The organism is Paraburkholderia sp. RHO2, assembly GCF_050955445.1.
GTDB lineage: Bacteria > Actinomycetota > Actinomycetes > Mycobacteriales > Mycobacteriaceae > Prescottella > Prescottella agglutinans_A.
Window position 1 is genome coordinate 516173 of the sequence record NZ_CP162617.1, and the last position, 230686, is coordinate 746858.

The 230686-nt window shown below is 69.0% G+C and carries 206 protein-coding genes, 2 tRNA genes, 3 rRNA genes and 2 riboswitches (2 of these 213 cut by a window edge); of the genes, 136 read left to right on the forward strand and 75 right to left on the reverse strand.

Going from position 1 to position 230686, the window contains the following annotated elements; all coding sequences use genetic code 11:
* The 3 genes from ABTV10_RS02320 to ABTV10_RS02330 form a co-directional block, all read left to right on the forward strand.
* On the forward strand, positions 1-180 hold the end of the coding sequence (locus ABTV10_RS02320; protein WP_499032255.1) for an alpha/beta hydrolase family protein. Its footprint begins 1704 nt before the window's first position; the window shows 180 of its 1884 coding nt (coding positions 1705-1884); its start codon lies off the left edge, out of view; it ends in the stop codon at positions 178-180.
* 18 nt (positions 181-198) lie between these two features.
* Positions 199-1329: an amidohydrolase gene (locus ABTV10_RS02325; protein ID WP_499032257.1), complete on the forward strand. Its 1131-nt coding sequence runs from the start codon at positions 199-201 to the stop codon at positions 1327-1329.
* Positions 1330-1422: 93 nt separating this feature from the next.
* Positions 1423-2046 (forward strand): class I SAM-dependent methyltransferase, encoded by a 624-nt coding sequence (locus tag ABTV10_RS02330; protein WP_499032259.1) that lies wholly within the window; start codon positions 1423-1425, stop codon positions 2044-2046.
* Between the two features lie 60 nt (positions 2047-2106).
* Here ABTV10_RS02330 and ABTV10_RS02335 read toward each other — a convergent pair whose 3' ends face one another.
* On the reverse strand, positions 2107-2520 hold the full coding sequence (locus tag ABTV10_RS02335) for a Rieske (2Fe-2S) protein (protein WP_499032260.1): 414 nt from the start codon (positions 2518-2520) through the stop codon (positions 2107-2109).
* 266 nt (positions 2521-2786) lie between these two features.
* On the opposite strand from ABTV10_RS02335, the gene ABTV10_RS02340 reads away from it, so the two are divergent.
* From ABTV10_RS02340 to ABTV10_RS02350, 3 genes are all read left to right on the forward strand, one after another.
* The gene (locus ABTV10_RS02340) at positions 2787-4325 is read left to right on the forward strand and encodes an arylsulfatase (RefSeq protein WP_499032262.1); all 1539 of its coding nucleotides are present in this window, start codon (positions 2787-2789) and stop codon (positions 4323-4325) included.
* Between the two features lie 74 nt (positions 4326-4399).
* Positions 4400-5278, forward strand: a complete 879-nt coding sequence (locus ABTV10_RS02345; protein ID WP_499032263.1) for an HAD family hydrolase — start codon at positions 4400-4402, stop codon at positions 5276-5278.
* 9 nt (positions 5279-5287) lie between these two features.
* Positions 5288-6217, forward strand: coding sequence for a formylglycine-generating enzyme family protein (locus ABTV10_RS02350; protein ID WP_499032264.1), 930 nt, complete (start codon positions 5288-5290; stop codon positions 6215-6217).
* Between the two features lie 25 nt (positions 6218-6242).
* Here ABTV10_RS02350 and ABTV10_RS02355 read toward each other — a convergent pair whose 3' ends face one another.
* A complete protein-coding gene (locus ABTV10_RS02355) occupies positions 6243-7019 on the reverse strand; it encodes an SDR family oxidoreductase (RefSeq protein WP_499032266.1) in 777 nt (258 codons plus the stop codon).
* A gap of 130 nt (positions 7020-7149) precedes the next feature.
* Between ABTV10_RS02355 and ABTV10_RS02360 the strand changes: the two genes are divergently transcribed.
* From ABTV10_RS02360 to ABTV10_RS02375, 4 genes are all read left to right on the forward strand, one after another.
* Entirely contained in the window at positions 7150-7779 is a 630-nt protein-coding gene (locus tag ABTV10_RS02360) for a TetR family transcriptional regulator (RefSeq protein ID WP_499032267.1), read from the forward strand.
* A gap of 49 nt (positions 7780-7828) precedes the next feature.
* Complete coding sequence (locus tag ABTV10_RS02365) at positions 7829-8257, forward strand: SRPBCC family protein (protein ID WP_499032268.1); 429 nt, start codon at positions 7829-7831, stop codon at positions 8255-8257.
* A 186-nt stretch (positions 8258-8443) separates the two neighbouring features.
* Entirely contained in the window at positions 8444-8998 is a 555-nt protein-coding gene (locus ABTV10_RS02370) for a Fur family transcriptional regulator (protein WP_499032270.1), read from the forward strand.
* Positions 8995-10461 carry a catalase gene (locus ABTV10_RS02375; protein WP_499032271.1) on the forward strand — a complete coding sequence of 489 codons (1467 nt, stop codon included), beginning with the start codon at positions 8995-8997 and terminating at the stop codon, positions 10459-10461. The genes ABTV10_RS02370 and ABTV10_RS02375 overlap by 4 nt, the downstream gene beginning before the upstream one ends.
* A 161-nt stretch (positions 10462-10622) precedes the next feature.
* On the opposite strand, the gene ABTV10_RS02380 is transcribed toward ABTV10_RS02375, so the two are convergent.
* Genes ABTV10_RS02380 through ABTV10_RS02390 form a run of 3 tightly spaced genes read right to left on the reverse strand, consistent with a single transcriptional unit; the run spans position 10623 to position 14507 of the window.
* Positions 10623-11627, reverse strand: a complete 1005-nt coding sequence (locus ABTV10_RS02380; protein ID WP_499032272.1) for a hypothetical protein — start codon at positions 11625-11627, stop codon at positions 10623-10625.
* Between the two features lie 49 nt (positions 11628-11676).
* Positions 11677-13143 carry a pyridoxal phosphate-dependent decarboxylase family protein gene (locus ABTV10_RS02385; protein WP_499032273.1) on the reverse strand — a complete coding sequence of 489 codons (1467 nt, stop codon included), beginning with the start codon at positions 13141-13143 and terminating at the stop codon, positions 11677-11679.
* Entirely contained in the window at positions 13143-14507 is a 1365-nt protein-coding gene (locus tag ABTV10_RS02390) for an MFS transporter (RefSeq protein ID WP_499032274.1), read from the reverse strand. The genes ABTV10_RS02385 and ABTV10_RS02390 overlap by 1 nt, the downstream gene beginning before the upstream one ends.
* 161 nt (positions 14508-14668) lie before the next feature.
* Between ABTV10_RS02390 and ABTV10_RS02395 the strand changes: the two genes are divergently transcribed.
* The 3 genes from ABTV10_RS02395 (at position 14669) to ABTV10_RS02405 (ending at position 17978) form a co-directional block, all read left to right on the forward strand.
* The gene (locus ABTV10_RS02395) at positions 14669-15475 is read left to right on the forward strand and encodes a metal-dependent hydrolase (RefSeq protein ID WP_499032276.1); all 807 of its coding nucleotides are present in this window, start codon (positions 14669-14671) and stop codon (positions 15473-15475) included.
* 130 nt (positions 15476-15605) lie between these two features.
* On the forward strand, positions 15606-17414 hold the full coding sequence (locus ABTV10_RS02400; protein WP_499032277.1) for a cholesterol oxidase substrate-binding domain-containing protein: 1809 nt from the start codon (positions 15606-15608) through the stop codon (positions 17412-17414).
* Positions 17415-17501: 87 nt separating this feature from the next.
* On the forward strand, positions 17502-17978 hold the full coding sequence (locus ABTV10_RS02405; protein WP_499032279.1) for a MepB family protein: 477 nt from the start codon (positions 17502-17504) through the stop codon (positions 17976-17978).
* 308 nt (positions 17979-18286) lie between these two features.
* On the opposite strand, the gene ABTV10_RS02410 is transcribed toward ABTV10_RS02405, so the two are convergent.
* The 3 genes from ABTV10_RS02410 to ABTV10_RS02420 all read right to left on the reverse strand — a co-directional run bounded on the left by ABTV10_RS02410 (position 18287) and on the right by ABTV10_RS02420 (position 20562).
* On the reverse strand, positions 18287-19327 hold the full coding sequence (locus tag ABTV10_RS02410; protein ID WP_499032280.1) for an ABC transporter substrate-binding protein: 1041 nt from the start codon (positions 19325-19327) through the stop codon (positions 18287-18289).
* A gap of 125 nt (positions 19328-19452) precedes the next feature.
* Positions 19453-19529 (reverse strand) — tRNA-Pro (locus ABTV10_RS02415).
* Positions 19530-19584: 55 nt separating this feature from the next.
* Positions 19585-20562: a metallophosphoesterase gene (locus tag ABTV10_RS02420; protein WP_499032281.1), complete on the reverse strand. Its 978-nt coding sequence runs from the start codon at positions 20560-20562 to the stop codon at positions 19585-19587.
* Between the two features lie 67 nt (positions 20563-20629).
* On the opposite strand from ABTV10_RS02420, the gene ABTV10_RS02425 reads away from it, so the two are divergent.
* Entirely contained in the window at positions 20630-21106 is a 477-nt protein-coding gene (locus tag ABTV10_RS02425; RefSeq protein ID WP_499032282.1) for a GatB/YqeY domain-containing protein, read from the forward strand.
* Positions 21107-21226: 120 nt separating this feature from the next.
* Positions 21227-22015 carry a hypothetical protein gene (locus tag ABTV10_RS02430; RefSeq protein WP_499032284.1) on the forward strand — a complete coding sequence of 263 codons (789 nt, stop codon included), beginning with the start codon at positions 21227-21229 and terminating at the stop codon, positions 22013-22015.
* A gap of 3 nt (positions 22016-22018) precedes the next feature.
* On the opposite strand, the gene ABTV10_RS02435 is transcribed toward ABTV10_RS02430, so the two are convergent.
* From ABTV10_RS02435 to ABTV10_RS02445, 3 genes are read right to left on the reverse strand one after another with little or no spacing between them, the layout of a single operon-like run.
* Positions 22019-22588 (reverse strand): type 1 glutamine amidotransferase domain-containing protein, encoded by a 570-nt coding sequence (locus ABTV10_RS02435; RefSeq protein ID WP_499032285.1) that lies wholly within the window; start codon positions 22586-22588, stop codon positions 22019-22021.
* Positions 22585-23256, reverse strand: a complete 672-nt coding sequence (locus tag ABTV10_RS02440) for a DUF2231 domain-containing protein (RefSeq protein WP_499032286.1) — start codon at positions 23254-23256, stop codon at positions 22585-22587. The genes ABTV10_RS02435 and ABTV10_RS02440 overlap by 4 nt, the downstream gene beginning before the upstream one ends.
* A gap of 45 nt (positions 23257-23301) precedes the next feature.
* Positions 23302-25626, reverse strand: coding sequence for a penicillin-binding protein (locus ABTV10_RS02445; RefSeq protein ID WP_499032287.1), 2325 nt, complete (start codon positions 25624-25626; stop codon positions 23302-23304).
* A 297-nt stretch (positions 25627-25923) separates the two neighbouring features.
* On the opposite strand from ABTV10_RS02445, the gene ABTV10_RS02450 reads away from it, so the two are divergent.
* Positions 25924-26247 carry a WhiB family transcriptional regulator gene (locus ABTV10_RS02450; protein ID WP_433609505.1) on the forward strand — a complete coding sequence of 108 codons (324 nt, stop codon included), beginning with the start codon at positions 25924-25926 and terminating at the stop codon, positions 26245-26247.
* 101 nt (positions 26248-26348) lie between these two features.
* Here ABTV10_RS02450 and bagB read toward each other — a convergent pair whose 3' ends face one another.
* Positions 26349-27488, reverse strand: coding sequence for an ATPase BagB (bagB, locus tag ABTV10_RS02455; RefSeq protein WP_433609507.1), 1140 nt, complete (start codon positions 27486-27488; stop codon positions 26349-26351).
* On the reverse strand, positions 27485-28513 hold the full coding sequence (bagA, locus tag ABTV10_RS02460; RefSeq protein WP_499032289.1) for an ATPase BagA: 1029 nt from the start codon (positions 28511-28513) through the stop codon (positions 27485-27487). Before bagA ends, bagB begins: the two co-directional genes overlap by 4 nt.
* Before the next feature lie 55 nt (positions 28514-28568).
* Here bagA and sp36 point away from each other — a divergent pair, with 55 nt between their 5' ends.
* Positions 28569-28733 (forward strand): Sp36 family protein, encoded by a 165-nt coding sequence (gene sp36, locus ABTV10_RS02465; RefSeq protein ID WP_005515911.1) that lies wholly within the window; start codon positions 28569-28571, stop codon positions 28731-28733.
* Positions 28734-28737: 4 nt separating this feature from the next.
* On the forward strand, positions 28738-29208 hold the full coding sequence (locus ABTV10_RS02470; RefSeq protein WP_499032290.1) for a RidA family protein: 471 nt from the start codon (positions 28738-28740) through the stop codon (positions 29206-29208).
* Between the two features lie 49 nt (positions 29209-29257).
* Here the strand turns inward: ABTV10_RS02470 and ABTV10_RS02475 are convergent, their stop codons facing one another.
* The gene (locus ABTV10_RS02475) at positions 29258-29908 is read right to left on the reverse strand and encodes a TetR family transcriptional regulator (RefSeq protein WP_499032291.1); all 651 of its coding nucleotides are present in this window, start codon (positions 29906-29908) and stop codon (positions 29258-29260) included.
* A 133-nt stretch (positions 29909-30041) separates the two neighbouring features.
* On the opposite strand from ABTV10_RS02475, the gene ABTV10_RS02480 reads away from it, so the two are divergent.
* From ABTV10_RS02480 to ABTV10_RS02515, 8 genes are all read left to right on the forward strand, one after another.
* Positions 30042-30806 (forward strand): SDR family NAD(P)-dependent oxidoreductase, encoded by a 765-nt coding sequence (locus tag ABTV10_RS02480; protein WP_499032292.1) that lies wholly within the window; start codon positions 30042-30044, stop codon positions 30804-30806.
* A 125-nt stretch (positions 30807-30931) separates the two neighbouring features.
* Positions 30932-31717: an MBL fold metallo-hydrolase gene (locus ABTV10_RS02485; RefSeq protein WP_499032293.1), complete on the forward strand. Its 786-nt coding sequence runs from the start codon at positions 30932-30934 to the stop codon at positions 31715-31717.
* 75 nt (positions 31718-31792) lie between these two features.
* Positions 31793-33268, forward strand: coding sequence for a 2-hydroxymuconic semialdehyde dehydrogenase (locus ABTV10_RS02490; protein ID WP_499032294.1), 1476 nt, complete (start codon positions 31793-31795; stop codon positions 33266-33268).
* Between the two features lie 31 nt (positions 33269-33299).
* Positions 33300-34073, forward strand: a complete 774-nt coding sequence (locus ABTV10_RS02495; RefSeq protein ID WP_499032295.1) for a 2-keto-4-pentenoate hydratase — start codon at positions 33300-33302, stop codon at positions 34071-34073.
* Entirely contained in the window at positions 34070-34528 is a 459-nt protein-coding gene (locus ABTV10_RS02500; RefSeq protein ID WP_499032296.1) for a RidA family protein, read from the forward strand. Before ABTV10_RS02495 ends, ABTV10_RS02500 begins: the two co-directional genes overlap by 4 nt.
* Entirely contained in the window at positions 34525-35046 is a 522-nt protein-coding gene (locus ABTV10_RS02505) for a 3-hydroxyanthranilate 3,4-dioxygenase (protein WP_499032298.1), read from the forward strand. The genes ABTV10_RS02500 and ABTV10_RS02505 overlap by 4 nt, the downstream gene beginning before the upstream one ends.
* 1 nt (position 35047) lies before the next feature.
* Positions 35048-36052, forward strand: a complete 1005-nt coding sequence (locus tag ABTV10_RS02510; protein WP_499032300.1) for an amidohydrolase family protein — start codon at positions 35048-35050, stop codon at positions 36050-36052.
* 164 nt (positions 36053-36216) lie between these two features.
* On the forward strand, positions 36217-37554 hold the full coding sequence (locus ABTV10_RS02515) for an MFS transporter (protein ID WP_499032301.1): 1338 nt from the start codon (positions 36217-36219) through the stop codon (positions 37552-37554).
* Positions 37555-37616: 62 nt separating this feature from the next.
* On the opposite strand, the gene ABTV10_RS02520 is transcribed toward ABTV10_RS02515, so the two are convergent.
* The 4 genes from ABTV10_RS02520 to ABTV10_RS02535 form a co-directional block, all read right to left on the reverse strand.
* On the reverse strand, positions 37617-38549 hold the full coding sequence (locus ABTV10_RS02520) for a LysR substrate-binding domain-containing protein (RefSeq protein WP_499032302.1): 933 nt from the start codon (positions 38547-38549) through the stop codon (positions 37617-37619).
* Positions 38550-38601: 52 nt separating this feature from the next.
* The gene (locus ABTV10_RS02525; RefSeq protein WP_499032303.1) at positions 38602-39447 is read right to left on the reverse strand and encodes an alpha/beta hydrolase; all 846 of its coding nucleotides are present in this window, start codon (positions 39445-39447) and stop codon (positions 38602-38604) included.
* A gap of 165 nt (positions 39448-39612) precedes the next feature.
* Complete coding sequence (locus ABTV10_RS02530) at positions 39613-40287, reverse strand: Crp/Fnr family transcriptional regulator (RefSeq protein ID WP_005515884.1); 675 nt, start codon at positions 40285-40287, stop codon at positions 39613-39615.
* Between the two features lie 226 nt (positions 40288-40513).
* Positions 40514-40786 carry a hypothetical protein gene (locus ABTV10_RS02535; RefSeq protein ID WP_499032304.1) on the reverse strand — a complete coding sequence of 91 codons (273 nt, stop codon included), beginning with the start codon at positions 40784-40786 and terminating at the stop codon, positions 40514-40516.
* A gap of 100 nt (positions 40787-40886) precedes the next feature.
* On the opposite strand from ABTV10_RS02535, the gene nth reads away from it, so the two are divergent.
* Genes nth through marP form a run of 4 tightly spaced genes read left to right on the forward strand, consistent with a single transcriptional unit; the run spans position 40887 to position 44297 of the window.
* A complete protein-coding gene (gene nth / locus ABTV10_RS02540) occupies positions 40887-41660 on the forward strand; it encodes an endonuclease III (protein ID WP_499032305.1) in 774 nt (257 codons plus the stop codon).
* Between the two features lie 5 nt (positions 41661-41665).
* Positions 41666-42328, forward strand: a complete 663-nt coding sequence (locus ABTV10_RS02545) for a TlpA family protein disulfide reductase (protein ID WP_499032306.1) — start codon at positions 41666-41668, stop codon at positions 42326-42328.
* Entirely contained in the window at positions 42325-43110 is a 786-nt protein-coding gene (locus tag ABTV10_RS02550) for an NUDIX hydrolase (protein ID WP_499032307.1), read from the forward strand. Before ABTV10_RS02545 ends, ABTV10_RS02550 begins: the two co-directional genes overlap by 4 nt.
* Positions 43107-44297: an acid resistance serine protease MarP gene (gene marP / locus ABTV10_RS02555; RefSeq protein ID WP_499032308.1), complete on the forward strand. Its 1191-nt coding sequence runs from the start codon at positions 43107-43109 to the stop codon at positions 44295-44297. Before ABTV10_RS02550 ends, marP begins: the two co-directional genes overlap by 4 nt.
* A gap of 24 nt (positions 44298-44321) precedes the next feature.
* Here marP and ABTV10_RS02560 read toward each other — a convergent pair whose 3' ends face one another.
* The 3 genes from ABTV10_RS02560 to nhaA are packed head-to-tail and all read right to left on the reverse strand — an operon-like array spanning position 44322 to position 47067.
* Positions 44322-45269: an alpha/beta fold hydrolase gene (locus ABTV10_RS02560; RefSeq protein WP_499032309.1), complete on the reverse strand. Its 948-nt coding sequence runs from the start codon at positions 45267-45269 to the stop codon at positions 44322-44324.
* Between the two features lie 7 nt (positions 45270-45276).
* Positions 45277-45801 carry a phage holin family protein gene (locus ABTV10_RS02565; RefSeq protein WP_499032310.1) on the reverse strand — a complete coding sequence of 175 codons (525 nt, stop codon included), beginning with the start codon at positions 45799-45801 and terminating at the stop codon, positions 45277-45279.
* A 57-nt stretch (positions 45802-45858) separates the two neighbouring features.
* Positions 45859-47067 carry a Na+/H+ antiporter NhaA gene (gene nhaA, locus ABTV10_RS02570; protein ID WP_499032311.1) on the reverse strand — a complete coding sequence of 403 codons (1209 nt, stop codon included), beginning with the start codon at positions 47065-47067 and terminating at the stop codon, positions 45859-45861.
* A 253-nt stretch (positions 47068-47320) separates the two neighbouring features.
* Between nhaA and ABTV10_RS02575 the strand changes: the two genes are divergently transcribed.
* Positions 47321-48724 (forward strand): MFS transporter, encoded by a 1404-nt coding sequence (locus ABTV10_RS02575; RefSeq protein WP_499032313.1) that lies wholly within the window; start codon positions 47321-47323, stop codon positions 48722-48724.
* 87 nt (positions 48725-48811) lie between these two features.
* On the opposite strand, the gene ABTV10_RS02580 is transcribed toward ABTV10_RS02575, so the two are convergent.
* A complete protein-coding gene (locus ABTV10_RS02580; RefSeq protein WP_499032315.1) occupies positions 48812-49141 on the reverse strand; it encodes a Zn-ribbon domain-containing OB-fold protein in 330 nt (109 codons plus the stop codon).
* 345 nt (positions 49142-49486) lie between these two features.
* On the opposite strand from ABTV10_RS02580, the gene ABTV10_RS02585 reads away from it, so the two are divergent.
* Positions 49487-50242 carry a CLIPPER-2 domain-containing protein gene (locus tag ABTV10_RS02585; protein ID WP_499032317.1) on the forward strand — a complete coding sequence of 252 codons (756 nt, stop codon included), beginning with the start codon at positions 49487-49489 and terminating at the stop codon, positions 50240-50242.
* Positions 50243-50341: 99 nt separating this feature from the next.
* On the opposite strand, the gene ABTV10_RS02590 is transcribed toward ABTV10_RS02585, so the two are convergent.
* From ABTV10_RS02590 to acs, 3 genes are all read right to left on the reverse strand, one after another.
* Positions 50342-50671: a Zn-ribbon domain-containing OB-fold protein gene (locus ABTV10_RS02590; RefSeq protein ID WP_499032315.1), complete on the reverse strand. Its 330-nt coding sequence runs from the start codon at positions 50669-50671 to the stop codon at positions 50342-50344.
* Positions 50672-50839: 168 nt separating this feature from the next.
* The gene (locus ABTV10_RS02595) at positions 50840-53095 is read right to left on the reverse strand and encodes an ATP-binding protein (RefSeq protein ID WP_499032318.1); all 2256 of its coding nucleotides are present in this window, start codon (positions 53093-53095) and stop codon (positions 50840-50842) included.
* Between the two features lie 221 nt (positions 53096-53316).
* Positions 53317-55245 (reverse strand): acetate--CoA ligase, encoded by a 1929-nt coding sequence (acs, locus tag ABTV10_RS02600; protein WP_499032320.1) that lies wholly within the window; start codon positions 55243-55245, stop codon positions 53317-53319.
* Between the two features lie 320 nt (positions 55246-55565).
* Here acs and ABTV10_RS02605 point away from each other — a divergent pair, with 320 nt between their 5' ends.
* Genes ABTV10_RS02605 through ABTV10_RS02625 form a run of 5 tightly spaced genes read left to right on the forward strand, consistent with a single transcriptional unit; the run spans position 55566 to position 61388 of the window.
* Complete coding sequence (locus ABTV10_RS02605; RefSeq protein WP_499032321.1) at positions 55566-57173, forward strand: peptide ABC transporter substrate-binding protein; 1608 nt, start codon at positions 55566-55568, stop codon at positions 57171-57173.
* A gap of 3 nt (positions 57174-57176) precedes the next feature.
* Positions 57177-58103, forward strand: a complete 927-nt coding sequence (locus ABTV10_RS02610; RefSeq protein WP_499032322.1) for an ABC transporter permease — start codon at positions 57177-57179, stop codon at positions 58101-58103.
* Positions 58096-58968 (forward strand): ABC transporter permease, encoded by an 873-nt coding sequence (locus ABTV10_RS02615; protein ID WP_499032323.1) that lies wholly within the window; start codon positions 58096-58098, stop codon positions 58966-58968. The genes ABTV10_RS02610 and ABTV10_RS02615 overlap by 8 nt, the downstream gene beginning before the upstream one ends.
* A complete protein-coding gene (locus ABTV10_RS02620) occupies positions 58965-60575 on the forward strand; it encodes a dipeptide ABC transporter ATP-binding protein (protein WP_499032324.1) in 1611 nt (536 codons plus the stop codon). The genes ABTV10_RS02615 and ABTV10_RS02620 overlap by 4 nt, the downstream gene beginning before the upstream one ends.
* A 51-nt stretch (positions 60576-60626) precedes the next feature.
* On the forward strand, positions 60627-61388 hold the full coding sequence (locus tag ABTV10_RS02625; protein ID WP_499032325.1) for a Fic family protein: 762 nt from the start codon (positions 60627-60629) through the stop codon (positions 61386-61388).
* A 387-nt stretch (positions 61389-61775) separates the two neighbouring features.
* Here ABTV10_RS02625 and ABTV10_RS02630 read toward each other — a convergent pair whose 3' ends face one another.
* Complete coding sequence (locus tag ABTV10_RS02630) at positions 61776-62594, reverse strand: HAD family hydrolase (protein ID WP_499032326.1); 819 nt, start codon at positions 62592-62594, stop codon at positions 61776-61778.
* Between the two features lie 487 nt (positions 62595-63081).
* Here ABTV10_RS02630 and ssd point away from each other — a divergent pair, with 487 nt between their 5' ends.
* Genes ssd through ABTV10_RS02665 form a run of 7 tightly spaced genes read left to right on the forward strand, consistent with a single transcriptional unit; the run spans position 63082 to position 67741 of the window.
* On the forward strand, positions 63082-64206 hold the full coding sequence (ssd, locus tag ABTV10_RS02635) for a septum site-determining protein Ssd (RefSeq protein WP_499032327.1): 1125 nt from the start codon (positions 63082-63084) through the stop codon (positions 64204-64206).
* The gene (locus ABTV10_RS02640; protein ID WP_499032329.1) at positions 64203-65381 is read left to right on the forward strand and encodes a TadA family conjugal transfer-associated ATPase; all 1179 of its coding nucleotides are present in this window, start codon (positions 64203-64205) and stop codon (positions 65379-65381) included. The genes ssd and ABTV10_RS02640 overlap by 4 nt, the downstream gene beginning before the upstream one ends.
* Entirely contained in the window at positions 65378-66199 is an 822-nt protein-coding gene (locus ABTV10_RS02645) for a type II secretion system F family protein (RefSeq protein WP_499032330.1), read from the forward strand. Before ABTV10_RS02640 ends, ABTV10_RS02645 begins: the two co-directional genes overlap by 4 nt.
* Positions 66199-66780: a type II secretion system F family protein gene (locus ABTV10_RS02650; protein ID WP_499035119.1), complete on the forward strand. Its 582-nt coding sequence runs from the start codon at positions 66199-66201 to the stop codon at positions 66778-66780. Before ABTV10_RS02645 ends, ABTV10_RS02650 begins: the two co-directional genes overlap by 1 nt.
* A 60-nt stretch (positions 66781-66840) precedes the next feature.
* A complete protein-coding gene (locus ABTV10_RS02655; protein WP_499032332.1) occupies positions 66841-67044 on the forward strand; it encodes a DUF4244 domain-containing protein in 204 nt (67 codons plus the stop codon).
* Positions 67041-67394 (forward strand): TadE family type IV pilus minor pilin, encoded by a 354-nt coding sequence (locus ABTV10_RS02660; protein ID WP_499032333.1) that lies wholly within the window; start codon positions 67041-67043, stop codon positions 67392-67394. Before ABTV10_RS02655 ends, ABTV10_RS02660 begins: the two co-directional genes overlap by 4 nt.
* Positions 67391-67741, forward strand: coding sequence for an Rv3654c family TadE-like protein (locus ABTV10_RS02665; protein WP_499032334.1), 351 nt, complete (start codon positions 67391-67393; stop codon positions 67739-67741). The genes ABTV10_RS02660 and ABTV10_RS02665 overlap by 4 nt, the downstream gene beginning before the upstream one ends.
* Before the next feature lie 5 nt (positions 67742-67746).
* Here the strand turns inward: ABTV10_RS02665 and ABTV10_RS02670 are convergent, their stop codons facing one another.
* A complete protein-coding gene (locus tag ABTV10_RS02670; protein WP_499032336.1) occupies positions 67747-70110 on the reverse strand; it encodes a DEAD/DEAH box helicase in 2364 nt (787 codons plus the stop codon).
* Positions 70111-70497: 387 nt separating this feature from the next.
* Between ABTV10_RS02670 and ABTV10_RS02675 the strand changes: the two genes are divergently transcribed.
* The 9 genes from ABTV10_RS02675 (at position 70498) to rrf (ending at position 82131) form a co-directional block, all read left to right on the forward strand.
* Positions 70498-70701, forward strand: coding sequence for a cold-shock protein (locus ABTV10_RS02675; RefSeq protein WP_005515803.1), 204 nt, complete (start codon positions 70498-70500; stop codon positions 70699-70701).
* Between the two features lie 195 nt (positions 70702-70896).
* Positions 70897-71481 carry a hypothetical protein gene (locus ABTV10_RS02680; protein ID WP_499032337.1) on the forward strand — a complete coding sequence of 195 codons (585 nt, stop codon included), beginning with the start codon at positions 70897-70899 and terminating at the stop codon, positions 71479-71481.
* Positions 71482-71626: 145 nt separating this feature from the next.
* Entirely contained in the window at positions 71627-74527 is a 2901-nt protein-coding gene (topA, locus tag ABTV10_RS02685; RefSeq protein ID WP_499032338.1) for a type I DNA topoisomerase, read from the forward strand.
* Positions 74528-74580: 53 nt separating this feature from the next.
* Positions 74581-75768 carry a DNA polymerase III subunit delta' gene (locus ABTV10_RS02690; RefSeq protein ID WP_499032339.1) on the forward strand — a complete coding sequence of 396 codons (1188 nt, stop codon included), beginning with the start codon at positions 74581-74583 and terminating at the stop codon, positions 75766-75768.
* Between the two features lie 63 nt (positions 75769-75831).
* Positions 75832-75904, forward strand: a tRNA-Thr gene (locus ABTV10_RS02695).
* A gap of 283 nt (positions 75905-76187) precedes the next feature.
* The gene (locus ABTV10_RS02700; RefSeq protein WP_433609587.1) at positions 76188-76385 is read left to right on the forward strand and encodes a hypothetical protein; all 198 of its coding nucleotides are present in this window, start codon (positions 76188-76190) and stop codon (positions 76383-76385) included.
* A gap of 522 nt (positions 76386-76907) precedes the next feature.
* A 16S ribosomal RNA gene (locus tag ABTV10_RS02705) occupies positions 76908-78428 on the forward strand.
* Between the two features lie 337 nt (positions 78429-78765).
* Positions 78766-81894 (forward strand): 23S ribosomal RNA (locus ABTV10_RS02710).
* Between the two features lie 120 nt (positions 81895-82014).
* Positions 82015-82131, forward strand: a 5S ribosomal RNA gene (gene rrf / locus ABTV10_RS02715).
* The 16S, 23S and 5S rRNA genes sit together here, the layout of an rRNA operon.
* Positions 82132-82199: 68 nt before the next feature.
* On the opposite strand, the gene ABTV10_RS02720 is transcribed toward rrf, so the two are convergent.
* Entirely contained in the window at positions 82200-82784 is a 585-nt protein-coding gene (locus tag ABTV10_RS02720) for a hypothetical protein (protein WP_499032340.1), read from the reverse strand.
* 81 nt (positions 82785-82865) lie between these two features.
* Here ABTV10_RS02720 and ABTV10_RS02725 point away from each other — a divergent pair, with 81 nt between their 5' ends.
* The 4 genes from ABTV10_RS02725 to ABTV10_RS02740 are packed head-to-tail and all read left to right on the forward strand — an operon-like array spanning position 82866 to position 86387.
* The gene (locus ABTV10_RS02725; RefSeq protein ID WP_499032341.1) at positions 82866-83564 is read left to right on the forward strand and encodes a FadR/GntR family transcriptional regulator; all 699 of its coding nucleotides are present in this window, start codon (positions 82866-82868) and stop codon (positions 83562-83564) included.
* Positions 83561-84382: an ABC transporter ATP-binding protein gene (locus ABTV10_RS02730; protein WP_499032342.1), complete on the forward strand. Its 822-nt coding sequence runs from the start codon at positions 83561-83563 to the stop codon at positions 84380-84382. The genes ABTV10_RS02725 and ABTV10_RS02730 overlap by 4 nt, the downstream gene beginning before the upstream one ends.
* 50 nt (positions 84383-84432) lie before the next feature.
* On the forward strand, positions 84433-85086 hold the full coding sequence (locus tag ABTV10_RS02735; protein WP_499032344.1) for a GntR family transcriptional regulator: 654 nt from the start codon (positions 84433-84435) through the stop codon (positions 85084-85086).
* The gene (locus tag ABTV10_RS02740) at positions 85083-86387 is read left to right on the forward strand and encodes an MFS transporter (protein ID WP_499032345.1); all 1305 of its coding nucleotides are present in this window, start codon (positions 85083-85085) and stop codon (positions 86385-86387) included. The genes ABTV10_RS02735 and ABTV10_RS02740 overlap by 4 nt, the downstream gene beginning before the upstream one ends.
* Here ABTV10_RS02740 and ABTV10_RS02745 read toward each other — a convergent pair.
* Entirely contained in the window at positions 86373-87740 is a 1368-nt protein-coding gene (locus ABTV10_RS02745) for a M1 family metallopeptidase (protein WP_499032346.1), read from the reverse strand. The two genes, ABTV10_RS02740 and ABTV10_RS02745, sit on opposite strands and share 15 nt — an antisense overlap.
* The gene (locus ABTV10_RS02750; protein ID WP_499032348.1) at positions 87686-91582 is read right to left on the reverse strand and encodes a Pls/PosA family non-ribosomal peptide synthetase; all 3897 of its coding nucleotides are present in this window, start codon (positions 91580-91582) and stop codon (positions 87686-87688) included. The genes ABTV10_RS02745 and ABTV10_RS02750 overlap by 55 nt, the downstream gene beginning before the upstream one ends.
* A gap of 415 nt (positions 91583-91997) precedes the next feature.
* Here ABTV10_RS02750 and ABTV10_RS02755 point away from each other — a divergent pair, with 415 nt between their 5' ends.
* The 4 genes from ABTV10_RS02755 to ABTV10_RS02770 all read left to right on the forward strand — a co-directional run bounded on the left by ABTV10_RS02755 (position 91998) and on the right by ABTV10_RS02770 (position 94784).
* Positions 91998-92150: a hypothetical protein gene (locus ABTV10_RS02755; RefSeq protein WP_499032350.1), complete on the forward strand. Its 153-nt coding sequence runs from the start codon at positions 91998-92000 to the stop codon at positions 92148-92150.
* A 320-nt stretch (positions 92151-92470) separates the two neighbouring features.
* A riboswitch (SAM riboswitch) is annotated at positions 92471-92585 on the forward strand.
* A 54-nt stretch (positions 92586-92639) separates the two neighbouring features.
* Entirely contained in the window at positions 92640-93956 is a 1317-nt protein-coding gene (locus ABTV10_RS02760) for an aminotransferase class V-fold PLP-dependent enzyme (protein WP_499032351.1), read from the forward strand.
* 65 nt (positions 93957-94021) lie between these two features.
* Positions 94022-94105 carry a putative leader peptide gene (locus ABTV10_RS02765; RefSeq protein ID WP_433613206.1) on the forward strand — a complete coding sequence of 28 codons (84 nt, stop codon included), beginning with the start codon at positions 94022-94024 and terminating at the stop codon, positions 94103-94105.
* A 43-nt stretch (positions 94106-94148) separates the two neighbouring features.
* Complete coding sequence (locus tag ABTV10_RS02770) at positions 94149-94784, forward strand: LLM class oxidoreductase (protein ID WP_499032352.1); 636 nt, start codon at positions 94149-94151, stop codon at positions 94782-94784.
* Positions 94785-94794: 10 nt separating this feature from the next.
* Here ABTV10_RS02770 and ABTV10_RS02775 read toward each other — a convergent pair whose 3' ends face one another.
* Both ABTV10_RS02775 and ABTV10_RS02780 read right to left on the reverse strand, forming a co-directional pair.
* Positions 94795-95553, reverse strand: a complete 759-nt coding sequence (locus ABTV10_RS02775) for a class I SAM-dependent methyltransferase (RefSeq protein WP_499032354.1) — start codon at positions 95551-95553, stop codon at positions 94795-94797.
* 17 nt (positions 95554-95570) lie between these two features.
* Positions 95571-96356 carry an oxidoreductase gene (locus tag ABTV10_RS02780; RefSeq protein ID WP_499032355.1) on the reverse strand — a complete coding sequence of 262 codons (786 nt, stop codon included), beginning with the start codon at positions 96354-96356 and terminating at the stop codon, positions 95571-95573.
* 200 nt (positions 96357-96556) lie between these two features.
* On the opposite strand from ABTV10_RS02780, the gene ABTV10_RS02785 reads away from it, so the two are divergent.
* On the forward strand, positions 96557-97369 hold the full coding sequence (locus tag ABTV10_RS02785) for a hypothetical protein (RefSeq protein ID WP_499032356.1): 813 nt from the start codon (positions 96557-96559) through the stop codon (positions 97367-97369).
* A 38-nt stretch (positions 97370-97407) separates the two neighbouring features.
* On the forward strand, positions 97408-97707 hold the full coding sequence (gene acpM / locus ABTV10_RS02790; RefSeq protein WP_499032357.1) for a meromycolate extension acyl carrier protein AcpM: 300 nt from the start codon (positions 97408-97410) through the stop codon (positions 97705-97707).
* A 7-nt stretch (positions 97708-97714) separates the two neighbouring features.
* Here acpM and ABTV10_RS02795 read toward each other — a convergent pair whose 3' ends face one another.
* The 4 genes from ABTV10_RS02795 to ABTV10_RS02810 all read right to left on the reverse strand — a co-directional run bounded on the left by ABTV10_RS02795 (position 97715) and on the right by ABTV10_RS02810 (position 101285).
* The gene (locus ABTV10_RS02795; RefSeq protein WP_499032359.1) at positions 97715-98956 is read right to left on the reverse strand and encodes an alpha/beta hydrolase family protein; all 1242 of its coding nucleotides are present in this window, start codon (positions 98954-98956) and stop codon (positions 97715-97717) included.
* A gap of 58 nt (positions 98957-99014) precedes the next feature.
* The gene (locus ABTV10_RS02800; protein WP_499032360.1) at positions 99015-99566 is read right to left on the reverse strand and encodes a flavin reductase family protein; all 552 of its coding nucleotides are present in this window, start codon (positions 99564-99566) and stop codon (positions 99015-99017) included.
* Between the two features lie 126 nt (positions 99567-99692).
* A complete protein-coding gene (locus ABTV10_RS02805) occupies positions 99693-100166 on the reverse strand; it encodes a YbaK/EbsC family protein (RefSeq protein ID WP_499032361.1) in 474 nt (157 codons plus the stop codon).
* Positions 100167-100181: 15 nt separating this feature from the next.
* On the reverse strand, positions 100182-101285 hold the full coding sequence (locus ABTV10_RS02810) for an ABC-2 transporter permease (RefSeq protein WP_499032362.1): 1104 nt from the start codon (positions 101283-101285) through the stop codon (positions 100182-100184).
* A gap of 79 nt (positions 101286-101364) precedes the next feature.
* Here ABTV10_RS02810 and ABTV10_RS02815 point away from each other — a divergent pair, with 79 nt between their 5' ends.
* The gene (locus ABTV10_RS02815; protein WP_499032363.1) at positions 101365-102009 is read left to right on the forward strand and encodes a TetR/AcrR family transcriptional regulator; all 645 of its coding nucleotides are present in this window, start codon (positions 101365-101367) and stop codon (positions 102007-102009) included.
* On the opposite strand, the gene ABTV10_RS02820 is transcribed toward ABTV10_RS02815, so the two are convergent.
* On the reverse strand, positions 102003-102524 hold the full coding sequence (locus ABTV10_RS02820; RefSeq protein ID WP_499032365.1) for a 2-oxo-4-hydroxy-4-carboxy-5-ureidoimidazoline decarboxylase: 522 nt from the start codon (positions 102522-102524) through the stop codon (positions 102003-102005). The genes ABTV10_RS02815 and ABTV10_RS02820 overlap by 7 nt on opposite strands.
* A 196-nt stretch (positions 102525-102720) precedes the next feature.
* Here ABTV10_RS02820 and ABTV10_RS02825 point away from each other — a divergent pair, with 196 nt between their 5' ends.
* The 5 genes from ABTV10_RS02825 (at position 102721) to ABTV10_RS02845 (ending at position 106876) form a co-directional block, all read left to right on the forward strand.
* A complete protein-coding gene (locus ABTV10_RS02825) occupies positions 102721-103083 on the forward strand; it encodes a VOC family protein (RefSeq protein ID WP_499032366.1) in 363 nt (120 codons plus the stop codon).
* A complete protein-coding gene (locus ABTV10_RS02830; RefSeq protein ID WP_499032368.1) occupies positions 103080-103517 on the forward strand; it encodes a carboxymuconolactone decarboxylase family protein in 438 nt (145 codons plus the stop codon). The genes ABTV10_RS02825 and ABTV10_RS02830 overlap by 4 nt, the downstream gene beginning before the upstream one ends.
* 39 nt (positions 103518-103556) lie before the next feature.
* Positions 103557-104387, forward strand: a complete 831-nt coding sequence (locus ABTV10_RS02835) for a crotonase/enoyl-CoA hydratase family protein (RefSeq protein ID WP_499032370.1) — start codon at positions 103557-103559, stop codon at positions 104385-104387.
* 33 nt (positions 104388-104420) lie between these two features.
* On the forward strand, positions 104421-106109 hold the full coding sequence (locus tag ABTV10_RS02840; RefSeq protein ID WP_499032372.1) for an MDR family MFS transporter: 1689 nt from the start codon (positions 104421-104423) through the stop codon (positions 106107-106109).
* A gap of 86 nt (positions 106110-106195) precedes the next feature.
* Positions 106196-106876, forward strand: coding sequence for an SMI1/KNR4 family protein (locus tag ABTV10_RS02845; RefSeq protein ID WP_499032373.1), 681 nt, complete (start codon positions 106196-106198; stop codon positions 106874-106876).
* 17 nt (positions 106877-106893) lie between these two features.
* On the opposite strand, the gene ABTV10_RS02850 is transcribed toward ABTV10_RS02845, so the two are convergent.
* Both ABTV10_RS02850 and ABTV10_RS02855 read right to left on the reverse strand, forming a co-directional pair.
* A complete protein-coding gene (locus ABTV10_RS02850) occupies positions 106894-107361 on the reverse strand; it encodes a hypothetical protein (protein WP_499032374.1) in 468 nt (155 codons plus the stop codon).
* A gap of 169 nt (positions 107362-107530) precedes the next feature.
* Positions 107531-108034 carry a carboxymuconolactone decarboxylase family protein gene (locus ABTV10_RS02855; RefSeq protein WP_499032375.1) on the reverse strand — a complete coding sequence of 168 codons (504 nt, stop codon included), beginning with the start codon at positions 108032-108034 and terminating at the stop codon, positions 107531-107533.
* A 100-nt stretch (positions 108035-108134) separates the two neighbouring features.
* Here ABTV10_RS02855 and ABTV10_RS02860 point away from each other — a divergent pair, with 100 nt between their 5' ends.
* Complete coding sequence (locus ABTV10_RS02860) at positions 108135-108614, forward strand: hypothetical protein (RefSeq protein WP_499032377.1); 480 nt, start codon at positions 108135-108137, stop codon at positions 108612-108614.
* A gap of 8 nt (positions 108615-108622) precedes the next feature.
* On the opposite strand, the gene lexA is transcribed toward ABTV10_RS02860, so the two are convergent.
* Together lexA and ABTV10_RS02870 are read right to left on the reverse strand one after the other, a co-directional pair.
* Entirely contained in the window at positions 108623-109285 is a 663-nt protein-coding gene (gene lexA, locus ABTV10_RS02865) for a transcriptional repressor LexA (RefSeq protein WP_499032378.1), read from the reverse strand.
* Positions 109286-109399: 114 nt separating this feature from the next.
* On the reverse strand, positions 109400-109891 hold the full coding sequence (locus tag ABTV10_RS02870) for an inorganic diphosphatase (protein WP_433609635.1): 492 nt from the start codon (positions 109889-109891) through the stop codon (positions 109400-109402).
* A 191-nt stretch (positions 109892-110082) separates the two neighbouring features.
* Here ABTV10_RS02870 and dacB point away from each other — a divergent pair, with 191 nt between their 5' ends.
* The 4 genes from dacB to hpt are packed head-to-tail and all read left to right on the forward strand — an operon-like array spanning position 110083 to position 114104.
* Positions 110083-111492 (forward strand): D-alanyl-D-alanine carboxypeptidase/D-alanyl-D-alanine endopeptidase, encoded by a 1410-nt coding sequence (gene dacB / locus ABTV10_RS02875; RefSeq protein WP_499032380.1) that lies wholly within the window; start codon positions 110083-110085, stop codon positions 111490-111492.
* 24 nt (positions 111493-111516) lie between these two features.
* Positions 111517-112569 carry a zinc-dependent metalloprotease gene (locus ABTV10_RS02880; RefSeq protein WP_499032382.1) on the forward strand — a complete coding sequence of 351 codons (1053 nt, stop codon included), beginning with the start codon at positions 111517-111519 and terminating at the stop codon, positions 112567-112569.
* Positions 112566-113537, forward strand: a complete 972-nt coding sequence (gene tilS, locus ABTV10_RS02885) for a tRNA lysidine(34) synthetase TilS (protein WP_499032383.1) — start codon at positions 112566-112568, stop codon at positions 113535-113537. Before ABTV10_RS02880 ends, tilS begins: the two co-directional genes overlap by 4 nt.
* A gap of 12 nt (positions 113538-113549) precedes the next feature.
* Entirely contained in the window at positions 113550-114104 is a 555-nt protein-coding gene (hpt, locus tag ABTV10_RS02890; RefSeq protein WP_433609643.1) for a hypoxanthine phosphoribosyltransferase, read from the forward strand.
* 7 nt (positions 114105-114111) lie between these two features.
* On the opposite strand, the gene ABTV10_RS02895 is transcribed toward hpt, so the two are convergent.
* On the reverse strand, positions 114112-116406 hold the full coding sequence (locus tag ABTV10_RS02895) for a protein kinase domain-containing protein (protein ID WP_499032384.1): 2295 nt from the start codon (positions 116404-116406) through the stop codon (positions 114112-114114).
* Between the two features lie 101 nt (positions 116407-116507).
* Here ABTV10_RS02895 and ABTV10_RS02900 point away from each other — a divergent pair, with 101 nt between their 5' ends.
* The 22 genes from ABTV10_RS02900 (at position 116508) to ABTV10_RS03005 (ending at position 139734) form a co-directional block, all read left to right on the forward strand.
* Positions 116508-117860, forward strand: coding sequence for an amidase (locus ABTV10_RS02900; RefSeq protein WP_499032386.1), 1353 nt, complete (start codon positions 116508-116510; stop codon positions 117858-117860).
* A gap of 272 nt (positions 117861-118132) precedes the next feature.
* Positions 118133-120487, forward strand: coding sequence for an ATP-dependent zinc metalloprotease FtsH (ftsH, locus tag ABTV10_RS02905; RefSeq protein WP_499032388.1), 2355 nt, complete (start codon positions 118133-118135; stop codon positions 120485-120487).
* Between the two features lie 90 nt (positions 120488-120577).
* The gene (folE, locus tag ABTV10_RS02910) at positions 120578-121189 is read left to right on the forward strand and encodes a GTP cyclohydrolase I FolE (RefSeq protein ID WP_499035120.1); all 612 of its coding nucleotides are present in this window, start codon (positions 120578-120580) and stop codon (positions 121187-121189) included.
* Positions 121186-122070: a dihydropteroate synthase gene (folP, locus tag ABTV10_RS02915; protein ID WP_499032389.1), complete on the forward strand. Its 885-nt coding sequence runs from the start codon at positions 121186-121188 to the stop codon at positions 122068-122070. The genes folE and folP overlap by 4 nt, the downstream gene beginning before the upstream one ends.
* Entirely contained in the window at positions 122063-122464 is a 402-nt protein-coding gene (gene folB, locus ABTV10_RS02920; RefSeq protein WP_499032390.1) for a dihydroneopterin aldolase, read from the forward strand. The genes folP and folB overlap by 8 nt, the downstream gene beginning before the upstream one ends.
* Positions 122461-122967, forward strand: coding sequence for a 2-amino-4-hydroxy-6-hydroxymethyldihydropteridine diphosphokinase (gene folK / locus ABTV10_RS02925; protein WP_499032391.1), 507 nt, complete (start codon positions 122461-122463; stop codon positions 122965-122967). The genes folB and folK overlap by 4 nt, the downstream gene beginning before the upstream one ends.
* Before the next feature lie 5 nt (positions 122968-122972).
* On the forward strand, positions 122973-123440 hold the full coding sequence (locus ABTV10_RS02930) for a DUF3180 domain-containing protein (RefSeq protein ID WP_499032392.1): 468 nt from the start codon (positions 122973-122975) through the stop codon (positions 123438-123440).
* A gap of 80 nt (positions 123441-123520) precedes the next feature.
* Positions 123521-124534, forward strand: a complete 1014-nt coding sequence (locus ABTV10_RS02935) for a DUF6779 domain-containing protein (RefSeq protein WP_499032394.1) — start codon at positions 123521-123523, stop codon at positions 124532-124534.
* Between the two features lie 144 nt (positions 124535-124678).
* Positions 124679-125605 carry a Rossmann-like and DUF2520 domain-containing protein gene (locus ABTV10_RS02940; RefSeq protein ID WP_433609659.1) on the forward strand — a complete coding sequence of 309 codons (927 nt, stop codon included), beginning with the start codon at positions 124679-124681 and terminating at the stop codon, positions 125603-125605.
* A gap of 16 nt (positions 125606-125621) precedes the next feature.
* Positions 125622-126557, forward strand: coding sequence for a pantoate--beta-alanine ligase (gene panC, locus ABTV10_RS02945; RefSeq protein ID WP_499032395.1), 936 nt, complete (start codon positions 125622-125624; stop codon positions 126555-126557).
* A 33-nt stretch (positions 126558-126590) separates the two neighbouring features.
* Positions 126591-127013: an aspartate 1-decarboxylase gene (panD, locus tag ABTV10_RS02950; RefSeq protein WP_107984728.1), complete on the forward strand. Its 423-nt coding sequence runs from the start codon at positions 126591-126593 to the stop codon at positions 127011-127013.
* Positions 127014-127017: 4 nt separating this feature from the next.
* Complete coding sequence (locus ABTV10_RS02955; RefSeq protein WP_499032396.1) at positions 127018-127830, forward strand: type III pantothenate kinase; 813 nt, start codon at positions 127018-127020, stop codon at positions 127828-127830.
* A gap of 153 nt (positions 127831-127983) precedes the next feature.
* Positions 127984-128541, forward strand: a complete 558-nt coding sequence (locus ABTV10_RS02960; protein WP_499032397.1) for a cysteine dioxygenase — start codon at positions 127984-127986, stop codon at positions 128539-128541.
* Positions 128538-128960: a rhodanese-like domain-containing protein gene (locus tag ABTV10_RS02965; RefSeq protein WP_499032398.1), complete on the forward strand. Its 423-nt coding sequence runs from the start codon at positions 128538-128540 to the stop codon at positions 128958-128960. The genes ABTV10_RS02960 and ABTV10_RS02965 overlap by 4 nt, the downstream gene beginning before the upstream one ends.
* 230 nt (positions 128961-129190) lie before the next feature.
* On the forward strand, positions 129191-130699 hold the full coding sequence (gene lysS / locus ABTV10_RS02970) for a lysine--tRNA ligase (RefSeq protein WP_499032399.1): 1509 nt from the start codon (positions 129191-129193) through the stop codon (positions 130697-130699).
* A gap of 129 nt (positions 130700-130828) precedes the next feature.
* The gene (locus tag ABTV10_RS02975; protein WP_499032401.1) at positions 130829-131182 is read left to right on the forward strand and encodes a histone-like nucleoid-structuring protein Lsr2; all 354 of its coding nucleotides are present in this window, start codon (positions 130829-130831) and stop codon (positions 131180-131182) included.
* Between the two features lie 68 nt (positions 131183-131250).
* Complete coding sequence (locus ABTV10_RS02980; RefSeq protein WP_499032402.1) at positions 131251-132198, forward strand: esterase/lipase family protein; 948 nt, start codon at positions 131251-131253, stop codon at positions 132196-132198.
* A gap of 95 nt (positions 132199-132293) precedes the next feature.
* On the forward strand, positions 132294-134147 hold the full coding sequence (locus tag ABTV10_RS02985; protein ID WP_499032404.1) for a hypothetical protein: 1854 nt from the start codon (positions 132294-132296) through the stop codon (positions 134145-134147).
* A complete protein-coding gene (locus ABTV10_RS02990; protein ID WP_499032406.1) occupies positions 134144-135322 on the forward strand; it encodes an acyltransferase family protein in 1179 nt (392 codons plus the stop codon). The genes ABTV10_RS02985 and ABTV10_RS02990 overlap by 4 nt, the downstream gene beginning before the upstream one ends.
* 90 nt (positions 135323-135412) lie before the next feature.
* Positions 135413-135991: a carboxymuconolactone decarboxylase family protein gene (locus ABTV10_RS02995; RefSeq protein ID WP_499032408.1), complete on the forward strand. Its 579-nt coding sequence runs from the start codon at positions 135413-135415 to the stop codon at positions 135989-135991.
* Positions 135988-136851 (forward strand): RNA polymerase sigma-70 factor, encoded by an 864-nt coding sequence (locus ABTV10_RS03000; protein WP_499032409.1) that lies wholly within the window; start codon positions 135988-135990, stop codon positions 136849-136851. Before ABTV10_RS02995 ends, ABTV10_RS03000 begins: the two co-directional genes overlap by 4 nt.
* Before the next feature lie 321 nt (positions 136852-137172).
* Positions 137173-139734 carry an ATP-dependent Clp protease ATP-binding subunit gene (locus ABTV10_RS03005; RefSeq protein ID WP_499032411.1) on the forward strand — a complete coding sequence of 854 codons (2562 nt, stop codon included), beginning with the start codon at positions 137173-137175 and terminating at the stop codon, positions 139732-139734.
* Positions 139735-139790: 56 nt separating this feature from the next.
* Here ABTV10_RS03005 and ABTV10_RS03010 read toward each other — a convergent pair whose 3' ends face one another.
* Positions 139791-140387: a TIGR03086 family metal-binding protein gene (locus ABTV10_RS03010; RefSeq protein WP_499032413.1), complete on the reverse strand. Its 597-nt coding sequence runs from the start codon at positions 140385-140387 to the stop codon at positions 139791-139793.
* A gap of 97 nt (positions 140388-140484) precedes the next feature.
* Between ABTV10_RS03010 and ABTV10_RS03015 the strand changes: the two genes are divergently transcribed.
* A complete protein-coding gene (locus ABTV10_RS03015) occupies positions 140485-141456 on the forward strand; it encodes a helix-turn-helix transcriptional regulator (protein ID WP_499032415.1) in 972 nt (323 codons plus the stop codon).
* 23 nt (positions 141457-141479) lie between these two features.
* Here ABTV10_RS03015 and ABTV10_RS03020 read toward each other — a convergent pair whose 3' ends face one another.
* Complete coding sequence (locus tag ABTV10_RS03020; protein WP_499032417.1) at positions 141480-142064, reverse strand: nucleoside/nucleotide kinase family protein; 585 nt, start codon at positions 142062-142064, stop codon at positions 141480-141482.
* A 105-nt stretch (positions 142065-142169) separates the two neighbouring features.
* Entirely contained in the window at positions 142170-143414 is a 1245-nt protein-coding gene (locus tag ABTV10_RS03025) for an esterase-like activity of phytase family protein (RefSeq protein ID WP_499032418.1), read from the reverse strand.
* Positions 143415-143635: 221 nt separating this feature from the next.
* Here ABTV10_RS03025 and ABTV10_RS03030 point away from each other — a divergent pair, with 221 nt between their 5' ends.
* Positions 143636-145234 carry an MFS transporter gene (locus ABTV10_RS03030; protein ID WP_499032420.1) on the forward strand — a complete coding sequence of 533 codons (1599 nt, stop codon included), beginning with the start codon at positions 143636-143638 and terminating at the stop codon, positions 145232-145234.
* Between the two features lie 189 nt (positions 145235-145423).
* The gene (locus ABTV10_RS03035) at positions 145424-145858 is read left to right on the forward strand and encodes an OsmC family protein (RefSeq protein WP_499032421.1); all 435 of its coding nucleotides are present in this window, start codon (positions 145424-145426) and stop codon (positions 145856-145858) included.
* A 347-nt stretch (positions 145859-146205) separates the two neighbouring features.
* On the opposite strand, the gene ABTV10_RS03040 is transcribed toward ABTV10_RS03035, so the two are convergent.
* Entirely contained in the window at positions 146206-146811 is a 606-nt protein-coding gene (locus ABTV10_RS03040; protein ID WP_499032422.1) for a DUF4352 domain-containing protein, read from the reverse strand.
* Between the two features lie 218 nt (positions 146812-147029).
* Here ABTV10_RS03040 and ABTV10_RS03045 point away from each other — a divergent pair, with 218 nt between their 5' ends.
* The 5 genes from ABTV10_RS03045 (at position 147030) to ABTV10_RS03065 (ending at position 152541) form a co-directional block, all read left to right on the forward strand.
* A complete protein-coding gene (locus ABTV10_RS03045) occupies positions 147030-148241 on the forward strand; it encodes a sensor histidine kinase (protein WP_499032423.1) in 1212 nt (403 codons plus the stop codon).
* 42 nt (positions 148242-148283) lie between these two features.
* Entirely contained in the window at positions 148284-148934 is a 651-nt protein-coding gene (locus tag ABTV10_RS03050; RefSeq protein WP_499032425.1) for a response regulator, read from the forward strand.
* 65 nt (positions 148935-148999) lie between these two features.
* A complete protein-coding gene (locus ABTV10_RS03055) occupies positions 149000-150028 on the forward strand; it encodes a winged helix-turn-helix transcriptional regulator (RefSeq protein ID WP_499032426.1) in 1029 nt (342 codons plus the stop codon).
* Positions 150029-150071: 43 nt separating this feature from the next.
* Complete coding sequence (locus tag ABTV10_RS03060; protein WP_499032427.1) at positions 150072-151745, forward strand: class I adenylate-forming enzyme family protein; 1674 nt, start codon at positions 150072-150074, stop codon at positions 151743-151745.
* A 31-nt stretch (positions 151746-151776) separates the two neighbouring features.
* Positions 151777-152541: a DsbA family oxidoreductase gene (locus ABTV10_RS03065; RefSeq protein WP_499032429.1), complete on the forward strand. Its 765-nt coding sequence runs from the start codon at positions 151777-151779 to the stop codon at positions 152539-152541.
* Position 152542: 1 nt separating this feature from the next.
* Here ABTV10_RS03065 and ABTV10_RS03070 read toward each other — a convergent pair whose 3' ends face one another.
* The 3 genes from ABTV10_RS03070 to mhuD form a co-directional block, all read right to left on the reverse strand.
* Positions 152543-153322 carry a CbtA family protein gene (locus ABTV10_RS03070; protein WP_499032430.1) on the reverse strand — a complete coding sequence of 260 codons (780 nt, stop codon included), beginning with the start codon at positions 153320-153322 and terminating at the stop codon, positions 152543-152545.
* Positions 153313-153507, reverse strand: a complete 195-nt coding sequence (locus ABTV10_RS03075) for a CbtB domain-containing protein (RefSeq protein ID WP_499032431.1) — start codon at positions 153505-153507, stop codon at positions 153313-153315. Before ABTV10_RS03075 ends, ABTV10_RS03070 begins: the two co-directional genes overlap by 10 nt.
* A 26-nt stretch (positions 153508-153533) precedes the next feature.
* Positions 153534-153652: riboswitch (cobalamin riboswitch) on the reverse strand.
* A gap of 97 nt (positions 153653-153749) precedes the next feature.
* Entirely contained in the window at positions 153750-154064 is a 315-nt protein-coding gene (mhuD, locus tag ABTV10_RS03080; protein WP_499032432.1) for a mycobilin-forming heme oxygenase MhuD, read from the reverse strand.
* A gap of 68 nt (positions 154065-154132) precedes the next feature.
* Here mhuD and ABTV10_RS03085 point away from each other — a divergent pair, with 68 nt between their 5' ends.
* Entirely contained in the window at positions 154133-154873 is a 741-nt protein-coding gene (locus ABTV10_RS03085) for an alpha/beta fold hydrolase (protein ID WP_499032433.1), read from the forward strand.
* A 6-nt stretch (positions 154874-154879) separates the two neighbouring features.
* Here the strand turns inward: ABTV10_RS03085 and ABTV10_RS03090 are convergent, their stop codons facing one another.
* The gene (locus ABTV10_RS03090; RefSeq protein ID WP_499032434.1) at positions 154880-155761 is read right to left on the reverse strand and encodes an HhH-GPD family protein; all 882 of its coding nucleotides are present in this window, start codon (positions 155759-155761) and stop codon (positions 154880-154882) included.
* Between the two features lie 100 nt (positions 155762-155861).
* On the opposite strand from ABTV10_RS03090, the gene ABTV10_RS03095 reads away from it, so the two are divergent.
* Positions 155862-156488, forward strand: a complete 627-nt coding sequence (locus ABTV10_RS03095) for a carbonic anhydrase (protein WP_433609708.1) — start codon at positions 155862-155864, stop codon at positions 156486-156488.
* An 80-nt stretch (positions 156489-156568) separates the two neighbouring features.
* Positions 156569-157270 carry a hypothetical protein gene (locus ABTV10_RS03100; protein ID WP_499032436.1) on the forward strand — a complete coding sequence of 234 codons (702 nt, stop codon included), beginning with the start codon at positions 156569-156571 and terminating at the stop codon, positions 157268-157270.
* Positions 157271-157285: 15 nt separating this feature from the next.
* On the opposite strand, the gene disA is transcribed toward ABTV10_RS03100, so the two are convergent.
* The gene (gene disA, locus ABTV10_RS03105) at positions 157286-158371 is read right to left on the reverse strand and encodes a DNA integrity scanning diadenylate cyclase DisA (RefSeq protein ID WP_499032437.1); all 1086 of its coding nucleotides are present in this window, start codon (positions 158369-158371) and stop codon (positions 157286-157288) included.
* 116 nt (positions 158372-158487) lie between these two features.
* Here disA and ABTV10_RS03110 point away from each other — a divergent pair, with 116 nt between their 5' ends.
* A complete protein-coding gene (locus ABTV10_RS03110; RefSeq protein ID WP_499032439.1) occupies positions 158488-159048 on the forward strand; it encodes a PaaI family thioesterase in 561 nt (186 codons plus the stop codon).
* A 3-nt stretch (positions 159049-159051) separates the two neighbouring features.
* On the opposite strand, the gene radA is transcribed toward ABTV10_RS03110, so the two are convergent.
* Both radA and ABTV10_RS03120 read right to left on the reverse strand, forming a co-directional pair.
* Entirely contained in the window at positions 159052-160440 is a 1389-nt protein-coding gene (gene radA, locus ABTV10_RS03115) for a DNA repair protein RadA (protein ID WP_499032440.1), read from the reverse strand.
* 96 nt (positions 160441-160536) lie between these two features.
* Positions 160537-161136, reverse strand: a complete 600-nt coding sequence (locus ABTV10_RS03120; protein WP_499032441.1) for a copper chaperone PCu(A)C domain-containing protein — start codon at positions 161134-161136, stop codon at positions 160537-160539.
* A gap of 297 nt (positions 161137-161433) precedes the next feature.
* On the opposite strand from ABTV10_RS03120, the gene carD reads away from it, so the two are divergent.
* From carD to rlmB, 5 genes are read left to right on the forward strand one after another with little or no spacing between them, the layout of a single operon-like run.
* Complete coding sequence (gene carD, locus ABTV10_RS03125; RefSeq protein ID WP_127917589.1) at positions 161434-161922, forward strand: RNA polymerase-binding transcription factor CarD; 489 nt, start codon at positions 161434-161436, stop codon at positions 161920-161922.
* A gap of 2 nt (positions 161923-161924) precedes the next feature.
* Positions 161925-162647 carry a 2-C-methyl-D-erythritol 4-phosphate cytidylyltransferase gene (ispD, locus tag ABTV10_RS03130; RefSeq protein WP_499032442.1) on the forward strand — a complete coding sequence of 241 codons (723 nt, stop codon included), beginning with the start codon at positions 161925-161927 and terminating at the stop codon, positions 162645-162647.
* Positions 162648-162681: 34 nt separating this feature from the next.
* Positions 162682-163158: a 2-C-methyl-D-erythritol 2,4-cyclodiphosphate synthase gene (gene ispF, locus ABTV10_RS03135; RefSeq protein ID WP_433609721.1), complete on the forward strand. Its 477-nt coding sequence runs from the start codon at positions 162682-162684 to the stop codon at positions 163156-163158.
* Between the two features lie 11 nt (positions 163159-163169).
* Entirely contained in the window at positions 163170-164582 is a 1413-nt protein-coding gene (cysS, locus tag ABTV10_RS03140) for a cysteine--tRNA ligase (protein WP_499032444.1), read from the forward strand.
* Positions 164582-165547: a 23S rRNA (guanosine(2251)-2'-O)-methyltransferase RlmB gene (rlmB, locus tag ABTV10_RS03145; protein ID WP_433609725.1), complete on the forward strand. Its 966-nt coding sequence runs from the start codon at positions 164582-164584 to the stop codon at positions 165545-165547. The genes cysS and rlmB overlap by 1 nt, the downstream gene beginning before the upstream one ends.
* A gap of 4 nt (positions 165548-165551) precedes the next feature.
* Here rlmB and ABTV10_RS03150 read toward each other — a convergent pair whose 3' ends face one another.
* Positions 165552-166415, reverse strand: coding sequence for a 5-oxoprolinase subunit C family protein (locus ABTV10_RS03150; protein WP_499032446.1), 864 nt, complete (start codon positions 166413-166415; stop codon positions 165552-165554).
* A 45-nt stretch (positions 166416-166460) separates the two neighbouring features.
* On the opposite strand from ABTV10_RS03150, the gene ABTV10_RS03155 reads away from it, so the two are divergent.
* Complete coding sequence (locus ABTV10_RS03155) at positions 166461-167150, forward strand: ZIP family metal transporter (RefSeq protein ID WP_499032447.1); 690 nt, start codon at positions 166461-166463, stop codon at positions 167148-167150.
* A gap of 21 nt (positions 167151-167171) precedes the next feature.
* On the opposite strand, the gene ABTV10_RS03160 is transcribed toward ABTV10_RS03155, so the two are convergent.
* The 7 genes from ABTV10_RS03160 to ABTV10_RS03190 form a co-directional block, all read right to left on the reverse strand.
* A complete protein-coding gene (locus tag ABTV10_RS03160; protein WP_499032448.1) occupies positions 167172-168656 on the reverse strand; it encodes a gamma-aminobutyraldehyde dehydrogenase in 1485 nt (494 codons plus the stop codon).
* 32 nt (positions 168657-168688) lie between these two features.
* Positions 168689-169048 carry a cupin domain-containing protein gene (locus ABTV10_RS03165; RefSeq protein ID WP_433609732.1) on the reverse strand — a complete coding sequence of 120 codons (360 nt, stop codon included), beginning with the start codon at positions 169046-169048 and terminating at the stop codon, positions 168689-168691.
* Positions 169049-169077: 29 nt separating this feature from the next.
* The gene (locus ABTV10_RS03170; RefSeq protein ID WP_433609734.1) at positions 169078-169596 is read right to left on the reverse strand and encodes an Lrp/AsnC family transcriptional regulator; all 519 of its coding nucleotides are present in this window, start codon (positions 169594-169596) and stop codon (positions 169078-169080) included.
* Between the two features lie 27 nt (positions 169597-169623).
* The gene (locus ABTV10_RS03175) at positions 169624-171021 is read right to left on the reverse strand and encodes an NAD(P)/FAD-dependent oxidoreductase (protein WP_499032450.1); all 1398 of its coding nucleotides are present in this window, start codon (positions 171019-171021) and stop codon (positions 169624-169626) included.
* A gap of 38 nt (positions 171022-171059) precedes the next feature.
* Complete coding sequence (locus ABTV10_RS03180; RefSeq protein WP_499032452.1) at positions 171060-172520, reverse strand: aldehyde dehydrogenase family protein; 1461 nt, start codon at positions 172518-172520, stop codon at positions 171060-171062.
* A 170-nt stretch (positions 172521-172690) separates the two neighbouring features.
* On the reverse strand, positions 172691-172849 hold the full coding sequence (locus tag ABTV10_RS03185) for a hypothetical protein (RefSeq protein ID WP_499032455.1): 159 nt from the start codon (positions 172847-172849) through the stop codon (positions 172691-172693).
* A 21-nt stretch (positions 172850-172870) separates the two neighbouring features.
* The gene (locus ABTV10_RS03190) at positions 172871-174274 is read right to left on the reverse strand and encodes a flavin monoamine oxidase family protein (protein WP_499032457.1); all 1404 of its coding nucleotides are present in this window, start codon (positions 174272-174274) and stop codon (positions 172871-172873) included.
* A gap of 409 nt (positions 174275-174683) precedes the next feature.
* On the opposite strand from ABTV10_RS03190, the gene ABTV10_RS03195 reads away from it, so the two are divergent.
* The gene (locus tag ABTV10_RS03195) at positions 174684-176105 is read left to right on the forward strand and encodes an APC family permease (protein WP_499032460.1); all 1422 of its coding nucleotides are present in this window, start codon (positions 174684-174686) and stop codon (positions 176103-176105) included.
* Positions 176102-176482, forward strand: a complete 381-nt coding sequence (locus ABTV10_RS03200; protein WP_433609746.1) for a DMT family transporter — start codon at positions 176102-176104, stop codon at positions 176480-176482. The genes ABTV10_RS03195 and ABTV10_RS03200 overlap by 4 nt, the downstream gene beginning before the upstream one ends.
* A gap of 75 nt (positions 176483-176557) precedes the next feature.
* On the opposite strand, the gene ABTV10_RS03205 is transcribed toward ABTV10_RS03200, so the two are convergent.
* A complete protein-coding gene (locus ABTV10_RS03205) occupies positions 176558-178201 on the reverse strand; it encodes a PucR family transcriptional regulator (RefSeq protein WP_499032462.1) in 1644 nt (547 codons plus the stop codon).
* Between the two features lie 128 nt (positions 178202-178329).
* On the opposite strand from ABTV10_RS03205, the gene ABTV10_RS03210 reads away from it, so the two are divergent.
* The 6 genes from ABTV10_RS03210 (at position 178330) to ABTV10_RS03235 (ending at position 189125) form a co-directional block, all read left to right on the forward strand.
* Entirely contained in the window at positions 178330-179841 is a 1512-nt protein-coding gene (locus ABTV10_RS03210) for a CoA-acylating methylmalonate-semialdehyde dehydrogenase (protein WP_499032464.1), read from the forward strand.
* Positions 179842-179861: 20 nt separating this feature from the next.
* A complete protein-coding gene (locus tag ABTV10_RS03215; protein WP_499032466.1) occupies positions 179862-181253 on the forward strand; it encodes an aspartate aminotransferase family protein in 1392 nt (463 codons plus the stop codon).
* A gap of 104 nt (positions 181254-181357) precedes the next feature.
* Positions 181358-184681: an NAD-glutamate dehydrogenase domain-containing protein gene (locus tag ABTV10_RS03220; RefSeq protein ID WP_499032468.1), complete on the forward strand. Its 3324-nt coding sequence runs from the start codon at positions 181358-181360 to the stop codon at positions 184679-184681.
* 150 nt (positions 184682-184831) lie between these two features.
* The gene (locus ABTV10_RS03225) at positions 184832-185785 is read left to right on the forward strand and encodes a LysR family transcriptional regulator (RefSeq protein WP_499032470.1); all 954 of its coding nucleotides are present in this window, start codon (positions 184832-184834) and stop codon (positions 185783-185785) included.
* A gap of 303 nt (positions 185786-186088) precedes the next feature.
* Entirely contained in the window at positions 186089-187429 is a 1341-nt protein-coding gene (locus ABTV10_RS03230; RefSeq protein WP_499032472.1) for an MFS transporter, read from the forward strand.
* Between the two features lie 82 nt (positions 187430-187511).
* A complete protein-coding gene (locus tag ABTV10_RS03235) occupies positions 187512-189125 on the forward strand; it encodes an amidohydrolase (protein WP_499032475.1) in 1614 nt (537 codons plus the stop codon).
* A gap of 446 nt (positions 189126-189571) precedes the next feature.
* On the opposite strand, the gene ABTV10_RS03240 is transcribed toward ABTV10_RS03235, so the two are convergent.
* Positions 189572-191029: an NAD-dependent succinate-semialdehyde dehydrogenase gene (locus ABTV10_RS03240; protein ID WP_499032478.1), complete on the reverse strand. Its 1458-nt coding sequence runs from the start codon at positions 191027-191029 to the stop codon at positions 189572-189574.
* A 47-nt stretch (positions 191030-191076) separates the two neighbouring features.
* Entirely contained in the window at positions 191077-192426 is a 1350-nt protein-coding gene (gene gabT / locus ABTV10_RS03245; protein WP_499032481.1) for a 4-aminobutyrate--2-oxoglutarate transaminase, read from the reverse strand.
* A gap of 144 nt (positions 192427-192570) precedes the next feature.
* Here gabT and ABTV10_RS03250 point away from each other — a divergent pair, with 144 nt between their 5' ends.
* Positions 192571-194097 carry a PucR family transcriptional regulator gene (locus ABTV10_RS03250; RefSeq protein ID WP_499032483.1) on the forward strand — a complete coding sequence of 509 codons (1527 nt, stop codon included), beginning with the start codon at positions 192571-192573 and terminating at the stop codon, positions 194095-194097.
* Here the strand turns inward: ABTV10_RS03250 and ABTV10_RS03255 are convergent, their stop codons facing one another.
* The 3 genes from ABTV10_RS03255 to ABTV10_RS03265 form a co-directional block, all read right to left on the reverse strand.
* On the reverse strand, positions 194098-197241 hold the full coding sequence (locus ABTV10_RS03255) for an NAD-glutamate dehydrogenase domain-containing protein (protein WP_499032485.1): 3144 nt from the start codon (positions 197239-197241) through the stop codon (positions 194098-194100).
* 237 nt (positions 197242-197478) lie between these two features.
* Positions 197479-198891: an FAD-binding oxidoreductase gene (locus ABTV10_RS03260; RefSeq protein WP_499032487.1), complete on the reverse strand. Its 1413-nt coding sequence runs from the start codon at positions 198889-198891 to the stop codon at positions 197479-197481.
* Positions 198892-198942: 51 nt separating this feature from the next.
* The gene (locus tag ABTV10_RS03265) at positions 198943-201810 is read right to left on the reverse strand and encodes an AfsR/SARP family transcriptional regulator (RefSeq protein WP_499032489.1); all 2868 of its coding nucleotides are present in this window, start codon (positions 201808-201810) and stop codon (positions 198943-198945) included.
* Positions 201811-202001: 191 nt separating this feature from the next.
* Between ABTV10_RS03265 and ABTV10_RS03270 the strand changes: the two genes are divergently transcribed.
* Entirely contained in the window at positions 202002-205607 is a 3606-nt protein-coding gene (locus ABTV10_RS03270) for a hydantoinase B/oxoprolinase family protein (protein ID WP_499032491.1), read from the forward strand.
* Between the two features lie 232 nt (positions 205608-205839).
* Positions 205840-207444: a class I adenylate-forming enzyme family protein gene (locus tag ABTV10_RS03275; RefSeq protein ID WP_499032493.1), complete on the forward strand. Its 1605-nt coding sequence runs from the start codon at positions 205840-205842 to the stop codon at positions 207442-207444.
* A 3-nt stretch (positions 207445-207447) separates the two neighbouring features.
* On the opposite strand, the gene ABTV10_RS03280 is transcribed toward ABTV10_RS03275, so the two are convergent.
* From ABTV10_RS03280 to ABTV10_RS03290, 3 genes are read right to left on the reverse strand one after another with little or no spacing between them, the layout of a single operon-like run.
* On the reverse strand, positions 207448-208053 hold the full coding sequence (locus tag ABTV10_RS03280; RefSeq protein ID WP_499032496.1) for a 5-oxoprolinase subunit B family protein: 606 nt from the start codon (positions 208051-208053) through the stop codon (positions 207448-207450).
* Entirely contained in the window at positions 208053-208811 is a 759-nt protein-coding gene (locus tag ABTV10_RS03285; RefSeq protein WP_499032498.1) for a LamB/YcsF family protein, read from the reverse strand. The genes ABTV10_RS03280 and ABTV10_RS03285 overlap by 1 nt, the downstream gene beginning before the upstream one ends.
* Positions 208812-208834: 23 nt before the next feature.
* The gene (locus ABTV10_RS03290; protein ID WP_499032500.1) at positions 208835-211156 is read right to left on the reverse strand and encodes an arylsulfatase; all 2322 of its coding nucleotides are present in this window, start codon (positions 211154-211156) and stop codon (positions 208835-208837) included.
* A 201-nt stretch (positions 211157-211357) separates the two neighbouring features.
* Between ABTV10_RS03290 and ABTV10_RS03295 the strand changes: the two genes are divergently transcribed.
* The 6 genes from ABTV10_RS03295 (at position 211358) to ABTV10_RS03320 (ending at position 217698) form a co-directional block, all read left to right on the forward strand.
* Positions 211358-211489, forward strand: coding sequence for a hypothetical protein (locus ABTV10_RS03295; RefSeq protein WP_499032503.1), 132 nt, complete (start codon positions 211358-211360; stop codon positions 211487-211489).
* A gap of 144 nt (positions 211490-211633) precedes the next feature.
* The gene (locus ABTV10_RS03300; protein WP_499032505.1) at positions 211634-213121 is read left to right on the forward strand and encodes an ABC transporter substrate-binding protein; all 1488 of its coding nucleotides are present in this window, start codon (positions 211634-211636) and stop codon (positions 213119-213121) included.
* 41 nt (positions 213122-213162) lie between these two features.
* A complete protein-coding gene (locus ABTV10_RS03305; RefSeq protein WP_499032507.1) occupies positions 213163-214122 on the forward strand; it encodes an ABC transporter permease in 960 nt (319 codons plus the stop codon).
* Entirely contained in the window at positions 214119-214994 is an 876-nt protein-coding gene (locus ABTV10_RS03310; RefSeq protein ID WP_499032510.1) for an ABC transporter permease, read from the forward strand. The genes ABTV10_RS03305 and ABTV10_RS03310 overlap by 4 nt, the downstream gene beginning before the upstream one ends.
* 13 nt (positions 214995-215007) lie before the next feature.
* The gene (locus ABTV10_RS03315; protein ID WP_499032513.1) at positions 215008-216696 is read left to right on the forward strand and encodes a dipeptide ABC transporter ATP-binding protein; all 1689 of its coding nucleotides are present in this window, start codon (positions 215008-215010) and stop codon (positions 216694-216696) included.
* Positions 216697-216729: 33 nt separating this feature from the next.
* Positions 216730-217698, forward strand: a complete 969-nt coding sequence (locus ABTV10_RS03320; protein WP_499032516.1) for a TauD/TfdA dioxygenase family protein — start codon at positions 216730-216732, stop codon at positions 217696-217698.
* A 55-nt stretch (positions 217699-217753) separates the two neighbouring features.
* Here the strand turns inward: ABTV10_RS03320 and ABTV10_RS03325 are convergent, their stop codons facing one another.
* The 3 genes from ABTV10_RS03325 to ABTV10_RS03335 are packed head-to-tail and all read right to left on the reverse strand — an operon-like array spanning position 217754 to position 220475.
* Positions 217754-218653, reverse strand: coding sequence for a metal ABC transporter permease (locus tag ABTV10_RS03325; RefSeq protein WP_499032518.1), 900 nt, complete (start codon positions 218651-218653; stop codon positions 217754-217756).
* A complete protein-coding gene (locus ABTV10_RS03330) occupies positions 218650-219513 on the reverse strand; it encodes a metal ABC transporter ATP-binding protein (RefSeq protein WP_499032521.1) in 864 nt (287 codons plus the stop codon). Before ABTV10_RS03330 ends, ABTV10_RS03325 begins: the two co-directional genes overlap by 4 nt.
* A complete protein-coding gene (locus ABTV10_RS03335) occupies positions 219510-220475 on the reverse strand; it encodes a metal ABC transporter solute-binding protein, Zn/Mn family (protein ID WP_499032523.1) in 966 nt (321 codons plus the stop codon). The genes ABTV10_RS03330 and ABTV10_RS03335 overlap by 4 nt, the downstream gene beginning before the upstream one ends.
* 189 nt (positions 220476-220664) lie before the next feature.
* Here ABTV10_RS03335 and ABTV10_RS03340 point away from each other — a divergent pair, with 189 nt between their 5' ends.
* Entirely contained in the window at positions 220665-221756 is a 1092-nt protein-coding gene (locus tag ABTV10_RS03340) for a LacI family DNA-binding transcriptional regulator (RefSeq protein WP_499032526.1), read from the forward strand.
* Positions 221757-221785: 29 nt separating this feature from the next.
* Here the strand turns inward: ABTV10_RS03340 and otsB are convergent, their stop codons facing one another.
* A complete protein-coding gene (otsB, locus tag ABTV10_RS03345) occupies positions 221786-224347 on the reverse strand; it encodes a trehalose-phosphatase (protein WP_499032528.1) in 2562 nt (853 codons plus the stop codon).
* A gap of 68 nt (positions 224348-224415) precedes the next feature.
* Complete coding sequence (gene kstR, locus ABTV10_RS03350; RefSeq protein WP_127917607.1) at positions 224416-225054, reverse strand: cholesterol catabolism transcriptional regulator KstR; 639 nt, start codon at positions 225052-225054, stop codon at positions 224416-224418.
* Positions 225055-225147: 93 nt separating this feature from the next.
* Here kstR and ABTV10_RS03355 point away from each other — a divergent pair, with 93 nt between their 5' ends.
* From ABTV10_RS03355 to ABTV10_RS03370, 4 genes are all read left to right on the forward strand, one after another.
* Positions 225148-227349: an acyl-CoA dehydrogenase family protein gene (locus tag ABTV10_RS03355; RefSeq protein WP_499032532.1), complete on the forward strand. Its 2202-nt coding sequence runs from the start codon at positions 225148-225150 to the stop codon at positions 227347-227349.
* Positions 227350-227478: 129 nt separating this feature from the next.
* A complete protein-coding gene (locus tag ABTV10_RS03360; protein ID WP_499032534.1) occupies positions 227479-228552 on the forward strand; it encodes an acyl-CoA dehydrogenase family protein in 1074 nt (357 codons plus the stop codon).
* The gene (locus ABTV10_RS03365) at positions 228537-229685 is read left to right on the forward strand and encodes an acyl-CoA dehydrogenase family protein (RefSeq protein WP_433609789.1); all 1149 of its coding nucleotides are present in this window, start codon (positions 228537-228539) and stop codon (positions 229683-229685) included. Before ABTV10_RS03360 ends, ABTV10_RS03365 begins: the two co-directional genes overlap by 16 nt.
* A protein-coding gene (locus tag ABTV10_RS03370) for a bifunctional MaoC family dehydratase N-terminal/OB-fold nucleic acid binding domain-containing protein (RefSeq protein ID WP_499032537.1) crosses the window boundary here: on the forward strand, positions 229682-230686 show its 5' portion. 15 nt of this gene lie beyond the right edge of the window; the window shows 1005 of its 1020 coding nt (coding positions 1-1005); it begins with the start codon at positions 229682-229684; its stop codon lies beyond the right edge, outside the window. Before ABTV10_RS03365 ends, ABTV10_RS03370 begins: the two co-directional genes overlap by 4 nt.

Genomic DNA, 230686 nt, shown 5'->3' on the forward strand with positions numbered 1-230686 from the left:
GAGTCCGAACAGGTGGTGGCATCCGTGCAGGCCCGAGGCGGGGTCGCCGAGCTCCTGTTGTTCGGCGACGAGGGCCACGACATCGTCAAGCGTGAGAACCGGGACATGCTCGCGAGAACCATGGTGAACTGGCTGACGAGCAGGCTGGCCCGAACCGACGCCCCGGTGTCGGCGATCTGATGGGGGTGGCGCTGAAGGATGCTCATAGACCACGACCGGCTGGTCGCGTGGCGGCGGGATCTGCATGCGCACCCCGAACTGTCGTTCGCGGAGTTCCGAACGACCGCGCTGGTGCACGATCACCTGCGTTCGCTGGGCCTCGATCCGGTGGTCCTGCCCCGCGGGACCGGCCTGTGGTGCGACGTCGGGCCCTACACCCCGACGTCCGTCGCATTGCGGGCCGACCTCGACGCGCTCCCGTTGACGGAGACCACCGGGGCGCCGTACGCCTCCACCGTCGAGGGGGTGTGCCACGCGTGCGGCCACGACGCGCACACCGCGATGCTCCTCGAGGCCGCGACGGCGCTCGCGACCGAGCCTCCCGCACGGCGGGTGCGGTTGATCTTCCAGCCCGGTGAGGAGACCACCCCGGGGGGAGCCCTCGAGGTGGTCGCCGGGGGTGCGCTCGAGGGCGTCTCACGGATCTTCGCCCTGCACTGCGCGCCGCAACTGGAGGTCGGCAAACTCGCCACCCGGGCCGGCCCGATCACGTCGTCCGGTGCCATGCTCACGGTGCGGCTGTCCTCCGCGGGCGGCCATTCGGCGCGCCCACACCTGACGGGCGATCTGATCCATGCCGCGGCCGTGCTGGTGACCGGGCTGGCGTCGGTGCTCGATCGCCGCGTCGACGCCCGCACCGCCACCGTGCTGACGTGGGGCCGGGTCCAGGCCGGCCGGGTCGGCAACGCCATACCGGAGTCGGGCGAACTGGTGGGCACCCTGCGCAGCGCGTCGCATCGGACATGGGCCACGGTGGAGCCGCTGGTACGCCGCAGCGTCGCAGAGCTGCTCGCGCCCTACGGCGTCGACCACGAATTGGACTACGTGCAGGGCGTGCCGCCGGTGGTCAACGACCCCGAGGCAACCGGCGAGATGCTCTCCGCGATCGAGTCCGTGGTGGGTCTCGAGAATCTGGCCGAGGCGGGACAGTCGAGCGGCGGTGAGGACTTCGCGTGGTATCTCGAGCACGTCCCGGGCGCCATGGCGCGCCTGGGAGTCTGGGACGGAACCAGCCCGCGCCGCGATCTGCACACGCCCGACTTCGATCTGGACGAGCGAGCCCTCGAGTACGGGGTGCGCACCTTCCTCGCCCTCGCCTACGGCGGGTAGCCGACCCTGGATCCGTTCGGTCGGAAACACCGATTCCGGCGATGCGGCATGCCATGCTGGGCGGCGTCAACGCAGCGCGATCAGGAGGTCGACATGGGGTTCTACACGGATCGGATCGTTCCCCACCTGGTGAACGTCTCGTGTGGGAACTCGCTGACCGATGCATCACGGAAGCGGGCATGTGTGGGCCTTCACGGCCGCGTGATCGAGATCGGGTTCGGTTCGGGCCTCAACGTCCCCTTCTACCCGGAGGCCGTCGATTCCGTCAGCGCCGTCGAACCGGCCGACGAAGCATGGAGGCTGGCACGCAAACGTCTCGCCCACGCCCGCGTACCCGTCGAGCGGTCAGGGCTCGACGGTCAGTCACTTCCCTTCTCCGACAACACCTTCGACACCGCCCTGTCCACGTGGACGATGTGCACCATCCCCGACGTTCATGCCGCGTTGTGTGAGGTGCGCCGCGTCCTGAGACCCGGCGGCACCCTCCACTTCGTCGAACACGGACTCGCACCCCACGAGAAGGTTCAGCGCTGGCAGCGCCGGCTCGAGCCGATCCAGAAGGCCGTCGCCGGCGGCTGCCACATCACGCGCGAGATTCCCGACCTCATCCGAGCCGCGGGCTTCGAGATCCGTGACCTGGACACCTTCTACGAGAAGGGTGCGCCGAAGATCATGGGAGCCCTCTCGCTCGGGGTCGCGGCGCCCGCTGCCGGTTGAGCGCGGACACCGTCCGGGACCGATGCCGGTCGCGTCACACCCGGGAAGTGCGCCGGTCGCTCAGGTGATGGTCAGGGTGTCGCCGGACGTCGTCACCGTTCGAGGCTGAAGCGACTGCCGTGCCGGACCGCGGACAACGGAACCGTCTGCTGCGGAGAAACGGCTGTTGTGGCAGGGGCACTCGACGGCACCGTTGCGCACTCCCACCACCAGGCAGCCCTGGTGCGTGCAGACCGCGGAGAAGGCCTTGAAGACCCCGCTCTCGGGTTGCGTGACGACGATTTTGCTCGCAGTCAGGACGATCCCGCCCCCGACGGGGACGTCGGCGGTGGGCACCTCGATCGGACCACTGTCGGTCGCGCTCGCGTCGCCCCCGCTCGTTCCCGAACTGCAGGCAGCGGCGGCGAGGCCGCAGGCAGCGCACGCGGTGATCAGGAAGGCGCGCCTCGGAACCTCCGTCCGGGTATCACTCACGGACTACATCCTCACTTCGACGATCGGCCGCCGAAGAGCGGCGTAACGATCGTCCATCGCCTCCGGCGTTGCCGGACACTACCAGCGCGGGCGATCGTTCCGAATCCGTGGAGGCGAGAAAGCGGCAGAGCACACAATTGCGCTCTTCATCCGGTACGGGTGATGTGACGGCGAGCACTCGCCGGGCAGTCTGACCCTCAGACAATTCGCTGCAACGTGTGCGCCGGGGGACTGTCGCGCCGTGCCGACGGACGAGGAGATGGGTGATGCCGGATTCGAAGCCGAACATTGTGGTGATCTGGGGAGACGACATCGGGATCACCAATCTCAGCTGCTACAGCGACGGGATCATGGGATACCGGACGCCGAACATCGACCGTCTCGCCGACGAGGGGATGAAGTTCACCGACTCCTACGGTGAGCAGAGTTGCACTGCGGGCCGCGCGTCGTTCATCACCGGGCAGAGCGTCTACCGGACCGGGATGAGCAAGGTCGGGTTTCCCGGCTCCGACATCGGACTGTCGGCCGAGGACCCGACCATCGCGGAACTGCTCAAGCCGTTGGGCTACGCGACGGGGCAGTTCGGAAAGAACCACCTCGGTGACCTCAACAAGTTCCTGCCGACAGTTCACGGGTTCGACGAATTCTTCGGCAACCTCTACCACCTCAATGCGGAGGAGGAACCCGAGCTTCCGGACTACCCGCACGAGGATCTGTATCCGCGTCTGTACAACCTCCAGAAGCCCCGCGGCGTCCTGCGCTCATGGGCCATCGACGAGGACGATCCCACCGAGGACCCGAAGTTCGGCCGCGTGGGACGACAGAAGATCGAGGACACCGGCCCACTGACCAAGAAGCGGATGGAGACCATTGACGACGAGATCGCCGACGCGGCTGTCGATTTCGTCCGGCGCAAGCATGCCGAGGGCACGCCGTTCTTCATGTGGGTGAACTTCACCCACATGCACCTGCGTACGCACACCAAGCCCGAGAGCCTGGGGCAGTCGGGCATCTGGCAGTCGCCGTACCACGACACCATGATCGACCACGACAAGAACGTCGGGCAGGTGCTCGATGCGCTCGACGAACTCGGTCTGGCCGAGAACACGATTGTCATCTACAGCACCGACAACGGTCCGCACGCCAACACGTGGCCGGACGGGGCCACCACGCCGTTCCGCAGCGAGAAGGACACCAACTGGGAGGGCGCGTTCCGCGTCCCGCAGGTGATCCGTTGGCCCGGAAAGATCCCCGCGGGCTCGGTGTCCAATGAAATCGTCCAGCATCACGACTGGCTGCCCACTTTCCTCGCGGCGGCCGGCGAGGCGGACATCGTCGACAAGCTCGAGGACGGTCACACCGTCGACGACAAGACGTTCAAGGTGCACATCGACGGCTACAACCTGCTGCCGTACCTCACCGGCGAGGTCGACACGAGCCCGCGCCGCGGGATGGTCTACTTCTCCGACGACTGCGACGTGCTGGGTATCCGGTTCGAGAACTGGAAGATCGTCTTCATGGAGCAGCGGGCGCAGGGAACTCTCGGTATCTGGGCGGAGCCGTTCACCCAGCTCCGGGTCCCCAAGCTGTTCAATCTGCGAACCGATCCGTACGAGCGGGCCGACGCCACCTCGAACACGTACTGGGACTGGTTCCTCGACCACGACTACATCGCCTTCTACGGAACCGCGATCACCACCGCATTCCTCGAGACGTTCAAGGAGTTCCCGCCTCGGCAGGAGGCGGCCAGCTTCACGATCGACCACGCGGTGAGCAAGCTGCACGCATTCCTGGCGAGGGACTGATCGCCGTGGCTGACACCCTGGAATCGTGGGCGGATGGGGAAACCAGATCCGCCATAGTCGATTTCGTCGACCGAGTGACCGCGGAAACCGGCCCCGACTACGTCGAACCCGCGGCGCGTGTCGCGGTGTTCGACAACGACGGCACGCTGTGGTGCGAGCAGCCGATGCCGATCCAGTTGGACTTCACGATCCGACGGCTGGGCGCCATGGCGAAGGACGATCCGTCGTTGAGGTCACTGCAGCCGTGGAAGGCGGCGTACGAGAACGACACCCACTGGCTCGGCGCCGCCATGGTCAAGCACTACCACGGTGACGACGCGGACCTGAAGTTGTTGATGGGGGCGATCACTCGGGCATTCGACGAGGTGACGGTCGAGGAATACGACGCGCGTGTCACCGGATTCTTCGGGGACGCCGATCATCCGACGCTGGCTCGCCCGTACCGGGGCTGCGGATACAAGCCCATGGTCGAGTTGCTGCGTTACCTGGAGGCCAACGGGTTCACCATCTACATCGCCTCGGGCGGCGACCGGGATTTCATGCGCCCGATCGCCGGGGAACTGTACGGGGTGCCGCCGGAGCGGATCATCGGCAGCGCGTTGGGGATCTCCTACCGGGACGACGCGGGTCGCACCGACCTCCTCTACAAGGCGGCGATGGACTTCTTCGACGACGGGCCGGAGAAGCCGGTGCGGATCTGGAGCCGGATCGGTCGACGTCCGATCCTGTCGGTCGGCAACTCCAACGGCGACCTCCCGATGCTCGCGTTCTCGGAGCTGCCCGGAGCGCCGGCACTGCGGTTGTTGATCCACCACGACGACGGAGAGCGGGAATTCGACTACGTCGCCGGAGCGGAGGACGTGCTCGATCACGCGCGTCGCAACGACTGGACCGTGGTGAGCATGAAGAATGACTGGCACGAGGTGTTCGCTCCCGACACCGCTCGAGCATGAAGGGGTCTTGTGGACACCGTCGTCGTCACCGAACTCCGGCAGGTCCCTGCCCAGACCTTCACGATGGGCTCGGACCGTCACTATCCGGAGGAGGGGCCGGCGCATCGCGTGGCGGTCGACGCGTTCGCCATCGAGACCCTGCAGGTGACCAACGCCCAGTACGCGCGCTTCGTCGCGGACACCGGCTACGTCACCGTGGCCGAGCGTCCGCTGGATCCCGCGGAGTATCCCGGCGCGCCCGTCGAGAATCTCGTGCCGGGATCGATGGTGTTCGTCGGAACCACTGGGCCGGTGGATCTTCGACACCTCAGCCAGTGGTGGCGGTGGACGCCCGGAGCGTCGTGGCGGCATCCGGAAGGCCCGCGGTCCGGACTCGACGGCCGTGAGGACCACCCGGTGGTCCACGTCGCCCACGAGGACGCCCGGGCCTACGCCGAGTGGGCCGGACGCGCCCTGCCGACCGAGGCGCAGTGGGAGGCGGCGGCGCGGGGTGGCCTCGATCAGGCCGAGTTCACGTGGGGTGACGATGCGGAATCGGGGGATCAGCGCCTCGCGAACTTCTGGCACGGCGACTTCCCCTGGCGCGCGGACAGCGGGTACGGCGCCACCAGCGCGGTGGCGTCGTACCCGCCGAACCCGTACGGCCTGTACGACATGGCGGGCAACGTCTGGGAATGGACCGACGACTGGTACGGCGAACGGCACGGCGGCGGGCAGTCGTCGTGCTGCGTCCCGCGGAACCCGCGCGGGCCGGAGGCCGCGGACAGCTTCGATCCTCGGCAACCGCAGTTCCGGGTGCCGCGCAAGGTCATCAAGGGCGGCTCGTTCCTGTGCGCCGACAGCTACTGCCGCCGCTACCGCCCGGCTGCCCGGAGGCCGCAGATGATCGACACCGGCATGAGCCACATCGGTTTTCGCTGCGTCGCCGACTCCGAGTAGCCCGTGCCCGATCGGTGTCGCGGCGCTACCAGGTCCGGTCGCCGCGCAGGACCGCGTCGGCGCCGCCGTCCACGAACACCACCTGGCCGGTGACGTGCGTGTTCTCGGGTGAGGTGAGCCAGGCCAGCAGCGGGGCCACCTGCTCCGGGTGTGCGTGGCCGTGCAGCGGCATCGGGACCGCGCCGTCGATGGCGGCGCGGCCCTCGGGGATGTCGAGCATCGCCTGGATCATCGGGGTGACGATCGTGCCCGGCGCGATGGCGTTGAGAGGGATGCCCGCACCTGCCCACTCCGGGGTGATCGCGGCACGGCGCACCCAGCGCGCGATCGCGACCTTGGACGACGCGTAGACCTGCGCGCCGTCTCCCTGGGCCACGGCGGCGGCCGCGGCGTCCACGGCGGCAAGCTCATCGCCGGCAAGAGCGGCGTCGACAATCGCAGGATCGGACGGGTGCAGCGACGCGACGGACGAGATCACCACGGCGCGCGGATCGGTCCCGGCCGCGAGGAGCGGGCGCAGGCCCTCGAGGGTGGCGACCGCGCCGAAGTAGTTGACCTTGATCGTCAGCGGATCGAACAGTGCCACACCGGCGCACGCGACGACGCCGTCGAGTCGACCGTCGGTCAGTTCGCGGGCCTGCTCGACGAGGGCCGCGCGGCCCTCGGGGGTGGCCAGGTCGGCGGTGATGTCGGCGTCGCGCAGGTCTGCGCCGATCACGTGGGCGCCCTGCTTGCGCAGATACGTGGTGGTGGCGGCGCCGATTCCGGAGGCGCTGCCGGTGACGAGGAATGTGCGGGGCATGTCCTGCCCTTTCGTCTCGGGGGAAGGCTGGGGTCGATCGGGTCCTCATAGGTAGGCGCGCCAGTCTGTGCCAGATGGCCAGTTTGTGACACGCTGCTAGTGTGTGTCAAGACACATTCGGAGGTGATTCGTGGAACGCGACCAGCGTGGATTGGCGGAGCGTCGGCGCGAGGCGGTGCGGATGGACATCGCGGCAGCCGCGGCGAAACTGTTCATCGCCGACGGCTTCGACGCGACATCGGTCGAGGACATCGCAGCGGGCGCCGGGATCTCGGTGCGCACGTTCTATCGGCACTGCGAGGCCAAGGAGGACACGCTCACTCCGGTGCTCACCGCCGGCATCCGGGACTTCGCGGACTATCTCTCCGGCCGCCCCGGCGACGAGTCCGTGGCCACCGCGGTCCACGAGGCGTTCGTCGAGTGTCTGCGCCAGGATCGGTACCGCGAATTCGTCCCCACGCGTGAACTATTCGTCATCCTGACGTCCGTGCCGGGCATCCGGGCCCGGTGGATGGTGGCGGCCCACGACCTCGCCGACGACATTCGCCCCCACCTCGCGCAGCGGGCGGGGCTGGATCCGGTCGGCATCGAGGCGCGGCTGTTGTCGAACGTCCTCCTGGGCGCTCTCACTGTCGCGCTCGAGTACTGGGTGACGTGCGATCCGGACGACCCGGCCGGCCCGGCCGACGTCGGGCAGTTGGCGGCCGCGGCATTGTCGGTCCTGCGCCTCGACGTCGATGATTCTCCCCGAAAAGCCTGATTCTCAAACCCTTTCGAAGGCAGTTCGACAGTAGAAACGGAGACACCCCATGGATCGGTCACTGGTACGCAGCATCGTCGTCACGGCCGACGCGGACAGCGTCTGGGCTCACATCGGCGACTTCGACCGTCTCGGCGCGTGGCATCCCGCCGTCCCGTCCGCGGAGCTCGAGGGCGACCCGACGCAGGTCGGCTCGGTTCGCACCTTCTCGGTGGACGGCAAGGTCGTCGCGCGCGAACTCCTCGTCGCCCGCGACCCGGAGGCGCGCACCTACAGCTACCAGGTGCTCGACCCGATGCTCCCGATCACCGACTACGTCGCCACTCTCGCGGTCACCGCGCAGGGTGACGGATCCGAGATCCGTTGGAGCGCGCAGTACAAGTCGAACGACGATGCGGTCGCCACCGTCGAGCAGGTCTTCGGCGACGGCGTCTACGTCGCGGGCCTGCAGGCGGTGCAGGCGCACTTCGACGCCTGATCCACGTGAGATCGCCCGGCCCCGTCGTGTTGCCGGGGCCGAGGAAGAGCTGGAGGGTCCCTTCGCGCGCTGTGAGCGCACGAAGGGACCTTTCAGCTTTGGGAGTGGTGTCGTGTCAGCGGTGCCCGGTTTATCTGGATCTAGTCGTTCTTTTGACTTATTCCAGAAAAGGCGCATACTGGGGTCATGCAACAAGGAGAGCACGACTTCGACCCCCGCGCCCGGCTACGGGACGCGGGACTGCGGGTCACGGCTCCACGTGTTGCGGTTCTGAACACGGTTGCCGCCAACCCGCATTCGGACGCGGACGAGATCGCCACCGACGTGCGTCGTCAGCTCGGGTCGGTCTCGACCCAGGCGATCTACGACGTGCTCGGGGCCTGCGTCCGGGTGGGGTTGCTGCGTCGCATCGAGCCCGCGGGCTCGCCGGCGCGGTACGAGACCCGTACCGCGGACAACCATCACCACCTGGTGTGCCGCTCGTGCGGCACGGTCGCCGACGTGGACTGCGTCGTCGGCCACGCTCCCTGCCTGGAGCCCTCGGACAACCACGGTTTCGAGATCGACGAGGCCGAGGTCGTGTTCTGGGGTCTGTGTGCCGATTGCCGACACGATTCGGCGAAAACCGGGGCACGGGCCGATACCAGCTCACAGAATCAAGACGATGTGCCCGGATCGGGTGGGTCGATCACTTCGAAGACAGCCACAGCCCATCAGCGCCAAGGAGGCTTCGCACCATGACGTCCGCACAATCACGTCCGACGACGAACAACTTCGGAATCCCCGTCAGCAGCGACGACGAATCGCTGACCGCGGGGACGCAGGGCCCCATCCTCCTCCACGACCACTACCTGATCGAGAAGCTCGCGCAGTTCAACCGCGAGCGGGTCCCGGAGCGCATCGTGCACGCCAAGGGCGGCGGCGCATTCGGCCAGCTGGTCATCACCGGCGACGTCAGCAAGTACACCAAGGCGAAGTTCCTGCAGCCCGGCAAGACGACCGAGTCGCTGGTGCGCTTCTCCACCGTCGCCGGCGAGCAGGGCAGCCCCGACACGTGGCGCGACCCACGCGGTTTCGCGATGAAGTTCTACACCGAGGAAGGCAACTACGACCTCGTCGGCAACAACACGCCGATCTTCTTCATCAAGGATCCGATCAAGTTCCCCGACTTCATCCGCTCGCAGAAGCGCCTGCCGGGGTCGGGTCTGCGCGACCACAACATGCAGTGGGACTTCTGGACCCTGCGCCCGGAGACCGCGCACCAGGTGACGTGGCTGATGGGCGACCGCGGCATCCCGAAGTCGTGGCGGCACATGGACGGTTTCGGTTCGCACACCTACCAGTGGGTGAACGCGGCCGGTGAACGCTTCTGGGTCAAGTACCACTTCAAGACCGACCAGGGCATCGAGTTCCTCACCCAGGCCGAGGCCGACACCCTCGCCGGCTCCGACCCGGACTACCATCGCGCCGACCTGTACAACGCGATCGAGCGTGGTGAGTTCCCGAGCTGGACCATGAAGGTCCAGATCATGCCGGTCGCCGACGCGGAGGCCTACCGCTTCAACCCGTTCGACCTGACCAAGGTGTGGTCGCAGAAGGACTACCCGCTGATCGAGGTCGGCAAGTGGACGCTCGATCGCAACCCGGAGAACTTCTTCGCGCAGATCGAGCAGGCGTCGTTCGAGCCGTCGAACGTGGTGCCCGGCATCGGCTTCAGCCCCGACAAGATGCTGCTCGGCCGCGTCTTCTCGTACGCGGACGCCCACCGCTACCGCATCGGCACCAACTACGCCGACCTGCCGGTGAATGCGCCCAAGGCGCCCGTGAACTCCTACTCCAAGGAGGGCGCGATGCGGTACACGTTCAACACCGCCGACACCCCGGTGTACGCGCCCAACTCGTACGGCGGTCCGCACGCCGACCCGTCGGCCGCCGGTGACGAGGGTCTGTGGGCCTTCGACGGTCAGGCGGTGCGGGCCGGGTACATCCAGCACCCGGAGGACGGCGACTTCACGCAGGCCGGAACCCTGGTCCGCGAGGTGCTCGACGACGCCGCCCGCGAGCGTCTGGTGAGCAACATCGTCGGCCACGTCCTCGGTGGCGTGCGCGAGCCGGTGCTCGGCCGCGTCTTCGAGTACTGGAAGAACGTGGACGCCGAACTCGGCAAGAAGATCGAGGAAGGTGTGCGCGCCGGCCTGAAGTAGGCGGGTGACGAGGAAGGACCCGTTCCGGAGCGTTCTCGGAGCGGGTCCTTCGTCTTTCACTCAACGCGTCAAGGGAGCAGGCCCCACCAGTAGATGAGGGTCGCCGCCAGCCACAGAAGCAGAGTGTCCATAACCGCCTCCCGTGTCGGGTTTCGCCTCTATCATGCTCCCCGCCGTCGGCGTTGGACAACGGAGGCGATCCCGTAGACGATCACGGCGCCGAAGATCCAGGCCTCGAGGACGGCGATGCCGGCCGCGACGCCGTAGTTGTCGAAGTACGCGGCGCCGCGCAGCGCGCGAACGGTGACGCCGACCGGCAGGATGCCGGTGAGAGGTTCCAGCCATCCCGGGAGGAACTGCGCAGGCAGGATGCCGGTGCTGGTCGCGTTGCCGAACACCAGCAGGACCACGGCGGCGAGGAAGATCCCGACGGGTCCGAAGAGTTTGAGCAGGGCCGCCGTCGAGACACCGACGGCCAGCGCGAGCAGGCCGACGAGCGTGCCGGTCATGAGGAACGATGCCGGCAGGGCGTCGAAGACCGGCCCGACCAGCCAGGCCACCACGATGCTCACCAGGAAGGCGAACACCACCGCGCTCACGGCACGCCAGAGCGCGGGCAGGCGCGGGCCGGCCTGCATGCTGGTCAGACCGAACAGGAATCCGGCGAGCACCACCCCGAACGCGGCGTAGAACACGGACAGACCGCGGGAGTCACCCGCCGCCAACGGCGCGACGTCGGTCACCGTCAGTGTCGCCCCGGACGCCGCGGCAGCGGCGCCGAACGCACGCGTGAGTACCTCTGTGACCGGCGGCCCGTTCGCGCCGGCGACGACCAGCTCCGCGGTCGGGGTGCCGGACAGGAAGGCCCCGAACACCTCGTGCTTCTTCACCGCGTCGCGCGCCACCTCGGCGGAGTCGTAGGGGCGCACGTCGAAGGCGTCACCGTTCGCCGACGACTGCGCCTCCACCGCGGCCACGACCGGGGGCGGACCCACCACCGCCACCGGCAGGTCGTGCGGCTTCGGATCGTGGAACGCCGCGAGGAACACCGCGGCGAAGATCGCCCCGATCAGCAGCCCGACCAGCACTGGTACGACGGTGCCGCGTGCGATCGAACCATTGTCCGGTTTCGAGGCATTCGTTGACTGCGTCGACGTCGCTGCCATGGATCGAGTGTGCCCACGTCGCGGCGTCCGTGGTGGCGGTTCCGCAGCTTCAGGGCTCGAGGAACCGGGCGAGGAACTCGATGAGCAGGCGCTCGGCGACCGGTTCCGGAAGTTCCTCCACGAGCGCGAGGATGTCGGCCTTGGGGCCGTCGAGTCCGGCTTTCGGGTCGAGTCCGGCGAGCGCCAGGACACCCGCGCTGATCTCGCTCGTCAGGTCGGCGGGATCGATGTGGGCGGCGGCCGCGACGAACTCGGCCGGCGCGCTCGCCCCGGGAATCCCTCGGGTGCGGTCGGCGGCCTTCGTGAGCGCGGCGACCAGGTCGTCGACGACGGTCTCCGTGACCGGCGTGATCGTCAGGTGCGTGGTGCGCGGCAGCACGGTGCCGTCGGGCTGCACGTGTCGCGGCTGCGGCTGCAACGCCCACCCGTCGTCGTCGGCGGCGTCCGACCAGCGGTGCGGGTCGACCCGGCGCTCGGCCGGCACCGTCTCGTCCGACGCGATCGCCAGCAGCGGGCCCACCGGGTCGCCGACCACGCGCAGGCCCTCGATGCCGTCGACCGCCTCCCGGATCCGTGCCGTCGCACGCGCCATCGGCTCGACCAACTCCCCGAACCCCTGCGGGCCCAGCGCCTGCGTCACCGCCCACCCAGCCGCGATCGGCATCGCACTCCGCGACCCGAGCAGCGTCGGGTTCACCACCGCGTAGCCGGGCCAGCGGGTGGTCGCGAACCAGTGCGCGCGGTGCCGGTCGCGGTCGCGGAAGAGCAGCAGCGAGACGCCCTTGGGGGCGTACCCGTACTTGTGCAGATCCACCGACAGGCTGGTCACCCCGGGTACGGTCAGATCCCATCTGCGCTCCTCCGCGCCGGGCCACCACGGCAGCACCCAGCCGCCGATGCACCCGTCGACGTGCAGCGCGACGTCCTGTGCCGCACACACTTCCGCGACGTCGGCGATCGGGTCGAGCGCCCCGTGCGGGTACGACGGCGCGCTCGCGACCACCAGCGCGACGTCGGGGGACAGCGCGTCGGCGACGTCCCGCGGTCGCAGCCGCGCGGTCACCGGGTCGACCGGCAGCACCTCGAGCCGCAGGTCCAGGTGCTGGGCGGCCTTGTGGAACGCGGCGTGTGCGGTGGCGCCGATCAGGAGCGTCGGCCGGTGCTCGGCGCCGGTGCGGGACCGCCACGTGTCCCGGGCGGACTTCACCGCGAGCATGCAGCTCTCGGTGCCGCCGCTGGTGACGCTGCCGACGACGTCGGGGTCGCCGCCCGCGAGGACGTCGCGCCCGAGCGCGACCAGGTCGCGTTCCATCGCCCCGATCGAGGGAAACGCGGTGGGGTCCAGCCCGTTCAGCGACTGCGCCCGCAGCGCGGCCGCGCCCGCGAGGTCGGACAGTTCGGCGACGCCCGGGTCGTACACGTACGACAGCAGGCGTCCGCCGGATGTCGGGGCGTCGGCGGCGCGCAGCGCGTCCAGTCGCGCGAGGATGTCGGCGGGGTCGTGGCGGAACTGCATCAGTGGTTTCCGTTCTGTGCGTGGGCGTCCTCGGCGGCGAGCCGGTATCGCGAGAGTGCGACGATGCTGAGCGCGGTGAGGATGGCGGGGGCGGCGGAGATGGTGAGGACGATGCCGTCGATCGCGGTCTGGGACTGGACGGCGTGCTGGTCGTCGGTGGACGAGACGAACCCGGTGACCGCGAGGATCGCGAGTACCAGCGCCGGGCCGAGCGCCAGACCGATGGTCTCGATCGCCGTCCACACACCGCTGAACGCGCCGGCCCGCACCGTGCCGCCCTCGCGGCGCTCGTGGTCGGAGATGACGTCGGGCAGCATCGACATGCCCAGCATCTGCATGCCCGCGTAGCCGACGCCGGCGACCGCGACGACCGCGTACACCCACCACCCGGTGCCCACCAGCAGCCCCAGCAGCGCGACGCCCGCGGCGAGGAACAGGCTCGACGCCAGCAGGTACGCGCGGCGCTTGCCCCATGCGCGGACCAGCCACGACCACAGCGGCATCACCGCGACCGCGGGCCCCACGAGCGCGGCGAAGAGGAACGACACCGACCGCTCGTTGCCGAGGACGTACGTGGCCGCGTACTGCGCGGCGGCGAGCATCGTGCCGGTCGCGAACGCCTGCAGCGCGGACGCCGTCAGCAGCGCACGGAACGGGCGACTGGACCGGACGACCCGCAGCGACGCCGCGAACGATGCGCCCTCGCCCAGAGCGGCTTCCGCCGGGGGACGACGCGGCGCCACCCGTGATGCCGCGAACATGCCCAGCCCCAGCACCGCACCGGCCACGATGCCCATCACGAGGTAGCCCCAGCGCCCGCCGCCGCCGAGTTCGCGCAGTTCCGGACCGCCGGCACCGAACAGCAGGATCGCGACGCCGAGAACGGCGACGCGCCACGCCATCAGCCGCGCCCGCTCGTGGTAGTCGTCGGTGAGTTCGGCCGGCATCGCGATGTAGGGGACCTGGAAGAGGCTGAACGCCACCGCCGACGCGATGAACGCGAGCGCCACCCACACCGCCGCCGCGGCGGCGTCCACGCCGTCCGGCACCGCGAAGGTGAGGGCGAAGAACACCGGCAGCAGCGCGGCACCGATCGTGAGGAACAGCCGTCGGCTGCCCGTCCGGCGCGCCCACGAGTCGCTGAGCGAACCGATCGCGGGATTGAGCACCACGTCGAGTGCCTTGGGGGCGAACACCACGAAGGTGGCAACGGCGGCCGCCACCCCGAGTGTGTCGGTGAGGTAGTACGCCAGTACCAGTCCAGGCAGCGTCGAGAAGCCGCCGGTGCCGACCGATCCCAGGGCGTAGCCGCGGATCGTCGCGGGGCTCAGCCGCGTCGCCGCGGGCGCGGAGATGCTCGTCATCTCGACAATCTAGGCCAGCAACACCCCGTCGTGGCCGCCGAACGGGCGTGTCGGTGGTCGTTGCTAGCGTCAGCGGCCAGGGGTCCGGCGCTGCCTCGCCGGACCCCGCCGTCGTTGGTGTCCTGTCGTTGGTGCTCGAAAGGTGCTGTCCCCCTATGGTGATGGGTGCTACCCATGCAATGTCCGGTGCTGTCGTCGGCCTCGCCGTCGCAGACTTGCTCCCGACGGACTGGGGCGGGCCCACCTCCACCGCGGAGACGTTCGCGTTCGCGGGTGTCTGTGCGGGCGCCGCGCTGCTGCCGGACCTCGACACCACCCAGTCCACCGTCGCGCGCTCGTTCGGTCCGATCTCCAGGACCCTGGCCGCGGGTGTCGACTCGGTGTCGCTCGGTGTGTACCGGGTGACCAAAGGTCGACGGGACCCCAACCGGCGCGGTGGGCACCGCACCCTCACCCACACGGCGCTGTTCGCGGTCGGGCTCGGGGCCGGGATCTCGGCGCTGGTCGGCCAGTTCGGCCACGCCGCCATCATCGTCACGCTGTTCTTCACGCTCGGCCTGGCGCTGCGCGGGCTGGCCGGGGACTGGGCCCGGGACAAGGGATGGCTGGTCGTCACGGGGGTCTCGGCGTTCCTGTCGATCCTCACGTGGCAGTGGTTCCCCGACCAGGTGGGCTCGACGGGACTCGGGGTCGCGGTCGCGCTGGGGTGTGCGACGCACTGCCTCGGCGACATGATCACCAAGGAGGGGGTGCCGTTTCTGGCGCCGTTCGTCCCGTTCGGTGGACGCCGATGGTGGGAGCTCCGGTTGCCCTCGTTCCTCGCGATCCGCGCCGGCGGCGGATTCGAGCGGGCCGTCCTGGGACCGCTGCTGACCATCGCGGCCGTCGGCCTCGCGGTGTGGGCGGTGGACGGTGCGCCCGAGGCGATCACCGACGCGCTGCGCAACTCGAACCCGGTTGAGCGGTAGTTCGGAAAGTCCTCCCGACGAGAATTACGGAACCACTGGCATCGGAACCCGCTTTGTTCTAGTTTGACTCGAGGATCACGCGGCGAGGCCTGGCGCGCCGTTTCCCGACGAGAGGATCGGAGTCGAACAGGTGGATGCCGACGAGAACGCGTTGTCGACGGCTCGAGCGCGTAACGGACTGTCCCGCAGGGGATTCCTCGGTCGCGCCGCCGGTGCCGCGGCGGGTGCCGCTGCGCTGACCGGCGTGGGCTGGACACCGGCGTTCTCGCTCCCGGCCGCCGGTTCCAGCGGTTCCACCGGATCCGGCGGGCCGGTGTCCAACCTCCCGGTCCCGCCCGCGTTCCCGGAGGACATCCCGCTCGCGCAGCAGGGTTACGTCAACTGGGCCAAGGACATCGAATTCGACGCCGTGTGGACCGCGACCGCCCGCACCCCCGACGACGTCCTCCGGATCGTGAACTGGGCCAAGGACAACGATTACCGTGTCCGCGCCAAGGGCACGATGCACGGGTGGAGCCCGCTCACGGTGGTGCCCGGCGAGAGCGTCGAGAAGACGATCCTCGTCGACACCATGACCCACCTGAACACGGTCGCCGTCGACCCGAGCGGCAGCCCGGCGACGGTGACGGCCGGTGGCGGCGCCAGCCTGGAGGCCATCCTCACCGCGCTGCAGGAGCACGGCCTCGGTTGGGCGAACTCGCCGGCCATCGGCGACCTCTCGATCGCCGGTGTCCTCGCGATCGGTGCGCACGGCGCGACCTATCCGGCGGCGGGGGAGCAGGCGACTCCCGGCCAGTCGTTCGGGTCGCTGTCGAACCTCGTCACCGCGATGACCGCGGTGGTGTGGGACGCCGCGGCCGGCCGGTACGTGCTGCGCGAGTTCACTCGGGCCGAGCCCGAGATCACCGCGCTGCTGGCGCATCTCGGTCGCAGTTTCGTCACCTCCGTGACGCTGCAGGCGGGCGCGAACGTGCGGCTGCGCTGCCAGAGCATCATGGACATTCCCTGGCAGGAGATGTTCGCGACCCCGGGTTCGGGGGGACGGACGTACGAGAGCTACGTCGAGACGTCGGGTCGTGTCGAGGCGATCTGGTTCCCGTTCACCGACAAGCCGTGGCTCAAGGTCTGGACGCCGACGCCGGTGAAGCCGTCGGAGTCGCGGGAAGTGTTCGGCCCCTACAACTATTTCTTCACCGACCGGCTGCCGGAGCCGCTGACCGATCTGCTCGGTCAGGTCGCGGGCGGCATCCAATCGGCCACGCCGGCGTTCGGGGCGGGCCAGTTGGCCGCGGTGCAGGTCGGTCTGGCGGCCACCGACACCGACGACCTGTGGGGCTGGTCCAAGGACGTGCTCTTCTACCTGCGGCACACCACGATGCGCGTCACCGCCGGCGGCGGGGTGGTCGTCACGAAGCGCGCCAACATCCAGCGCGTGATCAACGAGTTCACGACGTGGCACAACAACCGGATGAGCGCACTGGCCGCGGAGGGCAAGTACCCGGTCAACGGTCCGTTCGAAGTGCGCATGTGCAAGGTCGACGACGACTCCGAGGTGCTCGTCGAATCGGCGGGTCCGCCGAACCTGTCCGCGGTGCGGCCGCGGCCGGACCATCCCGAGTGGGACACGGCCATCTGGATGAACGTAGTGACACTGCCCGGCACCGCCGGTGCCGCGGACTACTTCCGCGAGATGGAACGCTGGATGGCCCAGAACTACTCGGGCGACTACGCGACCTTCCGGTCCGAGTGGGCCAAGGGGTGGGGCTTCACTTCCCAGGGCGGCTACCGCGACGACGAGTGGCTCACGCAGACCCTCCCGGCGGCCTACACCCAGGGGATCCCGGCGTCGGGCAACTTCGCGGCGGCCCGGGCCTCGCTCAACGCGCACGATCCGCACCGCATCTTCGCCAACAGCTTCCACGACCGGCTGCTGCCGTAGTGGGCGACGTCGGGTAGCTTGATGCGGGGGCCGAATTCGCTTGGAGTTGTTGTGATTTCTGGTGCGGTTCACCCGGATGTGGCCCTCGTGACAGGGCTCTTCGCTGGTCTCGGCATCGAATCCTCGGCGGCCGTGCCCGAGCCGGACAACACCGAGTACGGTGCCGCGGTTTCCGACGTCGGCAGGTCGACCATCCGGTTCCGGGTCGGCAAGCTGACGCCGACGAAGGTGGGACTGTTCGTCTCGGTGTGGCGTCGCGGGGCCGGTGGGTCGACGGAACCGTTCCCGGCCGAGGACGACGTGGACGCGCTGGTGGTCGTCGCCCGGGAGAGCGACCGCTTCGGTGCGTTCGTGTTCCCGAACGAGGTGCTGGCCACCCGCGGCGTCGTGTCGGTACGTGGTGCCGGCGGGAAGCGGGGGTTCCGGGTGTATCCGCCGTGGTCGGCGACCAGTAGCCCGCAGGCGCAGCGGTCCCAGGGTTGGCAGTGCGACTGGTTCCTCGACCTGAGTGACGGAGCGGCCGTCGACCAGCAGCGGGCCCGTCGTCTCTTCGCCGCGGTCTGAGCGGCGGAGCGGAAAGAAGGTGGACCGGCGGCTCGGTCGCCTCACGGCGAAAGGCGCAACGCAGCTCCAGCCGAACGGAACTCTGCGGAGGCGGTGAATATTGAGCCCGGGGGACACGGAACCGCCGATCCGAACCATTCAACCACTACTGTGCCGAAGGTATTCCAGGAGCTCCCGCGCCAGTCCCCCCGACCGTGGTCGAGCTGGAGCAGCGCCTTGTGGAGTCGCAGCGATCCGTTCACGAGATCACGTTAACGAGGGGGCCCGGCACCGAAATTCGGTGCCGGGCCCCCTCGTGCCGGGTGTGCTTACTGCTTGGCGCCCAACAGGTTCTGCAGGTCGTCGAGCACGATCATCGCGCCCGTCGGGCCCAGGGCCAGGAACCAGGTCTCGTCGGACACCTCGACCGCCTGGCCGTTCTTCACGGCGTTCAGGCCGGCCCACAGCGGGCCGCCGCGCACCTCGGCCGCGGCAGTGGTGTCGGGCTTGCCGTACGTGGAGTAGAAGATCCAGTCGCCGTCGGCCTGCGTGATGGTCTCGGGGCTCACCTCCACCGCGAGTTCCTCGATGTTCTGGACGTCCGGGCGGCGCAGGCCCACGTCCTGCAGGATCACACCGATGAACGACAGGTTGCCGTACAGGCGGGTCTTGCCGGTCATGAAACGCACCAACGAGATCGACGGATCACCCTGGATGCTGTCGCGGACCTCGTTCGCGCGGGTCTGGTAGTCGTTGAGCACCGACTCGGCCTTGGTCTCCTCACCGACCGTGTCGGCGACGAGCAGGAAGTTCTCCTTCCAGGGGAAGCCCGGGCGGATACCGAACACCGTCGGCGCGATCTCCGCCAGCTGCGGGTACAGCTTGTCGGCGCGCAGCTTGCTGCCCAGGATCAGGTCGGGCTGCAGCGCGATGATCGCCTCGAGGTTCAGGTTGTTGGTGGTGCCCACGTCCGGGACGCCGGGCAGCTTGTCCGCCAGGTACGACGGCTGGCCCGACACACCCTCCGGACTCGCGATGCCCACCGGGGTGATGCCGAGCGACAGGACGTCGTCCAGTTCGCCGCCGTCGAGCACGACCACGCGCTCCGGCTTCTTCTCGATGACGGTCTCGCCGAGCGCGTGCTTGACGGTGCGGGGGAACTGGCCGGGCTGCGCGTCGCTGCCGAGGGACGCGGTCGCGGTGTCGGCCGTGGCGAACAGACGACCGCCTGTCGCGACGTCGGTGTTGCCGGCCGGGGCGTCGGCGGCGTTGTCGGAGGAGCCGCACGCGGTGCCCGCGAACACGGTTGCGAGGGCGACCAGCGCGACGCGAACCGAGGTCCGCTTGCGGAGAGAGGATCGAACGAACATTAGGTCAGGCTAGCCTGTGCAAATCGTGCTTCTCGCGGCGGGACATCCTGAGAGCGCGCCGCGGCGCCGCAACGACGAGAAAGACCCCGTCCGAATGAGTCGGACGGGGTCTTTCTGTTCTTCACTGGTCGGGGTGGCGGGATTTGAACCCACGACCTCTTCGTCCCGAACGAAGCGCGCTACCAAGCTGCGCCACACCCCGGTGTTGAACCTCGGATAGCTTACAACACTGTTTCGGTAGGGATTAAATCGGCTGGTCAGCGGCCCAAAACGGCGCCTTCGACGGCCGCCGAGCCGCGCGCGGTGACCGTGTTCTCGCGGGGTGCGGGGACCAGCGTGAGCAGCGTCGCCTCGGGGCGGCAGCAGAACCGGGCCGGGGCGTACGGCGATGTGCCGACGCCCGCGGACACGTGCAGCCGCATGTGCGCACCCCAGTTCGACGGCCCCTTCACGCGGGAGCGGTCCAGTTGGCAGTTCGTCACCAGCGCGCCGTAGAACGGCAGGCACAGCTGGCCGCCGTGGGTGTGTCCGGCCAGGACCAGGTCGTAGCCGTCGTCGGCGAAACGATCGAGGACCCGCGGCTCGGGGGAGTGCGTGATGCCCAGCTTGAGCTGGGCGAGCGGGTTCGGCGGGCCGGCGATGGTGTCGTAGCGGTCGCGCTTGAGGTGCGGATCGTCGACGCCGGCCGACGCGATGCGCACACCCGCGACCTCGAGCTCGCGATGCACGTGGGTGACGTCGAGCCACCCGCGCTCGGTGAACGCGGCCCGCAGGTCCGCCCACGGCAGCGGCGCGCCGAGCACCCGGCGGTGCTCCTTGTGGAAGTACTTGAACGGGTTCTTCGGTTTGGGGGCGAAGTAGTCGTTGCTGCCGAACACGAACAGGCCCGGACGCGCCAGCAGTCCACCCATCGACTGCACCACCGCCGGCACCGACCTGGGGTGCGACAGATTGTCGCCGGTGTTCACGACCAGGTCAGGTTCGAGTCGGTCGAGCTCGCGCAGCCAGTTCTGCTTGAGCTTCTGGTTCGGCATCATGTGCAGATCGCTGATGTGCAGCACCCGCAGGGTCGCCGAGCCCGGTGCCAGCACCGGCATGGTCGCCTCTCGCAGTGCGAACGCGTTGCGTTCGATCAGGGAGGCGTAACCGATGCCCAGAGCGGCGGCGCCCGCGGTGGCGAGCGCGGCCCGGTTCAGGGCGCTGCGGTTCGGGATACGGGGCGACAGATCAGGCACCCGTCCAGAATACGGGTGTCGGCAATGAAGGTGCAGGACACCGCACCGGGCGCGTACCGTTCGGCGCATGGCCGACACCGCTCCCACGCTCAAGTCCACGCTCCGCGCCGATCTCACCGCCGCGATGAAGGAGAAGGATCAGCTGCGCCTGTCGACACTGCGCATGATCCTCGCCGCGGTGCAGAAGGAGGAGACCTCCGGCAAGGAGGCCCGCGAACTCAGCGACGACGAGGTCCTCAAGATTCTCACCAAGGAATCGAAGAAGCGTGGCGAGGCCGCCGAGATCTACACCGAGGCCGGCCGCGGTGAACTGGCCGCCAACGAGCGCGCCGAGGCGCAGATCATCGACTCCTACCTGCCCACCCCGCTCACCGACGCCGAACTGGCCGACGTTGCGGACACCGCCATCGCGCAGGTCGCCGAGGAGCTCGGCGAGCGCCCCGGCCCCCGGCAGATGGGTCAGGTCATGAAGGCGGCCACCGCCCTTGCGGCGGGCAAGGCCGACGGATCGCGAATCTCCAAGGCGGTCAAGGACCGTCTCTAGATCCGGCGAACCCTGCGGCCGCGTCCCACCTGATCTTTCCTGTTAGTAACGATCGAATCTCCGCTCGAGATCATCACCATGATCGAGGGCGATTCCGCCCTCCACGGGGAGGAGATCGGCATGGGGTGGATCAGTTCGAGGGCAGCGCGGGCACTGGTGGCTTCTGTGGGGGCGGCCGCTGTGGTCGCGGTGGCCGCACCGGCGACCGCTACGGCCGCGGTGGTTCCCGGTGAGTTGGTGCAGATCGACTGGCTGGCGACCAAAGGGGGCTCGAAGGGGGTCTCCGAGTTCGCGTTTCCGGTCACTATCGACGAGATCGGCGTGACCGGGCCGGGGCAAACCCTGTCCGTCGGTCAGCATTTCGGCTTCCAGAACTGGCAGGGCGGCTACATCGGCCTCGAGATCGAGCGCCCCACCGTCGACGGTCCTCTCGTCGCCCGCACCGTCTTCAGCTACTTCGGCCCCGATATCCAGAGCCCCGGGTGCGGCCCTGTCGGGCCGACGACCGGCGGGATGACGTGTCGGGGTGATTTCTTCGACTTCGTGCTGGGCAAGAGCTACACGCTGAAGGTCGAGCAGATGGGGTCCAACTACTGGCAGGCGTCTCTGGACGACGGCGCGATGCGTTACCCACGTGCGCTCAGCGGGGTTCAGATCACCAACGAATTCCGCCGCATGATGCCAGTCGGGTATCAGTCCGTCGGCTACTACGGTTCGTCCGAATCGTGTGCCGAGATCCCGCACGCGCGTGTGCGTTTGGGCACGCCGACGGCATTTGCGACGCCGATCGACTACTCCGGCGCGGCGGTCCTGGTCGCTCCCCGTCGCCCGAACCTCACGTGTTTCGGCGCGGTCGCGAACGACGTCGTCCCGGTCGACGGCGGGGTCCAGGTGACGGTTGGGCGGTAGCGGTCACACCTGCGTGGTCGCCGTAGCGAAGACGTCGACGATCGCGTCGCAGAACGCCGGCAGGTCGTGCGGATTGCGGCTCGACACCAGAGCGCCGTCGATGACGACCTCGCGCTCGACGACGTTGCCACCGGCGTTGCGGATGTCGGTTCGAATGCTCGGGTAAGACGTCAGCGTCCGCCCGCGGACGACGTCGGCCTCGACGAGCATCCAGGGGCCGTGGCAGATCGCGCCGACAGGTTTCCCTGCCTCGACGAAATCGCGAACGAACGCAACGGCCTTCTTGTTCTGCCGCAGATGGTCGGGATTGGTCGTGCCGCCGGGCAGGATCAGGGCGTCGAAGTCGTCGACCGTTACGTCCAGGTCCGACACAACGGCGTCGACGTCGTAGCGGCCGGCGGCGTGGACGTCGCCTTTCATCGCCTGGATCCGTCCGACCGACAGCGACAGTAGTTGGGTAGTGGCGCCCGCCGCCTCGACAGCCTTGCGTGGTTCGACGAGTTCGACCTCCTCGACGCCGTTCGTGGCGAGGATCGCGACGGTGCGTCCTTGTAGCGCAGTGGAAGTGGTCATCGGTGCCGTCCGATCGATACGTGGTGGCGGTGACTGTCGGTGGGCTCCCCCTCCACCGCCTTCTCTTCCGTGGCCTTCTCCTCGGCGGCCTTCTCCTCGGCGGCGGAGTCGACGTCGGCGAGTACGGGGTCGAACGCGGGGCCGTGGCTGTCGGAGGTCATCTCCAGTCCGGCGCCCTGGCCGTAGACGAGGTGCCCACCCAGGGCGCCGCCCACCCCGACCGCCGTCAGTGCGAGTGCACTCAACGTCGTGGCTGAGATGCCGGGCGCGCTCTTGTGCCGGCGGAACGATGCGAGCATCAGCCCGATGCCGGCGACGTTGGCGCCGGCGTGCAGCAGCCCGACCCGGCGCTGGCGGGTGTCGCGCTCGCTCCAGTCGGCCCAGCCGGTTGCGAGCGTTGGCGGTATCGCGGCCAACCCGATCCCGATCAGTCGCCGCGCGCCCTGCGGATCACGGAGCACGACATCGAAGACGAGGGAACCCGTCCACGCCCCGATGGGGATCGCGACGAGGCCCGGATGCACGGGGTGCCCGAGCCAGTCGCCGCGCAGTCGATCACCGATCGGCGTGCGGCCCAGCCCCGCCTGTATGCGGTGCTGGAGCGCGGCGCTGAACCCGTCGAGGAACGACGCGGACTCGGCCCGGTTGTACAGGTGACGAAGGTTCATCTCCCGCGACTACCCGGGCCCGGGCCGGTCGAAACCCGTGCGGGATCAGCCGCCGGGCGATGGCGTCGGACGCGGTGCCGCGGTACCCGGCGGCGCCGCCTTCACCGAGCCGTCGCTGACGTAGATCGTCACCGGCGATCCCGGCACCGCCAGCCCCGCCGGCGCGCTGCCGGTGATGTTGCCCTTCGGCGCGTCCGACTTGGTGGTCACCGGGTTCACCGTGAAACCGGCGGCCTTGAGGGCGGCGGTCGCGGCGTCCTGCGTCATGCCGACGACGTCGGGCACCTGTGCGTTCTGCGAGCCCTTGACGTACTTCTCGTCGACCGGCGGCAGTGCGGTGGGGCCGAAGTTGCCGACGATCGGCATCATCGCCTGGAACCACGTGCGGGCCGGTTCGGTGCCGCCGTACAAGTTGCCGTCACCGCACGGCCGCAGCGGCGCCGAGCAGATCTCGCCCGGCGTCGTCGAGTCGCCGTACACCAGGACGCTCGCGGCCAGGTTGTTGGTGAAGCCGAGGAAGCCCGACGACATGTGGGACTCGGTGGTACCGGTCTTGCCCGACATCGGCAGCTTCCAGCCGGCCGCATTGGCGGCGGCGTACGACGTGCCGCCCGGGGCGTCGTCCTTGCTCATCGCGACCGACAGTGTGTCGGCCAGACCGGGAGCGACCACCTGCTCGCACGCCTCCTGCGTGATGGAGACGGGCTTGCCCTCGCGGTCGGTGATCGAGTCGATCGGCGTCGGCGGGCACCACTTGCCGTGCGACGCGAGCGTGGCCGCGACGTTGGCCAGTTCCAGCGGATTGACCCACGTCGGGCCGAGCGTGAACGAGCCGAGGTTCTGCGCCTTCTGCATCTCCGCCATGCTCTGGTCACCGAAACCGGACGACCCGGTGGCGGTGTACGAGCGCAGGCCCAGGCGAACAGCCATGTCGACGGTCGGGGTGACGCCGGTGGACTCGATCAGCTTCACGAACGCGGTGTTCGGTGACTGCGCGAGCGCGTCCGTGACCGACATCTTGGCCGCGTAGTTGGGGCTGGCGTTCTCGACGCAGTACGTGGCCGCGGGGCAACCGCGCGCGCCGCCGTTACCCATCCCGCGGGCCTCGAAGCGCCGGGGCACGTCGAGCACAGCGCTGGTGCCGAGGCCCTTCTCCATCGCGGCCGCCGTCGTGAAGATCTTGAAGATCGATCCGGCGCCGTGGCCGACCAGCGTGTACGGCTGCGGCTGCACGGTCTGCTCCGCGGCGGAGTCGAGGCCGTAGCTGCGGCTCGACGCCATCGCCAGCACCCGGTGCTGGTCCTGGCCCGGCTGCACGACGTTCATCACGTTCGCGATGCCGTCGAGCTTGGGGTCGGCGTTGGCGACGAGCGCCGACTTCACCGACCTCTGCACCGACGGGTCGAGGGTCGTCTTGATGGTGTAGCCGCCGCGGTTGATCTGCTCGCGGCTCAGCCCCGCCGCCGCGAGGTACTGCAGCGCGTAGTCACAGAAGAAGCCCTGATCGCCGGCGGCGATGCACCCGCGCGGAAGCGCCTTCGGTTCGGGGAGCACACCGAGCGGCTCGGTCTTGGCGGCCCGAATCTCGGTGGCCCGGTCAGGGATGTTCGCGATCATCGTGTCGAGGACCGTGTTGCGGCGCTCGAGGACGCCCTCCGGGTTCGTGTACGGGTTCAGTGCCGAGCTGGACTGCACCATGCCGGCCAGCATCGCCGACTGCGTCAGATTCAGGTCCTTAGCGTCCACACCGAAGTACGTCTGCGCGGCATCCTGGATCCCGAACGAGCCGTTGCCGAACGGCACGAGGTTGAGGTACCGGGTGAGGATCTCGTCCTTGCTCAGCTTCTTGTCGAGCGTCAACGCCATCCGGATCTCGCGGATCTTGCGCGCCGGCGTGGTCTCGATGGCGGCGCGTCGTTCGGCGTCGTTCCGGGCCACCACCAGCAATTGGTAGTTCTTGACGTACTGCTGGTCAATGGTGGAGGCGCCCTGCTGGACCTCGCCGCTGGTCGTGTTCGTCATGAACGCGCGCAGTGTGCCCTGCCAGTCGACGCCCTGATGGTCGGCGAAGCGCTTGTCCTCGATCGAGACGATCGCCAACTTCATGTCGTTGGAGATCTTGTCGCTGGGGACCTCGAACCGGCGTTGCTCGTAGAGCCACGCGATCGGGTTCCCGGCGACGTCCGTCATCGTCGTCACCGCCGGAACGGTGCCCTCGACGAGTTCCGCCGAGACGTTGTCGACGGCGTCGGTGGCACGGTTGGAGGCGAAGCCGAAGCCTCCTGCCAGCGGAAACATCACCCCGGCGAGGAGGACACCGGCGAGTGCGGAACACCCCGCGAGCTTGGCGATCGTTTTGGCTCTCGACACGGTCTACAGAGTACGTCGAACGAACCGGTTGTCCCGGTGGACGACCCGAACTGGACGCTTGTTTTGCGACGGAGAGCGGTTTTGACCCGGGCAAATGCGACGAAGAATGCACGCGCGTACCAGAATCTACGCTCACGATCTTGCGCAGCGGGCGATCTTTACCTAAATTAGCTCTCGTCGGTGTGATACAGCTAACACTGGATTAGGAATGTGGTGCAGTCGTCACGTGATAGCCGGGGGACTGCGTGAACATCCTGAGCGCCGTGGGGAACGGCGTTCGGACTGAAGGGGAACCGAATGCACATGACCAGCCCCGCCGCACGGCTCGACTACGAGGAAGCGGAAGCCCGCATCCAGTGGGTCGCGCAGGCACGATGCCGGGAAATCGACCCTGATCAGCTCTTCGTCCGCGGCGCGGCGCAGCGCAAGGCCGCGACCATCTGCCGGCACTGCCCGGTCCTCATGCAGTGTGGCGCCGACGCGCTGGACAACAAGGTCGAGTTCGGTGTGTGGGGTGGCATGACCGAACGTCAGCGCCGTGCTCTGCTCAAGCAGCATCCGGAGGTCGAGTCCTGGGCCGACTTCTTCGACGCTCAGCGTCAGCATCAGTCCGCAGTCTGATTCCGTCGGGGTCGGACCTCGTCGGGGAGTAGATCCGATCGGTCGACGGAAGGGGCGCCGCGGCGCCACGCGCCGTGTGCGCCCGAGGGGCCCGTGGTCCGTCAGCCCTGACGGGTGAGCTGGTCTCCGACCGCGCGCAGCGCCTCGAGGTCCGAGACCTCGAACGGCAACGACGGCACCCCGATGATCGGCACGTGCTGGTGGGAGGCCGTGAACCTGCTCAGCAACCGCAGCTCCCGCTTCGCGGTCACCGCCCGATGCGCGTGGACCCGCAGCACCGCGGAAGTCAGCTCGTTCGCGGCGTCCGCCGGCTCGCTCTCGTCCAGTAGGTCGGCGCCGGTGAGGGCGTGGTCTGCGGACAGTGCGCACAGGGTCGGATGGGTCCGGTTCAGCACCAGGCCCGCCAGCGGCATCCGGTCGCCGGACAGGCGGTCCACGAAGAACGCGGCCTCGCGCAGCGCGTCGGGCTCGGCGGCCGCGATCACCACGAACTGCGTGCCCTCCTGGCGAAGCAGCTCGTAGGTGCGGGTCGCGCGCTCACGGAAGCCGCCGAACATCGAGTCCAGCGACTGCACGAACGCCGACGCGTCGGACAGCATCTGGCTGCCCACCACCGTCGACACACCCTTGAGGGCCAGGCCCATCGCGCCCGTCACGAGCCGTCCGATGCCGCGCCCGGGCGCGGTCAACAGGCGGATCATCCGGCCGTCGAGGAACGCCCCGAGGCGTTGCGGTGCGTCGAGGAAATCGAGCGCGTTGCGCGACGGCGGCGTGTCCACGATCACCAGATCCCACCGGTCGTCCGCCGCGAGCTGGCCGAGCTTCTCCATCGCCATGTACTCCTGCGTGCCGGAGAACGATGTGGCCACCGTTTGGTAGAAGGGATTCGCGAGGATCTGCTCGGCCTTGTCGGGCGTCGAGTGCTCGAGCACCATCTCGTCGAACGTGCGGCGCATGTTCAGCATCATCGCGTGCAGCTCGCCGGTCGACCCGGGGGCCAGCTCCACCAGTTGCGGCTCGTTGTCGAGATCCTGCACCCCCAGCGCCTGAGCGAGCCGGCGGGCCGGATCGATCGTCAGGACCGCGACGCGTCGGCCCTGCTCGGCCGCGCGCAACGCCATCGACGCGGCGGTGGTCGTCTTGCCGACACCGCCCGCGCCACAGCACACGACGATGCGCGTCTTCGGGTCGGTGAGGACGCCGCCGAGATCGAGGGCCGGGGCCGTACGCGGCGGATTCATCGCACACCCTGCTCGGTCAGGCAGCCGGCGAGCTCGTAGAGCCCACCGAGGTCGACGCCGTCCACCAGCGCGGGCAGATGCATGCGGGCCACCTTCACGTCGTCGAGTTGCGCTGCGCTCTCGTCCTGCGCGGCCAGCGTGGCCGCATGTTCGATCGTCTCGGTCAGTAGCCCGGCGAAGTCGTCGTCGGACAGCGTGATGCCGGCCCGCGTCAGGCCCATGCGGACTCCGTCGGCGTCGACCCGGCCCTTCGCGGCGTCGTCGAGTGCGTCCTGCGGCAGGAACGCCGTGTTGGTGCGGTTGACGATCACCGTGCCCAGATGCAGGTCGGCGGCCGCGAGTTCGGCGACGGCGTCCGCGGTCTCCTGTACCGGGAGCGCCTCGAGCAGCGTCACGAGATGCACGACCGTCTCCTCGGAGTGCAGCAGCCGGACGACGCCCTGGCTCTGCGAATGGATCGGCCCGCCCTTCGCCAGGTCCGACATCGCGCGGGTCACGTCGAGGAACTTGCCGATCCGGCCGGTCGGTGGCGCGTCCACCACGACGGCGTCGTACGCGCGGCGACCGGACTTGTCGGTGCGCACCGCGCACTCCTTGATCTTGCCGGTGAGCAGGACGTCGCGCAGACCCGGTGCGAGTGTGGTCGCGAACTCGACCGCGCCGATCTTCTTCATCGCGCGACCTGCGAAGCCCAGGTTGTAGAACATGTCGAGGTATTCGAGGAATGCGGTCTCGAGGTCGACCGCGAGCGCGAACACCTCGCCACCGCCCTCGGCGGTCGCGATCTTGGTTTCCTGAGGCGGGAGCGGCGGCACGTCGAACAGCTGCGCGATGCCCTGCCGCCCCTCGACCTCGATGAGCAGCACGCGCCGTCCGCCCGCGGCCAGCGCGAGCGCGAGTGCGGCGGCCACGGTGGACTTGCCGGTGCCGCCCTTGCCGGAGACGAAGTGCAGTCGCGCCGCGTCGGCGGCGGGAGGCCATCCCGGCGCGGCGGAGCCTGGCTGCGTATCTGTCGGTGCTGCCACGGGCACGAGCCTATAAGTCGAGGAGCGCCGACGTGCGGGGGATAGGCTCCACGGCATGAGCGAATTGACTACCTGGGAGTACGCGACCGTGCCGCTGCTGACGCACGCGACCAAGGCGATCCTCGACCAGTGGGGCGGGGACGGCTGGGAACTGGTGACCGTGCTCCCCGGCCCGACCGGCGAGCAGCACGTGGCCTACCTCAAGCGTCCGAAGGGCTGAGGCCGTGGCAGAGACCGCACCGTCCTGGACCGCGCGCCTGGCCGAGCTGGGCATCGAACTGCCGCCGGTGGCCGCGCCCGTCGCCGCTTACGTGCCGGCCGTCCGTACCGGTGACCACGTCCACACCTCGGGTCAGCTGCCGTTCGTCGACGGCAAGCTGCCGATCGTCGGCAAGCTCGGCGCTGACGTCTCGGAGGCCGACGCGAAGGCCGCCGCCCGCCAGTGCGCGCTGAACGCGCTCGCCGCCGTGGACACGCTGGTCGGCCTGGATTCGATCGTGCGCATCGTCAAGGTCGTCGGCTTCGTCGCCTCGGCCGAGGGTTTCACCGGGCAGCCCGGCGTGATCAACGGCGCGTCCGAGTTCCTCGGTGAGGTGTTCGGGGACGCCGGCATCCACGCCCGCTCGGCGGTCGGTGTCGCCGAGCTGCCGCTGGGTTCGCCCGTCGAGGTCGAGCTCATCGCCGAGGTGCGCTGAGCGCCACCCGCGTCGTCCGCTGAGCCGCATTCCCGGAAGGGGATGCGGCTCAGTTGTTTTCGAGGTTCCGGCCGTTGGCCTGATCGACGAGGCGGCGCATGCATCCCACCGCGAGTTCCGCGGGGCCGTCGGGGCCGGTGGTGGGGGCGTCACTCGCCGCCCACGTCTCGACCGCGATCCGCATCGCCGCGTTCGCGGCCGCCGCGACGAGGCGGACGGTCAGCGGGTCGGCGTCCGCGCCCATCAGCGGGGTCAGCGCCGCCACCAGCGCGTCCTCGCAGTCGTGTTGCACGCGAAGCCACACCGCCAGCAGCGCCGGTTCGTCGTGAACGGTGCGCAGCAGTCCTCGCGTCCACTGCAGCATCTCGTCGGTGGGGTACTCCGACGGGGTGAGTGCCTGCCGTGTCGCGCGTTCGAGGGCCTGGCCGACGGTTTCACCGTCCGGCGCGTCGGCGTCCCCGATGTGGGCTATCCATCCGGTGACCCCGCCCGCGAGCAGTGGCGCGACGGCGTCCTCCTTGGTGCGGAAGTAGCGGTAGAAGGTGCGCAGTCCGATTCCGGCCGCCGCCGCGATCTCCTCGGCGGTCACCGACGACGCGCCCCGCGCGGAGAACAGTTCGGCGGCGCGTCGGGAGATCTCGAGTTGCGTCGCCGCCTTGCGCCGTTCGGTGAGCGACGTGACGGGCTGTGCGCCGGGCATGTTCTGGTTCCTCCGCTGGTGTCGGATCGCAGACTACCGGTCCTGTTCCGAAGAAATGCGTGACACAACGTGCCATATCGGCCTACTGTGCCATCAGGTCCACAAAAGAACTCTAGTTGATCCAGGAGAGACCATGAAGCGATTCGAAGGCCGTCGAGTACTCATCACCGGCGCCGGGTCCGGCATCGGGCAGGCCACGGTCGCCCGCATCCTCGAGGAGGGTGGCATCGTCGTCGGCGCCGACGTGTCCGAGGCCGGGCTCGAGGTGACGCGGGAGCGGGCGGCCGTCGCCGGCACCGCGGACCGGTTGACCACCGCGGTCGTGGACATCTCCGACGAGAACTCGGTGCGCGAGAACCTCGGTGGGGCGATCGAGACGCTCGGCGGCCTCGACGTGCTGGTCAACGCCGCGGGCATCCTGCGGTCCTCGCACACCGACAAGACCACCCTCGAGTTCTGGAACAAGGTGGTCGGCGTCAACCTGACCGGCACGTTCCTGGTCACCCGCGAGGCGCTGCCCGCGCTGCTCGCGTCGGGCAAGGGTGTCGTGGTGAACTTCAGCTCCACCTCCGCGCACTTCGCGCACCCCTACATGGCCGCGTACGCCGCCACCAAGGGCGGCATCCGCTCGTTCACCCACGCGATCGCGCTCGAGTACGCCAAGCAGGGCCTGCGCGCCGTCGCCGTCGAGCCGGGCAGCATCGCCTCCGGCATGACCAGCGACCCGGGCTTCCCGGAGGACGTCGATCCGAGCCTGATCGGCAAGCTCTACCCGTGGATCGGCGAGGGCTTCGCGCCGCCGGAGGACGTGGCCGGTGTGATCGCGATGCTCGCGTCCGACGACGGCAAGTTCGTCACCGGCACCGAGATCCGCATCGACGGCGGCACCCACATGTGAGTGCGGTTGCGCCGCACCAGGTGTCGGCCTGATCGGACGCGCCTTCGGTGGAGTCGTACAGTGAGGGCCGGTTTCGGTTCCGGATTCCACCGAACACGCTGTCGGCCCGTCAGGAAGGTGCGTCGATGACGCTTCAGCACCCCGCGTACGCCCAGTTGCGCCAGGTCACGCCCGTTGCGGCGGTGATGCTCGAGAACAACCCGAGCATGTACTCGCTCGAGGGCACCAACACCTGGATCCTGCGGGTGCCCGGCGGCGACGAGTGCATCGTCGTCGACCCCGGCGACGACGACCCCGAGCACCTGGCGCGCGTCGCGGGTGTCGGGACCGTGGTGCTGACGCTGATCTCGCACCGCCACCACGACCACACCGGCGGCATCGATCGGTTCTTCGAACTGACCGGTGCCCCGGTGCGCGCGGTGCGCGAGGAGTTCCGGCGCGGTGGCGGCGGCGGCCTCGAGCACGACGAGGTGGTCGAGGCCGCCGGCCTGACGCTGCGGGTACTGCGCACGCCCGGGCACACCGCCGACTCGGTGTCGTTCGTCATCGAGGGGGAAGGTTCGGTGCTCACCGCCGACACCATCCTCGGTCGCGGCACCACCGTCCTCGACGCATCGGACGGCAACCTGCGCGACTACCTCGAATCGATGCGGATCCTGATCGGCCTCGGCGCCGGCCGCACCGTCCTGCCCGGGCACGGCCCGGAACTGCCCGACCTCGAGGCGGTCGCCAAGTACTACCTCGCGCACCGCGAGGAACGGCTCGACCAGGTCCGGGGCGCGCTCGACGTCCTCGGCGCCGACGCCGACGTGCGCGCGGTCGTCGAGCACGTTTACACCGACGTCGACGAGACGCTGTGGCCCGCAGCCGAGCAGTCGGTGCGGGTGCAGTTGGAGTACCTGCGCGGCTGACCTATGCCCGGGCAGGCATGGCGAGGATCGAATTTGGCATTTGTTCGGTATGGATCGGGGCTCGACCATTGATCCATGACTTCATCCCTCGACGGCTGGATCCGTAACTTCGTCGACGGCGAATTCGTCGATCCCGATCCTCTGCGTGGCTTCGACCGCATCGATCCCGCGACCGGTCGCGTGCTCGCGCAGGTGCACGAGGCCGATCAGGTTCTGGTCGACCGCGCCGTGACCTCGGCCCGACGGGCGCTCGACGCCGGCTGGGCCGACACCCCGATCCGGGAACGTGCCGCGCTCCTGCGCCGTGCCGCGGACCGGATCGAGGAACGCTTCGAGGAGTTCGTCGCCGCAGAGATGGCGGACACCGGCAAGCCGATCACCCAGGCGCGCGAACTCGACGTCGCCCGCGCGCTCACCAACTTCCGGACCTTCGCCGACATCGTCTCCGCGGCCGGCCAGGAATCGTTCATGACCGACCTGCCCGGTGGTCGCCAGGCACTCAACTACGCGGTCCGCAAACCCCTCGGCGTGGTTGCCGTCATCGTGCCGTGGAACCTGCCGCTGCTGCTGCTCACCTGGAAGGTCGCGCCCGCCCTCGCGTGCGGCAACGCGGTGATCGTCAAGCCCAGCGAGGAGACCCCGGCGACGGCCACCCTGCTCGCCGAGGTGCTCGCCGAGGTCGGTCTGCCGGCGGGCGTCTACAACGTTGTGCACGGCTTCGGTGGCAACTCCGCCGGTGAGCACCTCACGACGCATCCCGGGATCGACGGCGTCACCTTCACCGGATCGTCGGCCACCGGCTCGCACGTGATGAAAACCGTTGCGCCGCGGGTGCGTCCGGTCTCGTTCGAACTCGGCGGCAAGAACGCCGCGATCGTGTTCGACGACGTCGACCTGGACGAGGCGCTGACCGGACTGACCAAGTCGGTGTTCACCAACACCGGCCAGGTGTGCCTGTGCACCGAGCGGGTGTATGTGCACCGTTCGATCTTCGACGACGTCGCGACCGGCCTGGCCGAGCGCGCCGAGCGACTGCGCCTGGGCGACCCGACAGACGGGGCCACCACCACCGGCCCGCTGATCTCCCAGGCCCACCGCGAGAAGGTGCTGAGCTTCTTCCGGATGGCCGAGCAGTCCGGCGCGAAGGTCCTCACCGGCGGCGGAATCCCGGACCTGGGTGAGAAGTTCGCGTACGGGTCGTGGATCGAGCCGACGCTGTGGACGGGCCTGACCAACGAGGACCCGGTGCTCCGCGAGGAGATCTTCGGGCCGGTGGCCGCGCTGGTGCCGTTCGACACCGAGGAGGAGGCGATCGCGCTGGCGAACGACACCAAGTACGGTCTCGCCGCGGCGGTGTGGACCAACGACCTGCGCCGCGGCCATCGGGTGGCGCAGAAGATGAACGTCGGAATCTCCTGGGTCAACACGTGGTTCACCCGGGAGCTGCGGTCGCCGTTCGGTGGCGTCGGGCTCTCCGGCATCGGCCGGGAGGGCGGCGAGTCGTCGCTGCACTTCTACACCGAGCCCACGAACGTGTGCGTGGCGCTGTGATCGACAAGGACATGATCTTGGGAAGCGGGAAATGATGGCACTGGGCAGCAAGGAAATCGAGCAGCTCGCCGACCGCCTGGACGAGGCGCAGACCGGTGTCCACGACACCGTGAGCCTCGCGGACGACGCCGACGTCGACATCGACGACGCTTACCGCATTCAGGCGGGCGTCGTCGAACGCCGACTCGGGCGCGGCGAGAAGATCGTCGGCGTCAAACTCGGATTCACCAGCAAGGCCAAGATGGCGCAGATGGGGGTCTCCGACGTGATCGTCGGCAGGCTCACCGACGCGATGCGGGTCGACAACGGCGGGGAGGTGGAACTGCGCCGGTTCATCCATCCGAAGATCGAACCCGAAGTGGCCTACCGCCTGTGCCGCGACGTCGACCTCGACGACCCGGACACGGACATCCTCTCCTGCGTCGACGCCGTCGCGCCGGCCATGGAGATCATCGACTCCCGCTACCGGGACTTCCGCTTCACGTACACCGACGTCGTCGCGGACAACACGTCGGCAGCGGCGTACGTGGTCGGGCCGTGGTCGGAGTTGCGAGACGTCGCCGACCTCGACGTGCGGATGACCGTCGGCGCCGAGACGGTCACCGGGTCCACCGCGGCCATCCTCGACGACCCGGTCAACGCACTGCACGCACTGCTCGACATGTGCCGACGGCGCCGGATTCCGCTGCGCGCCGGAGACGTGGTGCTGGCGGGCGCGGCGACCGCCGCCGCACCGCTGACCGACACCGTCGCCCGATGCGAGATCGCCGGACTGGGCGCCGTGACCGTGAAGGGAATCGCATGAGCGACAACGCCGCCAAGGTCATCGAACGCCTCGCCACGCCGCGCGGACGGTTCCCGCACGTGAAGGTGGCCGGCGACTTCGTGTACGTCTCCGGCACCAGTTCGCGTCGCCCGGACAACACGTTCGTCGGCGTCGAGGTCGACGAGATGGGGACCACCAAGCTCGACATCCGCGCCCAGACCCGCGCGGTGATCGAGAACATCCGCACGATCCTCGCGGAGGTCGGCGCCGACCTGGACGACCTCGTCCAGGTGACGTCGTATCTGGTGTCGATGAACGACTTCGGCGGCTACAACGAGGTGTACGCCGAGATGTTCGACGAGTCCGGACCCACCCGCACCACCGTTGCCGTGCATCAGCTTCCGCACCCGCACCTGCTGATCGAGATCCAGGGCGTCGCCTACCTGCCCGCCCACCGCCGTACGAACGCCCCCGACACGGAGGACCGCTCATGACCGTCATCCCGCCCGTCATCGACTTCCAGAAGTGGATCGCCGAGAACCGGCACCTGCTCGCACCGCCGGTCAACAACCAGACCATGGCGCTCGGCGACGACTTCATCGTGCAGGTCGTCGGCGGTCCCAACGAGCGCACCGACTACCACCTCGACCCGTACGAGGAGTGGTTCTATCAGATCGAGGGCGACATCCACGTCGACGTCATGACCGAGGACGGACCCCAGCGGGTTCACATCCGGGAAGGCGAGACGTGGCTGCTTCCCGGCAACCTGCCGCATTCGCCGCAGCGTCCGACCGCCGGTTCGATCGGCCTGGTCATCGAGCGCGTGCGCCGGGAGGGGACGCTCGAGACGTTCCAGTGGTACTGCCTCGAGTGCAACCACCTCATCCACGAGATCGAACTCCAGGTGCGCGACATCGTCGCCGACCTGCCACCCGTGTTCGTGCAGTTCTACGAGGACGAGCAGGCGCGCACGTGCAGCAACTGCGGCACCCTGCACCCAGGAAAGGGCTGACGTGAGCGGCATCATCGACGTCCACACCCACTACGTCCCCAAGGGGTGGCCGGACCTGACCGCCGACGCGGGACCGAACGCCCCGTGGCTGCGGGCCGAGAGCGAGTCCGAGGCCGTCATCATGATGGGCTCCAAGGAGTTCCGTCGGATCCAGGCCGACGCCTGGGACGCGGAGACGCGCCTGCGGGACATGGACGCCGACGGCGTCCGGACCCAGGTGGTCTCGCCCACGCCGGCCTTCTTCAACTACGGTCGCACCGGCGAGCAGGCCGAGCGGATCTCGCGCATCTTCAACGATCTCGCGCTCGAGATCGTCGCGCCGGCACCGGACCGCCTGATTCCGTTCTGCCAGGTGCCGCTGCAGGACGCCGACGCGGCCTGCCGCGAGGTGGAGCGCTGTGTCGCCAACGGGCACCGCGGCGTCGAGATCGGCAACCACGTCGGGGACCGCGACCTCGACAGCGAGGGCGTGGTGACGTTCCTGCAGCACTGCGCGTCGCTCGACGTTCCGGTGTTCGTGCACCCGTGGGACATGGATTCGTCGCCGCGACTGGACCGGTGGATGGCGCAGTGGCTCACCGCGATGCCCGCCGAGACGCATCTGTCGATCCTGGCGCTGATCCTCGGCGGCGTCTTCGACCGCATCGACGAGCGCCTGAAGATCGGATTCGCCCACGGCGGTGGATCGTTCGCGTTCTGGCTCGGGCGGATGGAGAACGCGTGGCACCGCCGCAACGACATCATCGGCACGTCCGAGATGCCGCCGTCGCACTACCTCGGCAGGTTCTACGTGGACTCCGTGGTGTTCGACGACCGCGCCCTGCGGCTGCTGGTCGACACCGTCGGAGTCGATCGGGTGATGGTGGGCAGCGACTACCCGTACCCGCTCGGCGAGCGTCCGGTGGGTGAGGTGGTGCGCAAGAGCGAGTTCCTCGATGAGGCCTCGCGTGAGCTGATCCAGCGCGGTAATGCCGAACGCTTCCTGGGGATCTCCGATATCGCCTGAGGCATAGCCAAATTGAGATATCCAGCGGCCGATTCGGCATTTGTGAGTCATGTCTCACGTGGGCAGAATCTTCCCCACGAGCCACATACGGCCGCTGGATTCTCTTGGCGAATAACGGATCTCGACTCTCTGGCAGCCTCCCCGACTCCCGATAGGTATCTGCGATGACCGACAGCACGACACGAGGTGGAGCCGCCACGGCCGCGCGCAGCCGCGTCGCCATGGCGACGCTCGCCGGCACCACCCTCGAGTGGTACGACTTCTTCCTCTACGGCACTGCCGCCGCACTGATCTTCAACAAGCAGTTCTTCCCCAGCCTGAGCCCCACTGCCGGAACCCTCGCGGCGTTCAGCACGTTCGCGGTCGGGTTCATCGCCCGGCCCCTGGGCGGACTGGTGTTCGGTCACTTCGGTGACCGGATCGGGCGCAAGGCGACACTGGTCGTCTCGCTCCTGATGATGGGTATCGGTTCGACGCTGATCGGTCTCATCCCGAACTACGACGCGATCGGCGTCTGGGCGCCGACCCTCCTGGTGGCCATGCGAGTGGTACAGGGCATCGGGCTCGGTGGCGAGGGCGCCGGGGCGACGCTGATGTCGATGGAACACGCCCCCGCCGGGAAGAAGAACCTCTACGCCGGCTTCCCTCAGATGGGTACCCCGGCGGGACTCGTGCTCGCGAACGGCATCTTCCTGACGACCAGTTCGGTGATGTCGGACAGCGCGTTCGCCGCCTGGGGCTGGCGTATCCCGTTCCTGCTCAGCATCGTGCTGGTCGCCATCGGACTGATCATCCGGCTCCGGGTCACCGAGTCCCCGTCCTTCACCGGAATCGTCGAGAAGAACGAGGTGTCGCGGTTCCCGCTCCGTGAGGCGCTCGACGTCGGGTTCCCCCGGCTGGTGCTGACCCTGCTCGCGGTACTGGCGAATTCGGCTGTCGCCTATGCCTTCATGGTGTTCTCGCTGTCGTACGGCACGCAACACCTCGGCTACGACAAGCAGTTCCTCATCCTCAGCGTGACGGCGGCCGCGGTGCTGTGGTTCGTGTCGATTCCGGTGTGGACCAAGGTCGCCGACAGACACGGCCGCCGGACGATGTTCATCGCCGGCTCGGCCGCGATCCTGGTGTGGTGCGTGGTGTTCTTCCCGTTGCTCAACACCGAGAACTCGGTCGTCGCAGTGATCGCCTTCCTCGGAATGGGTCTCATCGTTCCGGTCACCCACTGCGTGCAGGGCAGCATCATCGCCGACACCTTCCCGGCGAAGGTGCGGTACTCGGGATCGTCCCTGATCCTGCAGAGCGGAGCCATCCTCGGCGGCGGTCTGGCGCCGATGATCGCCACCGCGCTGCTCGACGCCACCGGATCGTCCGCCGGCGTCACGTGGTATCTCGCGACCGTCTGTGCGATCAGCCTCGTCGGAGCCATCGCGTTGTTCCGGGTGGTGCCGGACTCGTCGCGGGGACTGCAGCACGACGAGCAGGCCACGGCCGTGCCCGCCTGAACCGCGGCCGGGAGAGCCGGAGCCGTCCACCGTCCCGGTGGGCGGCTCCGGCTCGTTCCGGTTCAGGACCGGTCGGGCGCGATCTCGGCTGCGAACTCCGCCAGGAAGTCGACGAGCGCGGACGCCGACGGGCTCAGGGTGCGCCCGGCCGACAGGGTGATCCCGACGCTGTGGCCGATCGGATCGAGTGTGATGGGCAGCGTGGTGAGTCGGGCGTCGTCGCGGGGGATGAGGCTGGGCAGCGCCGCGACCATGTCGGTCTCGAGCAGCAGCTGCCGCACCGTCAGGAACGAGGTGGCCTCCACCCGGTTCTCCGGCAGGGGCAACCCGTTGCGCGCGAAGAACTCCTCGAGTTCGCGGCGCAGCGCCGTCTCGACACCCGGCAGGATCCACGGGTACCCGGCGAGATCGTGCAGGTGCAGGTTCGCCCGTCCCGCGAGCGGGTGTCCCAGACGTGTCACGAGTTCCACCGATTCGGCGTAGAGGGTGCGTCGCACGGCCATCTCGTCGGTCGGGGACGTCAGCCGTCCCACGATGAGATCGATTCGCCCGGATTGTAGTTCGGTCAGCAGCATCTCCGGCGTACCCTCCCGGACCGCCACGGTCAACAGGGGTCGCTCGGACTTCAGCCGGGCGATGGCGCCGGGAAGCAGGACGTTGGAGCCGGCGAGATGCGTTCCCACCACGACGGTTCCGCGATCGGCGTCCGCGAGTTCGACCACGTGCCGCCCGGCCTGGGTGAGTTGCGCGATCACCGCCCGAGCGTGCGCGGTGAACGCCTCGCCGAAGATCGTCGGAGTGATGCCGCGCGGACCCCGGTCGTACAGCGAGACACCGAGAATCGCCTCGAGATCGTGCAGGCTGCGCGTCGCGACCGGTTGGGTGACGTGGAGTGCCGCGGCCGCCGCGACGACACTTCCCTGACTGGTCAACGCGTCGACGAGGAGCAGGTGGCGGAGCTTGAGGCGCCCGTCCAGCAGTTTGGGCATGTCCATGGGGGGATCCTAGCGACGGCGCGCACCGCACCCGTACCGTCAGCGGTGTGCTCTAGAGGCCGGCGAACAGTCCGAGCAGCGCGCCGCTCAGCGCCGAGTCGCGGTCGGCGAGGTCGAGGAAGACGTCGTAGTGGTTGCGGTCCGGGATCATCAGCAGCTCGCTCTCGGAGCGACGGCTCCACTCCTGGTGGAACATCCGGCTCTGCGCGAGGAAGCCGACGCCGTCGTGCTCGGCAACCGCGATCACGGCCCGCGGGCCCGCCCGGCCGGCCTGCAACATCGGGCTCAGTGCACTCGCCCGGGCGGCGTCGAGATCGAGCCACTCGTTGGCGAACGAGTCCACGAGCGGCCGGATGTCGAACAGGCCGCTGATCGGCATCGCCGCCCGGACCACGTCCGGTGGCACGCCCAGGGGGTCCTGCCAGCCCGGCACCATCGTCGTGGCGGTCAGGTGCCCGCCCGCCGAACTGCCGCCGACCACGATGCGATCCGGATCCAGTCCGTGATCGGCGCCGTGGTGGTACACCCACGCGACCGCCGCCCGCACCTGTCGCACGATCTCCTCGAGGGGAGTATCCGGTGCGAGGCCGTAGTCGACCGAGACGGTGGCGATGCCTTCGGCGTCGAGCATGCGCGCCATGAACGCCGTGTGATGCCGCGACAGTGCGCGCCAGTAGCCGCCGTGGATCGCGACGAACGCCGGACGAAGGGCGCTTCCGGTTCCCCACACGTCGAGACGCTGGTTGCTCTGTGGGTCGTAGTGCAGATCCGAGAACCCGTCGAGGCCGTACACAACCTCCCGTGAACGCCGTCGGTACTCCTCGATCGTCGCGTCGAACAGTTCGGGGGAGACGGTGTTGCGGACGTTGTAGTCCGCATCGATCTGCGGGTCGGTCATCCGTCCATCCTCTTGGGCGAGTCGATACCTGTCGAATGCGAAATCGGGGGCGAGGTATGACCGTGCTGCTATGTCCGGTCTCGGTCGGCCGGCTCCCACGGCAAAGCGCCCGCCCCCGGTGCGGGGACGGGCGCTTCGGTCCGTTCTGTGCTGCCGCGCGTGCGATCAGCGGGCGCGACGCGCCAGACGCTCCGAATCGGAGATCAGGACGCTCTTACCCTCGAGACGCAGCCAGCCGCGGTGCGCGAAGTCGGCCAGCGCCTTGTTCACGGTCTCGCGGGACGCGCCGACAAGCTGGGCGATCTCTTCCTGCGTGAGGTCGTGCGTCACGCGGAGCGAGCCGGCCTCCTGGGTGCCGAAGCGCTGTGCGAGCTGCAGCAGCGCCTTGGCGACGCGACCCGGGACGTCGGTGAAGATCAGGTCGGCCAGGTTGTTGTTGGTGCGACGCAGACGACGCGCGAGGACGCGCAGCAGCTGCTCCGCGATCTCCGGACGCTGGTCGATCCACGACTTGAGGGCGTCGCGATCCATGCTCACGGCGCGGACCTCGGTGACCGTGGTGGCCGTCGACGTGCGCGGGCCCGGGTCGAAGATCGACAGCTCGCCGAACATGTCCGACGGACCCATGATCGTCAGCAGGTTCTCGCGGCCGTCCGGCGAGCGCCGGCCGAGCTTCACCTTGCCGGAGACGATGATGTACAGCCGATCACCGGGCTCGCCCTCGTTGAAGATGACGTGCCCGCGGGGGAAATCGACGGGCTGAAGCTGCTTGACCAGCGCAGCCACCGCCGAGGGCTCGACTCCTTGGAAGATGCCGGCTCTGGCCAGGACCTCGTCCACGTGCGCTCCTTTGGAAAAAACTGTTCATCAATGCAAGTTGCTGCACGTCGACTGGGGTCTCATGCAACGAGTACGTGTACAAAGTCTACTTGGCATGGCTGTGCGACGAGTCACTGACACCGCGTAGAGTTCTACGACTTTACGAAGAATCCTTCTCGGGTTTACTCACCAACGGCGCGACCACGGCCCCGTCTCTCTCCGCGCGCAGCCTCGCTACCAGCGCCGATCAGCTCGCCCGGCGGGTGTTCTGCGCTTCCTCGGTGGTGACGTCGGAATCGCCGGAATCATCGGAATCGGTCCGGCCGCCCCGCTTGCGGCGGCGATGGAACCGGGCCAGCGCGTGCGGGAAGCCCTCGGTCGCGAGCGTGGCGACCTCGTCCTGGCTCGCCTGATCGAGGAACTCCGCGACCTCCTGCTCGCGGACCGTCAGTCGCCGGAGGCGGAACTCGACACGCTCCATGGCCAATGCGAACAGCATCAGCAGCACAGGAAACAGCACGACAGCCAGACCTTGCATATCGGGAAGTAAACACTGCGAAGGTCTCAGAAGCGACACAGTCCGGAATCCGATCGGCACGGCAGTCCGTAGAGTTGTCGAGGTGCACGAGACCTCAGCAGACAACCGGAATTCGGGTGCGGTGCCCGCTGCCGCGGGCGAGTCCCGGTTGGCGCTCGTGCGTCGGGCGCGGCGGATGAACCGCCGTTTGAAGGAGGCCTTCCCGCACGTCTACTGCGAACTCGACTTCACCACCCCGCTCGAGCTCACCGTCGCGACGATCCTGTCAGCTCAATGCACGGATGTGCGGGTCAACCAGGTAACTCCCGCGTTGTTCGCGCGCTACCGCGACGCCCGCGCCTACGCCGAGGCGGACCGGACGGAGCTCGAGGAGTACATCCGGACGACCGGTTTCTATCGGAACAAGGCGAACTCGATCATCGGTCTCGGGCAGGCCCTCCTCGAGCGCTACGACGGTGAAGTTCCGAACAAGCTGAAGGACCTCGTGACACTGCCCGGTATCGGTCGCAAGACTGCGAATGTCGTCCTCGGGAACGCGTTCGGCGTGCCTGGAATCACAGTCGACACGCACTTCGGCCGGCTCGTCCGGCGGTGGCAGTGGACCGAGGAAACCGACCCCGTCAAGGTCGAACACGCGGTCGGGGCGCTCATCGAGCGCAAGGAGTGGACCGACCTGTCGCACCGGGTGATCTTCCACGGCCGTCGGGTGTGCCACGCCCGCAAGCCCGCATGCGGCGTGTGTGTGCTGGCGAAGGACTGTCCGTCGTACGGCGCTGGGCCCACCGACAAGGTGGCCGCGGCAGCATTGGTGAAGGGGCCGGAGACCGACCATCTCCTCGAGCTGGCAGGTATGTGAGCGGTATGCGTGTTTCCAGTGCAGCGCGGTGGAGTCTGGCCGCCCTCGTGGTCGTGGTGGCGCTGATCGTCGCGATCTGGCCGCGCGGCGGTGACGACGCCGACGTCGCCGATTACCCCGGCGCGGGCCGGGGGACGTCGCAGGAGCGCCGGGGTGCGGACACCCCCGAGGCCCTTGCGCCGCTCCGCGCCGACGCCGAACTGGAGCCGTGCCCGGCACCGACCGGACCGGCGCCGGACGGTTCCGCACTGGCGGGTATCACGCTCGAGTGCCTCGGTGACGGCAGCCGCGTCGACCTCGGTTCCGCGCTGGCCGGCAAGCCCGTGCTGCTCAACATCTGGGCCTACTGGTGCGGGCCGTGCCGGGAGGAACTGCCGTATCTGCAGCAGTACTCGGATCGTGTCGGCGACGCGGTTACCGTCATGACGGTGCACACCGATTCCAACGAGGCCAACGGGCTCGCCCGCCTCGCCGAGTACGACGTCCACCTGCCCGGAGTCCAGGACGGCTCCGCCCGGGTGCAGGCGGCCGTCGGCTCCCCGGCCGTGCTGCCGGTGTCGGTGCTGATCCGCCCGGACGGCACGGTCGCGAAGATCCTTCCGCAGCAGTTCCGCAGCGTCGACGAGATCGCCGACGCCGTGCAGCAGTACCTCGGCGTCGCCGCATGAGCTTCCATCCGCAGCACCCCCTGGACCCCGACGCCGCGCCCGAATGGCTGCGGGCGGTGACCCGCACCCTCCCCGCCGACCCCAACCGCGTCAACCCGGTCCTGAACCGGCGTTCGCCGCAGGGGGCGAAGGTGCGTCCCGCCGCGGTGCTCGTGCTCTTCGGCGGGGCCGCCGAGTCCGATCCGCTCGCCGTGGGAGGTCTGCCCGCCGACGCCGACGTCCTGCTGACCCAGCGGGCGTCGACGATGCGCCAGCACAGCGGTCAGGTCGCGTTCCCCGGCGGCGCCGCCGACCCCGAGGACGACGGGCCCGTCGACACCGCGCTCCGCGAGGCGGAGGAGGAGACCGGGCTCGTGCGCGGCGGCGTCCAGCCGCTCGCGACGCTCCCCGAGATCTTCATCCCGCCGTCCGGGTTCGACGTCACGCCCGTGCTCGCGTACTGGCGCGACCCCAGCCCGGTGGGTGTCGTCGACACCGCCGAGGCCGAGCGCGTCGTACGGGTGCCGGTGCGTGAACTGATCGACCCGGACAACCGTTTCCAGGTGCGGCACCGCGCCGGCTACCAGGGGCCCGCCTTCGAGGTCGACGGAATGCTGGTGTGGGGTTTCACCGCGGGCGTGCTCGCCGGGCTGCTGGCCGTGTCCGGCTGGGAACTCGAGTGGGACCACGACGACATCCGCGATCTCGACGTAACGCTCACCCGGGTGGCGACCGGTGTGGAGAACGACGACATGATCGAATCCGGGCAGCACCGTACGTCGAGGGGAATGGGGGAGCGTTGAGCGGATCCGGATGGATCGACCTGGCCGTGATTCTCGTGGCCTTGCTGGCGGCGTCGTCGGGGTGGCGGCACGGCGCGGTCGCGTCGGCGCTCGCGTTCCTCGGCGTCGTCCTCGGTGCCGTCGCCGGCATCCTCATCGCGCCGCACGTGCTCGTCCACGTCGACGAGGGCCGCATGCGGGTGCTCGTCGGCATCGCACTGATCGTCGTGCTGGTGGTGGTCGGGGAGGTCGCGGGCATGGTGCTGGGCCGCGCGGCCCGCAGCGTCATGCACAGCCCGGTGGCCCGGGGTGTGGACAGCTTCGTCGGCGCGGGCCTGCAACTCGTCGCGGTCCTGGTCGCGGCGTGGCTCCTCGCGATCCCGCTGACGACGTCCACGCAGGCCAACGTCGCGACCGCGGTGCGCGGGTCCAAGGTGCTCAGCGCCGTCGACGACGTCGCCCCCGACTGGCTGCGCCAGGTGCCCAGCGAATTCTCCGCGCTGCTCGACACGTCGGGCCTGCCCGACGTCATCGGCCCGTTCGGTCGCACCCCCATCACCAACGTCGAGCCGCCGGACGCGAGCGTGCTCGCCAGCCCGGTCGCCCGGCAATTGCAGACCAGTGTGCTGCGGATCCGCGGGGCCGCCCCGAGCTGTCAGAAGGCGCTCGAAGGCTCCGGCTTCGTGGTGGGACCCGAGCGCGTCATGACCAACGCGCACGTCGTCGCGGGCACGTCCGCGGTCACCGTCGACACCGCCGACGGGCCGCTCGACGCCCGCGTCGTGGTGTTCGATCCGGCCGTCGACGTCGCGATCCTCGACGTGCCCGGCCTGACCGAAGCGCCGCTGACGTTCGCGGCCGAGCAGGCACGCACCGGTGACGACGCGATCGTCCTCGGCTACCCCGGTGGTGGCCCGTACACCGCCAGTGCGGCCCGCATCCGCGAGGTCCTCGACCTCCGCGGACCCGACATCTACCGGTCCGGCACCGTCGAGCGCGAGGTGTACACCGTGCGCGGTTCGATCCGTCAGGGCAACTCGGGCGGTCCGCTCGTCGACGCGCAGGGGCGCGTCCTCGGGGTCGTCTTCGGTGCCGCCGTCGACGACAGCGACACCGGTTTCGTGCTCACGGCGGACGAGGTGTCGAAGCAGCTCGAGCAGGCGAACGGATCGACCGCCGCGGTCGGCACCGGGGTGTGCATCGTCTGACCCCCGGCCGCCGACCCGGAGTGGTCAGCGCGACGCGAGCGCGAACCGCGTCAGTTCCGCGGTGACCTCTTCGGGTGATTCCTGATGTGCGAAGTGTCCGGCACCGGCGACCCGGTACAGCTGCTGGCCGGGCGCGTGCGCGGTCGAGCGTTCGACGGTGGCGGCCAGCACGTAGGGATCGAGCTCGCCGTGGACCTGGAATACCGGGATGTCCAATCGGTGGTCCATCGCGGTCATGAACCGGCGACCGTCCGGGCGGAACTGACTGCGGAACGCCCACCGCTGGTACTCCAGCGCGGAGTGCGCGACGCGCGGGATCTGCATCGCCGACCGCAGCCGCCGCGCGACCTCGGGGAACTCGTCGGACTGCGGCCACGCCGGTCCCGACCGGGCCCGCAGGAGACGCTCGACCTCGGCGCCGTCGTCGCGGAGGAGTCGCCGTTCCGGTCGCCACGGCACCTGGTAGTCCAGGAACGTCGGCAGCAGCGCCGACCGCTGCCGACGGTCACGCAGGACGGCCCGCTTGAGCGCGATCGGATGCGGCGAGCTGACGAGCCCGATCGACTTCACCAGCCGGGGATGCAGCAGTGCCGTCGCCCAGCACACGAGGCCGCCGTCGGCGTGCCCGATCAGGGTGGCGTTCGAGTGGCCCATCGCGCGGATCAGGCCGGCGATGTCACCGGCGAGCGTCCAGCCGTCGTACCCCCGGGGCGGGGTGTCGGTGTCGCCGTAGCCGCGCAGGTCGACGGCGACGGTGCGGAAGCCCGCATCGGCGAGGGCGGTCAGCTGGTGCCGCCACGACCACCAGATGTCGGCGAAGCCGTGCAGCAGGACGACGAGCGGGGCGTCGGGACGCGACGGACCCGCCTCCGCGATGTGGATGCGGATGCCGTTCGCGTGGATGTCACGATGCGTCCACGGCCCGTCGAAACGGACCGTGGACGGGTCTGGTTGGGTCACTTGCGTGGTCACGGCTGGATCAGCCGGCGGTGCCCGTTCCCGTGCCCAGCGGCGAGGCGGCGTCCGGACGCTGCCCCGGCAGCACGGTCGCGGCCTGCTTGAGCGAGTCGATCGTCTTGTTCGGCGCGCGGAGCTTGCGAACCCGCATGTAGCCGAGGAGCGCGAGGACGCCGGTGACGATGAGCATCAGCACGAAGACGATCAGGAACGCCGCCCAGCGATCGAGCCACACACTGAGCAGTTCGGCGAGGAAGAAAAAGAAGAAGAAGGCGCTGAACACGAGCACGGACAGCGCGAGGATGAAGTACAGGCTGCCCTGCAGGCCCTTCTTCACCTCGCTGGTGACCTCGGCCTTCGCGAGCTCGACCTCGGCGCGGAACAGCGTCGAGACCTGTGCGGTCGCGTCCCGCACCAGGGTGCCGATCGACGCCGTCTGCGGGTCGTGAAGGTCGGTGAGGGGAATCGAGGAAACCGTCGTGGGAACCCCGTCGCCGGTGAATCGGCCGCCGTCGCCCGTGACTCCATTGCCGTTGGTGAAGCTCACTTCTCGACCCCTCCAGGTTCTTCTGACGCGCTGGTATCTCCGGCTCGTGAGTGGTTCTCACGTGTCGGTGGCAGCGGCGCGGGCCTGATGGACCCGTCCGCGTCGCAACAGTAACGCCGATCCGATCAGTGACGCAGCCAACGATGTCAGGAGCACCGCGGCCTTCGCAATGTCCGCTTCGCTGCCGTCGCCGATACCCGCGAGCGCAAGATCGGCCACCAGAAGGCTAACCGTGAACCCGATCGCGCCGAGCACCGACAGGGCGAACATGTCGCGGAAACCGAGCAGACGTGGCTTGGTGGCGATGCCCAGACGGACCGCGAGCCACGAGACCCCGAAGATGCCGACGGTCTTGCCGACGAGCAGTCCGAGGATGATCGCGAGCGAGATCCGGTTGGTGAACAACTGGCTCAGGACCTCCCCGTTGATGGGGACGCCGGACGCGAACAGCGCGAACAGCGGCACGCACACTGCCGCGGACCACGGCTGCAGGCGGTGTTCGAGTCGGGCTGCGGGGGAGTACTCCTCACCCGGATCGGTGCGGACGCGGGTGAGCAGGCCCAGCGCGACTCCCGCCAGCGTCGCGTGGATGCCGGCCTCGTGGACGCTGTACCAGGTCAGCAGTGCCAGCGGGACGTAGAGGAACGGGGTGGTGATCCGCCGGCGCTGTGCGTACCAGTAGACGACCAGGCACGCGACCGCCGACACGATCCACAGCATGGCGATGGACCCGGTGAAGAGCACCGCGATGAGGATGATCGCCAGGAGGTCGTCGACGACGGCGAGGCTGAGCAGGAAGACGCGGGCGCTCGGGGGGATCCGCGACCCGGTGAGGGCCAGGACACCCAGTGCGAACGCGATGTCGGTGGCGACGGGGATGGCCCAGCCGCGGTCCATCCCGGGCGCGCCGGCGCCGACGACGGCCGCGATGATCGCAGGCAGAACGACGCCGCCACACGCCGCGATGATCGGGAGCAGGGCCTTCTTCCGGTCGGCCAGTTCACCGACGACGAGTTCGCGTTTGAGTTCCAGGCCGGCCACGAAGAAGAAGATGGCGAGCAGGCCGTCCTGCGCCCACGTTCCGAGCGTGAGGTTCAGGTGCAGCGCGCTCGGGCCGATCTGCCAGTCGCGGAGTGTTTCGTAGGAGTCCGCGAGAGGAGAGTTTGCCCACAGCACGGCGACTGCGGCGGCGATCAGCAGTATCGATCCGCCGACCGTCTCGGTGCGGAGGTAACGAGCTAGCTCGGAGCGTGCGGCGACAATCAAGGAAAGCCTCTCACCTGGATCTTCAATGGGTACGGCACATCGTCGCCGACCAGACTTCCCGGCACTCCTCAGGAGATCTTAACGCGTTCTTTGCAACCGATCAGTCGGAAAGTGTCGTTTGCCTCATCGTGTGCACGGAGTGTTGAATTCCTACGGTTTGGGACGAGTTTCCACTCAGTGGAATATGTCGGGAACGCGGATCCGGTCGTCCGATTGCCGGGATCCGCAGGGATCTGTGCAGGAGCGTTGTCACGTGAGTAAAGGTGTGGAGTCCGCCGAGCGCGGGCCCGGTGAGTTGGCAACGAATGCCGACTCGGCGGACACGGTCGCGGGGGTGCCCCGCAGTCGCATCGTCGTCGCCAGCTTGGTCGGCACCTCGATCGAGTTCTACGACTTCTACATCTATGCCACGGCGGCGGTGTCGGTCTTCCCGCACCTGTTCTTCCCCAAAGGCAACGACACGACGGCGCTGCTGGCCTCGTTCGCGACGTTCGGTCTGGCGTTCGTGGCGCGTCCGCTCGGTTCGATCGTGTTCGGTCACTTCGGGGACCGCATCGGCCGTAAGGCCACCCTCGTCGGTTCGCTGCTCACGATGGGCATCGCGACGTTCATGATCGGTCTGCTGCCCACCTACCACGCGGTGGGGCTGTGGGCGCCGGCGCTGCTGGCGGTGATGCGGTTCTGCCAAGGACTCGGCCTCGGTGGTGAATGGTCCGGCGCGGCGCTGCTGGCGACGGAGACCGCCAAGAGCGGCAAGCGGGCGTGGGCGGCCATGTGGCCCCAGTTGGGCGCACCGATCGGCTTCTTCTTCGCGAACGGCCTGTTCCTGCTGATCACGCTGGTTCTCGGCTACACCAGCAGCTCGTCGCCGGATCTCGACAGCGCGTTCCTCACGTGGGGCTGGCGCATCCCGTTCCTGCTCAGCGCGCTCATGGTGATGATCGGCCTGTACGTCCGCCTCAAGCTCGAGGAGACGCCGGTGTTCGCCCGCGCCGTCGCGAACGGCGAGAAGGTCAAGACCCCGCTCAAGCAGGTGTTCAAGACCAGTTGGCGTCAGCTGATCATCGGCACCTTCGTGATGCTGGCGACGTACACGCTCTTCTACATCATGACGACGTGGATCCTCAGCTACGGAACGGGCAAGACCCCCGCCGACGGCGGCCACGGTGCGGGGTTCCAGTACCGGGACTTCCTCGTGCTGCAGTTGGTGGCGGTGCTGTTCTTCGCGGCCGCGATCCCGGTGGCCGGCTGGCTGGCCGACCGGTACGGCCGACGCATCACCCTGCTCGTCGTCACCGCCGTCATGATGGTGTTCGGCCTGACGTTCGGCGTGATCCTCGACCCCGAGGGCATGGGCGACGCCCGCATGCTGACCTTCCTGATCATCGGCATGGTGCTGATGGGCCTGACGTTCGGCCCGATGAGCGCCGTGCTGCCCGAACTGTTCCCTACGAACGTCCGGTACACCGGATCGGGGATCGCGTACAACACGTCGAGCATTCTCGGTGCGGCGGTGGCGCCGTTCATCGCGACGTGGCTGGCCGAGAACTACGGCGTCGGCTGGGTCGGGATCTACCTGCTGGTCGCGTCGACGCTGACGTTCGTCTCGCTGCTGATCATGCGCGAGACCAAGAACGAGTCGCTCGACGACGTCTGACGGTCGTCTCACGACCGCCCCACCGAGGCACGTTGCCGCAGCTGCGCGGCGACGTGCCTCGCGTCGTTCGGCTGTGTGTGGTCGGTGCTATCGGCGGACGAACAGGGGATAGGGTTCGCCGGGGATCGTTCGGTCGTAGCGGACGCGGATCTTGCCGGGTCGTTCGGGCACGGCGTCCTCGATCCATGCGTATGTCCATGGGCCTTCGTCTAGTGCGACGATGGCGATCGTGTAGGGGACGAGGTCGGTGCAGGTCCGGTTGGGGGAGGTCTCGACGACGGTCCAGGACACGATCGATCCGTTTCCGGCGGCGGGGGTTCGGCTGACGTCGGTGCCGCGGCACGAGGAGCAGGTGGAGGCGTCGGGTGCGAGGAGCGCGCCGCAGTCGTCGCACCGGCCGATGGTGAATTCGTCCACGTCGGTGGTGGTTGAGCGGTGATCGTGCATGGGGACCTCGACTTGGGGGAAGCGTGGGTTTGTCCGTCTCCCACAGTTCCAACCGGGGCGCCACCCTGCGAGGGCAGAACTACCCGGGCGCATACCTGTCTTCCGACGGGAGATCCCGCATCCTCGCTGCGACGGTCGGGGGCGTGCCCGTCTGCGCCGTGTGGGTTGATCATTTCGGAGTTGGAAAACCCACCTATCGGTTTCATTCGCACGTATTCATCGCGAATATCCAGTAGCTTCCGAAACGCTTGTATTGCGCGGCACCTGAGTTCGAACCCGATTTGTCCTGTATGCGACGAAAAAGGAGCCTCCAGCGTGCGTAATTTCGGTGCAGTTTTCCGAATTCTGGTTATCGCAGTGCTCACCGGCCTGGTAGCGCTGACGACGGTGGCCGTCGGGCCGACCAGCGTTGCTCAGCCGACTACAGGCGGCCTCACGCTCGCGAAGTCGGCCTCTCCGAAGGTGGGCCTCCAGTCGGGAGACGAGGTCACCTACACGTTCACGTTGGCCAACACCGGTGATGCTCCGATCGCCGGCGTCGCCGTGAAGGAATTGGTCTTCACCGGTTCCGGTGGGACGCCCGAGCCCACCGGTTGTCCGACCACGCTCGGTCCGGGGGAGTCCGCGAGCTGCAGCGCCACGTACGAGGTGACCGACGCCGACCAGGAGGCCTGCCTCATCGACAACACGGCCGTCGCGACCGGCCAGGGCAGCGCCGAGTCGGCGCCGTCCTCGGCAAGTGTCGTCACCGACTGTCGGCGCGATTTTGCCGGCAGTGCCTTCCTGCCGCCGCTTCTGGGATCGCCGCTGCTGGGATCGTTGGCCTTGGTTCCGCTGGAGGTGGGATCCCTGGCGTTCGGCTCGTTGGGCGCAGCGGTCGCGCTGGGCGCGTGGGCGCTCAGCACTCCGTACCAGCCGCCTGCGCAGCCTGCCTGCCTCAATGTGCCGTATCCGAACGTGCCGTTCCCCAACGTGCCGTACCTGAGCAAGCCGTGCCCGAAAGAGCAGCAGCCGAACGATCAGGGCCCGAACGATCAGGGCCCGAACGAGCTGGGCGCAGGAGCGCCCTGACGCCGACGCCGCGACAGCCGAGTGGCCCGGGACGTCACGTCCCGGGCCACTCGAATGTTGTCGAGGCCGGACAGTCTGATCGGTTGTGTGTGGTCGGTGCTATCGGCGGACGAACAGGGGATAGGGTTCGCCGGGGATCGTTCGGTCGTAGCGGACGCGGATCTTGCCGGGTCGTTCGGGCACGGCGTCCTCGATCCATGCGTATGTCCATGGGCCTTCGTCTAGTGCGACGATGGCGATCGTGTAGGGGACGAGGTCGGTGCAGGTCCGGTTGGGGGAGGTCTCGACGACGGTCCAGGACACGATCGATCCGTTTCCGGCGGCGGGGGTTCGGCTGACGTCGGTGCCGCGGCACGAGGAGCAGGTGGAGGCGTCGGGTGCGAGGAGCGCGCCGCAGTCGTCGCACCGGCCGATGGTGAATTCGTCCACGTCGGTGGTGGTTGAGCGGTGATCGTGCATGGGGACCTCGACTTGGGGGAAGCGTGGGTTTGTCCGTCTCCCACAGTTCCAACCGGGGCGCCACCCTGCGAGGGCAGAACTACCCGGGCGCATACCTGTTTCCCGACGGGGGCGTAACTGCCGGAGCGAAAGCCCCGGTCAGACGGCGTCGCTCTCGGCCTGCCTGCTCTGTTCGACCACCCAGGCGGCGATCTGCGTCCGCGAGTTGAACCCGAGTTTCGCCAACACGTGCTCGACGTGACCCTGGACGGTGCGTTGCGAGATGACCAGTCGGTCGGCGATGGCCTTGTTGGTCAGTCCCTTCGCCACCAGGTCGGCGACCTCCTGCTCGCGCGGGGTCAGGTCGGTCGCGGCACGCTCGGGCGGGGTCTCCTCCGGGAGTCGGTCGTCGATGGCGAATGCCACGGCTTCGTCGAGAGTAAGCCCGGTCCCTTGCCGCAGCGCCGCGTCGAAGGCCCGGTCACCGAGCGCCCGTCGGACGCGGTCCTCGGTGTCGTCGTGGTTGTCACGCAGCGCGGGGATCACGACGCCCTGGTTTCCGGCCGACTGCCACAGCGCTCGGGCGGAGCCCAGGAGCATCGCCGCGCGCGTGTACTCGGCCTTCGAGGCCGCCTTCCATGAGAGGGCTTCGACACAGATCGCGGCACCGAGTAGATCGTCGACCGCGCCGCTCAGCCGCAGGGCTTGCTCGAACAGCGGTCGTGCGGCATCCGGATCGTGGCGCCAGATCGCCAGGCCGCGCGAGCACAGTGCGTACGCCCGATAGATCGACTCTCCGTGGGCTTCGGTGATGGCGAGCACCTCGTCGGTGTACTCCGCGGCCTTATCCGGTTCGCCGAGTGCCGCGGATGCCATCGCGAGACCGAGCAGTGTGGTGATGTGACGCAGCCGATCGTCCCAGGTGCGGACGGTGTCGAGGATGCCGCCGAGTATCAGCATCGCTTCCGGTAGGTCGCCGGCGTAGATCTCGAGGTGCCCGGCGGCGTGCGCGACGTGGACGTCGGTCTCCCGATCGTCGAGCAGGGCCGCGATCTCGTAGCCCTGCCGGATCATCGATGCGCCCGTTTCGATGTCGCCCTGGTTCGCGGCCAGGAGTGTCGCCGCAGCCAGTGCCTTCGCCCGTTCGGCGGTGGGTTCTCCGCCCTGCGCCGTGAGCACGCGATCGATCCAGAGTCGGCCCTCGGTGAGGAGCCCGCGTGAGATCCAGAACAGGAACAGTCCGTCGACGATGCGTAGCCCGTCCTCGGCCTCGCCTGGTTCGGTCACGCAGTACTCGAGTGCGTCGCGCAGATTCGATCGTTCCCGTTCGATCCGAGCTATCCACCTGGGCTGGTTCGGCCCGACCCACTCCGATTCGACCCGCTGCACCAGGGCCTGGTACCAGTCGCGGTGCCGCCTGCGGAGTTCGGTGTATTCGCCCGATTCGCGTAGCCGCTCGAGCCCGTAGTCCCGCAGTGTCTCGAGCAGCCGGTACCGGACAGTACCGTCGTGTTCCTCGCGGATGAGGACGGACTTGTCGACGAGCGACGCGACGAGGTCCAGTAGCTCGTGTGGGGTGAGGTCGTCGGCCGCGATCGCCTCGGCCGCGTCGAGTTCGAATCCGTGCGCGAAAACGGACAGTCGCCGCCACAGTTCCTGTTCGCTCGCCGTGCACAGGTCGTGGCTCCAGTCGATGCTCATCCGCAGGGTCTGCTGGCGGTCGGGGGCGCCCCGGGTGCCGCCTGTGAGCAGGCGAAACCGGTCGGTGAGCCGGGCGAGCACCTGGTCCACCGACATGGCGCGCAGCCGCGCCGCCGCGAGTTCGATGGGGAGAGGCAGTCCGTCGAGTTCCGTGCAGATGGCGATGACCGTCGCCCGGTTGTCCTCGGTGAGCTCGAAACCGGGGACGGCGGCGGCGGCACGTTCGGCGAACAGGTTCACCGCCTCGTAGTGGGCAAGCGACTTCACCGACGTCGGCCGATCCGGAACGGGGAAGGTCAGCGGAGGAACCCGTAGGACGGTCTCGCCGCCGATAGCGAGTGACTCGCGGCTCGTCGCCAGGATCCGCAGCTCCGGACTCGTGCGCAGCAGGGTCTCCGCGAGCTTTGCGATGTCGTCGATCAGGTGCTCGCAGTTGTCGAGCACGAGCAGCAGGTTCCGGGGACCCAGGAAGTCGATGAGGATCTGGATTGTCGGGACGGCCGCCCGCTCGCGCAGGCCCAGTGTGGCGGCCACGGTCTCGGCAACCAGTCGCGGGTCGCGCCGCTCACCGAACTCGACCAACCACACGCCGTCGTCGAAGGACCGCTGCGACTCCGCGGCCACCCGCAGCGCGAGGCGGGTCTTGCCGACGCCGCCGATGCCGGTGAGCGTCACCAGCCGCGATGCAGCGAGAAGTCGCCTCGTCTCGGTCACCTCTCGGCGCCGACCGACGAAACTGGTCAGATCCAGAGGCAGGTTGCCGACCCTGCCTCGCCCGGCGGACGCCATCCGTGACCTTCTTTCGGTCCCCTCAGGTCACGGTACGCCTGCCGACCGGGCCGGAGGTCCGACCTGGTCGGCAGGCAGCACGATCGGTAGTGCAGGCGCTCACCGGGTGGCGGGCATCGCGAACGAACCGTTGATTCCCGACGGCCTTACTTGCCGCGGATCGCGTCGAACACCTTGGGGTCCACCAGAGTCGACGTGTCGCCGAGGTCGCGACCCTCGGCGACGTCGCGCAGCAGGCGGCGCATGATCTTGCCGGAGCGGGTCTTGGGCAGTTCGGGCACGACGGTGATCTGCCGCGGCTTGGCGATCGGGGAGATCTCGGTGGAGACCTGGGCGCGCAGTTCCGAAATCAGGGTATTTCCCGTGTTTTCCGCGCCCTCGCGCAGGATCACGAACGCGACGATGCCCTGACCGGTGGTCTCGTCGGCGGCGCCGACGACCGCGGCCTCGGCGATCGACGGGTGCCCGACGAGCGCCGATTCCACCTCGGAGGTCGAGATACGGTGCCCGGAGACGTTCATGACGTCGTCGACTCGGCCCAGCACCCACAGCGCGCCGTCCTCGTCGTATTTTGCGCCGTCGCCGGCGAAGTACCAGCCCTCCTCGGCGTACCGCGACCAGTAGGTGTCCTTGTAGCGCTCCATGTCGCCCCAGATGCCGCGCAGCATCGACGGCCACGGCTGGTCGAGGACCAGGTAGCCGCTGCCGCCGGCGCCGAGCTCGTGGGCGTCGTCGTCGACGATCTTCGCGGAGATGCCGGGCAGCGGCGCCATCGCGGAGCCGGGCTTGGTGGCGGTGACGCCGGGCAGCGGCGAGATCATGATCGCGCCGGTCTCGGTCTGCCACCAGGTGTCGACGATCGGGACGTTCCCGCCACCGATCACGTCGCGGAACCAGCGCCACGCCTCCGGGTTGATGGGCTCGCCCACCGAGCCGAGCAGCCGGATCGACGACAGGTCGTGCGCGTCGGGAATCTCGCGGCCCCACTTCATGAACGTGCGCACCAGGGTCGGCGCGGTGTAGTAGATCGTGACGCCGTACTTCTCGATGATCTGAAAGTGCCGGTGCTCGTCGGGGGAGTTGGGGGTGCCCTCGTAGACGACCTGCGTGACGCCGTTGCTCAGCGGGCCGTAGACGATGTAGCTGTGTCCGGTGACCCAGCCGATGTCGGCGGTGCACCAGTAGACGTCGCTCCCGGCCTTGTGGTCGAACACGTTGTGGTGCGTGTACGACGCCTGGGTCAGGTAGCCGCCGGAGGTGTGGATGATGCCCTTCGGCTTACCCGTCGTGCCGGACGTGTAGAGGATGAACAGCGGGTGCTCGGCGTCGAACGGCTGCGCCTCGTGCGTATCCGACGCCTTCTCGACGGTGTCGTGCCACCACAGGTCGCGGCCCTCGGCGATGTCGACGTCGATGCCGGTTCGCTTGACCACCAACACGTTCCGCACCGACTCGGCACCCGCGACCGCCTCGTCGACGGCGGGCTTGAGCGGGGCCGCCTGGCCGCGGCGCCACTGCCCGTCGACGGTGACGACGAGCTTGGCGGCGGCGTCGTCGATGCGCGAGCGCAGCGCGGTCGCCGAGAACCCGGCGAACACGACCGAGTGGGTGAGGCCGAGGCGGGCGCACGCGAGCATCGTCACGATCGCCTCGGGGATCATCGGCATGTAGATCGCGACACGGTCCCCGGCGACGAGGCCGAGTTCGGTGAAAGTGTTTGCCGCCCGGCTCACTTCGGCGAGCAGGTCGTTGTAGGTGATGTCGCGGCTGTCGCCGGGTTCGCCTTCGAAATGGATCGCGACGCGGTCGCCGTTGCCGGCCAGCACGTGCCGGTCGACGCAGTTGTACGCGACGTTCAGGGTGCCGCCGACGAACCACTTCGCGACGGGCGCGTCCGACCAGTCCAGGACCTCGGTCCACGGGGTGGCCCAGTCCAGACGCTTGGCTTGGGCGTCCCAGAAGGCCAGCCGGTCGCGGTCCGCCTCGGCCTGCAACTCGGGGCCCGCGTTCGCTGCGGCCGCGAACTCCGCGCTGGGCGGGTACACCTCGGGGGCGTCGGTAGCACTGCTCGTCATCTCGGCTTTGCCTTCTTTCCGGTCGAGCTCTCGGGCGGAGCCTCGGGAGATGTCACTGCGACGGTTGTCGCACGTGTGAGGGTAGTCACACGTGACCGGCGTCGCAGAACTCCCTCCCGCGGAGTGGTCGCCGTGTGCGGCGACCGGTCGATTTCGCGCGACGGGCGGTCGGCGCGGGCGCTCGCTACGCCGGTTCGTTGCGATCGGGCCTCGAACGGGTGCCGATCCGGTCGGCCTCCCGTCGACGGCCCGCGTCGACGAGCCGCCGCTGGCTATCGTCGCAACACCAACCGTGCGTGCCCGCCGGCGGGAGGAGTGCCTTGCGTATCGCGCGCGCCGCCGCGGCGGCGCTGGTGGTGGGACTGGCCGTGTCGATGCTCGCAGCGTGCACCGGCGGGACGACGACGGGAACCGGCATCGTCTTCGCGTGGAGCGGCGAGCCGCAGAACCCCCTGGTTCCTACCGACACCAGCGAGAACACGGGCGGGCGGGTGCTCGACGCCGTCTTCGCCGGCCTCATCTCCTACACCGCCGACGGGAGCATTCGGAACGAGGTGGCCGAGTCCATCGACAGCGCCGACGGTCAGCACTACACGGTGACGCTCGCGGAAGGGTGGGCGTTCACCGACGGCACCCCGGTGACTGCGCGGTCGTTCGTCGACGCGTGGAACTACGGCGCGCTGTCGACCAACGCGCAGCTGCAGTCGTCGTTCTTCGACCCGATCGAGGGCTACGACGAGGTCGCTGCGGCGAACCCGACGGCGCGGACGATGTCGGGGCTGCGGGTGGTCGACGACCGCACGTTCACGATCACGCTGAAGCAACCGGAGTCGGCCTTCCCGAGGCGGCTGGGATTCGCCGCGTACTACCCGCTGCCGCAGTCGGCGTACGCGGACATGGAGGCGTTCGGGCGGCACCCGATCGGCAACGGGCCGTACCGCTTCGCGAGCGACGATGCGTGGCAACACAATATGCGTATCGATCTGGTCGTGAATCCCGCGTACCGGGGCAACCGGGTGGCGCGCAACGAGGGTGTGACGTTCGTGCTCTACAGCAACCTCGACACCGCCTACGCCGACCTGCTGTCGAACAACCTCGACGTGCTCGACGGGGTGCCGGCCAGTGCGCTCGAGACGTACGAGGAGGATCTGCCGGGCCGCACCGCCAATCAGCCGTCCGCCACGATCGAGACGTTCACGATCCCGGAACGGTTGCCGCACTTCGGCGGTGACGAGGGACGGCTGCGCAGGCAGGCGATCTCGCAGGCGATCGACCGGGAACGGATCACCGAGCGTCTGTTCGCGAGTACCCGGACACCGGCGCGCGACTTCACCAGCCCGGCGGTCGAGGGCTGGACGCCGGATCTGCCGGGCTCCGCGGTCCTGGATTTCGCACCCGACCGAGCGCGGGAACTGTGGGCGCAGGCGGACGCCATCGCGCCGTGGTCGGGGTCGTTCCAGATCGCCTACAACTCCGATGGCGGACACCAGGACTGGGTGGACGCGGTGTGCAACAGCATCCGCAACACGCTCGGCATCGACGCGCACGGTGCCCCGTACCCGACGTTCGCGCAACTGCGGACCGAGGTGACCGAACGGACGATCAGGACGGCCTTCCGCTCCGGATGGCAGGCCGACTATCCGCAGCAGTACGGCTTTCTGGCCCAGAACTATCAGACCGGCGGAAGTTCCAACGACGGCGAGTACTCGAACCCGGAGTTCGACCGCCTGCTGCGGGAGTCGGCCGGCGCGACGGATCCGGTCGAGTCGCAGCAGTTGATCGACCGCGCGCAGGAGGTCCTGCTGCGCGACCTGCCGGCGGTGCCCAATTGGAACCGCAACGCCACCGGGGGCTGGTCCGAGTACGTCACGAACGTCCGGTTCGGCTGGGACGGGGTGCCGGTGTACTACCCGATCGAGAAGAAGTGAATCATGCTCCGCTACACCGGCCGCCGCGTGCTGCAGATGATCCCGGTCTTCCTCGGGGCGACGTTCCTGATCTACGCGCTCGTGTTCCTGCTGCCCGGCGACCCGGTCGCGGCACTGGCGGGGGACCGGGCCCTCACCCCGGCCGTCACCGAGGAGCTGCGGGCTCGCTACCACCTGGACCAGCCGTTCCTGGTGCAGTACCTCGAGTACCTGAAGGGGATCGTCACACTGGACTTCGGGACGTCGTACTCGGGACGTCCGGTCGGAGAGGTTCTGGCACAGGCTTTTCCGATCACACTGAAGCTCGCGGTCATGGCCGTCGCGATCGAGACCGTGTTCGGTGTGGGTGCGGGACTGATCGCGGGTCTGCGGCACGGCGGGGTGTTCGACTCCACTGTCCTCGTGCTCAGTCTCGTGCTGATCGCGGTGCCGGTGTTCGTGCTCGGGTTCCTGGCCCAGTTCTTCGTCGCCATCCGGTGGGGGCTGGCGCCGCCCACGGTGGGCGCGGACACGAGCTTCTCCCGGATGCTGTTGCCCGCGTGCGTGCTCGCCGCGGTGTCGTTCGCGTACGTGCTGCGGCTCACCCGCACGTCGGTTGCCGCGACGCTGACCGCCGACCATGTCCGCACCGCGACCGCGAAGGGGCTGTCGCGTCGGCGGGTCGTCGGTGTCCACGTGCTGCGCAACTCGCTGATCCCGGTCGTGACGTTCCTCGGGGTCGACCTGGCGACGCTCATCGGCGGCGCGGTGGTCACCGAGGGGATCTTCAACATCAATGGGGTGGGCGGCACGATCTACCAGGCCGTCATCCGCGGCGAGGCGCCCACCGTCGTCTCGTTCGTCAGCGTCCTCGTCGTCGTGTACCTGGTCGCGAACCTGCTCGTCGATCTGCTGTACGCCGTCCTCGATCCGAGGATCCGCTATGGCTGAGGGGGCGCGGGCAGAGGGGATGTGGGCGTCGGCGTGGCGGCGCCTGCGTCGCCGCCCGATGTTCCTCGTCGCGTGCGTGATCCTGCTCGTGGTGGCCGCGGTGGCGTTGTTCCCGTCGCTGTTCACCGACCTGGATCCGCGGTACTGCAACATCGCCGACAGCCTCGCGCCGCCGCGGGCGGGCCACTGGTTCGGGTTCGACCGGCAGGGCTGCGACGTCTTTGCGCGGACCGTGTACGGGGCGCGGCCGTCCGTGACCGTCGGCGTGTGCGTGACCGCGGCGGTGCTGCTGATCGGGGTGGTGTTCGGTGCGCTCGCCGGGTACTACGGCCGCTGGGCCGATTCGTTGCTCTCGCGCGTCACCGACATCTTCTTCGGCATCCCGCTGATCCTCGCCGCGATCGTGCTGATGCAGCTGTTCGCCGAACGTACGGTCTGGACGGTGGTCGCGGTCCTCGCCCTGTTCGGCTGGCCACAGATGGCGAGAATTGCACGTGGAGCGGTCATCTCGGCCAAATCCAACGACTACGTTCTGGCCGCCCGGGCCGTCGGCATGTCGCATCCGTCGATCCTGTTGCGCCACGTCCTGCCGAACTCGCTCGCGCCCATCATCGTCGTGGCTACGATGTCGCTCGGCACGTTCATCGTCGCCGAGGCGACGTTGTCGTTCCTCGGGATCGGGCTGCCGCCGACCACCGTCTCGTGGGGCGGCGACATCAGCACCGCGCAGGTCACCCTGCGGCGCGGCTCGCCGATCCTGTTCTATCCGGCCGGAGCGCTCGCGATCACGGTGCTGGGCTTCGTACTCCTCGGCGACGCCCTGCGGGACGCGCTCGACCCGATCACCGCGAGGCGACGACGATGACGGATCCGCTGCTCGCCGTCGAACGGCTCGACGTCACCTTCGGGTCGGGGCCGGCGCGGGTGCATGCCGTGCGGGGGGTGGACCTGGCCGTGCACGCGGGCCGGACGGTCGCGGTCGTCGGCGAATCCGGTTCCGGCAAATCCACACTCGCGCACGCGATCATCGGGTTGCTGCCGGGGACCGGCCGGATTACCGGCGGGAGGATCGGGTTCGCCGGCGCGAACCTGGTGGGTGCCTCGGAGCGGGAGTTCGTCCGGATCCGTGGCAGCGGCATCGGATTCGTGCCGCAGGATCCTGCCACCAACCTGAATCCGGTGTGGAAGGTGGGCTTCCAGATCCGGGAGGCACTGGAGGCCAACGGGATCGCGAAGGGGCGCGCGGCCCGCCGGCGTGTCGACGAACTGCTCGCCGAGGCCGGGCTCGACGACGCCGCCGCCCGGTCCGGCCACTACCCGCACGAGTTCTCCGGGGGCATGCGCCAGCGGGTCCTCATCGCGATCGGGCTGGCGGCACGGCCCCGGCTGCTGATCGCCGACGAGCCGACCTCCGCGCTCGATGTGACCGTCCAGCAGCGGGTTCTCGATCACCTCGCCGGCCTCACAAGCGAATTGGGCACCGCTGTCCTGCTCGTCACGCACGACCTCGGCGTCGCGGCCGAACGTGCCGAGCACGTCGTCGTCATGCATCGGGGGCGAGTCGTCGAATCCGGTCCGGCCGAACGAATCCTCACCGAGCCGGAGGACGAGTACACGCGCCGCCTCGTGGCCGCCGCACCGTCCCTGTCCGTGGCGCGGCCCCGACCGCGCGCGGAGCCGCGCCCGCCGCCGCTGCTGGTGGTCGACAACCTGCGGAAGGTGTTCCGCCGCCGCGCGGCGAGGCTCGGCCACCACACCGAGGTCACCGCCGTCGACGGCGTCTCGTTCTCCGTTGCGCGCGGCACGACGACGGCGATCGTCGGGGAGTCCGGTTCGGGCAAGTCGACCGTCGCCCGCATGGTGCTGGGTCTGTTGCCGCCGGACGCCGGATCGGTGGTGTTCGACGGCACCGACGTCGCGTCGCTGGGCCGGCGGGAGCGGCAGTTCCGCCGCCGCGTCCAGCCCGTGTTCCAGGACCCGTACGGCAGCCTGGACCCGACGTACTCGGTGCTGCGGATCGTCGAGGAGCCGCTGCGGGTGCACGCGGTCGGCGACCGCCGCGAGCGCGCGACGCGGGTGCGCGAGCTGCTCGACCGTGTCGCCCTGCCGCCCGACCTCGCGCGCAGGTTCCCCGCGGAACTGTCCGGTGGGCAACGGCAGCGCGTCGCGATCGCCCGGGCCCTCGCGCTCGGTCCCGACCTGGTCGTGTGTGACGAGGCGGTCTCGGCGCTCGACGTCGTGGTGCAGGACCAGATCCTGCGTCTGCTCGACGAACTGCAGCGTGACCTGGGGCTGACGTACGTCTTCATCAGTCACGACCTGGCGGTCGTTCGCCGGATCGCGGACCGGGTGGTGGTCATGCACGGTGGCCGGGTGGTCGAGGCGGCCACCGCGGAGGAGGTCTTCGAGAACCCGCGCGACGAATACACGCGGCGGCTGCTCGCCGCGATCCCACACGGTCGGCGGCGTTGACGGGTCACGCGGCGATCGGAGCGGCGGCGCGCAGCGGGTAGCGTCTGGGCCGTGAGTGTTCCCGTGACTGATCCCCTGCGGCCGCTGTTGGACCTGCCCGGCGTGGTCGAGGCGGCGGATCGCGCGCGCGACGCGCTCGGCGAGGTGCACCGGCACAAGACCAACCGCCGGGGCTGGCCGCAGACGGCCACCGAGGCGTCGGTGCGCGCGGCCCGGGCGTCGGCGGCGATCGATGGCGGCTCGATGGAGCTGCCGGCCCCCGGCACGGTCGGCGATCCGGTGCTCTCGGGCGCGCTGCGCGTCGCGCAGGCGCTCGACGGGGAGTCGCTGACCGTCATCCTCCCCACCTGGCAACGGGCCCCGCTGCAGGCGCTGGCCCGGCTGCACCTGCTCGCCGCGGCCGACCTCGTCACCGACCCGGAGACGCTGGGACGTCCGCGGGCCGAACCGGGCGTCGGGGAACGACTCGACATGCTCGCGCAACTGATCACGGGTGGCACGAAGGCGCCGGCGCCGGTGCTCGCCGCCGTCGTCCACGGGGAGCTGCTCGCGCTGCGGCCGTTCGGGGTGGCCGACGGGATCGTGGCCCGCGCCGCATCCCGACTGGTTGCCACGTCCACGGGACTGGACCCGCACAATCTCGGCGTGCCGGAGGTGAGCTGGATGCGTCGCGTCCCGGCCTACCGGGACGGGATCGACGGATTCGTGTCGGGCACGCCCGAGGGCGTCGGCAGTTGGGTGATCCTGTGCTGCGGTGCGCTCGAAGCGGGTGCCCGCGAGGCGATGTCGATCGCGGACGCCGCCGCGGGCTGACCGACCCCGAACATACGAAGCGGGTGGTGCCGTCGACCTTCGTCGGCGTCGCCACCCGCTAGCACGGACTGCCGGGTTACCATGCGTGCAAATGTGGGTTGTGTGTCAACGGCCTCGGCGTAGGCTCGGTCGGGTGGCGGGTCGTCCCCGCAACTCGTGCGGGGTCCTTGCCGTCAGACGTCCGAGTCACGCAAGCCCACAACGCTTCTGCCCTTATAGTGGCTTGCTGCTTCGCGTGGGTGCCTGGTGCCCGTGCTGGGAAGTCCGTGTGGGGAATCGACCCTTCTCTTCCGAGTCGATCCTGGCCTCCCGGGCTTCCGTAACTCCTTTGTACCCCGTGCTCCAACCCACTTCAAGTGGCAATTTTCCTTTGTGGCAGATGCGGGTTCAGTGTTTGCGGCGCCGGATGCCGTAGGTGAACGCGCCGGCGACGGCGGCGCCGGACAGTACTGCCGCGGCCGTCGCGACGGTCGTGCGTGACGACGCCTGGATCCGGGCGCGGAGCGACACGGGGTTGTAGAAAGACAATACGGGCCAACCATTTTGGGACGCGGCGCGCCGGAGGGCGCGATCGGGGTTCACGGCAGTGGGGTGCCCGACGGCCTCCAGCATCGGCAGATCCGTGACCGAATCCGAGTAGGCGTAGCACCGCGTCAGGTCGTAGCCGTGGTTCTCGGCCAGCTCCCGCATGGCCTCGACCTTGCCGTCCCCGTAGCAGTAGAACTCGAGCTCGCCGGTGTACCGGCCGTCCTCGACCACCATCCGGGTCGCGGTGCTGTACGTGGCGCCGAGCGCGGCCGCGATGGGTGCCACCACCTCTTCGCCGGATGCCGACACGATCACGACGTCGTGGCCGCGGGCCTTGTGGTCGGCGATGAGGTCGGCGGCCTCGGCATAGATCAGCGGATCGACGATGTCGTGCAGGGTCTCGGCCACGATGCTGCGGATCTGCTCGACGTCCCAGCCGGCGGTCATGTTCGTCAGGTGGGCGCGCATCCGTTCCATCTGGTCGTGATCGGCGCCGGAGAGAAGGAAGAGGAACTGGGCGTAGCTGCCCTGCAGTACCGACCGGCGGGTGATGAGTCCCTGCGCGAAGAACGGCTTGCTGAAGGCGAGCGCGCTCGACTTGGCGATGACGGTCTTGTCCAGGTCGAAGAACGCGGCCACACGGCCGCGTTCGGTGAGTGCGCTCGGGAGGGCGGTCACGTGACCAAGAATAGGGGAGGAATGGCATGTTTCGGCCCGTGTTGCGAGTCGCCGTGGAGGAACCGTGTCCGATTCCAGCCCTTCCCGGCACGTCGGAGGCGATACGTGAACTTGCAAACAATCCTGGATCTGGGTGTAGTATTGCATCTACCTGGACGCGATCCAGGCGTGTTCAGCCCGACCCCCCGGGGCTGAACTCTGACGACCCCCGCCTCCTCCCCCCCTGGCGGGGGTCGTCCCCTTTTCCGCCCTATTTCTCGGGCGCGATCATCGGATTTCCCGCCGTCGACGGGCCTCCACTTGTGCTCGTCCGTCAGGCGATTCGCCAATTACCACTCGAATTCCGTGTGCCCGTAGCCGCCTGCTGTCCTGGGCGTAATGCGCAAAAATGGTACGTAAGTACCGAAATTCATCCACAGGGTTCGATTCTGTGCACATTCCTCGACAGTGGGTTTCGGGGCGGTGCGGCGCGGCGCACGCTCTGCATATGGATATCGATCGCATCGAGACGGCTGCGCCGGGTCGACCCGGGGTGCTCGCGATGGTGACCGCGCGGGCAGCGGTCCAGTGTCTGCGTTCGATCGCGGCCGTCACCGATCAAACATTCGTTGAATCCACGGCGCCGGCCGGACGGCTCGACTGGGAATCGGCCGATCTGGTCGTCGTCGATGCGGAGGCTGCGCACGCGTGTGCGGCCCGACTGCCGCGGCGGGACCGAGTGGTCCTGGTGAGCGACGGCGCGCCGACCCTGGCCGACTGGCAGGCGGCAACCGCGGTGGGGGCGGACCGGGTTCTCGCCATCCCCGACGACGAGGCGGTACTCGTCGGGGTGTTCGCAGAGCGCGGCACCCGAAGCGTGGCCGACGGCGCCGTCGTGGCGGTGACGGGCGGTGCCGGGGGTGCCGGGGCGTCGAGCCTGGCGGCCGCGGTGGCCCTCGAATCGCAACGCGTGCGCGGCGACGGTGCGTCCGCGCCGTGGACGCTCCTCGTGGACGCCGACCCACTCGGCGGCGGACTCGATCTGATTCTCGGCATCGAGTCGGACCCCGGCCTCCGGTGGTCGGGCCTCGCGGTGGGGGGCGGGCGGGTGTCCGCCGACGCATTGCGCGCGGCGCTGCCCACGTGCGGGACCGGGGTGAGTGTGCTCGCGTGCGGCCGTGGCCGCGACGACGCCGGCCCCGGTCCGGCCGCCGCCGGCGCAGTCGTGGATGCCGGGCGCAGTGCCGGCGGTCTGGTGGTCTGCGACGTGCCGCGGCACTCGTCCGCGGTCGGCGACTGCCTCCTCGAGGCCGCGGACCTCGTCGTCGTGGTGGTTCCCGCCACCCTGCGCGGCGGACTCGCCGCCGAACGGGTGCTGGGTCGGATCTCCGAACGAAACCCCAACCACGGAGTCGTGATTCGCGGTCCCGCGCCGGGCGGGCTGCGGGGGACCGACCTCGCCGACAGACTCGGTGTGCCGCTGCTCGCGGCGATGCGCCCGGAACCACGGATGGACGCGATGCTCGAGCGGGGCGGCCTCGACCTCGGGAGACGGTCGCCGCTGGCAACCGGAGCCCGGGCCGTGCTCGACGTCCTCGCCGCCCGCCCGCGGCGCGGACGGTGGGCGGCATGACCGCGATCGCGTCCCCGGATCTCCTCGAGCGGGTGCGCGAGCGTCTCGCCCTCGCGGAGAGCGACCTCACCCCGGCGACGGTCGCGGCGGCGATTCGCGCCGAATCGGGTGGGGTCCTGGGCGACACGGACCTGCTCGCCGCCCTGCGGATGCTGCAGACCGAACTCACCGGCGCGGGCCCGCTCGACGCGTTGCTCGAGGTCCCCGGTGTCGCCGACGTCCTCGTCACCGCGCCGGACGCCGTCTGGATCGACCGCGGTGCCGGACTCGAACGGACGTCGGTGTCGTTTCCCGACGAGGCCGCGGTCCGACGGCTCGCGCAGCGACTGGCGCTGTCCGCGGGCCGCCGTCTGGACGACGCGCAACCGTGGGTGGACGGCCGACTCGAACGAAGCGGCCACGGCGACTTCGGTGTTCGCCTGCACGCGGTTCTCGCGCCGGTGGCGCAGGGCGGAACGTGCGTGTCGCTGCGAGTGCTGCGGCCCGCGACGCAGGGGCTCGACGAGCTGGCCGCCGGTGGGGCGGTGGCTCCGGACGCCCGTGACCTGCTCGAGGAGATCGTGCGGGCCCGGCTCGCGTTCCTCGTCACCGGCGGCACCGGGGCAGGCAAGACGACCATGCTCGCCGCACTGCTCGGCCGGGTCGAACCGACCGAGCGGATCGTGTGCGTCGAGGACGCCGCGGAACTCGCGCCGTCCCATCCGCACGTCGTGCGCCTGGTGGCGCGTGCACCGAACGTGGAAGGCGTGGGCGAGGTGACGGTGCGCGACCTGGTCCGGCAGTCGCTGCGGATGCGCCCCGACCGCATCGTGGTCGGCGAGGTGCGCGGGGCCGAGGTGGTGGATCTGCTCACCGCCCTCAACACCGGCCACGACGGCGGCGCGGGTACGGTCCACGCCAATTCGCCGGGTGAGGTCCCGGCCCGCCTCGAGGCGCTCGCCGCGCTCGGCGGCATGGATCGCCGGGCGCTGCACAGTCAGCTCGCTGCCGCGGTCCAGGCGGTCCTGCACGTGCGGCGTGACTCGTCCGGAGCCCGCGGTCTCGTGGAAATCGGAGTGCTCGAACGCGATTCGTCCGGAGACGTGCGGGTGACCGCCGCCTGGACGAGCGAGTCCGGCGTCGGGCCGGCCGGCGGAACACTGCGCAGGTTGCTCGACGCGAGGGCTGCGCGGTGACCGCCGTCCTGCTCTGCCTGTCCACGGCGATCGCGCTGGTGCCCGCCCGTGGCGCGCGGACACGACTGCGGGCGGTGGGGGCCGGGTCGGCGCCCCCGGACGGGGCGGCGCTCCGGCTGCGGGCGTGGGCGGTGCGCCGCGGGCTGTCGCCGTTCGACGTCGTGCTTCTCGCGTGTGTGCCCCTCGCGGCTGCCGGGATGGTGGGAGCGGCGATCGCGACGGCCGTCGCGGCGCTCACCGCGGGGCGGCGCCATCGCCGACGGCGGGCGTTCGCGCGCCGGGACCGCGAGCGTCGCGGTGTGCTCTCCGGGCTCGATGTCGTGATCGGGGAACTCCGCGTGGGCGCGCACCCGGCGGTCGCGTGCGAAACCGCGGCGGCCGAGTGCGACGGGGCCGCCGCCGAGGCATTCCGGTGCGCGGCCGCCCGGGCCCGCCTCGGGGGTTCGGCGGCGAGCGGCCTCGCGGCAAGTGAGGGCGTCGTCGCCGACGACCTGCACAGGATCGCCCGCGCCTGGGAAGTGGCGGAGACGCACGGCCTGGCCCTCGCCGACCTGCTGCAGGCCGCGCGTTCGGACCTGGTGGGCCGCAGCCGGTTCCGCACCCGTGCGGAGGCCGGTCTGGCCGGTGCCCGAGCGACCGCGGCGGTCCTGGCCGGTCTCCCGATCCTCGGGGTCGGCCTCGGCCAGCTCATGGGTGCCGAACCGGTCCGGATCCTGCTCGGTGGGGGCCTCGGCGCGGTACTGCTGGTCGTCGGCACGGTGCTGGTCGTGGCGGGACTGTCGTGGACCGACCGGATCGTCGACCGGGTGGTGGCGTGATGTGGGTGCCGCTGGTGGCGGTGGCGGCGGCCGTCCTCGTGGCCCCGGGCGGAACGGTGGTGCGGCGCAGGCTCCGGGGATCGACGCCGCCTCTCGACGCCCCACCGGATGCCCCGACCGGACCGGACATCTCGGATCCGCTGGCCGTGGCCGGAACGTTCGATCTGCTGGCCGCGTGCCTCGAGGCCGGGCTGCCCGCGTCGGCCGCGGCGGCGGCAGTCGCGCCGTCCGCGCCGCGGCCGCTGTCGGAGTCGTTGCGCCGCACCGCCGATCTGCTGGTGCTCGGCGCCGACCCTGCAACGGCGTGGGATGTCGTGGCCGCCGAACCCGCGACCGAGGCGCTCGCGAGGATGGCGCGCCGCTCCGCGCGCTCGGGGGCCGCGCTGTCGAGCGCGATCGGCGAGTTGGCGGCGGCGCAGCGTGCCGACGCCGAGGATCGCGCGGTCGCGGCGGCGGAACGGGCCGGCGTACTCATCAGCGGCCCGTTGGGCCTGTGCTTCCTGCCCGCGTTCGTCTGCCTGGGGATCGTCCCGGTGGTGATCGGGCTCGCCGGTCGGGTGCTCGACGGAGGGCTCCTGTGACCGGCAGGAGGAACGTCGGCGCGGAAGGACCGCGCCGGCATCGAATGGAGGGGGAGAACAATGTGGTCCAAGAAGTTCCACGACATCCAGGCCAGGATCGTGCTCGCCGCGGCCGCGGACGACGGGATGTCCACCGCCGAGTACGCGATCGGGACCATCGCCGCCGCGGCGTTCGGGGCGATCCTCTACACGGTGGTCACCGGCGACTCGATCGTGTCCGCGCTGACCGGGATCATCGACAAGGCGCTGAAGACGTCGGTATGAGCGTGCGGTCCGCGATCCGGCGCGACGACGGTGCGGTCACGGTGGAGGCGGCGATCGCGATCGCGTCCATCGTCACCGTCGTGGTGCTGTGCGTCGGGGCGATCGCGGCGGTGTCCGCGCAGGTGCGGTGCATCGACGCGGCTCGCGAGGCCGCCCGGTTGGCGGCTCGCGGCGACCGCGACGCGGTCGCCGTGTCCGGCCGCGTCGCACCCGGCGGCGCGGACATCACGGTGCGGGAGGACGGCGCGTTCGTCGTGGCGACCGTCCGCGCCGGTGTGCCGTTGCTGCCGCTGGTCGAACTGTCCGCGGAGGCCGTCGCCGCGCGCGAACCGGAATTGGGTGACGGGTGAGGCGTCTCGTGCGGGACGAGTCCGGCGGGGCGACGGTGTTCGCGTGCTTCGCGTTGACCGGGCTCGTCGCGGTGACCGCAGTCCTGGTCCAGGTGGGCGGGGCCGTCGCGGCCCGACACCGGGCTCAGGGCGCGGCCGACCTTGCAGCCCTGGCGGCCGCGCAGGCGCTCACCGGCGGTGACGAATCGGCCTGCACCGCAGCGGCCTCGATCGCACGGCGAATGCGGGCCGAGGTGGCAGCGTGCACCGTCGACGAGTGGGACGTCGTGGTCTCGACCGAGGTGGCGGGGCCGGTGTTCGTCCTGGGCCCGGCGCGGGCGATCGCCCGCGCTGGACCCGTCGAATGATCCCGTCAGACGGTCGTTTTCGGGTCCACCGCGGCGAGTACCGACGACAGCACCCGCACCGCGCCCTCCTTGTCCAACGGGTGGTTTCCGTTGCCGCACTTGGGGGAGTGCACGCACGACGGGCAGCCGGCCACGCACTCGCACGACTCGATCGCCGACCGGGTCGCGCCGAGCCACCGCGCCAGCTCGGCGTGCCCGCGGTCGGCGAACCCGGCGCCGCCCGGATGCCCGTCGTAGACGAACACCGTCGGCAGACCCGTGTCGGGGTGCAGCGCGGTCGACACCCCGCCGATGTCACCGCGGTCGCATGTCGCAACCAACGGAAGAAGTCCGATGGCCGCATGCTCGGCGGCGTGCAGCGCGCCCGGGACGCGGTCGGCACCGATACCGGCCTCCTCGAGCAGCTCGGGGGTGATCGTGTACATCACGGCCCGCGTGTGCAGCGTCTGGGCCGGCATGTCGAGTTCCACCGAGTCGAGCACCTCGCCCGACGGCAGCCGGCGCAGATAGCCGACCACCTGATGGGTCACCTCTACCCGGACCAGCGCGACGCCCACGTCGCCGTACGGCTTGTGCTCCGCGACCTCGCTGATCGCGATGTCGGTGATCTCCCGCGCCGAGGTGGTCCACTCGGGTTCCTCGGGGTGCACGAGCGCGATGCCGTCGTCGAGATCGAGCTGGTCGACGACGAACGACTCGCCCTGATGGATGTGGACGGCTCCCGGGTGGACCGCGGCGGGGGCGCGGCCCGCGTCGCACGTCCCCAGGAGCCGCCCCGACTCGCCGTCGACGATGGCGATCTGGCCACCGATGCCGCCGCGGATGTCGACGGAGCCGTGGGGATCGATGTCGGAGGTCACGAACCAGCCGTGCGCGCGCCTGCGGATCAGGCCCTGCGCGGCGAGGTCGGTGAGTACCGCCGTTGCCCCCAGGTCGGCGACCTCCGCGTCGGACAGCGGCATCTCCAGCGCGGCGCAGAGCAGCTGCGGGCCCAGCACGTAGGGGTTGGTCGGGTCGGTGACGGTGGCCTCGATCGGGCGGTCGAGCAGCGCGGACGGGTGGTGCACGAGGTACGTGTCGAGCGGGTCGTCGCGCGCGACGAGAACCACCAGCGAGCCCTCGCCCCGTCGACCCGACCGGCCGGCCTGCTGCCAGAACGACGCGACGGTTCCCGGAAAGCCGGCGACCACGACGGCGTCGAGACCCGCGATGTCCACACCGAGCTCGAGGGCGTTGGTCGTCGCGACGCCCAACAGTCGGCCGTCGGAGAGGGCGGCCTCGAGTTCGCGTCGGTCCTCGGCGAGATAGCCGGCCCGGTAGGCGGCCACCCGGTCGGCCAGGTCGGGATCGATCTCGGACAGGATGCGGCGCGCGCCGATCGCGGTCAGTTCGGCGCCGCGACGGGAGCGCACGAATGTCAGCGTCCGGGCGCCCTCCACCAGCAGGTCCGCCATGATTCGCGACGCCTCGGATCCGGCGGCCCGCCGGACCGGGGCGCCGTTTTCCCCGGTCACGGACTCGAGGAGCGGCGGCTCCCACAGCGCGATCGTCCGCGGCCCGTGCGGCGAGCCGTCCTCGGTGACCTCCGCGCACGGAGCCCCGATCAACCGGGACGCGGCCGCGCCCGGCTCCGACGTGGTCGCGCTCGCCAGCACGAACACCGGGTCGGCGCCGTAGCGGGTCGCGATCCGTCGCAGCCGGCGCAGCACCAGCGCCACGTTCGACCCGAAGACCCCGCGATAGGAGTGGCATTCGTCGACGACGACGTACCGCAGGTGGCGCAGCAGATGAGACCACCGTTGGTGCGAACGCAGGATCCCGATGTGCAGCATGTCCGGGTTGGTGAAGATCCACCGCGAGTTCGCGCGGGCCCACTGTCGGATCTCGGTCGGTGTGTCGCCGTCGAAGCCGCACGGGTGGATCGACGCCAATTCCGGCTCCGACTCGGTGAGGGAGATCGCTGCCCGTAACTGGTCGGCACCGAGTGCCTTGGTGGGGGAGAGGTACAGCGCCGTGCCGCGAGACTCCCCGGCGAGGGCGGTCAGCACGGGGAGTTGGTACGCCAACGACTTGCCCGACGCCGTTCCGGTCGCGACGACGACGTGCTCGCGCGCGGCGGCGATCGATGCCGCCTCGGCCTGGTGGCTCCATGGGCGGGGAATCCCGGCCGCCTCGAGGGCGCGCACCGCGGCCGGGTCCGCCCACTCGGGCCACTCGGCGAATCGCGATACCCGGGGTGGGAGTTCGGCGGTGAACGTGAGGGGTTGCTCGCCCGGCGCGGTACCGGCCAACGCGCGATCGAGAAGTGTGCGTCCGAAGGAGTCGTCGCTGTTTTCTCCCGTGTATCGGGAGTGGGACGAGGGATTCACGGGCGTCTCTTCCGGAATTGTCACGTTCGAGTGTCCTGGGTTGTCCTGGGCGCTTCGCATGCGTCGGACCTGCGGTTTTGATCCTATCCGCGGGCACCTGGACCAGGCTGTCCGGGGTGTACTCGACGGTTGCTGGGGTGGCACCGCGTGCAAGATCATCTATTTGCAGTTTTTGTTCGTCTTTCGACTGTTGCGGGCGCGTCGGACGTGGTTGACTATGACCTGGTCGCAGCTTCTGTGTTCGTTTAAACGCCCGCAGGATCGATGTTGCGAGCGCGGTGCTTATGCGTTCCTGAGGGGGAATCGAGAAAGTACAGCGGTCGGAACCGGCCCGGTGGACCGGAAGTGCTGTCCATCGAATCCGGTGTAAGAAAGAGAAGGAAAAGCATGGCACAGGGCACTGTGAAGTGGTTCAACGCGGAAAAGGGCTTCGGCTTCATCGCTCCCGAGGACGGCTCCGCTGACGTCTTCGTCCACTACTCGGAGATCCAGGGCAGCGGCTTCCGCACCCTGGAGGAGAACCAGCGCGTCGAGTTCGAGGTCGGCCAGGGCACCAAGGGCCCGCAGGCCACCGGCGTTCGCGCTATCTGATCTGTTCATCAACTGAACAACTGATCCAAGGCCGGTTGTACTGACCGTTGCCTGACTCGTCCCCTGCTGCCGGCAACGGTGGTGGGGGACGCGTTCGTTTCTGGCGTCCCTCGCGATGTCTCGTCGACCCGTCCGCGAGCGTGGCGGATTCGCGATCCCGGCGAACGACGCCCGATCGTGGCCTACTGTCCACTTGTGGCCCAGCTTTCCTTCTTCTCCGCCGAATCGGTGCCGCCCGCGGTGACCGACCTCGGTGGGCTGCTGGCTGCGCAGGGTCAGGTGGTCACCTCGAAGGAGGGGGCTCGCGTCTCGGTCGTCGTCGACAGCCTGTGGCGGGCGGAGGCGATCGCCGAGTTGATGCGCGAGGCCCACCTCGATGCCGAGATCGGCAGGTCCGAGGAGGGGCGTCCGCTCGTCCGGACGGCGACCGTCCCGCAGCTGACCGGCCTCGCAGCGCAGTGGACACGAGGTGCCGTGAAGGCGGTGCCGCCCGGATGGATCCCGGGGGCGCGTGAACAGCGTGCCTGGGTGCTGGCGTCGGGCCGGGTCGAGGCGGACGGCCAGCGGTACGTCCTCGGGCTCGATCCGCACGCCCCGGACACCCACGTGGTGTTGGCGCAGTCACTCATGCGGGCCGGAATCGCGCCCACCATCGTCGGTATTCGCGGGTCGTCTCCAGGATTGCGCGTCTCGGGGCGCCGACGGCTCATGCACCTCGCGGAGAACATCGGTCGACCGCCGGAGGATCCGGATGCGCGACGCAACTGGCCGCACATTTGAGCGAATGGAGAGGGACGGACATACGCGTCCACTGTTCTGGTGTGACACCCTGTAACTGACCGGACCCGGTATAACGGGGGCGGAGACGAGATTCGCATCAGGTGCGCAGCAGCACTGATCGAGCAGGAAAGGTGCGGACAGACTGGTGGCATCACGGGATAAGAGCACGGCGGACGGAGCGTCTGCCACGCGCCGCCTCGTCATCGTCGAGTCACCGACGAAGGCCAAGAAGATCGCGCCTTACCTCGGTAAGAACTACGTCGTGGAGGCATCGGTCGGCCACATCCGCGACCTGCCGCGCGGCGCCGCCGACGTCCCCGCCAAGTACAAGGGCGAGCCGTGGGCCCGCCTCGGCGTGAACGTCGACCAGGACTTCGAGCCGCTGTACGTCGTCAGCCCCGAGAAGAAGTCCAAGGTCACCGAGCTCAAGAGCCTGCTCAAGGACGCCGACGAGCTCTACCTCGCCACCGACCCCGACCGCGAGGGCGAGGCCATCGCGTGGCATCTGCTCGAGACCCTCAAGCCCAAGATCCCGGTCCGCCGGATGGTGTTCCACGAGATCACCGAGCCCGCGATCCGCGCGGCCGCCGAGGACACCCGCGACCTCGACAACGACCTGGTCGACGCGCAGGAGACTCGCCGCATCCTCGACCGCCTCTACGGCTACGAGGTCAGCCCGGTCCTGTGGAAGAAGGTCATGCCGAAGCTGTCGGCGGGCCGCGTGCAGTCGGTCGCAACGCGCGTGATCGTGCAGCGTGAGCGCGAGCGGATGGCGTTCCGTTCGGCGGAGTACTGGGACATCTCGGCCACGCTCGACGCCGGCGCCGACGCCAGCCCCCGCGCCTTCGGGGCGCGCCTGGTCTCGGTCGACGGTTCCCGCGTTGCCGCCGGCCGTGACTTCGGACCCGACGGGAAGCTGAAGTCCACCGGCGTCACGGTGATCGACGAGGCGTACGCGCGCCGACTCGCGGAGGCCCTCGAGGGCGTCGACCTGGTCGTCTCGTCGGCCGAGGACAAGCCGTACACCCGCAAGCCGTACGCGCCGTTCATGACGTCGACCCTCCAGCAGGAGGCCGCCCGCAAGCTGCGGTTCTCGTCGGAGCGGACCATGCGCATCGCGCAGCGTCTCTACGAGAACGGCTACATCACCTACATGCGAACCGACTCGACCACGCTGTCGCAGTCGGCCATCTCGGCGGCCCGCGCGCAGGCCACCGAACTGTACGGCGCCGAGTACGTCCACGCGAGCCCGCGCCAGTACACCCGCAAGGTGAAGAACGCGCAGGAGGCGCACGAGGCGATCCGCCCCGCGGGCGACGTCTTCCAGACCCCCGGTCAGCTGCACTCGCGCCTCGACAACGACGAGTACCGCCTCTACGAACTCATCTGGCAGCGCACGGTCGCGTCGCAGATGGCCGACGCCCGCGGTACCACGCTGACGCTGCGCATCACCGGCACCGCCGGCACGGGCGAGGAGTGCACCTTCTCGGCGTCCGGCCGCACCATCACGTTCCCCGGCTTCCTGAAGGCGTACGTGGAGAGCGTCGACGAGGAGGCCGGCGGCCAGTCCGACGACGCCGAGTCGCGGCTCCCGGTGCTGACGCAGGGCCAGGGCGTGACCGCCACCAAGCTCGATCCGGACGGGCACACGACCAATCCGCCGGCCCGCTACACCGAGGCCAGCCTGATCAAGGCGCTCGAGGACCTCGGCATCGGCCGTCCGTCGACGTACTCGTCGATCATCAAGACCATCCTCGACCGCGGCTACGTCTACAAGCGTGGCAGCGCGCTGGTCCCGTCCTGGGTGGCGTTCGCGGTGATCGGCCTGCTCGAGTCGCACTTCGGTCGGCTCGTCGACTTCGACTTCACCGCCGCGATGGAGGACGACCTCGACGAGATCGCCGGCGGCCGTGAGCAGCGCGGGAACTGGCTGTCGAGCTTCTACTTCGGTGACGACAAGGCGGCCGACGACACGATTGCGCGCGCCGGTGGACTGAAGAAGATGGTCGGCGAGAACCTCGAGGACATCGACGCCCGCGAGATCAACTCGATCCGTCTGTTCGACGACGCCGAGGGCCGCGAGGTCCGTGTGCGCGTCGGCCGCTTCGGGCCGTACCTCGAGCGGATGGTCCGGAATCCGGACGACCCGGACGGTGACCCGGTCTCGCAGCGAGCGAACCTGCCCGACGATCTGCCGCCGGACGAGCTCACGCCCGAGTACGCGGAGAAGCTGTTCGCGACGCCGCAGGAGGGTCGCAAGCTCGGCGTCGACCCGCTGACCGGGCACGAGATCGTCGCGAAGGAGGGCCGCTTCGGCCCGTACGTGACGGAGATCCTGCCCGAGCCGGCGCCCGAGCCGGAGCCGGACATCGTCCCCGTCGAGGCGGACGCCGACGGCACCGTCAAGACGAAGGCCGCCAAGAAGGCTCCGGCGAAGAAGGCCGCGAAGAAGGCTGCCGGCCCGAAGCCGCGCACCGGCTCGCTGCTCAAGTCGATGGACCTGGCGACGGTCACGCTCGAGGACGCGTTGCGGCTGCTGTCGCTGCCGCGTGTCGTCGGCATCGACCCGGAGTCGAAGGAAGAGATCACCGCGCAGAACGGTCGCTACGGGCCGTATCTGAAGAAGGGCACCGATTCCCGTTCGCTGGAGAACGAGGAGCAGATGTTCACGGTGACGCTCGAGGATGCACTGAAGATCTACGCCGAGCCCAAGCGGCGTGGACGTCAGGCGTCGGCGGCGGCTCCGCTGCGCGAGCTCGGCAACGACTCGGCGACCGGTAAGCCGATGGTGATCAAGGACGGCCGCTTCGGCCCGTACGTCACCGACGGCGAGACCAACGCGAGTCTGCGCAAGGGCGACGAGGTCGAGTCCATCACCGACGAGCGCGCCTCCGAACTGCTGGCCGATCGGCGTGCCCGCGGACCGGTGAAGAAGAAGGCCGCGGCGAAGAAGGCCCCCGCCAAGAAGGCTGCGGCCAAGAAGACCGCGGCCAAGAAGGCGCCGGCCAAGAAGGCCGCCGCGAAGAAGTCGACGGCCGAGAAGTAGCCGTGAGCTCGGTTGTCGGTGGGGTCGTCGGCGCGGCTCGGTAGGGTCGGCTCGTGGCGGGTGTATTCGATCGACTGGTCGGCCAGGAACATGTCGAGGCAGAGCTGACGGCTGCCGCGACCGCCGCCCGCGGCGGCGAGGCCGGCTCGCGGATGACGCACTCGTGGCTGTTCACCGGGCCTCCCGGATCGGGCCGTTCGGTCGCCGCGGTGTGTTTCGCGGCGGCACTGCAGTGCACGTCCGACGGCACTCCCGGGTGCGGCGAGTGTCAGGCCTGTACGACGACGATGGCCGGCACGCACGGCGACGTCCGACGCATCGTGCCCGAGGGCCTGAGTATCAGCGTCAGCGAGATGCGCGGCATCGTGCAGACCGCGTCACGGCGCCCGAGCACCGGCCGCTGGCAGATCGTGGTCGTCGAGGACGCCGACCGGCTCACCGAGGGCGCGGCCAACGCACTGCTCAAGGTTGTCGAGGAACCACCGGACCGTACGGTCTTCCTGCTGTGTGCCCCGTCGGTCGACCCACAGGACATCTCCGTCACGCTGCGCTCGCGGTGTCGGCACATCCCGTTGGTGACGCCGTCGGTCGACGCCATCGCCCAGGTGCTGGGGGAGCGTGACCGGCTCGATGCAGAAACAGCGCGGTGGGCCGCGTCGATCTGTGGTGGACACGTGGGACGGGCGCGCCGGCTGGCGACCGACGAGGACGCGCGTGCCCGACGCAAGCGCGCGCTGTCGCTGGCGGAAGCGGCGATGCGGCCCGGCACGGCATACGCGGCGGCAGAGGAACTCGTCCAGGCCGCGGACCTCGAGGCCAAGGAACTCACGGCCGAGCGCGACGAGCGCGAGACCGAGGAACTGCGGACCGCGCTCGGCGCCGGCGGCACCGGTAAGGGGGCGGCGGGAGCCCTGCGCGGATCGGCCGGTGTACTCAAGGACCTCGAACGCCGACAGAAGTCCCGCGCCACCCGCACCGGTCGGGACGCCCTGGACCGGGCGCTGATGGATCTCGCCGGTCTCTACCGAGACGCGCTCGCGCGTTCGTTCGGATCGACGGCGACGCCCAACCACCCGGACATGGCCGAACAGGTCGCCGACCTCGCCGCGCACACCTCCCGGGAGGGGCTGCTGCGGTGCATCGAGGCGATCCTCGACTGCCGCGAGGCGCTGGACATGAACGTCAAACCCAAGTTTGCGCTCGATGCCCTCGTCGCGCGGATCGGTGCCGAGTACAGGTAGGCCGATGCCCGATTTGCATTAGGGGCGGGGGTTCGGGCTAGACTCGCACGCGCCGAAAGGCACGCTGCCTTAGCTCAGTCGGTAGAGCATTTCACTCGTAATGAAAAGGTCGCGAGTTCGATTCTCGCAGGCAGCTCTGGGAGACCCCAGGTGGACACAGCCCACCTGGGGTCTTTCTCGTTTCCGGGCCGACGGCTCGACACCACCATGCGGTGAACCGCGACAATGGAGTCGGGTGGGGCAGCGGTTCCGACGGTAGGAGGCGGGCGCCGTGTGGATGGAGATCTTCTGGTTGATCCTCGCGATCGGTGCACTGGTGACGCTGATCCCGGTTGCGCGGCAGGTGTTCAAGCGTTCCCGCGACGACTGAGTTCCCCGAACCCTCGACAAGGTCCGTTCGGAGCGGCCATGCTCTGAAGGTGAGCGATTCACTCAAGGCCCGGGTTCGCGAGAAGCTGCTGCGGCAGCTCGCCGAGAACGGTGGGCACCCGGTCGAGGAGTTCGACGGGGACGATCCGCGCCTCGTCGCAATCGACAGTGATCTCGCAGCCCTCGACGAGGTGGCCGACGACGACCCCTTGGTCGAGGAGCTGGCGGCCAAATACTGGGTTCCGTAGCTGCTCCCGGCCGGCAGCGCAGCGATCGACGGCCATTTCCCCGGGGTTCTTGCGCCGTTAACCGCCTTGACCTGGCGATTTGGCGATCCACGCAAGGTTCGCGTAACTTATTCGAGGTCAGAGCGACACGGACACCGACCCGGCCGCGACCTTCACCGGTCAGCGAGGGAAAACGAGGTTGTACGGGGAGCGCCTGGCGAATCTGCTGAAACTCTCTCCGGGGATCGGATTTGCGTCCGGTGCCGGTAGGGGTTAGGCTGGAACGGTTGCCCCGGAACGAGGAACTGCATGGTTTCGAGTGATGGTGTGCGCGTGTTCTTTGAGAACTCAACAGTGTGTCGATGAATGTCAGTGCCAAATATTTTGGTACTCCACGCCATCATTTTTGGTGGGGTGGGTATTTGCTGATCGTCTCATTCTTCCGTCTGGGGCGGTCAGTGCAAGCTAGTTTGAGTTTTTTTGCTAGTGATTTGACTCGATGTCTATGGCTGATTGCCGGTTTTGCCGGCCAATCTAGAGTCTTCAACGGAGAGTTTGATCCTGGCTCAGGACGAACGCTGGCGGCGTGCTTAACACATGCAAGTCGAGCGGTAAGGCCCTTTCGGGGGTACACGAGCGGCGAACGGGTGAGTAACACGTGGGTGATCTGCCCTGCACTCTGGGATAAGCCTGGGAAACTGGGTCTAATACCGGATATGAGCTCCTGTCGCATGGCGGGGGTTGGAAAGGTTTACTGGTGCAGGATGGGCCCGCGGCCTATCAGCTTGTTGGTGGGGTAATGGCCTACCAAGGCGACGACGGGTAGCCGGCCTGAGAGGGCGACCGGCCACACTGGGACTGAGACACGGCCCAGACTCCTACGGGAGGCAGCAGTGGGGAATATTGCACAATGGGCGAAAGCCTGATGCAGCGACGCCGCGTGAGGGATGACGGCCTTCGGGTTGTAAACCTCTTTCAGCAGGGACGAAGCGCAAGTGACGGTACCTGCAGAAGAAGCACCGGCCAACTACGTGCCAGCAGCCGCGGTAATACGTAGGGTGCGAGCGTTGTCCGGAATTACTGGGCGTAAAGAGCTCGTAGGCGGTTTGTCGCGTCGTCTGTGAAAACCCGCAGCTCAACTGCGGGCTTGCAGGCGATACGGGCAGACTTGAGTACTGCAGGGGAGACTGGAATTCCTGGTGTAGCGGTGAAATGCGCAGATATCAGGAGGAACACCGGTGGCGAAGGCGGGTCTCTGGGCAGTAACTGACGCTGAGGAGCGAAAGCGTGGGTAGCGAACAGGATTAGATACCCTGGTAGTCCACGCCGTAAACGGTGGGCGCTAGGTGTGGGTTTCCTTCCACGGGATCCGTGCCGTAGCTAACGCATTAAGCGCCCCGCCTGGGGAGTACGGCCGCAAGGCTAAAACTCAAAGGAATTGACGGGGGCCCGCACAAGCGGCGGAGCATGTGGATTAATTCGATGCAACGCGAAGAACCTTACCTGGGTTTGACATATACCGGAAACGCCTAGAGATAGGTGCCCCCTTGTGGTCGGTATACAGGTGGTGCATGGCTGTCGTCAGCTCGTGTCGTGAGATGTTGGGTTAAGTCCCGCAACGAGCGCAACCCTTGTCCTGTGTTGCCAGCGCGTAATGGCGGGGACTCGCAGGAGACTGCCGGGGTCAACTCGGAGGAAGGTGGGGATGACGTCAAGTCATCATGCCCCTTATGTCCAGGGCTTCACACATGCTACAATGGCCGGTACAGAGGGCTGCGATACCGTGAGGTGGAGCGAATCCCTTAAAGCCGGTCTCAGTTCGGATCGGGGTCTGCAACTCGACCCCGTGAAGTCGGAGTCGCTAGTAATCGCAGATCAGCAACGCTGCGGTGAATACGTTCCCGGGCCTTGTACACACCGCCCGTCACGTCATGAAAGTCGGTAACACCCGAAGCCGGTGGCCTAACCCCTCGTGGGAGGGAGCCGTCGAAGGTGGGATCGGCGATTGGGACGAAGTCGTAACAAGGTAGCCGTACCGGAAGGTGCGGCTGGATCACCTCCTTTCTAAGGAGCATTCTCCAGTACACCGTTCACACAGGTGAGTCGGTGGCTGGCAGAGGCCGTGTAGTCCCCAATCGTGGGACTGCGGTTGCTCATGGGTGGAACACTGACAAGCATTTTCTTCACGAACCGCCGGCCCCTGTGCTGGTGGGAAGAGAGTTATATCGGCGCACTGTTGGGTCCTGAGGGAACACGCGAGTGATCTTTCATGGAAGAAACGACAAGCGGGAAGCGCAGGTCATACCGCAGCGGGAACGGAAGTTCCGGTTGGTCCGGTGTCTGCACGGGTTTTCTGCTTGTGTGTTGTTTGAGAACTGCACAGTGGACGCGAGCATCTTTGTTGTAAGTGTTTAAGAGCGTACGGTGGATGCCTTGGCACCAGGAGCCGATGAAGGACGTAGGAGGCTGCGATAAGCCTCGGGGAGCTGTCAACCGAGCTGAGATCCGAGGATGTCCGAATGGGGAAACCCAGCCACAGTGATGTGTGGTTACCCGCGCCTGAATATATAGGGCGTGTGGAGGGAACGTGGGGAAGTGAAACATCTCAGTACCCACAGGAAGAGAAAACAACATGTGATTCCGTGAGTAGTGGCGAGCGAAAGCGGATGAGGCTAAACCATGGGTGTGTGATAGCCGGCGGGCGTTGCATTCGTGGGGTTGTGGGATCCGTCTTGTCAATTCTGCCGGATTGGCCGACAGTAAGAAATCATCGTGTTAGTCGAAGTGGTCTGGAACGGCCTGTCGTAGAGGGTGAGAGTCCCGTAGACGAAAACATGGTGACTGTCGTGGCGGACACCCGAGTAGCAGCGGGCCCGTGAAATCTGCTGTGAATCTGTCGGGACCACCCGATAAGCCTGAATACTCCCTGGTGACCGATAGCGGACTAGTACCGTGAGGGAAAGGTGAAAAGTACCCCGGGAGGGGAGTGAAATAGTACCTGAAACCGTGCGCTTACAATCCGTCAGAGCCTGCGCCACTTCGGTGGGTGGGTGATGGCGTGCCTTTTGAAGAATGAGCCTGCGAGTTAGCGGCATGTCGCGAGGTTAACCCGTGTGGGGTAGCCGTAGCGAAAGCGAGTCCGAATAGGGCGTTCGAGTGGCATGTTCTAGACCCGAAGCGGAGTGATCTACCCATGGCCAGGGTGAAGCGACGGTAAGACGTCGTGGAGGCCCGAACCCACTTAGGTTGAAAACTGAGGGGATGAGCTGTGGGTAGGGGTGAAAGGCCAATCAAACTCCGTGATAGCTGGTTCTCCCCGAAATGCATTTAGGTGCAGCGTCGTGTGTTTCACTCTGGAGGTAGAGCTACTGGATGGCCGATGGGCCCCACAAGGTTACTGACGTCAGCCAAACTCCGAATGCCAGAGTGTGAGAGCACGGCAGTGAGACTGCGGGGGATAAGCTTCGTAGTCGAGAGGGAAACAGCCCAGATCGCCGGCTAAGGCCCCTAAGCGTGTACTAAGTGGAAAAGGATGTGGGGTCGCGAAGACAACCAGGAGGTTGGCTTAGAAGCAGCCACCCTTGAAAGAGTGCGTAATAGCTCACTGGTCAAGTGATCCTGCGCCGACAATGTAGCGGGGCTCAAGTACACCGCCGAAGCCGCGGCATTCACATAACACCCCGGATGGTTTACGGATCGTCCGGCAGTGGTGTGGATGGGTAGGGGAGCGTCGTGCAGCCATGGAAGCGGCAGTGTGAACTAGTCGTGGAGGCTGCACGAGTGAGAATGCAGGCATGAGTAGCGAAAGACGAGTGAGAAACTCGTCCGCCGAATGACCAAGGGTTCCTGGGCCAGGTTAATCCGCCCAGGGTGAGTCGGGACCTAAGGCGAGGCCGACAGGCGTAGTCGATGGACAACGGGTTGATATTCCCGTACCCGTGTGAACGCGCCCCTGGTGAATCAGTGATGCTAAGCGCCCTGAAGCCGGCCGTTGTCCTTCGGGACTGTGGTTGGTGGATGCGCGTGAACCGATCTGGTAGTAGCCAAGCGATGGGGTGACGCAGGAAGGTAGCTGAGCCAGTCAGTGGTAATACTGGTGTAAGCGTGTAGGGCGTGGCCTAGGCAAATCCGGGTCACATACAGCCTGAGACGTGATGCGTAGCCGATTGAGGCGAATTCAGTGATCCTATGCTGCCGAGAAAAGCCTCTAGCGAGCTTTCACACGGCCCGTACCCCAAACCGACACAGGTGGTCAGGTAGAGAATACTAAGGCGATCGAGATAACTGTGGTTAAGGAACTCGGCAAAATGCCCCCGTAACTTCGGGAGAAGGGGGGCCTCTGCCGGTGACCGGACTTGCTCCGTGAGCTGGTGGGGGCCGCAGAGACCAGAGAGAAGCGACTGTTTACTAAAAACACAGGTCCGTGCGAAGTCGTAAGACGATGTATACGGACTGACGCCTGCCCGGTGCTGGAAGGTTAAGAGGACCGGTTAGCCAGTAATGGCGAAGCTGAGAATTTAAGCCCCAGTAAACGGCGGTGGTAACTATAACCATCCTAAGGTAGCGAAATTCCTTGTCGGGTAAGTTCCGACCTGCACGAATGGCGTAACGACTTCTCTGCTGTCTCAACCACAGACTCGGCGAAATTGCATTACGAGTAAAGATGCTCGTTACGCGCGGCAGGACGAAAAGACCCCGGGACCTTCACTATAGCTTGGTATTGGTGTTCGGTTCGGTTTGTGTAGGATAGGTGGGAGACTGTGAAGCGGGCACGCCAGTGTTCGTGGAGTCGTTGTTGAAATACCACTCTGATCGTATTGGACATCTAACCTCGGACCATGATCTGGTTCAGGGACAGTGCCTGGTGGGTAGTTTAACTGGGGCGGTTGCCTCCCAAAATGTAACGGAGGCGCCCAAAGGTTCCCTCAGCCTGGTTGGCAATCAGGTGTCGAGTGCAAGTGCACAAGGGAGCTTGACTGTGAGACTGACAGGTCGAGCAGGGACGAAAGTCGGGACTAGTGATCCGGCACCGGCAAGTGGAAGCGGTGTCGCTCAACGGATAAAAGGTACCCCGGGGATAACAGGCTGATCTTCCCCAAGAGTCCATATCGACGGGATGGTTTGGCACCTCGATGTCGGCTCGTCGCATCCTGGGGCTGGAGTAGGTCCCAAGGGTTGGGCTGTTCGCCCATTAAAGCGGCACGCGAGCTGGGTTTAGAACGTCGTGAGACAGTTCGGTCTCTATCCGCCGCGCGCGTTAGAAACTTGAGGAAGGCTGTCCCTAGTACGAGAGGACCGGGACGGACGAACCTCTGGTGTGCCAGTTGTTCCGCCAGGAGCACTGCTGGTTAGCTACGTTCGGAAGGGATAACCGCTGAAAGCATCTAAGCGGGAAGCCTGTTCCAAGATGAGGTTTCTCACCCCCTCGAGGGGGTAAGGCCCCCGGCAGACCACCGGGTTGATAGGCCAGAACTGGAAGCACAGTAATGTGTGGAGGTGACTGGTACTAATAGGCCGAGGACTTACCACAAAGAAGCTACGCGTCCACTGTGCGGTATCTGAAACAACACACAGATACCATTCACCCCCAACACAATCCTCCGGGTTGTGGTTCGGGCGGGGGAATGATGGTGTGACAGTTTCATAGAGTTACGGCGGCCATAGCGGAGGGGAAACGCCCGGTCCCATTCCGAACCCGGAAGCTAAGCCCTCCAGCGCCGATGGTACTGCACTCGACAGGGTGTGGGAGAGTAGGACACCGCCGAACATCCTTTCCCGAAGGCCCCCACCAATTACTGGTGGGGGCCTTCGGCGTATCCACATGTCTCGCACATTTCAGAAGTCGAGAAAGCCGGCGACGATATCGATGGCGCGCCCATCCTCGTCGAACATCCCGTAGAAGTAGACCGAGCCGTAGCCGAACAGGTACTCCTCGACGAACTCGTCGTCCGGATCGTCCCGGACGGGCCATCCCTCCTCGTCGATCTGGAACAGGAATCGATACCCGTCGGCCTCCACCCTCGCCGCGTATGACGGTTCGTTCTGGATCAGGACCGGAGTCGGGCCGATGCGGACGAAGGGTGGCGTCTCCACATCCGGGTCGGCGAAGACCATTGCGGCACGTCCCAGCCCGGGGTGCCGGCCGCTGCTCCCGCCGCTGCGAGAAGACGGTTCGTGGAGGACCACGCGCACGCCGATATCGGGGTATTCGAGATCGGCGTCGGCGATCGTGAACCCGCGGCGGAGAAACACCGACGCCTGCCGGTCCCCGAGCCATGCCGCAACCGTCGTGTCGAGCGTGAGCAGATAGTCGTAGGACTCGACGATCGGATCCGACTCGAAGCAGGCCGGCGGGTTGCCGCCGACGCGGGAACCGGTATCGGTGTCGACGGCGGCGATATCGAGGTGCACTGTCTCCATTCCCGTGAATATAGGCAACCCGTCGACGACAAGACATCAGACGTCTGAAGTCTGTAGACTCCTGGACTGGAGGTGAGGACTGTGGCAGAGCACGCTTTGCGAAGCGGGCCCCTGGTTCCGCAGCTGGAAGAGCTGTTCAGGAGGCGGATCGATACCGGCGAGTGGGCGGTCGGGCAACGGCTCCCCAGCGAGACGGAACTGGCGGCGGAAGTGGGTGTGGGGCGTTCGTCGGTCCGCGAAGCCGTGAAGCTGCTGGCGCGGGACGGGCTGTTGGACGTCCGGCACGGCGTCGGCACGTTCGTCGCCGAACCCGCGGCGGGGCCGGCGCTCGAAACGCTGCTCCGTCGGTCCCGCGTCCTCGAGGTGCTGGAGGTCCGTCGGGCGCTCGAGGTCGAGGCCGCCCGCCTGGCTGCGGATCGTGCGCGTCCGGAGGATCTTGCCGAGGTCCGGCGACAACTCGCCGATCGGCACGATCGTCACGAGCGCCACGCTGTCGATTCCGACGCCTTCGTCGCCTCCGACCTCGACTTTCATCGTGCCGTCGTCGCGCTGGCCGGCAACTCGGTGCTGACGGCCCTGTTCGACTCGGTGCGTCCCGTCCTGCACGCTGCGCTCGTCGAAATGGTCGAGAACGAGCCGCAGGTTCCGGACACCGGCGGCGCTCACGACGCCCTGGTCGATGCGCTCGAGGCCGGCGACGGCGCGGCGGCGGTGGCTGCGACCGCCGCGAATCTGGATCCGATGATGGCGAAGCTGCGCGAAGAAAGGCAGGGCGAGTGAGTACCCGCATCCACGGTGAGGTGGTGCTGAGCACCGAGGACGTCGATCTCGTTCGGGACGGGCGAACCATCCTGGGCGGCATCGACGTTCAGATCGAGCAGGGACAGCACTGGGTGTTGCTCGGGGCCAACGGTGCCGGTAAGAGCACACTGCTCAGCCTGCTGGGCGCCGTCGCGCACCCCACGCGTGGCACCGTCCACGTGCTCGGACATCGTCTCGGCCGGGTCGACATGCGTGAACTGCGCGCGCACATCGGTCACGTCAACCCGCGGCACGCCGTCGAACGTCCACTGACCGTGCGTGACGTCGTCCTCACCGGGCTGACCAACACCACCGAGTTCGCGCAGCGGTGGCAGCCCACCGATGCGGACCGCGAGCGTGCGGAGGAACTGATCGCGATGATGGGGATGTCGTCGCGCATCGAGGCGCGCTGGCCCGTCCTGTCGCAGGGGGAGCGGGGACGCGCGTTGATCGCGCGCGCGTTGATGCCGCAGCCTCCGGTGCTCCTGCTCGACGAACCCGCGACCGGCCTCGACCTCGCCGCACGCGAGCAGTTGCTGAGCGCGCTCGACGAGATGCGCGCGCGGCACCCGGCGATGGCGAGCATTCTCGTCACCCATCACATCGAGGAGATCCCGACGACCACGACGCACGCGCTGCTCATCCGAGACGGGCGGGTGACCGCGCAGGGTCCGGCGGAGGCGGTGATCACGACCGAGCGCATCAGCGAGTGTTTCGACCACCCGATCACCATCCTCCGTAACGGTGGGAGGTACTCGGCCCAGTCGCGGACGCCCGGGCTGGGTTCGACTGCCTGACCCGGACCCGGTGTCACCGAGATCGTTCGCAACGCGTATAAATACATCTTGTGTCTAAGTTGTGTTCGGCGGCCGAGCTCGCGTACCGCGAGGTAAAGGAACTGATCCTGTCCGGCGAGCTTCCGGGCGGCGAGCTGATCAGCGAGGGCGAGATCGCGACGCGGATGGGATCCAGCCGGACACCCGTGCGCGAGGCCTTCCTCCGGCTCGAGGTGGAGGGCTGGATGCGGCTGTACCCGAAGCGGGGTGCACTGATCGTGCCGGTCGCCGACGGTGAGGCCGAACACGTCGTCGACGCGCGTCTGCTGATCGAGGTTCACGCCGCCGAGGCGGTCGCGGCGAACCCTCGGGCCCTGGATGCGCTGGTGGCGACGCTGCGCGAGAACCTGGCGCAGCAGCAGGACCTGGTCGCGTCGAGCGGCGACGCTGCGCAGTTCAGTGTGCTCGACGCCGACTTTCACCGCGCCCTGGTGCGTGCCGGAGGCAACCCGCTGCTCGAGACGTTCTACGAGGGTTTGCGGGAGCGTCAGCGCCGGATGACGGCGCATTCTCTAGCCCGCGATCCGGAGCAGATCACCAAGATCATCGACGATCACACCCGCCTGGCGGATGTGATCGAGTCCGGCGATGTCGAGGGGTTCGCGTCGGCCGTGCGCCGGCACATGCGGGAGGTCCATGCGCTCGGGGAGGGGGGACGGCGATGACGACGGTCCGAGAAGAGCGAGAAGGCCGAGAAGACACAGTCGCCGGCATCGACACCGCATCGTCGAGACGCCTGCGTCCATGGATGCTCGTCGCGGCGGGCATGTTCGCGGTGGCATGGGGCGGGAACGAGTTCACCCCGCTGCTGGTGATGTACAAGCTCGATCACGGGTTCACCCAGGTGGTGGTCGACACGTTCCTGTTCGCCTACGTGCTCGGGATCGTGCCGGCGCTGCTGATCGGCGGACCACTGTCGGATCGGCTGGGGCGACGCCCCTTGATGCTGCCGGCCCCGTTCGTGGCGGTGGCCGGGTCACTGGTACTCGCCACCGGACCGGACTCGGCGGCGTGGCTGGTCGCCGGGCGCGTCCTGTCGGGCGTCGCGCTGGGGCTGGGCATGGCCGTCGGCGGCAGCTGGCTCAAGGAACTGTCGACGCCGGACCGGGATCCGTCGGCCCGACCGGGTGCCGGTGCGAGGCGCGCCGCGATGAGCCTGACCGCGGGATTCGGTATCGGCGCCGGCGTCGCCGGGATTCTCGCGCAGTGGGCGCCGTGGCCGAGTGCGCTTGCGTACGTGGTCCATTCGACCATCGCGTCGGCGGCCGGTATCGCGTTGCTACGGGCGCCGGAGACGCGGACCGCGGTCCCCAAGGACGAGCGTTGTTCGCTCGCGCAGGATCTGAAGATCCCGGCGGCAGGGCACCGCCGCTTCCTCTACGTCGTCGCCCCGGTGGCCCCGTGGGTGTTCGGTGCGGCCGCGTCGGCGTACGCAGTGATTCCGGCGCTCATGACCGGTCGCAGCGGCAGTGCGCCCGTGGCATTCTCGGCGCTGCTGTGCATGATCGGTCTCGGCTCGGGATTCGCGATCCAGGCGGTGGGACGCAGGATCGACACCCCGTCGAGCGCCCGGGCGGTCGCGGTGGCCCTCGCGGTGCTCGTGGTGGGCATGTCGGTTGCCGCCGTCGCGTCGCACGTCCTCACCGTGCCGGTGTCGATGATTGCGGCGGCGATCCTCGGTTGCGGTTACGGCCTCGCGCTGGTGTCGGGGCTGCAGGAGATCCAGCGGATCGCCGGCCCGGACGACCTGGCCGGCCTGACCGCGGTGTTCTACTCGCTCAGCTACCTCGGCTTCGCGGTGCCCGCGGTGATGGCGATGATCGCGGAGACGAACCCGGCCCTGACTTACCCCCTGATGTTCGTGTTCGGGGCGCTCGTCGCCGCCGCCAGCCTGGTGCTCGTCCTGGTCAAGTGGCGGCGGCACCTGCCGGAACCGGCGTCGGCGACGGCGTCAGAGCGCTGGTAGCGGCTTCTCCGCGAGCCACGCCTCCCACAGACCGCGCAGCGGTTTGTCGGTGAAATGCGCCGCCAGATCGGTGAACTGCTCGGTCGACACCGTCGCGTGTCGGTACTTGGCGGTCCACTTGTGCAGCAGGGCGAAGAAGGCGTCGTCGCCGATCTGCTGCCGCAGCACGTGCAGGGTGAGGGCGCCGCGTTTGTAGATGCGGTCGTCGAACATCACCTGCGGTCCGGGGTCGCCGAGCAGCATGTCCTGCGGCTTTCCGGCGAGCCCGCGGTGCGCCTGCAGGGCGTGCGCGTGCGCGTCGGGGCCGCCCGAGTTCTCGGACCACAGCCACTCGGCGTAGCACGCAAAGCCCTCGTGCAGCCAGATGTCCTTCCACGCGCCGAGAGTGAGGCTGTTGCCGAACCACTGGTGTGCGAGTTCGTGTGCGACAAGGCGTTCGGAGCCGCGTCGGCCGTCGCAGTGGTTGGCGCCGAAGATCGACAGGCCCTGCGCCTCGATCGGGATCTCGAGGTCGTCGCCGGTGACGACCACCGCGTAGTCCGCGAACGGGTAAGGGCCGAAGAGCTTTTCGAAGACCTCCATCATCTGCGGCTGGCGGCCGAAGTCGTGGTCGAAACGGGCCCGGAGATCGGTGGGGTGCAGGGCGAACATCGGGACGCGACCGCCTCCGACGCGTCGGCGCTCGTACGGGCCGATCTGGACGGTCGCGAGGTAACTCGCCATCGGCTCGGCCTGCTCGTACACCCACGTGGTCTGGCTCGCCTTGGTCTGCTTGCGGATCAGCGTGCCGTTCGCGACCGCGTGGTACGGCGAGTCGGTGGTGATCGAGATGCGGTAGCTCGCTTTGCAACTCGGGTGGTCATCGCACGGGAACCACGATGCCGCCCCGTTGGGCTGGCTCGCGACCAGCGACCCTTCGGTGAGTTCCTCCCACCCGACGTCGCCCCACATGCTCGCGATCGGCTGCGGGTTGCCGGCGTACTGGACGGTGATCGCGAGCGCGGCCCCGGACGGGATCTTCTGCGCCGGGGTGATCGTCAGCTTGCCGTCGCGGTGGGCGTACTTCGCGACCCGACGGCCGTTCACCGACAGCTTCGACACCTGCATCGTCTGCGCGAGATCCAGCGAGAAGCGGGGGCGGACGTCGGTGGTCGTCGCGGTGATCGACGCCTTGCCGGCCAAGCGGTTGCTGTGCACCTTGTAGGTGAGATCCAACTCGTACCGGGACACGCGGTAGCCGCGATTGCCGTTCTGCGGCAGGTACGGGTCCAGCGGTCCTTCGGAGACCTTGCCGGGCTTCATCGGGTGCCCTCGTCGGCCGTCGAATCCGCCGACGGCGCTGGATCGTTCCACGGCGAGATCGGATTGCCCTGCCAGCGTGTGGACGGCGGGACGACGTCGCCGCGCATGACGAGCGACGCGGGGCCGACGGTGGCGCCGTCGCCGAGTCCGGCGGCGGGCAGCGCGACGCAGTGCGGGCCGAGGGTGGCGCCCGCGCCCAACGTGACGGTGTCCATGGACATGATCCGATCATGGAACAGGTGGGTCTGCACGACGCACCCCCGCTCGACGGTGGCGCCGTCGCCGAGCGTCACCAGGTCGGCCTCGGGCAGCCAGTACGTCTCGCACCACACCCCGCGGCCGATGGTCGCCCCGAGGCCGCGTAGCCACACGTTCATCACCGCCGTGCCGTTGGCGGCGCGTGCGAACCACGGCGCCGCGACGGTCTCGACGAACGCGTCGGCCACCTCGTTTCGCCACACGAACGAACTCCACAGCGGGTGCTCGACGGTGCCGATCCGGCCGACGACGAGCCACTTCGCGGCCACCGACACGGCGCCCGCGACGGCGCCCGCGAGCATCAGGACCACGCCGCCGCCGAGCGCCGCGAGCCCGAAGCCGCCGACCGAGACCAGCCACGCGAGCGTGAACAGCACGCCGAGACCGATGCCGAACGTGACTGCGACCGGGATCAGCCGGCAGGTCTCGACGATCGCGCGGGCGATCTTCAGGCGCAGCGGCGGATCGAAGGTGCGGGCGGTGTCGGACTCCGTCGCCGCCCGGCGCAGCCGCACGGGCGGGCTGCCCAGCCACGACGATCCCGACTTCGCCTTGCTCGGGGCCGCCGACAGCACCGCGACGAGGCCGTTCTTGGGGACGCGCCGGCCGGGCCCGGCCATCCCGGAGTTCCCGAGGAACGCGCGCTTGCCGACCTTGGCCGGCTCGATGCGCATCCAGCCGCCGCCGAGTTCGTAGCTCGCGACCATGGTGTCGTCGGCGAGGAACGCGCCGTCGGCGACGGTCGTGAACTTGGGCAGCACCAGGGCCGTCGAGATCTCGGTGTTGCGCCCCACCTTGGCGCCGAGCAGTTTCAGCCAGAGCGGCGTCAGGAGGCTCGCGTACAGCGGGAACAGGAACGTGCGGGCCGAGTCCATGAGCCGCTCGGTGGCCCACGCCTGCCAGCCGACGCGGCTGCGCACCGGGTGGTAGCCCTCGGTGAGCCCGATCGACAGCAGTCGCACGGCGATCACCGTCAGGGCGGCGAACACGAACAGGCTCAGCAGAGTCGCGACCGGCAGGATCGCCAGCGCTCGCCAGAACGCGTCGCCGAGGTCGGCGGCGCCGCGAACCCGCCACCCGATCAGGATCAGGCCCGCGGCCAGGCCGAAGATCGGCATGCCCGCGAGCACGACGGAGGTGACGCCGTAGATGGGCACCCAGCGGGTGGCCCGCCGCGGCGCGTGATCGGGCCACGGGTGCGTCGCCTTGCCGACCTTGACGGCCGGCGAGCCGGCCCAGTGCTGCCCGGCCTTGACCTTCCCGAACACCGCCGACCCCGGCGCGACCTCGGCACCGCGGCCGATGCGGGCGCCGGGCAGCAGCGTCGAGCGGGCACCGACGGCGGCACCGGCCCCGATCCGGATCTCACCGATGTGCACGACGTCGCCGTCGATCCAGTGGCCGGACAGGTCCACCTCGGGCTCGACGGAGCAGCCGTCGCCGAGCACGAGCATGCCGGTGACCGGGGGCAGGGTGTGCAGGTCGACACCGCGGCCCACCCGCGCACCGAGGGCACGGGCGAAGTACAGCATCCACGGCGCGCCGGACAGGTTGTCGGCACCGCTGGCCTCGACCAGTCGCAGGGCGGTCCACAGCCGCAGGTGCTCGGGTCCACCACGCCGGTAGGTGCCCGGTTTCAGTCCGCGCAGCAGCAGGCGGGCCCCGGCGACCGCGATCGTCATGCGGCCGAGCGGGGTGATGAACAGGACGAACGCGAGCGTCACCCACCACCAGGACAGCGTCGGCGCCCAGTCGACGTCGAACCAGGCCAGGACGTTGCCGGCGATCGCCAGCCAGGTCACCCACTGCAGGCCGGTGAGCGTCATGAGCGGCACGGTGGCCGCGATCTGCGCGGCCTGCGCGCGTCGGGGCATGGGCTCGACGTGCCGGGGCGCGACCGTCTCGGCTGGCGACAGTTCGTCGAGGAAGTCGGCGAGCGACCCGAGGCGGGGGTGGTCGTACAACTGCGCGACGGTCACCTCCGGGAAGCGTGCGCGTAGGGCCGTCACCAACTGGGCTGCGGACAACGAGCCACCGCCCAGTTCGAAGAAGTCGTCGTCGGTTCCGGTGATGCTCGCGCCGAGGGTCGACGCCCACAGCCCGGCGACCCACGCGGCTGTCCCGTCGAGGCCGAGGGCTTCCGCCGGATCGCTGTCGGCGCCGGGCAGCGGCCACGGCAGCGCGTTCCGGTCGACCTTGCCGGACGTGCGGGTGGGCAGCTCGTCGACCAGCGCGAGCCGGGGCACCAGCGCGGCGGGCAGGTGCTCGGCCAGCAGGTCGCGGGCGGCCTTGAGGTCGAAGTGCGGATCGGTGCTGGCGAGGTAGCCGACGAGGATCGACGTGCCCGACGCGGTCTTGCGGACCGCGGCCGCCGCACCGCTCACCCCGGGGAGATTCTGCAGCGCGTTGTCGACCTCGCCGAGTTCGATGCGGCGTCCGCCCAGCTTGACCTGGTCGTCGGCGCGACCCTGGAAGAGCAGGCCGGCGGTGTCGAGGCGGACCAGGTCGCCGCTGCGGTAGGCGCGGTCCCAGCCGAGCGTGGGCATCGGCGCATACTTCTCGGCGTCCTTCGCCGGATCGAGATATCGGGCGAGCCCGACGCCGCCGATGACGAGTTCGCCGACCTCGCCGTCGGCCACCGGCTCCCCGGACGCGTCGACCACCGCGAGATCCCAGCCGTCGAGCGGCAGGCCGATCCGCACCGGGCCGGTGCCGTCCATCAGCGCGCCGCACGCGACGACGGTGGCCTCGGTGGGCCCGTACGTGTTCCACACCTCGCGGCCGGGGACGGCGAGTCGCTCGGCGAGGTCCGGCGGGCAGGCCTCGCCGCCGAAGATCAACAGCCGCACCGCCTCGAGTGCCTCGGCGGGCCACAGAGCCGCGAGCGTCGGGACGGTGGAGACGACGGTGACGTCGCGGGAGACCAGCCACGGCCCCAGGTCCATTCCGCTGCGCACCAGCGATCGGGGCGCGGGGACCAGCGCGGCGCCGTGCCGCCACGCGAGCCACATCTCCTCACACGACGCGTCGAACGCCACCGACAGCCCTGCCAGCACCCGATCCTCGGGCCCGATGGGGTTGTCCTGCAGGAACATCCGGGCCTCGGCGTCGACGAACGCGGCTGCGTTGCGGTGCGTGACCGCGACACCCTTCGGGGTGCCGGTGGAACCCGACGTGAAGATGATCCAGGCGTCGTCGTCGGGCGTCGGCCGGCGGACGTCGGGTGCGGTGGTGCGCCGCGGCGCCGTGCCGGGCTGGACGCCGTCGGCGGTGAGGATCGCCGCCACCTGAGCCTCCCCGAAGACCAGTTCGGCGCGCTCGTCGGGGTCGTCGGCGTCGACCGGCACGTACGCCGCGCCGGCCGCGAGCACCGACAGGATAGCGATGTACAGATCGCGCGTGCCCGACGGCATGCGCACCCCGACCCGGTCGCCGGCGCCCACCCCGGCGTCGGCGAGCCAACGGGCACCGGTCGCGATCTCGCCGAGCAGTTCGCGATAGGTGAGGGTCGCCGTGCCGTCGTCGATCGCCGGCGCATCCGGATAGGCCGCAGCGGTGGCCTCGAGGATGTCGACGAGCGTGCGGGGTGCGGGCGCCAGGGACGACCTGAGGAACTGGGCCGGTACCCGTTCCATCAGGTCGTGAGCCTGCTGATCCGTCTGGTCTGTTGCTGACTGGGCAGACAATCCGGGCTGTCCCTCTCTGTGCCTGGTCGGACGGGCACCTGGTTCTCTCACGGCAAGGTGTCCGGTGGATGAACACCCCGCCGCCGCGCACCCGCCCGTCAGGCTCTCGGTTCTTTCCGACGATTCTCCCCCGGATGTGTCGAAATCCGCGCCCCGGCACGTCGTGTTCCCGAAAGCCGGGGTGACCGGCCCCGAGCCGATTCCCGGCACCGACGAGCTCGCGCTGGTGACGGCCCGTTCGCGGAGCCGGCCGAGGAGGGGCATCGCAGAGCGCCTCTCGCCGCTCGGACCTCCAGTACGGTGACCTGCCGTCCGGCGGCTCGTCTCCCCGAGCCCGAACGAACGGAGAGTTGGTCGTGGAACGGTGACGAATGTCGTTGTGCAGGAATGTCGCAACGCGGTCGACGTGGCTGCCCGAGTGCTGACTGAGGCCGGTGCGCCGTGGGTCGTCAACATCGTCTCGTCGATGGTGATCGGTATCTCGGTCGGGGCGCCGGCCTGGGGCGTGTTCCGCTGATCGGCTGGTCCCGGGTGCACCTCGGGGACCACACGAGGGGTCAGGTGGTTGTCGGTGCGCTCACCGGGGTGGTCGCCGCCGGCCTGACCTACGTCCTGATCGCTAGCGCAGATCGCGAGTGCGCATTAATCATGTTGTGGTAGTGAAGTTTTCGAATCGACTTCAACGGTGCGAGTGAAGCTCGACGGGGGTCGGACCGTCGTGCGATGTTGGACGTCGGTCCGACTTGCCCGGATTCCGCGAGTGTGACGGCCATCTCATCGAAGAGTCCGCGGGTGCGGGTTGACACCACGCGAATCGCTCTGCCATTCTCGTTGCCAGGTCACGAGTACCAGCGTCAAGCCCCGGCTAGCTGGTCGGCAACCCTCCAACCGCGGTGGGGTGCTCCGGGTGACGACCAGGTCATGGTCCACAAGGACATGGCAAGCGCGGACTCCGATGGCGTCAACTCTCATCGCTGACGAGTCCCAGGACTCGAAGGATGTTGTGATGACCGCTGTACTGGCCTCCGACGCTTGTGCCACCTCTCCGCTCGCCCGTGTGTCGGGCTGTGACTTGCAGGTTCCGCTCGTCGGGGGTGGAACCTGCACCTACGCGAACTTCGACTACGCGGCCAGTGCGCCCGCATTGTCGCAGGTCACCGATCGGGTTCAGGAGCTGCTGCCGTTCTACGCCAGCGTGCACCGCGGCGCCGGCTACGCCTCCCGGGTGAGCACCGAGGCCTACGAGAACGCCCGAGGATCCGTCGAGCGTTTCGTCGGCGCCGACACCGACCAGGTTGTGGTCTTCACCCGCAACACCACCGACTCGCTCAACCTCCTCGCGAACTGCGTCCCCGGTGACGTCGTGGTGCTCGACATCGAGCACCACGCAAACCTGTTGCCGTGGAAGAACTCCCGGATCGTCGAGGCCGCCGACACCGTCGCCGAGACCATCCGCCGTATCGTCGCCGAGCTGTGCGCCAAGCCCGCCGCGCTGCTGGCGATCACCGGAGCCTCCAATGTCACCGGTGAGGTCCTGCCGATCGCCGAGCTGGTCGAGGTCGCCCACCGTTGCGGCGCCCGCGTCCTCATCGACGGCGCGCAGCTCACCCCGCACCGCCGGGTGAACCTCGCCGAGACGGGCATCGACTACCTCGCCTTCTCCGGGCACAAGCTGTACGCGCCCTTCGGCGCCGGCGTGCTGGTGGGCCGCCGCGACTGGCTCGACGAGGCCGAGCCCTACCTTGCCGGCGGCGGCGCCGTGCGTGAGGTGAAGCTCGACGAGACCTGCTGGGCGCCCGCCCCCGCCCGCCACGAGGCCGGCAGCCCCAATGTCCTCGGTGTCGCCGCCCTCGCCGCAGCCTGTGATGCTTTGTCCGAGTTGGACTTCGAGAAGGTCGTCGAGCACGAGCGCGTCCTGTCCACCCGTCTCGCGGAGGGCCTCGCCGAGATCGACGGCGTGCAGCTGCTGCGTCTGTGGTCGGACGCCCCCGACAGCGTCGGCATCGTGACCTTCGCGATCGACGGATTCGAGCCTGGGGAGATCGCCGCGTACCTGTCGGCCGAGCACGGGATCGGCGTGCGCGACGGCCGCTTCTGCGCCCACCCCATCCTGAACCGCATCGGCTACGGCGACGGTGCCGTCCGCGCGAGCCTCGGTCTGGGCACCGCCGCCGGCGACGTGGAGCGTCTCATCGCGGCCGTCCGCCAGCTCGTCGCCGGCGAGGCCACCTGGAACTACGGCAAGACCGACGGCCTGTGGAACCCGGTTCCCGAGACCCGCGGATTCTCGACCCAGACCGCCGGCGCCTCCGAGTGCGTGTAACCGTCTCGGAATCAGTGTGATTCGAACTGTGGTGGGGGAGAGAATCGGGGGATAGCGTGTCGAGTATGGAGTCGACGTACGTGGGCAGTCAGTGGTCCCGCCGCCATGTCGACCTGTGCCGCACCTCCTCGGGCATGTGTACGCGCTGACGCCCCGCGCCGTCCACCACCTGTCTTCTCCCGAGGAATCGCCATGTCCGAGTCCGTTTTTGCCTCCGTCCACACCACCGCACCGCGCCGTCCGTTGCGCGTGGCCGTCGAACTGACCGGCGCCGGGCACCACCCCGCCGCCGCCCGCGTCGCCGGGAACATCCCGCTCACCGGACCCGACTACTGGGTAGACCTGACCGTCGGTCCCGACACCCTCGACCTCGCCGCCCAGCCGCCGGTCGTCTACCGGGTCCGGGCCGCCGGACTGCGCGAGGCGCAACAGGCCCGCAGCCGGATCCGCGCGCGGGTGGCCGCTGACGGCCGCGACCCCGACACCGTCGCCGTCCTGGTCGACGTCGAAACCCTCGTTTCCGTCGATTCCCGCAGCGCCCGTGCCGAACTCGCACTACTCGACGAAACGCTCGGGGTGCCGCACCAGCCCGCGTCGCTGTCGTACATCGGGACCGCGGAGGGTCTGGCCAGTCTGGTCGCCGACATCCATGCCGCCGACGTCGCCGACGGGGTGACCCTGCTGCCGCTCGCGCTGCCGAACGTTCTCGGGCGCGTCGTCGACGGAACCCTGCCCTGGCTCGAACGTCGCGGTCTGATCACCGCGTCCGACGCGGTCGACGAGGCGCTCGCACGGTTCGGGTTGACCAGACATGCCCGCGCGTCCTGAGCGGCCGACCTCAGTCCGGCTTGTGGGCCTCGACGAGGAATCGGGTGGAGTGCGCGACGAACGAGCCCTCCGCGCGGATGTGCTCGTCGAGGTCCCGCAGTCGGTCGTGGTAGCCGTCGACGGTGAATCCGGGAACGATCCAGATCACCTTCCGCAGGAAGTAGACCACGGCGCCGATGTCGAAGAACTCCACGCGCAGTCGCTCGAACTGCAGATCCACGATCTCGAGCCCGGCGGCGCGCGCCTCGGCTGCTGCCGTGTCCGGACGCCGGAACTGTCGCGCCTCGGGTTGTGGACCGAGGAAGAACTCGGCGAGCTCGAAGGCGCTCGCGGGGCCCACGTGCTGGGCCAGATAGGTGCCGCCGGGGGCGAGTACCCGTGCGATCTCCTGCCACCACACCGTATTCGGGTGACGGCTGGTGACCAGATCGAAGGCGTTGTCCGCGAAGGGGAGTGGTGGCTCCTCCGGAGCAGCCACCACGACCACGCCCAACGGGTGCAGCAGCGCGGTCGCCCTCGTGAGGTTGGGCGGCCAGAACTCCGTCGCGGCCATCGTCCGGGGCAGCGCGCCGGCACCCGCGAGGACCTCTCCGCCGCCGGTCTGGAGATCGAGTGCGGCCGTCGCTCGTGCCAGGCGCTCATCCAGGAGACGTTGGTAGCCCCACGACGGACGCTGTTCGGTGGCGCGCCCGTCGAGCCACGAGAACTCCCAGCCGTCGACCGAAACGGCCGCGGCCTCCGCGACGAGGTCGTCGAATGTGCGATCCATCTCCCTGATCCCAGCCGTCACAGGGTCTTGATCAGGCCGCCGTCGATCACGAAATCGGCGCCGGTGACGTTGCCGGCCCGGTCGCTCGCCAGGAACAGCACCAGGTCGGCGACCTCGTCGGGGCGGGTGAAGCGACCGGTCTCCGATCCCGCGGCGGCGGCGTCGGTGACGTCCTGCGGCGTGCTGCCGCTGACGCCCGCGACGACGGTCGCGACCCCCTCCTCGCCGAGCCAGAGGGCGGTCGAGACCGGTCCGGGGCTGACTGTGTTGACCCGAATGTTCCGTCGAGCAACCTCTTTGGACAGGGCCTTGCAGAAGTTTGTGAGCGCGGCCTTGGAGGCGCAGTAGTCGATCACCGCGGGATCCGGCAGGAACGAATTGACGGAGCTGACCGTGACGACGGATCCGCCGCCGCGGCGCTGCATGTGCGGGATCGCCGCGCGGGTGGTGCGCACCGCGGACAGCAGGTTGACGGCCATCGTCGCGATCCAGTCGTCGTCCGTGACGCTCGCGAAGCCGCCGAGTCGCGGCCTCGCCGCACCGGCGTTGTTGACCAGGACGTCGACACCGCCCAAATCCGCGGCGGTCGAGATCAGCGCGTCCGGTCCCTCGGGGGTCGCGAGATCGCACGGCACGAAGGTGACCCGTCCGTCCGGAATGAGGGATTCGAGTTCGTTTGTGAGAGTGCGGGATCCGGCCACCACGTGGGCGCCTTCGGACGCCAGTGCGGTGGTAACCGCCAGTCCGATGCCTTTACTCGCACCCGTGACGACGGCAGTCTTCCCGGCAAGGTGAAGGTCCATGCTGACTCGATCTGTGGATCGGACGGTGCAGTGCTCGAGTCTACCGATGCGGCCGCGGTCGCCCAGGGGAATCGAGTGCGGAAATCGAGTGCGGGGATCGCGCGGTGTCGGCGCCATCGATCTCGCCCGGTCGGTCATCCGACTTGCCGAGTGTCCAAACTTCTGGACACCTGGCATGTGTGTATGCCACTCTCCTTCGTGTGAACCCGCATTCCTATCGGATCGACGTTGCTGTGCGCGCAGTGGCGTTGGCGCGCGAACGGTCGATGGTGTCCGAACTTGCCGCGCGCCGGGTCGCGGCCGAGGCGATTGCACTGATGCGCGCCGAGGGGCTCAGCGATCGCAGGATCGCGGGCGAGCTGGGCGTGTCGAAGTCGTCCATCCGGGCGATGTCGGTCGTCCCCGACGGGGATGCAACGGAGGTCGACACGCGGGCTGACGAACTCAAACATCAGGTCTGGGTAGATATCTCGGACCTCGCGGGACGCGGGTTCATCGTCGACGGTGACGACATGGCCAGCTACGAGCGGATGGCACTGCACGGAATCGTCCCGGTACTCGATGATCCGTCCGGCCGGGCCGACACGATCGCGCGCGAGTACCTCCAGGTGGCCACCGGCGAGCGCTTCCTGGTCTACAGCCAGTCTCGGTGGAACGGAAACCCGGTTACCGCAAGCGGATCCGAATGGGATCATCGCGGCAGCTACCTCGTCGAACGCTGTCCGGGGCTCGAGCGGGGGGTCTGTGCCGCGCGCCATGTGCCGGTGCCGCTGGAGGATCTCGGGCTGCGGGCCGGCGACAACCTGTACGGCCGGGGTTGGGACGAGCGCAGGCCGACGGCGCATCAAGTCTGGAAGCTGCTCACCGCGGCGATCGAGGAGACCTTCGAGGTCTTCGATCCGGCATATCCCGAACTGGAGCTGCGCCGCCGTCCGGGAACCGCGCCGCGATACCGCAACACCGAGAACGGCGGTGCGGCGACCGAGGATTCGGTCGAGCACCGGAACCGATGATCCGTCCGGATCGACAACCCTCAACGAAAGAGAGAGCAGTGGCCAACCAGGAAGAACTCGTCGCAGGAATCGCGGAGATCATCGAGGAGGTCACCGGCATCGAGCCCTCCGAGGTCACCGTCGAGAAGTCCTTCGTCGACGACCTCGACATCGACTCGCTGTCGATGGTCGAGATCGCCGTGCAGACCGAGGACAAGTACGGCGTGAAGATCCCCGACGAGGACCTCGCGGCTCTGCGAACCGTGGGCGACGCGGTCGTCTACATCCAGAAGCTCGAGGCGGAAGACACCGAGGCCGCCCGCGCCATCCGCGCACAGAGGGACTCGGAAGGCAACTGAACCCGACTCATCGGATGACGCGCACGTCCGGGAAGCGTCCGTCGGCGCCGTCCAGCAGGCCGGCTGTCCGGTCACGGAGGAGTCGGTCGAAGGCGGCGGCCAGGTACTCGCGGACGGCGTGAATTGCGTTCTCCGGTGCGATGGTTCCGATGTAGTACCCGGTCACGTCCGGAACGGCCGCGGCGGCGGACGGCGGAATGAGGGACTGGAGGTCGGTGAAGCTGTGATGGCCGGCCCGCAACAGCTCGAGTTCCGTCGTCCAGCCGCGCGTATTGCCCCGGAAGGCCTGCCATGAGCGCGCGAACGCGCCGGTGTCCGCGACCTGTTGGCTCGACATCAGCAGCATCGGTTGGTCGAGACCGCGTGCCGCCGCGAGACCCGGTTCGTCGTCGAATCCCAACATGCCGTCCAGGTTCACGCCCGCATCGATGCGTGGGTCGCGGGCCATGGCCTCGGCCGTGGTGAAGCCGCCCAGCGAGTGCCCGAACATCCCGATCCGCGAGGGATCGACGGCCCGACCGAGCCCGTTCGGCAATGCACGATGCTCGACGTCGGGATTGTGGCCGTGTGCCAGTGCAGTGATCTGATTCAGGACGAACTCGGTATCGGCGACCCTGGCGGCGAGCGCGGTCCGGAGCCACTGCGTCGATTGCGTGGATTCCTCGGGCGGCGCAATGCCTTCGACGATTCGGCCGCCGGGAAACTCGACGGCCTGCGAGTCGAAGGTGTGGTCGATCGACACCACGACGTACCCACGACTGGCGAGGTCTTCGGCCTCACCGGTTCCGAGGACGCGGGGTACGGCCGCGCCCGGCGAGAACAGGACGACGGGAAGGCTGCGATCGGCGGTCGACGCGACGGGCGCGCCGCGGTGGGCGTTCGAGTGGAGGCCGAGCACGTTCTCGACCTCGATCGGAAGGCGCAGCGCGGCAGCCAGATCCCGCGTCGCACCGGGCGCGGACTCGGTCGAGACGTAGTGCGCCAGCGGATAGTTCTCGGCATCCGCGGCCGGATAGGTCACGGTGACCATCAGTTCGCGCCGCCGATCGGGTTTCCACGGGTCGGGCCTCTGCGAATCCACCAGGTGCAGGGTGGTGCTTCCGACGTCGCTCGGGCCGGACGGCGCGGGAAGGACAACCGTGGGATTCCGGACTTCCGGCTCCGCGGAGGCAGGGGCGGAATGCGCCGCCGACGATACGACCAGCGCGACGGCGAGTGCGCACACCGCCCCGATGCGGTGACCATTCATGTTCGCCCCCTGTTCGTCGCGCGGGGTCGACCCCGAATGTGCGGTGGTCGTGCGTCGACTACTGGTCGAGCGGGGTCGGCCGGTGGTAGCGGCCCTCGTGGTACAGCAGTGGGGCGGAGGCGGCCTCGTCGTCGTTCTCGTTGTGGAGGCGCGTGATCAGGCCGATGACCAGCGTGTGGTCGCCGGCGGGGATCAGCTGGTGGACCGTGGTGCGCATCCATATCGGGGTGCCGTGCAGGACGGGCTCACCCGTCTCCAGACGACCCCACAGCGACTCGTCGCTGAAGCGCTCCTCGGCGCTGCGGGAGAAGCGCTGCGACAGGTGCTGCTGATGCTCCCCGAGCAGGTGCACGACGAGCGAGTCGGCCGCGCGCAGCGCGTCGATGCTCGACGAGTTCAGCGCGATGTTGAACGAGATCAGCGGCGGGTTCATCGACAGCGACGCGAACGACGTCGCGGTGAAGCCGACCGGGCCGTTCCCCGAATCGAGGGTCACGATGGTGACGCCTGCCGGGTGGCGGCGCATCGCGGCCTTGTACTCGTCGTTGCTGACACCCGGCCCGGCGGGGACGACAGCAAGTTCGGGCGCATTCTCGACAGACTGTGACAAGGCATTCTCCGATTCGAACCTGGTGGACTGTCGCCACTATAAGTCCAGGCTCACCTGTCAACCAGGGTTCCGTTCACTCAGCGGGCAACTACTTCCTCCGGGCCCGATTTCACCGATCGGTCGGGGTCAGTCCATGTCGACGGCCAGCCCCGCCGTCACCCGCAGCAGCTCCGGGAACGTGGTGCGGAAGACGGTGTCGGGATGTCCCGCGGCCGCCCACAGCTCCGGGTGCACGGTGAGCGCGCTGTCGAGATAGGTCGGCAGGTTGGTGGGATGTCCCAGCGGTGCGATTCCGCCGATCGGTTGGCCGGTCACCTCGGTGGCCAGGTCCAGCGGTGCCGGCGTCAGGGTGCCCTGCAGACGCGCGCCGGTCGCCGCGATGTTCACCTCGTGCGCCCCGGAGACGAGCAGCAGCACCGGGTCGTCGTCGAGCAGGAACACCAGCGACTTGACGATGGCACCGAGATCCACGCCCAGGGCCGTCGCCGCCTCGACCGCGCTGTGCGTCGGCGCGGGCTGGCTGACGATCACCCCGTGATGACCGCGCGCGATCAACGTGTCGGCGACGTGCGCCGCATTGGGATGCAGCAGCCTGGGCATGAATTCAGAGTAGGACTAGTTCGCGGCGTGGGCAGCCGTATGCGCGACTGACCGCCGGGCCCGGCCCGCGCGCCACGCGGTGAACCCGAGCATCAGGCCGGCACCGACCACGGAGTACAGCGCCAGCGCGACCACAGGCTGCACGAGGCCCACGTTGTCGAAGTACACGATGCTTCGCACACCCTCGGTTCCCGCGCCGGGCGTGATCCACTGGCCGATGGCCGCGTAGAAGCTCGGAATCACGTTGGCGCCGAACGCGCCACCGGCACTCGGATTGCCCAACACGACGAACACCGCGATCGCGAGCGGCACCGCCAGGATGCCGACCGCGGCTCGCAGACCCAGCGTGAACAGGCCCGTACCGAACACCACGCCGGTACCCAGCAGCCACAGCGCGAACCAGTGCCCCGCGAAGGTCCCGAGCACGTGCGTCGTGATGAGCGCGCCCAACGCGCCGGAGACCACCGCGTAGCCGAACATCACCGCGATCTGGGCCCAGGCCTGCCGCAGCGTCGCCGGTGCCCCGATGATCAGGCCGATCGCCGCGGCCAGCAGGTACCCGCCGACGACCCAACCGATCGACAGGTAGAACCCGGACAGCCCTCGGTTGTCGTGCGCGCCGACCGGGATCTCGTCACGCACCGCCACCTGGCGGTGCTGGTCGGCAGCCACCCGTTCGAAGATCGACTCGAGCGCCGTCGCAATCGAGCTGCCGCCGGCGCTCGCAGTGATCAGCGTGTCCGTTCCGCTCGGCTCGATCACGTATGCGCCCTGGATCTCGCGGTCCCGCAGCAGTCGCCGGACCTCCGCGGTGTCGGTCGCGGTCCGGGCGTCGAGCGGATGCCCGTCGAGCGCGTTGAGCTTGTCTGCCGACTGCTGGGCGATGCCCTCGGGCAGGCCGGGGCCCGCGACGACCGCGATCGTGATGTCCCGCGGCGTCGGCTGATGGAACGCCGCGACGTAGCTGAGGATGAAGCCGAGTTGCAGCGCCAGGACGCCGACCACGAGCGCGGCCATCACCTTGCCGCTACCGAAGCGCGCGATCGGATCGCTCTTCGAATGGCGTGGCGCGGCGCGGCCGGCGTCGGCGTCCTCGACGGTCGTGGTCGGTGAAGTCACGGGCTGTCCTCGATGTCTGGGGTTCGAGGCGGTACCGGTCGTCTTGTCGATACCGCGGGTATTGAATACCGTAGGTATCGTGACTGGTAGTCGTCAAGACGAGGTGGCCGCGATCGCGCGCCCGGGGCGGGAAGTCGTGCGTGCCCGCATCCTGGATGCAGCCGCCGAGGAGTTCGCCGAACGGGGATTCGCGGGCGCTCGACTCGCCGCGATCGCCCGCCGCGCGGGATTCACCAAGGGCGCGGTGTACTCGAACTTCGAGTCCAAACAGGACCTGTTCGCGGAGCTGTTCGCGCAGCGCTCCCTCGACCTCGCCGGCCGGGTGCTCGCCGAGCTGGCGGGCCTCGACCTCGCGGACGCCGTAGGCAAGGGCGGGGCCGCGGTCGCGTCGGCGCTCATCGCCGACTCCGAGTGGTCGCTGCTCATGCTCGAGTTCGGTGTCCAGGCGGTGCGCGACCCCAGCATCCAGCAGGCGTACATACGCGAACGGCGTTACCTGCGAAGCAAACTCGTCGAACTGATCGCCGACCGCGCCCGCGAGTGGGGAGTGGACATCGACGTCCGCACCACCGCACTGTCGCTGACGGCGCTGATCTCCGGCCTGGTGCTCGAGCACACCGTCGACCCCGAGGACGTCGACCAGCGGGCGATCGGCGCCGCCGTGACGGCGCTGTTCGCGGGCGCCGTCGCACGCGCCCAGCGACGCTCCGCCGACGTTCAGTAGTCGGGAAAACCGCCCTCCGGACCCAGCATTCGCTCCAGTCGGATGCGGGTGATCTTCGCGAGCTCGGCCGTGCGGACGCGGCGTTCGCGCTCGAGATCGTTGCCCATCCGGGTGGTGAGGTCGGCGAGCAGCGCCCGACCGTCGCGGCCGTCCGGGCACCACACGTAGCGGAACCCGAAGCGCTCCTCGTACACGCCGGAGGCCTCGTCGAGGGTGCGCATCACGGCGGCGTCGTCGACCCACACCGCGCACTGCTCCCGGGACGACGTCAGGCTCCGCTTTCGCGCCCCGATCGGCGGGTGCCCCTGCAGCACCTGGTCGATCTCGGGTTCCGGCAGCATGCCGAGCTCCTCGTCCGCGCGGGACAGCAGCGCCGCGTGCGTCGCGTACGCGCGCCCGTCGGCGAGGCGGGTCGACCACGACAGGCAGCTGCAGCACTCGAAGAGGGCGTGCACCGCTCGCCGGTGCGGCAACTCGTTGAACCGGTCCAGGCCGATTCCTTGATGCATCAGCATGGCGCGTCCTCCGCTCGTCGAGATCGATCATGCATCCGGGCGGTGCCGAGAACCGGACAGTCGGCGCGGATTTTGCGCACATTTAACGAGTCGATCCGACGATCCGGGGACTTCCTCGCCGGTCTCCGCACCTGATGCGCCTCGGACTGGAAGGATCTCAGGCGTCCGTCGAGATCCCGCGGGACAGGAGGACGACATGCGTGTCACGCGCATCACGGCGAATCTTCACGTCGCCGACGTCGAGGCGGCCAAGCACTTCTACACGGACTACCTCGGGTTGAGCACCGAGGAATTCGACATGGGCTGGGTGGCCCGCTACACGTCCCCCGGCTCCGGTGCGCACGTCCAGCTCGTGACCCGCGATGCGTCCGCGCCCGAGGATCCGGTGGTGTCGGTGCACGCCGACGACGTCGACGCCGCGTACGAGGACGCCCGCAGGCACGGTTACGAGATCGTGTATCCGTTGACCACCGAGCCGTGGGGCGTGCGCCGGTTCTTCGTCCGAGCGCCGGACGGCAACGTCCTGAACATCGTGCAACATCGGGAGGACCGCACATGAGCTCCGTGAACCTCAGCAAGCAGCACCCGCACCTCTACGAGCAGCTGATGGCCTTCAGCTCCGACGCCGATGCCGCGATCGAGGCGTCCGGGCTGGACCCACTCCTGGGCGAGCTGGTCAAGATCCGGATCTCGCAGATCAACGGCTGCGCCTTCTGCCTGCGCATGCACACCCGCGATGCCATCGCGAAGGGCGAGACGAGCGACCGACTGGCGGTGGTCGCGGCCTGGTGGGAGTCGCAGTACTTCAGCCCGCAGGAGCGCGCTGCCCTGGCACTGGCGGAGCAGGTCACCAAGCTGTCGGTGCCGGAGGTCCGCACCTGGGACGACCTGTCCCTGACGGACCAGCAGGCGTCGGCGATCTCCTGGCTGGCGGTGGTGATGAACGCATGGAACCGGGTCGCGATCACCAGCCACTATCCGGTCGCTCCCTGACCCGATGTCCAAGCCGGCGCAAAAGGTTACTCTTCAGTAATGACGGAACAGCAGAGCTGGAAGGCGTTCACGGTCGAGCGCAAGGACCACGTCGCCCAGGTGACCCTGATCGGCCCGGGCAAGGGCAACGCGATGGGGCCGGACTTCTGGGACGAGCTTCCCGGCGTCTTCGCCGCACTCGACGCCGACCCGGAGGTTCGGGCCGTGGTGCTCGCCGGATCCGGCAAGAACTTCTCCTTCGGGCTCGACCTGCCCGCGATGAGCAGCGGGTTCGGGGCGGTCCTCGCCGACAAGGCGCAGGCCGGTCCGCGTACCGACTTCCACGAACTCATCAAGCGGATGCAGTCCGGCATCAACGCCGTCGCGGACTGCCGCAAGCCCGTCGTCGCGGCCATCCAGGGCTGGTGCATCGGCGGCGGCGTCGACCTGATCTCGGCCGCCGACATCCGCTACGCGAGCGCCGACGCGAAGTTCAGCATCCGCGAGGTCAAGGTTGCTATCGTCGCCGACATGGGCAGCTTCGCCCGTCTGCCCGTGATCATCGGCGACGGGCATCTGCGTGAACTCGCGCTGACCGGCAGGGACATCGACGCCGCCCGCGCGGAGAAGATCGGACTTGTCAATGACGTGTTCGAGGACGCCGACGCGGTGCTCGCCGCGGCCCACGCGACCGCCGCGGAGATCGCCGCGAATCCGCCGCTCGTGGTGCACGGCATCAAGGACGTGCTCGACCACGGCCGCTCCGCCGCTGTCAACGACAGCCTGCGCTACGTGGCCGCCTGGAACGCGGCCTTCCTGCCGTCGGAGGACCTCACCGAGGCCATCACGGCGGTGTTCCAGAAGCGCCCGCCCGAGTTCAAGGGGCGCTGACCGACGATGTGACGGCGGCGGCGAGAGGTCGACATGACCGAGGACGCGCGCGGCGCCGACCAGGACCCTGAATCCGCCGTCGCACCCGGGCCGCAGGCCACGTTCACGCATCGCCAGATCCTGGCGATCCTCAGTGGCCTGCTGCTCGGCATGTTCCTCGCGGCACTCGACCAGACCGTCGTCGCGACCGCGATGCGCACCATCGCCGACGACCTCAACGGGTACGCGCTTCAGGCGTGGGTCACCACGGCCTACCTCATCACCGCGACGCTCGTGACGCCGCTGTACGGCAAGCTGTCCGACATCTACGGCCGCAAGTCGTTCTTCATGGCCGCCATCGTGCTGTTCGTCCTCGGCTCGGTCCTGTGCACGTTCGCGCAGTCGATGTACATGCTCGCCGTGTTCCGGGCGATCCAAGGACTCGGCGCCGGCGGCCTGTTCTCGCTGGCGCTGGCGATCATCGGCGACATCGTCCCGCCCCGCGAACGCGCCCGCTACCAGGGCTACTTCCTCGCCGTCTTCGGCACGTCGAGCGTGCTCGGACCCGTCATCGGCGGGGTGCTGTCCGGGCAGGAGTCGATCCTCGGGATCGCCGGTTGGCGGTGGGTGTTCCTGGTCAACGTGCCCATCGGGCTGCTGGCGCTGGCCGTGGTGTGGCGGGTGCTGCACCTGCCGCCGGTGCACCGGCCCATGCGGATCGACTGGTGGGGCGCGCTCGTCCTGGCCGTGGGGCTGGTGCCGCTGTTGGTGGTCGCCGAGCAGGGCCGCGACTGGGGATGGGGCAGCCCGCAGGCCCTGGCCTGCTACGCGATCGGCGTCGTGGGCATCCTCGGCTTCGTCGCCGTCGAGTACCTCATGCGGGACTCGGCGCTGTTCCCGCTGCACTTCTTCCGCAACCAGACCTTCGCGCTGGGCGTGGTCATCAGCTTCCTCGTCGGCGCGGTCATGTTCGGCGCCATCACAGTGATCCCGCAGTACCTGCAGGTCGTGAAGGGCTCGACCCCGACGACGGCCGGCTTCCAGATGCTGCCGGCGGTGCTGGGCATCGCGCTCGCGTCGGTGCTGTCGGGGCAGTTGATCGCCAAGACCGGCCGCTACCGGATCTTCACGGTCGCCGGTGCGGTGCTGATCGCCCTCGCGGCCGTGCTGCTGCACTCGGTGACCGCCGAGACCGGTCTGCCGATCTTCATGCTGTACATCTTCGTGCTCGGCCTGGGCCTCGGAAACCTCCTCCAGCCGCTGACCCTGGCGATCCAGAACGCGTTGCCGCCCAAGGACATGGGCGTCTCGACCGCCGCCGCGACATTCTTCCGCCAGATCGGCGGCACGATGGGCGTCGCGCTGTTCCTGTCGATCCTCTTCGCGAAGCTGACCCCGGCGATCAGCACCGAGCTGCAGGAGTCGGCGCAGTCACCCGCGTTCCGGCAGGCCGTCGCCGAGGGGGTGAACAGCCCGAACCCACTGGAGGCCGGCATCGCCCGCTCGCTCGCGAGCGGCGACCCGGCCGCCGCCCAGGCCGCGATGCAGGACACGTCGTTCATTCAGCAGCTCGACGCGACGCTCGCGGCGCCGTTCAAGAACGGCTTCGCCACCGCGTTCGAGGCCGTCTACCCGCCGATCGTGGTGCTCGCCGTCGCGGCGCTGGTGCTGATCCTGATCTGGCGGGAGGTGCCGCTGCGCGCCAAGTCGGGCATCGACGACACGGGATCGGGTGTCGCCTGACGATCGCCCGCGGTGGCACTGGCCAAACGTTCGACGGACTGCACTGCGCGGGTCTCGCTCCGCGTCGCATCCGTCAGGATGTGCGCATGGAACAGACGCGGAAACACGCGGACCGGATTGCAGAGATCTTGACCGGACTGGATCGACTACGCGCAGCCGATCTGAGGACCACGGTCGTCCCGCTCGGTGACCGGGAGGTCATCGGCTACAGCTGTCGTATCCATGGGGCAGCCGTGCATCGCTACGAGCTTGCCGCACCCGCGGACCCGGATGCGCTCGCGGCGTTCGAGCACAGACTCGGAGTCGGCCTTCCGGTCGACTACCGCGAGTGGATCACCCAGGTGGGCGATGGCGGAGCCGGCCCGATGCTCGGGTTGCTCCCACTGGCGCAGGAGGCGGAGGACGCGGTGATCGACTACGCCGCGGACTTTCCCTTCACCGCCGAGCAGCCCTGCCCGCCGGCCGCGGAGGACGCGGAGTTCCAGTGGTCGGAGAACATGGGCCGGATCCACCGCGGTGTGACCGTTCTCGCGAACGAGGGGTGCGGCATGTACAACCTCCTGATCCTGCGCGGCCCGGCCGCGGGGCAGGTGTGGTGGCACAGCTCCGAGCACGCCGCCGCGCTGCCGATCCTCCACCCCGACACCCGCCGGCCGCTGACCTTCCTCGGCTGGTACGAACTGTGGCTCGCTCGCGCCCTCGACCCGGCCGTTGATCAGGTGGAGAGCTTTGCCGAGTTCCTCGACGACGGCGCGAACCGCACCTGATTCGTCCCGGTCTCGGCTCACACGGGCCTGAGCGTGAACAGGTTGTCGGAGGTGTCGACGACGGCCGCGAGGCGGGCGCCGACTCGCATGACCGGTTCAGGTTCGCACCGGAACCAGCCCTCGAACGGTGGTACGTCCGGCCCGGTGATCCGCAGTGTCAGCACCGCCCACTCGCTCTCGCCGTCGGTGCTCGTCTCCATGTCGACAACCTCCGCGACCGCGGGCCTGCCGAATCGTCGCAGTCGCGCGAAGTCAGCTCTCTCCTCACCCGCGTCGCTCCACAAGGAGGCGCCCACGACCATCAGGACCGGTATGCCGAGGAACCCGTAGAGGGCCTTCTCCCACCAGACGGCATCCATGACGACGAGCCCGATGAGCGTACCCAGGGCGCCCAACCAGGCGAGCGCGGCAACGCAGCGGGCCGAAACGAAACTGCCGCCGGTGAATACGGCTGCCCGGCCGGTCATGTTCCCATCGGTGGTCATGTCGCGATTGTCGCACCCTGGACGGCGTCGGCTGCGTGAATCGCCAACCGGACAACTGCCCATTTCTTTCGGCAATATCGCTGCGTTGGAGCCGAATCCACGCATCCACACGCCGTCCGCGGCCTCGGTCACGCCGATCAGGCCGTACGCCACGCCGATGAGGCGTGCCCTAGGCCGTCGAACTCCGCCGCGGCGGAATCTCAGCCGAACTGGCCGGGGTGTAGCCGCCCGCCGGGGTGGCCGCGATGACATTCATCCGGTTGTAGGTGTTGATCAGGGCGACCAGCCCGATCAGTGCCGCGAGCTGTTCGTCGTCGAAGTGCTTGGCGGCGTTGGCCCAGACGTCGTCCGGAACGCCGCCCGCCGCGTCGGCGATGCGGGTGCCCTGCTCGGCCAGCTCCAGCGCGGCGCGCTCGGCGTCGGTGAACACCGTGGCCTCACGCCAGGCCGCGACCAGGTTCAGTCGCACGGAGGTCTCACCCGCGTGGGCGGCGTCCTTGGTGTGCATGTCGGTGCAGAAGCCGCAGCCGTTGATCTGGCTGGCGCGGATCTTGACCAGTTCCTGGGTCGCCGCGGGCAGCGTGGAGTCGCTGATCACCTTGCCCGCCGCGTTGATGTACTTGGCGAACTTGACGGCGGTTTCGTTGCTGTAGAAGTCGAGGCGAGCGTTCATCGTGTCCTCCTGGTGCGTTGTTTCGCGGTCACAAGGAGGACGAGAGAGGTTCGAAAAGTGTGACCGAGTGTGACGCAGCCCTCACTGGGGGAGAAGCGTTATGGGGAAGCTCATCGGGGGGCGTGTCGCGATCGCCGTTGCCGCACTGTCCGCAGCGGCGATACTCGGCTGCGGAACGGCAGGTGCGGCACCCGTGCCGGTACGTGCCCTCGACACGTGGGCGCTGTCGGACGACATCAGCCGGTGCGGCATCGTCCGTATCCCGATGACGGTGGGGCTGACCAGTGGTTGGCCCGGCGCCGAGGCCTACATTCTGCTGTCCCCGGAGTTCTACGGCCCGGACCTGACCCACCAGGTGACCTCGCGCATGATCGCGGTGACCGTGCACTGGCAGAACCTCGACACCGGCGTCACCGGCAGTCGCACCGTGTATCCGATGGACAGCCGGGAGAACCGCGTCTACCAGACCTCCGGAAACGCCGCATCTGTTGCGTCAGGGCTGGGGAGAGTGCGGTTCTGGCTCAGCACCGAGACTCCGCACGTGTCGGCGCCGCCGATCGAGGCCGTCGTCTCGCTCTGATCGGAGCCTCAGATCCGGCGCATCACCGACACCACCTTGCCGAGGATCGCGGCCTGGTCGCCGTCGATGACGTCGTAGGCCGGATTGCGCGGCTCGAGGTAGACGTGACCGTTCCGCCGCCGCAGCACCTTCACGGTGGCTTCGCCGTCGATCATCGCGGCCACGATCTCACCCGAGTGGGCCTCGTGCTGGCGGCGCACCACCACGGTGTCGCCGTCGCAGATCGCGGCGTCGACCATCGAATCGCCGCGCACCCGCAGCGCGAAAACCGTGCCCGAGCCGACCAGTTCGCGCGGCAGGGCCAGCACCTCGTCGGCGTGCTCCTCCGCGAGAATCGGTGTGCCGGCGGCGATGTCACCGACGACCGGTACCGGCACCGTGTGCTCCGCCGACCGCCCCGGCGCCGAGCCGGTGAGGAACGGGCGCACGTCGAGCTGCCGGGTCATCGATCCGCCGCGGCGGAGGAACCCCTTGTCCTCCAGGCTCTTCAGATGCTTCGACACCGACGACGTCGACCGCAGGCCCACCGCGTCCGCGACCTCGCGGGTGCTCGGCGGGCACCCGTGCGCGGACACCCAGTCGCGGATCGTCATCAGGATCCGCTGCTGGCGGGGCGGCAGGGTGGAGGCGTCGAGGCCGCCGAACATGTCGGGATCGTCGTAACCGGTCACCCGGCGAATCGTAGTGGGGGAGGCCGACAGCCCCGGAAACGGCGAAGGGGTGGGACCACGAGCGTGGTCCCACCCCTTCGAACGTGGACTGAAGCGACCGTGGTCGCCTTCGGCTCAGTGTCCGCCGTTGGCCTTCAGGCGCTCGACGGCCTCCGCGATGACCTTCTCGGCCTCGGCGCGACCGACCCAGTCGGCGCCGGTGACGTGCTTGTTCGGCTCGAGGTCCTTGTAGTGCACGAAGAAGTGCTTGATCGCGTCCAGCTCGAACTGCGGGACGTCCGCGAGATCCTGGATGTGATCCCAGCGCGGGTCACCGGCCGGCACGCACAGCACCTTGTCGTCGCCGCCGGCCTCGTCGACCATCTTGAACATGCCGACAGGTCGGGCTTCGACGATGACGCCGGGGAACACCGACTCGGGCAGCAGCACCATTGCGTCCAGCGGATCGCCGTCCTCACCGAGGGTGTTCTCGATGTAGCCGTAGTCGGCCGGGTACCCGAAGGAGGTGTAGAGGTAGCGGTCCAGCTTCACGCGGCCGGTCTCGTGGTCGACCTCGTACTTGTTGCGCTGGCCCTTGGGGATTTCGATGGTGACGTCGAACTCCACGTCTTGTCCTCACTGTCTGGGTCTACTGGCTGTCTGCCTCTGCCCGCCTGGGTCGACGGTTCGGGAAAAGGGTAGCGGGTCGGAGATACTGTGTGATGCAGGTGCCGGGCACTTCCCCGGCCCTCGCGCGAAACTGTCTGGGCGGTCCGCGAACCCCGCGGAACGCGATTGCTGAGCGATTCGGAGGGAAGTTGGCGGGCGAGGGAAAGAAGAAGATCGGCATTCTGGCCGGACGCCGACGTCGCAATGTCCGGATCCTGATGTCACTCGCCGCCGTCCTCGTCCTGGCAGGGGTGGGTACCGCCGTCGTCCTGGTGCAGCGGGGGACCGCGAGCGCATCGCAGGACGTCGCCGCGACCTCGCCGGAGCCGTCCCCGATCACCGCCACACCCCAGGTCGCGCCGGTGTCCGACGACGCCCCGGTCCCCACCCCGCAGGCCCTGGCCGCGGCCCTGGCGCCGGTCGTGTCGAACCCCGCGCTCGGTGCGTTCACCGGCTCGGTGGCCGACGCCGTGACCGGCAACGTGCTGTGGAGCCAGAACCCAGACGCGCCGATGACCCCCGCGTCGACGACCAAGATCCTCACCGCCGCGGCCGCGCTGCTGACCCTGCCCGCCGACCACCGCGTCGCGACCCAGGTGGTGCAGGGATCGCACCCCGGTGAGCTGGTGCTGGTCGGCGAGGGCGATCCGACGCTCACCGCGCAGCCGGTCGGGCAGCCCAGCTACTACCCGGGCTCGCCTCGCATCGCCGATCTCGTCGAGCAGATCCGTCGGGCGGGTGCCCAGGTGGACAGCATCGTCGTGGACACCAGCGCGTACACGGGGCCGACGATGGCGGAGGGCTGGATGCCCGCGGACGTCGCCGCCGGCTACATCGCGCCCGCCGAGCCGGTCATGATCGACGGGGCGCGGATCGACCCGTTCGGTGACGACTCGCCGCGCAGCGACACCCCCGCGCTCGACGCGGGCCGTGTCCTCGCCCAGGCGCTCGGCGTCGACCCGGCGCGGGTGACGCTCGGCAAGGCGGAATCCGGCGCCGCGCCCGTCGCGAGCGTGCTGTCCGCACCGCTGCGCGACCGGCTCGGCCAGATGATGCGCAAGTCCGACAACGTGCTCGCCGAGGCGATCGCGCGCGAGGTCGCCGCCGGGAAAAACGCCGAACGGTCGTTCACCGGTGCCACCGAGTCCGTGACGCGGGCGCTCTACGACGCCGGTTTCAAGACCGACGGGCTCACCCTGCACGACGGCAGCGGCCTCTCCGTCGACGACCGCATCCCGGCCCGGTTGCTCACCGACGTCCTGACCGCGGCGGCCGGCGACTCGAAGCCGCAACTGCGGCCGATGCTCGACGACCTGCCCGTCGCCGGTGCCACCGGCACGCTCTCCGACCGGTATGCGTCGGGCGAGCGGACCGGTGCAGGATGGGTACGGGCCAAGACGGGAACGCTGTCGGTCGCCAGCGTGTTGACCGGATACGTCGTCGACGTGGACGGGCGGGTGCTCACGTTCACGCTGATGTCCAACGATCGCCCGCCGGAGGTGAGCCGTCCCGCATTGGACGACGTCGCCGCGGTGCTGCGGTTGTGCGGGTGCAGGTGAGTTCCAGGGGAAGTGAGCCGTGAGGTGACGGAGTCGGAGAGCGGATTCTCGGGCGCGGTGGACTGGGGTCTGGCCGCACGCACGGGGGCGCGTCTGGCTCCGGCGGGGCCGGCGACGTCGCGGTACACCGCGGAGGCCGTCGTCGCGGAACTCGCGAGCGCGTCGATCCGCGCGGAGGGGCCCGTGCGGCAGGTCACGGGGCTGGCCGACGGGCTGCCGATCCCGTCCGCGCAGGTGGTCGACCGGGCCGGCTGGATCCGCGCGGCGGCCCGATCGATGGCGCAGCTCACCGGATCCGACATCGACTCCGCGCAGCGTTCCCTGCTCTCCGGCAAGCCCGGCGGGGTGCAGGCCGGCGCGATGCTCGCGTACCTGTCGTCGGCGATCCTCGGCCAGTACGACCCGTTCACCGGCGAACACGGCGCGCTGCTGCTGGTCGCGCCCAACGTGCTGCAGGTGGAGCGGACGCTGAAGGTGCCGCCCGCCGACTTCCGGCTGTGGGTCTGCCTGCACGAGGTCACCCACCGCGTCCAGTTCTCGTCGGCCCCGTGGATGGCCGACTACATGCGCGACGCCGTCGCGACCCTCGGCGAGGCGACCGAGGAACCGATGTCGGAGTTCGTCACGCGGCTGTCCACGGCCCTGCGCGAACGACGTCGCGGCGAAGAACTGCCCGTCGAGCAGCGGGGCATCGTCGGACTCGTCCGCGCCACACAGGGCGAACCGCAGCGCCAGGCGCTGGACCGGATGCTCGTGCTCGGCACGGTGCTCGAGGGCCACGCCGACCACGTGATGGACGCCGTCGGACCCGACGTCGTCCCGTCGGTCGCGCGGATCCGCGCGGCGTTCGACGCGCGCCGGCGCCGTCGGACCAATCCCGTGCAGCGACTGCTGCGCGCGCTGTTGGGCATGGACGCCAAGATGGCGCAGTACGTGCGCGGCAAGCGTTTCGTCGACGCCGTCGTCGACCGGGTCGGGATGGACCGGTTCAACACGATCTGGACCGGGCCCGACACCATGCCCACCCTCGACGAGATCGAGGACCCCGACGCCTGGATCGCCCGGGTGCTCGGGTGACGCTCCTGCCCGAGGCCCCCGCGATCCTCGAGGTGCGGCACGCCGTCCGGGCGTGGCTGGCACGGCACGAACCCGCCGGCGGGGTGGTCGTCGCGCTGTCCGGCGGCGCCGACTCCCTCGCCCTCACCGCGGCCGCGGCGGCGGAGGCGCCGTCGGTGCACGCGCTCGTCGTCGACCACCGACTGCAGGACGGCTCGGGGGAGGTGGCCGCAGGCGCCGCGTCCCGCGCTGTGGAGCTCGGATGCGCCCGCGCCGACGTCGTGCCGGTCGACGTCACGGGACCCGGCGGTCTCGAGGCGGCCGCCCGCGCCGCCCGGTACGCGGCGCTCGACGCCGGTCGCGGCGGGCATCCGGTCCTGCTCGGCCACACCCTCGACGACCAGGCCGAGACGGTGCTGCTCGGGCTGGCCCGCGGATCGGGTGGGCGGTCGATTCGCGGCATGGCCGAGTACGACGCCCCGTGGGGCCGTCCGCTGCTCGGAGTGCGACGGGACACGACCCGGCGGGCCTGCACCGAGATGGGGCTGCGTCCCCACGAGGATCCCCACAACTCCGACCCCGGTTTCACCCGGGTGCGGCTGCGCACCGAGGTGCTCCCGCTGCTCGAGGACGTCCTCGGTGGCGGTGTCGCCGGCGCGCTCGCCCGCACCGCCGGACAGCTCCGCGAGGACGGTGAGGTGCTCGACACACTTGCGGCGCAGACGCTGGCGTCCGCGCGGGACGGCGACGACCTCGTCGTCGAGTTCCTCGCGCCGGTCCCCGTCGCGGTGCGACGCCGGGTCCTGCGGCTGTGGCTGCTCGAGCGCGGCGCGAAGGCGTTGACCGACAAGCAGTTACGGGCCGTCGACGAGCTGATCGGACGGTGGCGCGGGCAAGGCGGGGTCGCCGTCGGGGGCGGGAGACCGGGAGTCAGGTTGGTTGCATCCCGGCGGCGTGGCAGGCTGTCGACGGGGTTCGTGAACGACTGAAGGGAATGCTCCGTGTACGAGGGCGACATCGCATCGGTACTGATCTCCGAGGAGCAGATCAAGGAGCGCACGGCCGAACTGGCCGCGGCGATCGCCGAGCGCTATCCGGTCGGCGCGCCCGAAGGCGACCTGCTGCTGGTCGGTGTCCTCAAAGGCGCGATCTTCTTCATGACCGACTTCGCGCGGGCCCTGCCGATCCCCACCCAGATGGAGTTCATGGCCGTCAGCTCGTACGGCTCGTCGACGTCGTCGTCCGGTGTGGTGCGGATCCTCAAGGATCTCGACAAGGACATCGCCGGCCGCCACGTGCTGATCGTCGAGGACATCATCGACTCCGGTCTGACGCTGTCCTGGCTGATGCGCAACCTCAAGACCCGCAACCCGGCGTCGCTCGAGGTCGTCACGCTGCTGCGCAAGCCCGAGGCGGTCAAGGTGGACGTCGAGGTCGCGCACGTCGGCTTCGACATCCCCAACGAGTTCGTCGTCGGCTACGGCCTCGACTACGCCGAGCGCTACCGCGACCTGCCCTACATCGGCACCCTCGACCCCAAGGTGTACGGCGGCTAGTCCGCCGCTACGACACCACCCGTTCGAGCGCCAGCAGGTCCTCCTCGAGCAGGCGGAACAGCCAGTACACGAGCACGAACGCGATGACGCCGCCGACGCACAGCACGCGCACCGCGTAGACGACGACGGAGATCTCGTCGGGGGACAGGAACGTCACCCCGGCGACCCCGATCAGCGGCACCGACGCGGCCACCGCGAGGTACAGGGTGCTGCGGCGGTCGAGCCCGCGTAGCCGCCGCTCGTCGCTGCTGCTGGTGATGCCGTGCGGCAGCAGCGACGGATACAGGCAGCGCACCGCGTAGAAGCTGACGAGGAAGAACGGGTACGCGACCGCGACCGCGCCGCACACGATCTGCGATCCCAGGAAGTGCACGTAGGCGCCCTGTGGAAGGCCACCCGCGGCGGTCTGCAACGCGACCGGGAACGCGATGCCGGCGACGAGCCACAACGCGAACACCACCGCGACGATCCGGTCACCCATCTGCAGGGTGTCGGCGCGTGCCCGGGCGAGGGTCGCCGCGTCGTAGTTCCGGCCCTTGCGTAGACCGCGGGGTACCGAGATCACGTGCCGGCACAGGTACACGATCAACAGGAATCCGAGCGGGAACAGGATGCTGTTGATCACCTGTGATATCTCGACGAACCGCTGCTGGGCGTGTGGGGACAGCTTGTCGATGATGAGCGTCTGGTTGTGGTGGTAGTTGTAGATCGCCGCCAGCGCGTTGGGCACGCCCACGCTCAGAGCGACGATCGGGATCATCCACGGCCGCAGCCGGTACCGCCAGCTGTTCGGCGGCGGATCGACCAGGTCGCGCGCGTGCGCGTCGAGGCACAGGTCGAACTGCTGCGCCAGTTCCGCGCCGGTCGCCCAGCGATCCTCGGGATCCGGCGCCAGACACGTCAACAGGACCCGGCGCAGCGCCGCCGGGCAGTCGTCGGGCAGCTCGTCCTGGAACCGCGGGTCGATCTCGCGTCGGCGCAGGTCGAGCATACGTTCGAGCGACGTCGCCGACTCGCCGGCGCCATGCTCGTCCGCGAACGGGCGCCGCCCCGTCAGCAGCTCCCACAGCATCACCCCGAGCGCGTAGATGTCGCTGCGGGCGTCCAAGTCGGCGGCCGTGCCGGACAGCTCCGGATGGCAGGCCTCGAGCTGCTCGGGCGACATGTAGGCCAGAGACCCGCCGAAATAGGCGACCGGACTGGTCCCGGACACCCGGTCACTGAAACTGATGTTGAAGTCCGCCAGCTTGGGGACGCCCTCCGACGTCAGCAGCACGTTCGCGGGTTTGATGTCGCGGTGCAGGACGCCGTGTTCGTATGCGTAGTCGAGGGCGTCCGCCAGGCGTCGGCCCAGCCACGCCACCGTCTCCGGCCAGCTGAGCGCGGCGATCTCGTCGCGGACGCTCGAATCGCTCGGCCGGATCTCGCCCTTGCGCTCGAGGACCGCGTCGATCGACTCGAGCAGCAACCGCCCGGACCGTGGATGCTCGGGAACAGATGAACTGTTCCGAAGCCGGTGCAGGACGTCGAGCAGGGTGCCGCCCGGGACGTACTGCATGTACAGCAGCTTGAGCGCGCGGTCGCCCAGGAGCCGCTGATCGAACACCCGCACGATGTAGTCGTGATCGAGCTGGGCCAGCGTCTGCGGCTCGGTGCCGTGATCGTGGGACACCTTCACCGCCACGATCCGCTGCATCGACCGCTGTCGGGCCAGGAACACACGGGCGAAGGACCCGCGCCCCAGCTCGGTGAGCAGATCGAAGTCGTCGATGCAGTCGCCGACGTTCACCTGCTCGAGGGCGCGCTGCGCCCCCGGCTGCGCGATCAGGGTGCTGCGGTAGTCGTCGGGGCCGTCGAGCAGCGCCGCCAGCTGCCCCGCGTTCTCGGGGAAGTCGCGGACGTACGCGTCCGCGTCCACGGCGTGACCGCTGCGGCGGCGGAGGTGGAAGTCCTCGTAGATCAGGTCGACCGGAAGCGGCTTCGACTGCAGCTCGGGGAACTCCGCGCGGTACGCCGACAGCGGTTTGGGCAGGTTTGCATGCAACAGGCGGTAGTCGAGATCGACCTTCACCAGTTCGACGATCGCGGCTCGGCGCAGCGCGTCGCCGACCGGAAGGCCGCCGGGCAGGAACGCCTCGATGTCGGGAGGCGCGTCGGCGGCCTCCCATTCGGCTGCGAACCGGGCGACCACGTCGGCGAGGAACGACACGGTTCGCGAGCCCGGATCCGGTGCGGGTCCGCCGTCGATCGTCGTGGCGGTGGCCGCCGGATCGGCATCTGTCGATCGAACTGGACTGTCCATCACTCGTCACCGTCCGAAGATGGGGTGAGTGCTCAGGGGGGGTGGAAACTCACCCCTCGGGGTACTCGAAATGATATCGCCGACGGACGCATACTCGGCAGGTGCGAGATCCTTTGACCGTGGAGTTCACCGCCGTTTCCATCGCCGCCCGGGTGCGCTCGGGCGTGCTGTCGCCGGTCGACGCCGTCGACGATGCGCTGATCCGGATCGAACAGCGCGACCCGCGGATCCACGCCTTCGTGCGGGTCCTGGGGGAGCGAGCCCGCGCCGAGGCCGCGGCGCTCGCGCAGCGCCCGGACCTCGCCGAGCTACCCCTCGCCGGCGTTCCCGTCGCGATCAAGGACAACGTCCGGGTCCAGGGCGAACCGATGCGCGACGGCTCGGCGGCGACGAATCCCACCCCGTCGGCACACGACCATCCGACCGTGGCGCGGCTGCGGGCGGCCGGGGCCATTCCGATCGGACTGACCGCGGTGCCGGAACTGTGCGTGTGGGGCGCCGTCGACTCGCCCGACGTGATCACCCGCAACCCGTGGAACCCGGCGCGCGTCCCGGGCGGTTCGTCCGGCGGTTCCGCCGCCGCCGTCGCCGACGGGATGGTGCCGATCGCGCTGGCCGCCGACGGCATGGGCTCGATCCGGATCCCGTCGGCCGCATGCGGCGTCTTCGGCATCAAGCCGGGCCGCGGTGTGGTGCCGTCGGAGCTGGGCGCGCACTCGTGGTTCGGGATGGCGGAGAACGGGCCGATCGCGTCGACCGTCGAGGACGCGGCGCTGATGCTGTCGGTGCTGGCCGACGACCCCGAACTCGGCCGGATCCCGGAACCGCGGCCGCTGCGGATCGGGGTCGCGGGCGGTCTGCCGTCGCCGATCCTGCGGGTCGACGGCGAGTGGGCGGCCGGGCTCGAGAAGACCGCGGCGCTGCTCGCGGAGTCCGGCCACCGGACAGAGCCGACGCGAGTGCCGTACCCGCCGACCATGACGGCGGCCTTCGCTCGCTGGATGGCCGGCACCGCAGACGACGCCGCCGATCTCGATCCGGCGTTGCTGCAGCCCCGCACCCGTCGGCACGTCGCTCTCGGCCGGGCGATCAAGCGCGCGGGTCTGGTGCGGCAGTCCCAGGTGGACCGACTCCAGGAGCGGATGCTCTGCTTCTTCTCCGCGTTCGACGTTCTACTGACGCCGTCGCTCGCGCAGCCTCCGATCGAGGCGCGGGCGTGGAGTAGGAAGTCGTGGGCCGCCAACGTTGTCGCAAATGTACGATATGCACCGTTCAGCGCGATGTGGAACGTGCTCGGCTGGCCTGCTGCAAGCGTGCCGGTCGGTATGCATTCGGTGTCGCGGACACCGCTGTCGGTGCAGATCGTGGCGCCGCCGGGCGGTGAACGGACCGTCCTCGCGGTCGCCGCCGAACTCGAGCGCCGACAGGGCTGGCCACGGCACGCTCCCGTGTGAGATGCGGCACGAACGGTCCCGCGCGGGGCCGTTCCACCCCCGAACGGGAACCGGCCGGGGGGTGGCGCGCGTTGAAACCGATGACGTCACCTCTCGGAGACTTCTCCGGCGTGGCTGGCTGCTACCAGGCATCGAGCAACGTCGTCGCGGTAATCTGAGGTGTCCGGACAGCCGGAACGTCCACCTGCCCGCCGACCCGGACCGGTGACACACGTACCTGCCCGAGCGTTGCCCGCACTATCGAAAGGACCGGCCTCCGCGGCCGAACCTGTATGAACCGCAAGACTGTGTTCCGCAACCTGGCGATAGTCGCCGGAGTCCTGTTGGTGATCTACGCCTTCACCTACTTCGGCAACGACACGCGCGGGTTCAAGTCGGTCGACACCTCGGTGGCGATCTCGCAGCTCGACGCCAAGAACGTCGACAAAGCGCAGATCGACGACCGCGAGCAGCAGGTGCGTCTGTGGCTCAAGAGCGGCAACGACGACACCGACGGCAAGACCGAGATCATCGCCAAGTACCCGAGCGCGGCGTCCGAGCAGATCTTCAACAAGGTCTCCGACTCCGGTCTCCAGGAGTACAACACCAGCGTCACCCAGGAGAGCTGGCTGACGTCTCTGCTGCTGTTCGTCCTGCCGATGGTGCTGCTGCTGGGCATCTTCTTCTTCGTGATGAACCGCATGCAGGGCGGTGGACGCGGCGGAATGATGGGCTTCTCCAAGTCCAAGGCCAAGCAGCTGTCGAAGGACATGCCCCGGACGACGTTCGCGGACGTCGCCGGCGCCGACGAGGCGGTCGAGGAGCTCTACGAGATCAAGGACTTCCTGCAGAACCCGGCGCGGTACCAGGCGCTGGGCGCGAAGATCCCCAAGGGTGTGCTGCTGTACGGCCCGCCCGGCACCGGTAAGACGCTGCTCGCGCGCGCCGTCGCGGGCGAGGCCGGCGTCCCGTTCTTCACGATCTCCGGCTCGGACTTCGTCGAGATGTTCGTCGGCGTCGGCGCCTCGCGCGTGCGCGACCTGTTCGAGCAGGCCAAGCAGAACAGCCCGTGCATCATCTTCGTCGACGAGATCGACGCCGTAGGACGTCAGCGTGGTGCGGGCCTCGGCGGCGGCCACGACGAGCGCGAGCAGACCCTCAACCAGCTGCTCGTCGAGATGGACGGCTTCGGCGACCGCACCGGCATCATCCTGATCGCCGCAACCAACCGACCCGACATCCTCGATCCGGCGCTGCTGCGCCCGGGCCGCTTCGACCGTCAGATCCCGGTCGGCAACCCCGACCTCGCGGGTCGGCGCGCCATCCTGCGGGTTCACTCGCAGGGCAAGCCGCTCGACCCCAACGCGGATCTCGAGGGTCTCGCCAAGCGCACGGTCGGCATGTCGGGCGCCGACCTGGCGAACGTCATCAACGAGGCCGCGCTGCTCACGGCCCGTGAGAACGGCACCGTGATCACCGAGGTGGCACTCGAGGAGTCCGTCGACCGGGTGATCGGCGGACCGCGCCGCAAGAGTCGGATCATCTCCGAGCACGAGAAGAAGATCACCGCGTACCACGAGGGCGGACACACGCTCGCGGCGTGGGCGATGCCGGACATCGAACCGATCTACAAGGTCACGATCCTGGCCCGCGGTCGCACCGGCGGTCACGCCATGACTGTCCCCGAGGACGACAAGGGCCTGATGACGCGGTCGGAGATGATCGCGCGTCTGGTGATGGCGATGGGTGGCCGTGCCGCCGAGGAACTCGTGTTCCACGAGCCGACGACCGGTGCGTCGTCGGACATCGACCAGGCCACCAAGATTGCCCGCGCGATGGTGACCGAGTACGGCATGAGCGCCAAGCTCGGCGCCGTCCGCTACGGCCAGGAGCAGGGCGATCCGTTCCTGGGTCGTTCGATGGGGATGAACTCCGACTACTCGCACGAGGTTGCCCGCGAGATCGACGAGGAGGTGCGCAACCTCATCGAGGCCGCGCACACCGAGGCGTGGTCCATCCTCAACGAGTACCGCGACGTCCTCGACGAGTTGGCGCGTCAGCTGCTCGAACGCGAGACGCTCACCCGCAAGGATCTCGAGGAGATCTTCACGACGGTCGAGAAGCGTCCGCGGATCACCGAGTTCAACGTGTTCGGCGCTCGCACGCCGTCCGACAAGCCGCCGATCAAGACGCCGCGCGAGCTCGCGATCGAGCGGGGCGAGACGTGGCCGCCGGAGACCGAGCCCGCGCAGGCGGCTCCCCGGACCCCGCAGCCCACGTTCGCGCAGCGCGAGACCGCGTCGCCGGTCAACGGTCATGCGGCGCCCGAGCCGACGTACGGCTATCCCGTCCACCCGGCGGGTCCGCCGCAGCCGTCGGCGCCGGCGCCGGGCACCCGACCCGACTACGGCGCCCCCGCCGGCTGGTCCGCGCCGGGCTGGCCGCCGCGCGAGCCGGCCGACCACGGCACCGGCCAGCAGGGTCAGCAGGGCGGGTGGCAGCCGTACCCGCAGTGGGAGCCCCCGCAGCAGCAGCGACCGATGGGCCCCGAAAACGGTTCGGGTCGCCCACCTGGCGATAAGGGAACCGGACGGTCTGACGGTGACTCTTCGACACAGGTCTGGGAGGGGCCGAGCGGCCCGCAGTAGGTCGCTCGCAACTAGGCTTGGCCCAGGCCCACCCGTGCTGGTGTGGGCCTGGGCGTTCAGCCCCGATACTGGAGGTGCGGTCGGTTGTCGGTGAATCAGTTGGGGAGCGAGTCGGTCGCGCTCATGACGGGGAGGCCGTTCGATCAGGCGCGCGCCGAGGCCGCCGTTCGTGAGTTGCTGATCGCGGTCGGTGAGGATCCCGACCGCCCGGGACTCCTCGACACTCCGGCTCGGGTGGCGCGGGCGTACCGCGAGGTGTTCGCGGGCCTGTACACCGATCCGGACGACGTGCTGAACACGACGTTCGACGAGGGCCACCAGGAGATGGTTCTGGTCCGGGACATCCCGATGTACTCGACCTGCGAGCACCACCTGGTCTCGTTCCACGGTGTCGCGCACGTCGGCTACATCCCCGGCCCGACGGGTCGGGTCACCGGCCTGTCGAAGCTGGCGCGGCTGGTCGACCTGTACGCCAAGCGCCCCCAGGTGCAGGAGCGTCTGACCAGCCAGATCGCCGACGCGCTCGTGCGCAAGCTCGACCCGCGCGGCGCGATCGTCGTCGTCGAGGCAGAGCACCTGTGCATGGCGATGCGCGGAATCCGCAAGCCCGGCGCGAGCACCACGACGTCGGCGGTGCGGGGAGTGTTCCAGTCGAACGCCGCGTCCCGTGCCGAGGCTCTGGATCTGATTCTCCGCAAGTGATCGCGTTACCGAACCCCGGCCGGCCCATCGTGATGGGCGTCCTCAACGTGACCGTCGACTCGTTCTCCGACGGCGGTCGATTCCTGGACCGGGACGTGGCCGTCGAGCACGGCCTGCACCTGCAGCGGCTCGGGGTCGACATCGTCGACGTCGGCGGCGAGTCCACGCGGCCCGGCGCCGTCCGGGTCGATCCGGAGGTCGAGGCGGCGCGCGTCGCGCCGGTGATCGCGGCGCTCGCCGCGGAAGGCGTCACGGTCAGTGTCGACACGATGCGCGCATCGGTCGCGGAGGCGGCGATCGAGGCGGGTGTCTCCATCGTCAACGACGTGTCGGGTGGTCGCGCGGACGCCGACATGGCCCGGGTGGTCGCCGACGCGGGTGTGCCGTGGATCCTGATGCACTGGCGTCCGGCGGGCGAGTTCGTGCATGCCGGCGGGTCGACGCACTACGACGACGTGGTCCGGGACGTGCGCGACGAGCTGATGGTCCAGGTGGACGCGGCGGTGGCGGCCGGGGTCGATCCCGGGTCGCTCGTGCTGGATCCGGGGCTCGGGTTCGTCAAGGAACCGGACCACAACTGGCAGCTGCTGCATCGTCTGCCCGAGCTGGTCGAGTTGGGGTTCCCGGTCCTGATCGGGGCGTCGCGCAAGCGGTTCCTCGGGGCGCTGCTCGCGGACGCGGACGGCGTCGTCCGGCCGCCGGCGGGTCGCGAGGTCGCGACCGCGGTGATCTCGGCGCTCGCCGCGGCGAACGGCGCGTGGGGTGTACGGGTCCATGACGCGCAGGCCTCGCTCGACGCGATCGCGGTCGCGGGGGCCTGGTCGCGCGGTTCCCAGAATCCGAGTCTCGGTGGCGAGATGCCAGGAGGTGGCAGTGAGTGACGTGGGTGATGTCTCGGGCGATCGAATCGAGCTGCGGGGACTGAAGGTCCGCGGCAACCACGGCGTCTTCGATCACGAGAAGCGGGACGGGCAGGACTTCTTCGTCGACGTCACCCTGTGGATGGATCTGGCGCCGGCCGCCGCGTCGGACGACTTGAAGGACACGTTCGACTACGGCGAGCTGGCGCAGCGCGCCGCGGCGATCGTCGGGGGACCGGCGCGGGACCTGATCGAGACGGTGGCCGCGGAGATCGCGGACGACGTGATGCGCGACGCGCGGGTGCGGCGGGTCGAGGTGGTGCTGCACAAGCCGTCGGCGCCGATCCCGTTGACGTTCGGGGACGTCGCGGTGGTCGCGACGCGGTCTCGGGCCGCGGTCGGGGCCGCCCGGTGAGCCGGGCGGTGCTGTCGATCGGTTCCAACATCGGGGACAGCCTCGCGCACCTGCAGAGCGTCGTCGACGGGCTGAGCGAGTGGATCGTCGCGGTGTCGCCGGTCTACGCGACGGCGCCGTGGGGCGGTGTCGACCAGCAGGACTTCCTGAACGCGACGCTGATCGTCGACGATCCCGACACCGACAGCCTGGGGTGGCTGCGGCGCGGGCAGCAGCTCGAGGCCGACGCCGACCGGGTGCGTGAGCAGCGGTGGGGGCCACGCACGCTGGACGTCGACGTCGTGACGTGCGACGACATCCGCAGCGACGATCCGGAGCTGACGCTGCCGCATCCGCGCGCCCACGAGCGGGCCTTCGTGCTGGTGCCGTGGCTCGACGTCGAACCCGACGCGACGCTCCCGGTCGGAGGAGTGGACGAGCGGGTGGACGCGCTGCTCGCGCGCCTCGACGCGGACGAGGTGGCCGGAGTGCGGCGGACGCCGCTGCAGCTGGAGCTACGGTAACTGTGATGAAGCCGACGCGGATCTGGGACTTGTTGTCGCTGGCACTCGTCGCCGCGGTAGCCACCTGGTTGCTGGTCCGTGTTTCGTACGGTTCGCTGCCCCCGATCCCTGTGTACGCCGGGGCGTCGTTGTACCCGGTGGCGCTGATCGAGGCGGTACTGGCGTTCGTGATCCGGGCGCGGGTCCGCGACCACGCGATCGGCCCCGGTCCGCGCCAGCTGCATCCGATCACCGCCGCCCGCGCGGCGGCCCTCGCGAAGGCGTCGGCGCTGGTCGGTGCGGCGAGTGCGGGCGTGTGGGCGGGCTTCCTCGTCTTCCTGTGGCCGCAACGCTCGCGGCTGACGGCGGCGGTCTCGGACAGTCCGGGCGCGATCGTCGGACTGATCGCCGCGATTCTGTTGGTGGTGGCGGCGTTGTGGCTTGAACACTGTTGCCGGACGCCCGACGAGCCGCCGGACCAACCCACCCACTGACCTGTGTAAACGGGCAAATCGGATAGGGTGCCCGGTCGCGTCCGCTGAGTTCCCCCTGGAGTGCCGTTACCCTGATCTGCATGACGGTTCCGGGACGCTCCAAGTCTGTACGCCGCAACCGCCGCAGTGCTAGCCAGATGATCGTGGCCGGGCTCGTGGTGCTGGCCGTTGCTGCTTCGCTGCTCTTGATCTTCAGTGAGAGTGTCCAACTGCTCCGCGTGGGATTGGTGATCGCATTGTGGGCTGCGACGCTGGGCGCCATCGCGATGACGAAGTACCGCCGCGAGTCGGCTCTGGACAAGGCGAAGGTTCGTGACCTGCAGAAGGTGTACGAGCTGCAGCTCGAGCGTGAGATCAGCGCTCGTCGCGAGTACGAACTGGGCGTCGAGGCGCGCGTGCGCGGCGAACTCGGGGCCGAGGCCGAGACCATCAAGGCGTTGCGCGACGAACTCGCCGCGCTGCGCAGGAACCTCGAGGTGCTGTTCGACGGACGCCTCCCGGAGGACCGGGTGGCACTGCGCGCGGAGTCGACGCGGGTCCAGGAACTGGCGGGCAGCTACCAGCCGGCCGCATCCGGCCTGTTCGTTCCGGGGCAGTCCCCCGTCCGCGACCAGTCGCGGCAGCCGGCGCCGCAGGGCCCGGGCTTCGCGAACCCGTACGACGACCCGGTCACGGCGGAGACCACGGTGATTCCGCCGATCGACGTCGAGGCCGTCGACGCCGCGGTGGCCGAGCCGCCTGCGCCCGTCAAGGCGGCGGCGCCCGTGAAGGCACCCGCCCGAGCGGCGACTCTGGCCGCCAAGCCCGCACCGGCAGCCAAGCCCGCTCCCGCAGCCAAACCCGCTCCGGCCGCCAAGCCTGCTCCGGTGAAGGTCGAGGCGCCCGTGGCCGCGGTCGAGTCGACCGCGCAGCCCGAGGATGCGCACACCGACGAGTCCCTTCCGGCGTCGCGTCGCTCGCGCCGACGCGCCGAGGATGCCGAGGACGCCGGGGGTGCGCACTCCAACGGCCTCTCGGTCGCCGAGATCATGGCGAACCTCAAGTCCGCGGATGCGGGCGACGGAGAACCGCGGCGGCGCCGTCGCGCCGAGTAGAACCCGCGACCGTGCAGGTCGCCGGACGTCGAGTGTGGTAGATCACGTCGACGGCCCGTGGCGGCGCGTGTTTGCGCGGCGCTATTCTCTCCGCAGGACGTCTGGTACCCGCCGAGCGGGACTGGAACGAACGAGAGGACGACAGTGACCTCCTTCGGGATCACTAACGGCCCCGCGCCTGCACGATTGACGGTCGGACTCGTCTCGGCGGGACGGGTCGGAACAGCAATCGGTGCCGCGCTCGAGCGGGTCGGACATGTCGTAGTGGCGTGTGCCGCGGTCTCCGACGCATCCATCCACCGCGCCGAGACGCGCCTGCCGGACACCGAGATCCTGCCGGTGCCCGATGTCGCCGCCCGCGCCGAGTTGTTGGTCCTCGCCGTTCCCGACGACGAGCTCGCCGGCCTCATCAAGGGTCTGGCCGCCACCGACGCGGTCCGCCCCGGCACGATCGTCGTCCACACTTCCGGCGCCAACGGCATCGGCATCCTCGAACCGCTCACCGCGCAGGGTGTCGTCCCGCTCGCGATCCATCCCGCGATGACCTTCACCGGTCACGCCGAGGACACCGCCCGGCTGTCCGACGCCTGCTTCGGGATCACCGCCGCCGACGACATCGGCTACGCGATCGGGCAGTCGCTGGTGCTGGAGATCGGTGGCGAGCCGGTGCGGGTCCGCGAGGACGTCCGCCCGCTGTACCACGCGGCGCTGGCGCACGGCAGCAATCACCTGGTGACGCTGGTCGTCGACGCGGTCGAGGCGCTGCGGGTGGCGCTCGAGGGCCAGGAACTGATGGGGCAGGAACTCGTCGGCGACGACCCCAACGGGCTGCCGGAGCGGGTGCTGCGCCCGCTGCTGTCGGCGGCGCTCGACAACGCCCTGCGGCGCGGGCAGTCCGCGCTGACCGGGCCCGTCGCACGCGGCGATGCCGCCGCGGTCGCGAAGCACCTCGACGTGCTCGAGGGCGTGGACCCGCAGCTGGCCGCCGGATATCGGGCGCTGTCGTTGCGGACCGCGCAGCGCACCGGATCGAAGCCGGAACTGATGGAAGTACTCGAGGATCGAGGATGAGCGAGGAATGGGCACTGTGACCGAAGCTTCTGCACTGCAGGGCGGATTCAAGCGCGGCGAACTGACCGTGCACCACGACCCCGCGCTCCTGACGCGGGTGTCGAAGGCGCTGCGCGGTGTCGGCCGCCAGGTCGCGCTGGTGCCCACGATGGGTGCCCTGCACGCCGGTCACATCGAGCTGGTGCGGCAGGCGAAGCTGACCGGCGCGGTCGTGATCGTGTCGATCTTCGTCAATCCGCTGCAGTTCGGTGCGGGCGAGGATCTCGACGCCTACCCGCGCACGCTCGATACGGACCTGGAGATGCTGCGCGCCGAGGGCGTCGAGCTGGTGTTCGCACCGACCCCCGCGGCGATGTACCCGGAGGGGCCGCGCACCACGGTGCAGCCCGGCCCGCTCGGTGCTGAGCTCGAGGGCGGTAGCCGGCCGACGCACTTCGCCGGCATGCTCACCGTCGTGGCGAAGCTGCTGCAGATCGCCGCCCCCAACGCCGCGTTCTTCGGTGAGAAGGACTACCAGCAGCTCGCGCTCATCCGGCAGATGGTGCGCGACCTCAACTTCGACGTGCGGATCGTCGGCGTGCCGACCGTCCGCGAGCAAGACGGCCTGGCGCTGTCCTCCCGGAACCGTTACCTCGACCCGGAGCAGCGGGAGCTGGCCACCACGCTGTCGGCGGCGCTCGTCGCCGGCGCCCACGCCGCGGCCGGTGGCGCGGACGCGATCCTCGCGACCGCCCGCGAGGTGCTCGCCGCCGTGCCCGCGATCGAGGTGGACTACCTCGAGGTCCGCGGGGTGGATCTCGGCCCGGCACCCGAGCGGGGTGACGGCCGGCTTCTCGTCGCGGCCCGCATCGGCACCACCCGACTGATCGACAACGTCGGCGTCGCGGTCGGTACCGGCTTCCTCGAACGCGACACCCAGGCAAGCGATCCCGCCGTCGCAGACATCTACTGACCTCTTGTCCCACCGAAAACCGAAGGGCCGAACATGCTGCGCACCATGATGAAGTCGAAGATCCACCGGGCCACGGTCACCCACGCCGACCTGCACTACGTGGGATCGGTGACCGTCGACCAGGATCTGATGGAGGCGGCCGACCTGCTCGAGGGTGAGCAGGTGACCATCGTCGACATCGACAACGGCGCCCGCCTCGAGACGTACGTGATCACCGGTGAGCGTGGCTCGGGTGTCATCGGGATCAACGGCGCCGCAGCACATCTGGTCAATCCCGGCGACCTGGTGATCCTCATCGCCTACGGCGTGATGAACGAGCAGGAGATCCGCGAGTACGCGCCGCGCGTCGTGTTCGTCGACGGCGACAACAAGCCGGTCGAGCTCGGCTCGGATCCGGCGCATGCGCCCGAGGGTTCCGGCCTGATCACGCCGCGGATGCTCTCCAGCCTGGTGTAGGGCCGTGCTGCTCACCGTCGACGTCCGGAACACCAACATCGTTCTCGGACTCTTCACAGGCACCGGTTCGCACTCGAAGCTGGTGCAGGACTGGCGGATGCGGACCGACCCGCGGATGACCGCCGACGAGTTGGCGCTCAAGTTCCGCGGACTCCTCGGTGTCCACGTCGAGCAGATCACCGGTGTCTCGGCGCTGTCGACGGTCCCGTCGGTGCTGCGTGAGATCCGCCTGATGCTCACCCGCTACTGGGGGCACGTCCCGCACGTCGTGGTGGAGCCCGGCGTGCGCACCGGGGTGCCCCTTCTGGTCGACAACCCCAAGGAAGTGGGCGCCGACCGCATCGTCAACAGTCTTGCGGCGCATCACTTCTACGACGGTGCATGCATCGTCGTGGACTTCGGCACCTCGACGTGTGTCGACGTCGTGTCCGCGAAGGGGGAATTCCTCGGCGGCGCAATCGCTCCCGGTCTGGAGATCTCCACCGACGCGCTGGCGTCGCAGTCGGCCGCGCTCCGCAAGGTCGAACTGGTGCGGCCGCGGTCGGTGGTCGGCAAGAACACCGTCGAGTGCATGCAGTCCGGCGCGGTGTACGGGTTCGCCGGCCTCGTCGACGGGTTGGTGCGACGAGTTCGCCAGGAGCTCACGGCATTCGGTGGTGCGGACGTCGCGGTGATCGCCACGGGCGACAGCGCGCCGCTGATCATGCCGGAGTGCGAGACCGTCGAGCACCACGAACCGGAGCTCACGCTCGAGGGTCTGAGGTTGGTGTACGAGCGCAATCTGGCCCGTCGCGGAGCGCGTCGCACCGAGATCTGAGACCGGCGTCACGGCGGCGGCGGGCCTTCGTGGGGTTCCGTCCGCGCCGATGTTGTGTCACACTGGTCGACATGTTCCGTTGCATGAGCGCCCAGGAGTGTTGTCGAGGCTGAACGCCGCCTCGACCAATTTCACTTTCCTGGAGCTTTGCTCATGCTTTCTGCATATTCTCTTGACGTTTCTACGTCCCCGTCCGACCTCGGCTCGCTGCCGACCCGGCTGCGCCCCGCCGACCTGCTGCGTCTCACCGACCAGGCCGCCGCGGAGGTCCTCGAGGGCCGCCACGACCACCTGCTGCCGTCGGCCTTCCCGACCGGCGAGCGTTGGTCCACCCGACTCCACTCCGACGACGACGTCGACCTCTGGCTGATCAGCTGGGTCCCGGACCGATCGACCGAATTGCACGACCACGCAGGGTCTTTGGGCGCTCTGACGGTGCTCAGTGGCACCCTGGCGGAGTACCGCTGGACCGGCGGCGAGCTCCGTCGTCGGACCCTCGAGGCCGGCGACCAGGCCGCCTTCCCGCTCGGGTGGGTGCACGACGTGATGCGCGCGCCCGGACCCGTCACCGACACCACCGAACCCACTCTGAGCGTGCACGCGTACTCGCCGCCGCTCACCGCAATGTCCTTCTACGAGGTCACCGGGCAGGGCGCGTTGCGCCGGACCCGCACCGAGCTGACCGATCTGCCCGAAGGGGGCCACAAGTGACCATCGACGAAATGCTCGACGACGCCCGCTCCCGGATCGACCGCATGTACGTGTTCGAGATCGCCGAGGCCGTCCGCCGGGGCGCGATCTTCGTGGACATCCGCCCGCAGGCCCAGCGCGCGCTCGAGGGCACGCTGCCCGGGGCGCTCGCGATCGAGCGCAACGTCCTCGAGTGGCGGCTCGACCCCACGAGCAGTGCGCACCTGGCGCTGGCCGTCGACCACGAGGTCGAGTGGGTGATCGTGTGCTCCGAGGGCTACACGTCGAGCCTCGCGGCGGCGTCGCTGCGGCAGCTGGGTCTGAACAAGGTCACCGACCTGGTCGGCGGGTACAAGGCGATCAAGGCGGCCGGCCTGCTCGGCGCCCTGATCGGGCAGACGCACTGCGTCCGCGAGCTCGCGACGGTCTCCGCGCACTGACCGCGCCCGCGGTGGTCGAATGTCGCATCGGTTCAGTTCGATTGAACGCGTGTGACATTCGGTCGATGCGGGGGCGCGCCGCCGGGGCGGCCGGCCCGCGGACCGAACCGTCCGGACGCTCCGGACGGGCGTCCGTCCCGTCCCGCTCCGGCATCCCGTGCGGCGGCCGCGGGCGTCGCCGTGCTACCGGCGCCACGCTCGGCTGATGGCGCCCTATAGTCTTGTACCCCGTGAGTGAAGCACCAGCCCAGCCCGTCGACGACACCCCCGAGCAGCTCCGGATCCGCCGCGAGAAGCGGGAGCGTCTGCTTGCGCAGGGTCAGGAGCCGTACCCGGTGTCGGTTCCGCGCACTCATTCGCTGGCGGAGATCCGCGCCAAGTACCCCGACCTGGAGCCGGACGCGAGCACCGGCGACACCGTCGGCGTGGTCGGCCGCGTCATCTTCGTGCGCAACACCGGCAAGCTGTGCTTCGCGACGCTGCAGGAGGGCGACGGCACGCAGCTGCAGGCGATGCTCAGCCTCGCGAACGTCGGCGAGGACGCCCTGGCGGCGTGGAAGTCCGACGTCGACCTGGGCGACTTCGTCTTCGTGCACGGCGAGGTGATCAGCTCGCGTCGTGGGGAACTGAGTGTCATGGCCGACGCGTGGCAGATGGCGGCGAAGGCGCTGCGTCCGCTGCCCGTCGCGCACAAGGAGATGAGCGAGGAGTCCCGCGTGCGGCAGCGCTACGCGGACCTCATCATCCGCCCGGAGGCCCGCGAGATGGCCCGCAAGCGCGTCGCGGTGGTGCGCGAGCTGCGCAACGCGCTCGAGCGCCGCGGCTTCCTCGAGGTGGAGACCCCGATGCTGCAGACGCTGCACGGCGGTGCGGCCGCTCGTCCGTTCGTGACGCACTCGAACGCCCTCGACATCGACCTGTTCCTGCGGATCGCGCCGGAGCTGTTCCTCAAGCGCTGCGTGGTCGGTGGGATCGAGAAGGTCTTCGAGATCAACCGCAATTTCCGGAACGAGGGCGTGGACTCGACGCATTCGCCGGAGTTCGCGATGCTCGAGACGTACGAGGCGTACGGCACCTACGACGATTCCGCGAAGATGATCCGCGAACTCGTCCAGGAGGTCGCGCAGGGTGCGTTCGGCACCCAGGTGGTCACCCTCGCCGACGGCTCCGAGTACGACCTGAGCGGCGAGTGGAAGACGATGGACATGTACCCGTCGTTGTCCGAGGCCATCGGCATCGAGGTCACGCCGGACACATCGGTCGAGGAGTTGCTGGCGCTGGCCGCCAAGGTCGGGCTCGAGGTCCCGAAGGACAAGGGCTACGGCCACGGCAAGCTCGTCGAGGAGCTGTGGGAGCACCAGTGCGGTGATCAGCTGTACGCGCCCACCTTCGTCCGGAACTTCCCGGTCGAGACGTCGCCGCTGACACGTCAGCACCGGAGTCTGCCGGGCGTGACGGAGAAGTGGGATCTCTACGTTCGCGGATTCGAACTCGCGACGGGATATTCCGAGTTGGTCGATCCGATCATCCAGCGTGAGCGCTTTGTGGATCAGGCGCGGCTCGCGTCCGCGGGTGACGACGAGGCCATGGTTCTCGACGAAGAGTTCCTGGCCGCGATGGAACAGGGCATGCCCCCGACCACTGGCACCGGAATGGGAATCGATCGTCTCCTCATGGCGCTCACAGGATTGGGAATCCGGGAAACCATCTTGTTCCCAATTGTCCGACCCTCGCGCTGACCGGGTGCTTTCAATTCTCTATTGACGAGTCTTCGAAATCGGTGATTCGGGGGTACTATTGCTTTCGAGTTACCGGCTGGGGCGCATCGCGTCCGGGCAACGACGCGTCATTCGGAAGGAATTGACCCCATGGCAAAGAAGGTCACTGTAACGCTGATCGACGACGTCGATCAGGATGCCACCGCCGATGAAACGGTCGAGTTCGGACTCGATGGGGTTCTGTACGAGATCGATCTGTCATCCGACAATGCCGCAAAGCTGCGCGAGCAGCTCGACGTGTGGGTTTCCCATGCTCGCAAGGTGACGAATCGTCGTCGCGGCGGTAAGGCTGCCTCGGGTACCTCGGCATCGTCGGCGCGCGCATCGGTGGATCGCGAGCAGAGCGCAGCGATTCGCGAATGGGCTCGTCGCAATGGCTTCACAGTGTCCTCCCGTGGTCGCATCTCCGCGGAAATCACCGAGGCGTACAACAAGGCTCACTGATTGCGATCGGAGCACGTCTTCCGGCGATTCGGATCCGGGCGTAAAGATCGGCTGCTAGGGTCCGCGATGTGCAGCTGAGGCGATTCATTACGGGCGCGGTGCTCTCGGTATTGTCGCTGGCTTGTATGGCCGGTCCGGCAGCGGCGCAGGAGACCCACCCGGTGTCCTACAACTTCCTGGCGGGAATCCCGTTGGAATTGGGCAATCCGGGCGGGTCCGCCCCGGGATCGAACGACTGGTCGTGTAAACCTTCCGTGCGGCACCCGAATCCTGTTGTGTTGGTTCACGGAACCGGCGGCAACCGGCAGGACAATTGGGGTACGTACGCGCCACTCCTCGCGAACGAGGGCTATTGCGTCTTCGCGCTCACCTATGGGGCATTCGATGATCTGCCGTGGCCCATTTCGGCAATCGGCGGAATGAAGCCCATCGAGCAGAGTGCTCGGCAGTTGAGCGATTTCGTCGACCGGGTACTGCAGTCGACGGGCGCGCGGAAGGTCGATCTGGTCGGGCATTCGCAGGGCACGTTGATGCCGACGTATTACGTCAAGCGTCTCGGCGGAGCCGACAAGGTCGACAAGTACGTGTCGCTCGCGCCGTTGTGGGGCGGCACCGACGCCTTCGCTGCCGCGCAGATGGTCGGCGCGGTTCGGTCGGCCGGCGCTGGAGCGCTCGTCGACGACAGCATCGGGGCACTGTGTGCGGCGTGCACGCAGATGGTGGCGGGCTCCGATTTCCTGAAGGCGCTGCAGTCCGACGGCATCTACGCGCCGCAGGTGACCTACACCAACATCATGACCCGGTACGACGAACTGGTCGTGCCCTACACGAGCGGGTTCCTCGTGGCGCCCAACGCGACCAACGTCGTCGTGCAGGACGGGTGCGCCGCGAACTACGGTGAGCATGCGGCGATCGCGGCGGAACCGGTGGCCGCGGCGTATGTGCTGGGCGCGCTGGATCCCGGTCGTCAGCGACCGGTGCCGTGCCAGTTCGTCGCACCGATCACGGGAGGCTGACGCTCCACGGGCCTCCTCGCGAACCCTCAGAAACGCATTAATTTGCGTGGGTAAGGTTCCGCTCCGGCGATCCGGCCGGAGGAAGGAGTTTGCGCGTGCGAGCGGTTCCGCAGGCGGGGACGGGGGACGCTGTCGGGTCACGCGTGCCCACGACGACGCGGAACCGGTGGTGGCCGCTGACGGGCCGGCAGGTGCTGGTGGTGGCCGCGGCCCTCGTCGCCGCGCAACTCGTGGTGCGGGGCGCGGTCGCGTTCGCGGGCGACTTCTACTGGGACGATCTGATCCTCGTCAGCCGATCGGGGCAGTTCCCGGCGCCGTCCGGCGAGTTTTTGTTCTACGACCACGACGGTCACTTCATGCCTGCGGCGTTCCTGGTCGCATGGATCTCGACGGCGGTGGCGCCGCTGAACTGGACGGTGCCGGCGCTGACGCTGGTCGCGCTGCAGGCGCTCGCGTCGTTCGCGGTGCTGCGGGTGCTCCGCCTACTGCTGGGCACCCGGGCTGCGGTGCTGCTGCCGCTGACGTTCTACCTGTTCTCGCCGCTGACGTTGCCGTCGTTCGCGTGGTGGGCCGCCGGCCTGAACTCGCTGCCGATGCAGATCGGCCTGGCATGGGTGGCGGGTGACGCGATCCGGCTGTGCCGCACCGGACGGCTCCGCTTCGCGGTGTCCGGGGCTGTGGTGGCGGCGCTGTCGCTGGCGTTCTTCGAGAAGTCGGCGCTGGTGCCCTTCGTCGCGTTCGCGGTGGTGGCGTTGATGTACCGGGTCGACGGCATCGAACGTCCGGTCCGTGCGGCGCTGGTGCGGGGACGGGCGTTGTGGATTCCGCTCGCGGTGGTGCTGGCCGGGTGGGCGGCGGCGTACATGCACTTCACCGAGTCCCGGCTGGTGGTGCCGTCGGCGACGCAAACCGTCGGGCTGGCGCATCACAGCACCTCGCTCGGTCTGGTGCCGAGCCTGCTCGGCGGGCCGTGGGCGTGGGATCGGTGGCCGCCGAGCCCGCCGTGGGCGACGCCGCCGACGGTGGCGGTGGTGCTGGGCTGGGGCGCCGTGGCGGCGGCGCTGGCCTGGTCGCTGCGGTACCGGCAGCGCACCGCGGGCATCTGGGCGTCGATGGTCGTCTACGTCGCGGTGTCCGAGGCGGCGATGGTCCTCACCCGGTCGGGGCCCGATACCGCGTACGAACTCGCGCAGACCCTTCGCTACGTCGCCGACAGCGCGGTCGTCGTCACGATCGGGTGGGCGCTGATCGTGCGCGCGCCCCGACGACCCGGGCTGCGCTCGTTGCCGCGGCTCCGCCCGGTACTGGTCATCGGGTTGGTGGCGCTGTTCGTCGCGAGCAGCCTGTGGTCGACGGTGACGTTCGCGGCGCGATGGCGCGACAACCCGACGGTCGACTACCTCGCGAACGGGAGGGCGGCGCTGGCCGCGAACCGGGCCACCCCGCTCCTGGATCAGCCGGTGTCGATCTACGTGCTGCTGCCGGTCGCGTACCCGCACAACACGACCAGTCACATCTTCGGGCCGCTGCGGGAGCGTCCCGAGTTCGCGCGGTCGACGAACTATCTGCAGCTGTTCGACGACTCCGGACAGCTGATTCCCGCCGCCGTCACGACCGCCCGCAAGATCGGGCAGGGACCGGTGCCCGGGTGCGGCTACCGCGTCGAGGGGGCGCCGGTCGAACTGCCGCTCGACGGGCCCCTCATCGACTGGGAGTGGACGGTGCAACTCAACTACTTCGCGAGCGGCGACGGCACCGTCGAAATGGGGCTGAACCGCAGCGACGACACCGTGACCGTGCCCGTCGAGGCCGGGCTCAATCAGGTGTTCGTGCGCATGTTCGGCGCGGGTGACGCGCTGCGGGTGCAGACTGTGACACCCGGTCTCGCGCTGTGCGTGGGTGCCGGTCCGGTCGGCTCCGTCGCGCCGGCGCCGGAGGCGGGGTCGTGAGCGCGTCGGGCTACGTCCGGCCGCTGACCGGGCTGCGGGCGATCGCGGCGCTGCTGGTGGTCGGCGCGCACGCCGCGTTCTGGACGGGGCGGTACACGCCTGATGTCGCCGGTGGCGCGTTCTCCCGGCTCGAGATCGGTGTCGCGCTGTTCTTCGTGCTGTCCGGGTTCCTGCTGTTCCGGCCGTGGCTGCGGGCCGCGTCAGGAGCCGCGGAGTTGCCGTCGACCACCGCCTACCTGTGGCATCGCGCGCGACGGATACTGCCGGCCTACTGGATCACCGTCGTCGCGACGTACGCGATCTACCTGTTCCGGGACGACGCGGGGGAGACGGGACTCGGTTGGTCGGGCTTCGCGCGGAACATGACACTGACCCAGATCTACGGGCCCGGGCACCTGCACACCGGGCTCACGCAGATGTGGAGTCTCGCCGTGGAGGCCACCTTCTATCTGCTGCTGCCGGTGCTCGGCTGGTTCCTGGTGGTGGTGGTCTGCCGACGGGCGTGGCATCCGGGGCGATTGGCGGTAGCGCTGGTCGGGGTCGCCGCGATCACGCCGCTGTGGACGTGGATCACCCACAACACCGACATCTCGTTCACAGCCCGGCTGTGGTTGCCGGGTTTCATCGCGTGGTTCGCCGGCGGCATGTTGCTGGCGCTGGCGTCGGTGACGGTGAAGCGCTGCAATCCGTACGGAATGGGACTACTCGCGCTCTACTTCCTGCTGCTGGCGTGCACGCCGCTGGCCGGGGAGGCGACGATCGTCCCCATCGACGCCACGCAGGCCATCACCAAGTCCATACTCTTCCTGCTGTTCGCGACCACGTTGATGGCGCCGCTCGTCGTCGGTGACCGGCCCGGGCCACTCGGCCGGCTGTGCGCGTCGGCGCCGATGGTGTGGCTGGGGGAGATCTCCTACGAGATCTTCCTGGTACATCTCGTGGTGATGGAGTTCGTCGTCGACATGCTCGGCTATCAGACGTTCCAGGGTTCGACGGTCGGCGTCTTCGTCGTCACCGTCGCGTTCACCGTCCCGATCGCGTGGGCACTGCACCGGACGCTGCTGCGGTTCGTGCCGAGCGGCCCGCGGCCCGAGCGACGGCCGATGGCGGTATCCCGGCGGGACAGCCCCGACGTCGACGACACAGACACGCGTACCCCCACCCCGGTCGACTGACGGCTGCCGGCCGACGAAACTCGCCTCCGGTGTCACGTTTGCCCCGCGGTCGGTGTCTTCATGCCGAGAGCACCAATCGGAGGAGGAACCATGACCAGCAATACCCGGATCCCGAAGGCCGAACTGACCGGTGTCTACGGCGCGGTGGTCAAGCGGATGTCCCGCAAGATGCTCGGTGACGTGGCCGAACCGGTCGAGGTGACGTGGCACAACCGGAAGGTGCTGAATTTCAGCTTCACCGTCGGGCGCAAGGCGCAGAAGTGGGACCGGTGTGACGAGAACCTGAAGTCGTTCGCCCACATGGCGGTGGCCAGCCTGGTCGGCTGCAGCTTCTGCCTCGACTTCGGCTACTTCCACGCGCACAACGAGGGACTCGACCTGGCCAAGGCCCGGGAGGTGCCGCGGTGGCGCGAGTCGGACGTGTTCACACCGCTCGAGCGCGATGTCATGGAGTACGCCGAGGCGATGACCGTGACCCCGCCGACGGTGACCGACGAGCTGTCGGGGCGGCTGCTCGACGCGCTGGGCCCGGCCGCGTTGGTGGAGTTGACCGCGTTCGTCGCGGTGGCGAACCTGATGACCCGCACCAATACCGCGTTCGGCATCGAATCGCAGGGCTTCGCGGCGTCGTGTGGGCTCGCGCCGCTCGCCGTACCCTCGACGACATGACCGGCGACCCGTTCGTCGTTCACCGCAGCCTGCTCTTCACCGTCGCCTACGAGATGCTCGGTTCCGCCGCCGACGCGGAGGACGTGGTGCAGGAGACCTGGCTGCGGTGGGCCGACGTCGACCAGGCCGAGGTGCACAACCCGCGCGCCTACCTGCTCCGGGTCGTCACCCGGCAGGCGTTGAACCGGCTCCGAGCCGAGTCCCGCCGCCGGGAGGAATACGTCGGGGAGTGGCTGCCCGAGCCCCTGCTGACGGCCCCCGACGTGGCCGACGACGTGGAGCTCGCGGAGAACGTGTCGATCGCGATGCTCACCGTGCTGGAGACCCTCGGTCCGGTCGAGCGAGCGGTGTTCGTGCTGCACGAGGTGTTCGAGGCGCCGTACCACGAGATCGCCGAGGTGGTGGGCAAGACCCCGGCCGCGGTCCGGCAGATCGCGCACCGTGCGCGTGAACACGTCGGCGCGCGGCGGCCGCGGATGCGTGTCGACCGCGACGAGCAGCAGGCGGCGGTCGAGAAGTTCCTGGCCGCCGTGTCCACCGGTGACGTGCAGGCACTCGTGGAGGTGCTCGCCCCGGACGTGGTGGTGATCGCCGACGGCGGCGGCATCGCGACCGCTGCGCGCAAGCCCATCGTCGGGGCCGAGCGGGTCGCGGCGTTCCTGTCCCGTGCCGCGAGGCTCCCGGACTTCGTGACGACCTCGACGTGGCTCAACGGCATGCCCGGAATTCGGATCGACGTCGGTGGCGAGGCCACCGCGGTGAGTCTGGCGGTCGAGGACGGCCGGATCGTCCGCATCTACGCGATCCGCAACCCCCACAAGCTGGGATCGTTGGACACGGTGGCCGAACTGCGGCGCTGACGAAACCGCCACGGAGCCCCGCTCCAGGGCCGGTTCGCGGCGCCACCGGCGGGGAATGTTCGCTCCAGGCGTACAGCGCGCGGGAAACGATTCCGCGACCTGCGGCGTTGAGAACTTTATGCAGGTCGGCTCCGCGTGTTTGACGGGTGGAGAAGCGGCAGTCGGAAAGGCAGCCCACTAGAGTGTGAAGTGGGGTCGTGGAACCTTCGGTTCCGGAGGCCGTCAGCCTGTTGTACCGGAGCGAGACGCGGCGGAAAGGCGCGAGGCAGCGTGACATGCGGGGCCTTGGACCTGGACCGCCGGAAAATGTGAGGGAGAGCGATGTTCGAGAGGTTCACCGATCGCGCGCGGCGCGTCGTCGTCCTGGCTCAAGAAGAAGCCAGGATGCTCAACCACAACTACATCGGCACGGAACACATCCTTCTCGGCCTCATTCACGAGGGCGAGGGTGTGGCGGCGAAGTCGCTGGAGTCCTTGGGCATCTCCCTCGAAGGCGTCCGCAGCCAGGTCGAGGAGATCATCGGCCAGGGCCAGCAGGCCCCGTCCGGCCACATCCCCTTCACGCCGCGTGCCAAGAAGGTCCTCGAGCTGAGCCTGCGTGAGGCGCTGCAGCTCGGACACAACTACATCGGCACCGAGCACATCCTGCTCGGCCTGATCCGCGAGGGCGAGGGTGTCGCGGCTCAGGTGCTCGTCAAGCTGGGCGCCGACCTCAACCGTGTCCGTCAGCAGGTCATCCAGCTGCTGTCGGGCTACCAGGGCAAGGAGCCGGCCGAGTCCGGCGGCAGCCGTGGCGAGGCGGGCACCCCGTCGACGTCGCTGGTCCTCGACCAGTTCGGCCGCAACCTCACCCAGGCTGCTCTGGAAGGCAAGCTCGACCCGGTCATCGGCCGCTCGAAGGAAATCGAGCGCGTCATGCAGGTCCTGAGCCGCCGCACCAAGAACAACCCTGTCCTGATCGGCGAGCCGGGTGTCGGCAAGACCGCCGTCGTCGAGGGTCTCGCGCAGGCCATCGTCAACGGCGAGGTGCCCGAGACGCTCAAGGACAAGCAGCTGTACACGCTGGACCTGGGCTCCCTGGTCGCCGGTAGCCGTTACCGCGGTGACTTCGAGGAACGCCTGAAGAAGGTCCTCAAGGAGATCAACACCCGCGGCGACATCATCCTGTTCATCGACGAGCTGCACACGCTGGTCGGTGCGGGAGCGGCCGAGGGCGCGATCGACGCCGCCTCGATCCTGAAGCCGAAGCTGGCCCGCGGCGAGCTGCAGACCATCGGTGCCACCACCCTCGACGAGTACCGCAAGTACATCGAGAAGGACGCCGCCCTCGAGCGCCGGTTCCAGCCGGTGCAGGTCGGCGAGCCGACGGTCGAGCACACCATCGAGATCCTCAAGGGTCTGCGTGACCGCTACGAGGCCCACCACCGCGTCTCGATCACGGACAGCGCGCTGGTGGCGGCAGCCACCCTGGCCGACCGCTACATCAACGACCGCTTCCTGCCGGACAAGGCCATCGACCTCATCGACGAGGCCGGCGCCCGGATGCGCATCCGCCGGATGACCGCGCCGCCGGACCTGCGCGAGTTCGACGACAAGATCGCCGACGCCCGCCGCGAGAAGGAGTCCGCGATCGACGCGCAGGACTTCGAGAAGGCCGCGAACCTGCGCGACAAGGAGAAGCAGCTCGTCGCGCAGCGCGCCGAGCGCGAGAAGCAGTGGCGTTCCGGTGACCTGGACGTCATCGCCGAGGTCGACGACGAGCAGATCGCCGAGGTGCTGGGCAACTGGACCGGCATCCCGGTCTTCAAGCTCACCGAGGAGGAGACCACGCGTCTGCTCCGCATGGAGGAGGAGCTGCACAAGCGGATCATCGGCCAGGAGGACGCCGTCAAGGCGGTCTCGAAGGCGATCCGCCGCACCCGCGCCGGCCTGAAGGACCCGAAGCGTCCGTCCGGCTCGTTCATCTTCGCCGGCCCGTCCGGTGTGGGTAAGACCGAGCTGTCCAAGGCGCTCGCGAACTTCCTGTTCGGCGAGGACGACGCGCTCATCCAGATCGACATGGGCGAATTCCACGACCGGTTCACCGCGTCGCGCCTGTTCGGTGCCCCTCCGGGCTACGTCGGCTACGAAGAGGGCGGCCAGCTCACCGAGAAGGTGCGCCGCAAGCCGTTCTCGGTGGTCCTGTTCGACGAGATCGAGAAGGCACACCAGGAGATCTACAACACCCTCCTGCAGGTCCTCGAGGACGGCCGCCTGACCGACGGCCAGGGTCGCACGGTCGACTTCAAGAACACCGTGCTGATCTTCACCTCGAACCTGGGTACCTCGGACATCTCGAAGGCCGTGGGTCTGGGCTTCTCGGCCGGAACGGGCAGCGAGTCGAACTACGAGCGTATGAAGCTCAAGGTCCACGACGAGCTGAAGAAGCACTTCCGCCCCGAGTTCCTCAACCGTATCGACGACATCATCGTCTTCCACCAGCTGACTCAGACCGAGATCATCCAGATGGTGGACCTGATGATCAGCCGCGTCGAGACGCAGCTGAAGAACAAGGACATGGACATCGAGCTGACCGAGCAGGCCAAGTCGCTGCTCGCGAAGCGCGGCTTCGATCCGGTCCTGGGTGCGCGGCCGCTGCGTCGCACCATCCAGCGCGAGATCGAGGACCAGCTGTCGGAGAAGATCCTCTTCAACGAGCTGACCCCGGGCCAGATCGTCCTGGTGGACGTCGAGGGCTGGGACGGCGAGGGCGCCGGCGAGAACGCGAAGTTCACGTTCCGCGGCACCCCGAAGCCGGTCACGGTTCCGGATTCGCCCGCCGAGGCGCTCGCGAGCACGGCCGGCGAGGGGTCGGGCCCCACCGAGCCCGGATCCGCCGAGTAGTCATAACCGACGCGACGACGCCCCGCACGCAACCGCGTGCGGGGCGTCGTCGTGTGTCAGGCGGAAACCGTCGGCCGGCCGATGCCGCTCCGGCCGGACCAGTTGGCCAGGCGTTCGGTGGGTCCCGCTCCCGCGGCCGCCTCGACCACCGGGCCGAACGGGATCGGCCCACCGCGCGGGGCCGCGGGGATCGCCCGCTCGGCCACCGCGAGCGCGGTTGCCGCCAACGCCGGGTCGGCCTCGGCGGGCTGTCCGGTCGCCACGGCGAGATCCCAGCCGTGCACCAGGGTTTCGTTCAGGTAGGCGAACACCGCGGCGCGGCCAGGTACCCGACCCCAGGGCGCGGTGACGACCGTGTCGAGCAGGGAGTCGTTCGCCCACACCGCCCGCATCGCGTCGATCGCCCGGTCGTACGCGTGCGGCCAATCGGCGACACCGGTGATGACGAGCGGGACGGTGTGCGGGTCGTTGCCCTCGCCGATGACGCGCGCCCGCTCGACGGTGGCGACCAGGTGGCCCATCAGGGTCGCGACGTCGAACTCGTCGCACGGCGTCGGATCCGTCAGCTGCTCCGGTCGTACCTCGGCCATCAAGGCCGTCACCCAGGTCAGGGCTTCGCGGTACAGAGGGCGGGGGTCGGTGATGTCGGTCATCAGTGGGCCTTTCGATCGAGTGCACGTGTGTGGACGGCGCCCACTCTCGTCCCCAATCACGACATCTCCTGTCATGTATTGCTGGGAAGATGGGGTGATGCGCGCCGACCGTCTGCTGTCATTGGTCCTGCTGCTGCGGAACCGGGGACGGATGTCCGCTGCCGCCCTGGCGCGGGAGCTCGAGGTGTCCACACGCACCGTGCTGCGGGACGTCGAGGCGCTGTCGGCGGCCGGGATCCCCGTCTATGCGGAACGCGGCCGGGACGGCGGGTTCGCCCTGCTGCCGGGGTTCACCACCGATCTCACCGGTCTGACGGTGGCGGAGGCGAAGGCGCTGCTCGCGGCCGGCGCCGCTGCCACTCCCGCCGCGCTGGGCATGGCGCCCGCGTTCGCGTCGGCAATGCGGAAGGTGCTGGCCGCCATGCCCGACGCGCATCGCACGGCCGCCTCCCGGGTCGCCGAACGGGTGCTCGTGCGGCAGGGCGGTTGGTTCACCGATCCGGTGCGCGACGAGCACCTCGGCCTGATCCAGCAGGTGGTGTTCGCCGGCCGCCGACTACGACTCCTGTATGCCGCTCGGGAGGGCGAAGCACGTTGGCGCACTGTCGATCCGATCGGCCTGGTCAACGCCGGTGGGCGGTGGTACCTGGTGGCGACTCACCGTGGCTCGGAGCGCACGTACCGGCTCTCGCGGGTGCAGGATGCCCGAGAGCTCGACGAGCCGGCGCGGCGTGACCCCACCGTCGACCTGGCCGGGATCTGGGATCGGCGGCGGTCCGGGTTCCGCGCGTTGCACGAGTCGGTAGTGGCCACCGTCCGGGTGCGGGAGGAGCGGCGCGAGGACCTCCTCGGCTCGGTGCTCGCCACAGCCGCGGAATCTAGGGCGGACGGGTGGAGCACCCTCGACGTCGAGTTCGGCGACGCCGCACACGCGGGAAGCGTGCTGTGGATGCTCGGCGACGATGCCGAACTACTCGGGCCGGAGAAGCTGCGCGAATGGATCCGGCTCCGGGCATCGGGCATGGCCGAGCGCCACCGGTCCAGCCGTCCGGCACCGGCAGCGGGTTGACCCGCTCGGGCGCCGGGGCCGGGCTACCTGGTCGTCACCGCGATGTGGGCGGCGCGGCGCGTGCGGTCCGGCCCGAACAATGCCGTCTCCTGTCGGGCCCAGCGGTCCCAGTGCGGCCGGAACATGTCGCCGTCGCGCTGCAGGGCGCGTCGCATCCGCTCGGCGGGTGCGGCGTCGACGAACACGCGCACCGCGTAGTGCCCGCGCGCGGCGCCGCAGGTCGATCCGGCGCCCTCGACGATCAGGTAGCGGTGACGGCGGACCGCGCGCCACTCCGCGTAGGCGCCGCGATGCCAGTCGTAGCGCCGATAGCGCGGGCCCCGGCCGCGCTCGGCGGGGGAGAGGACATACCGGACGAGGAGCGGCACCGACGCGGCAAGACCGTCCCAGCCGGGGTACAGGTCGTCCATGCGGACGACCGGTGCGTCGTCCAGCGCGGCCGCGACCTGATCGGCCAGCGTCGATTTTCCGCTGCCCGCCGGACCGTCGATGCCGACCAGAACCGGTCCCCGGCCCCGACGTCGACGGCGGTGGGCGATGCGCGCGGCAGTCGCGATCCGGGCTGCCGCCTCGGTCGGTGCCGGGCTGCTCTGATCGTTGGCGGTCACGACCAGCACGCTATGCCGCCGTCGCCCGGTCAGGTGGCGACGGGGTGCCCGCCCCCTGAACCGCGCCGCGTCGGCGCGAGATTGCAGCCGTGCGGTCGGAGGGGTTCAGGAGAGCGGCGTCACCGGGAACGGAAGATCCGAGGATCCGCGGCCGCCGCCGTCGACGTCGACCTCGACCAGTACGGTCTCGATGCCGCTGTCGGCAACGTCCTCGCCGGCCGGGTAGGCCCGGGAGCCGTCGAAGCCGAAGTCGTTGTCGGAGATCAGGATCAGTCGGTTGCCGCGCAGTGCGGCCCCCTCGACCTTGCCGGGCACACCCGCGACACCGGCGAGGTTCGCGAACAGCGTCTTGTCGGCGCTGGTAATCAGCTCGCGGTTGGGATCCAGGTCGACGGCGTAGAAGCGTGCCTCGGTGTCGGTGCGTTCCTCGACGAGGACCCGGGTCTGCGACAGCGGGATCAGTGCCGAGATCTTCAGGTCGCGCCCCCTGGTGCCGGCGGCGAAGGTGGACGGGTCGTCGAACTGGTACCCGAACTCGTGCACGGTGGTCCGGGTGGTGGTGTCGAAGGTGAGCAGTTCGGTAATGATGCGGTCCTTGTCGCCGCTGACCGTGACCGAACTCTGCAGCGCGACGGCGACGGTGTGGCCGTCGGGCAGCAGGGCGATGTCCTCGAAGCCGCGGTTGGTCTTCCGGTCGGCCAGCCCCGCGGGGAGGCTACCGGTCACCGGGTACTCGACACCGGCAGCGGTGTAGTCGTCCTCGAGGCCGGCGGGCACGTGCCGGGCGACGACGCGGCCCTGGGCATCGGCCTCGACGATCGAGGGGCCGTACTCGTCGACCAGCCAAAAATGGCCGTCCGGGGTGCGGACCACGCCTTCGGTGTCGAGCCCGTTGGGGTTCAGCGGGAGCGGCGTGACGGCATCGGCGGCGTACGGCTTTTCGTCCCGAGGAAGGTTGGAGAGGCCGGTGACGGGCGCGCCTGCCTGCGTGGTCAACGGCAGCGTCTCGAGCACGGCGATCCGGTCGCCCTGGACCCGGATCCGGACCAGCGCAGGGGTGAACTCAGGGACGACGAAGGTGCGGCGGTCCGAGCCGTCCACCTTTGCCTCGCCGTTGGGTCCACGATCGGTGACGGTCCAGTACTCGTCGCCGCGGATGTGGAAGAGGCCGCTGCCGATGCCGCCGAGGTCGACGCCCCGGTCGTCGGTGATCTGCCGCTCGATTTCGGACAGCGGCGTGGCGGGCAGCGTCGCGGACGACTTCACTGTCGGGTCCGCAGCCGGCGGCGCGGCAGAAGCGGGAGCGGCGACGACGGTGGCAAGCACAGCGGCGACTGCCGCGGTCGACATGGTTGTGAGGGTGCGCATGAGGGTTGAACGTAGGGTCACGGGGTGACCGGCAGCCGTCGGTGTGGCAAACAGCAGGGTGTGGCGAACGGTGTGGTGGCTCCGGCGCTCGACCATCGGGATCAACGACGGATCACACGGGCCGCGAGCCAACTTCCGGAGTTCGGTCAGGGATGTCGGCCTGTTGGCGAGCGGGATGGACTCCGATGGTGTGAACTGGCCGCATGACGTCCGCAGCGGGCGGGACCGGGACCAGCCCCGCCCGGGCCCCGTTGGTCCTCACGGCCCTGATCCTCGTCGCCTCCGTCGCGAATCTGAATCTGGCGGTGGCCAATGTCGCGTTGCCCGACATCGGTCGTGCGTTCGACGCGAGCCAGACGCAGCTGAACCTGATCGCCGTCGGGTACTCGGTGGGGCTCGCCGGCTCGGTGCTCTACCTCGGCGCGCTCGGGGACCGGTACGGGCGCAAGCTGATGCTCGTGCTCGGCATGGTGTTGTCTCTGCCGGCGTGCATCATCGCCGCATTCGCGCCGACCGTCGAGGTGTTGATCCTCGCGCGCCTGCTCGGCGGTGTGGCGGCCGGAATGGCCTTCCCGACGACCCTCGCGCTGATCACCGCGCTGTGGTCGGGACCGGGCCGGACCAAGGCGATCGCGATGTGGTCCTCGATCGGCGGCGGGATCTCGTCGCTCGGCCCGCTCGTCTCCGGAGCCCTACTGCAGTCGTTCGAGTGGGGCTCGGTGTTTCTGGTGACCGTGCCGCTGGCGCTGGTCGCGTTGGGGTTCGCCGTGTACTTCGTGCCGGGCCACGTCAACGAGTCAACCGATCCCGTAGACCATCTCGGCGGAATCGTGTCGGTGATCCTGGTGGCCGCGCTGGTGCTCGGCATCAACTTCGCTCCCGTCGCCGGCATGCGGGCGACTGCGCTGTCGATGCTGCTGGTCGCGGCGGCCGCGGGCGTGGCGTTCGGAATCCGGCAGCTGCGGGCGGACTTCCCGCTGTTCGACCTCAGGGTGGCCCGCCGGCGAATCTTCTGGGTGGCGGCGGTCGCGGGCATCGTGGTGTTCGGGACACTGATGGGCACGATGTACATCGGTCAGCAGTACATGCAGAACGTGCTCGGATACTCCACGCTGGCAGCAGGTTCCGCCGGTCTGCCCGCGGCGGCCGTCATGGTGGTGGTGGCACCGCAGTCGGCCAAGCTGGTCGAGTCGCATGGCGCGCGGTTCACGCTGTTGCTCGGATACGCGGCGATCGTCCTGGGGCTGCTGGTGGCGTTGCTGCTGTGGAAGGAGGATGCGCAGTACTGGAAGATCGCGCTCGGCTACATGTTCCTCGGCGCCGGTGTCGGATTGGCCGGCACGCCCGCGTCGCACTCGCTGACCGGCTCGGTGCCGGTGTGGCGGGCAGGAATGGCGTCGGGCACCGCCGACCTGCAGCGCGATCTCGGCGGCGCGATCGTCCAGTCGGTACTCGGTGCGCTGCTCACCGCCGGGTACTCGGCCTCGTTCGCCGCCGCGATCGCGGCCAGCCCGGAGGCAGGCGGTGTCGGCGATCAGACCCAGGCCGCCCTGGAGAAGTCCTTCGCGGGTGCCGAGAACGTCGCAGAGCGGTACCCGCAGTACGCGAACGCGATCGAGAATGCCGCCCGCGCGGCGTTCCTCGACGGCGACACCCGCGCGTACGGCGCGGCCATCGCGATCGTCCTGGTCGGTGCGGCGCTCGTCTTCTTCGCCTACCCGCACCGCGACGGGGAACGGGAATTGCTCGCGCGGTATCGGGAAATCGACGAGGCGACCGCACGCGTCGACCACCGGTCCTGAACAGACCGACCGGCACGCCCGGGCCCCAGTTCCGGGCGTGCGGATCCCAGACCGTCGATCGTGGTGGTGGTGGCGACCAGCGCTAGCCTCGCGATTCTCTCCGGAGTCGAGCCTTCCCGAGCTGCCCCACGGGATCTCACGATGGGGGTACTTTGCGGGGAGAGACCGATCGACGAGAGAGGATCTGCAATGCCCACACGCACAGCGCGGACAGCTTGGAACGGAACTCTCGAAAAGGGTTCGGGTCAGGTCGAACTCAGCAGTTCCGAGGTGGGGACATTCGAGGTGTCGTTCCCGAAGCGTGCCGCCGAGGACGCCGGCGGAACCACCAGCCCCGAGGAATTGATCGCGGCGGCACATTCGTCGTGCTACGCGATGCAGTTGTCGGCTCTGATCGGGGAGGCCGGCGGAACCGCGCAGAGCCTCGACGTCCGCGCCGACGTCTCGCTGGGCCCCGACGATCCGGGCTTCAGGCTGACCGGGATCACGCTCACGGTCCGCGCCGAGGTGGACGGCCTGGACGCTGCGGGGTTCGCCCGAGTCGCTCAGGTCGCCAAGGAGACCTGCCCGGTGAGCAAAGCCCTCACCGGCGTCGACATCACGCTCGACGCCGCGCTCGAGTAGCTTGCGTGGCGGACTCCCGAACATATTGGGGGAGTGGTTCTTTCCGATGTCAGTCGCGTTCGAGCCGCGGCCCAACCCTCGGTACCTTCGGTTCTCGAGAATGTTGCAGAAGGTGTAGTCGCTCGGTGTTCCGGTGCCGGTCGGGGACTCGTGCCGACGGTCGGGGCGGCGGTGCGACCGGTGCGGAGTGGCCGACTCCTCGTCGACCGGAACGCACATCCGACGCTACACGGCGGCTTTCCGCGAATCCCCTTCTCGTGTAATTCACACAACTGCGAACGCGCCGGTGGGGTTCGGCAACCCCTCGATGCCGAACCCCGCGGGTACCGCCGCCCCCCGACTGCCCGCTACCGCAGCAGGACCGACTCGCCGCCGGAGAACACGGAATCGTGGACCTCGAGGACCGCGGGAACGGTGCCCGGCGGAACGTCGAAGACGATGGTGGTCTCGACGGAGTTGCCCGGGTTGATCTGTTCGAACGCAACGCCCTGGTCGAGTGTGAGCGTGGCCATGTCGTCCACCGAGTACTGGCGGTCCTGCGCGTCCACGAGTTTCTGCGCCGACGTGGTGAAGCTCTGCTCGCGGTCGCCGATGTTGCGCACAGTCATGCGGACGAGGACGAACTGGCCCTGCGCCTTCTCGGTGAGGTACTCGTTGACGCCGACGCTCGGGACTCCGGCCTCGACGCCGTTCACGACGAACTCGAACTTGCCGTCGCGGACCGGGGTGCCGATCCGGGCGTCCGCGGGGGCCTCCGAGGCACCGGTGGTGGCGGCGCCGGCGGCTCGGGCGGCGTCCGACGGCTTGTCGCCGGAACCGCCGCTGACGGCGGTGATCGCGACGATCGCGGCGATCACGGCGCCGAGCCCGGTGAGGATCTTGTGGCGGGCGAACCAGTTCTTCTGGGCCTGCGCCTGCGCCTGCGGAGGTGCGGGTTGGTGGGGAGTGCTCACGGACAGTTCCTTTCGACGTCGACGACGCGTCCTGAGGTGGGGCCGTGTCGTGCTCTGCCGTAAGCACACCTCGGGCGGCGGCTCGTCGTCTTCCTCCGGAAGTCGGACACCGCTCCTCATTTCGGACGGTCTTCGTCGGTCCGATCGTGCGGACGGGCACCGTCGGCCGACGTTCGGGGGATGTCGAGCTGTCGGCGCTCGTGCGTACGGTTCTGTCCGTGAAATCCGAGACTGCCGGCAGGATCCGGCGCCGTTTCTGGACAGTCGGCGCCGTCACGCTCAGCGCGTTCTGCTCGCTGATGACGGTGGGTCTGGCGTCCAGCTCGGGGAACACGCCGGGCTGGAACCACGGAATCGGGCTCGTCCTCGCCCTGGCGGCGGCGGCAGCGCTGACGCGTCGACACCAGTACCCGTGGCAGGTTCTCGCTATCAGTCTCGCGGCCCCGCTGGTGTTCGAGACGGACGCGACGGCGGCGCTCATCGCGCTGTTCGCGGTCACCCGGGTGGCGCGGGGATTCCAATTGACGGGCGCCGCCGTGGCGGTGTTCGTGGCGTGCGGGGTCTCGCTCACCTATGACGCGTACCGGCTGCGGGAGTACTCGGTTCTCACTATCGGCGCCGAGAAGCCCGAGAACGGGGTGATAGAGCAGTACGTCGTGGCGCTGTGGATCCCGTGGCTCGTCGCGGCAGTCCTGGTGGTGCTGGTGCTGGTGCTCGCGCTGTGGGTGCGCACCCGCGGCCAGTTGGTCGAGGCGGAGCAGAGCCGTGACGCGGCCGCCGAGCAGACGGACGCGATCCGTGACGAGATGATCCGGGCGGAGGAGCGGACCCGGATCGCCCGCGACATGCACGACACACTGGCCGCGAGTCTCAGCCGGATCTCGTTGTTCGCGGGCGCACTGCAGGTCAACGCCGCCGAGTCGCCGGAGAAGGTTGCGAACTCGGCGGCGCAGATCCGGGCGACGGCGCACGAGGCGCTCGACGACCTCAAGGGCATCGTCGGGGTCTTGCGAGGCACGGCCGGGCCGCGGGAACAGGTCGGACACCAGGGGATCGACGCGGTGCCCGCGCTCGTGCAGGCGGCCCGGGCGGCGGGGATGCACTGCACGCTCGGTACCGACCTCGCTCCGGGCGACATCGGGATGTTGGCGGGGCACGTCTGCTACCGGGTGGTGCAGGAGGCACTCACCAATGCGCAGAAGTACGCCAGTGACCAGGTGGTGGCCATCTCGGTGACGGGTGCGCCAGAGACCGGCATCGACATCACGGTTCGGAATCTGTTGAGCACCAAGCCCGCTCAGGTCGGTATCGGATCCCGGACCGGGCTGCGCGGGCTCGCCGAGCAGGCTCGGGACATCGGCGGGAAGCTCGAAGCCGGACGCATCGATTCGGAGTTCGTCGTGAACTGCTGGGTTCCCTGGTCCGGCTGATTTCCCGGATTTGTCGGTGGCGGAGCATATTCTGGCCACACTATGACCGATGCCGGCCCGATTACCGTGTTGATCGTCGACGACGACCCGTTCGTGCGGCGAGGCGTCGCCGACATCTTCCGGGCCGCCCCGGACATCGCGGTCGTCGGTGACGCGAGTGACGGCGACGAGGTCCTGGGCGCCGTCCGGACCTTCCGCCCGCACGTCGTGCTGATGGATCTCAAGATGAAGCGGGTCGGCGGCCTCGAGGCCACACGGATGCTGATGGAGCTGTCGAATCCTCCCAAGGTCGTAGCCATGACGTCGATGGACGTCGACGACCTCGTCGTCAAGTCCGTCGCGGCCGGAGCCCACAGCTTCCTCAGCAAGGATGAGCCCCCGCACACGTTCCATCAGTCGGTCCGCGTGGTCGCGGCCGGAAACACGTTGTTCAGCCCGGAATCGTTGCGCCGCATCGTCGCTGCGGGCGGTGCGATGCGGGAGAACGGCCCGGATCTGGGCCGCCTCACCGACCGCGAGCGAGACGTTCTCGCCGTGCTCGCCGAGGGAGAGTCGAACGCCGACATCGGTAAGCGGTTGTACATGAGCGAGACGACGGTCAAGTCGCACGTGTCGGCGATCCTCGGCAAGCTCGGCGCGCGCAATCGAGTCGAGGCCGCCCTGAGTGCGTTCCGGGCCGGTCTCGTCGTCTGATCGGCGTTGTCGGTCGACCGAGCTGTGCCATACTCCCCGCCAGTGGCGAGGGAGGGAATCCGGTCGTGCGTGGGGGCGGTGATGAACTCGAGGCCGGAGGCGACAACGCGCTGGCGATCGCCTTCGGTGTCCTGGGTGACGAATGGAACCTGTGGATCCTCGGCAAGGCGTTGCAGGGCACGCGGCGGTACCGGGATTGGGTGGGGCGAGGCGAGATCTCGAATTCGGTGCTCACGGGTCGACTCGCCCGACTGGTCGAGGTCGGGCTGCTCGAGAAGGTGGCCTATCCCCGGGAGTCGATGCGGGCCGAGTACCTGCTGACGGACTGCGGGCGGGCGGTGTGGTCGGTCCTGGCCGCGATGTGGTCATGGGAGCGCCGCTGGGCGCCGGACGGCCAGGCCGGCCTGCTGCGGATGCGGCACGCCTCGTGCGGGTCCGAGTTCACGCCGATCATGGCGTGTGCGCGTTGTCGTCACCCGGCCGGTTTCGAGGACGTGGCCACCCGTGTCGGCCCCAGCGGCGGTTCCCGGCGCAGTGTGCCGGCGGCGTCGAGTCGCCGACGGTCCGGTGGGACGCGTCGACCGTCCCAGTTGCCCCACACGATGGAGTTGCTCGGCAACCGGTGGTCCGTCGCCCTGCTGGGTGCCGCGTCGTTCGGCGCGACGCGGTTCGGCGAGTTCCGCGAGTGGACCGGCGCGTCCTCGGCGATCGTGGCGGATCGGCTTCGGCGCTTCACCGACCTCGGGGTGTTGTGCGAGCGTCCGGTCCCGGAGCGCGCGGGTCGGGTCACGTACCACCTCACGGGGAAGGGGCAGGACTTCTTCCCCGTCGTGATGCACATGATCGAGTGGGGCCAGTGGTGGTTCCGCGCGCCGGAAGGCAGCGCCGTACTGGCCCACCACGAGCCGTGCGCGGGATCCTTCTCCCCGCGCCTGGTGTGCAGCGAGTGCGCCGCATTACTGCAGGCCCGGGAGATTTCCATCGAATCCCCGCAATCGCCGTCGGACATCCACGACGACTGGTTGCGGGGACCAGGTCGCGCGGCGGTAACAGTTCGTGGTAGATCTAGTGATCTAGATCACACCGCTAACTGAAGTGACGACGGTCGGGGCGTCGGATCTACTCAACGGAGGGCACATGGGGAGCCTGAAGCTTCACCCTCAGATCCGCGTAGACGAGTACACCGCCTCGGGGGAGTGGACTCGGGAAACGGTTCAGCAACTGTTCGCCGATCGCGTCCGGGAACGGGGATCCCAGCTCGCCGTCGTCGATCCGGTCGACAAGGCCGAGTACGTCGACGGGTTGCCGCGCCGGGTCACCTGGGCGGAACTCGCCGCCGAGGTCGATCGCCTCGCGGCCGTCCTCCTCGAAGCCGGGGTGCGGGCGGGCGACGTCGTCGGCGTCCAGTTGCCGAACACCGTCGAGCAGGTCGTCGTCTTCCTCGCGTCGTGGCGGATCGGTGCAATGGTCTCGCCGTTGCCGGTGCACTCGGTGGACTCCGAGATCGTGGACGTGTGCAACGAAGGGTGCGTCGGCGTCTTCGTCACCGCGGGGCGTGTGGGGTCGAATCCCGTTGCTGCGCGGGTGATGTCGGTGCGATCGCAGATTCCCACGCTGCGGACCGTGCTCAGCTACGGCGTGGGCGTGCCCGACGGCGTCGTGCGCATCGGGCATGCGGTTCCCAACTCGGCGGACGCCGAGCGGGTCGCCGCCCATGCCGCCGCTCATGTCGCGGATCCCAACGACTGCATCGCGATCTGCTGGACGGCGGGCACGGGCGGCGCCCCGAAGGGGGTTCCGCATGCGCACTACGAATCGCTCAGCCTGGCAAGGGGAGTCGTCGATGCCGCCCGGCTGACCGCTGCGGACGTCATGCTCAACCCCTTCCCGATGATGACCGCTGCCGGAATCACCGGGACGCTGCTCCCGTGGTTGTCGGTCGGATGCGTGTTGGTGCAGCACCAACCGTTCGATCTCGGTGTGTTCCTGAGGCAGATCGCCGAGGAGAAGGTGACCTTCACGGCCGGCCGGCCGGCCGTGCTCGCCGCGATCGACCGCCGCGACGCACCCGCCGTCGACCTGTCGACGGTCACCCGCATCGGCGTCGGGTCGGCGCCGTTGGCGCCCGGCACCGTGCAGGCGTGGAAGGACCGTTACGGCGTCGAACTGGTCGGCTACTTCGGCACCATCGAGGGCGTGAGCCTGCGGGCGGAGCCGGTGTCGTCGGTGGGGCCGGGGCAGCGGGCGCTGCTCTACCCGCGAACCGGTTACGCCGACGACTCGCAGATCAAGCTCGTCGATCCGGAGACCGGCGCGGAGATCGTGGACCGAGGTGTCGTGGGTGAGCTGCGGATCAAGGGGCCGACGGTGTTCGCCGGCTACCTCAACCCGGCGCGCGATGGGGACCCGTTCGACGCGGACGGCTTCCTCGAGACCGGTGAACTGTTCGTGATCGACGGGCCCTGGGACCGCTACCTGCGGTACGTCGACCGCGCCGCGGATCTGATCGTGCACGACGGTGTGCCGATCGGATCGATGGAACTCGAGATGCTGATCGCCGAGCATCCGTCGGTGGTGGAGGCCGCGGTGATCGGCTGTCCGGACAGCGCGGCCGGCGAGCGCGTCGTGGCCGTTGTGTCGTGTCGCCCCGGTTCGGTGCTCAGTCTCGAGGAGCTCACGGAGTTCCTCGCGGCCCGCGGCGTCGCCCCGGTCGAGACGCCGGAGCGCCTCGTGATCTCCCGGGAGCTGCCCCGTAACCACGCCTGCAACGTCCTCAAGAGGCTGCTGCGTGAGGAGCTGGGCCGCGGTTGACCGGCGGACCCGGATCGGCCGCGGAGTCGGCGTGTGTTCGAATGCCCTGGTGACGATCGAGAGCAACGCCAGTGTCCAGTCCGCAACCGACCTGCCCACCGTCCTGATCGAGGTGTGGTCCGACATCGCCTGCCCGTGGTGCTACGTCGGCAAGCGTCGATTCGCCGCGGCACTCGCCGAATTTCCTGAGCGCGAACGTGTCTCGGTGGTCTGGCGCTCGTACCAGCTCGCTCCGGAGACGCCGGTCGGGGCGCGGCGGAGCCAGCTCGAGCTCGTCGGCGAGCGCAGGGGCGTACCGGTCGAGCAGGCGCGCGAGCTCTACCAGCACGTGGCCCGGGTGGCCGCGGAGGACGGGGTGACCATGGACGTCGACGCCATCATCGCGGCCAACACGTTCGACGCGCACCGCCTGCTGCACGTGGCGGGGGAGCGCCGGGACGAGCTGCTCGAGGGGTTGTTCCGGGGATACTTCACCGAGGGCAAGGCGCTCGACGACCGCGCCGTGCTGGTCGACATCGCGGCGGCCGCCGGAATGGACCCCGCGGAGGCCGCCGCGGCACTCGACAGCGACGCCGGCGCCGACCTGGTGCGCGCGGACATCGAGACGGCCAGGCAGCTCCAGGTGTCGGGCGTGCCGTTCTTCGTCGCGAACCGCCGCCTGGCCGTGTCGGGCGCGCAGCCGCAGGACGTCTTCGGCGAGTTGCTGCGTCAGGCGCTCGAGCATGTCGATGCCGACGGCGGTGCAGCCCTGGGCGGGGACGCCGAGGGCTGCACCGACGATTCGTGCGCCATCTGAGCTAGCGGATCGCGGGCCGGCGGGCGCGTTCGGTGAGGAACGCGAACGCCAGCCCCAGTGCGAGCCACAGCGCTGCCTGGGTCGCGAGCGACGAGATGCGGAACTGCCACAGCAGGGTGGCGGGGAAGTCCTCGCCCACCTCGTCGACACCGGGCAGCGCGCTGTAACCCACCGCGGCCACCACGAGGAACGCGGCGATCTGTCCGCTCGCGCGCACCGAGATCAGTTCCTGGTTCTTCAGCCGCCGTCCGACGTACACGGCCGCCGCGACCGCGACCAGGCCGAGGACCACCGACGCGAACCACAGCAGGGTTCGCTCGTCGATCGTGTCCGGGTCGCCGACCGCGGGCGGGTTGGCCGGATACTTGAAGAACGGCACGGCTTCCATTGCGAGCCAACCGTATCCGGCTACCACTGCGGCGAGCAGTGGCACAGGCAGCATGCTGAGCCGTCGTGCGTAGTACACGACCACGGAGACGATCGCGCCGAGGGCGAGGCCCGCGAAGCGGGTTGCGAGTAACAGCCCGAAGCGCTGTCCGGTGCGGCTGACGAGAGCGTCGTCGCCGTGCGAATGCCCTTCCGATACCCCGGCCGAGTCCGTGCCGTGCTCGTGCGGTGCGGCAGCGGTTTCTTCGAGGACGATCGCGGCCTGAATGTGGGGTTCACCGAGTGTGAACGCCACCGCCCCCGCCACCAGGCCTGCAATCAGGCCGGCCAGGAGGCCGCGGAGGAGGAGGGTTTTCAGGCTGTCGGTGATCGTCGGCAGTGGTGTCAATGGCACGGCAGGCCCAGCAGGTGCCGACCGTCATGCATCAGTTCGTGCATGTACATGCCACTGCGGGAGATTGCGCCCTGGTCGAATCCGACCAGGTAGAGCGCGAGCACTGCGAGCAGAACCACTGCCGCGGCGATGAGTGCGACAGCGACCGACTCGGTCGACTTGCCGGGTGAATAGGCGATTGCCATCGGTGCCTCCTGGGATTTCGCGTCCCTGTTGGGTCCATGCGATGGCCGGGTGTCTGGCTCTCGAAGGCGGGCCCTCGATCACAGTGGCGCGACCGCTCCGGAATTGCACCGGGATTACCGTCGAACCATCGCTTCTGTCGAGCGAACTCTGGCACCCCACCGGTCACGGTGTCAATCGGGTGAGACACCGTGACCGAAAATCCGCTATCGGCGCTGCACGCGTCCGAATCGGATGTGGTGGATCAGGATTCGGATGACGCCGCCACGTCGAGCACGACCTCGAACTCGAGCAGCGAGGCACCCGTGGCGACGGGCTTCGCGCGCTCGCCGGCGTGCGCCTCGCGTGCCGGGCCGCTCGCCCACGCCTGGAACGCCTCGTCGGACTCCCACTGCGTCACGACGAAGTAGCGGTCCTCGCCCTTGACCGGGCGCAGGAGCTGGAACCCGAGGAATCCGGGGGAGTTCTCGACCGCGTGGGCGCGGTGCGCGAACCGCTTCTCCAGTTCGGGTCCGGCGCCCTCGGGGACCTCGATTGCATTGATCTTCACGACTGCCATGGACGCGAGGGTACTCCCGGCCGCGCATGTCCTCCCGGGGATCGCCGGCGTCGGCTACCGTCGACCTCGTGTTGCACGACGAGGGTGGGACGGGGCGGCCGATACTGCTGCTCCACGGGTTGATGGGCAGTGCGCGGACGTGGTCGCGCCACGTGTCGTGGCTGCGCGAACACGGCCACGTCTACACATTCGACGCGGCCGGGCACGGTCGCCCGATCGACGGCGATCCGACGACGGAGCTGTTCGTCGAGGACCTCGCTGCCGCGCTGTCCGGGCTCGACGAACCCCTCACCGTGATCGGCCACTCGATGGGTGCGCTGCACGCGTGGTGCTTCGCCGCCGCGCATCCCGATCGGGTGCGGGCGCTCGTGCTCGAGGACATGGCTCCGGACTTTCGTGGGCGGACCGCAAAGGACTGGGCGGCAATGGTTTCCGCGTGGCCGCAGCCGTTCCCGACCGAAGCGGCGGTGCTCGACTTCTTCGGTGAGGTTGCCGGCCGCTACTTCCTCGCGTCGTTCGAGCGCCGTGTCGACGGCTGGTACCTGCACGGCGACGTCGCGACGTTCCGCGACATCTCGGAGGAATGGGGCACCCGTGACTTCTGGGGGCAGTGGGAGGCCGTGCGCGCCCCCGCGCTGCTGATCGAGGGGGAGTTCACGATCACCCCCGAGGGGCAGATGCGACGGATGCTCGAGGGGCACGACGACGCCCGCTACGTGTGGGTGGCGCAGGCCGGGCACCTCGTCCACGACGACCAGCCCGAGCGGTACCGGGACGCCGTCGAGGAGTTCCTGAAGTCTCTCGACTGAGCGCGGTCAGCGGCTGCCCTCACCGGCCAGCGCGAACAGTCCGTCCTCGGTCTGCTCGATCAGCCCATCCAGCAGCAGCGAGTCCAGGGCCCGGTCCCGTTGGCCCGGGTCGCTGAGCCACACCAGGTCGAGCTGTGTGCGTTCGACGGGGTGCGCGCTGCCGCGCAGCACGTCCATCAGCTTCCCGCGCACCTGGCGGTCGGTGCCGGCGAACTTCTGCACCTTGCGTGGCTCGCCCACCAGCGCCGGCCGTCCCGCCTCCACCCAGGCGCACCGGGGCAGCGGGCACCGCCCGCAGTCCGGGGTCCGCGCGGTGCACACCGTGGCACCGAGTTCCATCAGCGCCGCCGAGAACCGCGCGGCGCGTTCCCGGGTGCGCGGCAGCAGCACGTCGACGTCGGCCATGTCGCGTTTGGTCGACGGGCTGCCCTGGTCGGCCCGGCCGTGGACGGCGCGGGCCACGACGCGTCGGACATTGGTATCCACCACGGGAACTCGCTGTCCGTAGGCGAAGCACGCCACCGCCCGGGCGGTGTAGTCGCCGATGCCGGGCAGGCTCAGCAGGACCTCGACGTCGGCGGGCACCTCGTCGCCGTGCTCCGCGGCCAGAACACCCGCGCACTCGTGCAGACGCAGCGCCCGCCGCGGGTATCCGAGCTTGCCCCACGCCCGTAGGACGTCGGCCTGACTCGACGCCGCCATCAGCGACGGCACCGGCCACCGGCGCACCCATTCCTCCCAGATCGGGGCGACCCGGACGACGGGGGTCTGCTGCAGCATGATCTCGCTCATCAGGATGTGCCAGGCCGTCACGCCCTCGCGGCGCCACGGCAGATCCCGGGCCTGTTCGCCGTACCACCGCAGCAACGCCGAACTGTCCACCGACATCGAATTTCTCACCCTTCTCCGTGCACCGCTGAGGCATTCGTCGCCGGATTCTCGGCGATCCGACTGATACGGCGGGTGGTCGAGGGTGCACAATTGCGCCATGCCCAATTCCAACCCGATCTCCGCTTGGAAAGCCCTCAAGCAGGGTAACGAGCGTTTCGTCAGCGGTACCCCGCTGCATCCGAGCCAGGGTATTGCCGACCGCGCCAAACTGGTCGACGCCCAGCATCCGACTGCCGTGATCTTCGGCTGCGGCGACTCCCGCGTCGCCGCCGAGATCATCTTCGACCAGGGCCTCGGCGACACGTTCATCGTCCGCACCGCCGGTCACGTGATCGACAGCGCGGTCCTCGGCTCCATCGAGTACGCCGTCGCAGTCCTCAACGTCCCGCTGGTCGTCGTGTTCGGTCACGACAACTGCGGCGCGGTCAAGGCGTCCATCGACGCCCTCGACACCGGTGCCATCCCCGCCGGATTCATCCGCGACGTCGTCGAGCGCGTCTCGCCGTCGATCCTGATGGGTCGTCGTGAGGGGCTGAGCACGGTCGACGAGCTAGAGGGCCGGCACGTGGTCGAGACGGGTGCGCTGCTGATGCAGCGGTCGCGGATCATCTCCGAGGCTGTCGAGGCCGGCAGGTGCGCCATCGTCGGTGTCACCTACAAGCTGTCCGACGGGGACATCAAGCTGCAGAGCGTCGTCGGTGACGTCGGCGAATCGGCGGACTGAGACGAAGTCGACCGGGGGCACCGGGCGACACGCCGGGACTGCTGAGGCGAGGGTCGGGCGCAGGGAATTACGGTTGACTCGTGCTTGAACCGAACGGACCGTTGCCCCCCGAGATCTACTGGCGTCGGCGCGCCGTCGCTTTGGGCGTGATCGTCGTGGTGGTCGTGCTGGTCGTGTGGATCATTTCGTCCGTTCGAGGCGGCGACGACTCTCCCGAATCGGCCGCCGCGGCCGCGACGTCGGAACTCACGGGATCGAGCACCCCGAGCGCGCCGCCGTCCGAATCCGGCAACGAGTCGGGGTCGGGGTCCACGTCGTCGGCGAGCGGATCGTCCGGCACCGGCACCGGCACGTCGGCGGCGGCCACCACGAGCGCCGGCGCGGCGGCCGCGCCGTGCGCCGACCAGTCGCTCGCGATCAAGGCCACGCCCGATCAGCCGCAGTACAAGATCGGCGACGAGCCCAGCTTCACGATCGCGATCACCAACATCGGGACCAGCAAGTGCGAGCGCGACTTGGGTTCGGCGATGCAGCAGGCGCTCGTGTACTCCCTCGACGGGAACAAGCGGCTGTGGTCCAACGTCGACTGCTACCCGAGCGCGGACCCTGCCGTGCAGATCCTCGAGCCGGGCGGCCAGGCCCGGTTCACCGTCAAGTGGTCGGGTAAGACGTCGGAGCCCGGCTGTACCGCCCCGCGCAACCAGGTCCCGCCCGGCGGGTACACCGTCATCGCCCAGCTCGGCGGTCTGCGGAGCGCGCCGGAACCGTTCAACTTCGCCTGACGGACCCGTCGCGGCCTAGTCGTACGGGCCGCTGATCGAGGCTTCGGCGAGTCGCGAGAGACCCTCCCGGATGTGGCGTGCCCACAATCCACCGATGCCGTCCACGGACTGCAGATCCCCGGCCGTGGCGGCGAGCAGGCCCTGCAGGGTGCCGAACGAGCTGACCAGTCGATGGATCTGCATGAACTGCAGCCGGGGCACTCGGGTGAGAACGCGGTAGCCGCGCGGGCTCATCGGCGCGTCGAGCGCCTCGATGGTGCCCGGGTACCCGAAGGCGCGGGCCAGCGTCGTCAGGTCGAGCAGGTCGACGTCGGTGAGCTTGTCGACGGTGGCGAGGGTGCTGTCGACCGCCGCCGAGGATGCGGGCTCGGACCCGGCCAGGTAGTCCCGGACCATCAGCTGCCGCATGGCGTCGTTGTCGCCGACCAGCTCCTCGAGCTGCAGCGCGAGCTGGCGGCCGTCGGTGCCCAGCTCGAGCACGTCCTGCTCGATCTCGACCGACACCCGGCGCACCATCTCGAGGCGCTGCACCACGGTGAGCGCGTCGCGCAGCGTCACGAAGTCCTCGATCTCGACGACCGACAGCTGCCGGGTCACCTCGTCCAGCCGGGACTTGTAGCGCTCGAGCGTCGCGACGGCCTGGTTCGCCCGGGACAGGATGGTCGCCGACCCGTCGACGACGTGCCGGATTCCGCCGACGTACACGCTGACGATGCTCATCGACTGGCTCACCGACACGACGGGGAACCCGGTCTGGATGGCGGTGCGCTCGGCGGCGCGGTGCCGGGTGCCGGACTCGACGGTGGGGATCTTGTGGTCGGGCACCAACTGCACGTTGGCGCGCACGATCCGGGTGCCGTCGGTGGACAACACCACGGCGCCGTCCATTTTCGACAGCTCGCGCAGGCGGGTGGGCGCGAACTCGACGTCGAGCTCGAATCCGCCGTCGCACAGCTCCTCGACCTGCTCGTCGTACCCGAGCACGATCAGTGCGCCGGTGCGGCCACGGAGGATGCGCTCGAGCGCGTCGCGCAGGGCCGTTCCGGGGGCGAGGCGAGCGATCGTTTCACGGAGCACGGCCGAAGGCGCAGCGTCGTTCATCGCGAAATCCCCCCTCGTGCGGTTGGTGTCTCCGGTCGGAATCCGAGTGAGTCCGAGGTCACATCTGGCCGAGCCGCATTCGGGCCACGGTCGGGCCGTCTCTACATTACCTAGTTGTGAGCAGTACTTGGACCTTGCCCGATGACCTCGTTCTTCCGGAGGTGCCGGAGTGGTACCCGGCTCCCGGTGAGCCGCTCCCGCAGCACTGGTCCAAGTGCTTCGGCTGTGGCGACGACCAGCCCGCCGGTATGGCGATGAGCTTCCGGGCGGGCGACAAGCTGTCGGTCACGGGCCGACTCGAGGTCGCCAAGCGCTACCAGGGCGGGCCCGGTGTGATCCACGGCGGCATCCTGTCCACCGCGTTCGACGAGGTGCAGGGCATGGCGTGCATGGTGCTCGGAGGCCCGGTGGTGACCGCGCACCTCGAGATCGACTTCGCGCGTCCCATCCCGCTGGGCTCGGTGCTCGAGTTCCGGGCACGCATCGAGGGCACGGTACGGCGCAAGGCGTACACGACGTCGGAGGCGTTCATCGTGGAGGGGCCCGGCACGGACCCCGACACCGCGGTCGCGACGTCGCGGGGCCTGTTCCTGACCGTCAATCCGGAGCACTTCGCGCCGACCGCAGCGTTCGTCGACGGCGATCCCGTCTCGCCGTTCGGCACGTCGGCCGTCTGACGCTCACCGAAGATTCAACGCCCGCAAGGCATCTCCCACGTTCGACACCTCCACGGGGCGAATGCCCTTCGGGAGATCTCCGGAGTCGATCGGCACCACCGCGCGGGTGAATCCCAGCCGCGCGGCCTCGGCGACCCTCCGGGCGACGCCGGACACCCGCCGGACCTCGCCGGCCAGTCCGACTTCGCCGAGCACCACGGTGCCGGTGGGGATGGGTCGGTCCTTGCCGGCGGACGCGACCGCGACGGCCAGGGCCAGATCGCAGGACGGGTCCGTCATCCGCATCCCGCCGACCGTCGCGGCGTAGACCTCCCGGTCGGACAGCTTGATGCCGTGGCGCCGTTCCAGGACCGCCAGCACCATCGAGACCCGCGCCGAGTCGAGTCCGCTCACCGCTCGGCGCGGGGACGGATTGTGGGTGGGCGCGACGAGCGCCTGGACCTCGCCCAGCAGCGGCCGCTTGCCGTCCATCGTGACCGTGACGGCGGTGCCGGACACCTCGTCGGTCCGGTGGTGCAGGAACAGCCCCGACGGATCGCTGACGCCGACGATGCCGTCCTCGCGCAGTTCGAAGCAGCCCACCTCGTCGGCCGCGCCGAACCGGTTCTTGATGCCGCGGATCATCCGGAGTGACGAGTGCTTGTCGCCCTCGAAGTGCAGGACCACGTCCACGAGGTGCTCGAGTGAGCGGGGGCCGGCGACCGCGCCGTCCTTGGTGACGTGGCCGATCAGCAGGACCGGCACGCCGCTGGCCTTCGCGAGCGACGTGAGCGCGCTGGTGATGGCGCGCACCTGGGTCACGCCGCCGACGACGCCGTCGACGTCCGCCGCCAGCATGGTCTGCACCGAGTCGACGATCAGCAGCGTGGGCCGGACCTGCTCGACGTGCCCGAGGACCGTCGCCAGGTCCGATTCGGCGGCCAGGTACACCCGCTCGTGCACCGCGCCGGTGCGGTCGGCCCGCAGCCGGACCTGGCCGGCCGATTCCTCACCGGTGACGTACAGCGCGCGATCGTCGGGCCCGCGCGTCGCCCACCGGTGCACGACCTCGAGGAGCAGCGTCGACTTGCCGACGCCGGGCTCGCCCGCGAGCAGCACCACCGACCCGGGGACGACGCCGCCGCCGAGCACACGGTCGAGTTCGTCGACTCCGGTGGCCTTGGCGCGGGTGGCCGTGCCGTCGATCTGGGTGATCGGGGAGGCCGGGGTGGTCGGCAGCAGCGCCGCGGCGCCGCTGCGGGCGAGCGAGGCGCCGGGACGGGCGGCTACTGCGGTGAGGACGGGCGCCTCGTCCATCGAGCCCCACGTACCGCACTCCGGGCAGCGGCCCACCCATTTCGCCACGGTGTGCTGACACGACGAGCACCGGAAGCTCGATTTAGCTTTTGCCACGCGCGCAGCCTAGTGACCCCGACCGACAGGAGAGCCCGGGCGACGATGTCGCCCGGGCTCTCCCGGAAAGGCTGTGGATCTCGCGGACCCGAAGGATCAGTGGTGACCCTCGGCGACGTCGGGGGACTTCTCCGACTCGTGGCGCTCGGTGGCGTGGCCGGCGTCGACCGGAACCTGCACGACGACGTCGCCGGCGTTCTGGAACGTGAAGATGACCGGGAAGGTCAGGCCCGGACGGACGCCCTCACGGATGTCCTCGAGGGTGACGTCGATCAGGCTGACGGTCTCGGGCGCCTGCTCGGGCACCGAGACGTCGGGGTTGCCGGCACCGAGGGCGGTCTGCGGCTTGATCTCGCGGGTGCCGTCCTTGGCGTCGATGGTGACCGAGCCGGCGAAGTCGGTCTTGATGCTCGTCAGCTTGTCCGTCGCGTGCTCGCTGAGGTTGACAGCGGTGAACGCGAGCTGCGCCGAGCCGCCCGGCTCGATGCTGTACTCCTCGGAGTTCGGGTAGACGACGTGCACGTTGCGGAGCGCGATGTCGCCGCTGGTCGCCTGGTTGCCGTTCACCGCCGCGACCTGGGTGGCCGTCTGCGAGACCTGACCTGCGCCGCATGCGGACAGCATCAGCGTCGCGCCGGCAGCGAGGGCGACAGCGGTGGCGACTCGGCGAGTCGGCGACGCAGTGAGAGCAGTCACGGGTTGTCCTCCATGGGTCAGGTTCACAATCCACTAGGCAGAGTAGTAGTCAGCCTCGAGCGGCCGCACGCTGGGTACTCGTAACGAGGTCGTGTCGGGTGCACAACGGTTGTCGGAGTGCGGGTTCGGGGTTCTTCCGGGAGTCGCCGAACGGGCGACCGGCGCGGCCCGAAATGCACGGTTGACGCGTCCTGTCAACCCCTGAGGTCAGGCAAGGACGCCCCTGACCTGCGCCGTTGATGGGACGATGGTTTGGTCACGTGTTAAACTCGGAAGATCGAAAGGGGCACGGGACAGATGATTTTTAAGGTCGGAGACACCGTCGTATACCCCCATCACGGAGCGGCGCTGATCGAGGCGATCGAAACCCGCACCATCAAGGGTGAACAGAAGGAATACCTCGTTCTGAAGGTCGCTCAGGGCGATCTCACCGTCCGCGTTCCCGCGGAGAACGCCGAGTACGTCGGCGTGCGTGACGTGGTCGGCCAGGAGGGTCTCGACAAGGTGTTCCAGGTGCTTCGTGCGCCGCACACCGAGGAACCGACGAACTGGTCTCGCCGTTACAAGGCGAACCTCGAGAAGCTGGCCTCGGGTGACGTGAACAAGGTCGCCGAGGTCGTGCGTGACCTGTGGCGGCGTGAGCAGGACCGCGGTCTGTCCGCGGGCGAGAAGCGGATGCTGGCCAAGGCCCGGCAGATCCTCGTGGGAGAGCTCGCACTGGCGGAAGGCACCGACGACGCCAAGGCCGAGACCATCCTCGACGAGGTCCTGGCCGCAGCTTCCTGACGGTGACTGAGACAGTCGACACCAGCAGCGGCCGTAGCCGCTCAGCCGGACCGGTCGTCGCGCTGGTTCCCGCTGCCGGACGTGGTGTCCGGCTGGGCGAGTCCGTTCCGAAGGCGTTCGTCGAACTCGCCGGGCGCAGCATGCTGCGTCGCGCCGTCGACGGACTGCTCGAGTCCGGTGTCGTCGACACGGTCGTCGTCATCGTGCCCGAGGAACTTGTCGACGTCGCGCGGGCGGATCTGCCCGACGACGTGGTCGTGGTCGTCGGCGGCGCGGAGCGGGCCGATTCGGTTCGGGCTGGACTCGCCGCCGCGACCGGTGCCGAGCTGGTCCTCGTGCACGATGCGGCCCGCGCGCTCACGCCTCCGACGCTGATCGCGCGGATCGTCGCGGAACTGCATGCCGGACGCACCGCGGTCATCCCGGTGTTGCCGGTCAGCGACACCATCAAGACCGTCGATGTGCTCGGTGCCGTCACCGGCACACCACCGCGTTCGGAGCTGCGCGCGGTCCAGACACCGCAGGGCTTCGACGCGAACCTTCTTCGCCGCGCGTACCACGACGTCGACGGCGACGCGACCGACGACGCCGGACTGGTCGAGCGGCTCGGGGAGCGGGTCCGCACCATCGTCGGCGAACCCGAGGCATTCAAGATCACGACACCATGGGATCTCGCCCTGGCCCGGATGCTGCTCGGCCAGGCGGAATCCGGCCAGGCCCGGTAGGCCTGGGAAACTCCGAGGAGAGGGAGCTCCGAGCGTGCGAGTCGGAATCGGCACCGACGTCCATCCGATCGAGGCCGGCCGTCCGTGCTGGATGGCGGGGCTGTTGTTCGAGGACGCCGACGGCTGCGCCGGGCATTCCGACGGCGACGTCGCCTCTCACGCGCTGTGCGATGCGCTGCTGTCGGCGGCGGGACTCGGCGACCTCGGCTCGGTGTTCGGCACCGGTCGGCCGGAGTGGGACGGTGTGAGCGGTGTGCGAATGCTCACCGAGGTCCGGCGGCTGCTCGGCGACGCCGGATACGTCGTCGGCAACGCGGCGGTGCAGGTCATCGGCAATCGACCGAAGATCGGCCCGCGGCGCGAGGAGGCCCAGCGGGTGCTGTCCGACGTGCTCGGCGCCCCGGTGTCGGTGTCGGCCACCACAACGGACGGACTGGGACTCACCGGCCGTGGTGAGGGCATCGCCGCCGTCGCGACCGCGCTGATCATCCCCGCTGATAGCGCCCGGTAGAATCGCTCGTCGTGACCCTGCGCCTATACGACACCGTGACACGGGCTCTGCGTGACTTCGTTCCGCTGACCCCCGGACATGCCTCGGTGTACCTGTGTGGCGCCACCGTCCAGGGCGAGCCCCACATCGGACACGTGCGCAGCGGCGTCGCGTTCGACGTGCTGCGCCGCTGGCTGCTCGCGCACGACTACGACGTCGCATTCGTGCGGAATGTCACCGACATCGACGACAAGATCCTGAACAAGGCCGCCGAGGCCGGCCGCCCGTGGTGGGAGTGGGCCGCGACGTTCGAGCGGTCGTTCGACTGGGCGTACCAGCAGCTCGGTGTGCTGCCGCCGTCGGTGGAGCCGCGCGCGACCGGGCACATCACCCAGATGGTCGAGATGATGCAGCGGCTCATCGACAATGGGCACGCCTACGCGGCGGCGGGCGACGTCTACTTCGACGTCCGGAGCTTCCCCGAGTACGGCAAGCTCTCCGGGCACAAGCTCGACGACGTCCATCAGGGCGAGAGCGCGGCCGAGGGCAAGCGCGATCCGCGGGACTTCACGCTGTGGAAGGCCGCGAAGCCGGGCGAGCCGTCGTGGCCCACGCCGTGGGGTCCGGGCCGCCCGGGCTGGCACCTCGAGTGCTCCGCGATGGCCGTGTTCTACCTCGGGCAGGCGTTCGACATCCATTGCGGTGGAATGGATCTGGTGTTCCCCCACCACGAGAACGAGATCGCGCAGGCCAAGTGCGCGGGCGACGACTTCGCGCAGTACTGGTTGCACAACGGCTGGGTCACCAAGTCCGGCGAGAAGATGTCGAAATCGCTCGGCAACGTGCTGTCGATCCCGAACGTGTTGAAACTGGTTCGGCCGCAGGAACTTCGGTACTACCTCGGCAGCGCGCACTACCGGTCGATGCTCGAGTACTCCGAGGAGGCCCTGCAGGAGGCCGCGGTGGCGTACCGCCGCTGCGAGTCCTTCGTGCAGCGTGCCGCGGAACGCACCGGGCGCGATGTCCCGGTGGGCAAGTGGACCGAGGAGTTCGCGTCGGCTCTCGACGACGACCTGAACGTCCCGGCGGCCCTCGCGGAGATCCACGGGCGCGTGCGTGAGGGCAACATCGCGCTCGAATCCGGTGATTCCGAGGGTGCGTTGACCGTCGCGGCGCAGGTGCGGGCGATGCTCGGCATCCTCGGTGTGGATCCGCTGGATCCGCAGTGGACGTCGGCGTCCGACAACGCGGTGGCCATGGGCGCGCTCGACGTGCTGGTGCAGGCCGAACTCGACCGGCGCCAGCAGGCCCGGGCCGACAAGAACTGGGCGGTGGCCGACGAGGTCCGCGACCGGTTGGCCGCGGCGGGCATCGCCGTGACCGACACTCCGAGCGGACCCGAGTGGTCGCTCGAGCAAGCTTCTTCCAACGAATCGGGTAAGTGATGGCGGGTAATTCGAGCAGGCGCGGTGCGATCCGCAAGGGTGGCACCAAGAAGGGCCAGGTCGTCGGATCCGGCGGCAAGCGCAGCAAGGGTCTCGAGGGGCGCGGCGCGACGCCGCCCGCCGAGGCACGGACCAAGCATCCCGCGGCCAAGAAGGCGCGGGCCGCCGCGCGGGCCGCGGATCAGCGGCAGATGCAGCGGGCTGCGGCGATCCGTCGTGCCGAAGACTCGCCGGAGATGGTGCTCGGCCGCAACCCCGTCGTCGAGTGCCTGCGCGCGGGTGTGCCCGCGACGGCGCTGTACGTGGCGGTGGGCGCGGAGACCGACGATCGCCTGAAGGAATCCGTGCAGCGCGCCGCGGACGAGGGCATCTCCATCCTCGAGGTGCCGCGCACCGACCTCGATCGGATGAGCGCCAACGGCATGCACCAGGGCATCGCGCTGCAGGTGCCGCCGTACCGGTACGCGCACCCGGACGACCTGCTCACCGCCGCCCGCACCCGACAGGAGCCGGCGCTGCTGGTGGCCCTGGACAACATCACCGATCCGCGCAACCTCGGCGCCGTCGTGCGTTCGGTGGCTGCCTTCGGTGGTCACGGTGTGGTGATCCCGCAGCGTCGCAGCGCGAGCGTCTCGGCGGTCGCGTGGCGCACCAGCGCCGGTGCCGCGGCCCGCCTGCCCGTCGCGCGGGCGACGAATCTGACTCGTACGCTGAAGGATTGGCAGTCCAAGGGTGTTCAGGTCGTGGGCCTGGACGCGGGCGGCGACACGAGCCTCGACAACTATGTCGGTACCGATCCCGTCGTGATCGTCGTCGGCTCCGAGGGCAAGGGCCTGTCCCGCCTGGTCCGCGAGACGTGCGACTCGATCCTGAGCATCCCGATGGCCGGCGAGGTGGAATCGCTCAACGCGTCGGTCGCCGCGGGCGTCGTGCTGTCGGAGATCGCGCGTCAGCGTCGCGGCTGACGGGTCACAGCACCTTCCGCAACCTGATCCGAGATCCCGGTCGCAGCTGAGCTGCGGCCGGGATGTCGTCGTCCAGGACGACGGCGATCACCGGGTAGCCCCCCGTCACCGGATGGTCGGCGAGGAACAGCACGGGCATGCCGTCGGGCGGTACCTGCAGGGCCCCGGTCACCATGCCCTCGCTGGCCAGCTCGCCCCGGCGCGCGCGGTGCAGCGGGCCCGGACCCTCGAGGCGGGCGCCGACGCGGTCGGTATCGGTGGTAACCGTCCACGTCTGCCGGACGAGGGCGGTTCGGGAGGCCGGGGTGAACCAGTCGTCGCGCGGGCCCAGCCGGATGCGCAGTTCGACGGGGTCGGGGGCCGGCGCCGGCGGGGGGATGAGCTCCTCGATCGGCAACTCGCCGTGCAGGTCTCCGATCGGCAGCCGATCGCCGTCGCGGAGCGGTTCCGGGCCGATCCCGGACAGGGTGTCGGTGGCGCGGCTGCCGAGGACGGCGGGGACGTCGATGCCGCCGCGGACCGCGAGATAGGTCCGCAGTCCGGCGGGTGCGATCCCCAGAGCAATCTCGTCACCGTCCCGGACGTGCAGCGTCGAGTAGAGCGGGCGCGGTTCACCGTTCACGGTCAGGGGTGCCGGGGCGCCGGTGACCGCGATCGTCGCCGGGCCGACAGCGCGGACCCGGAGGCCGCCCAAGGTCGTCTCGAGGGTGGCCGCCGACGGTTCGTTGCCGACCAGGCGGTTGGCGCTGTCGTGCGCGGTGACGTCGGCCGCGCCGGATACCCCGACCCCGAGCGCCGCGTGTCCGGCCCGCCCACGGTCCTGGACGGTGGTGCGTGCGCCGGCGCGCAGAACTTCGAGCCATGGCATGTGTCGATTGTGTCCGATGAGGTCGGCGGTGACTACGATCGGCCGATGCTGACAGCTGCGCTGTACGGTCTGGGGACGGCTCTGCCGCTGTTGCTCGGTGCGTGGGTGGGACTGCGCTACGACCTGCCGCGCCCGTTGCTGGCCGCGCTCATGGCATTCGGTGCGGGCACGATGGTGGCGGCGGTGTCGTCGGAGCTGTTCGCGCCCGCGTTCGCGATCGAGGGGGTGTGGGTCGCGGGGGCGGCGCTGCTCGCCGGGGCGGTGGTGTACGTCGTGGCCGACCACCTGATCGAGAACAAACTGGGACCCGCCGCGCTGGGGTGGGCGTTGATGCTCGGCGCGCTGCTCGACGGCATACCCGAGAACACCGCGCTGGGCGTCTCGCTCGCAGGTGGCGGGGGAGTGGTGTTGCTGGTGGCCGTCGCGGTCGGCAACGTGCCCGAGGCCGTCGCGGGCGCGGCGTCGATGCGCAAGCAGCCCGGCTTCGACCGGCGTCGGGCCTTCTGGGTGTGGGCGATCACGGCCGCGGTCCTGGTGCTGGTCGTGATCGTAGCCAACGCCGTCTCCGACACGATCCCGGACAGTCGCATCGCGGTGATCCAGGCCTTCGCGGGCGGGGCAACCATTGCGGTGCTTGCCGATTCGCTCATGCCGGAGGCGTACCGGGAGGGCGGCTGGTGGGTGGGGATCTCGACGGCGCTCGGGTTCCTCGTCGCCTTCGCGCTCGGCGCGTAGGAGCGCGAAGGCGACGGGGCGTCAGTCCGTGCGGAAGACGGTCCGGTGCCACTCCTTCCGCGAGTCACGCGAGAGGTCGAACATCACGTGCTTCACGGTGGTGTACTCCTCGAACGAGTAGGTCGACATGTCCTTGCCGAATCCGGACTGCTTCACCCCGCCGTGCGGCATCTCGCTGACGATCGGGATGTGGTCGTTGACCCAGACGCAGCCGGCTGCGATCTCACGGGTCGCGCGCAGCGCGCGGTGTAGGTCGGTGGTCCACGCCGACGCGGCCAGACCGTACGGGGTGTCGTTGGCGAGGGCGATGGCCTCGTCGTCGTCGCGGAACGGCGTCACGGTCAGCACCGGGCCGAACACCTCGTCGCGGTAGATCTCGCTGTCGACCGACGCCCCGGTCACGAGCGTGGGACGGTAGTAGGCACCTGCGGCGAGGGGCCCGTCCCCGGCGCGGCCGCCGGTGACGATCGTGGCGTAATCGCGTGCGCGCTCGATCATTCCGGCGACCCGGTCGCGGTGCGCGTAGGAGCTCAGGGGACCGAGGTCCGTCGCCTCGTCGGCGGTCGGGCCCAGGGTGACGGACTCGTAGAGTTCGGCGACGCCCGCGACGAACGAGTCGACGACCGACTCGTGCACGATCGCGCGGGTGGCCGCCGTGCAGTCCTGTCCGCCGTTGATCAGGCTCGCGGCCACGGCCCCGTGGATCGCGGCGTCCAGGTCGGCGTCGTCGAACACGACGAAGGGCGCCTTGCCGCCCAGCTCGAGGTGGACGCGCTTGGCGTTGGTGGCGGCGGCCTCGAGGATCGATCGTCCGACCGCGGTCGATCCGGTGAAGGAGATCATGTCGACGCCGACGTGGCGTGCGAGGGCCGAGCCGGCCTCGGGGCCGCTGCCGACGACGATGTTGACGACGCCGTCGGGGACGCCGGCCTCGGTGATCGCCTCGGCCAGCAGTAGCGCCGTCAGCGGCGTGATCTCGGCGGGCTTGAGCACGACGGTGTTGCCGGCGGCGATCGCGGGGAAGATCTTCCACACCGCCATCTGCAGCGGGTAGTTCCACGGGGCGACGGCGCCGACGACCCCGAGCGGTTCGCGGCGGATGCTCGAGGTGTGGGTGGGCGAGTACTCGCCGGTCGCCTTGCCCTCGAGGATGCGCGCGGCGCCGGCGAAGAACTCGATGTTGTCGATCGAGCCCGGAACGTCGAACTCGCGTGCCAGCCGGATCGGCTTGCCGCACTGGCGGCTCTCGAGCGCAGCCAGTTCGTCCGAGCGGCCCCGGAGAACCTCGGCGACGCGGAACAGAAGCGCCGAGCGTTCGGCGGGGGTGGTCCGTGACCACGATCCGAACGCGCGCCGGGCCGCGGCGACCGCACGGTCGACGTCGTCGCGGCTCGCGAGGGTGACGGTGACGATCGTCTCGCCGGTCGAGGGGTCGATCACGTCCTGCGTGCAGTCGGAGGACCCTTCGCACCGGGTCCCGTCGATGTACTGGTGCATCGTGTCCATGCTTTCGTCGTCGGAGCCCGAGCGGGGGGCCGTCAGGAGATGTAGATCTTGCGGAGCGTCTCGTGCACCGTCCACACGGTGCGCTGTCCGGCCTGCAGCCGCACCAGCGTGCCGGGCCGGAGATCGACTGCGGGCGAACCGTCCTCGAACTCGACGATGCCCCGTCCGTCGACGACGAAGAACACCTCGTCCGCCTCGACGTCACGCGAGGTCCCGGGGGTGTGCTCCCACACCCCGATCGTCAACCCCGCCAGGTCTGTCAGTGCCCGGTGGGCGGTCGTCGGCGATCCGTCCATGACGAGTTCGTCCGGGAGGGCGCGGTGGTCGAGCGACACGCCGGTGACGTCGACGCCGCCGGCGTGCGCGGTGGGCTCTGGATGTGTGGAAGTCATTGGTGGCCTGTCGAGTCGATGTTTCGGGGTCACTCGTCGTGTTCGGTTGGTGCGGTGTCCGCGGAGACCACCTCGTGGAGCATCGGCGGGTTGCCGACGCCCCAGCCGTACGCCAGCTTGCCCACCTCGAGAACGAAGAACGACTCGGTGGAGAGCACTCCGTCGATGGCGTGCAGCTGGTCGTGCATCAGCCGGGTGAAGTCCTCGGTGTCCTTGCAGATCACCTCGACGATGACGTCGTACCGCCCCGAGGTGACGATCACGTAGCTGGTCTGCGGCAGCGCCGCCACCGCCTCGCACACCGAGCGGGCGGTGCCGGCGCGAGTGTGGATGCCCACGATCGCCATGCGGTCGAAGCCGATTCGCATCGGATTGGCGATCCCGACGATCTGCAGGATCCCGGCGTCCTCGAGCCGCTGCACCCGGTAGCGCGCCGAGGACGCCGGGATGTCGAGCTCCTCTGCGATCTGCCGGTACGGGAGGCGACCGTCCTTCTGCAGGAGCTCGATGATCCGCGCGTCGATCGCGTCGATGCTCGGTGTGTTCAAGATGTCCTCCGAACCGGTTCGGTACGACTAGGAATCGAATCCCAGTCCGATGCTGTCGAGGAGACGCAACCACAGGTTGCGGCGACCGTGGTCGTCCTCCCTGGCCAGCGACCATCTGGTCGCCTGGACACCAAAGTAACGCACCGGTTCCGGGGGAAACGGAACCGCCGGGCGCCGGATCATCGCCAGCTCCGTGCGTTCCGTCCGGCGCCCGGCCAGCCGGTCGAGCATCACCTGGGCACCGAAGCGGGTCGCGGTGACGCCGAGGCCGGTGAAACCCGTCGCGTAGGCGACGCGTCCGCCGTACGCGCTGCCCGCGGTGAGGCAGAAGCGCGTCGACGAGTCGATGATCCCGCCCCACGCGTGGGTGAACTGCTTGTCGGCCAACTGCGGGTACGTCGCGGCGAAGTTCTCCGCGAGCCGGGCGTAGGTCTCCGGCCGGTCCAGCAGTTCCTCGTCGCGTCGGGAACCGAAGTGGTAGATCGCGTCGTAGCCGCCCCACAGGATCCGGTTGTCCGCGGTCTTCCGGTAGTAGTGGAACTGGTTGCCGGCGTCGGTGAGACCGAAGTCCGCGGTCCACCCGATGGATTCGAGATCGCTGTCGCTCAGCGGCTCGGTGACGAGCGCGTAGTCGTAGACCGGAATGATCGTGTTCGTCAGTCGGCGCAGGAGTGGTTTGAATGCGTTGGTGGCCAGCGCAACTCGCTTCGCCTCGACCCGGCCGCCCCGGGTGGTGGCGGCGATGCGTTCGCCGGCGGTCTTCTCGATCGACGCGACCGGTGTGTTCTCGTGGATCTCGACGCCGAGTTCGAGGCAGGCCCGACGGAGCCCGAGTACCAGCTTGTACGGATCGACCAGGGAATAGTCGGGCAGGTACAGGCCACCGACGTACGCGGGCGACGTGGTCCAGTCGCCGATCTCGGACGGCGGGATGAACCGCGACTGCTCGCCGTAACGCCCGCTGGTCTCGGAGTACGCCCGCAGAGCGTCGAGTTCCCAAGTGGTGCGGGCGAAGCTGACCTTTCCGGGGCGTCGGTAGTCGGCGTCGATGCCGTAACGCTCCAGGGCCTCCTCGATCCCGGCCAGGTTGTCGAGTCCCATCCGGTGCATGGTCGCAGCCTCGGACGGCCAGCGGCTCACACCGTTCGCGAGGCCGTGGGTGACGCTGGGGGAGCAGAAGCCGCCGTTGCGGCCGCTCGCGGCGTGCCCGACGGTGTAGCCCTCGAGCAGCACCACGCGCTGATCGGGATCGGACTCCTTGGCCATGAGCGCGGTCCAGAGACCGGTATAGCCTCCGCCCACCACCAGCAGGTCGGCGGACAGCGTCGTCGCGAGCGCCGGGAGCGGGCTCGGGGCGGGCGTCACGTCGAACCAGTACGGGGAGCGGCGCACCCCGTCGATCGTCGACGGGCTGGTGGTGGGCATGCGGAGACCTTTCATTGGAAGAGCGTGTTCGTCGCGAGTCAGCGGCCCAGGTGCATGACACCGGTGCGCAGGTCGGACATGTCGATCAGCGTGTGCTTGCCGCCGATCCGACCCCAGCCGGTGCCCTTGCCGCCGGCGCCGCCGAACGGCATGTTGATGTCCCAGAATCCGGTGCTGTCGTTGACGATCACCTGTCCGGTCTCCACCTCTTCCACGAATCGGTAAGCCTTGGTGAGGCTTTCGGTGAAGACGGCCGCCTGGAGGCCCAGCGCGTCGCTGTTGGCCAGGCGGAGCAGTTCGTCGTCGTCGCGGCCCGTGATGACCGGAACGACCGGTCCGAACGATTCCTCCTTGCTGAGGAGGCTGTCGGGGGTGACGCCGTCGACGACGGTGAAGTCGTAGTACAGGTCGGTGGGGAAGCCCTCACGGCGACCGCCGCCGACCAGGACGTCGAAGCCGCGTTCGCGTGCGTCGGCCAGGTGGCGGTCCATCTTCGCGGCCACGCCCTCGTTGTTGAGCGGGCCGAGGTTGACCGCGGAGTCGAAGGGATCGCCGAGCGTGACCGTGCCGGCGTAGGCGACCAGCGCCTCGACGAACGCGTCGTGCACGTCGGCGTGGACGAGGGCGCGCTCGGTGGCACAGCAGACCTGGCCCGCGCAGTAGTAGGCGGCGTCGGCGGCGGCCTTGGCCGCGGCCTCGACGTTGGCGTCGGCGAGCACGATGAGCGGGCCGTTGCCGGAGCACTCCATGATGGAGCGCTTGAGGCCGGCGGTCGCCTGGATCTTCGCGCCGGTCTGGGACGAGCCGATGAAGCCGATGGCGTCGATGCCCGGGTGCGAGACCAGGTCGGCGCCGAAGTTGCCTTCGCCCGGAAGGATGTTCACCAGACCGGCCGGCAGCCCGGCGGCCTCGAACGCCTCCATCGCTGCCAGGACGGTCAGCGACGTGTGGGTCGGCGGCTTGACGACGTGCGCGTTGCCGGTGGCCAGGCCCGGTGCGACGAACTCGGTGAGCATGAGCAGCGGGAAGTTCCAGGGCGTGATGATGCCCCAGACGCCGACCGGCCGGTAGAAGGTCCACATCCGCTTCTGCGGATCGTTCGACGGCAGCGTCTCGCCGTGCAGGCGGACCGCGTCCTCGGCGTGCAGGTGGAACAGCTGCGCGGCCTCGGTCACGTCGGCGATCGACTCGGCGAGCGGCTTGCCCTGCTCGAGGGTCTGGAGGCGGGCCAGGACGTCGATGCGCTTCTCGAGCTCGTCGCCGATGCGGTGGCAGATCTCGGCGCGCTGCCAGACGCCCACCTTGCGCCACTCCGCCTGGGCGCGGTGTGCGGCGTCGACGGCCTTGTCGAGGTCGGCGGTGGAGGGGACCGGGATGGTTCCGATGTGGCCGCCGGTGACCGGGCTGATCACGTCGACGGACTCGCCGGTGCTGCCGTCGGTGTACGCGCCGTCCACGTAGAGCTGCTGACGCGGAGCGGTGGGGATGGATGTCGTCATGAGAAACCCTCTTGGTGTGGGTAGGGCTGCCGGTGCCCTCGGTGGCTGTGCTGGGGATCACTCGTTCCGTGCGAGTGTGGCCACGATAACGGCAATCGCGGCCGATGTCACCCCCGATGGGCAACTATTGCGCCCAAAATTTGTTCGATGAGCAAATTTGAAGCTGATCTTCAGCTCATCGAGCGATCTTGATCGAGTGTCTGGTCGGTGGCGGTGGGCACGTGTTCGCCGGTGAGTGCCTCGATCACCCGGGCGAGGTCGTCCTGGGACAGGTCGCCGGCGTCGGGGCCGACGCGCCGCACCTCCCGTGGGCGTCGCTGTTCGTCCATGGCGCGGAGTCCTTTTCCGGGTCAGAGTGCGCCCAGTGCGGCCGCTCCGGCGGCTCGACCGGTGTCGAGGGACGAGCTGACGGTGCTGGTGACCATGCCGGCCCAGAACACCGTGTTGTCGATCGGGTCGTACAGCCCTTGGCGTCGCGAGGTCGGGCCCGGGTATGCGCCTCGGGCGTACTGGTCGAGGGACCAGTCGTAGGTCGATGCGGCAACGGTGTTCAGGCCGGGGTCGCCGGCCATCGATCGGACCGCATCGAGCGACTGAGCGAGACGCTCGGACTCCGGGAGCGCCAGTAGCTCCCGGGCCTCGTCCCCGGTCGCCCACGCGACGACCACCTGTCCCGAGTATCCGGGCGCGGCGGCCGACCCGTTCCACAGGGTGGGCGGGTTGACCAGGTAGTCCTCCGCGAGGTCCCATCCGTCCGGCAGCACCGGTGCGGGAAACTCGAGGAGGCCCTTGTAGACCGGGAGGTAGACCACCTCGGACAGCCCCGACCGCTGTTGCGGGGGCAGCGGCGGATCGAACACGATCGACTCCTGCTGCAGCACGCCGGCGGGCAGTGCGATCACGAGTTTGCGGGCGGTGAACCTGGTGCCGCCCGCGAGCACCTCCACACCGCGTGGCGTGTAGGCCACGCGGGTGACCTCGTGATTCATGCGGACGTCGATGCCCTCGGCGAGGATTCGGACGACCTGGTCGTAGCCGCCGATCACGCGGAAGTCCCCGTACCCGTCGCTCGGGATGTCGCCGCTGTCCGGTGCGGTGAGGGCGGTCTCGAGATCCTCGACGACGTATTGGGCGGGCAGCTTGTCGAACTGCTCGGTGTCGACCTCGATGACGAGGAAGGCCAGCGGGTAGTTCGCCCGATCGATTCCCAGCCGCGAGAGGTACGCCTCAGCCGTCTCGCCGGGATTCGGGGCCGGGAGTGGCGTCGGGAGGTCGGGCCTGCCCTGCGGAAAGTTGTAGAACTGCCACGTGTCCTGGTCCACCCACGGCGAGGTCGGATCGAAGCGGGACATCTTCGTCCCCCAGCGATGTGTCGAGATGTTCGCCGGTCCGACGATGTCCCACGTGGAGACGTCGGCGCCGTGGATGAGTTCGGCGCCCCGTTCCACGGGGATGCCCATTGTCGTGCGGTCGGTCCAGAGTCGTCCGCCGATTCGATCGCGCGCCTCGAGAGCGATCACCGATCGGCCCGCATCCGCGACCGTTCGGGCCGCGCCCAGCCCGGAGACGCCGGCGCCGAGCACGATGACGTCCGCGTCGTTCGAGGCGGTCGAGCCGAGCGAGCCGAGCGACCCGGTCTGCGCCCGGGCCTGCGGGGATCGTGCGAACAGCATCGCCGAAAGGCCGACCGCGCCGCCGTAGCCGAGCAGGCGTCGTCGCGTCAGTTGGATGTGTGGAGCATTGACTGGTTTCACCGAGGATCTCCTGGACCGCGTGGGGTGTGATGTGGCGCTGCCGACGCCGGGAATGTGTGTTGGGTCACTCGTTCCGTCGAGTGCGGCCACGATATCGACTCGGCACGTGCCTGTCACTTCTATGAGCAAAGATTCCACATATTTTTTGTCATTTGAACAACAGCGCGGCTCCTTCTCCTCGTCATCGACAACGTTGACGGGGTCGTGCTGCGCAGTTCGCCCCGGCCGGGGGCTTGTCATCTCTCGCGGTGTGATCCATACTTCGTCCGCCGCATCGACGTCGTCGGGTCCGGATTCCGGGTCGATGCGCTCGATCCCCTTGCCGCGGGGGTTGATTCGACACTGTTCCGTCCGAGTCACCGTCATTTCCGGGTGCCAGAACGGCGCCCCATCGGGACTTAGGAATGCCATGGCCGAAACAACGTCCACCGAACAGAGCTCCACCACCCTGCACAAGACGATGCGCTGGTACGACGGCTTCGCGATGTCGCTGACGATGCCGGCCGCGCTGATCGCATCGCTCGGCGCGTCGATCGTCGGGCTCGGCGGGTGGGGCGCGGTGCTCCTGTGGAGTATCTCGATGCTGCTCGCGACCGCCGCCAACTGGATCTACACCGAACTTGCCGCGATGTTCCCGGAATCCTCGGGCGGCATCGCGGCGTATGCCGCCGAGGCGTGGAAGAAGCGGGCCCCGATCGTCGGTCCGCTGGCCGCCGTGGGGTACTGGTTCCCGTGGACCACCTCGTTGTCGGTCTACGCGGGCATCATCGGAGCGCTCGTCCAGTCCCAGTGGTTCCCGGACCAGGACTGGTCGTGGCAGTTGGGCCCGATCGAGCTGAACTTCCCGATCGTGGTCGGCCTGAGCGTGATCGGAATCCTGTACCTGCTCAACGTCGTCGGTGTTCGGATCACCATGACGTTCGTCTACATCACGGGCGGCATCCTGCTGATCCCGCTGGCGGTGTTCATCGTCGGACCGCTGCTGGCCAACGGCTTCGACGTCTCGGGTCTCACCTGGAACCTGCACGGCGTCGAGGGCCTGCGCACCGCACTGGTCTGGCTGTACGTCATGGCGTGGACCTCGTTCGGCGTCGAGGTCTGTGCCACGTTCGCGCCGGAGTACCGCAACACCGTCTCGGACACCGCCAAGGCGCTCAAGGCCGGAGTCCTGTTCTCGCTCGGCGTCTTCGTGCTGCTGCCGCTCATCCTCACCGGCTACGTCGGCGAGGACGCGATCGCCGCTGCACCCACCACGTTCTACGTCGAGGCCTTCCAGAACCTGGTCGGCGGCGCGGCGGACGTCATGGTGCTCTTCCTTATCTGCTCGCTGTTGCTGATCATGGTGACCGGTCTCGCCGACGGATCGCGGGTCCTCTACAACATGGGCAAGGAGGGCACGAGCCTGCAGCAGCTCGGTGTGCTGAACAAGCGGGGCGTTCCCGTCCGTGCGCTCACCGTGGCGCTGGTGGTGAACGTGCTCGTCCTGACCGTGCTCAAGACGCCGCTCGCCATCATCGTCACCGGCAACCTGGGCTACATCCTGACCCACATCTTCGCGCTGTCGGGGTTCTTCCTGCTGCGCAAGGATCGCCCCGACCTGGCCCGCCCGATCCGCCTGCCGGCGATCTTCGTTCCGCTGTCGTTGGCACTCGCCGCGGTGCTGGCCCTGATCCTCGTGGTGGGCGCAACAGGATTCGAGGTCACCGGCTACGGGGGCTTCAAGGAGCTGGCGGTGGCGTTCGGCGTACTGGCGGCGGCGGTCGCGCTGTGGCTCTACCGGCGTAAGGTTCAGGATCGTCGTTCTTCCGTTCCCGAACAGGTGGGGTCATGAGCGCTTATGGACTGCTGGCCGGCGCGATCGCGTGTGAGATCGTGGCGACGCTGTCCCTCAAGGCCGCGGACGGTTTCAGCCGTCTGTTGCCGTCGGTGATCGTCGTGATCGGCTACGCGACGGCGTTCGCGCTCCTCGGATTCGCTCTCCAGCGTGGTCTGGACGTCGGTGTCGGCTACGCCATCTGGTCGGCGGTCGGAACGACGGCGGTGGCGATCCTCGGCGTCCTGCTGTTCCGGGAGTCGTTGTCCTTCATGGCGATCGGGGGCATCGCGCTGATCATTGCCGGCGTCGTGCTGATCGAACTCGGCAACGGCGCGACCGCGCGATCGCCGGAACAACCGGATCCTGCGGCCGCGGTCGTGCGCGACCACTGACGGCCGGTGGGCGAAGGCCCCGGTACCCGAGCCTGTGCTCGGCGGCCGGGGCCTTCGCGCGTTCCGTGCGAGGGATCACGCGCCGCGCGTACCGCCGGCCTCCTGCGCGGCCGGCGCATTCGAGTGGCTGTCGAGGATCAGCACAGCGGTGTGCAGCGACGTCCGGGACTCGGCGTCGTCGAGGTCCACGTCGAGGAGCCGTTCGACGGTCGCGAGTTTGGCGTACAGCGTGGGACGCGAAATTCCCAGCCGCTTGGCGAGTTCGGCCTTGTTGCCGCCGAGTTCGAGGTAGGTGCGCAGCACATCCAGCAGGTCGTCCTCGTGCCGTGCCCTGTGCTCGAGCAGGCCGCGCAACTCGGCCTCGGCGAAGGCCTGCACCCGCTGATCCGTCCGAATCAAGGCGATCAGTCCCCGCAGTCGAATGTCCGCGGACCGGTGGCAGAGCTTGCCGTCGCGCGGCAGCGACTGCGCCACGTCAGCGATGTGTGCTGATTCGGTGAGACCGCGAGCGGCGTCGAGCAGGCGGGTCGAGTCCGGGCCGACGCCGATGGTGCATCGCACGACGCCGTCGATCCGGCGGAGTGCGCCGTGGATCTCGGCGCACAGCGCGTGCAGGGCGTCGGGGCCGGTACCGCTCGGGGGCTGTGAGATCAGCAGATCGAACCATCCGGTCCGGGGATTGGTGGTCAGCGCGGTCACCCGCGACGTCGCGACGGCGTGACGGATGGCGTCGAGCATCCGGACGCGCCGCCGCTGTGTGAACACCTGGTCGGCGCTGGGGGTTTCACTGACACGGACGGTGAGCGGCAGGTACGTCAGCGCGGGGCGCAACCCGAGCGCGTGTGCCCTCGCGGTGGCCTCCGCCTCGTCCTGGATGCGACCGCGGCGCAGCTCGTCGACCAGACCGCTCTGCGCCTGCTGCTCGAGGGCGGTGCCCTCGCGCTCGACCATGCGGCTGAGCGCGAGGGCCTGGGCGGCGCGCTCGAGGGTCATGCGGGTGCGTGCGTCGTCCCCGGCGGCGCGGGGGACGACGAGGCGACCCCACTCCTGTCGGTGGGCGCCCACCGGGGCGGTGATCCAGGATTCCGGTCCGCCGACGCCGGTTTCGCGCGCGACCGGCGTCAGCCGCGACCGGCGTTCCCAGTCCGCCAGCAGTTCCGCGGTCTCGACGCCCTGCGACGCGAAGGCGAGGACCTGCCGCGCGAGGTCCTCGAGGACGATCGGGACGCCGAGTATGCCGGCGGCGGCCTCGACGATCTCGCCGAGCGACGCCCGCTTCATGCTCAGGTCGGTGAACGCCTCGTGGGTGTTGCGGGCGAAGGCCACCTCCGCGTACTGGTCCGCGACGATCGAGCGATGCACCTCCTCGGTGACCTCGACGAACCGGACCTGCCGGTGCAGGGCGACGACGGGCAGCCCGAGCCGGTCGGCGGCTTCGGCGGCCTCCGGCGGGATCTCGTCGACGTGCAGTCCGAGTTCGACGACCAGACCGGTCGCCCCGGCGGCGGCCAGGCCTTCCAGGTAGCCGACGGGATCGTCGGTGAGGGCGTGTCCGGTCGTCAGGACGAGTTCGCCACCTTGGAGGAGGTTCGACAGGTCGCGCAGATCGCTCACGTGCACCCATCGAACCCGGTGGTCGAGGGCGCCGCCGCCGACCACCTCCGGCTCGCCCTGCTGGAGGATCGGGAGGGCCAAGATGTCACGGACGGTCGGCTGCATTTGACGAAGTGTAAATCAGGGGGCCGATTCCTTTACAGAGTGCAGCCCTGCGGTCGTGGGTCGGGCGGTCAGAGTTGAGGCACCACGCGTGATTGCGCGTCTCGATCGACTCAGTGAAGGACTCTCTCATGACCCACAGCGACGGCGCGGCACGGACGATCGCGCACTGGTCCGACGGCAAGGGCTTTACCGGAACGAGCGGCAGCACCGCCCCTGTCACCAACCCTGCAACCGGCGCGGTCACCGGTCAGGTCGCGTTGGCGAGTGTCGAGGACGCCCGGACGGTGATCGCGGCCGCGGCGGCGGCGTTCCCGGCGTGGCGGGACAGCTCGCTGGCCAAGCGCACGGCGGTGCTGTTCAAGTTCCGTGAGCTGCTCAACGAGCGCAAGCAGGAGCTCGCCGAGATCATCACGTCCGAGCACGGCAAGGTGCTCTCCGACGCGCTCGGTGAGGTCACTCGCGGTCAAGAGGTCGTCGAATTCGCCTGCGGCATCGCGCATCTGCTCAAGGGTGGCATGACGGAGAACGCGTCGACGTCCGTCGACGTCGCCTCGATCCGTCAGCCGGTCGGACCCGTCGCGATCATCTCCCCGTTCAACTTCCCGGCCATGGTCCCGATGTGGTTCTTCCCGATCGCCATCGCGACCGGCAACACGGTGGTCCTCAAGCCGTCCGAGAAGGACCCGACGGCGGCGATCTGGATGGCGGAGCTGTGGGCCGAGGCCGGGCTGCCCGCCGGTGTGTTCAACGTGCTGCAGGGCGACAAGACCGCCGTCGACGAGTTGCTGACCTCCCCGGAGATCAAGGCGATCTCGTTCGTCGGCTCCACGCCGATCGCCCAGTACGTGTACGCCACCGGCACTGCGCACGGTAAGCGGGTCCAGGCGCTCGGAGGCGCGAAGAACCACGCCATCGTGCTGCCCGACGCCGACCTCGACTTGGCCGCGGACGCCATGGTGAACGCCGGCTTCGGATCCGCCGGTGAGCGCTGCATGGCCATCTCGGTGATGGTCGCGGTCGGCGACGTCGCCGACGAACTGGTCGGCAAGATCGCCGAGCGGACGCGGGCACTCAAGACCGGCGACGGCACGCGCGACGCGGACATGGGGCCGCTGGTGACCAAGGCCCACCGCGACCGGGTCGCGTCGTACGTCGATGCGGGGCAGGCCGCCGGTGCCACCGTCGTCGTGGACGGGCGCGGCATCGAGGCAGACGGGGGAGCGGACGGCTTCTGGCTGGGGCCCACCCTGCTCGACCACGTCACCCCCGACATGAGCGTCTACACCGACGAGATCTTCGGTCCGGTGCTGTCGGTGGTCCGCGTCGAGTCCTACGACGAGGCCCTCGCGCTGGTGAACTCGAACCAGTACGGCAACGGCACCGCGATCTTCACCAACGACGGTGGCGCGGCACGCCGCTTCCAGAACGAGGTCGAGGTCGGCATGGTCGGCATCAACGTGCCGATCCCGGTTCCGATGGCCTACTACAGCTTCGGTGGCTGGAAGAGCTCGCTGTTCGGGGACACCCATGCGCACGGCACCGAGGGCGTCCACTTCTTCACCCGCGGCAAGGTCGTCACCACCCGCTGGCTCGACCCGAGCCACGGCGGCATCAACCTCGGCTTCCCCCAGAACAACTGAGCCGGAAAGGAACACCGGACATGACGACCACAACCGACCGGCCCGTCACCCTGCCGACCGGCCAGGACATCGACGCCGCCCGCGCCGACGGCGAACGCGCCTACGCGCTCGACCGCGCACACGTCTTCCACTCGTGGTCCGCACAGGCGCAGATCACGCCGATGACCATCCTCGCCGCCGAGGGCTCGTACGTGTGGGACGGCGCGGGAAATCGCCTGCTGGACTTCTCGTCCCAGTTGGTCAACACCAACATCGGGCATCAGCACCCGAGGGTGGTCGAGGCGGTGCAGCGTCAGGCCGCGAAGCTGTGCACCATCGCCCCGCAGCACGTCAACGACGCGCGTTCGGAGGCCGCCCGGTTGATCGCCGAACGCACCCCGGGCGACCTGGACAAGGTGTTCTTCACCAACGGTGGTGCCGACGCCAACGAGCACGCGGTGCGGATGGCGCGCCTGCACACGGGCCGCTACAAGGTGCTGTCGCGGTACCGCTCCTACCACGGCGGGACCGACACGGCGATCAACCTCACCGGCGACCCCCGCCGGTGGCCCAACGACTACGGCAACAGCGGCGTCGTGCATTTCGACGGGCCGTTCCTCTACCGCTCGCCGTTCCACTCGGAGACGGAGGGGCAGGAGACCGAGCGCGCCCTCGAGCACCTCGACCGGCTCATCCGCCTGGAAGGCCCCGGCACGATCGCGGCGATCGTCCTCGAGTCCGTCCCCGGCACGGCCGGGATCATGGTCCCGCCGCCGGGCTACATGGCCGGCGTCCGGGAAATCTGCGATCGCTACGGAATCGTGTTCATCGCCGACGAGGTGATGGCCGGCTTCGGTCGCACCGGAAAGTGGTTCGCCATCGATCATTTCGACGTGGTGCCGGACCTGATCACCTTCGCCAAGGGCGTCAACTCGGGCTACGTCCCGCTCGGTGGCGTCGCGATCAGCGGGAAGATCGCCGCCACGTTCGCCGACCGCGCCTACCCGGGCGGGCTCACGTACTCCGGCCATCCGCTCGCGACGGCCGCCGCGGTCGCCACGATCGAGGCGATGGAGGACGAGGGCGTGGTCGAGAACGCCGCGCGGATCGGCGCCGAGGTCATCGGCCCCGGCCTGCGCGCGCTCGCGGAGCGGCACCCGTCGATCGGTGAGGTGCGCGGGCTCGGCGTGTTCTGGGCGATCGAACTGGTCGCCGACCGCGCCACCAAGGAGCCCCTCGCACCGTACGGCGGGTCGAGTCCGGCGATGAACGAGGTCATCGGCGCCTGCAAGTCCGGCGGACTGCTGCCGTTCGCGAACTTCAACCGGATCCACGCCGTGCCGCCGTGCACCGTCACCGAGGCCGAGGCGCGCGAGGGACTGGCGATCCTCGATGCGGCGTTCGAGGTGGCGGACGCGTACACCGTCCGCTGAGGCGGCGGTCCCCCATGGTCACCGACGCCCATGGGGGACCGACGCTTTCGCCTGCCCACCCTGTTCCAACCGCCAACTTCCTGCGATCTCAACGGAGAGAATCGATGAGCTCAACCCTGTCTGCGTACACGTTTCCCGTGCCGGAGGGCTATGTTGCGGAGGAGGGTTGTGTCCCCGGACCCGACGTTTCGATTCTCGACGGCCTGTCTCCCGGTGCCTTCGACGTTCAGGTCGACCTGGGCTCTCTCGACGGTGCCGAGCAGTCGACGGTGGGCCTGCGTGTCACGGTGTACAGCGGCGGCGAGTCGGTGTCGTTCGAACGTGTGCTGCGTCTGCTCGGCAGCCTCGATCTCGAGGTCGTCGATCAGCGGAGTTTCGAGTACCGTCGCGCCGACGGGCTGCTGTGCCGGCTCTACGACTTCCGGGTCGTGGCGGGGTCGCTCGTCGCGGCGGCGGTGGCGGCCGGAGCGGTGGACTCCGAATCCGTACTCGATGTCCTGCGGGCTCTGTGGTTCGGCCGGACGGAGGCGGATCGGTTCAACGTCCTCGTGCTGGCCGCAGGTTTGGACTGGCGTGAGGTCGTCCTCCTGCGGGCCTACGCCCGCTTCCTACGCCAGACGGCACTGCCGTACGAGCAGAGCCGAATCGAGTCGGTCCTGACCTCGCGCCCCGATCTCGCAGCCGCGCTGGTGGGGCTCTTCCACGCTCATTTCGATCCGCGCCGGGAATCCGGCCGATCCGATGAGATCGAATGCCGCGCAAGGGAAGTCGATCAGCTCCTCGAAGGGGTCGAAGGTCTGGATGCCGACCGCATCATCCGGGCGTACGTCAGCCTGATCTCCGCCACCACTCGCACCAGCTTCTACCGCACCGGCACCCTGGGCACCGAGCGGCCGCAGCTGTCGCTGAAACTGCGGTCAGGGGACGTCGACGAGCTTCCCCGTCCCCGCCCGCTGTACGAGATCTTCGTGTATTCGCCCGACATCGAGGGCGTGCACCTGCGGTACGGCCTCGTCGCGCGCGGGGGCCTGCGCTGGTCCGATCGTCTCGACGACTACCGCACCGAGATCCTGGGGCTGGCGAAGGCGCAGGCGGTCAAGAACGCGGTCATCGTCCCGGCCGGCGCGAAGGGCGGGTTCGTTGTGAAGAACCCGGCGGTTGCCGGTGTCGACGGCTACAGACAGTTCATCGCAGGACTCCTCGACGTGACCGACAACCGGTCGGCGGCAGGAGAGGCGGTGCACCCGGACCGAGTGGTATGCCGCGACGGCGACGATTCCTACCTCGTGGTCGCTGCGGACAAGGGAACGGCGACCTTCTCCGATGTTGCCAACGCCGTTGCCGCCGAGTACGGCTTCTGGCTGGGGGACGCCTTCGCGTCCGGTGGTTCGGTCGGGTACGACCACAAGAAGATGGGTATCACCGCGCGGGGCGCCTGGGTCAGCGCCGCCCGGCATCTGGCCGAGATGGGCATCGACGTCGACGACGACACATTCACCGTCGCCGGTATCGGTGACATGAGCGGTGACGTGTTCGGCAACGGCATGCTCGCCTGTGAGGGCATCGCGTTGGTGGCCGCCTTCGACCACCGCCACGTCTTCATCGATCCCGACCCGGACACCGAGCGTGCGCGGCAGGAGCGCCGTCGACTGTTCGATCTTCCGCGGTCGTCGTGGGACGACTACGATCGCTCCCTCATCAGCGAAGGCGGCGGTGTCTGGTCGCGGGAGGCCAAGTCGATCCCGGTGTCCGCACCCATGCGGACTGCCCTCGGGCTGGATGCGTCCGTCACGGTGCTGACTCCGCCGGAGATGATCCGCGCCATTCTCACCGCACCCGTGGACCTCTTGTTCAACGGCGGGGTCGGCACCTATGTGAAGGAATCGACGGAAACCCACACTGCGGCAGGGGACAAGGTCAACGACGGCGTTCGAGTCGATGCGACGGAACTGCGCGCACGCGCGGTCGCCGAAGGTGGCAATCTCGGAGTCACGGCACGTGCGCGCATCGAATTCGCCCGTGCGGGCGGCCGCATCAACACCGATGCTCTCGACAACTCGGCCGGCGTCGACTGCTCCGACCACGAGGTCAACATCAAGATCCTCCTCGACACAGCCTCTCCGGGTGGCCGCCTCCAGCCGGATCGTCGGTCGGCGGTGCTCGGCTCCTTGACCGACCATGTTGCCCAACTCGTTCTGACCAACAACGACGCCCAGAACCGCATCGTCGGGGATGCGCGCTGGAACGCATCCAGGATGGTCCACGTACACGAACGAATGGTGGCGGACCTGGTCGAGAGCCGGGGCCTCGACCGAGAGCTCGAGGCGCTCCCCACCCCGCAGGGGTTCGCGGCGCTGGCGGCGGCGGGCGAGGGACTGACGTCGCCGGAGCTGGCGACCCTGCTCGCCCACTGCAAGCTCGACCTGAAAGCCGGCCTCGAAGGCTCGGAGGTGTTCGACGACGGCTACTTCGCCGCGCGTATCGGGGCGTACTTCCCCGCCCCGCTGCGCGCGCTGGTGCCCGCTGATCAGCACCCCCTTCGTCACGAGCTTCTCGCAACCGAGATCGTCAACGATGTGTTCGCCCTCGGCGGGCTGACATATGCGCATCGGTTGAAGGAGGAGACCGGCGCCGCCCCCGCCGACATCGTGCGGGCCTTCGTCATCACGTCGGAGGTGTTCGGCCTCGGTGACTTGTGGTCCGACATCTCCCAAGCGAACCTGCCCCCGGCCACCGAATACGAGCTGGTCATCGAGGCGCGTCGGCTGCTCGATCGCGGTTCGCGATGGTTCCTGGCGAATCGGAAACAACCGCTGTCGGTGGACGCGGAGATCGCACGCTACCGATCGGCGGTGCACGCCCGAGCGGCACGGGTCGGTAACTGGCTGCGCGGTGCCGAGCGGCGAGCGATGGAGACGACATACGAGGCGTACCGCCGAGCCGGGGTCGAGGCGTCGGTGGCTCGGCGTGTCGCGGACGGGCTCTACCGGTTCAGCCTTCTCGACATCGTCGACGTCGCATCCGAACTCGGCTGTGACGTCGCGGAAACCGCGGCGGTGTACTTCGCCCTTTCCGATCACCTCGGCGTCGACCGGTGGCTCATCAAGATATCCGCGTTGCCCAGGGGAGAACGGTGGCACACGCTCGCGCGGGTCGCGCTGCGCGACGACCTCTACCGGTCGGTGCGTCTGCTGGCCCGCGACGTGCTGGCGTCCGCGGCGTCCGGTGACACGATGGAAGACCGAATTACGCAGTGGGAGAACGACAACAACGCCCGCATCGAACGCGCTCGGCGGACGTTGAGTGAGATCGACGCTACCCCGGTGTCCGATCTCGCCTCTCTCTCGGTCGCTGCCCGAAACATCCGGTCGATGGCTGAGCCGCACCGAGAGCTTGCGGACAGTACCGGAGGTGCTGCCGATGCCTGATCGGCCCAAGTGTCGGCGTGAGCCCGATGATCGTCTTCGGCCAGCGGTCGCGGGCCCGGACTGACTGAATTGCCGGGGCGCCCGCGGTCGTCGGCGGGTATACACTCCGGGTGAATCGAACCCCGACATCGTGCCAAATCGCCACAGGTGATGATCATTTCCAAGGAACCTTCGCTCACGCAGCTCCGCTACTTCGTGGCCGTGGCTCGTAGTGGCAACATGACCGCCGCGGCGTCGGATCTGCACGTGACACAGGCGACGATGTCGATTGCGATGACGCAGCTCGAACACATCTATGGCATCGAGTTGTTCGTCCGTGTGCCGCGGAAAGGTGTCCGCCTCACCCCGGCGGGGCGTCGATTGCTGATAGCCGCGCAGTCGATCCTGAACGATGTCGATTCGTTGCGGGAGCTGACTACGCGGGGACATGGCGACCTCAACGGACGATTGTCCGTCGGGCTGTACGGGCCGATAGCGCCGTCCAGGGTTCCGGTGCTCACCAGTCGCATGGCCGCGCGGTTTCCGGGCGTCGACCTCGCGTTTCTCGAGGGTGACCTGGAGCATCTCCTGTCGATGATCCGCACAGGCGAATGCGAACTGGCCGTGATGTACGACTTCGGCATCGATGAGCAGTTCGACGTGCTCACCGTCGAGCGTGTCCCGCCGCATCTGCTGCTCTCCGCGAGCCATCCGCTCGTCGAGGCCGGCCGCACCGAGGTCAGCCTCCATGAACTGGCCCAGGACCCGTTCGTGTTGTTCTCGCTTCCGCATGCCCGGCCGCACTACCTGAACTACTTCAGAATCCTGGGGATAGTGCCGCGGATTCGACACACGACCCAGAATTACGAGACGTTGCGATCCTACGTAGCGGCGGGACAGGGATACACGATCCTCAATCAGCGTCTCGGCCTGGACCATACGTACTCGGGCGGTCGTGTGGTCGACGTCGAGATCCGCGAGGAGTTACCGCCGGTCGAGCTGTGTCTGGTCAAATTGCGCGGTATCAGCCTGTCGAGGAAGGCGGCTGCCTTTACCGACGCCTGTTTCGAGGCGTTGGGCTGGAACGCGGTCCGGAACTCGACCTGGCGGTTCGTGGCGCAGTGATCTGACGCGTGTGTCTCCGCGACATCCCTGTCGATGATCTCGCGGTGAGCCGGTGCGACATCGGGAACCGTGTCGGGCTGGATGTGTGCGTGCCCTGTCTGGGCCCAACCTTGCTGCAGTACAGACGTTTACGCGATCGACAGGCCGCTGATGGTGGGTTCAGCCATTGAGACTTCTTATGCATACCGCGTGAACTTTCAATTCGACGAATGTGAGATCGCTGCGCAAAGCTGTGACTCGCACCACATCGGGTGACGTATATCTGCTCACGATCTCGATGGAGAAGACGGAGAAAAGGTACGCATGACGACACTTCCACGCACTCTCGACGACACTGGTACCCCCGCCCCTGACGGGATGGCCGCCCCGCCGCAGTTGCGGGTGCTGGCCGCTGGCGCCATCGGGCAGTTCATCGAGTTCTACGATTTCGGTCTCTACGCGATCTCGGCTGTGCTGATTTCGCAACTGTTCTTCCCCAGCGCCAACGGCGCGACCAGCGTCCTCGCTGCGATGGCGACCTTCGGTGTCGCGTTCCTCGTCCGCCCGCTGGGCGGCCTGTACTTCGGCCGGCTGGGCGATCGAATCGGACGGCGGCCGGTCCTGTTCATCACCCTTCTGGCGATCGGCGGAGCGACGGCGGCTATCGGACTCCTGCCCACGTACTCGGCCATCGGCCTGTGGGCCCCGGTGCTGCTGGTGCTGTGCCGACTTGTCCAGGGCTTTTCGGCCGGCGGTGAGGCGGTCGGCGCGCCGACGTTCGTGATGGAGCACGCGCCGCTGACACGCCGCGGTCTGTGGCTGAGTATCACGATCTCCGCGACAAGCCTTCCCGGCGTCGTGGCTGCCGGTTTCGTGCTGTTGCTGTCCCGCCTGCTGTCGGAGGACGCCTTCGCGACCTGGGGCTGGCGCATCCCGTTCCTCGTTGCGCTGCCACTGTCGCTCTTCGGCCTGTGGATGCGGTTGCATACCAGCGAGTCGGACGAGTTCACGACAGGTCATGAGGGTGGGCGAGCGGAGCGGCTCGGGAAGACGGTCAAGGCGAACGGCCGCCGAATGGTGCAGGTGTTCTTTGTGTGCGGCCTCAACGCGATGGGCTTCTACTACCTGTCCGGATACTTCGTGACGATGTTGCAGACGGTCGCCGACCTCGGCCGCGAGGCGTCGCTCGCGATTACCGCCGCAACGATGGCGCTCTCGACCATTCTCGTTCCGTTTTCGGGAATGATCGGCGACCGGGTAGGCCGCAAACCCATGCTCGTCAGCGGAGCGGCGCTCTTCGTGCTGCTCGCGATTCCCAGCTTTGCGCTGGCCACATCCGGCACGCTCGGCGGTGCCATTCTCGGTGGGCTGCTGTTCATCGTTCCGCTGTCGATCTACGTCGGAGGTAGCTGCGCGTTCTTCGTCGAAGCGTTCGACGTCGCGAACCGCATGACGTCGGCCGCGATCAGCTACAACCTCGGTTACGCCCTTCTCGGTGGTACCGCCCCGTTCGTCGGGGCATGGCTGATCGACGCCACCGGGATCCGTGTGGCACCCGGAATCTACATCGCCTGCTTCGCAGCGGCGGTACTCGCCGTGTTGCTCCTGACCAGGGTGCCTGAAACGCATCCGCTCAAGCGCGACAAGGCCATTGGAGCGCAATAGACACGACCACTCGCGACCCGCGCCCGCGGCAGGCGGAAGCGGCCTGCGCGAGCACTCGAACTACAAGGATCTGAACCAGACTATGAACAACTCGACGACTTCACGGATCATTCGGGCCCGACGCATCATTCGTCCGGGCGAGGATGCGCCTACCAACGCCATCGCCATCGCCGGTGATCGCGTGGTCGCACTGGGCGACGCCGCCGACCTGGTCGCGCAGTTCCCGTCCGCGCGGGTGGACGACATGGGTGACGCGGTGATCTCGCCCGGATTCCACGACGCACATCTGCACCTTGCAATGGCAGCCGACAATGAACTGCAGCTCGATGTGTCACCCGCGCAGGTGTCCTCGCTTGCCGAACTCGTCGGGAAAGTCGGTGCGAGAGCGAAGAGCAATCCAGCGCAGGGGTGGGTGCGCGCGAACGGCTACGACGATGCCAAGATGTCCGACGGACGGGTACTCACGCGTTGGGACCTCGACGCGGTAACCGGCGACGTACCGACGATCATTCTGCACGTGGCCTGCCACTGGGCCGTCGTCAACTCCGCGGCACTCGCGGCCGGCGGCATCACGGACGACACGGAGCCTCCCAGCGGCGGCGAGTTCGGTCGCGACGGAACGGGACGGCTCAACGGAATCCTGTACGAGCAGGCGTTGACGGATTTCGCCTACACCCATGGCAATAGGGAACCCGTCGTTCCACAGTCGGACCTCGACGACCGGGTCGCGGCGGTGGAAACGGTGATTCGGCGCTGGCACGCGGCCGGGCTCACCTCGGTGTGCGACGCCCTGGCGGGACCCGAGGACATCCGTCTCTTCTCCGAGGCCCGGGATCGCGGAATGCTGACGATGCGGGTCGGTTTCCTCCTCGCGGCCCAGCACTACGATGCGGTTCACCAGTTGGGCCTGCGGTCCGGTTTCGGCGACGACCATCTGCGCTTCGTCGGTGTGAAGGCCTTTGCGGACGGCGCTGTCGGTGGCCGCACCTGCCTGATGGACGAACCGCACAACCTCACCGGCGACCACGGTATCCAGGTGCTCACCAACGCGGAACTCGCGGACTTCGTGCGGCGAGTCCACAGCGACGGAAATCGTGCCTGCATCCATGCAAACGGTGACCGCGCCATCCGCTACGTTCTCGACGAGTTCGAGCAGGTGCAGCGCACGATTCCCCGCCCGGGACTGCGGCATCGCATCGAGCACTGCAGCCTCGTCAACGAGGACATCCTGCGGCGCATGCACCATCTCGGCGCGATCGCCGTTCCCTTCGGCAGCTACGTTCACCAGCACGGCGGCCACCTCATCGACTGGTACGGCGAGGAGCGCGTCGAATCGATGTTCGCGCACCGCTCGTTCCTCGACGCCGGAGTAGCCGTCGCCGGGTCGTCGGACTTCCCCTGCGGCGGCATCGAGCCGCTCCTGGCGCTGCAGAGCATGACGACGCGCACGGGGTGGGATGGTGCCCTTGTCGGTCCGTCCCAGCGGATTTCACCCGCCGAGGCGCTGTCGATCTACACGGCAGGATCGGCTGTCGCCACCGGTGAGAGCGACCGCAAGGGTAGCCTGACCGTGGGCCAGCTCGCCGACTTCGTCGTTCTCGACGAGGACCCCCTGGAAGTTCCGCACGATCAGATCTCGAAGGTCGGTGTCCGGTCGACGTTCGTCGGAGGCGTGCAGGTCTATTCGCGAGACTGAGGTCGCGACGCTCCGTCCCGATCGGTGATCCGACCGATCCGCCCCAGGTTCCACAGCGTTCCTAGGGCGGATCATCTTCTCCGCGAGGCGGATCCGTCGTGAGTCGCCCGGACTACATGAACAGCGTCGCCACGCCGGCGACGGCTCCCACGACGGCGGCGATGGCCGAGACGAGTCCGGCGACGGCGCCGATCTGACCGAGCTGAGCGGTGGAAGAACCCATGGAATGACTCCTTGTCATCGATTGTGTGTAGATACATCTCGTGGCAGCCACTCGGGCTGCGGTTCACGGCCGTTCCGGTTCTGCTCCTCCCTCCGTCGAGCGGCCCGCGCGTCCGGTGACGCCGGGAGACTGTGCCATTCGGTGTCGAGTTCGCTGTGCCGGCCGGAGGCGCCGCCCACCCCCTGCGGGGTGAGCGGCGCCTCCGGCTTCCGTTGTTCTCGGGTCAGGCAGTGAATCCGATGTACTTGGTGTCGAGGTACTCGTCGATACCCTCGACGCCGCCCTCGCTGCCCAGGCCGGACTGCTTGACGCCGCCGAACGGCGCGGCGACGTCGGAGACCACACCCCGGTTGACGCCCACCATGCCGGACTCGAGCGCGTCGGCCACCCGCAGTGCCCGGTCGAGATTCTGCGTGAATATGTATGCAGCGAGACCGTATTCGGTGTCGTTGGCCGCGGCGACCGCCTCCTCCTCGGTGTCGAATCCGGTGATCGCGGCGACCGGGCCGAAGATCTCGTCGCGGACGATGCGCGCGTCGGCAGGCACCTGGTCGAGGACCGTCGGCTCGTAGAAGAAGCCGGCTCCGTCGAGCTGCCGGCCGCCGGTGCGCACGCGGGCGCCCACCGCGACCGCCTCGTCGACGAGGGCCGCGACGCTCGCGCGCTGCTTGGCACTGACGAGCGGTCCGACGTCGACGCCGGGCTCGTGCCCCGGCCCGACCTTCAGCGCGGCTATCCGTTCGGTGAGCCGGGCGGTGAACTCCTCGCGCACGGAGTTGGCGACCATGATCCGGTTCGCGGCGGTGCACGCCTCGCCGCCGTTGCGCATCTTCGCCGCCATCGCCCCGTCCAGAGCCGCGTCCAGGTCCGCGTCGTCGAACACGATGAACGGCGCGTTCCCGCCGAGCTCCATGGACGTGCGCAGGACGTTACGCGCAGACTGCTCGATGAGTATGCGGCCCACCGGAGTCGACCCGGTGAAGGTGACCTTGCGCAACCGTGGATCGGCCAGCAGCGGGCCGGACACGGCGGCCGCGTCGGACGTCGGGAGCACCGAGACCACGCCGGCCGGCAGCCCGGCCTCGGCGAGGATCTGCGCGAAGGCCAGCATCGTCAGCGGCGTCTCGGCGGCGGGCTTGACGATCATCGTGCAGCCCGCGGCGAGGGCGGGGCCGATCTTGCGGGTTCCCATGGCGAGCGGGAAGTTCCACGGGGTGATGGCCAGGCACGGACCCACCGGCACCTTGTTGACGAGGATGCGCCCGGCGCCGCCCGGTGATCGCGTCGACCGGCCCTGGATGCGCACCGCCTCCTCGCTGAACCAGCGCAGGAACTCGGCGCCGTACGCCACCTCGCTGCGGCTCTCCGGCAAGGCCTTTCCCATCTCGGTCGTCATCAGCAGCGCCAGGTCCTCGGTCCGCTCGACGACGAGTTCCCAGGCCCGGCGGAGGATGACGGATCGTTCGCGCGGCGAGGTGGCCGCCCACTCCGCCTGGACGCGGCACGCCGCGTCGAGAGCCCGCAGCGCGTCGTCGGCGCCGGCGTCGGCAACCGTGGTCAGCGCCTCGCCGGTCGCCGGATCCAGAACAGGGAACGTGCCGCCGCCGGCGGCCGGGGTGGATTCGCCGTCGATCCACAGCCCGGTCGGGACGGTGGAGACGAGGGTGGAGACATCAATCATCGTTCTGCTTCCAGTCGATTCCAGGGTGTATCAGGAAGATTCGGTGATCAGGCCGAGGTGCGGACGGCGTCCTCGATCACGTCCAGGGCATCGGTGAGCAGGTCGTCGCCGATGACGAGCGGCGGCAGCAGGCGCACCACGTTGCCGTAGGTGCCGCAGGTCAGCAGGATGACGCCCTGCTCGAGCGCGCGTGCGACGACCTTGCGCGTCAACTCGGCATTCGGCTCGGTGCTGCCCGGTACGACGAACTCCATCGCCAGCATGGCGCCGCGACCGCGGACGTCACCGATCGCCGGGACCTCCTCGGCGAGGTTCAACAGACGGGTCGTCACGATCTCCTCGATGTGGCGTGCGCGCGCGGGCAGGTCCAGATCTCGCATCGTCCGGATCGTCGCGAGGGCTGCCGCACACGCGATCGGGTTGCCGCCGTAGGTGCCACCGAGGCCGCCGGAGTGCACCTTGTCGAGCAGGTCGGCGCGACCGGTGATCGCGGACAGCGGGAGTCCGCCGGCGATGCCCTTGGCCATGGTGATGATGTCCGGCACGACCTGCTCGTGGTCGCACGCGAACCACGAACCGGTGCGGGCGAACCCGGTCTGGACCTCGTCGGCGATGAACACGACGCCGTTGGTCTTCGCCCATGCGGCGAGCGTCGGCAGGAATCCCGGTGCGGGAACGATGAATCCGCCCTCGCCCTGGATCGGCTCGATGATGATCGCGGCGAGGGACTCGGCGCCGATCTGCTTCTCGATCTGGGTGATCGCGCGCTGTGCCGCTTCCTTGCCCGTCAGTTCGCTGTCGTCGCGGAACGGGTACGACATCGGCATCCGGTACACCTCGGGGGCGAACGGGCCGAAGTTGGTCTTGTACGGCATGGACTTGGCGGTGAGCGCCATCGTCAGGTTGGTGCGGCCGTGGTAGGCGTGGTCGAACGCGACGACGGCGGAGCGGCCGGTGGCGAGGCGCGCGACCTTGATCGCGTTCTCCACGGCCTCGGCGCCGGAGTTGAACAGCACGGTGCGCTTGTCGTGGTCACCGGGCGTGAGCGCCGCGAGTTCCTCCGCGACCTGCACGTAGCCCTCGTAGGGGGTGACCATGAAGCACGTGTGGGTGAAGCGCCCGGCTTGGTCGCGGACGGCATCGACGACGGCGGGATCCGACGCGCCCACGCTGGTGACCGCGATGCCCGAGCCCAGGTCGACCAGGGTGTTCCCGTCGACGTCGACGATCACACCGCCGTCGGCGTCGGCGGCATAGACCGGGACGCTGGAGCCGACGCCGGCCGCGACGCTGGCGCGGCGGCGTTCGGTGAGGGCCCGCGACTTCGGACCGGGCAGTTCGGTGACGAGGTTGCGCTTCTGCGGAAGGCGGAAGGCGGTGTTTTCGCTGGTGTTCATGTCGTGGAGGACCCCTGTCGTGAAGATCGGACTGGTCCTAGTCTGGTTCGCTGTGGAGTGCCGAGCACCTGCCAGAATGGAGTGGGGGCACACACAGGATTCGCCATTTCGGACCGACAGTCGGGGCCGGGTCAGGAGTTGAAGATGGGCGTGACCGTCCGGTGGGTGCTGGCGCAGCCGGAGTTGTTCCTACGTCTGCGCGCAGGCGCGTCCGGTCTCGACCGCGACATCGAGTTCGCCATCACCACCGAGCTGTCCGATCCGTCGCCGTGGCTGTCGGGAGGCGAGCTGCTGCTGACGACGGGCCTCGGGGCACCATCCGGTGCGGACGGGTACGGCGACTACGTGCGGCGCTTGTTCGACGCCGGTGTCGCCGCGGTCGGTTTCGGTGTCGGTCTGACGCACGCGACGATGCCCGACGAACTGGTCGCGGCGGCCGACGAGATCGGGCTGCCACTCCTGGAGGTGCCGTTGCCCACCCCCTTCGCAGCGGTCACGAAGCGGGTCATGGACTGCCTGGCCGAGCAGCGGTACGACGCGCTGCTGCGTGCGTCCACGGCGCAGCCGCGGATGACGCGGGCCGTGGTCCAGGGCGGTGCCCGCGCCATCGTGCGTGAGCTGGCAGTGGCGACCGACGCGACGGCACTGCTGTTCGACCGTCGCGGTCGGCTCCTCGAATGGCATCCCGCCGACGTGGAGGACGACACCGTCGCGGAGGTGTCCGACCTGATCGGCTCGGTCTCCGATACCACGTCCAGCCTTGTCGCCCAGGCGCATTCGGGACAGTCGATGACCGTTCAACGGATCGGACTGGGTCGGCACCTCCACGGCAGCCTCGCGGTGGTCAGCCCCAAGCCACTCGGCTCCGTCGACCAGGTTCTGCTGGGCCACGCCAACTCGCTGCTGGCACTCGACTTCGAGAAGCCGGTGCGGTTGCGGGCCGCGCAGAATCAGCTCAACAGCCAGATCCTCGGGCTGCTGCTCTCGGAGCACATCGATCTCGAGCCGGCCCGCGAACAGCTCGCGCCCGCGGCGGACGATCGCGGCGTCATCCGTGCGCTGGCCGGGGTCTGCACGTCACCCGAGGATGCGGCGGAGGTCGCGGCCTCGATCGAGACGGCCATGAACGAGGCCGGCCGACCGCTCTTCCTGCGCCGAGCCGATGCGCGTGTGACGGTGCTCCTCCGCGGAACCGACGACGCCGCGTTCGCGCGCACGCTGCTCGTCCATGCGGGCGAGGCGGTCCGACGGTCCGCGCGCGTCGGACTGAGCGGGCGGCTGCCGGTCGCCCGCTTCGTCGAGGCGATCGACCAGGCGCAGCTGGCGGCGTCCGCGGCCGGGGCGGGAGCCGCGCCGCTCGAGTTCTCGGCACTGACGGGCAGCGCGCTGTTGACACTCGACTCGACTCGTCAGGTGCTGCGTTCCATCGCCGACACGGCGATCACGCCCCTCGCCGACCACGATCGTGATCACGGCACGGAACTGGTGGCGTCGCTGCGGTCCTTCCTCGAGGCGAACGGGCACTGGGAGTCGGCGGCGGGCGCGTTGGGCGTGCACCGGCACACGCTCCGGAGCCGGATCGCGAAAATCGAATCCCTGCTGGACTGCCGGCTCGATGTCGCCCGCGTGCGCGCGGAGCTTCTCCTGGCGATCATCGCCTCCCAGGCGTAGCTACTGCGCCACCGCGGCCAGCGTCGTGGCGAGTTCCGCGCTGATCGTGCAGGCGCGCGCCAGGTCGATCTCGCCGTCGGCCCGGGCCGCGACGACGATCCGGTGCAGCCGCCCCACCGCGGACTCGTGGTGGGCGCGCCACAGTGCCAGCCGGTCGTCGGGGGACACGTCGTCGGGTCCGTGTGCCATGACACTGCCGACCAGTGCATGCAGCCGTGCCGAGATCTCGTCCCGCAACCCCGCCGTGGCCAGCGTGTCCCAATACGCCCGGCGCGGCCAGTGCTCCAGGCGATCGACGATACGGAACACACCCAGGTCGTCGCCGAGCGTCAGGTATGCGTAGGCCACCTGGTCGATCGGAACTCCCAGTGCGAGAGCGTTCTCCGCGAAGGGGAGTGCCTCGCCGAGCAGTGGCAGCGAGGTGCCCGCGATCGTGCCGTCGACGGTCGCAGGCGGGTAGTCCTCGAGCAGGCGCCGAACGGCGTCGCGGTAGCGCCGGACCTCCGACTGCGGTTCGACCGGCACGGGCCGATTGCGCAGCAGCCACGAGCAGGCACGCTCGATGAGCGCCTGCACGGTGTGCAGCGGACCCCACGAGTCGCGATCGGCGAGGTCGACGACGGCGACGGCGCGGTCCCACATCGCGTCCACGTCGAAGAGTTCGGCGACCACGGCGTACGCCAGCGCGACCTGGGGCGTGCTCACGCCGAGCCGCTCCTCGAGCCGGTAGATCAGACCCGGGCCTACGTGATTGATCAACTGGTCCGCGATCTGGGTCGCGATGATCTCCCGGCGCAGCCGGTGCCCGCGGAGACGGTCGGGGAACCGGTCGTGGAACGACGGCGGGAAATAGTCGACGAGGAGACGGGCGAAGATCGGCTCGTCCGGGACGCCGGAGCCGAGCAGGTCGTCGCGCACCGTGTTCTTCGAATGTGCCAGCAGCGTCGCGATTTCGGGACGAGTCAGCCCGAGGCCCGCCTCGGTGCGGAGCAACAGGTCCCGCGTACCGGGCAGGACCGCTCGCGTGCGGTCCAGCCCGCCGACCGCCTCGAGGTTCACGATCAGTCGCTCGTGCCGTCCGAGCAGCGACACGGCCTGCGACTCGGCGAGGCTGATCGCCAGCGTCTGGCTCGTGCAGTCGCCGAGGACTGCGCCCGCCACGTGGTCGGTGCATTCCGCCAGCAGTGCATTGCGGTCGTCCTCGGCCAGCTCGCCTGCCGCCACGGCACCGTCCAGCGCGATCTTGAGGTTCACCTCCCGGTCGGACGTCGCCACCCCGGCGGCATTGTCGATGAAGTCCGCATTGATGCGCCCGCCGCCGAGGGCGAACTCGATCCGGGCGCGCTGCGTGAAGCCGAGGTTGCCGCCTTCACCCACCACCCGGCAGCGCAGGTCGGCGGCGTCGACGCGCACCGCATCGTTCGCGGGATCTGCTGCGTCCGTATCCGTTTCCGTCGAAGCCTTGACGTACGTCCCGACGCCGCCGTTCCACAGCAGGTCCACCGGTGCGCGGAGGATCGCGCGAATCAGCTCGCCCGGCGGGAGCACGTCGGCCTCGACGCCCAGCAGCTTCCGCACCTCCGGTGACAGCGGCACCTGCTTGGCGGACCGCGGCCACACCCCGCCGCCCTCGGAGATGGCGTCGCGCGGGTAGTCGTCCCAGCTCGATCCCGGCGTCTCGAACAGAATGCGGCGCTGCGTGAACGAGACGTCGGGGTCGGGGTCCGGGTCCAGGAAGATGTGGCGGTGATCGAACGCCGCGACGAGTCCGATCGTGCGCGAGAGCAGCATCCCGTTCCCGAAGACGTCACCGGACATGTCGCCGATGCCCGCGACGGTGACCGGGTCGGACTGGGTGTCCACGCCCAGTTCGGCGAAGTGCCGGCGGACCGAGAGCCACGCGCCCCGCGCGGTGATTCCCATCGCCTTGTGGTCGTAGCCCCGCGATCCTCCGGAGGCGAAGGCGTCACCCAGCCAGAAATCGTATTCGGCAGCAACGGAATTCGCGAGGTCGGAGAAGCGGGCCGTGCCCTTGTCGGCGGCGACCACCAGGTAGGGATCGGCGTCGTCGTACATGACGGTGTCCGCGGGGGCCACGACACGACCGTCGACGATGTTGTCGGTGACGTCCATCAGTCCGCGGATGAACACCGCGTACCCGGCGTCGGGCGCGACGTCGCCGATCAACACGTACGAACCCTTGGCTCCGGTCGGGACGATCGGCGAGTTCTTCACGGTCTGCGTCGTCATGAGCCCCAGCACCTCGGTGCGGTAGCTCTCGGGCCGATCGGACCAGCGCAGCCCGCCACGGGCCACCGTGCCGGCCCGAACGTGGACGCCCTCGACACCGCCTCCGCGGACGAAGATCTCGCGGTGCGGCACGATGCGGCCGGGTTGCGCCAGGCGCGACGGTTCGAGCTTGAACGAGGCGTAGTGCTTGGGGCGGCCGTCCGCCGAGCGCTGGTACCAATTGGTGCGCAGCACCGCACCGACGAAACTCGACAGTGCGCGCAGGATCCGGTCCTCGTCGAGGGTCGCCGCATCCTCGACGAGCGGAGCCAGCCGTCTCTCCAACTCGGTGATCGCCCGGTCCCGGTCGGCGAGCGCCGGGTCGAAACGGGTGTGGAAAAGGTCCACCACACTCTTCGTGAAGGTGTTGTGACGCAACAGGCTATCGACGACGTAGGCGTCGGAGAATCCGAGGCCGGCCTGCTGCAGGTAGCGGACCATGCAGCGGACCAACACGACATCACGCCAGCAGAGGCCGGCGACAGGGGTGAGCATGCAGAACCGGTCGATCTCGAGACCCTCCGCGGTCGCGGTCTCGAAGGCGTCGACGAGCAGTGCGGTGGCGTCGGCTGCCCACGCCCGGGCGGGGCTGCCGAAGCGGAACCGGTCCGCGGTGGCGCCGTTGCCGGCCGGCTGCGGGGCGGTGATCGGCTCGTGCTCCTCGATGCGGAGGCCGAAGCACTCGAAGTCCCTCGCGACGTCGGCCAGTGCCGGGCGCGTGGTCGGCCACACCACGACGGCATGCATGCCGTGGGCGCGGTCGGTGGCGTCGCCGGGGGAGACGAACTCCATGCGGGGGCGGTTGTCGGCGTCTGCGGTGGAGGGGAGCGTCATCGATCCCTTGCTGATGGTCATCACACACCTGTTCGGTCGGCGGGAGTCGGATTCGTCGGACGTGGACGCTCTGAGTGTGCCTCGCCTGCAAGGAATTTCGATTGGACATTTTGGCGAGCCGGAACGCCGCGATCCGCCGAAACGCACATGGGTGTTCCGGCGGATCGCAGGGTACGGCCGATGCCGAGCCCGCGTCCTGCGTACTTGTCGTCCCCTCACTCGGCCGGTGGCCGCGACAAGTGCGCAGGACGCGGGAGTTCAGGGCGCGGCGGTGTCGAGCGACCAGCGTGCGGCGGGTGCGAAGACACCGGCCGGGTCGTAGGTGGCCCGCGTCGCGAGCAGCCGACGTCGCTGCGCGGGCGTCCACGCCGCGGCGACGCGAGACGCGGGTGCGCCCCCGGGCCCTCCCGCGAAGTTGACCAGCGCGCCGCCGGTGCTCCACGGACTCATCGCGTCGACGACGGTCTCGAGCGCGCCCGGGACCGCGTCGGCGATGGGCGGGGCGAGCACACCGACGGTGAACAGCGAGTAGGCGGCATCGCGACCGCCCACCGCGTTCGACACCGCCGTCTCCGCGAGAGCGCCGCCCAGTGCCCGGATCTCGGCCAGCATGATCGGCAGGCCGGCCTCGGGTCCCGCGACAGCGAGCAGGGCGTCGATCGCGCCGTCCGGTAGTTCCCGCACCAGCGTCGAGCGCTCCATCGTCGGCATCGGGTCGGTGGGGTCGGCGTGGATCGATGCGATTGCCGGGAACATGATCTCGGTCACCGTGTCGAGGATCGGCTCGGCGATGGTGCGCATCGGGGCGAGCGATTCGAGTCCGTTCGCCTCGACTCCGGCGTGCGCGACGCGCACGTGCACGGCGGTGCGCCCGCGCAGCGGCTCCGGCAGGTCGGGCAGCGGCGGGAAATTGACGATCGCGACGGAACTCGACACCGAGTCCGAGGCCGCGGCGATCCAGTCCCGCCAGCGCCGCAGGACGACCGGTGCGTCGGCGATGTCGTAGAAGACGCCGCCGGCGTCGATCGTCTGGATCGGGAAGAGCCGGAAGGTCATTCGGGTGACGATGCCGAACGCGCCGCCACCGCCGAGCAACGCCCAGAACAGGTCCGGCTCCACGTCGGGGGAGACCCGCCGCAGACGTCCGTCGGCGGTGACGACCTCCATCGACAACACGTGGTCGGCCGCGAAGCCGTGGGTGCGGGCGATCGGGCCCAGGCCGCCGCCGAGCGTGTAGCCGACAACGCCGACCGTGGTGGACGATCCTGCGAGCGCGGCCAGGCCGTGCGGAGCGGCGGCGTCGAGCACCTGCTGCCAGCGGACGCCGGCTTCGACGGTCGCGGTGCGTCTGGTGCGGTCGATCATCACCCCGTCGAGCAGGGCGGTGTCGATCAGGATGCTGTCCTCGGGTGCGGGGGCGGCGCCGTGCCCGGTCGCCTGGACGGCGATGGTCAGCCCGAGTTCGCCGGCGATCCGCACGGTGGCGGCGATGTCGGCGGCGTTGGAGGCGACCACGACGGCGGCGCTGCGGTGCACCGTCGCCGCGTTGAATCCGGCGGCGGAGAGGCGGTAGCCGTCGTCCCCGGGGCCGTACACGGCGCCCGCGACGGCGTTGCCGAGTCGTTCGGCGAGGGACGCACCCGACAATGCGGTGTTCGGCGGGTTCGACATCGAATCTCCTCGGGTCGGGTATTCGTTCCGATCCAGGAGACACGCGGACGCTTACCGTTCGCTTAACGCCTGCTCATGTTCCCCGGTGAGACGCCGTCCGCGCTCGCACAGGTACCAGACCAGGGCGTTGACCTCCGCCCGTGTCAGGGCGGCCCCACGCGCGTGGTGCGCGGCGAACTCGGCGGCGTCGAGCGCGTCCCGCACCGTCGCAGCGTCGCGTGGCCCGTCGACCGGGTCCATGAGTTCGGGCAGGAAGCCGATTCGGGAGCCCTGCGCGTGCACCGCGCCCAGCAGGGCGGCGCCGTCGGTGGGGAAGCCGAGGCGGACGGCGAGCGTGGAGATGCTGTGGACCAGTACCAGCCACGACGTCACGTCGCCCTCGGAGTCGAGCACGGTGTGCATGAGACGGGTGGCGTCGAGGGCCGCGACGACGTCGTCGAGGTCCATCGCGGCACGGAAGAGGGTCCACGACGCCGACCCCACCGCCCAGCCGTGTCCACACCGTTCGGCAACCGCGACGGCTTCCTCGAGGACGGACCGGGCCCCGGCGGAGTCCCCGTGGAATCGCAGGATCATCCCCTGGATCATGAGCGCCTCGGCGACCTGCCACGGCGCACCGCTCGAGCGCAGTCGGTCGACACAGGCGAGCGCCTCGCGGGGCCGATCCGCCGTCAGGTCGGTGAGCGTGCGGAAGTACGTGGCCCAGGAGCGCATCCAGTCGGCGTCGGTGCCGCCGCCGATCCGGTCGGACAGTTCGGCCGCACGGGTCGCCGCGTCGGCGGCGCCGACGGGATCTCCGGTGAGGTAGGTCAACCCGCCCAGGCCCGTGTACGCGGCCGACAGCACGCGGTCGTCGACGGTGATCGGGTCTCGATCCACGGCGGCGAGGGCGCGGTGCAGCCACCCGAGGCCCTCGCGCAGGTGGCCCTTCCGGTACCAAAACCAGTACAGGGCGCCCGCGAGTTCCAGCACGTATCCCGGATCGCTTTGTGTAAGAGCGGATTCTGCTGCGGCCCGGTGCTCGGCGACGTCCGCGGTGAGGTCCGCGAGGGCGTGTACCGCGTAGGCGTCCCGGAGATGCCCGGCGGTGGCGCTCGCGCGAGCCAGGACGAACCGGCGGTGTGCACCCTCGGCCCGTCGGCGCTCGGCGTCCGGCATGTGGTCGAGGGCGAACTGCCGGACGGTCTGCAGCAGGCGGTAGCGGCGCGGTGACGACGACGACTCGACGCGCAGAAGCGAGCGTCGGACCAGTGCCGTGAGCGGCTCGAGCGATGCGAGCGCAGACCGGCTCTCGGTGACGGCGGCCGCTCCGTCGATGTCGAAGGATCCGGCGAACACCGCGATCTGACGCAGCGTCCGCGCCTCGTCGTCGTCGAGCAGCCGGTAGCTCCAGTCGATGGTGTCGACCAGTCGACGTTGCCGCTCGGGCGCCGTCCGGGGGCCGCCCTGCAGCAGTGCGAACCGGTCGGCGAGGCCGTCCGCGATCTGCTGCTCGGAGAGCATCCGCAGTTGCGCCGCAGCCAGTTCGACGCCGAGGGGGATGCCGTCGAGCTCGAGGCAGATACGTCGCACGGTCTCGTCGTCGTGCTCACCGAGCGTCCACCCGGGGACCACACCCGCGGCGCGGTCGGCGAACAGCTCGATCGCCGTCTCCACGTCCAGCGGGTCGACGTCGTAGACGAACTCGCCCTCGATTCCCAGCGGCTCCCGGCTCGTCGCGAGGATCCGTACGTACGGGCACCGGTCGAGGATCGCCGCCACGACCTCCGCACACGCGTCGATCACGTGCTCGCAGTTGTCCATCACGATGGTGTACTCGCGTTCGGCGAGTGCACGCGCCAGATGGTCGACCGTCCCCGGTCCGCTCAACTGCAGCGTCGTCGCGATGGTCGGACACACGAGGGCCTCCGACTGCACCGCCGCGAGATCGACTAGCCACACTCCGTCCGTCACGGCGGACCGGCGGCAGACCTCCACGGCGAGGCGGGTCTTGCCGACGCCGCCCGGTCCGACGAGCGTCGTCAGGGCGCTCCTGGTCAGTGCCCGGCCGATGTCGCCGAGCTCCTGCACCCGGCCCACGAGCAGTGTGCGCGGGGTCGCGAGATTCGATGACACGGGACGGGCGGACGGCGAGGGCACCGTCCCGACGAGCCGGGCGTCGTCCTGACGCAGGACGGCCGTTTCCAGCTCGCGCAGGCGGACGCCGGGCGCGATGCCGAGTTCGGCGTCGAGGATCGTGCGCACCCGACGCAGCGCCGCCAGCGCATCGGACTGCCGCCCGGCGCGGTAGAGGGCCAGCACCCGCAACTCCCAGGCCTGCTCGTCGAGCGGATGGGTGACGGTGATCTCGCCGGCGGCCTCGGCGGCTGTATCGAGGTCGCCGCAGTCGATCCGAATCCGTATGAGCGCCTTGCGGGTACGCAGCTCCAGTGCCTCGAGCCGCGTGACCTCGGACTGCACGAAGGCGTTGTCGGCGATGTCCGCGAACGGTGCGCCCTTCCACAGGGAGAGGGCCGACTCGTACGCGTCCGCGGACGCCTCGTCGGAACCGTCGTCGCGCAGTCGATCTCCACGCGTCACCAGGTCGGCGAACCGCACCGTGTCGATCTGGTCGGGGTGTACATCGAGCCGGTAACGCGTGCCGGTCCGCGTGACGGCGCCCTCCGAGCCACGAGCGCGGCCGGGGTCGAGCTTGTCGCGCAGTTTCGAGATCGCGACGTGCAGCGAACCGGGCCTGGGGTCGGAACTGTCGTGCCACACCTGTTCCAGGAGTCGTTCGGCGGACACCTCGTACGGATAGGCCGTCACCAGCGCCGCGAGCAGGGTCCGCTGACGGGCGCCGCCGAGGTTGACCGGGCGCCCCGCGATCGCGGCGGCGACTCCGCCCAGCATCTCCAGCTCGAGATCCGACGAGGACATCGGTGGCTTCCACCCTTCCGTGTTCGGGCAACAGGCCGAACGGGTGGATTCTATGGAAGGTCGGGGTGCCCGAGTGGCGGTTCGGTGGGCACACCCTCTCGATCCCCGGCCCGCGCCAGGAACCGTACGAGGTCAGGACCGCGCGGTGAACTCCTAGGATTGATGCCAAGCACTCGCGTAGGGGAGAACCGGTGGCTGCAGAGGGTTGGGAATTCTGGGTTGACCGCGGGGGCACGTTCACCGACATCGTCGGCCGTCGTCCGGACGGCTCTCTGGTCACTCACAAGTTGCTGTCCGAGAATCCGGCCCGGTACTCCGACGCGGCCGTGGCCGGTATACGAGCGCTCCTCGGCATCTCGACGAACGATGCGGTCACCGCCGACCAGGTCGAGCAGGTGCGGATGGGCACTACGGTGGCTACCAACGCCCTGCTCGAACGCGCCGGAGCGCGCACGGCCCTGGTCATCACGAAGGGATTCGGTGACGCACTACGCATCGGCTATCAGAATCGGCCACGGATCTTCGACCGGCACATCGTCTTGCCGGAACTGCTGTACGAGCGGGTGATCGAGGTCGACGAGCGGATCGCGGCCGATGGCACCGTTCTGCGTGAACCCGATCTGCACCGGCTGTCCGGCGACCTGCAACGAGCGCACGACGACGGCATCGACGCCCTCGCGGTCGTGTGCATGCACAGCCATCTGTACCCGGCGCACGAGACGGCGGTCGGCGAGCTGGCGCGGGGGGTCGGGTTCTCTCAGATCTCTCTGTCGAGTGTGGCGAGCCCGCTGATGAAGCTGGTACCGCGGGGGGACACGGCCGTCGTGGACGCCTACCTTTCTCCCGTGTTGCGGCGCTACGTCGACCGGGTGGCGCAGCAGCTGCCGGGCGTGCGGCTGATGTTCATGCAGTCCAACGGCGGGCTCGCCGAGGCGGGGCACTTCCGGGGCAAGGACGCGATTCTGTCAGGCCCGGCCGGGGGCATTGTCGGCATGGTGAGGATGTCGCAGCTGGCGGGCTTCGACAAGGTGATCGGCTTCGACATGGGCGGCACGTCCACCGACGTGTCGCACTTCGCGGGTGAGTTCGAGCGGGTGTTCGACACCCAGGTGGCCGGGGTCCGGTTGCGGGCACCGATGCTCGACATCCACACCGTCGCCGCCGGTGGTGGGTCGATCCTCCACTTCGACAGCGGCCGATACCGGGTGGGTCCGGACTCGGCCGGCGCCGACCCCGGACCCGCCTGTTACCGCGGCGGCGGACCGCTGGCCGTCACGGACGCCAATGTGATGCTCGGCCGTATCCAGCCCGAACATTTCCCTCATGTATTCGGCCCGGACAACGATCAGCCGCTCGACCGCGACATCGTGCGGCGCCGTTTTGCCGAGTTGGCCGCCGAGATCCGCACGGCGACCGGGGACGACCGCTCGCCGGAGCAGGTGGCCGAGGGCTTCCTGCGCATCGCGGTGGCGAACATGGCCAATGCGGTCAAACACATCTCGGTGCAGAAGGGACACGACATCACCGGGTACGTGCTGACCACCTTCGGCGGTGCCGGCGGCCAGCACGCCTGCGCGGTGGCCGGTTCGCTCGGCATTCACACGGTGCTGGTCCCGCCGATGGCCGGTGTCCTGTCGGCACTCGGCATGGGACTTGCCGACACCACCGTCATGCGCGAGCAATCGGTGGTCACCACACTCGAACCGGACGCGATGCCGAGGCTGGGCGAGGTGGCGGAAACCCTGGAATCACGTGCCAGCGAAGAACTGCTCGACGAGGGCGTCCCGCCCGAGCGGATCCGAATGACCCGTCGTGCGCATCTGCGGTACGACGGCACGGACACGACGGTGCCGGTCACACTGACCGATCTCGAAACCATGGTCGCGGAGTTCGAGAGGATTCACCTCAGGACGTACTCGTTCCTGATGGACCGTCCGCTGATCGTCGACGCGGTCGCCGTCGAGGCGACCGGCCTGACCAGTCAGCCGGACCTGTCCGGCGTCGGTGCGCCGGCGGACAACGCACACGTGGAGGTACTCGATACCGTGCGGATGTACGACCGGGGATCCTGGTGCGACGCACCACTGTACGAGCGGGAGCGGATGCGGCCCGGGGACGCGGTGAATGGTCCGGCCATCCTGGCCGAGGCCAACTCGACCACCGTGGTGGACCACGGCTGGCGGGGCACTCTCACGGCATCCGGCCACCTCCTGCTCGAGCGGGTCATCGACCCCGGCGAAGCGAAGGTCGGCACCCACGCCGACCCGGTCATGCTGGAGATCTTCAACAACCTGTTCATGTCGATCGCCGAACAGATGGGTGCCGCTCTGGAGTCGACCGCGCAATCGGTCAATATCAAGGAGCGGCTCGACTTCTCGTGCGCATTGTTCGATCCGGACGGCAACCTCATCGCCAACGCCCCGCACATTCCAGTCCACCTCGGCTCGATGGGCAGCAGCGTCAAGGAGGTCATCGGTCGCTGCGCCGGACAGATACGGCGAGGCGACGTCTACGCCGTCAACGACCCCTACCACGGTGGCACACACCTCCCCGACATCACCGTCATCACACCCGTCTTCGACGACGCAGGCGCGCAGATCCTCTTCTACGTCGCCTCTCGCGGCCACCACGCGGAGATCGGTGGACTCACTCCGGGTTCGATGCCCGCCACGAGTCGCACGATCGATGAGGAAGGCGTGCTGTTCGACAACTGGCTGCTCACCCACGACGGCCGCCTCCGCGAGGCCGAGACGCTGCACTTGCTGACGAGCGCGCCGTACCCGTCACGGAATCCGGACACCAATCTCGCTGATCTGCGCGCACAGATCGCCGCCAACGCCAAGGGAGTCGAGGAGGTCGCGAAGATGATCGACCACTTCGGCCTCGACGTCGTCCAGGCCTACATGCGGCACGTGCAGGACAACGCCGAGGAGTCCGTCCGTCTGGTAATCGACAGCCTCGACGAGGGATCGTATCGGTACGAAACCGACTCCGGCGCGGTGATCGCTGTGCGTGTGGCCGTGGATCGGCAGCAACGCTCGGCGACAATCGACTTCACCGGAACCTCGCCGCAACTCGACTCGAACTTCAATGCGCCCTCGTCCGTCGTGAGAGCCGCCGTCTTGTATGTGTTCCGGACCCTCGTCGCAGACGACATCCCACTCAACGACGGGTGCCTGCGGCCACTGCGGATCATCATCCCCGAGGGGTCGATGCTCTCTCCGAGTCATCCGGCTGCGGTCGTCGCCGGCAACGTGGAGACCTCGCAAGCGGTGACCGGTGCGCTCTACGGTGCCCTCGGCGTGCAGGCCGAGGGATCCGGGACGATGAACAACGTCACGTTCGGAAACGAAAGGCACCAGTACTACGAAACCCTCGGCTCAGGGTCCGGCGCGGGCGACGGATTCGACGGGGCATCGGTGGTGCAGACGCACATGACGAACTCCAGGTTGACCGATCCGGAAGTGCTCGAATGGCGCCTTCCCGTTGTCCTGGAGGACTTCTCGATCCGACGCGGCAGCGGCGGGGACGGACGCTGGCGCGGCGGCGACGGAGCCGTCCGCCGACTACGGTTTCAGGAACCGATGACGGTGAGCACCCTGTCCGGGCATCGGCGGGTACCGCCGTACGGAATGGCCGGCGGGTCCCCCGGCGGGCTCGGCAGCAACCGTGTCGAGCGCGCCGACGGCACAGCCCTCCACATGGAGGCCTGCGACTCGGTCGACGTGCAGCCCGGTGACGTACTCGTCGTCGAGACGCCGGGCGGCGGCGGGTACGGCTCCCCGTCGTCGCACTGACGCGCACCCGGTGCCCTGCTGGACCTGCCCAGGTGTGACTCGCAGCGATGAGTGACGGGGGTTTCGGCGACGAAATAACAAGCAAGCATGCTTGCTTTCTTTGGTGGCGGATGCAATGCTGGCCCCGGCCCGGTCGAAACGTGATCTACCTCACGCCCCGTTGTGGTCGTGGAGCCGTCCGGGTTGCTGTGTTTCGCTTCGGTCCGCTTTTGCAGAAGGAAGGTCAGCGCTTGTGAAATCCGATCTGTCCGGTGTTGATTCGCTGGAGGTGAATCTCGCCACCCGTGTGAGCGTGGGGGACGCGTTGACGCGAGTCGCGCGCGTGTTCGGAAACCGCGAAGCCATTGTCGACCGCGGCACGCCGATCACGTACGCCCGACTCGACGACGCGGCAGAGTCCTTGGGGCATGCCCTTCTCGATGCCGGCATCGAGCGGCAGCAGCCGGTGGCGATGCTCATGTTCGACGGGTGGAAACTGCTCGCCACCTACTTCGCCTGCGCCAAGTCGGGCCTCGTCGCGATGCCGGTGAACATCGTGCTCACCGCCGCGGACATCGAGTGGATTCTGCGTGACTCGGGCGCCGCCGTCGTGGTTGCGGAGGCACCCTTCGTGCCCCTGCTCGAAGCTGTTCTGCCCAAGCTCGATTCGGTGAAGACGGTGATTGTCGTCGACGCAGATCCGGGAGAGATCGCGGGCCGGCCCGTCGAGAGATGGGAGGCGCTGGCCTCCCGGGCGCCGAACGGGCGCGTCGAGGTCGCCGTCGACGATCGGGACTGCGTCCAGTGCCTGTACACGTCCGGTACCACGTCCATGCCGAAAGGTGTTCTCACCAGCCATGTCTCGGTGATGATCGGCGGTCTGACGAATGCTCTCCTGCAGGGAGGTTCGTGGGGTGCGGAGCCGGCGACGCTGCTGAACGTGCTGCCGCTCTTCCACACCACCGGACTCAATGCGCTCGTCCTGCCGACCCTCATGACCGGTGGCCGGGTGGTGCTGCCCGGACGCTTCGATCCCGTGGAGATGCTCGACGCGATCGAACGCCACGGGGTCACCCACGCGATGCTGCTGCCGATCATGTGGAAGGCCCTCGTCGACGTCAACGAGCACGCGCCGCGGGAACTCGGATCGGTCCGGCTGTGCATCTACGCGATGGCGCAGATGCCCGCGGACGTGTTGGACCGCGTCGACGCCACGTTCCCCAACGCCGCAGTGGTGCTCGGATCCGGGCAGACCGAGGTGGTGCCGGCGACGGTGCTGCAGTGGCCCGAGCACCGCCACACCAAGCCCGGCTCGTGGGGACCGCCGGTCCCCACCGTCGAGGTCGCGATCATGGACCCCGACGGGGCCCTGCTGCCGCCGGGCGAGACCGGGGAGATCGTCTACCGTGGTCCGCACGTGTGCAGCGGCTACTGGAACAACGCCGACGCGAACGCGAAGGCGTTCGCGCACGGGTGGTTTCACAGCGGCGACATCGGCCACGTCGACGACGAAGGCGTCGTCTGGTTCACGGACCGGCTCAAGGACATCATCAAGACCGGTGGCGAGAACGTCTCGTCGATCGAGGTCGAGCGTGTGGTGGCGAACGTCCCTGGGGTGCTCGAGTGTTCGGTGATCGGAGTGCCGGACGAGCGGTGGGGCGAGGCCGTGTGCGTCGCGGTCGTGCCGGCGCCGGATGCGGGCGAGGGACTGGAGGACAGGATCATCGACCATGCCCGGGCAACCCTGGCGGGCTTCCGGGTTCCCAAGCGGGTGGTCCTGCTCGACGCCCTGCCCAAGACCGCGACCGGTAAGACCCGCAAGCACGAACTGCGGGCCGCGGTGCAGTCTCGGGTGTGACTGTCAGACCGCGACGAACCGGACCGCTCCCCCCGGCTGCAACAGTGCCGGGGGACTGCGGTCCAGGTTCCACATGCGTTCGGTGGCGGTGCCGATCAACTGCCATCCACCGGGCGAGGTGCGGGGGTAGATCCCCGAGAACTCGCCCGCCAGCCCGACGGCGCCGACCGGGACGCTTGTGCGGGGCGACGAGCGGCGGGGAACGTGTAGGCCGGTGTCCCCGCCGACGAGGTAGCCGAACCCGGGGCTGAATCCGACGAACGCCACCGTCCACGTCCGGTCGGTGTGGGCGGAGATCACGCCGTCCACGCCGAGTCCCGTGAGCTCGGCGACCTCGGTCAGGTCGGGTCCGTCGTATCGGACCGGGATCTCGACGGGATCGAGCGCGGACGGCGCGTCGGCGGCCAGCGGTGCGGTCGAGCGCACCCATGCCGCGATCCGGTCCGGGCGGGTGCCACCGAACCGCACGAGGATCGTGCGGGCCGCGGGTACGAGGTCGGTGACGGCTGGGTGCCGGTTCGACGCGAGTCCGCGGTAGTGGGCGAGTGTGGTGTCGAGGCCGTCGAACTCGAGCAGGAGTGCCCGGTCGCCCATGTCGAGGATGCGCATCACACGAACGGTTTCACGTGGATCTTCTCGGCGTCGAGGAGCTTGCGGATGGCCGCGGCCATCTCGACGGCGGCGGGGGTGTCCCCGTGGACGCAGATCGTTTCGGCCGGCACTGCGATCCGGGTGCCGTCGATCGCCTCGATAGTCCCGGTGGTGACGAGTTGCAGCACGCGTGAAGCGACGGTGTCGGGGTCGTGCACGATCGCGCCGGGCTCGGTGCGCGGGACCAGCGCGCCCTCCGGGGTGTAGGCGCGGTCGGCGAACGCCTCGGCGACGGTGCGCAATCCGGCCGCCGCGGCCTCCTCGAGGAAGACCGATCCGGGGAGGCCGAGCACCGGCAGCGACGGGTTCACCGCCCGCACGGCCGCGACCACGGCGCGGGCCTGGTCGCGGTGGTGGACGATCGCGTTGTACAGCGCGCCGTGCGGCTTGATGTACGTGACGGACGATCCGGCGGTGCGGGCCAACGCGTCGAGCGCGCCGATCTGATAGATCACGTCGGCGGTCAGGTCCGCCCGCGCCACGTCGATGAACCGGCGCCCGAACCCGGCGAGGTCGCGGTACCCGACCTGGGCGCCGATCCGCACGCTCCGCTCCGCCGCGTCGTGGCACGTGCGTAGCAGGGTGGACGGGTCACCGGCGTGGAATCCGCCCGCGACGTTGGCGCTCGTCACGAGGTCGAGCATCGCCGCGTCGTCGCCGAGGGTCCATGCGCCGAAGCTCTCGCCGAGGTCGCTGTTGAGATCGATCACCGCCACGGTGGCGATCCTAGGCCGCCGGGTCAGTCGGCGACCTGCTGGTACTCGCGTTCGGCCGAGGCGACGACGTCGGCCGGGCTGCGGATCGCGCCGGGGACATACGTGACTGCACGCAGATCGCCGTCGTACCGGAACACACCCCGCCGCTGCCGCAGATCCCACGACACCGGTCCGCGGGCGTCCACCCCGACGGAGATGCCGGTCCAGGGCGCCATCCCGATCAGCTGGATCCGGCCGGGTAGTTCGCCGGTGGTCGTGCCGTCGACGGTGACGGTGAAGTCCCAGCGGAGCGAGGGCACCACGGTCGCCGCGAGGCCCAACCTGCGGGCACCGGGGGCAACCGGGCCCGCATCGACCTCGGCGTAGTCGCCGAACGCGTTGTAGCCGAACACGAGTCGATCGTTCTCCACATAGAGCAGATAGCCGCCCTGCAGGTCGCCGTGCGCCACCAGGACGCCCTCGTCACCCGGGCGGAAAGCTCCCAGTTCGACGTCGATCACGAAGTCGCGGAAGGCGACGAGCCGCGACGAGCGGTAGCGCTCGAGCATCGGCGTGCCCGCGAGGATGCGGACCGGTCGGGTGTAGCGAGCCTCCTCCGGCCGCCGCACCGCACCCACTGCGTGGCCCAGCAACGGGAACACGGTGTTCGACCAGGCGGCGTCGTCCCAGGCCTGCGCCAGTTCGGTCACCTTGTCCGGGAACCGGCCGGCCAAGTCGTGCAGTTCGGTGGGGTCGCATCGGACGTCGAAGAGTTGCCAACGCGGATCGTCGAGGTTGGCGCCGCGGTCGAGCAGGGTCGGATTCAGCGCCAACAGCTTCCAGCCGTCACGGTAGTACCCACGGTTGCCCGTCATCTCGGTGTACTGCTCGGTGTGTGCGGAACGTGCGTCCGGATCGCGCAGCACGTCGGCCACGGACACTCCGTCGAACGTCTTGGCCGGCAGTCCCTTCCGGTATGCCGGTCGCCGCGTTCCGGTCAGTTCGAGCAGCGTCGGGGCGAGGTCGGTGACGTATGCGAACTCGGTCCGTATCCCGCCGTCGGATCCGTCGCGCCGCAGCCCCGCCGGCCACGACACGAGCAGCGGCACACGCACCCCACCCGCGTACGACTGACCCTTGAAGAAGCGGAAGGGGGTGTTCGACGCCTGCGCCCAGCCACGCGGATAGTGGACGCCCAGGCGTGCGGTGCCGATCAACTCGGGATCGTGCGGGACGTCGCCCACCCAGTCCGGATCGTGCACGTGGGCGAACTCGGCGAAGTAGCTCCGCGTCCCCTCGGGTCCGCCTTCCGCGGTGCCGCCGTTGTCGGAGGTGAACACGATGATCGTGTTGTCGCGTTCGCCGAGTTCGTCGAGGGTGGCGAGAATCCGGCCGACGGACTGGTCCACGGAATCGACCATGGCCGCGTACACCTCCATGTAGCGCGCGTACCGATCCTGCTGCTCCGTGGTGAGCGCGTCCCACGCCGGCACGTCGAAGCCGTCGAGGGTGTTGCGGGCGTCCTCGGTGCCGGGCGGGAACAGTCCCTGCGCCAACTGGGCGGCGAACCGGGATTCGCGCATCCGGTCCCAGCCCTGTTCGTACCGTCCGCGGTACTTGTCGAGATCGGCTTCCTTGGCCTGTAGCGGCCCGTGCATCGCGACGTGCGCGAAGTAGAGGAAGAACGGCTTGTCGGCGTCGTGTGCGCGCAGGTCCTTGATGAACGAAACGGCCTTGTCGGTCAGCTCGTCGGTCAAGTAGTAGTCGTCGGGATATGCGTCGACATCCACCACGGAGTTGTCGGAGATCAACTGGTTCGGGTGGAAGAAGGAGTTCAGGCCCTCGAGCGAACCGTAGTACCGGTCGAAGCCGCGCTGGGTCGGCCACGAGTCCCGGGAGCGTCCGGGGCTCATGTTCGCGTCCCGCACCAGATGCCACTTGCCGACCGCGTATGTCGCATAGCCCCCGTCCCGCAGGATCTCCGGGAGGGTCAGCACGTCGTCGGCGAGTTCGAGGCGCAGTCCCGGGTACCCGGGGTCGGCGTTGGCGACGAACCCGTACCCGGCGCGGTGCGGGTTGAGCCCGGTCAGCAGGGCCGCGCGGGACGGCGAGCACAACGGAGTCGTGTGGTAGTTCGTGAAGCGCACACCGTCGGCCGCGATGCGGTCCAGGTTGGGGGTGTCGATTTCGGATCCGAAGGGGCCGATGTCGGAGTAGCCCATGTCGTCGACCAGGACCACGACGACATTCGGTGCACCCGCACGGGCGGACGTGCTCGGTGGCCAGCTGGGCGCCGAATCCTCTGCGGTGCGGCCGATCCGGCCCTCGAATCTCTCGTAGCCCCGGGCGTGCGGTGGAATGGTCATGTCTCGCAAACCTTCTCTCTGCGGCGGCCTCGCTTCGTCCCATCGAAACATCCGGACGCCGGTTGCGCCCACGGTTGTGATCCGAGCGAGCAAAAGTCGGGCCAGGTCACGCCGACGTAGTCGGCGAAAAGGCCACGCAGACTGGGTTATCCACGCACGACGGGGTTGTGGAGTGCGCGTTCGGCGGTTAGCGTGCTCGCCATGTCCCGGAGCCGAATCATCACCCAGCACGTCACCTACGTGACGTTCGGCCTGGGTGCCCGGCTGCCGTTGGCTCGGGAGCTGTGTTGTCGCGGCTGTGCCGCGTGCGCTTCGGCGTGCATCCACGGCTGAGCCTCGCGCGCCCCCTCTCATCCTCGGCGGCAGCGAACCGGCCGTTCTCGACATCTGTCGTGCCGCCGTGTCTTCCTGCGTGGAAGCGGGCTCGTCGCGTTCGCTGCGCTCGGCGCAGTCGCTACCACCGGCTGCGCTTCGGCGGTGGCCGAACTCCGTTCCGGTGCAGCGGTGTCCGGTGCCGTCGTGGCACAGCGCGGCGGCACACTCCGGGTCGGGCTGGCCAACGATCTCGTGGCCGGCGGCATCCTGACCAGCTCCAACGACGCGATCGTCACCACCGTCGGGCTGGTGTACGAGACGTTGATCCGCTATCCCGACGACAGCCTCGAACCGCAGCCGTCGCTCGCGACGTCGTGGCGACTGTCCGACGACCGGCTTACTCTCGATCTCCGGCTGCGCGACGACGTCCACTTCCACTCCGGTCGTCGATTCACCTCTGGCGATGCGGAATTCGCGCTCCGAACCTACGCCGACCCGAAATGGACCGCGCAGCTCCGGAGCACCGCGGCCACGATCACCGGCTACGACACGACCGATCCGAACCGGCTGGTGCTGACGTTCGCCAGGCCGATCGGCAACGTCTTCGACCTGCTCGACATCGTCCCGATGATCGACCGGGAGACGGTCGGTGAACTGGCGACCGGAGACAAGTACATCGGTACCGGGCCCTTCGTGCTGGGTTCGCGAATCCCGAACTCGCAGATCGTGTTCGAACGCAACCCGAACTACTGGCGTCCCGATCGGCCGTACCTGGACCGGGTCGAGGCCGCGGTCATCACGGACTCGTCCGCCCTGCTGGCGAACGTCCGGTCGGGGCGAATCGACTACACCGGAGCGCTCGGCTACCGCGACGCGAACAACCTCACCCGGTTCGGCGGTTTCTCGGTGGTCGAGGAGGAGGGTGCGGAGGGGCAGTTCTATCTGGGCGTCAACGTCACGTCGCCGGCCCTGAGCGACGTCCGGGTCCGCAAGGCCATCGCCTGCGCGGTCGACCGGGAGCGGATCGTCGACGAGGTCTTCCGGGGGGCCGCCTATCCCGTCAATCTGCCGTGGCCTCGGCACTCACCCGCGTACGACGAGGCCCGCAACTCCACCTACACGCTCGATCCGGAACGGGCGCGGTCCCTGTTGGTCGAGGTCGGCGAGCTTCCGTCGATTCCCCTCACATACGCCGCGGGCAGTCCGACGAACGAGACCATCGCGCAGATCGTTCAGGCGGACCTGGCGGCCATCGGAATCACCGTGGATCTCGATCCGGTCGAGAACGCGGTGGCCGTCAAACAGTTGATCGCCGGTCAGTTCCCGGGCCTGTGGTTGCTCACCCACAGCTTCGCTCAGTACACCCCGTCCACGCTGACCGTGAGCGCCTATCCGTTCAATGCCCGCAAGAACGCGTCGAACTTCAGTGACGCCGGCTATCTCGCTGCCGCCGAGGCAGCCTGGCCGGTGTCGGGCGACGGACCCGAGGCGCTGGCCCGCTACCGCGCGATCAGCGACCAGTTGCTCGAGCACATGTTCCTCATCGAGTTGGCGGTGGTGGTCCCGCGCCTGGTCACGACGTCGAAGTTGCGTGGCTTCGGCTGGACACGGCGCACGGAACCGCAACTGGTGGACGCCTTCCTCGCCTGAACCGCTACCGCGAGATACCACGAGAGTTCAAGGATCCCAACATGTCCCGTTACCTCCTCAGTCGACTGCCATCGGTACTGGTGGTGCTGTTCCTGGCGTCGGTCACGATCTTCCTGTTGCTCCGCCTCGTCCCCGGGGATCCGGCCGTCACGCTGGCGGGGCCGGACGCCACGCCCGACGTGATCGCCGCGATCCGGCACGACCTCGGGCTCGACCGGTCGATTCCGGACCAGTACCTGTCCTGGATCGGGGGCGTCCTCACCTTCGATCTGGGCCGCTCGTACATGCTCGGCGGATCCATCTCCGGACTGATCGGCGACGCGCTCCTGAACACCGTGGTGCTGGCGGCATCCGCGTTGGTGTTCGCGGTACTGACCGCGCTGATCGTGAGTGTCGCTTCCGTGTTGTGGCCGCGGCGGTGGTTGACCGCGCTCGTCAACGGCGCCAACACGATTGCCGTCGCGCTCCCGACGTTCGTGACCGGCGTGCTGCTGGTTCTGGTGTTCGCGGTGCTGGTCCCGGTACTGCCGGCCGGTGGTGTGCCGCCCGAGGGCTTCTGGGCGCGCCCCGCCATCACCGCCCAGTATCTGCTGCTCCCGGCAGTGTGCCTGGGGTTGCCGGCCGCGGCGGCGTTGACGCGCTTTCTCTCCGAGGCGCTCCGCACCGAACTGCGGCGGCCGTACGCCGTCACCCAGGAGGCGCTCGGAATCTCGCGGTGGACGATCGTCACCCGCGGCGCCCTACGCGCGGCGCTGCCGCCCGTCGTGACGGTCCTGGGCATCCAGGCCGGATCGCTCCTCGGCGGCGCGGTGCTGGTCGAGGCCATCTTCGCCTGGCCCGGGGTGGGGCTGCTCATCGAGCAGGGCATCAGCCGCCGCGACTACCCGGTGGTGCAGGCACTGCTGCTGCTGTCGGTGACCGTGTTCGTGATCGTCCAGCTGGTCACCGACCTCGTCCACGCCTCTCTCGATCCCCGCGTCCGAATCGGAGCCCACGCATGAGCGCTGTCACGACGAACCCCGTCGTCCCCGACATCACCGCCGCCGAGGCCGGTGGCGCCCGGCACCGCCCCGTCCGCGACGCGCTGACGCGTGGGCAGGGTCTCGCCGGTGTCCTGCTGGTCGCGGCGATCGCGGTCCTCGGCCTCGCCGCCCCGCTGCTCGCACCGTTCGATCCGCTCGAGCAGATCCGGGGCGCCAACCTGCTCGGTCCGAGCACGACGCACTGGTTCGGAACCGACGAAGTCAACCGGGACGTGTTCAGCCGGGCGCTGTACGGCATCAGGGTCGATCTCGTCATCGTGTTCGCGTCGGTGTTCGTGGGCGCGGTGATCGGCACCGTGGTCGGGTTGGCCTCGTCGCTGCATCCCGTCGCCGATGCGATCGCGCAGCGTCTGTTCGACGTGATTCTCGCCTTCCCCACGCTGATCCTGGCGATCGCGCTGGCGGCGGTCGTCGGCCCCGGTGCACCCACGGTCGGCGTCGTCATCGTCGCCGCCGAGATCCCGGTCTTCGGTCGCCTGGTCCGGGCATCCGTGCTCGAGATCCGGGAGCAGCCCTACGTGGAGTCCGCACGAGTGATCGGTGCCGGGCGCTGGTGGATCCTGCGCACGCACATCCTGCCCAACTCGCTCGACACTCTCGCCGTCCAGATCGCGCTCTCCCTCTCGATCGCCGTGTTCATCGAGGGTGCAATGAGTTTCATCGGCATCGGGGTCCGTGCCCCGCAACCGTCCCTCGGTGCGATCATCTCGGGCTCGGTGCAGAACCTCGACGCCAACCCGATGTACGCGTTCGGCCCACTGCTCCTGGTGTCCGGCCTCGTGCTCGGCTTCCTGCTCGTCGCACAGGCCCTCGGCCGTGCCCGCCGCTGAAAGGAGAAGGGCGATGACTACATCGACAACACCGGAGACACCGGTACTCGCCGTCCACGACCTGGTCATCGGATTCGGTGCCGCGAACCCGGTGGTCGACCACGTCGACCTGACGGTGCATGCGGGCGAGATCGTGGCCCTCGTGGGTGAATCGGGATCGGGGAAGTCTCTCACCGCCCGCTCCGTCCTCGGTTTGCTTCCGGACGGTGCACACGCCCGCGGATCGGTGATCCTCACGGGGACACAGATCGTCGGCGCCGAGCCGGCGACACTGCGGTCGCTGCGCGGCACCGCCGCTGCCATGGTGTTCCAGGAACCGCAGACCGCGCTGAACCCGGTCCAGACGATCGGCACACAACTCGCCCTCGCGTTGCGGGCGCACGGCAAATTGTCGCGGGCCGAGGTCCGCGAACGCAGCATCGAGCTGCTCCGCCGGGTGGAGATCCCGGACCCCGAGGGCCGCCTCGACTGGTATCCGCACCAACTGTCGGGCGGACAGAAGCAGCGGGTGGTGATCGCGCTGGCGCTGTCGGGCCGGCCCGCGCTTCTCGTCGCCGACGAGCCGACGACGGCCCTGGACGTCACGGTGCAGGCCGAGATCCTGGCTCTGCTGCGCGGGCTGGGCCGGGAGACCGGTGCGGGCGTTCTGCTCATCACCCACAACATGGGTGTCGTCGCCGACGTCGCCGATCGGGTCGCCGTGATGCGGTCGGGACGGATCGTAGAGCAGGACGACGTGTTCGCGCTCTTCGCGGCGCCGACGCATCACTACACTCGGGACCTGCTCGCGGCGGTCCCGCGGCTGCCCGTCGTCCCCGAACCTCCGCGTCCGGTCGTCGAACCGGCGCAGTCTCGCGAATCGGTGCTCGTGCTCGAGGGCGTGTCGGTCGTCCATCCCGGACGGCGCGGGTCCCCGGAGTTCGCCGCTCTGTCGGACGTCCACCTGCACGTCGCTCCGGGCGAGGTCGTCGGGCTGGTCGGCGAATCCGGTTCCGGCAAGACGACTCTCGGCCGTACCGCCCTCGGCGTCGTGCGGCCCACCCGGGGGCGGATCGTGCTCGACGGCATCGATCTCACCGCCGCCTCGCGGCGCGAGGTGCGCCTGCTCCGCAAGGGCGTCGCCCTCGTGCACCAGGATCCCGGTGCGTCGCTCGACCCGCGCCGCTCGGTCGGGCAGTCCGTCGCCGAACCGCTGCAGGTGCACCGTGCCGCCTCGGGTGCCCTGCAGCGGGCAGCCGTCGGCGACCTGCTCGAATCCGTGCGTCTACCACGCAGTTTCGCCGAGCGGCGCCCGTCCGAGCTGTCCGGCGGTCAGCGTCAGCGGGTGGCGCTCGCTCGGGCCCTCGCGCTGGCCCCGCGGCTGCTGGTGGCCGACGAACCGACGAGCGCGCTGGACGTGTCGGTGCAGGCCGACGTGCTGGACCTGTTCCGGGACCTGCGCGAGCAGTACCGCTTTGCCTGCCTGTTCATCAGTCACGACCTGGCGGTCGTGCACGCCGTCGCGGACCGGGTGGCCGTGCTCCGCAGCGGGCGCGTCGTCGAAACGGGCCCGGTGGCAGCGGTCTTCGGTGCCCCGGTCGACGAGTACACCCGGCGTCTCGTCGGCGCCGTGCCGGTCCCCGATCCGGTACGCCGGCGCGGGGGGATCGCCGTCCCCGCCGCGACGTCCGTCGAACCGGCGTCGCTCACCGCCGCCGTCTGACCCCGAAACCGAGCCAGAACCCACCGAAAGGACATGAGAATGACCACAGCACTGCGCCCCGCCAACGCCGCCGAGGTCTACGCCGCCGGCGGGATCACCGTGACCAAGGTGGGCGAGCACATCGGTGCCGTCGTCGAGGGGGTGCGTCTGTCGGGCGATCTGTCGGCCCCGACCGCCGACGCGATCCGCTACGCGCTCGCCACCAACAAGGTGATCTTCTTCCGCGGTCAGGACCACCTCGACGACGCCGAGCAGTACGCCTTCGCGGGCACGCTGGGGAGCCCGACGACGACGCATCCGACACTGACGTCCGAGGACAACAGGACGCTCGTGATCGAGGGTGCCGCCAACAGTTGGCACACCGACGTCACGTTCATCGACCGCATCCCGAAGGCGTCGATCCTGCGTCCGGTGCAGATTCCCGCCTACGGCGGCGCGACGACGTGGGCCTCGACGACCGCGGCCTACGAGCAGTTGCCGCACGCGCTCCGGGCCCTCGTGGAGAACCTGTGGGCGGTGCACTCCAACGAGTACGACTACGCCGAGGTCGCGGCCGGGAACCGGGATCGGGCCGCGCTCGGAGGCCGGTTCGCGGAATTCACGCGGACCGTCTTCGAGACCGAGCATCCGGTGGTGCGGGTGCATCCCGAGACGGGGGAGAGGTCGCTGCTGCTTGGGCACTTCGTGAAGGAGTTCATCGGGCTCAAGCCGTCCGAGACCACGGCCCTGTTCCAGTTGCTCCAGGCCCGGATCACCAAGCTGGAGAACACGGTCCGCTGGAACTGGGTGCCGGGTGACCTGGCGATCTGGGACAACCGCAACACCCAGCACTACGGGATCGCCGACTTCGGGAACCAGGTGCGCAACATCCATCGCGTCACCCTCGCCGGTGACGTGCCGGTGGACGTGAACGGCAACCCCAGCCGGATCCGGGTGGGGGATGCGTCGCACTTCTCGGTGGTCGAGGCCACCCGCCGACTGCCGGGCTTCGAGACCGCCTGAGGGGAACACGGAGGGGTCGGCCGACAGGGAACTGTCGACCGACCCCTCCGGCGGGTCAGGCGTGGACGTGCCCCCCGGCCGGGGCGACGACGCGGCCCGCCGACCGGCGCCGGGCCGACCCGATGGCGCGGCACACCAGGTAGATCACGAACGAGATCGTGGTGACGAACGTCGACACCGGCACGCCCGGTGCGAGCGAGAGCAGGATGCCTCCGACGGCGGCGAGCTCGGCGAACACGACCGCGAGCACGGTCGCGCGCAGCGGGCTGGCGGTGACCTGCGCGGCCGCGGCGGCGGGGGTGATCAGCAGCGCCATCACGAGCAGCGCGCCGACGATCTGGACGCCCATCGCGGCGGTGATGCCGACCAGGACCGCGAACACGATCGACAGGCCCCGCACCGGGACACCGCGGGCGGCCGCCACCTCGGGATCGGTGCTCGCGAACAGCAGCGGGCGGTAGATCACCGCCAGCGTGCCGAGCACGACGACGGCGCACAGCAACAGCAGCGCCAGGCCCGAATTGCCGGGCGCGACGATCTGTCCCACCAGCAGCGAGAAGCTGGTGCCCGCGCGGCCGTCGTAGGCCCACAGGAACAGCACCGACAGGCCCAGGCCGAACGCCATGATCACGCCGATCACCGAATCGCGTTCGCGCGCCTTGGTGCCCAGCAGGCCGAACAGCACGGCCGCGACGACGGACCCGACGACGGCGCCGATCCCGACGCCGACTCCGATCAGCAGGGCCGCCGACGCACCCGTCAGCGACAGCTCCGACGTGCCGTGCACCGCGAACGACATCTGCCGGCTCACGATCAGCGGGCCGATCACGCCGGCAAGCAGTCCCAGGATCGCGCCGGCGACCAGGGCCTGCTGGACGAAGTCGTACTGCAGAAGGTCGGCGGTCGCGGAGACGTCGAGCAGGTGCGACATCGCCTCGGTGAACTTGTTGCTCATGCGTGGTCCTCGGTGTGGTGGACGCCCTCGCCGGGGCGCGGCCCGCCGCCGCTGCCGAGCGCGTCGATGGCGTCGCCGGTGCCGACGACGACGAGCCGGCCGCGCACGTGCAGCACCTCGACGTCGGTGCGGTACAGCTCGGACAGCACCTCGGAGGTCATGACCTCTTCGGGGGTGCCGATCTTGAACTGGCCGTCGACGAGGTAGAGCACCCGGTCGACGAGCGGCAGGATCGGGTTGATCTCGTGGGTGACGAACAGGACGGCGGTGTCGTGCTCGCGGCGACGCCGGTCGATCAGCTCCGAGACGCGGTGCTGGTTCGCGAGGTCGAGGCTGAGCAGCGGTTCGTCGCACAGCAGGACCTTGGGGTCGCCGACGAGGGCCTGCGCGATCCGTAGCCGCTGCTGCTCGCCGCCGGACATCGACCCGATCGGAGCGTCGGCGTAGGCCTGCGCACCGACCTGGGCGATGGCGGAATCGACGATCGCGCGCCGCTTGGCGCGGCCCAGCAGGCCGGTGCCCCAGCGGTGGCCGTCGACACCGAGTCCGACGAGGTCGCGCCCGCGCAGCGGGAGGCCGTCGTCGAGCGACTTCTGCTGCGGCACGTACCCGACGTGCGCGTTCCCGGCCTTCGCGGGCGTGCCGGCGATCCGCACGGTGCCCGACGTCGGCGCGAGTTGCCCGAGCAGCACCTTGAGCAGCGACGTCTTGCCCGACCCGTTGGGGCCGAGTACGGCGATGAACTCGCCCTGCTGCACGGCCAGGTTCAGGTTCGACCACAGCGTGCGGTCGCCGAAGGACAGCCGCGCGTCGTGCAGTTCGACGGCGGGCGGGGTGCCGGTGATGGTCGCGGTGCTCACGACGCGGAGTTCATCGCGTCGGCGAGCGACTGCGCCGTCCGGGTCTGCCACTGCACGAAGTCCATGCCCTCGGGCAGGGTCTCGGTGACCTCGACGACGGGGATGCCCGCGGCCTCCGCGGTCTCGCGGACGTTCCTGGTGACCTTGTCCTCGGTCTGCACGTTGTAGACCAGCACGCGGACCTTCCTGTCCGCGAACAGTTGCCGGGTCTCGGCGATCGACGCCGGTGACGGGTCGGTGCCGTTCTCGACGGCACCGACGAACGCCGGGGGCGTGAGGTCCTTCAGTGACGCGGCCTGGATCAGGTAGTGCGCGATCGGCTCGGTCTGCGCGATGGGGGCGTCGCGATGCGCGGCCGCGATCCCGGCCGTCGTCTCCGAGACCGTGCGCAGCTGGGTGCGGAACGCCTCGGCGTTGCGGACGTAGGTGTCGGCGCCGTCGGGGTCGAGCGTGCCGAGTTGCTCGGCGATCGCGTTGGCGGCCGCGTCGACGGTGGGCACGTCGTACCAGACGTGCTCGTTCACCGATCCATGATCGTGCCCGTCGTGGCCGCGGGGGTCGGCCGTGTCGGTGCCGGTCCCGGCGTGTGCCTCGTACAACTCGAACGCATCGACGGTGGGCTTGGCCCGAGTGGCGTCGCTGGAGTCCAGGACGTCCTCGACGAACTGGTCGTAGCCGCCGCCGTTGAGGATCACGAGCGACGCGTCGGTGATCTTCGCGGCGTCGGCGGGGCTCGCCTCGTACGAGTGCGGGTCGGCCGACGGCTCGGTGACGATCGAGGTCACCTCGAGGCGGTCGCCCGCGACGGCCTGCGCGACGCTGCCCCACACGTTGGTGGAGGCGACGACGCGGATCTGGCCGTCCGAGTCGGGAGAACTACCGCAGGCGGTCAGCGACACCGCGGCGATGGTCGCCCCGATGGCCGCGGCGGCCGCACGTAAAGCAGAGGACTCGCGGGACATGCGCACAACTCTCTCCTGGTCACGACTTCGATATCCGGGTGGGCCGAACCGGCCCTAAACGCTATTGGTAACCGTTTCCGTTTACACTTTAGCGGAAGTTTGCAGGTCGCGAACGCGCAGGTCTCGTCCGTTCCTGTCAAGCGCGCGTCCCAGTTCGCCCAGCGGCCCCCGAACCGCTACCGTCCCGTTATGCCAAGGTCTCGTCAGCCACGCCGCCAAGCCACCCTGGCGTCGCTCGCCGCCGAACTCAAGGTCTCGCGGACGACCGTCTCCAACGCGTACAACCGTCCCGACCAGTTGTCGGCCGAGTTACGCGAACGGGTGCTGCTCGCTGCCAAACGGCGCGGCTACCCCGGTCCCGACCCGGTGGCCCGCTCGCTGCGCACTCGACGCGCGGGTGCGGTCGGTCTCCTGCTCACCGAGGCGCTCAGTTACTCGTTCCGTGATCCGGCCGCAATGAGCTTCCTCGCGGGCCTCACCGAGTCGTGCGAGGCGGCGGGGCAGGGACTGCTCCTCATCCCCGCCGGGCCCGGCCGCGACGAGGTCGAGGCTGCCGCCGTGGTCCAGCAGGCCGGCGTCGACGGCTTCGTCGTCTACTCCGTCGCCGACGACGATCCCTACCTTGCCGCGGTGCGGGAACGGCACCTGCCGACCGTCATCTGCGACCAGCCGCGCGGGATGTCGGGGGCGTCGCTCGTCGGCATCGACGACCGCGGCGCGATGCGGAAGGTGGCCGACTATCTGATCTCGCTGGGGCACAAGGAGATCGGTGTGCTGTGCATGCGCCTCGGCCGGGACCGCTCCGACGGTGTGGTCGAGGGTGAGCGCCTGCACGCCCCGAACTTCCACGTCCAGCGCGAGCGGATCGCCGGCGTCCGGGACGCGATGGCGGACGCCGGCCTCGATCCCGCGTCGGTCACCGTCATCGAACGCTACGAGCACACCGCGCAGGCCGGGCACTCCGCGGCGGCGCAGGCGCTCGCCGTCAATCCCCGCATCACCGCCCTGGTGTGCACCACCGACGTCCTCGCGCTCGGCGCCCTCGACTGGGCGCGGTGTGAGGGCGTCGACGTCCCGGGGCGGCTGTCGATCACCGGGTTCGACGGCATCGAGGAGGCGCTGCGCGAGGGCCTGACCACCGTGCGCCAGCCGCAGGAAGACAAGGGCCGACGTGCGGGCGCCATGCTGATGTCGGGCTCCGACTCGGGTGTCACCACCGTCGAGATGCTCGAGACCGAACTGCTGCGCGGTCACACCGCCGCCTCCCCGCCCGAGCCCTAGCGTCGGGGCGGGACCCCGCTGCTCCCGTCCTACCGCTGGGCGTCCGCGCTCAGCAGCTGCGCACAGCGCAGCAGACCGAGGTGGCTGTACGCCTGCGGGTGGTTGCCCAGGGAACGCTCGGCGACCGGGTCGTACTCCTCGGCCAGCAACCCGGTGGGCCCGGCGGCGCTCACCAACTGCTTGAACAGGGCCTCCGCATCGGACCGCTGGCCGATCAGCAGGTACGCCTCCACCAGCCAGGCGGCGCACAGGTGGAATCCGCCCTCGATGCCCGGCAGCCCGTCGTCGTGGTGGTACCGGTACACGGTCGACCCGCTGCGCAGTTCCCGTTCCGTCGCCACCACGGTCGCGGCGAACCGCTCGTCCTTCGGGTCGATCAGCCCGGACAGCCCGATGTGCAGCGTCGCCGCGTCGAGGTCGGTGCCGTCGTAGGCCGCGGTGTACGACTCGACGTCCGCGTTCCAGCCCTTCTCGGTCACCTCCTCGGCGATCTCGCTGCGCAGCGCCGCCCACGTCTCTCGCGCCGGACGGCCGAAGTTCTCGGCCAGTGTCAGCGCCCGGTCGACGGTGAGCCAGCCCATCACCTTCGAGTACACGTGGTGGCGGGGGTTGTCGCGGATCTCCCAGATGCCGTGATCGGGTTCGCTCCAGCGCCGCTCGACCGCCTCGACCATCGCGGACACCAGCTCCCAGTCGCGGTCGGTGAGCGCGTCCGATCCGGTGATGCCCTTCTTCTCGCGCGCGTGCGCCAGGCTCGAGATCAGATCGACGATGGGGCCGAACACGTCCAGTTGGACCTGCTGGTTCGCGGCGTTGCCCACACGCACCGGACGGGATCCCGCATATCCGGGGAGCGAATCGATCACCGCCTCCGGCGGCAGGCCGGTGCCGTACAGCGTGTAGAGCGGGTGCAGCCGCTCCGGGCCGTGCAGCGTCTCCAGCACGCCGTGCACCCACTCGAGGTAGTTCTCGGCCTCCTCGAGGGAGCCCAGGCTCACCAACGCCGACGCCGTCAGTGCCGCGTCGCGCAGCCAGCAGTAGCGGTAGTCCCAGTTGCGGACGCCGCCGATCTCCTCGGGCAGCGACGTCGTGGCCGCCGCGAGGATCGATCCGCTCGGCGCGTGCACCAGTCCGCGCAGCGTGAGAGCCGACCGCTTCATCAGATCCGGCTTGAGCGGCGGCAGGTCGAGCGTGTGCACCCAGTCCCGCCAGTACGACTCGGCCAGTTCTCGGCGTTCCGGCTCCGAGATCTGTGAAGGACCCAGATCCTCAGTGCCGCAACGCAGTTCGAGAATGACCGGACCCTGTGACGGGTCGACGACCGCGAACGCGGTCTGCTGGGTGCCGTCGGTGGTGATGTTCCAGCGGACGCCGGGGGAGCGCAGCACCATCGGTTCGTTGGTGCCGAACACCCGCAGCCCGTCGACATCGGGTTCGAGCGACACCGGAACCTGGCCGAACTCCGGGCGGGGTGCGAAGCTGACGACCGCCTTCGCGCGGCCCGTGATGACGCGCGTGAGGTCGGTGCGGCTCGGCTGGACGTCGTGCGGCAGGTAGTCGGTGACGGTGAGGCTGGCCCAGCGGGTCTGCACCGTCATGGTGCCGTCGAGGTACTGCTGACTCAGCGGTAGCGCCGCGCGTTGCGGTCCCACGCTGAAGTGCCCGGCCTCGGTGCCGCCCAGCAAGTGGGCGAATACGGCGGCCGAGTCGGGTTCGGGGTGGCACAGCCAGGTCATGTTCGCGTCGGGCGTGATCAGCGCGACCGACCGGGGGCTCGCCAGCATCGTCAACCGCTCGATGGGCGGGGCGTCCGCGCCGGAGAGCCACGTGCGGCGCTCCTCGAGCAGGAACGCCAGGGCGGCCGCGACGTCCTCGGTGGAGTCGACCCGGTACTGGGCGAGCGTGTCGTTCTCGCCGACCTTGATGCCGACGTCCGGCCCCTGCAGCCGGGCGAACGCCTTCTCGTCGGTGACGTCGTCGCCGAAGAACACGGCGGCGGTCGCGCCCTCCTGGTGGCGGAGGATGTCGAGCGCGTTGCCCTTGTCGGTGGCGATGACGGCGAGTTCGACGACGGACTTGCCCTCGGTGACCTGCACGCCGGTCCACAGTGCGGCCTCGGCGTGCACCGCGGCGAGCGCCTTCGCGCCCACCTCGGGACTGGCATTGCGTACGTGCAGTGCCGTGCTCGCCGGCTTGGTCTCGACGGTCACGCCCGGGTACATGTCCGCGATCCGGGACAGCTCCGAGGTGATCTCGCGCAGCAGCTTGCGGGCGTTCGCGTCGATCGCGTGGATGAACCCGACGTCGAACTCCGAGCCGTGGCTACCGACCAACTGCACCTCGACCGGCAGTCGCGACAGCGTCGCCAGGTCCTTGAGGGCGCGTCCGGAGATGACGGCCGCGGTGGTGGCGGCGAGTCCGGCGAGGGCCCGCAGCGCCCGCACCGACTCGGCGTGCGGATACGCCTTCTCCGGATCGTTGACGATGGGGGCCATGGTGCCGTCGTAGTCGGACGCCACCAGCAGGCGCGGGGTCCGGGCCACGGTGGCCAGGGCCCGGCGGAGTTCGATCGGCAGATCCAGAGCGCTCACAGTCTCAAACCTAAGCGATCAGCGCCGCGGTGGCGCGTCGCGTTTGGCCACAGCGCGCCGACGGCAGGTCACACGGGCGTCTTGGATCCGTCGCCGAGGAGCAGTTCGACGGTGAGTTCCAGGCGCTTGGCGACATCGGTCGCCGAGGAACGGCGGGTGAGCCACGCCACGAGATTCGACAGCCACACGTCGCTGATGACGCGTGCGATCGCGAGCTCCTCCTCGGTTGGCACGCCGTCGGTCATGGCGCGCGCGAACAGCGTGTCCATGAGCTTGCCGACCTGATCGACCTCCGCGGCCGCCGACGCGTCGGCGAACATGAACGCGCGGGTCATGGCCTCGGTGAGGAGCGGGTCGCGCTGCATCGCCTTGGTGATCTGGCCGAGGATCAGCTGCATCCGTTCGAGCGGGCTGCGGCCCGGGGGAATCTTGCCCTTCGACTCGATCCGTTCGAACTCGCGCGCGAGGGCCGACACCAGCAGGTGCACCTTCGACGGGAAGTAGCGGTACAGCGTGCCCACGGCGACGTCCGCACGCTCGGCCACGGCCCGCATCTGCACGGCCTCGTAGCCGCCCTTGGAGGCGAGCGCGAGGGTGGCGTCGAGGATCCTCTTACGACGCTCGCGCTGAGCGTTGGAGCTGAGATCGTCGTCGCTGAGGGTCGAGACCGGGCCCCCTGCAGAACGGGATCGAGATGAGGTGGTCATCGACAGTTTCCTTCACGCCTTGACTCTTGACGGCCGAACATATTAGAACACGTTCTAGATGAAAATGTCATCCATGAGAGGCGGGTAGCCGTTGTGACAATCGCCACGACCGACGAACAGAAGGCCGTCCAGGAGTCGATTCAGGCGTGGGCTCGCTCGGCGACCCCGGTTGCCATTTTACGCGAGGGACCTGCTGATTTCTGGCGCCGGTCGTGGCCGTCGATGGCCGAGCTGGGGCTGTTCGCGGTGGGTGTCCCCGAGTCGGTCGGCGGCGTCGGCGGCCAGATCGTCGACCTCGCCGCGATGTTGGAACAGGCCGCAACTGAACTTGTGGGCGGCCCAATTCTCCCGACCGCGCTCGCCGGCCTGGTTCTCGGCCGCAGCGCGGGCGCCGTCGCGAAGCAGTGGGCCGGGCAGATCGCCGAAGGCGAGCTGCCGATCTCGGTCGTGCTCGACGCCGCGGCGCTGTCCGCCACCGCGGACGCCGACGGTGGGCTCGTCCTCAGCGGCGACGCGGGCAACGCGCTGGGCGGCGAGCCCGGCGTCTCGGTGCTCGTGCCGGTCCGCGCCGGCGACACCGCCGCCGATACGGTGTGGTGCCTGATCGACGGCGCCGCGCCGGGGCTGACGACCTCGCCGCTCGACATCCTCGACAAGAGTCGCGCCACCGCGCGCGTGCGCTGCGAGGGCGTCGTCGTGTCCCCGGACCGCATCGTCACCGGCGTCGCGCAGGAACTCGTGCGCGACCTCGCTGCCACGCTCATCGCGGCCGAGGCGGCCGGCGTGGCGGGCTGGAGCCTGCGGACCGCGGTCGAGTACGCCAAGATCCGTGAGCAGTTCGGCAAGCCGATCGGCTCCTTCCAGGCGATCAAGCACCTGTGCGCCGAGATGCTGTGCCGCGTCGAGCAGGCGCGTGCCGTCGCGTGGGATGCGGCCGTCGCGGCCGAGGACGCGCTGCCGGACCCGGACACCGGCCACGCCGGCACGTCCGAACTGCCGATCGCCGCGGCCGTTGCCGCGGCCGTCGCGTTGGACGCGGCCGTCCAGAACGCCAAGGACTGCATCCAGGTCCTCGGCGGCATCGGTTTCACGTGGGAGCACGACGCGCACTTCTACCTGCGTCGCGCGGTCTCGAACAAGCAGTTCCTGGGCGGCAGCAACGTCTGGCGCGCTCGGGTGACCGAGCTGACCCGGGCCGGGGCGCGTCGTCACCTGACGATCGACCTGTCCGAACTCGACCCGCAGGCCGAGTCCGGGCGGGCCGCGATCCGCGACGAGGTCGCCGCCCTCGCGGCGGTGCCGGAGGCCGAGCGCCGCGTCGCGGTCGCCGAGTCCGGATACGCCGCGCCGCACTGGCCGCGGCCCTACGGGCGCGGTGCGAGCGCGGCCGAGCAGATCCTGATCGCCGAGGAGATGTCCGCCGCCGGTGTCGACCGACCCGACCTCGTCATCGGCTGGTGGGCGGTGCCGACCGTCCTCGAGCACGGCAGCCCCGAGCAGATCGAGCGGTTCGCGCTGCCGACGCTGCGTGGCGAGATCACGTGGTGCCAGCTGTTCAGCGAGCCCGGGGCGGGCTCGGACCTGGCGTCGCTGCGCACCACCGCGGAGAAGGTCGACGGCGGCTGGAAGCTCAACGGGCAGAAGGTGTGGACGTCGCTCGCCCGCGAGGCCGATTGGGGCATCTGCCTGGCCCGCACGGACAAGGACGCGCCCAAGCACAAGGGCATCACGTACTTCCTCCTCGACATGCGCACGGCCGGGATCCGGATCTCGCCGCTGCGGGAGATCACCGGTGACGCGCTGTTCAACGAGGTGTTCCTCGACGACGTGTTCATCCCGGACGAGTGCGTCGTCGGGCAGGTGAACGGCGGCTGGAAGCTGGCCCGCACCACGCTGGCGAACGAGCGGGTAGCGATGAGCGGCGGGTCGTCGCTCGGCAAGGCCGTCGAGGAACTGCTCGAGCTCGCGGGCGACCCCGACGCCGTGACCGCCGACCATCTGGGCGCGCTGATCGCCGAGGCGCTCGTCGGGTCGCTGCTCGAGCTGCGCACGACGCTGCGCCAGCTCGACGGTCAGGACCCCGGTCCGGCGTCGAGCGTGCGCAAGCTCGTCGGCGTCCGCAACCGTCAGGGCGTCGCGGAGTTCGCCGTCGAGCTCGCCGGCGAGGCCGGGTGGGTCGAGGGTCCGCTCACGCGGGAGTTCCTCAACACGCGGTGCCTGTCGATCGCCGGCGGCACCACACAGATCCTGCTCACGGTCGCGGCCGAGCAACTCCTGGGGCTGCCCCGCAGCTGACATCGGTGACCGGGGCCCGGCCCCACGGGAACGGCGGTGAACCTGTTCTCGTGGGGCCGGGCTCTTTATTCGCTAAGCTGCAGGTGATACAACAAGAACACGTTCTAAATCGTAGGCGGGATTGGCAGCGTGGATTTCACTCTGGATCAGACTCAAGAAACGGTGGCGGAGATCGTCGTGGGCCTGTTGGCCCGCGAGCACACCGATCCCGCCGACACCGGTGGTTTCAGCCCCGAGCTGTGGCAGGCCCTCGCGAAGGCGGACCTGCTCTCGCTCGCGGTGCCCGAGCGGCTCGACGGCGACGGACTCGGCGTGCTCGAGGTGACGACGATGCTCACCGAGATCGGTCGCGGTGCCGCGCCGGTTCCGGCGCTCGCGACCCTCGGTTTCGGTGTGCTGCCCGTGCTCGCGCTCGGCTCGACCGAGCAGCAGGATGCGCTGCTCGACGGTGTCGCGGCCGGCCGGGTGCTCACCGCGGGACTCGCCGAGCAGGGCGCGGCGTTCCCGGCGCTGCCGTCGACGACCGCCGTCGCGGACGGTGCCGACGTCGTCGTGACCGGCCTCAAGATCGCCGTTCCGTTCGCGGACATCGCGCACCGCATCCTGGTGCCCACCGACGCCGGTGTCGTGCCCGTGGCCCCGGACGCGCCGGGCGTCACGCTCACCAAGAGTGCGACTTCGGCCGGGGGACCGGAGTTCTCGGTCCGACTGGACGCGGTGCGCGTGCCCGCCGCCGACGTCCTCGGTGGAGGACTCGACGGTGTCGCGACGCTGTATCGGATCGCGCTCGCGAGCATCGGTGCGTATGCCGACGGCCTGCTCGCCGGCGCCACCGGCCTGGCCGCCGAGCACCTCACCACGCGTGAGCAGTTCGGCAAGCCTCTCGCCGCCTTCCAGGCGGTGGCCCAGCAGATCGCCGACGTCTACGTCACGTCCCGGACGCTGCACGTCTCGGCGCTCGCGTCGGCGTGGCGGGTGTCCGAGGGCCTTGACGCCGCAGACGATCTCGACGTGCTGGCGTACTGGATCGCGACGGAGGTGCCGGCCGCGATGCGGACGCTGCACCACCTGCACGGCGGCATCGGCGTGGACGTCACGTACCCGATGCACCGCTACTTCTCCATTGCCAAAGACCTGGCTCGCCTCGTCGGCGGTGCCTCGTACCGACTCGACCTCGTGGGGGCCCGGTGTTCATCGATCTGACACCCGAGCAGCGTGAGCTGCAGGCGGAACTGCGCCGCTACTTCTCCGGACTGATCTCGCCGGCCGAAGCCGAGATCATGCTGACCGAGCGTCACGGCCCCACCTACCGCGAGGTCATCCGCCGGATGGGCAAGGACGGCTGGCTCGGCGTGGGCTGGCCGGTCGAGTTCGGCGGCCGTGGCTTCGGCGAGATCGAGCAGCAGATCTTCGTCAACGAGGCTGTGCGCGCGGATGTTCCGCTGCCGTCGGTCACCCTGCAGACCGTCGGCCCGACGCTGCAGGTGTACGGAACCGAGGAGCAGAAGCGCAAGTTCCTGCCGGCGATCCTCGCCGGCGAGGTGCACTTCGCGATCGGCTACTCCGAGCCCGACGCCGGCACCGACCTGGCGGCACTGCGCACGACCGCGGTGCGCGACGGCGATGAGTATGTCGTCAACGGCCAGAAGATCTTCACCACCGGCGGCCACGACGCCGACTACATCTGGCTCGCGGTCCGCACCGGCGACGCCGAGTCGCGGCATCGCGGCATCTCGATCCTCATCGTCGACACCAAGGATCCGGGATTCACCTGGACCCCGATCATCACCGCCGACGGCGCACACCACGTCAACGCCACGTACTACACCGACGTCCGGGTTCCGGCGAGCATGCTCGTCGGCGAGGAGAACAAGGGCTGGAGGCTCATCACGACGCAGCTCAACCACGAGCGCGTCATGCTGGGCCCGGCCGGCCGTGTCGCGGGCCTGTACGAGAAGGTCTACGACTGGGCCGCGAAGCGGGACCTGCTGGACCTGCCCGACGTCCGTCGCGGACTCGGCGAGATCCACGCCACCTACCGCCTCAACGAACTGCTCAACTGGCAGGTCGCGGCGGCCACCGGCGACGTCGACATCGCTGACGCATCGGCCACCAAGGTCTTTGCGACCGAACGCATTCAGCGCGTGGGCCGGATCGCGGACGAGATCGTCGGCGCCCACGGCGACCCGGGTGACCCGGAGACCGCGGCGCTCATGCGGTGGCTCGACGTCCAGGTGAAGCGAAACGTGGTCATCACGTTCGGTGGTGGCGTGAACGAGGTCATGCGCGAACTCATCGCCGTGGCCGGACTGGGATTGCCGAAGGTGCCGCGATGACCGACAACACCGTGTCCGACGAAAACAGCCGGGCCGCACAGATTCTGGCCGGGGCCGAGCAGGTCAAGGCAGGTGGGGCGAGCAAGCCGCGCGCCGGCCGCGACCCGATCAACATGCCGATGATCCGCAACTGGCTCGAGGCGATCGGCGACGAGAACCCGATCTACGTGGACGAGAACGCCGCCGTTGCTGCGGGCCACGGCGGCCTCGTCGCGCCGCCCGCGATGGCGCAGGTGTGGACCATGCGGGGTCTCGGCGCGGTCCGCGAGGAGGACGATCCGCTGGGCCGGATGACGCAGATCCTCGACGACGCCGGGTACACGTCGGTGGTCGCCACCAACTGCGACCAGATCTACCACCGTTACCTCCGTCCGGGCGAGGAGGTGACCATCGAGTCGACGCTCGAGGACGTCGTCGGCCCCAAGAAGACGGGGCTCGGCGAGGGCTGGTTCTTCACCACCCGCAACCTGTGGAAGGTCGGCGACGAGGTCGTCGCCGAGATGCTGTTCCGGATCCTCAAGTTCGCGCCTCCGGCAAAGACACAGCAGGCGTCCGCGGTCGCCGAAACCGCCTCGGCCCCCGAGGACCTCGATCCGTCGCGCATGCTGCGTCCGACACCGTCGCGGGACACCCAGTTCTTCTGGGACGGCGTGGCCGCCCACGAACTGCGGATCCAGCAACGACCCGACGGGTCGCTGCAGCACCCGCCGGTGCCGGCGCTGTGGAAGGACAAGACCGAGACCACCGACTACGTCGTCGCCTCCGGGCGCGGCACCGTCTTCAGCTTCGTCGTCCACCACGCACCCAAGGTGCCGGGTCGGTCGCTGCCGTTCGTGGTGGCGCTCGTCGAACTCGCGGAGGGCGTACGCATGCTCGGCGAGCTGCGCGACGTCGACCCGTCCGAGGTCGCGGTGGGGATGCCGGTGGAGGCGCACTACCTGGACTTCCCGGGCGATGACGAGACCGGTAACGAGCCCTGGACGCTGTATGCATGGCGTCCG

What these genes read in the sequence shown, in the direction of transcription:
- kstR (WP_127917607.1), bottom strand. Translation starts at nt 225,054, where the DNA reads ATGACCACCTCATCTCGATCCCGTTCTGCAGGGGGCCCGGTCTCGACC.
- ABTV10_RS02615 (WP_499032323.1), top strand. Translation starts at nt 58,096, where the DNA reads ATGGCTGAGGGGGCGCGGGCAGAGGGGATGTGGGCGTCGGCGTGGCGG.
- ABTV10_RS03280 (WP_499032496.1), bottom strand. Translation starts at nt 208,053, where the DNA reads ATGCGCATCCTCGACATGGGCGACCGGGCACTCCTGCTCGAGTTCGAC.
- ABTV10_RS03050 (WP_499032425.1), top strand. Translation starts at nt 148,284, where the DNA reads ATGACCGATGCCGGCCCGATTACCGTGTTGATCGTCGACGACGACCCG.
- ABTV10_RS03185 (WP_499032455.1), bottom strand. Translation starts at nt 172,849, where the DNA reads ATGGACGAACAGCGACGCCCACGGGAGGTGCGGCGCGTCGGCCCCGAC.
- ABTV10_RS03295 (WP_499032503.1), top strand. Translation starts at nt 211,358, where the DNA reads ATGTCCCGGAGCCGAATCATCACCCAGCACGTCACCTACGTGACGTTC.
- ABTV10_RS02805 (WP_499032361.1), bottom strand. Translation starts at nt 100,166, where the DNA reads ATGCCCAGGCTGCTGCATCCCAATGCGGCGCACGTCGCCGACACGTTG.
- ABTV10_RS03230 (WP_499032472.1), top strand. Translation starts at nt 186,089, where the DNA reads ATGACGACACTTCCACGCACTCTCGACGACACTGGTACCCCCGCCCCT.
- ABTV10_RS02375 (WP_499032271.1), top strand. Translation starts at nt 8,995, where the DNA reads ATGACGTCCGCACAATCACGTCCGACGACGAACAACTTCGGAATCCCC.
- ABTV10_RS02655 (WP_499032332.1), top strand. Translation starts at nt 66,841, where the DNA reads ATGTGGTCCAAGAAGTTCCACGACATCCAGGCCAGGATCGTGCTCGCC.
- ABTV10_RS02860 (WP_499032377.1), top strand. Translation starts at nt 108,135, where the DNA reads ATGGGGAAGCTCATCGGGGGGCGTGTCGCGATCGCCGTTGCCGCACTG.
- ABTV10_RS02780 (WP_499032355.1), bottom strand. Translation starts at nt 96,356, where the DNA reads ATGGACCTTCACCTTGCCGGGAAGACTGCCGTCGTCACGGGTGCGAGT.
- ABTV10_RS02545 (WP_499032306.1), top strand. Translation starts at nt 41,666, where the DNA reads ATGCGTGTTTCCAGTGCAGCGCGGTGGAGTCTGGCCGCCCTCGTGGTC.
- ABTV10_RS02480 (WP_499032292.1), top strand. Translation starts at nt 30,042, where the DNA reads ATGAAGCGATTCGAAGGCCGTCGAGTACTCATCACCGGCGCCGGGTCC.
- ABTV10_RS02750 (WP_499032348.1), bottom strand. Translation starts at nt 91,582, where the DNA reads ATGGAACGGGTACCGGCCCAGTTCCTCAGGTCGTCCCTGGCGCCCGCA.
- ABTV10_RS02500 (WP_499032296.1), top strand. Translation starts at nt 34,070, where the DNA reads ATGAGCGACAACGCCGCCAAGGTCATCGAACGCCTCGCCACGCCGCGC.
- ABTV10_RS03305 (WP_499032507.1), top strand. Translation starts at nt 213,163, where the DNA reads ATGTCCCGTTACCTCCTCAGTCGACTGCCATCGGTACTGGTGGTGCTG.
- ABTV10_RS03090 (WP_499032434.1), bottom strand. Translation starts at nt 155,761, where the DNA reads ATGTCGGTGGACAGTTCGGCGTTGCTGCGGTGGTACGGCGAACAGGCC.
- ABTV10_RS02960 (WP_499032397.1), top strand. Translation starts at nt 127,984, where the DNA reads ATGCTTTCTGCATATTCTCTTGACGTTTCTACGTCCCCGTCCGACCTC.
- ABTV10_RS02610 (WP_499032322.1), top strand. Translation starts at nt 57,177, where the DNA reads ATGCTCCGCTACACCGGCCGCCGCGTGCTGCAGATGATCCCGGTCTTC.
- ABTV10_RS03215 (WP_499032466.1), top strand. Translation starts at nt 179,862, where the DNA reads ATGACGACCACAACCGACCGGCCCGTCACCCTGCCGACCGGCCAGGAC.
- ABTV10_RS03165 (WP_433609732.1), bottom strand. Translation starts at nt 169,048, where the DNA reads ATGACTTCCACACATCCAGAGCCCACCGCGCACGCCGGCGGCGTCGAC.
- ABTV10_RS03035 (WP_499032421.1), top strand. Translation starts at nt 145,424, where the DNA reads ATGCCCACACGCACAGCGCGGACAGCTTGGAACGGAACTCTCGAAAAG.
- ABTV10_RS02550 (WP_499032307.1), top strand. Translation starts at nt 42,325, where the DNA reads ATGAGCTTCCATCCGCAGCACCCCCTGGACCCCGACGCCGCGCCCGAA.
- ABTV10_RS02895 (WP_499032384.1), bottom strand. Translation starts at nt 116,406, where the DNA reads ATGGACAGTCCAGTTCGATCGACAGATGCCGATCCGGCGGCCACCGCC.
- ABTV10_RS02475 (WP_499032291.1), bottom strand. Translation starts at nt 29,908, where the DNA reads ATGCCCGGCGCACAGCCCGTCACGTCGCTCACCGAACGGCGCAAGGCG.
- ftsH (WP_499032388.1), top strand. Translation starts at nt 118,133, where the DNA reads ATGAACCGCAAGACTGTGTTCCGCAACCTGGCGATAGTCGCCGGAGTC.
- ABTV10_RS02435 (WP_499032285.1), bottom strand. Translation starts at nt 22,588, where the DNA reads ATGACCACTTCCACTGCGCTACAAGGACGCACCGTCGCGATCCTCGCC.
- ABTV10_RS02330 (WP_499032259.1), top strand. Translation starts at nt 1,423, where the DNA reads ATGGGGTTCTACACGGATCGGATCGTTCCCCACCTGGTGAACGTCTCG.
- ABTV10_RS02760 (WP_499032351.1), top strand. Translation starts at nt 92,640, where the DNA reads ATGACCGCTGTACTGGCCTCCGACGCTTGTGCCACCTCTCCGCTCGCC.
- ABTV10_RS02485 (WP_499032293.1), top strand. Translation starts at nt 30,932, where the DNA reads ATGACGCTTCAGCACCCCGCGTACGCCCAGTTGCGCCAGGTCACGCCC.
- ABTV10_RS03010 (WP_499032413.1), bottom strand. Translation starts at nt 140,387, where the DNA reads ATGACCGACATCACCGACCCCCGCCCTCTGTACCGCGAAGCCCTGACC.
- ABTV10_RS02740 (WP_499032345.1), top strand. Translation starts at nt 85,083, where the DNA reads ATGACGACGGTCCGAGAAGAGCGAGAAGGCCGAGAAGACACAGTCGCC.
- rlmB (WP_433609725.1), top strand. Translation starts at nt 164,582, where the DNA reads ATGGCGGGTAATTCGAGCAGGCGCGGTGCGATCCGCAAGGGTGGCACC.
- ABTV10_RS03335 (WP_499032523.1), bottom strand. Translation starts at nt 220,475, where the DNA reads ATGTCCCGCGAGTCCTCTGCTTTACGTGCGGCCGCCGCGGCCATCGGG.
- ABTV10_RS03260 (WP_499032487.1), bottom strand. Translation starts at nt 198,891, where the DNA reads ATGTCGAACCCGCCGAACACCGCATTGTCGGGTGCGTCCCTCGCCGAA.
- carD (WP_127917589.1), top strand. Translation starts at nt 161,434, where the DNA reads ATGATTTTTAAGGTCGGAGACACCGTCGTATACCCCCATCACGGAGCG.
- bagB (WP_433609507.1), bottom strand. Translation starts at nt 27,488, where the DNA reads ATGAATCCGCCGCGTACGGCCCCGGCCCTCGATCTCGGCGGCGTCCTC.
- ABTV10_RS02440 (WP_499032286.1), bottom strand. Translation starts at nt 23,256, where the DNA reads ATGAACCTTCGTCACCTGTACAACCGGGCCGAGTCCGCGTCGTTCCTC.
- ABTV10_RS02830 (WP_499032368.1), top strand. Translation starts at nt 103,080, where the DNA reads ATGAGCTCCGTGAACCTCAGCAAGCAGCACCCGCACCTCTACGAGCAG.
- ABTV10_RS03015 (WP_499032415.1), top strand. Translation starts at nt 140,485, where the DNA reads ATGCGCGCCGACCGTCTGCTGTCATTGGTCCTGCTGCTGCGGAACCGG.
- ABTV10_RS02430 (WP_499032284.1), top strand. Translation starts at nt 21,227, where the DNA reads ATGGGGTGGATCAGTTCGAGGGCAGCGCGGGCACTGGTGGCTTCTGTG.
- ABTV10_RS02650 (WP_499035119.1), top strand. Translation starts at nt 66,199, where the DNA reads ATGTGGGTGCCGCTGGTGGCGGTGGCGGCGGCCGTCCTCGTGGCCCCG.
- ABTV10_RS03225 (WP_499032470.1), top strand. Translation starts at nt 184,832, where the DNA reads ATGATCATTTCCAAGGAACCTTCGCTCACGCAGCTCCGCTACTTCGTG.
- ABTV10_RS02845 (WP_499032373.1), top strand. Translation starts at nt 106,196, where the DNA reads ATGGAACAGACGCGGAAACACGCGGACCGGATTGCAGAGATCTTGACC.
- ABTV10_RS02355 (WP_499032266.1), bottom strand. Translation starts at nt 7,019, where the DNA reads ATGCCCCGCACATTCCTCGTCACCGGCAGCGCCTCCGGAATCGGCGCC.
- ABTV10_RS02365 (WP_499032268.1), top strand. Translation starts at nt 7,829, where the DNA reads ATGGATCGGTCACTGGTACGCAGCATCGTCGTCACGGCCGACGCGGAC.
- ABTV10_RS03220 (WP_499032468.1), top strand. Translation starts at nt 181,358, where the DNA reads ATGAGCTCAACCCTGTCTGCGTACACGTTTCCCGTGCCGGAGGGCTAT.
- ABTV10_RS02370 (WP_499032270.1), top strand. Translation starts at nt 8,444, where the DNA reads ATGCAACAAGGAGAGCACGACTTCGACCCCCGCGCCCGGCTACGGGAC.
- ABTV10_RS02850 (WP_499032374.1), bottom strand. Translation starts at nt 107,361, where the DNA reads ATGACCACCGATGGGAACATGACCGGCCGGGCAGCCGTATTCACCGGC.
- ABTV10_RS02515 (WP_499032301.1), top strand. Translation starts at nt 36,217, where the DNA reads ATGACCGACAGCACGACACGAGGTGGAGCCGCCACGGCCGCGCGCAGC.
- ABTV10_RS03210 (WP_499032464.1), top strand. Translation starts at nt 178,330, where the DNA reads ATGACCCACAGCGACGGCGCGGCACGGACGATCGCGCACTGGTCCGAC.
- ABTV10_RS02520 (WP_499032302.1), bottom strand. Translation starts at nt 38,549, where the DNA reads ATGGACATGCCCAAACTGCTGGACGGGCGCCTCAAGCTCCGCCACCTG.
- ABTV10_RS03075 (WP_499032431.1), bottom strand. Translation starts at nt 153,507, where the DNA reads ATGGCAATCGCCTATTCACCCGGCAAGTCGACCGAGTCGGTCGCTGTC.
- ABTV10_RS03095 (WP_433609708.1), top strand. Translation starts at nt 155,862, where the DNA reads ATGCCCAATTCCAACCCGATCTCCGCTTGGAAAGCCCTCAAGCAGGGT.
- sp36 (WP_005515911.1), top strand. Translation starts at nt 28,569, where the DNA reads ATGAGCGAATTGACTACCTGGGAGTACGCGACCGTGCCGCTGCTGACG.
- ABTV10_RS02450 (WP_433609505.1), top strand. Translation starts at nt 25,924, where the DNA reads ATGCACATGACCAGCCCCGCCGCACGGCTCGACTACGAGGAAGCGGAA.
- ABTV10_RS03030 (WP_499032420.1), top strand. Translation starts at nt 143,636, where the DNA reads ATGACGTCCGCAGCGGGCGGGACCGGGACCAGCCCCGCCCGGGCCCCG.
- ABTV10_RS02935 (WP_499032394.1), top strand. Translation starts at nt 123,521, where the DNA reads ATGACGGTTCCGGGACGCTCCAAGTCTGTACGCCGCAACCGCCGCAGT.
- ABTV10_RS03290 (WP_499032500.1), bottom strand. Translation starts at nt 211,156, where the DNA reads ATGACCATTCCACCGCACGCCCGGGGCTACGAGAGATTCGAGGGCCGG.
- ABTV10_RS02385 (WP_499032273.1), bottom strand. Translation starts at nt 13,143, where the DNA reads ATGCAGTTCCGCCACGACCCCGCCGACATCCTCGCGCGACTGGACGCG.
- ABTV10_RS02675 (WP_005515803.1), top strand. Translation starts at nt 70,498, where the DNA reads ATGGCACAGGGCACTGTGAAGTGGTTCAACGCGGAAAAGGGCTTCGGC.
- ABTV10_RS02490 (WP_499032294.1), top strand. Translation starts at nt 31,793, where the DNA reads ATGACTTCATCCCTCGACGGCTGGATCCGTAACTTCGTCGACGGCGAA.
- ABTV10_RS03150 (WP_499032446.1), bottom strand. Translation starts at nt 166,415, where the DNA reads ATGCCATGGCTCGAAGTTCTGCGCGCCGGCGCACGCACCACCGTCCAG.
- ABTV10_RS02495 (WP_499032295.1), top strand. Translation starts at nt 33,300, where the DNA reads ATGATGGCACTGGGCAGCAAGGAAATCGAGCAGCTCGCCGACCGCCTG.
- ABTV10_RS02640 (WP_499032329.1), top strand. Translation starts at nt 64,203, where the DNA reads ATGACCGCGATCGCGTCCCCGGATCTCCTCGAGCGGGTGCGCGAGCGT.
- ABTV10_RS03205 (WP_499032462.1), bottom strand. Translation starts at nt 178,201, where the DNA reads ATGCAGCCGACCGTCCGTGACATCTTGGCCCTCCCGATCCTCCAGCAG.
- ssd (WP_499032327.1), top strand. Translation starts at nt 63,082, where the DNA reads ATGGATATCGATCGCATCGAGACGGCTGCGCCGGGTCGACCCGGGGTG.
- ABTV10_RS02835 (WP_499032370.1), top strand. Translation starts at nt 103,557, where the DNA reads ATGACGGAACAGCAGAGCTGGAAGGCGTTCACGGTCGAGCGCAAGGAC.
- ABTV10_RS03005 (WP_499032411.1), top strand. Translation starts at nt 137,173, where the DNA reads ATGTTCGAGAGGTTCACCGATCGCGCGCGGCGCGTCGTCGTCCTGGCT.
- ABTV10_RS02775 (WP_499032354.1), bottom strand. Translation starts at nt 95,553, where the DNA reads ATGGATCGCACATTCGACGACCTCGTCGCGGAGGCCGCGGCCGTTTCG.
- ABTV10_RS02720 (WP_499032340.1), bottom strand. Translation starts at nt 82,784, where the DNA reads ATGGAGACAGTGCACCTCGATATCGCCGCCGTCGACACCGATACCGGT.
- ABTV10_RS02340 (WP_499032262.1), top strand. Translation starts at nt 2,787, where the DNA reads ATGCCGGATTCGAAGCCGAACATTGTGGTGATCTGGGGAGACGACATC.
- ABTV10_RS02410 (WP_499032280.1), bottom strand. Translation starts at nt 19,327, where the DNA reads ATGTTCGTTCGATCCTCTCTCCGCAAGCGGACCTCGGTTCGCGTCGCG.
- ABTV10_RS02765 (WP_433613206.1), top strand. Translation starts at nt 94,022, where the DNA reads ATGGAGTCGACGTACGTGGGCAGTCAGTGGTCCCGCCGCCATGTCGAC.
- ABTV10_RS03320 (WP_499032516.1), top strand. Translation starts at nt 216,730, where the DNA reads ATGAGAATGACCACAGCACTGCGCCCCGCCAACGCCGCCGAGGTCTAC.
- ABTV10_RS03025 (WP_499032418.1), bottom strand. Translation starts at nt 143,414, where the DNA reads ATGTCGACCGCGGCAGTCGCCGCTGTGCTTGCCACCGTCGTCGCCGCT.
- ABTV10_RS03340 (WP_499032526.1), top strand. Translation starts at nt 220,665, where the DNA reads ATGCCAAGGTCTCGTCAGCCACGCCGCCAAGCCACCCTGGCGTCGCTC.
- ABTV10_RS03265 (WP_499032489.1), bottom strand. Translation starts at nt 201,810, where the DNA reads ATGTCCTCGTCGGATCTCGAGCTGGAGATGCTGGGCGGAGTCGCCGCC.
- ABTV10_RS02390 (WP_499032274.1), bottom strand. Translation starts at nt 14,507, where the DNA reads ATGACGAGCATCTCCGCGCCCGCGGCGACGCGGCTGAGCCCCGCGACG.
- ABTV10_RS02975 (WP_499032401.1), top strand. Translation starts at nt 130,829, where the DNA reads ATGGCAAAGAAGGTCACTGTAACGCTGATCGACGACGTCGATCAGGAT.
- ABTV10_RS02840 (WP_499032372.1), top strand. Translation starts at nt 104,421, where the DNA reads ATGACCGAGGACGCGCGCGGCGCCGACCAGGACCCTGAATCCGCCGTC.
- ABTV10_RS02395 (WP_499032276.1), top strand. Translation starts at nt 14,669, where the DNA reads ATGGGTGCTACCCATGCAATGTCCGGTGCTGTCGTCGGCCTCGCCGTC.
- disA (WP_499032437.1), bottom strand. Translation starts at nt 158,371, where the DNA reads ATGAACGACGCTGCGCCTTCGGCCGTGCTCCGTGAAACGATCGCTCGC.
- ABTV10_RS02930 (WP_499032392.1), top strand. Translation starts at nt 122,973, where the DNA reads ATGAAGCCGACGCGGATCTGGGACTTGTTGTCGCTGGCACTCGTCGCC.
- ABTV10_RS02855 (WP_499032375.1), bottom strand. Translation starts at nt 108,034, where the DNA reads ATGAACGCTCGCCTCGACTTCTACAGCAACGAAACCGCCGTCAAGTTC.
- ABTV10_RS03310 (WP_499032510.1), top strand. Translation starts at nt 214,119, where the DNA reads ATGAGCGCTGTCACGACGAACCCCGTCGTCCCCGACATCACCGCCGCC.
- acs (WP_499032320.1), bottom strand. Translation starts at nt 55,245, where the DNA reads ATGACGAGCAGTGCTACCGACGCCCCCGAGGTGTACCCGCCCAGCGCG.
- ABTV10_RS03240 (WP_499032478.1), bottom strand. Translation starts at nt 191,029, where the DNA reads ATGATTGATGTCTCCACCCTCGTCTCCACCGTCCCGACCGGGCTGTGG.
- ABTV10_RS03195 (WP_499032460.1), top strand. Translation starts at nt 174,684, where the DNA reads ATGGCCGAAACAACGTCCACCGAACAGAGCTCCACCACCCTGCACAAG.
- ABTV10_RS02380 (WP_499032272.1), bottom strand. Translation starts at nt 11,627, where the DNA reads ATGGCAGCGACGTCGACGCAGTCAACGAATGCCTCGAAACCGGACAAT.
- ABTV10_RS02325 (WP_499032257.1), top strand. Translation starts at nt 199, where the DNA reads ATGCTCATAGACCACGACCGGCTGGTCGCGTGGCGGCGGGATCTGCAT.
- ABTV10_RS02525 (WP_499032303.1), bottom strand. Translation starts at nt 39,447, where the DNA reads ATGACCGACCCGCAGATCGATGCGGACTACAACGTCCGCAACACCGTC.
- ABTV10_RS02820 (WP_499032365.1), bottom strand. Translation starts at nt 102,524, where the DNA reads ATGCTGATGCATCAAGGAATCGGCCTGGACCGGTTCAACGAGTTGCCG.
- ABTV10_RS03315 (WP_499032513.1), top strand. Translation starts at nt 215,008, where the DNA reads ATGACTACATCGACAACACCGGAGACACCGGTACTCGCCGTCCACGAC.
- ABTV10_RS03250 (WP_499032483.1), top strand. Translation starts at nt 192,571, where the DNA reads ATGGGCGTGACCGTCCGGTGGGTGCTGGCGCAGCCGGAGTTGTTCCTA.
- ABTV10_RS03155 (WP_499032447.1), top strand. Translation starts at nt 166,461, where the DNA reads ATGCTGACAGCTGCGCTGTACGGTCTGGGGACGGCTCTGCCGCTGTTG.
- ABTV10_RS03000 (WP_499032409.1), top strand. Translation starts at nt 135,988, where the DNA reads ATGACCGGCGACCCGTTCGTCGTTCACCGCAGCCTGCTCTTCACCGTC.
- mhuD (WP_499032432.1), bottom strand. Translation starts at nt 154,064, where the DNA reads ATGGCAGTCGTGAAGATCAATGCAATCGAGGTCCCCGAGGGCGCCGGA.
- ABTV10_RS03235 (WP_499032475.1), top strand. Translation starts at nt 187,512, where the DNA reads ATGAACAACTCGACGACTTCACGGATCATTCGGGCCCGACGCATCATT.
- ABTV10_RS03325 (WP_499032518.1), bottom strand. Translation starts at nt 218,653, where the DNA reads ATGAGCAACAAGTTCACCGAGGCGATGTCGCACCTGCTCGACGTCTCC.
- ABTV10_RS02825 (WP_499032366.1), top strand. Translation starts at nt 102,721, where the DNA reads ATGCGTGTCACGCGCATCACGGCGAATCTTCACGTCGCCGACGTCGAG.
- panD (WP_107984728.1), top strand. Translation starts at nt 126,591, where the DNA reads ATGCTGCGCACCATGATGAAGTCGAAGATCCACCGGGCCACGGTCACC.
- ABTV10_RS02995 (WP_499032408.1), top strand. Translation starts at nt 135,413, where the DNA reads ATGACCAGCAATACCCGGATCCCGAAGGCCGAACTGACCGGTGTCTAC.
- ABTV10_RS03060 (WP_499032427.1), top strand. Translation starts at nt 150,072, where the DNA reads ATGGGGAGCCTGAAGCTTCACCCTCAGATCCGCGTAGACGAGTACACC.
- ABTV10_RS03255 (WP_499032485.1), bottom strand. Translation starts at nt 197,241, where the DNA reads ATGACCATCAGCAAGGGATCGATGACGCTCCCCTCCACCGCAGACGCC.
- ABTV10_RS02505 (WP_499032298.1), top strand. Translation starts at nt 34,525, where the DNA reads ATGACCGTCATCCCGCCCGTCATCGACTTCCAGAAGTGGATCGCCGAG.
- ABTV10_RS03200 (WP_433609746.1), top strand. Translation starts at nt 176,102, where the DNA reads ATGAGCGCTTATGGACTGCTGGCCGGCGCGATCGCGTGTGAGATCGTG.
- ABTV10_RS02660 (WP_499032333.1), top strand. Translation starts at nt 67,041, where the DNA reads ATGAGCGTGCGGTCCGCGATCCGGCGCGACGACGGTGCGGTCACGGTG.
- ABTV10_RS03180 (WP_499032452.1), bottom strand. Translation starts at nt 172,520, where the DNA reads ATGACGACATCCATCCCCACCGCTCCGCGTCAGCAGCTCTACGTGGAC.
- ABTV10_RS02770 (WP_499032352.1), top strand. Translation starts at nt 94,149, where the DNA reads ATGTCCGAGTCCGTTTTTGCCTCCGTCCACACCACCGCACCGCGCCGT.
- ABTV10_RS02795 (WP_499032359.1), bottom strand. Translation starts at nt 98,956, where the DNA reads ATGAATGGTCACCGCATCGGGGCGGTGTGCGCACTCGCCGTCGCGCTG.
- ABTV10_RS03160 (WP_499032448.1), bottom strand. Translation starts at nt 168,656, where the DNA reads ATGGACACGATGCACCAGTACATCGACGGGACCCGGTGCGAAGGGTCC.
- ABTV10_RS03175 (WP_499032450.1), bottom strand. Translation starts at nt 171,021, where the DNA reads ATGCCCACCACCAGCCCGTCGACGATCGACGGGGTGCGCCGCTCCCCG.
- gabT (WP_499032481.1), bottom strand. Translation starts at nt 192,426, where the DNA reads ATGAACACCAGCGAAAACACCGCCTTCCGCCTTCCGCAGAAGCGCAAC.
- ABTV10_RS02620 (WP_499032324.1), top strand. Translation starts at nt 58,965, where the DNA reads ATGACGGATCCGCTGCTCGCCGTCGAACGGCTCGACGTCACCTTCGGG.
- ABTV10_RS02425 (WP_499032282.1), top strand. Translation starts at nt 20,630, where the DNA reads ATGGCCGACACCGCTCCCACGCTCAAGTCCACGCTCCGCGCCGATCTC.